The sequence below is a fragment of the Arthrobacter sp. NPDC090010 genome (assembly GCF_044748305.1).
Lineage (GTDB): Bacteria > Actinomycetota > Actinomycetes > Actinomycetales > Micrococcaceae > Arthrobacter_E.
In genome coordinates this window covers 28586-252331 of record NZ_JBIVFT010000002.1, presented here as the reverse complement: position 1 = coordinate 252331, position 223746 = coordinate 28586, and the positions used below count along the sequence as shown (strand labels likewise).

208 protein-coding genes, 5 tRNA genes and 2 pseudogenes (1 of these 215 running past the window's edge) are annotated in these 223746 nt (G+C 66.2%); 121 read left to right on the top strand and 94 right to left on the bottom strand.

What is annotated here, in order from left to right; all coding sequences use genetic code 11:
* The 7 genes from ACIPXZ_RS04000 to ACIPXZ_RS03970 all read left to right on the top strand — a co-directional run.
* Positions 1-860: the 3' portion of a hypothetical protein gene (locus tag ACIPXZ_RS04000; RefSeq protein WP_400590843.1), read on the top strand. It extends 604 nt beyond the left edge of the window; 860 of the gene's 1464 nt are visible here — the last part of the coding sequence; its start codon lies off the left edge, out of view; its stop codon occupies positions 858-860.
* A 70-nt stretch (positions 861-930) separates the two neighbouring features.
* Complete coding sequence (rsfS, locus tag ACIPXZ_RS03995; protein WP_400590842.1) at positions 931-1320, top strand: ribosome silencing factor; 390 nt, start codon at positions 931-933, stop codon at positions 1318-1320.
* Between the two features lie 101 nt (positions 1321-1421).
* Positions 1422-1494, top strand: a tRNA-Ala gene (locus ACIPXZ_RS03990).
* A 92-nt stretch (positions 1495-1586) separates the two neighbouring features.
* On the top strand, positions 1587-2051 hold the full coding sequence (locus ACIPXZ_RS03985; protein WP_400590841.1) for a MarR family winged helix-turn-helix transcriptional regulator: 465 nt from the start codon (positions 1587-1589) through the stop codon (positions 2049-2051).
* Positions 2048-2311 carry a TfoX/Sxy family DNA transformation protein gene (locus ACIPXZ_RS03980; protein ID WP_400590840.1) on the top strand — a complete coding sequence of 88 codons (264 nt, stop codon included), beginning with the start codon at positions 2048-2050 and terminating at the stop codon, positions 2309-2311. Before ACIPXZ_RS03985 ends, ACIPXZ_RS03980 begins: the two co-directional genes overlap by 4 nt.
* Positions 2308-2703 (top strand): VOC family protein, encoded by a 396-nt coding sequence (locus ACIPXZ_RS03975; RefSeq protein ID WP_400590839.1) that lies wholly within the window; start codon positions 2308-2310, stop codon positions 2701-2703. Before ACIPXZ_RS03980 ends, ACIPXZ_RS03975 begins: the two co-directional genes overlap by 4 nt.
* Before the next feature lie 191 nt (positions 2704-2894).
* Entirely contained in the window at positions 2895-4139 is a 1245-nt protein-coding gene (locus ACIPXZ_RS03970) for a lipase family protein (protein WP_400590838.1), read from the top strand.
* Between the two features lie 193 nt (positions 4140-4332).
* Here the strand turns inward: ACIPXZ_RS03970 and ACIPXZ_RS03965 are convergent.
* Positions 4333-4761, bottom strand: a pseudogene (locus tag ACIPXZ_RS03965) (LysR substrate-binding domain-containing protein); the annotation flags it as partial.
* A gap of 47 nt (positions 4762-4808) precedes the next feature.
* Between ACIPXZ_RS03965 and ACIPXZ_RS03960 the strand changes: the two are divergent.
* Genes ACIPXZ_RS03960 through ACIPXZ_RS03945 form a run of 4 tightly spaced genes read left to right on the top strand, consistent with a single transcriptional unit; the run spans position 4809 to position 8978 of the window.
* Positions 4809-5516: a GntR family transcriptional regulator gene (locus tag ACIPXZ_RS03960; RefSeq protein ID WP_400590837.1), complete on the top strand. Its 708-nt coding sequence runs from the start codon at positions 4809-4811 to the stop codon at positions 5514-5516.
* Positions 5513-6514 (top strand): ADP-ribosylglycohydrolase family protein, encoded by a 1002-nt coding sequence (locus tag ACIPXZ_RS03955; RefSeq protein ID WP_400590836.1) that lies wholly within the window; start codon positions 5513-5515, stop codon positions 6512-6514. Before ACIPXZ_RS03960 ends, ACIPXZ_RS03955 begins: the two co-directional genes overlap by 4 nt.
* Positions 6515-6552: 38 nt before the next feature.
* The gene (locus ACIPXZ_RS03950) at positions 6553-8040 is read left to right on the top strand and encodes a purine-cytosine permease family protein (RefSeq protein WP_400590835.1); all 1488 of its coding nucleotides are present in this window, start codon (positions 6553-6555) and stop codon (positions 8038-8040) included.
* On the top strand, positions 8037-8978 hold the full coding sequence (locus ACIPXZ_RS03945) for a PfkB family carbohydrate kinase (protein ID WP_400590834.1): 942 nt from the start codon (positions 8037-8039) through the stop codon (positions 8976-8978). Before ACIPXZ_RS03950 ends, ACIPXZ_RS03945 begins: the two co-directional genes overlap by 4 nt.
* A gap of 62 nt (positions 8979-9040) precedes the next feature.
* Here the strand turns inward: ACIPXZ_RS03945 and ACIPXZ_RS03940 are convergent, their stop codons facing one another.
* The 3 genes from ACIPXZ_RS03940 to ACIPXZ_RS03930 all read right to left on the bottom strand — a co-directional run bounded on the left by ACIPXZ_RS03940 (position 9041) and on the right by ACIPXZ_RS03930 (position 12105).
* The gene (locus ACIPXZ_RS03940; RefSeq protein WP_400590833.1) at positions 9041-10417 is read right to left on the bottom strand and encodes a GntR family transcriptional regulator; all 1377 of its coding nucleotides are present in this window, start codon (positions 10415-10417) and stop codon (positions 9041-9043) included.
* Between the two features lie 78 nt (positions 10418-10495).
* Complete coding sequence (locus tag ACIPXZ_RS03935) at positions 10496-11182, bottom strand: ankyrin repeat domain-containing protein (RefSeq protein WP_400590832.1); 687 nt, start codon at positions 11180-11182, stop codon at positions 10496-10498.
* A gap of 380 nt (positions 11183-11562) precedes the next feature.
* Entirely contained in the window at positions 11563-12105 is a 543-nt protein-coding gene (locus tag ACIPXZ_RS03930; protein WP_400590831.1) for a DinB family protein, read from the bottom strand.
* Positions 12106-12197: 92 nt separating this feature from the next.
* On the opposite strand from ACIPXZ_RS03930, the gene ACIPXZ_RS03925 reads away from it, so the two are divergent.
* From ACIPXZ_RS03925 to ACIPXZ_RS03910, 4 genes are all read left to right on the top strand, one after another.
* Entirely contained in the window at positions 12198-13157 is a 960-nt protein-coding gene (locus tag ACIPXZ_RS03925; protein WP_400590830.1) for a helix-turn-helix transcriptional regulator, read from the top strand.
* 107 nt (positions 13158-13264) lie between these two features.
* Positions 13265-13696, top strand: a complete 432-nt coding sequence (locus ACIPXZ_RS03920) for a universal stress protein (protein WP_400590829.1) — start codon at positions 13265-13267, stop codon at positions 13694-13696.
* Between the two features lie 132 nt (positions 13697-13828).
* Positions 13829-14497, top strand: coding sequence for a TetR/AcrR family transcriptional regulator (locus tag ACIPXZ_RS03915; protein WP_400590828.1), 669 nt, complete (start codon positions 13829-13831; stop codon positions 14495-14497).
* Positions 14494-16164: an MDR family MFS transporter gene (locus ACIPXZ_RS03910; RefSeq protein ID WP_400590827.1), complete on the top strand. Its 1671-nt coding sequence runs from the start codon at positions 14494-14496 to the stop codon at positions 16162-16164. The genes ACIPXZ_RS03915 and ACIPXZ_RS03910 overlap by 4 nt, the downstream gene beginning before the upstream one ends.
* A 77-nt stretch (positions 16165-16241) precedes the next feature.
* Here the strand turns inward: ACIPXZ_RS03910 and ACIPXZ_RS03905 are convergent, their stop codons facing one another.
* Positions 16242-17048 (bottom strand): aminotransferase class IV, encoded by an 807-nt coding sequence (locus tag ACIPXZ_RS03905; RefSeq protein WP_400590826.1) that lies wholly within the window; start codon positions 17046-17048, stop codon positions 16242-16244.
* 26 nt (positions 17049-17074) lie between these two features.
* Between ACIPXZ_RS03905 and ACIPXZ_RS03900 the strand changes: the two genes are divergently transcribed.
* From ACIPXZ_RS03900 to ACIPXZ_RS03875, 6 genes are all read left to right on the top strand, one after another.
* The gene (locus tag ACIPXZ_RS03900; protein WP_400590825.1) at positions 17075-17455 is read left to right on the top strand and encodes a MerR family transcriptional regulator; all 381 of its coding nucleotides are present in this window, start codon (positions 17075-17077) and stop codon (positions 17453-17455) included.
* A 288-nt stretch (positions 17456-17743) separates the two neighbouring features.
* On the top strand, positions 17744-23266 hold the full coding sequence (locus ACIPXZ_RS03895) for an LPXTG cell wall anchor domain-containing protein (RefSeq protein ID WP_400590824.1): 5523 nt from the start codon (positions 17744-17746) through the stop codon (positions 23264-23266).
* Between the two features lie 197 nt (positions 23267-23463).
* Positions 23464-23952: a carboxymuconolactone decarboxylase family protein gene (locus ACIPXZ_RS03890; RefSeq protein ID WP_400590823.1), complete on the top strand. Its 489-nt coding sequence runs from the start codon at positions 23464-23466 to the stop codon at positions 23950-23952.
* Entirely contained in the window at positions 23949-24944 is a 996-nt protein-coding gene (locus ACIPXZ_RS03885; RefSeq protein ID WP_400590822.1) for a pirin family protein, read from the top strand. Before ACIPXZ_RS03890 ends, ACIPXZ_RS03885 begins: the two co-directional genes overlap by 4 nt.
* Before the next feature lie 66 nt (positions 24945-25010).
* Entirely contained in the window at positions 25011-25373 is a 363-nt protein-coding gene (locus ACIPXZ_RS03880; RefSeq protein ID WP_400590821.1) for a GNAT family N-acetyltransferase, read from the top strand.
* Positions 25374-25385: 12 nt separating this feature from the next.
* On the top strand, positions 25386-26348 hold the full coding sequence (locus tag ACIPXZ_RS03875; protein WP_400590820.1) for an EamA family transporter: 963 nt from the start codon (positions 25386-25388) through the stop codon (positions 26346-26348).
* 12 nt (positions 26349-26360) lie between these two features.
* Here the strand turns inward: ACIPXZ_RS03875 and ACIPXZ_RS03870 are convergent, their stop codons facing one another.
* Positions 26361-27332: an NAD-dependent epimerase/dehydratase family protein gene (locus ACIPXZ_RS03870; RefSeq protein WP_400590819.1), complete on the bottom strand. Its 972-nt coding sequence runs from the start codon at positions 27330-27332 to the stop codon at positions 26361-26363.
* On the opposite strand from ACIPXZ_RS03870, the gene ACIPXZ_RS03865 reads away from it, so the two are divergent.
* A complete protein-coding gene (locus ACIPXZ_RS03865; RefSeq protein WP_400590818.1) occupies positions 27331-27972 on the top strand; it encodes a ScbR family autoregulator-binding transcription factor in 642 nt (213 codons plus the stop codon). The genes ACIPXZ_RS03870 and ACIPXZ_RS03865 overlap by 2 nt on opposite strands.
* 43 nt (positions 27973-28015) lie before the next feature.
* Here ACIPXZ_RS03865 and ACIPXZ_RS03860 read toward each other — a convergent pair whose 3' ends face one another.
* The 3 genes from ACIPXZ_RS03860 to ACIPXZ_RS03850 all read right to left on the bottom strand — a co-directional run bounded on the left by ACIPXZ_RS03860 (position 28016) and on the right by ACIPXZ_RS03850 (position 32129).
* Positions 28016-28936 (bottom strand): ScbA/BarX family gamma-butyrolactone biosynthesis protein, encoded by a 921-nt coding sequence (locus ACIPXZ_RS03860; protein ID WP_400590817.1) that lies wholly within the window; start codon positions 28934-28936, stop codon positions 28016-28018.
* 124 nt (positions 28937-29060) lie between these two features.
* A complete protein-coding gene (locus ACIPXZ_RS03855) occupies positions 29061-30452 on the bottom strand; it encodes an NAD-dependent succinate-semialdehyde dehydrogenase (RefSeq protein WP_400590816.1) in 1392 nt (463 codons plus the stop codon).
* A 165-nt stretch (positions 30453-30617) separates the two neighbouring features.
* Positions 30618-32129, bottom strand: coding sequence for an APC family permease (locus ACIPXZ_RS03850; RefSeq protein WP_400590815.1), 1512 nt, complete (start codon positions 32127-32129; stop codon positions 30618-30620).
* Positions 32130-32397: 268 nt separating this feature from the next.
* Between ACIPXZ_RS03850 and ACIPXZ_RS03845 the strand changes: the two genes are divergently transcribed.
* Complete coding sequence (locus tag ACIPXZ_RS03845) at positions 32398-33153, top strand: SDR family NAD(P)-dependent oxidoreductase (RefSeq protein ID WP_400590814.1); 756 nt, start codon at positions 32398-32400, stop codon at positions 33151-33153.
* A 3-nt stretch (positions 33154-33156) separates the two neighbouring features.
* Here the strand turns inward: ACIPXZ_RS03845 and ACIPXZ_RS03840 are convergent, their stop codons facing one another.
* Genes ACIPXZ_RS03840 through ACIPXZ_RS03825 form a run of 4 tightly spaced genes read right to left on the bottom strand, consistent with a single transcriptional unit; the run spans position 33157 to position 37575 of the window.
* Positions 33157-34836, bottom strand: a complete 1680-nt coding sequence (locus ACIPXZ_RS03840) for a thiamine pyrophosphate-binding protein (protein ID WP_400590813.1) — start codon at positions 34834-34836, stop codon at positions 33157-33159.
* Positions 34837-34892: 56 nt separating this feature from the next.
* Positions 34893-35654: an amino acid ABC transporter ATP-binding protein gene (locus ACIPXZ_RS03835; RefSeq protein WP_400591086.1), complete on the bottom strand. Its 762-nt coding sequence runs from the start codon at positions 35652-35654 to the stop codon at positions 34893-34895.
* Entirely contained in the window at positions 35651-36577 is a 927-nt protein-coding gene (locus ACIPXZ_RS03830) for an amino acid ABC transporter permease (protein ID WP_400590812.1), read from the bottom strand. The genes ACIPXZ_RS03835 and ACIPXZ_RS03830 overlap by 4 nt, the downstream gene beginning before the upstream one ends.
* A gap of 26 nt (positions 36578-36603) precedes the next feature.
* Positions 36604-37575 (bottom strand): ABC transporter substrate-binding protein, encoded by a 972-nt coding sequence (locus ACIPXZ_RS03825; protein ID WP_400590811.1) that lies wholly within the window; start codon positions 37573-37575, stop codon positions 36604-36606.
* A 146-nt stretch (positions 37576-37721) separates the two neighbouring features.
* Here ACIPXZ_RS03825 and ACIPXZ_RS03820 point away from each other — a divergent pair, with 146 nt between their 5' ends.
* Both ACIPXZ_RS03820 and ACIPXZ_RS03815 read left to right on the top strand, forming a co-directional pair.
* Positions 37722-38387: a TetR/AcrR family transcriptional regulator gene (locus tag ACIPXZ_RS03820; protein ID WP_400590810.1), complete on the top strand. Its 666-nt coding sequence runs from the start codon at positions 37722-37724 to the stop codon at positions 38385-38387.
* Between the two features lie 48 nt (positions 38388-38435).
* Positions 38436-39656 (top strand): PLP-dependent aminotransferase family protein, encoded by a 1221-nt coding sequence (locus ACIPXZ_RS03815; protein ID WP_400590809.1) that lies wholly within the window; start codon positions 38436-38438, stop codon positions 39654-39656.
* A gap of 57 nt (positions 39657-39713) precedes the next feature.
* Here ACIPXZ_RS03815 and gdhA read toward each other — a convergent pair whose 3' ends face one another.
* Positions 39714-41060 (bottom strand): NADP-specific glutamate dehydrogenase, encoded by a 1347-nt coding sequence (gene gdhA / locus ACIPXZ_RS03810; protein ID WP_400590808.1) that lies wholly within the window; start codon positions 41058-41060, stop codon positions 39714-39716.
* Positions 41061-41203: 143 nt separating this feature from the next.
* Between gdhA and ACIPXZ_RS03805 the strand changes: the two genes are divergently transcribed.
* The 3 genes from ACIPXZ_RS03805 to ACIPXZ_RS03795 all read left to right on the top strand — a co-directional run bounded on the left by ACIPXZ_RS03805 (position 41204) and on the right by ACIPXZ_RS03795 (position 43339).
* The gene (locus tag ACIPXZ_RS03805) at positions 41204-41551 is read left to right on the top strand and encodes a zinc ribbon domain-containing protein YjdM (protein ID WP_400590807.1); all 348 of its coding nucleotides are present in this window, start codon (positions 41204-41206) and stop codon (positions 41549-41551) included.
* Positions 41552-41684: 133 nt separating this feature from the next.
* The gene (locus ACIPXZ_RS03800) at positions 41685-43121 is read left to right on the top strand and encodes a sugar porter family MFS transporter (protein ID WP_400590806.1); all 1437 of its coding nucleotides are present in this window, start codon (positions 41685-41687) and stop codon (positions 43119-43121) included.
* A gap of 145 nt (positions 43122-43266) precedes the next feature.
* Positions 43267-43339: transfer RNA gene (locus ACIPXZ_RS03795), tRNA-Ala, on the top strand.
* Positions 43340-44335: 996 nt separating this feature from the next.
* Here ACIPXZ_RS03795 and ACIPXZ_RS03790 read toward each other — a convergent pair.
* Positions 44336-44563: a hypothetical protein gene (locus ACIPXZ_RS03790; protein ID WP_400590805.1), complete on the bottom strand. Its 228-nt coding sequence runs from the start codon at positions 44561-44563 to the stop codon at positions 44336-44338.
* A 144-nt stretch (positions 44564-44707) separates the two neighbouring features.
* Here ACIPXZ_RS03790 and ACIPXZ_RS03785 point away from each other — a divergent pair, with 144 nt between their 5' ends.
* On the top strand, positions 44708-45586 hold the full coding sequence (locus ACIPXZ_RS03785; protein ID WP_400590804.1) for a hypothetical protein: 879 nt from the start codon (positions 44708-44710) through the stop codon (positions 45584-45586).
* A 56-nt stretch (positions 45587-45642) separates the two neighbouring features.
* Here ACIPXZ_RS03785 and ACIPXZ_RS03780 read toward each other — a convergent pair whose 3' ends face one another.
* Positions 45643-45777 carry a hypothetical protein gene (locus ACIPXZ_RS03780; RefSeq protein WP_400590803.1) on the bottom strand — a complete coding sequence of 45 codons (135 nt, stop codon included), beginning with the start codon at positions 45775-45777 and terminating at the stop codon, positions 45643-45645.
* 21 nt (positions 45778-45798) lie between these two features.
* On the opposite strand from ACIPXZ_RS03780, the gene ACIPXZ_RS03775 reads away from it, so the two are divergent.
* Complete coding sequence (locus tag ACIPXZ_RS03775; protein ID WP_400590802.1) at positions 45799-46260, top strand: hypothetical protein; 462 nt, start codon at positions 45799-45801, stop codon at positions 46258-46260.
* A gap of 267 nt (positions 46261-46527) precedes the next feature.
* Here the strand turns inward: ACIPXZ_RS03775 and ACIPXZ_RS03770 are convergent, their stop codons facing one another.
* Positions 46528-47406, bottom strand: a complete 879-nt coding sequence (locus ACIPXZ_RS03770; protein ID WP_400590801.1) for a helix-turn-helix transcriptional regulator — start codon at positions 47404-47406, stop codon at positions 46528-46530.
* Between the two features lie 247 nt (positions 47407-47653).
* On the opposite strand from ACIPXZ_RS03770, the gene ACIPXZ_RS03765 reads away from it, so the two are divergent.
* Complete coding sequence (locus ACIPXZ_RS03765) at positions 47654-49051, top strand: MFS transporter (protein WP_400591085.1); 1398 nt, start codon at positions 47654-47656, stop codon at positions 49049-49051.
* 80 nt (positions 49052-49131) lie between these two features.
* Here ACIPXZ_RS03765 and ACIPXZ_RS03760 read toward each other — a convergent pair whose 3' ends face one another.
* Entirely contained in the window at positions 49132-49752 is a 621-nt protein-coding gene (locus ACIPXZ_RS03760; RefSeq protein ID WP_400590800.1) for a GyrI-like domain-containing protein, read from the bottom strand.
* A gap of 143 nt (positions 49753-49895) precedes the next feature.
* Positions 49896-50318, bottom strand: coding sequence for a VOC family protein (locus ACIPXZ_RS03755; RefSeq protein ID WP_400590799.1), 423 nt, complete (start codon positions 50316-50318; stop codon positions 49896-49898).
* A gap of 89 nt (positions 50319-50407) precedes the next feature.
* Here ACIPXZ_RS03755 and ACIPXZ_RS03750 point away from each other — a divergent pair, with 89 nt between their 5' ends.
* On the top strand, positions 50408-50740 hold the full coding sequence (locus tag ACIPXZ_RS03750) for an ArsR/SmtB family transcription factor (RefSeq protein ID WP_400590798.1): 333 nt from the start codon (positions 50408-50410) through the stop codon (positions 50738-50740).
* Positions 50737-51222, top strand: coding sequence for an SRPBCC domain-containing protein (locus ACIPXZ_RS03745; RefSeq protein ID WP_400590797.1), 486 nt, complete (start codon positions 50737-50739; stop codon positions 51220-51222). Before ACIPXZ_RS03750 ends, ACIPXZ_RS03745 begins: the two co-directional genes overlap by 4 nt.
* A 93-nt stretch (positions 51223-51315) precedes the next feature.
* On the opposite strand, the gene ACIPXZ_RS03740 is transcribed toward ACIPXZ_RS03745, so the two are convergent.
* The 5 genes from ACIPXZ_RS03740 to ACIPXZ_RS03720 form a co-directional block, all read right to left on the bottom strand.
* A complete protein-coding gene (locus ACIPXZ_RS03740) occupies positions 51316-51609 on the bottom strand; it encodes a DUF1540 domain-containing protein (RefSeq protein WP_400590796.1) in 294 nt (97 codons plus the stop codon).
* Positions 51610-51713: 104 nt separating this feature from the next.
* Entirely contained in the window at positions 51714-52502 is a 789-nt protein-coding gene (locus ACIPXZ_RS03735; protein WP_400590795.1) for a heme ABC transporter ATP-binding protein, read from the bottom strand.
* Positions 52499-53611, bottom strand: a complete 1113-nt coding sequence (locus ACIPXZ_RS03730) for a FecCD family ABC transporter permease (protein WP_400590794.1) — start codon at positions 53609-53611, stop codon at positions 52499-52501. The genes ACIPXZ_RS03735 and ACIPXZ_RS03730 overlap by 4 nt, the downstream gene beginning before the upstream one ends.
* Entirely contained in the window at positions 53608-54696 is a 1089-nt protein-coding gene (locus ACIPXZ_RS03725) for a hemin ABC transporter substrate-binding protein (protein WP_400590793.1), read from the bottom strand. The genes ACIPXZ_RS03730 and ACIPXZ_RS03725 overlap by 4 nt, the downstream gene beginning before the upstream one ends.
* A gap of 143 nt (positions 54697-54839) precedes the next feature.
* Positions 54840-57452 carry an HtaA domain-containing protein gene (locus tag ACIPXZ_RS03720; RefSeq protein ID WP_400590792.1) on the bottom strand — a complete coding sequence of 871 codons (2613 nt, stop codon included), beginning with the start codon at positions 57450-57452 and terminating at the stop codon, positions 54840-54842.
* A gap of 149 nt (positions 57453-57601) precedes the next feature.
* Here ACIPXZ_RS03720 and ACIPXZ_RS03715 point away from each other — a divergent pair, with 149 nt between their 5' ends.
* Positions 57602-58267, top strand: a complete 666-nt coding sequence (locus tag ACIPXZ_RS03715; protein ID WP_400590791.1) for a heme oxygenase (biliverdin-producing) — start codon at positions 57602-57604, stop codon at positions 58265-58267.
* Positions 58268-58438: 171 nt separating this feature from the next.
* On the top strand, positions 58439-59473 hold the full coding sequence (gene trpS / locus ACIPXZ_RS03710) for a tryptophan--tRNA ligase (RefSeq protein WP_400590790.1): 1035 nt from the start codon (positions 58439-58441) through the stop codon (positions 59471-59473).
* Here trpS and ACIPXZ_RS03705 read toward each other — a convergent pair.
* Complete coding sequence (locus ACIPXZ_RS03705; protein WP_400590789.1) at positions 59467-60624, bottom strand: SLC13 family permease; 1158 nt, start codon at positions 60622-60624, stop codon at positions 59467-59469. The genes trpS and ACIPXZ_RS03705 overlap by 7 nt on opposite strands.
* Positions 60625-60690: 66 nt before the next feature.
* Between ACIPXZ_RS03705 and ACIPXZ_RS03700 the strand changes: the two genes are divergently transcribed.
* The gene (locus ACIPXZ_RS03700; protein WP_400590788.1) at positions 60691-61272 is read left to right on the top strand and encodes a GNAT family N-acetyltransferase; all 582 of its coding nucleotides are present in this window, start codon (positions 60691-60693) and stop codon (positions 61270-61272) included.
* On the opposite strand, the gene ACIPXZ_RS03695 is transcribed toward ACIPXZ_RS03700, so the two are convergent.
* Together ACIPXZ_RS03695 and ACIPXZ_RS03690 are read right to left on the bottom strand one after the other, a co-directional pair.
* Positions 61269-62063 carry an MBL fold metallo-hydrolase gene (locus ACIPXZ_RS03695; protein ID WP_400590787.1) on the bottom strand — a complete coding sequence of 265 codons (795 nt, stop codon included), beginning with the start codon at positions 62061-62063 and terminating at the stop codon, positions 61269-61271. The two genes, ACIPXZ_RS03700 and ACIPXZ_RS03695, sit on opposite strands and share 4 nt — an antisense overlap.
* Before the next feature lie 28 nt (positions 62064-62091).
* Positions 62092-62691, bottom strand: a complete 600-nt coding sequence (locus ACIPXZ_RS03690; protein ID WP_400590786.1) for a TetR/AcrR family transcriptional regulator — start codon at positions 62689-62691, stop codon at positions 62092-62094.
* 120 nt (positions 62692-62811) lie between these two features.
* Between ACIPXZ_RS03690 and ACIPXZ_RS03685 the strand changes: the two genes are divergently transcribed.
* The 6 genes from ACIPXZ_RS03685 (at position 62812) to ACIPXZ_RS03660 (ending at position 67003) form a co-directional block, all read left to right on the top strand.
* Entirely contained in the window at positions 62812-63426 is a 615-nt protein-coding gene (locus ACIPXZ_RS03685; RefSeq protein ID WP_400590785.1) for a DUF6230 family protein, read from the top strand.
* On the top strand, positions 63417-63908 hold the full coding sequence (locus ACIPXZ_RS03680; protein WP_400590784.1) for a DUF6114 domain-containing protein: 492 nt from the start codon (positions 63417-63419) through the stop codon (positions 63906-63908). The genes ACIPXZ_RS03685 and ACIPXZ_RS03680 overlap by 10 nt, the downstream gene beginning before the upstream one ends.
* Positions 63905-64768: a hypothetical protein gene (locus ACIPXZ_RS03675; RefSeq protein ID WP_400590783.1), complete on the top strand. Its 864-nt coding sequence runs from the start codon at positions 63905-63907 to the stop codon at positions 64766-64768. Before ACIPXZ_RS03680 ends, ACIPXZ_RS03675 begins: the two co-directional genes overlap by 4 nt.
* Before the next feature lie 134 nt (positions 64769-64902).
* Positions 64903-66090, top strand: coding sequence for an anion permease (locus tag ACIPXZ_RS03670; protein WP_400590782.1), 1188 nt, complete (start codon positions 64903-64905; stop codon positions 66088-66090).
* A gap of 17 nt (positions 66091-66107) precedes the next feature.
* Positions 66108-66401 (top strand): hypothetical protein, encoded by a 294-nt coding sequence (locus ACIPXZ_RS03665; protein ID WP_400590781.1) that lies wholly within the window; start codon positions 66108-66110, stop codon positions 66399-66401.
* Complete coding sequence (locus ACIPXZ_RS03660; protein ID WP_400590780.1) at positions 66398-67003, top strand: DUF3349 domain-containing protein; 606 nt, start codon at positions 66398-66400, stop codon at positions 67001-67003. Before ACIPXZ_RS03665 ends, ACIPXZ_RS03660 begins: the two co-directional genes overlap by 4 nt.
* Before the next feature lie 76 nt (positions 67004-67079).
* Here ACIPXZ_RS03660 and ACIPXZ_RS03655 read toward each other — a convergent pair whose 3' ends face one another.
* Genes ACIPXZ_RS03655 through ACIPXZ_RS03640 form a run of 4 tightly spaced genes read right to left on the bottom strand, consistent with a single transcriptional unit; the run spans position 67080 to position 71501 of the window.
* Positions 67080-67967, bottom strand: a complete 888-nt coding sequence (locus tag ACIPXZ_RS03655) for a carbohydrate ABC transporter permease (protein ID WP_400590779.1) — start codon at positions 67965-67967, stop codon at positions 67080-67082.
* Positions 67964-68923, bottom strand: a complete 960-nt coding sequence (locus ACIPXZ_RS03650; RefSeq protein ID WP_400590778.1) for a carbohydrate ABC transporter permease — start codon at positions 68921-68923, stop codon at positions 67964-67966. The genes ACIPXZ_RS03655 and ACIPXZ_RS03650 overlap by 4 nt, the downstream gene beginning before the upstream one ends.
* Positions 68920-70212 carry an extracellular solute-binding protein gene (locus ACIPXZ_RS03645; protein ID WP_400590777.1) on the bottom strand — a complete coding sequence of 431 codons (1293 nt, stop codon included), beginning with the start codon at positions 70210-70212 and terminating at the stop codon, positions 68920-68922. Before ACIPXZ_RS03645 ends, ACIPXZ_RS03650 begins: the two co-directional genes overlap by 4 nt.
* Entirely contained in the window at positions 70209-71501 is a 1293-nt protein-coding gene (locus ACIPXZ_RS03640; RefSeq protein ID WP_400590776.1) for a Gfo/Idh/MocA family protein, read from the bottom strand. Before ACIPXZ_RS03640 ends, ACIPXZ_RS03645 begins: the two co-directional genes overlap by 4 nt.
* Positions 71502-71593: 92 nt before the next feature.
* On the opposite strand from ACIPXZ_RS03640, the gene ACIPXZ_RS03635 reads away from it, so the two are divergent.
* The 9 genes from ACIPXZ_RS03635 (at position 71594) to ACIPXZ_RS03595 (ending at position 82580) form a co-directional block, all read left to right on the top strand.
* Positions 71594-72748 carry an ROK family protein gene (locus ACIPXZ_RS03635; RefSeq protein ID WP_400590775.1) on the top strand — a complete coding sequence of 385 codons (1155 nt, stop codon included), beginning with the start codon at positions 71594-71596 and terminating at the stop codon, positions 72746-72748.
* A gap of 90 nt (positions 72749-72838) precedes the next feature.
* On the top strand, positions 72839-74881 hold the full coding sequence (locus ACIPXZ_RS03630; protein ID WP_400590774.1) for a right-handed parallel beta-helix repeat-containing protein: 2043 nt from the start codon (positions 72839-72841) through the stop codon (positions 74879-74881).
* A gap of 140 nt (positions 74882-75021) precedes the next feature.
* Complete coding sequence (locus ACIPXZ_RS03625) at positions 75022-75867, top strand: alkaline phosphatase family protein (RefSeq protein WP_400590773.1); 846 nt, start codon at positions 75022-75024, stop codon at positions 75865-75867.
* A 91-nt stretch (positions 75868-75958) separates the two neighbouring features.
* Complete coding sequence (locus ACIPXZ_RS03620; protein WP_400590772.1) at positions 75959-77497, top strand: amino acid permease; 1539 nt, start codon at positions 75959-75961, stop codon at positions 77495-77497.
* Positions 77498-77526: 29 nt separating this feature from the next.
* On the top strand, positions 77527-78273 hold the full coding sequence (locus ACIPXZ_RS03615; RefSeq protein ID WP_400590771.1) for a FadR/GntR family transcriptional regulator: 747 nt from the start codon (positions 77527-77529) through the stop codon (positions 78271-78273).
* A 10-nt stretch (positions 78274-78283) separates the two neighbouring features.
* Positions 78284-79660 carry a glutamine synthetase family protein gene (locus ACIPXZ_RS03610; RefSeq protein ID WP_400590770.1) on the top strand — a complete coding sequence of 459 codons (1377 nt, stop codon included), beginning with the start codon at positions 78284-78286 and terminating at the stop codon, positions 79658-79660.
* Between the two features lie 2 nt (positions 79661-79662).
* A complete protein-coding gene (locus tag ACIPXZ_RS03605) occupies positions 79663-81057 on the top strand; it encodes an aldehyde dehydrogenase family protein (RefSeq protein WP_400590769.1) in 1395 nt (464 codons plus the stop codon).
* Positions 81058-81097: 40 nt separating this feature from the next.
* Positions 81098-81877: a 3-oxoacyl-ACP reductase gene (locus ACIPXZ_RS03600; protein WP_400590768.1), complete on the top strand. Its 780-nt coding sequence runs from the start codon at positions 81098-81100 to the stop codon at positions 81875-81877.
* Positions 81870-82580, top strand: a complete 711-nt coding sequence (locus tag ACIPXZ_RS03595) for a gamma-glutamyl-gamma-aminobutyrate hydrolase family protein (RefSeq protein ID WP_400590767.1) — start codon at positions 81870-81872, stop codon at positions 82578-82580. The genes ACIPXZ_RS03600 and ACIPXZ_RS03595 overlap by 8 nt, the downstream gene beginning before the upstream one ends.
* Here the strand turns inward: ACIPXZ_RS03595 and ACIPXZ_RS03590 are convergent.
* Positions 82577-83440, bottom strand: coding sequence for a LysR family transcriptional regulator (locus ACIPXZ_RS03590; RefSeq protein WP_400590766.1), 864 nt, complete (start codon positions 83438-83440; stop codon positions 82577-82579). The genes ACIPXZ_RS03595 and ACIPXZ_RS03590 overlap by 4 nt on opposite strands.
* A 92-nt stretch (positions 83441-83532) precedes the next feature.
* Here ACIPXZ_RS03590 and ACIPXZ_RS03585 point away from each other — a divergent pair, with 92 nt between their 5' ends.
* The gene (locus ACIPXZ_RS03585) at positions 83533-84471 is read left to right on the top strand and encodes a DMT family transporter (protein ID WP_400590765.1); all 939 of its coding nucleotides are present in this window, start codon (positions 83533-83535) and stop codon (positions 84469-84471) included.
* Here the strand turns inward: ACIPXZ_RS03585 and ACIPXZ_RS03580 are convergent.
* A complete protein-coding gene (locus ACIPXZ_RS03580) occupies positions 84452-84595 on the bottom strand; it encodes a hypothetical protein (RefSeq protein WP_400590764.1) in 144 nt (47 codons plus the stop codon). The genes ACIPXZ_RS03585 and ACIPXZ_RS03580 overlap by 20 nt on opposite strands.
* Here ACIPXZ_RS03580 and ACIPXZ_RS03575 point away from each other — a divergent pair.
* The 10 genes from ACIPXZ_RS03575 (at position 84594) to ACIPXZ_RS03530 (ending at position 94423) form a co-directional block, all read left to right on the top strand.
* The gene (locus ACIPXZ_RS03575) at positions 84594-85460 is read left to right on the top strand and encodes an HAD hydrolase family protein (RefSeq protein ID WP_400590763.1); all 867 of its coding nucleotides are present in this window, start codon (positions 84594-84596) and stop codon (positions 85458-85460) included. The two genes, ACIPXZ_RS03580 and ACIPXZ_RS03575, sit on opposite strands and share 2 nt — an antisense overlap.
* A 237-nt stretch (positions 85461-85697) precedes the next feature.
* On the top strand, positions 85698-87395 hold the full coding sequence (locus ACIPXZ_RS03570; RefSeq protein WP_400590762.1) for a purine-cytosine permease family protein: 1698 nt from the start codon (positions 85698-85700) through the stop codon (positions 87393-87395).
* A gap of 155 nt (positions 87396-87550) precedes the next feature.
* Positions 87551-87853, top strand: coding sequence for an urease subunit gamma (locus ACIPXZ_RS03565; protein WP_400590761.1), 303 nt, complete (start codon positions 87551-87553; stop codon positions 87851-87853).
* An 8-nt stretch (positions 87854-87861) separates the two neighbouring features.
* Complete coding sequence (ureC, locus tag ACIPXZ_RS03560; protein WP_400590760.1) at positions 87862-89955, top strand: urease subunit alpha; 2094 nt, start codon at positions 87862-87864, stop codon at positions 89953-89955.
* Positions 89956-90042: 87 nt separating this feature from the next.
* Positions 90043-90516, top strand: coding sequence for an urease accessory protein UreE (gene ureE / locus ACIPXZ_RS03555; RefSeq protein WP_400590759.1), 474 nt, complete (start codon positions 90043-90045; stop codon positions 90514-90516).
* On the top strand, positions 90516-91256 hold the full coding sequence (locus ACIPXZ_RS03550) for an urease accessory protein UreF (protein ID WP_400590758.1): 741 nt from the start codon (positions 90516-90518) through the stop codon (positions 91254-91256). Before ureE ends, ACIPXZ_RS03550 begins: the two co-directional genes overlap by 1 nt.
* Positions 91257-91279: 23 nt before the next feature.
* Positions 91280-91894: an urease accessory protein UreG gene (ureG, locus tag ACIPXZ_RS03545; RefSeq protein WP_400590757.1), complete on the top strand. Its 615-nt coding sequence runs from the start codon at positions 91280-91282 to the stop codon at positions 91892-91894.
* Complete coding sequence (locus ACIPXZ_RS03540) at positions 91891-92763, top strand: urease accessory protein UreD (RefSeq protein WP_400590756.1); 873 nt, start codon at positions 91891-91893, stop codon at positions 92761-92763. The genes ureG and ACIPXZ_RS03540 overlap by 4 nt, the downstream gene beginning before the upstream one ends.
* Positions 92763-93767 (top strand): HoxN/HupN/NixA family nickel/cobalt transporter, encoded by a 1005-nt coding sequence (locus ACIPXZ_RS03535; protein WP_400590755.1) that lies wholly within the window; start codon positions 92763-92765, stop codon positions 93765-93767. Before ACIPXZ_RS03540 ends, ACIPXZ_RS03535 begins: the two co-directional genes overlap by 1 nt.
* A 71-nt stretch (positions 93768-93838) precedes the next feature.
* The gene (locus tag ACIPXZ_RS03530) at positions 93839-94423 is read left to right on the top strand and encodes a DUF308 domain-containing protein (RefSeq protein WP_400590754.1); all 585 of its coding nucleotides are present in this window, start codon (positions 93839-93841) and stop codon (positions 94421-94423) included.
* A gap of 103 nt (positions 94424-94526) precedes the next feature.
* Here ACIPXZ_RS03530 and ACIPXZ_RS03525 read toward each other — a convergent pair whose 3' ends face one another.
* On the bottom strand, positions 94527-96251 hold the full coding sequence (locus tag ACIPXZ_RS03525) for a phospholipase C (RefSeq protein WP_400590753.1): 1725 nt from the start codon (positions 96249-96251) through the stop codon (positions 94527-94529).
* Positions 96252-96449: 198 nt separating this feature from the next.
* On the opposite strand from ACIPXZ_RS03525, the gene ACIPXZ_RS03520 reads away from it, so the two are divergent.
* The gene (locus tag ACIPXZ_RS03520) at positions 96450-96998 is read left to right on the top strand and encodes a GNAT family N-acetyltransferase (RefSeq protein WP_400590752.1); all 549 of its coding nucleotides are present in this window, start codon (positions 96450-96452) and stop codon (positions 96996-96998) included.
* A gap of 33 nt (positions 96999-97031) precedes the next feature.
* Here the strand turns inward: ACIPXZ_RS03520 and ACIPXZ_RS03515 are convergent, their stop codons facing one another.
* Positions 97032-97694: a YitT family protein gene (locus ACIPXZ_RS03515; RefSeq protein ID WP_400590751.1), complete on the bottom strand. Its 663-nt coding sequence runs from the start codon at positions 97692-97694 to the stop codon at positions 97032-97034.
* Between the two features lie 120 nt (positions 97695-97814).
* Between ACIPXZ_RS03515 and ACIPXZ_RS03510 the strand changes: the two genes are divergently transcribed.
* Complete coding sequence (locus tag ACIPXZ_RS03510; RefSeq protein ID WP_400590750.1) at positions 97815-98309, top strand: Lrp/AsnC family transcriptional regulator; 495 nt, start codon at positions 97815-97817, stop codon at positions 98307-98309.
* Between the two features lie 3 nt (positions 98310-98312).
* On the opposite strand, the gene ACIPXZ_RS03505 is transcribed toward ACIPXZ_RS03510, so the two are convergent.
* The 3 genes from ACIPXZ_RS03505 to ACIPXZ_RS03495 are packed head-to-tail and all read right to left on the bottom strand — an operon-like array spanning position 98313 to position 100491.
* On the bottom strand, positions 98313-98717 hold the full coding sequence (locus ACIPXZ_RS03505) for a RidA family protein (protein ID WP_400590749.1): 405 nt from the start codon (positions 98715-98717) through the stop codon (positions 98313-98315).
* Positions 98718-98758: 41 nt separating this feature from the next.
* Entirely contained in the window at positions 98759-99505 is a 747-nt protein-coding gene (locus tag ACIPXZ_RS03500) for an IclR family transcriptional regulator (protein WP_400590748.1), read from the bottom strand.
* Positions 99502-100491: a sugar kinase gene (locus ACIPXZ_RS03495; protein ID WP_400590747.1), complete on the bottom strand. Its 990-nt coding sequence runs from the start codon at positions 100489-100491 to the stop codon at positions 99502-99504. Before ACIPXZ_RS03495 ends, ACIPXZ_RS03500 begins: the two co-directional genes overlap by 4 nt.
* 186 nt (positions 100492-100677) lie before the next feature.
* Between ACIPXZ_RS03495 and ACIPXZ_RS03490 the strand changes: the two genes are divergently transcribed.
* From ACIPXZ_RS03490 to ACIPXZ_RS03475, 4 genes are read left to right on the top strand one after another with little or no spacing between them, the layout of a single operon-like run.
* Positions 100678-101988 (top strand): amino acid deaminase, encoded by a 1311-nt coding sequence (locus ACIPXZ_RS03490; protein ID WP_400590746.1) that lies wholly within the window; start codon positions 100678-100680, stop codon positions 101986-101988.
* A 9-nt stretch (positions 101989-101997) separates the two neighbouring features.
* Positions 101998-103626, top strand: coding sequence for an amidohydrolase family protein (locus ACIPXZ_RS03485; RefSeq protein ID WP_400590745.1), 1629 nt, complete (start codon positions 101998-102000; stop codon positions 103624-103626).
* Complete coding sequence (locus ACIPXZ_RS03480; RefSeq protein ID WP_400590744.1) at positions 103623-104255, top strand: bifunctional 4-hydroxy-2-oxoglutarate aldolase/2-dehydro-3-deoxy-phosphogluconate aldolase; 633 nt, start codon at positions 103623-103625, stop codon at positions 104253-104255. The genes ACIPXZ_RS03485 and ACIPXZ_RS03480 overlap by 4 nt, the downstream gene beginning before the upstream one ends.
* 54 nt (positions 104256-104309) lie before the next feature.
* Positions 104310-105701, top strand: a complete 1392-nt coding sequence (locus tag ACIPXZ_RS03475) for a GntP family permease (RefSeq protein WP_400590743.1) — start codon at positions 104310-104312, stop codon at positions 105699-105701.
* A gap of 123 nt (positions 105702-105824) precedes the next feature.
* Here ACIPXZ_RS03475 and ACIPXZ_RS03470 read toward each other — a convergent pair whose 3' ends face one another.
* From ACIPXZ_RS03470 to ACIPXZ_RS03460, 3 genes are all read right to left on the bottom strand, one after another.
* Positions 105825-106595, bottom strand: coding sequence for a ThuA domain-containing protein (locus tag ACIPXZ_RS03470; RefSeq protein ID WP_400590742.1), 771 nt, complete (start codon positions 106593-106595; stop codon positions 105825-105827).
* Positions 106592-107701: a Gfo/Idh/MocA family protein gene (locus ACIPXZ_RS03465; RefSeq protein ID WP_400590741.1), complete on the bottom strand. Its 1110-nt coding sequence runs from the start codon at positions 107699-107701 to the stop codon at positions 106592-106594. The genes ACIPXZ_RS03470 and ACIPXZ_RS03465 overlap by 4 nt, the downstream gene beginning before the upstream one ends.
* Positions 107702-107846: 145 nt before the next feature.
* Positions 107847-109052: an ROK family protein gene (locus ACIPXZ_RS03460; protein ID WP_400590740.1), complete on the bottom strand. Its 1206-nt coding sequence runs from the start codon at positions 109050-109052 to the stop codon at positions 107847-107849.
* A gap of 154 nt (positions 109053-109206) precedes the next feature.
* On the opposite strand from ACIPXZ_RS03460, the gene ACIPXZ_RS03455 reads away from it, so the two are divergent.
* The 4 genes from ACIPXZ_RS03455 to ACIPXZ_RS03440 are packed head-to-tail and all read left to right on the top strand — an operon-like array spanning position 109207 to position 113289.
* Complete coding sequence (locus ACIPXZ_RS03455) at positions 109207-109992, top strand: sugar phosphate isomerase/epimerase family protein (RefSeq protein ID WP_400590739.1); 786 nt, start codon at positions 109207-109209, stop codon at positions 109990-109992.
* Positions 109989-111104 carry a Gfo/Idh/MocA family protein gene (locus tag ACIPXZ_RS03450; protein WP_400590738.1) on the top strand — a complete coding sequence of 372 codons (1116 nt, stop codon included), beginning with the start codon at positions 109989-109991 and terminating at the stop codon, positions 111102-111104. Before ACIPXZ_RS03455 ends, ACIPXZ_RS03450 begins: the two co-directional genes overlap by 4 nt.
* Positions 111101-112282, top strand: coding sequence for a Gfo/Idh/MocA family protein (locus ACIPXZ_RS03445; RefSeq protein ID WP_400590737.1), 1182 nt, complete (start codon positions 111101-111103; stop codon positions 112280-112282). Before ACIPXZ_RS03450 ends, ACIPXZ_RS03445 begins: the two co-directional genes overlap by 4 nt.
* Positions 112283-112284: 2 nt before the next feature.
* A complete protein-coding gene (locus ACIPXZ_RS03440; protein WP_400590736.1) occupies positions 112285-113289 on the top strand; it encodes a sugar phosphate isomerase/epimerase family protein in 1005 nt (334 codons plus the stop codon).
* Positions 113290-113500: 211 nt separating this feature from the next.
* Here ACIPXZ_RS03440 and ACIPXZ_RS03435 read toward each other — a convergent pair whose 3' ends face one another.
* Positions 113501-113815: a hypothetical protein gene (locus tag ACIPXZ_RS03435; protein WP_400590735.1), complete on the bottom strand. Its 315-nt coding sequence runs from the start codon at positions 113813-113815 to the stop codon at positions 113501-113503.
* Between the two features lie 223 nt (positions 113816-114038).
* On the opposite strand from ACIPXZ_RS03435, the gene ACIPXZ_RS03430 reads away from it, so the two are divergent.
* On the top strand, positions 114039-114740 hold the full coding sequence (locus ACIPXZ_RS03430; protein WP_400590734.1) for a hypothetical protein: 702 nt from the start codon (positions 114039-114041) through the stop codon (positions 114738-114740).
* 95 nt (positions 114741-114835) lie between these two features.
* Here ACIPXZ_RS03430 and ACIPXZ_RS03425 read toward each other — a convergent pair whose 3' ends face one another.
* Genes ACIPXZ_RS03425 through ACIPXZ_RS03415 form a run of 3 tightly spaced genes read right to left on the bottom strand, consistent with a single transcriptional unit; the run spans position 114836 to position 117967 of the window.
* On the bottom strand, positions 114836-116308 hold the full coding sequence (locus ACIPXZ_RS03425) for an APC family permease (protein WP_400590733.1): 1473 nt from the start codon (positions 116306-116308) through the stop codon (positions 114836-114838).
* Between the two features lie 31 nt (positions 116309-116339).
* Positions 116340-117149: an SDR family NAD(P)-dependent oxidoreductase gene (locus ACIPXZ_RS03420; protein WP_400590732.1), complete on the bottom strand. Its 810-nt coding sequence runs from the start codon at positions 117147-117149 to the stop codon at positions 116340-116342.
* 17 nt (positions 117150-117166) lie between these two features.
* Positions 117167-117967 carry an SDR family NAD(P)-dependent oxidoreductase gene (locus ACIPXZ_RS03415; RefSeq protein WP_400590731.1) on the bottom strand — a complete coding sequence of 267 codons (801 nt, stop codon included), beginning with the start codon at positions 117965-117967 and terminating at the stop codon, positions 117167-117169.
* A 294-nt stretch (positions 117968-118261) separates the two neighbouring features.
* Between ACIPXZ_RS03415 and ACIPXZ_RS03410 the strand changes: the two genes are divergently transcribed.
* On the top strand, positions 118262-119116 hold the full coding sequence (locus ACIPXZ_RS03410) for a MoaF C-terminal domain-containing protein (protein ID WP_400590730.1): 855 nt from the start codon (positions 118262-118264) through the stop codon (positions 119114-119116).
* Positions 119117-119192: 76 nt separating this feature from the next.
* On the opposite strand, the gene ACIPXZ_RS03405 is transcribed toward ACIPXZ_RS03410, so the two are convergent.
* The 4 genes from ACIPXZ_RS03405 to ACIPXZ_RS03390 form a co-directional block, all read right to left on the bottom strand.
* Complete coding sequence (locus ACIPXZ_RS03405; protein ID WP_400590729.1) at positions 119193-120590, bottom strand: aldehyde dehydrogenase family protein; 1398 nt, start codon at positions 120588-120590, stop codon at positions 119193-119195.
* A 135-nt stretch (positions 120591-120725) separates the two neighbouring features.
* Positions 120726-122750, bottom strand: coding sequence for a primary-amine oxidase (locus ACIPXZ_RS03400; RefSeq protein ID WP_400590728.1), 2025 nt, complete (start codon positions 122748-122750; stop codon positions 120726-120728).
* A gap of 152 nt (positions 122751-122902) precedes the next feature.
* Positions 122903-123871: a helix-turn-helix domain-containing protein gene (locus ACIPXZ_RS03395; RefSeq protein ID WP_400590727.1), complete on the bottom strand. Its 969-nt coding sequence runs from the start codon at positions 123869-123871 to the stop codon at positions 122903-122905.
* A 108-nt stretch (positions 123872-123979) separates the two neighbouring features.
* Positions 123980-124600 carry an L-threonylcarbamoyladenylate synthase gene (locus tag ACIPXZ_RS03390; protein ID WP_400590726.1) on the bottom strand — a complete coding sequence of 207 codons (621 nt, stop codon included), beginning with the start codon at positions 124598-124600 and terminating at the stop codon, positions 123980-123982.
* 37 nt (positions 124601-124637) lie between these two features.
* Between ACIPXZ_RS03390 and ACIPXZ_RS03385 the strand changes: the two genes are divergently transcribed.
* The 5 genes from ACIPXZ_RS03385 (at position 124638) to polA (ending at position 130313) form a co-directional block, all read left to right on the top strand.
* On the top strand, positions 124638-125366 hold the full coding sequence (locus ACIPXZ_RS03385; protein ID WP_400590725.1) for a hypothetical protein: 729 nt from the start codon (positions 124638-124640) through the stop codon (positions 125364-125366).
* A gap of 110 nt (positions 125367-125476) precedes the next feature.
* Positions 125477-126679 carry an anion permease gene (locus ACIPXZ_RS03380; RefSeq protein WP_400590724.1) on the top strand — a complete coding sequence of 401 codons (1203 nt, stop codon included), beginning with the start codon at positions 125477-125479 and terminating at the stop codon, positions 126677-126679.
* Positions 126676-126897 (top strand): hypothetical protein, encoded by a 222-nt coding sequence (locus ACIPXZ_RS03375; protein ID WP_400590723.1) that lies wholly within the window; start codon positions 126676-126678, stop codon positions 126895-126897. Before ACIPXZ_RS03380 ends, ACIPXZ_RS03375 begins: the two co-directional genes overlap by 4 nt.
* A gap of 53 nt (positions 126898-126950) precedes the next feature.
* Positions 126951-127493: a dihydrofolate reductase family protein gene (locus ACIPXZ_RS03370; RefSeq protein WP_400590722.1), complete on the top strand. Its 543-nt coding sequence runs from the start codon at positions 126951-126953 to the stop codon at positions 127491-127493.
* Positions 127494-127658: 165 nt separating this feature from the next.
* Positions 127659-130313 carry a DNA polymerase I gene (gene polA / locus ACIPXZ_RS03365; protein ID WP_400591084.1) on the top strand — a complete coding sequence of 885 codons (2655 nt, stop codon included), beginning with the start codon at positions 127659-127661 and terminating at the stop codon, positions 130311-130313.
* A 93-nt stretch (positions 130314-130406) separates the two neighbouring features.
* On the opposite strand, the gene ACIPXZ_RS03360 is transcribed toward polA, so the two are convergent.
* The 3 genes from ACIPXZ_RS03360 to ACIPXZ_RS03350 form a co-directional block, all read right to left on the bottom strand.
* Positions 130407-130817 (bottom strand): hypothetical protein, encoded by a 411-nt coding sequence (locus ACIPXZ_RS03360; protein ID WP_400590721.1) that lies wholly within the window; start codon positions 130815-130817, stop codon positions 130407-130409.
* A 98-nt stretch (positions 130818-130915) separates the two neighbouring features.
* The gene (locus ACIPXZ_RS03355) at positions 130916-132277 is read right to left on the bottom strand and encodes a hypothetical protein (protein WP_400590720.1); all 1362 of its coding nucleotides are present in this window, start codon (positions 132275-132277) and stop codon (positions 130916-130918) included.
* Between the two features lie 170 nt (positions 132278-132447).
* Positions 132448-133335 carry a neutral zinc metallopeptidase gene (locus ACIPXZ_RS03350; RefSeq protein WP_400590719.1) on the bottom strand — a complete coding sequence of 296 codons (888 nt, stop codon included), beginning with the start codon at positions 133333-133335 and terminating at the stop codon, positions 132448-132450.
* 103 nt (positions 133336-133438) lie between these two features.
* Here ACIPXZ_RS03350 and ACIPXZ_RS03345 point away from each other — a divergent pair, with 103 nt between their 5' ends.
* Together ACIPXZ_RS03345 and ACIPXZ_RS03340 are read left to right on the top strand one after the other, a co-directional pair.
* The gene (locus tag ACIPXZ_RS03345) at positions 133439-134935 is read left to right on the top strand and encodes a class I adenylate-forming enzyme family protein (protein ID WP_400590718.1); all 1497 of its coding nucleotides are present in this window, start codon (positions 133439-133441) and stop codon (positions 134933-134935) included.
* The gene (locus ACIPXZ_RS03340) at positions 134932-136092 is read left to right on the top strand and encodes a thiolase family protein (protein ID WP_400590717.1); all 1161 of its coding nucleotides are present in this window, start codon (positions 134932-134934) and stop codon (positions 136090-136092) included. Before ACIPXZ_RS03345 ends, ACIPXZ_RS03340 begins: the two co-directional genes overlap by 4 nt.
* 90 nt (positions 136093-136182) lie before the next feature.
* Here the strand turns inward: ACIPXZ_RS03340 and ACIPXZ_RS03335 are convergent, their stop codons facing one another.
* The 5 genes from ACIPXZ_RS03335 to ACIPXZ_RS03315 form a co-directional block, all read right to left on the bottom strand.
* Complete coding sequence (locus ACIPXZ_RS03335) at positions 136183-137583, bottom strand: aspartate aminotransferase family protein (RefSeq protein ID WP_400590716.1); 1401 nt, start codon at positions 137581-137583, stop codon at positions 136183-136185.
* A complete protein-coding gene (locus ACIPXZ_RS03330; RefSeq protein WP_400590715.1) occupies positions 137580-138047 on the bottom strand; it encodes an Lrp/AsnC family transcriptional regulator in 468 nt (155 codons plus the stop codon). Before ACIPXZ_RS03330 ends, ACIPXZ_RS03335 begins: the two co-directional genes overlap by 4 nt.
* A 71-nt stretch (positions 138048-138118) precedes the next feature.
* Entirely contained in the window at positions 138119-138757 is a 639-nt protein-coding gene (locus tag ACIPXZ_RS03325; protein WP_400590714.1) for an energy-coupling factor transporter transmembrane component T family protein, read from the bottom strand.
* Positions 138754-139476, bottom strand: coding sequence for an energy-coupling factor ABC transporter ATP-binding protein (locus tag ACIPXZ_RS03320; RefSeq protein ID WP_400590713.1), 723 nt, complete (start codon positions 139474-139476; stop codon positions 138754-138756). Before ACIPXZ_RS03320 ends, ACIPXZ_RS03325 begins: the two co-directional genes overlap by 4 nt.
* On the bottom strand, positions 139469-140131 hold the full coding sequence (locus ACIPXZ_RS03315; protein WP_400590712.1) for a biotin transporter BioY: 663 nt from the start codon (positions 140129-140131) through the stop codon (positions 139469-139471). The genes ACIPXZ_RS03320 and ACIPXZ_RS03315 overlap by 8 nt, the downstream gene beginning before the upstream one ends.
* Positions 140132-140333: 202 nt before the next feature.
* On the opposite strand from ACIPXZ_RS03315, the gene ACIPXZ_RS03310 reads away from it, so the two are divergent.
* From ACIPXZ_RS03310 to ACIPXZ_RS03300, 3 genes are all read left to right on the top strand, one after another.
* Entirely contained in the window at positions 140334-140912 is a 579-nt protein-coding gene (locus ACIPXZ_RS03310; protein ID WP_400590711.1) for a GNAT family N-acetyltransferase, read from the top strand.
* A gap of 220 nt (positions 140913-141132) precedes the next feature.
* Complete coding sequence (locus ACIPXZ_RS03305) at positions 141133-142734, top strand: ABC-F family ATP-binding cassette domain-containing protein (RefSeq protein WP_400590710.1); 1602 nt, start codon at positions 141133-141135, stop codon at positions 142732-142734.
* 111 nt (positions 142735-142845) lie between these two features.
* The gene (locus tag ACIPXZ_RS03300) at positions 142846-143166 is read left to right on the top strand and encodes a GNAT family N-acetyltransferase (RefSeq protein ID WP_400590709.1); all 321 of its coding nucleotides are present in this window, start codon (positions 142846-142848) and stop codon (positions 143164-143166) included.
* A gap of 29 nt (positions 143167-143195) precedes the next feature.
* On the opposite strand, the gene ACIPXZ_RS03295 is transcribed toward ACIPXZ_RS03300, so the two are convergent.
* The 3 genes from ACIPXZ_RS03295 to ACIPXZ_RS03285 are packed head-to-tail and all read right to left on the bottom strand — an operon-like array spanning position 143196 to position 144871.
* Positions 143196-144149 (bottom strand): SURF1 family protein, encoded by a 954-nt coding sequence (locus tag ACIPXZ_RS03295; protein WP_400590708.1) that lies wholly within the window; start codon positions 144147-144149, stop codon positions 143196-143198.
* Positions 144150-144419: a hypothetical protein gene (locus ACIPXZ_RS03290; protein WP_400590707.1), complete on the bottom strand. Its 270-nt coding sequence runs from the start codon at positions 144417-144419 to the stop codon at positions 144150-144152.
* Positions 144416-144871, bottom strand: coding sequence for a DUF3099 domain-containing protein (locus tag ACIPXZ_RS03285; protein ID WP_400591083.1), 456 nt, complete (start codon positions 144869-144871; stop codon positions 144416-144418). Before ACIPXZ_RS03285 ends, ACIPXZ_RS03290 begins: the two co-directional genes overlap by 4 nt.
* Before the next feature lie 124 nt (positions 144872-144995).
* Here ACIPXZ_RS03285 and ACIPXZ_RS03280 point away from each other — a divergent pair, with 124 nt between their 5' ends.
* Together ACIPXZ_RS03280 and ACIPXZ_RS03275 are read left to right on the top strand one after the other, a co-directional pair.
* Positions 144996-145721, top strand: a complete 726-nt coding sequence (locus ACIPXZ_RS03280; protein ID WP_400590706.1) for a beta-ketoacyl-ACP reductase — start codon at positions 144996-144998, stop codon at positions 145719-145721.
* Positions 145722-145759: 38 nt separating this feature from the next.
* On the top strand, positions 145760-146503 hold the full coding sequence (locus ACIPXZ_RS03275) for an SDR family oxidoreductase (protein ID WP_400590705.1): 744 nt from the start codon (positions 145760-145762) through the stop codon (positions 146501-146503).
* A 69-nt stretch (positions 146504-146572) separates the two neighbouring features.
* Here the strand turns inward: ACIPXZ_RS03275 and serB are convergent, their stop codons facing one another.
* Positions 146573-147493, bottom strand: coding sequence for a phosphoserine phosphatase SerB (gene serB, locus ACIPXZ_RS03270; RefSeq protein ID WP_400590704.1), 921 nt, complete (start codon positions 147491-147493; stop codon positions 146573-146575).
* A gap of 64 nt (positions 147494-147557) precedes the next feature.
* Here serB and ACIPXZ_RS03265 point away from each other — a divergent pair, with 64 nt between their 5' ends.
* The 6 genes from ACIPXZ_RS03265 (at position 147558) to ACIPXZ_RS03240 (ending at position 152209) form a co-directional block, all read left to right on the top strand.
* Positions 147558-148343 carry an ABC transporter ATP-binding protein gene (locus ACIPXZ_RS03265; RefSeq protein ID WP_400590703.1) on the top strand — a complete coding sequence of 262 codons (786 nt, stop codon included), beginning with the start codon at positions 147558-147560 and terminating at the stop codon, positions 148341-148343.
* Positions 148344-148354: 11 nt separating this feature from the next.
* Positions 148355-149140, top strand: coding sequence for a sulfite exporter TauE/SafE family protein (locus tag ACIPXZ_RS03260; RefSeq protein WP_400590702.1), 786 nt, complete (start codon positions 148355-148357; stop codon positions 149138-149140).
* 9 nt (positions 149141-149149) lie between these two features.
* Positions 149150-149956, top strand: a complete 807-nt coding sequence (locus ACIPXZ_RS03255) for a TrmH family RNA methyltransferase (RefSeq protein WP_400590701.1) — start codon at positions 149150-149152, stop codon at positions 149954-149956.
* A gap of 125 nt (positions 149957-150081) precedes the next feature.
* Positions 150082-150336: a type B 50S ribosomal protein L31 gene (locus ACIPXZ_RS03250; protein ID WP_400590700.1), complete on the top strand. Its 255-nt coding sequence runs from the start codon at positions 150082-150084 to the stop codon at positions 150334-150336.
* A gap of 113 nt (positions 150337-150449) precedes the next feature.
* Positions 150450-151505 carry a biotin/lipoate A/B protein ligase family protein gene (locus ACIPXZ_RS03245; RefSeq protein ID WP_400590699.1) on the top strand — a complete coding sequence of 352 codons (1056 nt, stop codon included), beginning with the start codon at positions 150450-150452 and terminating at the stop codon, positions 151503-151505.
* A complete protein-coding gene (locus ACIPXZ_RS03240; RefSeq protein ID WP_400590698.1) occupies positions 151502-152209 on the top strand; it encodes a Type 1 glutamine amidotransferase-like domain-containing protein in 708 nt (235 codons plus the stop codon). Before ACIPXZ_RS03245 ends, ACIPXZ_RS03240 begins: the two co-directional genes overlap by 4 nt.
* A 60-nt stretch (positions 152210-152269) precedes the next feature.
* On the opposite strand, the gene pepN is transcribed toward ACIPXZ_RS03240, so the two are convergent.
* From pepN to glgC, 3 genes and pseudogenes are all read right to left on the bottom strand, one after another.
* The gene (gene pepN, locus ACIPXZ_RS03235) at positions 152270-154870 is read right to left on the bottom strand and encodes an aminopeptidase N (RefSeq protein WP_400590697.1); all 2601 of its coding nucleotides are present in this window, start codon (positions 154868-154870) and stop codon (positions 152270-152272) included.
* Between the two features lie 41 nt (positions 154871-154911).
* A complete protein-coding gene (locus ACIPXZ_RS03230; RefSeq protein WP_400590696.1) occupies positions 154912-156363 on the bottom strand; it encodes an SDR family NAD(P)-dependent oxidoreductase in 1452 nt (483 codons plus the stop codon).
* 187 nt (positions 156364-156550) lie between these two features.
* Positions 156551-157903: pseudogene (gene glgC, locus ACIPXZ_RS03225) on the bottom strand (glucose-1-phosphate adenylyltransferase); the annotation flags it as partial.
* A 102-nt stretch (positions 157904-158005) separates the two neighbouring features.
* Between glgC and glgA the strand changes: the two are divergent.
* Entirely contained in the window at positions 158006-159208 is a 1203-nt protein-coding gene (glgA, locus tag ACIPXZ_RS03220) for a glycogen synthase (RefSeq protein ID WP_400590695.1), read from the top strand.
* A 71-nt stretch (positions 159209-159279) separates the two neighbouring features.
* Here the strand turns inward: glgA and ACIPXZ_RS03215 are convergent, their stop codons facing one another.
* Together ACIPXZ_RS03215 and ACIPXZ_RS03210 are read right to left on the bottom strand one after the other, a co-directional pair.
* Positions 159280-161358 carry an acyl-CoA dehydrogenase gene (locus ACIPXZ_RS03215; RefSeq protein ID WP_400590694.1) on the bottom strand — a complete coding sequence of 693 codons (2079 nt, stop codon included), beginning with the start codon at positions 161356-161358 and terminating at the stop codon, positions 159280-159282.
* Positions 161351-162124: a TetR/AcrR family transcriptional regulator gene (locus ACIPXZ_RS03210; RefSeq protein ID WP_400590693.1), complete on the bottom strand. Its 774-nt coding sequence runs from the start codon at positions 162122-162124 to the stop codon at positions 161351-161353. Before ACIPXZ_RS03210 ends, ACIPXZ_RS03215 begins: the two co-directional genes overlap by 8 nt.
* Positions 162125-162217: 93 nt before the next feature.
* Between ACIPXZ_RS03210 and ACIPXZ_RS03205 the strand changes: the two genes are divergently transcribed.
* Genes ACIPXZ_RS03205 through ACIPXZ_RS03195 form a run of 3 tightly spaced genes read left to right on the top strand, consistent with a single transcriptional unit; the run spans position 162218 to position 165799 of the window.
* Complete coding sequence (locus ACIPXZ_RS03205) at positions 162218-163519, top strand: acetyl-CoA C-acetyltransferase (protein ID WP_400590692.1); 1302 nt, start codon at positions 162218-162220, stop codon at positions 163517-163519.
* A 28-nt stretch (positions 163520-163547) separates the two neighbouring features.
* On the top strand, positions 163548-164885 hold the full coding sequence (locus tag ACIPXZ_RS03200) for a 3-oxoacyl-ACP reductase (RefSeq protein WP_400590691.1): 1338 nt from the start codon (positions 163548-163550) through the stop codon (positions 164883-164885).
* On the top strand, positions 164882-165799 hold the full coding sequence (locus tag ACIPXZ_RS03195) for a MaoC/PaaZ C-terminal domain-containing protein (protein ID WP_400590690.1): 918 nt from the start codon (positions 164882-164884) through the stop codon (positions 165797-165799). Before ACIPXZ_RS03200 ends, ACIPXZ_RS03195 begins: the two co-directional genes overlap by 4 nt.
* Positions 165800-165906: 107 nt before the next feature.
* On the opposite strand, the gene ACIPXZ_RS03190 is transcribed toward ACIPXZ_RS03195, so the two are convergent.
* On the bottom strand, positions 165907-166125 hold the full coding sequence (locus ACIPXZ_RS03190) for a hypothetical protein (protein ID WP_400590689.1): 219 nt from the start codon (positions 166123-166125) through the stop codon (positions 165907-165909).
* A 210-nt stretch (positions 166126-166335) separates the two neighbouring features.
* On the opposite strand from ACIPXZ_RS03190, the gene ACIPXZ_RS03185 reads away from it, so the two are divergent.
* Positions 166336-168444, top strand: a complete 2109-nt coding sequence (locus ACIPXZ_RS03185) for a type IIA DNA topoisomerase subunit B (protein ID WP_400590688.1) — start codon at positions 166336-166338, stop codon at positions 168442-168444.
* Between the two features lie 18 nt (positions 168445-168462).
* Here the strand turns inward: ACIPXZ_RS03185 and ACIPXZ_RS03180 are convergent, their stop codons facing one another.
* The gene (locus ACIPXZ_RS03180) at positions 168463-169359 is read right to left on the bottom strand and encodes an Lrp/AsnC family transcriptional regulator (protein ID WP_400590687.1); all 897 of its coding nucleotides are present in this window, start codon (positions 169357-169359) and stop codon (positions 168463-168465) included.
* Positions 169360-169582: 223 nt separating this feature from the next.
* Here ACIPXZ_RS03180 and ACIPXZ_RS03175 point away from each other — a divergent pair, with 223 nt between their 5' ends.
* The gene (locus ACIPXZ_RS03175; RefSeq protein WP_400590686.1) at positions 169583-170893 is read left to right on the top strand and encodes an MFS transporter; all 1311 of its coding nucleotides are present in this window, start codon (positions 169583-169585) and stop codon (positions 170891-170893) included.
* A gap of 1 nt (position 170894) precedes the next feature.
* Positions 170895-172565 (top strand): amidohydrolase, encoded by a 1671-nt coding sequence (locus tag ACIPXZ_RS03170; RefSeq protein ID WP_400590685.1) that lies wholly within the window; start codon positions 170895-170897, stop codon positions 172563-172565.
* 112 nt (positions 172566-172677) lie between these two features.
* Here ACIPXZ_RS03170 and ACIPXZ_RS03165 read toward each other — a convergent pair whose 3' ends face one another.
* From ACIPXZ_RS03165 to ACIPXZ_RS03150, 4 genes are all read right to left on the bottom strand, one after another.
* Positions 172678-173451: an ABC transporter permease gene (locus ACIPXZ_RS03165; protein ID WP_400590684.1), complete on the bottom strand. Its 774-nt coding sequence runs from the start codon at positions 173449-173451 to the stop codon at positions 172678-172680.
* Positions 173444-174232: an ABC transporter ATP-binding protein gene (locus tag ACIPXZ_RS03160; RefSeq protein ID WP_400590683.1), complete on the bottom strand. Its 789-nt coding sequence runs from the start codon at positions 174230-174232 to the stop codon at positions 173444-173446. Before ACIPXZ_RS03160 ends, ACIPXZ_RS03165 begins: the two co-directional genes overlap by 8 nt.
* A gap of 137 nt (positions 174233-174369) precedes the next feature.
* Complete coding sequence (locus ACIPXZ_RS03155) at positions 174370-175326, bottom strand: M56 family metallopeptidase (RefSeq protein WP_400590682.1); 957 nt, start codon at positions 175324-175326, stop codon at positions 174370-174372.
* 8 nt (positions 175327-175334) lie between these two features.
* Positions 175335-175730 (bottom strand): BlaI/MecI/CopY family transcriptional regulator, encoded by a 396-nt coding sequence (locus ACIPXZ_RS03150; protein WP_400590681.1) that lies wholly within the window; start codon positions 175728-175730, stop codon positions 175335-175337.
* A gap of 231 nt (positions 175731-175961) precedes the next feature.
* On the opposite strand from ACIPXZ_RS03150, the gene ACIPXZ_RS03145 reads away from it, so the two are divergent.
* From ACIPXZ_RS03145 to ACIPXZ_RS03130, 4 genes are read left to right on the top strand one after another with little or no spacing between them, the layout of a single operon-like run.
* Positions 175962-177542 carry a cytochrome ubiquinol oxidase subunit I gene (locus ACIPXZ_RS03145; protein WP_400590680.1) on the top strand — a complete coding sequence of 527 codons (1581 nt, stop codon included), beginning with the start codon at positions 175962-175964 and terminating at the stop codon, positions 177540-177542.
* A 19-nt stretch (positions 177543-177561) separates the two neighbouring features.
* Complete coding sequence (gene cydB / locus ACIPXZ_RS03140; RefSeq protein WP_400590679.1) at positions 177562-178611, top strand: cytochrome d ubiquinol oxidase subunit II; 1050 nt, start codon at positions 177562-177564, stop codon at positions 178609-178611.
* A gap of 3 nt (positions 178612-178614) precedes the next feature.
* Positions 178615-182001, top strand: coding sequence for a thiol reductant ABC exporter subunit CydC (cydC, locus tag ACIPXZ_RS03135; protein WP_400590678.1), 3387 nt, complete (start codon positions 178615-178617; stop codon positions 181999-182001).
* Between the two features lie 42 nt (positions 182002-182043).
* Positions 182044-183012 carry a GNAT family N-acetyltransferase gene (locus ACIPXZ_RS03130; protein WP_400590677.1) on the top strand — a complete coding sequence of 323 codons (969 nt, stop codon included), beginning with the start codon at positions 182044-182046 and terminating at the stop codon, positions 183010-183012.
* Here the strand turns inward: ACIPXZ_RS03130 and ACIPXZ_RS03125 are convergent.
* Both ACIPXZ_RS03125 and ACIPXZ_RS03120 read right to left on the bottom strand, forming a co-directional pair.
* Positions 183002-183520 (bottom strand): DinB family protein, encoded by a 519-nt coding sequence (locus ACIPXZ_RS03125; RefSeq protein ID WP_400590676.1) that lies wholly within the window; start codon positions 183518-183520, stop codon positions 183002-183004. The genes ACIPXZ_RS03130 and ACIPXZ_RS03125 overlap by 11 nt on opposite strands.
* 42 nt (positions 183521-183562) lie before the next feature.
* The gene (locus ACIPXZ_RS03120) at positions 183563-186046 is read right to left on the bottom strand and encodes a DNA topoisomerase (ATP-hydrolyzing) subunit A (RefSeq protein WP_400590675.1); all 2484 of its coding nucleotides are present in this window, start codon (positions 186044-186046) and stop codon (positions 183563-183565) included.
* A 66-nt stretch (positions 186047-186112) separates the two neighbouring features.
* Here ACIPXZ_RS03120 and ACIPXZ_RS03115 point away from each other — a divergent pair, with 66 nt between their 5' ends.
* The 3 genes from ACIPXZ_RS03115 to ACIPXZ_RS03105 all read left to right on the top strand — a co-directional run bounded on the left by ACIPXZ_RS03115 (position 186113) and on the right by ACIPXZ_RS03105 (position 190815).
* The gene (locus ACIPXZ_RS03115; RefSeq protein WP_400590674.1) at positions 186113-188818 is read left to right on the top strand and encodes a GNAT family N-acetyltransferase; all 2706 of its coding nucleotides are present in this window, start codon (positions 186113-186115) and stop codon (positions 188816-188818) included.
* 69 nt (positions 188819-188887) lie between these two features.
* Positions 188888-189622, top strand: a complete 735-nt coding sequence (locus ACIPXZ_RS03110) for a DUF5998 family protein (protein WP_400590673.1) — start codon at positions 188888-188890, stop codon at positions 189620-189622.
* Positions 189619-190815, top strand: a complete 1197-nt coding sequence (locus tag ACIPXZ_RS03105; protein ID WP_400590672.1) for an alkaline phosphatase family protein — start codon at positions 189619-189621, stop codon at positions 190813-190815. Before ACIPXZ_RS03110 ends, ACIPXZ_RS03105 begins: the two co-directional genes overlap by 4 nt.
* A 6-nt stretch (positions 190816-190821) precedes the next feature.
* Here the strand turns inward: ACIPXZ_RS03105 and sepH are convergent, their stop codons facing one another.
* Positions 190822-192147, bottom strand: a complete 1326-nt coding sequence (gene sepH / locus ACIPXZ_RS03100; protein ID WP_400590671.1) for a septation protein SepH — start codon at positions 192145-192147, stop codon at positions 190822-190824.
* A 246-nt stretch (positions 192148-192393) separates the two neighbouring features.
* Between sepH and ACIPXZ_RS03095 the strand changes: the two genes are divergently transcribed.
* A complete protein-coding gene (locus ACIPXZ_RS03095) occupies positions 192394-192696 on the top strand; it encodes a DUF4193 domain-containing protein (protein WP_400590670.1) in 303 nt (100 codons plus the stop codon).
* Between the two features lie 16 nt (positions 192697-192712).
* Here ACIPXZ_RS03095 and ACIPXZ_RS03090 read toward each other — a convergent pair whose 3' ends face one another.
* The gene (locus ACIPXZ_RS03090; protein ID WP_400590669.1) at positions 192713-193195 is read right to left on the bottom strand and encodes a DUF3093 domain-containing protein; all 483 of its coding nucleotides are present in this window, start codon (positions 193193-193195) and stop codon (positions 192713-192715) included.
* Between the two features lie 107 nt (positions 193196-193302).
* Here ACIPXZ_RS03090 and dut point away from each other — a divergent pair, with 107 nt between their 5' ends.
* Genes dut through ACIPXZ_RS03070 form a run of 4 tightly spaced genes read left to right on the top strand, consistent with a single transcriptional unit; the run spans position 193303 to position 195616 of the window.
* Positions 193303-193776: a dUTP diphosphatase gene (dut, locus tag ACIPXZ_RS03085; RefSeq protein ID WP_400590668.1), complete on the top strand. Its 474-nt coding sequence runs from the start codon at positions 193303-193305 to the stop codon at positions 193774-193776.
* A gap of 54 nt (positions 193777-193830) precedes the next feature.
* Positions 193831-194535, top strand: coding sequence for a DUF3710 domain-containing protein (locus tag ACIPXZ_RS03080; RefSeq protein WP_400590667.1), 705 nt, complete (start codon positions 193831-193833; stop codon positions 194533-194535).
* A 3-nt stretch (positions 194536-194538) separates the two neighbouring features.
* Positions 194539-194865 carry a hypothetical protein gene (locus ACIPXZ_RS03075; protein ID WP_400590666.1) on the top strand — a complete coding sequence of 109 codons (327 nt, stop codon included), beginning with the start codon at positions 194539-194541 and terminating at the stop codon, positions 194863-194865.
* A 28-nt stretch (positions 194866-194893) separates the two neighbouring features.
* Complete coding sequence (locus ACIPXZ_RS03070; protein WP_400590665.1) at positions 194894-195616, top strand: DUF3159 domain-containing protein; 723 nt, start codon at positions 194894-194896, stop codon at positions 195614-195616.
* Positions 195617-195685: 69 nt separating this feature from the next.
* On the opposite strand, the gene ACIPXZ_RS03065 is transcribed toward ACIPXZ_RS03070, so the two are convergent.
* Together ACIPXZ_RS03065 and ACIPXZ_RS03060 are read right to left on the bottom strand one after the other, a co-directional pair.
* A complete protein-coding gene (locus tag ACIPXZ_RS03065; RefSeq protein ID WP_400590664.1) occupies positions 195686-196408 on the bottom strand; it encodes a potassium channel family protein in 723 nt (240 codons plus the stop codon).
* Entirely contained in the window at positions 196405-197079 is a 675-nt protein-coding gene (locus tag ACIPXZ_RS03060) for a potassium channel family protein (protein ID WP_400590663.1), read from the bottom strand. The genes ACIPXZ_RS03065 and ACIPXZ_RS03060 overlap by 4 nt, the downstream gene beginning before the upstream one ends.
* A 157-nt stretch (positions 197080-197236) precedes the next feature.
* Between ACIPXZ_RS03060 and ACIPXZ_RS03055 the strand changes: the two genes are divergently transcribed.
* The 8 genes from ACIPXZ_RS03055 (at position 197237) to ACIPXZ_RS03020 (ending at position 208290) form a co-directional block, all read left to right on the top strand.
* Complete coding sequence (locus ACIPXZ_RS03055; RefSeq protein ID WP_400590662.1) at positions 197237-199213, top strand: APC family permease; 1977 nt, start codon at positions 197237-197239, stop codon at positions 199211-199213.
* Complete coding sequence (locus ACIPXZ_RS03050; protein ID WP_400590661.1) at positions 199210-200544, top strand: class I SAM-dependent RNA methyltransferase; 1335 nt, start codon at positions 199210-199212, stop codon at positions 200542-200544. Before ACIPXZ_RS03055 ends, ACIPXZ_RS03050 begins: the two co-directional genes overlap by 4 nt.
* 88 nt (positions 200545-200632) lie before the next feature.
* Complete coding sequence (locus tag ACIPXZ_RS03045) at positions 200633-201043, top strand: VOC family protein (protein ID WP_400590660.1); 411 nt, start codon at positions 200633-200635, stop codon at positions 201041-201043.
* A gap of 111 nt (positions 201044-201154) precedes the next feature.
* Positions 201155-203980 carry an aconitate hydratase AcnA gene (gene acnA / locus ACIPXZ_RS03040; protein ID WP_400590659.1) on the top strand — a complete coding sequence of 942 codons (2826 nt, stop codon included), beginning with the start codon at positions 201155-201157 and terminating at the stop codon, positions 203978-203980.
* Between the two features lie 128 nt (positions 203981-204108).
* On the top strand, positions 204109-206082 hold the full coding sequence (gene dxs, locus ACIPXZ_RS03035) for a 1-deoxy-D-xylulose-5-phosphate synthase (RefSeq protein WP_400590658.1): 1974 nt from the start codon (positions 204109-204111) through the stop codon (positions 206080-206082).
* Complete coding sequence (locus ACIPXZ_RS03030) at positions 206079-206699, top strand: DUF402 domain-containing protein (RefSeq protein WP_400590657.1); 621 nt, start codon at positions 206079-206081, stop codon at positions 206697-206699. The genes dxs and ACIPXZ_RS03030 overlap by 4 nt, the downstream gene beginning before the upstream one ends.
* Positions 206692-207252 (top strand): hypothetical protein, encoded by a 561-nt coding sequence (locus ACIPXZ_RS03025; RefSeq protein ID WP_400590656.1) that lies wholly within the window; start codon positions 206692-206694, stop codon positions 207250-207252. Before ACIPXZ_RS03030 ends, ACIPXZ_RS03025 begins: the two co-directional genes overlap by 8 nt.
* Positions 207253-207312: 60 nt before the next feature.
* A complete protein-coding gene (locus ACIPXZ_RS03020; protein ID WP_400590655.1) occupies positions 207313-208290 on the top strand; it encodes an aldo/keto reductase in 978 nt (325 codons plus the stop codon).
* 132 nt (positions 208291-208422) lie between these two features.
* Here ACIPXZ_RS03020 and ACIPXZ_RS03015 read toward each other — a convergent pair whose 3' ends face one another.
* The 9 genes from ACIPXZ_RS03015 to ACIPXZ_RS02975 form a co-directional block, all read right to left on the bottom strand.
* Positions 208423-210543 (bottom strand): 3-hydroxyacyl-CoA dehydrogenase NAD-binding domain-containing protein, encoded by a 2121-nt coding sequence (locus ACIPXZ_RS03015; protein ID WP_400590654.1) that lies wholly within the window; start codon positions 210541-210543, stop codon positions 208423-208425.
* Complete coding sequence (locus ACIPXZ_RS03010; RefSeq protein WP_400590653.1) at positions 210540-211802, bottom strand: thiolase family protein; 1263 nt, start codon at positions 211800-211802, stop codon at positions 210540-210542. Before ACIPXZ_RS03010 ends, ACIPXZ_RS03015 begins: the two co-directional genes overlap by 4 nt.
* A gap of 96 nt (positions 211803-211898) precedes the next feature.
* On the bottom strand, positions 211899-213227 hold the full coding sequence (locus tag ACIPXZ_RS03005) for an HRDC domain-containing protein (RefSeq protein WP_400590652.1): 1329 nt from the start codon (positions 213225-213227) through the stop codon (positions 211899-211901).
* A gap of 27 nt (positions 213228-213254) precedes the next feature.
* Entirely contained in the window at positions 213255-213851 is a 597-nt protein-coding gene (locus tag ACIPXZ_RS03000) for a DUF3000 domain-containing protein (RefSeq protein ID WP_400590651.1), read from the bottom strand.
* Between the two features lie 109 nt (positions 213852-213960).
* On the bottom strand, positions 213961-215025 hold the full coding sequence (locus tag ACIPXZ_RS02995) for a threonine aldolase family protein (protein ID WP_400590650.1): 1065 nt from the start codon (positions 215023-215025) through the stop codon (positions 213961-213963).
* Positions 215026-215063: 38 nt separating this feature from the next.
* Positions 215064-215783, bottom strand: coding sequence for an SDR family NAD(P)-dependent oxidoreductase (locus ACIPXZ_RS02990; RefSeq protein WP_400590649.1), 720 nt, complete (start codon positions 215781-215783; stop codon positions 215064-215066).
* A gap of 36 nt (positions 215784-215819) precedes the next feature.
* On the bottom strand, positions 215820-217190 hold the full coding sequence (locus tag ACIPXZ_RS02985; protein WP_400590648.1) for a DUF6421 family protein: 1371 nt from the start codon (positions 217188-217190) through the stop codon (positions 215820-215822).
* Positions 217191-217535: 345 nt separating this feature from the next.
* Positions 217536-217955, bottom strand: coding sequence for a peptide-methionine (R)-S-oxide reductase MsrB (gene msrB, locus ACIPXZ_RS02980; protein ID WP_400590647.1), 420 nt, complete (start codon positions 217953-217955; stop codon positions 217536-217538).
* Positions 217956-217995: 40 nt separating this feature from the next.
* Entirely contained in the window at positions 217996-218490 is a 495-nt protein-coding gene (locus ACIPXZ_RS02975) for a hypothetical protein (RefSeq protein WP_400590646.1), read from the bottom strand.
* An 84-nt stretch (positions 218491-218574) separates the two neighbouring features.
* Here ACIPXZ_RS02975 and ACIPXZ_RS02970 point away from each other — a divergent pair, with 84 nt between their 5' ends.
* Complete coding sequence (locus ACIPXZ_RS02970; protein WP_400590645.1) at positions 218575-219849, top strand: alpha/beta hydrolase family protein; 1275 nt, start codon at positions 218575-218577, stop codon at positions 219847-219849.
* 15 nt (positions 219850-219864) lie between these two features.
* On the opposite strand, the gene ybaK is transcribed toward ACIPXZ_RS02970, so the two are convergent.
* The 3 genes from ybaK to ACIPXZ_RS02955 are packed head-to-tail and all read right to left on the bottom strand — an operon-like array spanning position 219865 to position 221772.
* Positions 219865-220356: a Cys-tRNA(Pro) deacylase gene (ybaK, locus tag ACIPXZ_RS02965; RefSeq protein WP_400590644.1), complete on the bottom strand. Its 492-nt coding sequence runs from the start codon at positions 220354-220356 to the stop codon at positions 219865-219867.
* A gap of 4 nt (positions 220357-220360) precedes the next feature.
* Positions 220361-220828: a SufE family protein gene (locus ACIPXZ_RS02960; protein ID WP_400590643.1), complete on the bottom strand. Its 468-nt coding sequence runs from the start codon at positions 220826-220828 to the stop codon at positions 220361-220363.
* A 26-nt stretch (positions 220829-220854) separates the two neighbouring features.
* Positions 220855-221772, bottom strand: a complete 918-nt coding sequence (locus tag ACIPXZ_RS02955) for a sulfurtransferase (RefSeq protein ID WP_400590642.1) — start codon at positions 221770-221772, stop codon at positions 220855-220857.
* A gap of 222 nt (positions 221773-221994) precedes the next feature.
* On the opposite strand from ACIPXZ_RS02955, the gene zapE reads away from it, so the two are divergent.
* Positions 221995-223047, top strand: coding sequence for a cell division protein ZapE (gene zapE, locus ACIPXZ_RS02950; protein ID WP_400590641.1), 1053 nt, complete (start codon positions 221995-221997; stop codon positions 223045-223047).
* A 100-nt stretch (positions 223048-223147) separates the two neighbouring features.
* Here zapE and ACIPXZ_RS02945 read toward each other — a convergent pair whose 3' ends face one another.
* From ACIPXZ_RS02945 to ACIPXZ_RS02930, 4 genes are all read right to left on the bottom strand, one after another.
* Positions 223148-223342 carry an antitoxin gene (locus tag ACIPXZ_RS02945; RefSeq protein ID WP_400590640.1) on the bottom strand — a complete coding sequence of 65 codons (195 nt, stop codon included), beginning with the start codon at positions 223340-223342 and terminating at the stop codon, positions 223148-223150.
* A gap of 106 nt (positions 223343-223448) precedes the next feature.
* A tRNA-Gly gene (locus tag ACIPXZ_RS02940) sits at positions 223449-223524 on the bottom strand.
* Between the two features lie 19 nt (positions 223525-223543).
* Positions 223544-223615, bottom strand: a tRNA-Val gene (locus tag ACIPXZ_RS02935).
* A gap of 35 nt (positions 223616-223650) precedes the next feature.
* Positions 223651-223723: transfer RNA gene (locus ACIPXZ_RS02930), tRNA-Gly, on the bottom strand.
* Positions 223724-223746: the final 23 nt, after the last annotated feature.

The window sequence follows — 223746 nt, the reverse complement described above, 5'->3', positions numbered from 1 at the left end:
CCCAGGAGTACTTCGCGAAGCTGGCGGAGAACGGCGGGGCAGACGCCGGTGCCGTCGACCAGGAGGTCCTGGCCGAGCAGATCGCCATGGCTGAGCGCGCCGCGATCCTGAACCAGCGGGCGCAGCGCAAGGAAGAGCTTGCGCGGGACGCAGAGGACGCCAAGAGCGCCAAGGATGGCGCTTCCACCAGTTCGGTGCCCACTCAGGCCCACAATCTCGGCTCCATGGCTCGCCAGGAGACGGTCCAGATCCCCGGCGTCGGGCACCCCGTCGTCAGGACGCCCACCACGCAGGTTCCGTACGCCGTCAATGTCCGGCCTGCGGCTTCCGCGGACGGGGCTCCCGAAACCGCACGCGTGCAGCGGGTGGAGGCTCCGGCCGAGGGGGAGAGGCCGGTCAAGAGCGGCAAGTCTCGCAAGCCTGGACGGCGTGCACAGCTGCTCGCCCAGGCTGAGGCACTCGCTGTCGCGGATGATGGCGAAGAGCTGACCACGCTGGACGGCGGAGCCCCCGTGGAGGCGACGGACGAGCCGGGCGGCCAGGCAGCTCCTGAGCAGGAACGGGGCAGCGAGGCTGACGCCGTCGTCGCTGCACAGCCCACTGCGCCACCGAGGCCGCAGAAGGCCCCGACGGCGGTTCCCGTTCCGTCGCCGGTGGCAGCATCAGCGGCGGACGGGTCGCGCGCGACGACGCCGGTGGCCGCACGGAACGCTCACGGTCTGGATCCGCTCGACGCGGGCACGGCCGGTATTCAGACGGCCAACCGGCTCCGTCTGCTGCATTGGGGCGCGCTCGGTGTCGGCGCCCTGGCCTTGCTGATCGGCGTGATCATGGTGATCACGGTCGGCGGGGGACACTGACCAAGACCTCAAGTACTCCGGCATATCGGCCGGAGCCGCATCGCCTGACGAAGGCTTATGAAGGAGACATGTGAGCGCCAGCGCTTCAGCCATTGAGACGGCCCGCCTGATCGGCAAGGCCGCAGACGACAAACAGGGCGAGGAGATTCTCGCCCTTGATGTCAGTGAGAGGATGCCCTTCTCGGATATCTTCGTGATCGCTTCCGCATCCACTGAGCGGCAGGTGAAGTCCATCGCCGACGAGATCGAGGATCAGCTGATCGCCAGCGGCCGCAAGATCCTCCGCCAGGAAGGCCGTGCCGCAGGCCGCTGGATCCTGCTGGACTTCTCCGATGTGGTGGTTCACATCCAGCACGGTGAGGAGCGTGTCTTCTACGCTCTGGAGCGTCTCTGGCAGGATTGCCCGGTGGTCGATCTGCAGCTTCCGGAGCATCCTTCGCAGGAGGAGGCCAGCGCCTGAGCGACCCTATGGATTTGCTGCTCAGAGCCGCAGTGGTCTATAGTGGATGAGTTGCCGCGGCCGGGAATGATCACCCAGAACGCGGGAAAACAACTCAATACGGGGGTATGGCGCAGTTGGTAGCGCGTCTGCATGGCATGCAGAAGGTCAGGGGTTCGAATCCCCTTACCTCCACCGAAAAGACAAGGACCCTGTCCCGCATCATGCGGGGCAGGGTCCTTTCGTTGTGGTTTGTGGCCTTCTGAAGGCTTGACCACAATTACTATGTGGCACATAGTAAAAAGGTGATGGGAACAGCGGTTTCGACGGATGGGGTTGCCGCCATTCGTGCCTGGATGCGATTGTCGGACGCTCTCGCAGCGTTCGATCGACATCTGCGCTCAGAGTTCGGAATCACGGGCGGACAACTCGCGATTCTGCGGATTATCGCGGAGGGTGAGATCACCCTGGTCGAGCTGAGGAACCGGCTCGCCATGCATCCGGCGACTCTGGGCCAGGTCGTCGACCGCATCGTGCGCCTCGGATTGCTCGTCAGCTCACCGTTGGACTCGGACCGTCGAGTGCGGGTCTTGACCTTGACGGAAGACGGCCTGCGATTGCTCAGGAAGGCTCCGCTCGCGGGTCCGGTCCGCCTGCGGTCCGCCGCTGACTCCGAAAGCTCCCGGTTCCTCGGAGCTGCCTTCACCGAAGCCCTTTCCGCATTCGGCCTGGAAAGGTGGACGGACTCATGAGCCGAGAGGAACTCCAGGGCGTGGTCAACATCGGGCCGAAGCTTGCCGCCGGATTGGAGCGGATCGGGATCGAGGATCTGGCGACGCTGCGGGAGCGTGGCGCCGTCGAGGTTTGGGAGGAGCTGCGGCAGGCGGCGGAGTTCGATTGCGTCCATAGTCTGCTCGCGCTCGCCGGCGCAATCGCCGGGTGCCGCTGGCATGAACTTCCAGCGCAGCAACGTGCTGCGCTTGCGGAGCATGTGCGGGGGAGGGCGTCGTGAGGATTCTCGGCATCGACAACATCGTGCTCGATGTTGCGGACGTGGGCGAGGCGCGCCGGTTCTACGGAGAGCTGCTGGGGCTTGCCGAGAAGTGCTACTTCCCTGAAGCCGGCGTCGTCGGGTACCGGATCGGCCGGGAGGAACCCGGTTTGGTGCTCAGGCAACGTCCCGGAGGCGCGCTGACTGAAGGCCGCGGGCCCCGTCTCTGGCTGGAGGTCGTCGACGCGGAGGAAGCGGCGGCGGAGCTCACGCTTGCCGGCGTGGCGATCATCAATGGCCCGTTGAAGATCCGCACCGGAATGGTGGTCGAAGTGGCCGACCCGTTCGGCAATGTCATCGGCGTCGTCGACTACTCATCGGCTCCGGAATCGGCCCGCTCAACGATCAGCTGACGCCGCCTGGCGAGTGACGGGTTTTCCGGCATCGTCTCTCCACTAGTCTCCTGGCGATCACACGCGCCGTACGAGCCGGCCGGAAAAAGTCCTTGACTCCTGAAGTTACCCTCCAGTAACTTCAAGTCATCAAGCGAGGGTCACTCATGCTCCTGACATCTCCCTCTCGCCTTCACCGGAAGGAACCCGGTATGCCAAGCACCACCCGTCGCATCGGCGCGACGTTTCTGATTCCCTTGTTCGCAGCACTGGCGCTGCTCTCCGTGCCCGCTCCGGCCCAAGCAGCGGTCCCCAGCGATCCGGACGATGCGAGCCGTCCCGTGTTCTATCAGCCACCGGCCCAGCTCCCGGCATCCACGGGGGCGGTGATTCGCAGCGAGCCTACGGGCTTCGTGCTGGACCCGCTCAATGCCAGCGGCATCGTCATCACCTCGCAGCGGATCATGTACACCTCCACGGACCGGACCGGCAAACCGATCGCGGTCACGGGGACCGTGATCACGCCCAAGGCGCCGTGGATCGGCCGCGGCACCCGGCCTCTCGTCTCGTACACGCCCGGCACGCAAGGCCTCGCGGACCGCTGCGCACCCTCCCGCCTCCTCAGCTTCGGTGCCGAATACGAGGAGATCTTCGTTGCAGGTCTTGTCGCTCGTGGCTATGCGGTGGCGATCACCGACTACGAGGGTCTCGGCACGCCCGGCGTCCACAGTTACATGGATCGCCTCTCTCAGGGGCACGCCGCACTGGATATCGCACGGGCCGCTCGCCAGCTCCCGGGCCTGGGGCTGAGCAAGAGCCCAGTGGCCATTGCGGGCTACTCGCAGGGCGGCGGCGCGGCGGCCTCGGCCGCTGAGCTGGCGGCTTCCTACGCGCCGGAACTGCCGATCAAGGGTACTCTCGCGGGTGCTGTTCCGGCGGATCTGCGGATCGTCGGCAAGGCACTCGACGGAAGCCTCTACGCCGAATTCCTCCTCTTCGCCGTGGACGGCCTCGCGGCCTCGTACCATGTGGATCTCGACGGTACGCTCAATGCTGCCGGGAACAAGGTCGCCGCAGACGTCACGCGGCATTGCACCTTCGATCTCCCCAGCAACGCGTTCCGGCAACTCTCCACATTGACGGACAGCGGAGAAGGATTCACGGGTATCGCGGCGAAGGCTCCGTGGAACAAGATCATCGACGATCAGCTCATCGGAACCCTGAAGCCCAATGCGCCGGTTCGCGTCACCCACTCTGCGCTGGACGACGTCGTGCCCTATGCCGCAGGCAAGGGGCTCGCCAAGCGTTGGTGCACGCAAGGGGCGAACATCGTCTTCAGCCCCAACGGATTTCCGACCCACGTGGGTGGGGCCGTTCCGAGCTTCGTTGAAGAGTTCGCCTTCCTCGAGGCGCGCTTCGCCGGAGTTCCCCAGATTTCGAATTGCTGGAGCGTCTGACTTCTCGGTCCCTCCTCGCGGCCTGTCGTGCTGTCATCTCCGATGGCGCGGCAGGCCGTCGTCGTCTGTCAGGTCTGAGTACGACGGCGGCCGGCGTCGGCGGCTTGAACCGTCCCCCACTGCGCTTCCGTTGCGTAGGCTTCTCACGCTGTGGGAAATCGCTGGGATGACCGTTGCCGGCAAACCGTTCCTCAGCGAAGTCGAGAAGTGCCGAAGCTCGCGGAGTGAGCTTCATATCGTTGGGCCAGATCGCGACGATGTGTGAAACGGTGACCGGCGGATCGAGCGGCCGAATGACAACCGGGCGGCCCTCGGTGCTCATCGGCAGGGCGTTGGGTCGAGACATGAGCAGGCCATAACCCAATCCGCGGCCGACGAGCGCTTCGACAAGACTGATCTGAGTGACTTTCGCCTTGATTTTGGGCTGGAGGCCGCGCGCAGCGAAGGCGTCGGTCACATTGCGGATTCCTGGAGCGGCGTCATACATGATGTAGGGCTCGCCGGCGAGCTGTGCGAGGTCTACGGCTGTGGACTTACACAGCAGCTCCCTGAAGTGCAGCGGGCGGTGGTTTTCACGAAGGCGATCTTCAGCTGAGCGGTGATTGACAGCGGACGATGACACACCTCAATATGGACAGGTATAGACAGGTCCAATTGATGGTGAGAAGCATGAATGCCAAGTATCAGCGTGTCGCTTCGCTGCTTGAAGGACGTATCCGGGACGGCGAGCTCATGGACGGGGAGAGGCTCCCGGGCGAGGCCGACCTGGCACGCGAGTTGCAGGTCAGCCGAGGCACGATCCGGCAGGCCATCGGTGAGTTGCAGCGGCGCAGCCTCGTGAACACCCAGATGGGTGTCGGGTCCTTCGTCACCTTTGACGGGGTCGCGCTGGACACTCCACGGGGCTGGGCGGACGCATTCGCCGTTGGAGGAATCAGTCTGAACGTCGAGGTTCTTGGTGTCACCCACCAGCCGGCGTCGGTCTTGCCGAGTCTCGACCCTTCCTTGGGAGCGGCAGAGACGATCCTTGTGCGCCGTGTCCGCAGACTGGCGGATGGTACCGCGGTCTCTTACGAGAGCGCCCTGGTTCCCGCCGTCGGAGACCTGAGGGGCATTCCCGATTCAGGACTCATCAACGGCTCACTCACAGCGACCCTCGCCGCTGCCGGGTTCCGAGCCGTACGGGGCGAACAACTGTTGAGTGTCGAGCCGCTTGACCGGGAACTCGCACTGGTCCTGGGACGGGCCGTTGGTGTTTCGTTCTTGCGGTCCACCAGGACATCCTTTTCGCGGTCCGGAGACTTCGTGGAGCATGTCGTCTCCTATCTTGACCCCGAGCACTTCAGCCTCCGCATCGCCTTTGGAGATCGTCCATGACGCGCGCTGACAACTCTCTGATCGGACTCGCCGTCGGCGATGCTCTCGGCATGCCCACTCAGAGTATGAGCCGGGCGGAGATCGCCCGTCGCTACGGTCCGATCGACCGACTGCGGGACGCGATTCCTGACCAGCCGATCGCACCCGGCATGCCCGCCGGGGCTGTGACCGACGATACGGAGCAGGCACTGCTCGTCGCCAAGCTGCTGATTGACGGCGGCGGGCGCATCGACGCCCTCGCTCTCGCCCGTGCGCTGCAAGCCTGGGAGGACGACATGCGTGCCCGCGGGTCCCTCGACCTTCTCGGACCGTCGACCAAAGCGGCGCTCGATGCCCTCGCGGCGGGCGTTTCTCCTGATGAGAGTGGCCGCCACGGTACGACGAACGGCGCGGCAATGCGCATCGCTCCGATCGGAATCGCGATCCCTGCTTCCGAGGGCGAGCTGCTGCTTGAGGCCGTCGTGTCTGCAAGCCGTCCCACACACAACACGGCCATTGCTCTCGCCGCTGCGTCAGTCGTGGCGGGTGTCGTGAGCGCGGGTATTGATGGAGCCTCCGTTCCAGAGGCCCTCGAATACGGGTTGCGCCTAGGAGACGCCGCGACCGGGCTCGGACACTGGGCCGCAGGGGCCTCAGTTCCCGCTAAGGCGCGCTGGGCACTGAAGACTGCCAAAGAGTTCGATGATGCCGCGGTCGGGGACTTCGTCATGGACGTGGTCGGCACCTCTGTCAGTAGCCAGGAGTCCGTGGTTGCTGCGATCGTGCTCCTTCGCCACTACGAGGGACGTCCGTTCGAGGCACTCTGCTCTGCGTCCTCTCTCGGTGGTGACACGGATACGGTCGCAGCAATCGCCGGAGCGATGCTCGGGGCGACCTCAGATGAGCCGCCGGCTCCATCGCCCGTGATCGCCCAGGTCCTCGATGTCTCCGGCCTCACCGTCGGACCGATTGCTCAGGCCCTTCTCAAACTGCGTCGTGGGTTCACACCTCTCCACTGATCATCGTTCTGCCTCGCATCATGCAAAGGAGCATTGTCATGCCTATGGAAGTCGAACCGGCCCATGTCGCGTCCAGCGCCGGTGCGCTGTCGTCGTTCGAGCAGCGCGGTATCGAGCCAGTGCCAGTCGCGGAGCGCACCGGTAGGCCATTGCAGCTGTTCTGGGTCTGGTTCGCCGCGAACATCTCCATCCTCGGCATCCCACTCGGCGCCACACTCGTGGCCCTTGGACTGAACTTCTGGCAGGCCATCGTCGTAGCCGTCATCGGTTCGTTCGGTTCGTTCGCCGTCGTTGGCGCGGTCTCCGTTGCAGGCCGTCGTGGTGGTGCCCCGAGTCTGACGCTCAGTCGCGCGGTATTCGGCGTCAGGGGCAACATCCTCCCGACCTTGGTCTCGTTGGTGTCACGATGGGGTTGGGAGACCGTCAACACGACGACGGCGGCCTTCGCTTTGCTGTCGTTGTCGACGCTGCTTTTCCACACTGCACCCGGTGCACACGATGTGCCAGGGCTCGCCATCGCATGCATTCTGATCTTCGTGATCCTCACCGTTGCCGTCTCCGGGATGGGGCACGGATTTCTTGTGACGGTGCAGAAATACGCGACCTGGGTCTTCGGAGCATTGAATGTGTTCGTCGCGGTCTTCCTTGTCGCCACCGTCGATTGGGCGGCGGTCACTTCCACCCCCGCGGGGTCCACAGCCGCCATGATCATCGGTATCGGCATCATCGCGGGCGGTACCGGCATCGGCTGGGCCAACTCCGGCGCAGACATGTCGCGATACCAGGCCCCCGCGGTCCGAGCCGGACATCTGGTCGTTTCCGCCGCCGCGGGCGCAGGAATTCCACTCGTCCTCCTCATCGGGCTCGGGGGTCTCCTTTCTGCGGGCGATCCGTCTCTGGCCACCGCCGGCGATCCTGTTGCCGCGATCCGCGCCATGCTCCCCGAATGGGTTGCGGTTCCTTACCTTGTTGCGGCGTTCGGCGGGTTGCTGCTCTCCAACCACCTCTCCGTGTACTCGGCGGGACTGACTCTCCTGACACTCGGGATTCGCATCCAACGCGTTTACGCCGTCGTCGCTGATGTGATCGTGACGACCATCGGGTCGATCTACTTCATGCTGTTCGCTTCGAGTTTCTACGGGCCATTCATCACTTTCATCTCGCTGTTGTCTGTGCCCATCACTGCCTGGGTGGCGGTCTTCCTCATTGATCTGGTCCGCCGCCGGGAGTATGACGAGGCCGGGCTCATGAACCTCTCACGCACCTCCGGCTACTGGTACAGGAACGGTGTCGAATGGCGGGCTCTCAGCTCCTGGCTGGTGGGCGCCATCATCGGATACTTGTTCACCCGAGCACAGGTGACGGCCGACGACGTCTGGTTCACCGGGGCCTTCTACGACACCTGGGTCGGACAGAACGGACTTGGCTGGGTCGTGGCCTTTCTTCTGGCCGGTTCGCTCTACTTCGTGCTCAGTATTGCGCGCGGCCCAGCTTCCCTGCGCACGACGATCGGACAGGGCTCATGAGGGGCCGTGTGATCCACACCGGGCAAGCGGTCGTTGATCTTGTCATGAATGTGCCCTCGCTCCCCGTGGCGGGTGGCGATGTCTTCGCCACCTCACACCAGATCACTGCAGGCGGCGGGTTCAACGTCATGGCGGCTGCCAGCCGGGACGGTTCCGATGTGCTCTACCTCGGAGGACACGGGACCGGGCGATTCGGAGACATCGTCCGGTACGCCATGGCGGAGGAATGCATCACCGTCACCCAGGACGCTGTTCCCACCGTCGATACCGGTTTCAGCGTGGCGATCGTCGATGCTTCTGCAGAACGAACCTTCGTTTCCACGCTCGGTGCCGAGGGCTACCTCACCATGAAGGATCTGGAAGCCGCCAGGGTCCGGGAAGGGGATGTCGTCTACGTCAGCGGATACTCCCTCTACCATCAGCACAACGGTGGGGTGATCGCCGACTGGCTGCCCGAACTGCCATATGGCGTACATGTCGTGGTTGACCCCTCACCGATGATCGGCCAGATCCCTGAGGAGCTTCTCTCACGCGTGATCGCACACACCACGGTGTGGACCACCAACGAGTCCGAGGCCCGTGTTCTCGCCGCGCGCTTGGGAATTGAAGGAGAGGATGCCGCGACGCTAGCGGAAGCTATCGGAACCGCGTTGAACGTCACGACGGTCGTGCGTGCCAATAGAGATGGGGCCTGGGTCGCCGGCCCGGGGGAGCCTGTTCTGCACGTCGAGTCGTTCCCTGTCGCAGCTGTCGACACCAACGGCGCCGGTGATGCCCACACCGGGGTTCTTTGCGCCGGGCTGGCTCAGGGACGAAAACTCGTCGCATCGGTCCGCCGGGCGAATGCTGCTGCGGCGGTGGCGGTCACCAGGAGGGGTCCAGCGACGTCGCCGTCTCGCGCGGAGATCGACGCACTCCTGGGGAAGCAGGATCGATAGGGTGATCTGAACTCCCAGCACACTTGAACGTCGGCGATGTGCGGGGCACATCTCTACCGGAGTCAAACCGTCGCGGAGATCCCGTTCAGCGATGCGGAGCTGAGGGCACGGCGGACCACTTCTTCTGCGACCTCAGGCTGTCGGCTTTCAATCGCCTCGAAAATGAGTCGATGGCTTCGAGCCATCATGAGGTTCTGCTTCGTTCGTCCCATTGTCAATTGAAGGCGGCCCTGGACGAGTCTCCCTACATCGGCAAGTACGTCGTTCGAGCTCATCTCGTGGAGCAGCACTCGCCAACGACCGCAGTACTGCATGAGTAATCGAGCATCCCCGCTCTTCGAGGCGTGGTCTTCCTCGTCGACGAGGCGTCGCATGTGTTCAATCTGTGCAGACGAAGCCCGTTCCGCGGCCAAACGCGTGGCCAAGGTATCGAGAATCGTGCAGACCCCGAGGAAGTCCGCGACTTCCTCGGGCGGCACTCCGCGGACCAGTGCCGCGCTCCGGTTGGTGGGCGCGATCGCGAGTCCCTCGAGCACCAGGGCATCGATCGCCTCGGTGACGGGTGAACGGCTGAGACCGAACTCCTGTCCGATAAGGCGCTCGGACAACACCTCGCCGGCCGAACGCCGGCCATCGAGGATCTGCGTTCGCAGTGTATTGAGCACGCCGTGGAACTCGGGAGCGAAGTCCGGCTCTTTGCTCGCACGACGTTTTGCGGGGCCGGGCTGTGCAGCCGTGCCGATGGGGTTCTTGAGCTGAGCATCAATACGTACGAAAGCGTGCTCGCTCCAGAGCCCTTTCCATCGGGTCATGTAACTGGAGAAGCACGCCACTGCTGAGGTTGCGTCCGCATCCGAGATCGCGGCGAACAGCTCGGTATACAACGAACCGGGGTCGGTCTGGCGGACTTTCTGCTCGACCATGCGCCATACCCGGGCATCGATGCGGTCCCTGACCTCGAGGAGAGCCGGGTTCTTGGCAGCCGCGAATATTGCGGACCGGAATCCACGCGCGTGCATGCTCTGTGCGGTCCGATCGCCGGACAGGAGCGCTTGCTTGCTTCCGTCAACGTGTAGCTTCATCGCCGCCAGGTCGGCATGATTGCGGCGCAGCGCCGCCAAGCGAACCGCATGGACATCGATGATCTCGAACACTTCTGCCGTGTTGGCGAGATCTCTTCCGGAAAATTCACGCACCGTCGCGCGGCGTCGTGGTGCCTGATCGATCAGAGCCTCTGCCTTCAGCCGGCGCAGCGCCTCGCGGATCGGGAGCCTGCTGGAGACTCCGAAACGTTCACCCAAGGATCGTTCAACGAGTGCTTCGCCCGCAGGCAAAATACCCAGCACGATCTCGCGACGTAACGTCTCGACCACCCGATCCGATTCCAGTCGCGCTGCAGCTTGCTCGGTACTCGTGAGTTCGGAACTGGTTCTACCCATAGCTAGCGATCATCTCATCTCGGCCTGTGCAGCCGGCTTCGCATCGTGGTGCTGGTGACCTGCCTATCGCTCAAGTGGCTAGGCGGTCAGCTTGCGCGCACCAGACATCGTCGGAAATTTACGGGAGGATGCCGAACGGAATCGATTTTCACCCTGCCGATCAAGAAACGTGCCGATGAGGTGTCCTCGATACAACTCGGCGACCGACTTGCCGAGTCGGAGATCGACATGATGAGGGTCTGCGCCGTGCGCGATGAGCAACTCGAAGATCCGGGCCAGATTCGTCGTGAATTCGGGGTCAAGCCGCTCCAGGAGGTCGCTGGACAGCAACACTTGCCATGCGTCGCCGGCGGCACGGAACAGCGAGGTGTTGCCTTGAGAATCCATCGCCGCCACGTTGGCGCCTTGTTCCAGCATGCGACGGAGAATCGCGAATGAGGCGGTTGAGGTCTGCGCAGTCTCTTGCCGTTCCCGACGTGGCGGCAATGAACGCAGTGTGGCGGCGGTGATCGCGTCGTGAAGCACTGGACGGGCATAGCTGTTCCAGTTGGCTTCGTCGACGAAGTCGACGTCGGCTCCGTGATCGAGGAGCAACTCAGCGATCTCGAACTCCCCGGCAATGAGCGCGGACATCAGGGGCGAGTAACCCGCGAAATCCTCCGAATCCCCTGTCGCGATGGACCGGACCGAGCCGGGATTCCCCTGGACTCGCTGCCGCACTGCGTCTATGTCCCCAACAGTGATTTCGCTGAATATCGTTTGCATCGGATGCCCGCCCTCTGTCCGCAAGTAGTCGATGCCCTGCAGACATCGATCCGGCCCTTCGTCTCAGCTACAGCGTGATCGCCGCGCAGCCTCACGTGTCACAGCCTATCGCGAACTGGAAGACCAAACTACTGCTACGCGGAAATATTGTTGAAGCGATGCGGTCGTGCGGGCCGACCAAGACAGCGAAATGAGAAGTATTCTGCGTGCTGAGGTGGGCGGATTGCTGGACGACCAAATGTTCATCCGAAGGCCGCTTGGAGCAATTGGAGTGGTGAGGCGTGTGAGAGTGTGGTTGCGATTTCGCCGCTTCGGCCCGTGCCGGCTGGGGCCGAAGCGGCGATCGTGATCGAGCGCAGCCTGCTCATCGTTGCCGAGGACTAACCCATCGTCTTCTGCCCGTCCAGGGACTCCCGGATGATGTCCGCATGCCCGGCGTGCTGGGTGGTTTCGGAGATGATGTGGATCAGTGTCCGGCGCGCCGACCAGGACCCGCCATCACCCCAGGGGGTCTCCGGGAGCTCGTGGGCAAGGCTGAGGTCGGCGAGTTCTTCCACTGCTTTCGTGGTCTCTTCGGCCGCTGCCCGATAGTCGGCCAGCACCCCGGCCAGCGTCTCGTCCTCCAGCAGTCGGAAGCCGTCGGCGTAGCGCGCGAAATCAGCCTCAGTCATCTGGGTGTAGTCGGTCTTCGCGGCCGCTGAATCAGGGCCGTTCACGATGAAGTCCGTCCAATTGCGCTCCACGGCGGTGACGTGCTTGATCAAACCTCCGAGGGTGAGTTCGCTGACGGTCGAGCGCTTCCGGGCGTCCTCTTCGCTCAGCTCGCGGCAGGTGTAGCTCAGGAATTCCCGGGCCTGTGCCAATGAACTCAGCAGATCCGCTTTTTCGCCGGTGCCCTCGGTCTTCATCATCCGTGCGGTCATGATCTCTCCTCGAGTCGTTCCTTCTTGATGAACTCAACGTTACGCATCATAGGTGTCACTTTTCGTCCGCAATTAAAGGCAGACTGGAAAACATGGCGAACACGAGCTCACGTACCCTTCGGCTGCTGTCCTTGCTCCAGGCCCGACGCTACTGGCCTGGCGGAGAACTGGCCGGTCGATTGGAGGTCTCAGTGCGGACTCTCCGGCGGGACATCGACCGTCTGCGTGAGCTGGGTTATCCCGTCGAGGCAGCTCGCGGCGTCGACGGCGGCTATCAGCTCGCCTCGGGTGCCGCGATGCCTCCACTGCTGCTGGATGACGAGGAAGCCGTCGCACTGGCAATAGCCTTGCGGTCCGCGGCCCAGGGAGCGGTGAGCGGTGTGGCTGAAGCCTCAGTGCGCGCACTGGCGAAACTCGTCCAGGTGATGCCGCGAGGACTGCGGCATCGGGTCGAGGCGATCGGGGCGGCAACGGAAGCCCACTTCTGGGAGCCCGTCCAGGAGCAGATCGATGCGGGACTCCTGATCATCATCGGCCAGGCTTGCCGTGACCAGGAGCGGATAGCCTTCGACTACACGGCCGCCGACGGACGGGTATCCGCGCGGCGGGTCGAGCCGCTGAGGATGGTTCGTCTCGGCCAGCGCTGGTATCTGGTGTGCTACGACCTTGACCGCGGCGATTGGCGCAGTTTCCGGCTGGATCGCATGGGGCATCCGGCGCTGACCGGAGCGCGTTTCGCGCCCCGCTCCTTGCCGGCTGAGGACCCGGTCAGCTTCGTGAGAGATCAGGTCGAACGGGTGCCGAGCGTCAACGATGTGGTTGCGGTCGTATCGGCTCCCGAAACGTTCGTCTCCGAAAAGATCGGTCGTTGGGCCACTGTCACCGGGATCGACGAGAGCAGGTGTCGCGTCGTCGTCCACGCCAAGACGTTCGATTGGGCGATTCTCGCTCTCGGCATGCTCGACGCGGACTTCATCATCGAGTCGCCGCAGTCCATGAACGACTACGCCCGCAACTGGGGCGAGCGATTGCTGCGTGCGAGCGGGTCTTGATGAGCCGGCCTGATTCCGCATTGTGTGGCCCGTCACCGTATTTCCTCCCGTTCCTGGCCGCACGGTATTTTTGAGGGGAGTGACCACCCTTGAGAAGGAGCGCAGGCATGACGGAGATCATCGTTGTCGGAGTCGACGGGCGTGAGACATCGGCGCGGGCGGCGGAGAAAGCCCTGGAGCTGGCCCGGAGCCTCGGCGCCCAACTGCATGTTGTGACGGCATTCGATGCCGACCGGGTTTCTTCGCATGGCACGAGCTACGAACGAGCCGCCGTTCTTGGCGATCCCCGGGAGAAGGCCACGGAGACCACGCGCACTGTTGCGCAGGGCCTGCAGGCCGACGGCGTGACGATCTCGTCGTTCATCGAGGCCGGGACGCCGGCCAAGGCGTTGATCGCACACGCCGATAAGCACGGCGCCAGGATGATCGTGGTCGGCAACCGGCGGATGAAGGGGCTGGCCCGCGTGCTCGGCAGCGTGGCGAACTCTGTTGCGCACGACGCCGTCTGTGACGTCTACATCGTCGATACCGCGGAGTAGACTCCTTCGATTTCGGTACCAATGGCCCGCGGAGACGCGGGCCATTGTCGTTGACGGGCTCCCATTCAGCGTGACGTACGTCTCGTGCTGAATATATTGCACTATCTTTCGGATGGTGCAAATATGTACTTTGTGATTAATAGTGCAAGTAGCGAAGGCGGCCTCCGCGAGCGCAAGAGGCTTGCGACCAGTCAGGCGATCACCGCCGCTGCTCGCTCCTTCACCGCGACGCGAGGTCTGAGCGGCTTCACCGTGGAGGAAGTGTGCGAGGAAGTCGGCATCTCACGCCGCACCTTCTTCAACTACTTCCACACCAAGGAGGATGCTGTCATCGGCTCCTTCTCCGACGAACTGCCGGTGGACGCCGTCGAGCGTTTCGTGGACAACCCGGCCAGGAGTGCAGGGGAGATCTCCTCCAGCCTGCTGGACGCGCTGTACACCTTCACAGCCGACGTCGTCGGGCGCTCCACAGTGAGTCCCGCCGAGATGAGGCAATTGATCGCCGCCATCGGAGCCGAACCACAACTGCTGAGCCGTCTGACCGCAGAAGGACAGGCCCGGCAGCAGCAGTTCCGGGAACTTGTGGCCACTCGTGAAGGGCTCGACGCCGATCACCCGGACATCGTGACCGTGACCGCTCTGTTCGGTGCGGTCGTCAAGCAGACCAACGAAGTGTTCTTCTCCGAGGAGAACCAAACCCCTTACCGCGAACTACTGGGGAAGAACCTCCGGGCGGCTCGCATATTTTTCAGTCAGTCCCTCACCGCGGGGGCTCAGAACCATTCCGAGGACAAGGCATGAGTACCCTCACTAAAGCGGCACAACCGCTGTTGCTGACGCAACGCAGAATCTGGATCATCTTCTCGGCGCTGATCGCTGGAATGCTGCTGTCCAGTCTTGACCAGACCATCGTCTCCACCGCCATGCCGACCATCGTCGGCAAGCTCGGGGGAGTGGAGTATCAGGCGTGGATCACCACGGCCTACCTCCTCGCGACCACCATCGTGATGCCCATTTACGGCAAGTTCGGTGACGTCCTGGGCCGCCGCAACCTCTTCCTGGTGGCCATCGGCCTGTTCACGGCAGCTTCCGTGGGCTGTGCTTTCGCCACCGACTTCTGGATGTTCGTGGTCTTCCGCGCCATCCAGGGCCTCGGCGGCGGTGGCCTCATGATCCTCTCGCAGGCGATCATCGCGGACATCGTCCCCGCCAAGGAGCGCGGCAAGTACATGGGCCCGCTGGGTGCCATCTTCGGTCTCTCCGCCGTCGCCGGCCCGCTGCTGGGCGGCTTCTTCGTGGACCACCTCACCTGGGAATGGGCCTTCTACATCAACATCCCCATCGGCATCGCCGCTTTCGCCATCGCCTGGTTCACACTGACCCTGCCGAACAAGAAGGCCGAGAAGCGCATCGACATCCTGGGCGTCCTGCTGCTTTCCGCGGCAACCGCCTGCCTCATCTTCTTCACCGATTTCGGCGGCAAGAAGGATCAGGGCTGGGATTCGCCCGTGACCTGGCTGTTCGGTGCGGGCCTGCTCGTGGCCGCCTTCCTGTTCGTCCTGGTGGAGCGCAAGGCTGAAGACCCGATCATCCCGCTGAGCCTGTTCAAGAACCGGATCTTCATCAACGCGACGGCCATCGGATTCACCCTGGGCCTCGGCATGTTCGCGGCCATCGCCTTCGTGCCGACGTTCCTGCAGATGTCCTCCGGCACCTCGGCCGCGGTCTCCGGCCTCCTGATGCTGCCGATGATGGTGGGTCTGATGGGCACGTCCATCTACTCCGGCATCCGGATCTCCAAGACCGGCAAATACAAGATGTTCCCGATCCTCGGCGCTGCGCTCACGATTGCCGCAATGCTCTGGTTCACCACGCTGACCGCTTCCACCCCCATCTGGGTGATCTGCATTCAGCTGTTCATCTTCGGTGCCGGTCTCGGCCTGATCATGCAGGTCATCGTCCTGGTGGTGCAGAACGCGGTTCCCGCCGAGCAGATCGGCACCGCGACCAGCACCAACAACTACTTCCGTGAAGTCGGTGCCTCATTGGGTGTGGCCGTATTCGGTTCGCTCTTCACGACGCGCCTGGCGGACTCCCTGACCAAGGCGTTCACCGGAGCGGGTGCCTCCACCGAGCAGGCGTCGCAGGCGACCAGCACGCTGGATCCGCAGACGCTCTCGCAATTGCCTTCGACAGTCCGGGACGCCATCGTGAACGCCTACGCCGACTCCCTGGCTCCCGTGTTCTGGTACCTGATTCCGTTCATCGCGGTGGCCCTCTTGCTGGCCATCACCTTGAAGCAGATCCCGCTTTCCGACACGGCCGGCATGGTCGCCCGTGGCGAAGCGGTAGGTGGCGAGGAGGCCGAGAGGCTCGAAGCCGAGCAGCGCAGTGGCGCTCAGGAGACCGTCGTCGAGGTCTCCGATGACGACGACGGCGCGCAGCAGCTCGCGGGTTCCCGCCAATAGCGCTGCATGAGAGGGCCGAGCTGGAAAGACGTTTTCGTCTGTCCAGCCCGGCCCTCTCTGTTTGTCGGTGGACGTCGTCAAGGCTTCCGGGACGGTTCCGCAGCGTAGGCCGTTTGAAGAACTTCGTAGAAGAGGGGGTCTCGTCGGAGGGACTGTCCGGCGATGTGGGAGACGGGCACCGAAGGCGTCCATGAGTTCATCAGGGCCCCGGAGAGATGCTTACCCACATCGGTCCGGCGTATCTCCCGAGTCTGCTGGGGGACCCCGAGCGCATTCAGTCTCCGCTGCAGAATGAGCATGGTCACTCCCGGCAGCTTCGCGGCCTCAGGCCAGATCACGGAGTGTCCATCCCAGAATGCGATGTTCCAGATGGTCGCCTCGCTGAGCCGTCCGAAGCGATCCTCGAAGAGGGCGTCGTCGAAGCCATCGGCGCGTGCTTGCTCGAGGAAGAGTGTCTTGGCCACTTCTCCGACATGTTTGATGCTCGGGAGAAAACGTTCGTGCTGGACCACATCGAGCGTGAGGGGCCCTTTGGGAGCGGTAGTAGGGTCGGTGATTTTGATGAGCACTTCGATGGCAGATGCCGCTGGTGCGGCGCCGTACGGGCGGGCGCGGACAAATAGCTGGCAGTTCAGCGATGCGTCGTCGGACATCGTCCTTTCGAGCGCGCGCCGGAGGTATCGGCGAATGCGGTCTTCGGATATGCGCGTCCCGAAGAGTACTTCGCTGGCTTGACGCAGGCGAGCCAGATGCAGATCGAGTCCTTTGACCGTCTGGTCTCGGATCTGCATGGCCGTGAAGTGGGCGTGCGATGCAAATGCCAACGGAGCCAGGTCCGCCGGTGTTGCCGTCCTACCATTGAGATGAAAGGTCGAAAGAGTCATATCTGGAACGGTAGGAGTTGACGCTAGTGGCAGGGGCAAGTCCTGGCCGTCCTGCGCTGTTGCGCGTTGGCGATCTGGCCGAACGGACCGGGACCACCCCGCGCATGCTGCGATATTACGAGGGCAAGGGCCTCATTCGGGCCGAACGGTCTGCCTCCGGCCAGCGGCTGTTCTCTCCGGAAACTGTCGAACAAGTGGGGCATATCCGGATGCTTCTGGCTGCAGGCTTGCCGACGAGCGCTGTGCAAGACCTTCTCACGTGCATTCGGGGACATAACAGTGTCGATCCCTGTGCGGTGCCCGTGTTGCTTCGACATCTTCGGGAATATGACGAGCGAATTGCCGGGCTGACGAGTACACGTGCAATTCTCCAGGGCCTGATAGGTTCCGCGACGCCCCTGAACTGAAACCCGGTACACCGGACGGGTCGCGTGACGGTTGAGTAACCATTCATGTCATATGTTGACTGTCCGACATTTGCATGGAAGGTTGAGTATGGCGCGGGTACTGACCTGCGCCATCATCGCACCAGGAGGGAAAATGCTCGCTCGTTGCAGACCGAGGCAGGCAGAGGAAGAGCCATGGATGTTCATGCGCGAGGGGGTGGCGTCATGAGCGGTGGATTGTCCTGGTCCGTGAGATCAAAATTGCGTAGAGGTGTCGCGCTCCTGAGCATTACCGCGATGCTGCTCGGCATGTTGGTCGCGCTTCTCACCGTGGCACCGGTGCAGCGCGCCTATGCGGCGGGCCTCATGTGCACGGATGTGTACGGTATTCAGGGCGGTGCGCCACGCAACCTCTGGCGGGTCGACACCTCGACGGGCGCGCAGACGAGCGTTGGAACGTTCACCACGACTGGTAGCGCGGGCAACATCAATGGACTTGGCATCTCCGCCGATGGTTCCAAGGCCTACGCTATCCAGCCTGAAGCCAACAATGCTCGGGTGCTCTATGAGTTCGACACCTCTACTGGAACCACTACCCGGTTGGGTGCCGGTGTGACGAACGCCCCGCTGACCCACGGTGCAATGAGTCCCAACGGAATCTACTACTACGGCGGATTCTCCGGAGCTCAGAACGAAATGCTGGTCTACGGATACAACCCCCAGTCCCGCCAGTCGCTGGGCCTAGTGGCCCGTGGCAACATCCCTACGGCCGGTGCGAACGGCGACTGGGCCTTCGATAGCCAGGGCGACCTGTATGTGGTGGGTGGCGTTAACGGTCAGAACGTGGTGTCGGTGGTCACCGCAGACCTGCCGACCACGGCGGGCAACACCATCACTATCACGGGCAAGGAACTGAGCCGCCCGGTCACCCCTGCGAACCAACCGCTCAACGGTATGGCCTTCGGCGGAGACGGATACCTTTACGTCAGCAGCGCTGCACGGATGTACAAGATTCATCCGACCACTGGTGCGAATCTGGGCAATGTGCCGATCACACAGCAAACCATGGTGGATGCCGCTTCCTGTGCGACCCCAAACACTGTGGAACTTCAGAAGAACTTCCCGGAGGGCCGTGTGCAATCCGGAGACCAGGTGACGCTGAGCATCAATGGTGAGGGGATCACCCGAGGCAACACCGCCACCACGACAGGAGACCAGAACGGTATCCAGGCAGAGTCTGCCGGACCAGTGCTCGTCCTCGGGGGCGATCGGATCTCCATTGCCGAGACGGGTTCAGGTGCTCAGAGTCCCGGATACCAGAGCCAATGGGTCTGTACTGACAGGAACAGCGGGCAGGAGATAGCACACGGGGACGGCACAGAGGGGGCTTTCACGATGCCCTCGGATTGGGCTATGGGTGTCTCCGCGCTTTGCACCTTCACCAACACCGCCCAGAAACCCGGGATCGCCCTGGAAAAGACCGTCGACAAGACGGAACTCGTAGCAGGGGAGACCATCACCTATTCCTTCAAAGTCACCAATACGGGCAATGTTCCCCTGAACGATGTGAAGGTCAATGAGGGTGACTTCTCCGGCAGCGGGACGCTTTCGGAGATCAGCTGCCCGGACGGCGCGAAACTGCTGGCCCCTGGCGACTCGGTCACCTGTACTGCCACGTACGTGGTGACCCAGGCGGATGTGGACCGAGGCTCGCTGGAGAACACGGCAACGGCCACCGGTACCCCTCCGGGCGATCTGCCCCCGGCGACGTCCCCGCCGTCCGAGGCGAATGTGCCCGCGGATCAGAAGCCGGGCATCTCTTTGGAGAAGTCGGCTTCCCCGGAGAAGGGTGGCAAGGCGGGCGAGACGATCACCTACTCGTTCAAGGTCACGAACACCGGCAATGTCACGCTCAAGGACGTGAAGGTCAACGAGGGTGAGTTCTCCGGCACCGGTGAGCTGTCCGAGATGAGCTGCCCCGCCGAAGCCGCTTCCCTGGCCCCGAAGGACTCCGTCACCTGCACCGCGAGCTACACCTTGACGCAGGCCGATGTGGATGCGGGGAAGGTGACGAACAATGCTACGGCGACAGGTACCCCTCCGGGTGATCTGCCTCCGGTGACGTCTCCGCCGTCGGAGGTGACGGTTCCGATTGATCCGGCTCCGGGCGTCTCCTTGGTGAAGTCCGCTGACAAGACCGACCTTGTAGCTGGTGAGACGGTCACGTACTCGTTCGTCGTGACCAACACCGGCAACGTCACGCTCAAGGATGTGAAGGTCGACGAAGGTGAATTCTCCGGGTCCGGCCAGATATCTCCGATCACCTGCCCCGAGGAGGCAAATTCCCTGGCCCCAGGCGCTCAGGTCACCTGCACTGCCAGCTACGTGGTCACCCAGGCTGACGTCGATGCCGGAACGCTGGACAACAGTGCGACGGCCACGGGCACACCGCCCACCGGCGATCCGGTGACCTCCCCACCATCCGAGGTGAAGATCCCCGAAGACCAGAAGCCGGGCATCTCCCTTGAGAAGACGGCCTCTCCGGAGAAGGGTGGCAAGGCGGGCGAGACGATCACCTACTCGTTCAAGGTCACGAACACCGGTAACGTCACGCTCAAGGACGTGAAGGTCAACGAAGGCGACTTCTCCGGCACCGGTGAGCTGTCCGCCATCACCTGCCCCACCGCCTCCTCTTCGATCGCTCCAGGCGAGAGTGTCACCTGTACGGCGAGCTACACCTTGACGCAGGCTGACGCCGATGCCGGGAAGGTGGCGAACAGCGCGACGGCGACAGGTACGCCGCCGGGGGACAACCCACCAGTGACCTCGCCGCCGTCGGAGGTGACTGTTCCGATCGATCCGGCACCGGGCATTTCGCTCGTGAAGTCTGTGGACAAAAATGAGCTGGTGAGCGGGGAGACCCTGACGTACTCGTTCGTGGTCACGAACACCGGCAATGTCACGCTCAAGGATGTGAAGGTCGACGAAGGTGAGTTCACCGGGTCCGGCCAGATATCTCCGATCACCTGCCCCGAGGAGGCAACTACCCTCGCTCCGGGTTCCCAGGTGACCTGTACTGCCACGTATGTGGTGACGCAGGCCGATGTGGACCGCGGCTCGATCGAGAACAGTGCGACGGCGACAGGTACCCCGCCCACCGGCGATCCGGTGACGTCCCCGCCGTCGGAGGTGAAGATCCCGCAGGATCCCAAGCCGGGCATCTCTTTGGAGAAGTCGGCTTCCCCGGAGAAGGGTGGCAAGGCGGGCGATACGATCACGTACTCCTTCAAGGTCACGAACACGGGCAATGTCACGCTCAAGGACGTGAAGGTCAGCGAGGGTGAGTTCTCGGGGACCGGTGAGCTGTCCGCGATCACCTGCCCGTCGGACGCTGCGGTGGTACTGCCCGGCCAGACCGTGAGCTGCACGGCAACGTACGTGCTGACGCAGGCTGATGTCGACGCAGGCAAGGTCACCAATACGGCGACCGCCACGGGTACTCCGCCCAGTGGTGATCCGGTGACGTCTCCGCCGTCGGAGGTGACGGTTCCGATTGATCCGGCTCCGGGCATTTCGCTCGTGAAGTCTGTGGACAAAAATGAGCTGGTGAGCGGGGAGACCCTGACGTACTCGTTCGTGGTCACCAACACCGGCAATGTCACGCTCAAGGATGTGAAGGTCGAGGAAGGCGAGTTCTCCGGGTCCGGGCAGATGTCTCCGATCACCTGCCCGGAGGGTGCGCAGTCACTCGCCCCAGGCGCTCAGGTGACTTGTACTGCCACGTATGTGGTGACGCAGGCGGATGTGGACCGCGGCTCGATCACGAACAGTGCGACGGTGACGGGTACCCCTCCGGGGGATGCCCCTCCGGTGACCTCGCCGCCGTCGGAGGTGAAGATCCCGCAGGATCCCAAGCCGGGGATCTCCCTTGAGAAGACGGCTGACCGCCAGAATCCTGCTGCGGGGGAGACCATCACTTATCGCTTCGTGGTGACGAACACGGGCAATGTCACGCTCAAGGATGTGAAGGTCAACGAGGGTGAGTTCAGCGGCTCGGGACAGATGTCCGGGATCACGTGCCCGGAGGGCAGTGCGTCCGCCCTGCTCCCGGGGCAGAAGGTCACCTGCACCGCCAGCTACGTGGTGACACAGGCGGATGTGGACCGCGGCTCGATCACGAACAGTGCGACGGCGACGGGCACGCCTCCGGGGGATGCCCCTCCGGTGACGTCCCCGCCGTCGGACGTCACTGTTCCGATCACGTCATCCCCGGCCCTTTCGATCGTGAAGTCCTCGGACCAGAAGGAACTCGTGACCGGGGAGACCGTCACCTACTCGTTCGTGGTCACGAACACCGGCAATGTCACGCTCAAGGACGTGAAGGTCAACGAAGGTGAGTTCACCGGTTCGGGCCAGATGTCCGCAATCAGCTGCCCGGAGGGTGCACAGTCACTCGCCCCAGGCGCTGAAGTGACCTGCACCGCCAGCTATGTGGTGACGCAGGCCGATGTGGACCGCGGCTCGATCACGAACAGTGCGACGGCGACGGGTACACCTCCGGGGGATGCCCCTCCGGTGACGTCTCCGCCGTCGGAGGTGAAGATCCCGCAGGATCCCAAGCCGGGGATCTCCCTGATGAAGTCGGCCTCACCGGAGAAGGGCGGCAAGACCGGCGATACGATCACGTACTCGTTCCTGGTCACGAACACGGGCAATGTCACGCTCAAGGACGTGAAGGTCAACGAAGGTGAGTTCTCGGGGACCGGGAAGCTCTCGGAGATCACTTGCCCGGACGTGGCGATGTCTCTTGCCCCTGGCGCCTCCGTCACGTGTACGGCGACGTATGTGCTGACGCAGGCTGATGTCGATGCAGGCAAGGTCACCAATACGGCGACGGCGACGGGTACGCCTCCGGGTGATCTGCCTCCGGTGACGTCTCCGCCGTCGGAGGTGACGGTTCCGATTGATCCGGCTCCGGGCATGTCGCTCGTGAAGTCCGCTGACAAGACCGAACTCGTTGCCGGGGAGACCCTGACGTACTCGTTCGTGGTCACCAACACCGGCAACGTCACGCTCCAAGATGTGAAGGTCAACGAGGGCGAGTTCAGCGGAACGGGGAAGCTCTCCGAAATCACCTGCCCGGAGGGTGCGCAGTCACTCGCCCCGGGTGCTCAGGTGACCTGTACTGCCACGTACGTGGTGACGCAGGCCGACGTTGATGCAGGGACGCTGGAGAACAGTGCGACGGCGACGGGTACACCTCCGGGGGATGCCCCTCCGGTGACGTCCCCGCCGTCCGAGGTGAAGGTTCCGCAGGACCCCAAGCCGGGCATCAGCATCGTCAAGACCGCGGACAAGCCGACGGTTCGTGAAGCCGGTGAGACCATCACCTACTCGTTCCTGGTGACGAACACGGGCAATGTGACCTTGAAGGATGTGAAGGTCAACGAGGGCGAGTTCTCCGGAACCGGGAAGCTCTCGGAGATCGTCTGCCCGAAGGACGGGGCCTCCAGCCTGCTCCCCGGACAAGAGGTCAGCTGCACCGCTACGTACGTGGTGACGGAGGCTGATCTGGTCGCCGGGAAGCTGAGCAACACCGCGACGGCGACCGGCACCCCGCCGGGGGCGGCACCACCCGTGACCGCTCCGCCGTCGACGGTGACCGTCACGACCGAAAAGCCGGTGCCACCGGCTCCTCCAACACCGTCGGTCGAACTTCCGGACACGGGAGCGGCACTGGGAGCCAGTGCAATCGTCGGCGCGTCCGGACTGCTCCTGATGGGCACCGTGCTCCTCTTGGCATCCAGGAAACGGAAAAAGACCTCTGAGTGAGGAAACCAGGCTGACGAGGGGAGTGGAAACCTTCGGACGCCCGTGAAAACAATGGCGTGGCACCCCGGATTGCCGGGGCGCCACGCCATTGTCATGAGCTACGGCATACTGAGGTGTGACGGCTACTGCCGGGAATAAGCCTGCTCAGAGGCTGGTTGCTTGCTCCCATCAGGTGGTTCGCCTGAGATCCTGGAACCGTGAGGAGCAGAATGCGCCCGTATCTGGACAAGGCCGTTCCCGAGGCGTGGGAGGCTGCACGGACGTACTCGGCCGCAGTGGCGCGGGCCGCCGAACAGCGAGGACTGAGCGCGCAGGAGACGGAGTTCATCAAGGTCAGAGCATCACAGCTCAACGGCTGTGCCTTCTGCCTCGATCTCCACGCCCGCCAGGCCCGCGATGCGGGCATTCCCCAGCAGAAGCTCGACCTCCTCCCGGCATGGCGCGAGACCTCCGTGTTCACCGAGCGGGAGGCCGCCGTCCTGGCCATCGCCGAAGCCGCGACACGTCTGCCGCTCGACGAAGACGCAGAGGCCGACCTCGTGGCAGCCCAGGACGTGCTGGGCGACGGAGGTTTCGCCGCCGCGGAATGGGTGGCCGTCACCATCAACGCTTTCAACAGGATCTCCATTCTCAGCGAGCATCCAGTGCGTCCGCGCGGAGTCGACGGAAAGGTGACACAGGCATGAGCAATCAGGAGAACGAACCGGTTCTGACGGTTCTCGACGCCGGGCAGCCGTGCACCGCCGTGGAGGTCCTGCCTGCGCGAGAAGTGCCATTGGGCGGCCCCCGGGCCATGACCGTCTACCGCACTTTGCCCCAACGCCGGCGTTCGCTGGTCGGCGCCTGGTGCTTTCTGGACCACTACGGTCCGGACGATGTCGCGGCCACCGGCGGCATGGACGTTCCGCGTCACCCGCACACCGGGCTGGCGACGGTCTCCTGGCTGTTCACCGGGCGGATCGAGCATCTGGATTCCGGAGGGACCGCAGCGCCGGTGCTGCCGGGAGAACTGAACCTCATGATCGCCGGGCGCGGCATCACCCACCAGGAGATCAGCGCGCCTGAGACCACCACGCTGCACGGAGTCCAGCTGTGGTACGCGCTGCCGGACGCGACACGCTTCACGGAGAATCATTTCGAACACTACGCGCCGGAACCGGTCACGGCTCCGGGCGTCACTGCGAGGGTGTTCCTGGGGGAGCTCCTCGGTTCGGTGTCTCCCGTGCAGACCCGTACGCCCGAACTTCTCGGGGCAGAACTTCTGCTGGAGCCCGGTGCCGAGGTGCGGCTGACGGCCAGGTCTGATTTCGAATACGCGCTGTTGGCGGAGGACAGCCCGATCACGGTCAATGGTGCGACGGTGGAGCACCGCTCGTTGGCCTACGTGCCCGCCGGTTCCGACACACTTGACGTGACGGCCGGGCCTGCCGGGGCACGGGTCATCCTCCTCGGAGGAGTCCCGTTGAACGAGCAGATCGTCATGTGGTGGAACTTCGTCGGACGCAGCCACGAGGAGATCGTGGAGTACCGCCGCCGTTATCAGGCGGAACTCGGCTTCGAGGAGACGGACCCCGACGACGCGGGGAAGCGTCCCCTGTTCGGCACGTTCCCACCGGGCCAGCCCACGGCTCTCCCTGCACCGGTGCTCCCCAACTCGCGACTACGTCCACGCAGCTGACCCGTTGCATTCCGCCGCGGGGACCCTGCGGCGGCTTGCTTCCAACGACCAACGAGGAGAAGACCCATGACCCAGGCACGCTTCGATGTTCAAGACCGTCCCGGTGAATCCCGCTACGTCCTGCTGGACCATGGCGACGACGGCTCTGCCGACACCGTGATCGGGGAGGAATCCTATGTGGACGTCCACACGGACGGAGCCACCCAGCGGGTGCTGTTCCACACTGGCGTCGATGAGCAGTACGCAGGACAGGGGCTCGCTTCGGTTCTCGTGCGTGCCGCAGTGGACGACGTCGTGGCTTCCGGGTTCTCGGTGGTCCCGGTATGCCCGTACGTGGCTGCGTGGTTGCCACGCCATCCAGAGTACGAACAGCACGTGGTGAAACCGCGTGCTGACCACCTGCGGGCCGTCCGGGAGCACCTGGCCTGAGGTGTGCGGGCCGTGACAGCAGCGGAAAGCGCGGTGGCGGGCCGGCCGCCCGGGACGGTGGCCGTCGCGCTCATGACCGCAGGGCTCGCCCTGCTGCTGGCTCTCACCTGGATCTTCTCCGGACTCGCCGTCGAGCAGGCGGAGCCCGCGACGGTGGCTGCCGGAAGGTCCTTCTTCAGTTGCGTGGGCATCCTGTTCCTGGCGGGCCGGAGCCGTGGGGCGATGCGGCGGTCCTGGGATCTGGTGAGGACACGCACCCCGTCTCTGCTGCTCTCGGGTGCCTTGGGAGTGGCCGTCTATGCCCTCGCGTCCCTGTCAGCAATCGCCCTCTTGGGTATCTCCGTGCCGAATCTGCTGCTCACGTCGACGCCTCTGCTCACGCTCGGCCTGGGTGCCCTGTTCTTCCGCGCCCGCCCAGTCCTTGCAGCGGTACTGGGCGCACTGCTGGCGACCCTCGGAGCGGCCGGCTATGTCCTGCTCTCTCTCCAGGCCAATGACGATGTGCCGGAGACACAGTTGCTCACGGGAGTCCTTCTTGCACTGGGGGCAGCGGCTGCCATGGCCGTCTACGGGCTCCATTACGCACGTCTGTCACAGGGGCATGATCCCGTGGACCTCCTGCCGGGAATCTTCGGATATGGAACCGTGCTCCTTCTAGCGGTCCTGGCGATGACCGGGCAACTGGGCGAGCTGGGGCGCCTGGCTCCGGAGAGCTGGCTGCTGCTGGTGCTTCTGGGTGTGGTGATCTATGTGCCGGTATACGTCTTGCAGCACCGGCTCATTCATGCCCGGGGTGCGATGTACACGGCCACCATCTCCCTGCTCGTGCCGTTCGTGGTGCGGTTCCTCCAGGTACTGCTGCTTGGAGGAGCCTGGCCGTCCCTGCCGGAGTGGCTGACGATGATTCTTTGTGTCGCGGGCGTTCTTCTGGTGATCAGACACCCCGCGCGCAGTGCGGTTCGAACCGGCGCCTGAAGGACGGAGCCTTCATCTTGTGCCCCGGTACGCTGCCCTCCACTGCGCGGGCGATGGCAAGCGGGGACCGAAGTCCAGCGCGGGAAGAAGGGACTCCAGGGCCTTGGTTGAGAACCAGTGGTCGGTGCTGAGCAGATTCACCTGATGGTCCGTGAAGCCGGCGGTCTGGAGGGCGTCCCGGGCCCGCCCGTCGTCGTGCTCGAAGACCGGTAAGGGCAGGCCTGTGGCCTGTGCCGCCGAGATGAGCAGCTCCGCAACGGTGACGGTGCCCCGCGCCGCGACATGGAAGGCCCGGCCGCTCGTATCGGCCTCCGAGAGCGCCAAGGCCGTGACGGCCCGTCCCAGGGCCTCGACGTCGATCAGGGACAAACGCTCCGAACCGTCGCCGGGCCAGAGGCCGGACCCCATCATCTTGAGGAGACCTGGGAGAAACCAGCGATCACCGGAGCCGAACGTCAGCGGTGGCCTCACCACCGTGCCGCCGTGCGCGAGCGTCATGCGATCCGCTTCGGCCCGGCTGCGACTGACGGCGGACTGTGGTGAATAGCCGGCGCCGGATTCCGCAAGCTCTCGGTGGGGGCCGTTACCGTAGACGCTCGCCGTGCTCAGATACACGACCTTCCGTATTCCGTGGCGTGCGCATCCGTCCAGGAGCAGACGCGCGCCATCCTCGTTGACGCGACGGATGCGGTCCGGGTCCCCGTTGACGACGGATGCGGCATGGATGACGACATCGGCCCCGGTCAGCGCGTTGTCGATGCTCGTGGCATCCAGGATGTCACCTTGGAAAATGGTAGCGTTTGGGTCAGGAAGCACCATGGGGGCGCTTCGGCCGAACATCGTCAGATGGACGTCCGGAACAGTCATGAGGGAAGCCACGATCCGGCGTCCCACAAAGCCCGTCGGGCCGAGGAGCAGGATCCTCGGTCTGGAGCTTCTGCGGGATGGGACGGCCGCCTTCGTCCCGGATGTGGCGTCAGTCATGGGATCAGTATCCCTTGAGCTGAGCATGACGAAAGGACGGGACTCCTCCATGCAGCAGCGGGCCATTGAGACACGAAATGCCGTGATCGTGGGTGCTTCCAAGGTCTTCGAAGCCAACGGCTACGGTGACGCCAGTCTCAGCCAGATCGCCACGAAGTCCAAAGTGACCAAAGGCGCCCTGTACTTCCACTTCAAGTCCAAGGAAGAGATCGCCCTGGCGGTGATCGAGGCTCAGCATGAACGCTCCCGCCTCGGTGGCGAGAAGGTGCTCAAGAAGGGCATGACCGGCCTTCCCGCCATGCAGGAACTGTGCCGGGTGTTCGGTAAACAGCTGCTCAAGGACTCGGTGATCCGGGCCGGCATCCGACTCACCTTCGAGGCCTCGGCCTTCGATGCCGATGTGACCGGGCCGTATCAGGACTGGATCGACACCATGACGGTGCTCGGCTTGCAGGCACAGCAACTGGGACAGATCAGGACCGAGGTGAATGTGCCTGATTTCGCCCGTTGCCTCGTCGCCTCATTCACCGGGGTGCAGATGGTCTCCAACGTCATGACCGCTCGGAAGGACGTCCTGGAACGGATCGAACAGATGTGGGACTTCTTCCTCCCCGGGCTGGTTCCCGCCGCTCAGGGCTGATTTCCGCAGGCCGGAAGGCCCGGTAGTTCAAAGGCCCGGCACCTCAGAGGCAGAGCGCCTCGAGCCGCACCAGAACCTCCCCGCAATGGTGGATGCTGGCGTGCAGAGCCTTGCCCTGGAAGCGCGTGAGCGTGACCTCCGTTTCGTGCCACAGTTCCACCACATGCAGGAACTCCGCGGTGAAGTGGGCGAAGTCGAGCGTTGGATTGCCACTGTGGCACCGCGCCGCCTGCCGGATCGCCTCCAGGAGCAGCATGCCCGGGACATGGTCGAGCGGGTGGTCGAAGAAGATGGGATGGCTGGTGTCCACCACCAGGGGCCAGCTGCCCGGTACGGACGAGGCGCCCAGCAGCACGTTCCGTGCGTCGCGGTGTCCCAGCCGCGCAGGGTCCAGCCGATGCGGGAAACGTGAGATGGACTGGTGCCCCAGTGCCGGTCTCCGGTAGCGGCGATAGCTCAAGGGATCCACGATGCGTGCCGTCGCGGCGCCGGTTCCGAGCAGGCGACCGTCCAGGATGAAGCGCGCCTCGACGTCGAGCGTGGACAAGGATCCTCCGCGCATCGCGAAACGGTCCACCGTCAGGTCCAGCACCACTTCGCTGGGCCGTGAGGGGTCCAGCGACGGGTGGTCCAAGGTCAGGGACATGCTGGGCAGGAGGAATTTGTGGGCCAGGGGGACCCCGCGGTCGTGCGCGAGGAGGATCACCGCCTGGCGTAAGGTCTCGGCCAGGAGCGCAGAGTCCAGTCCGTCCTCCGGGCTGCGGTAGAAGACGTGCCAGCGCGGCCATTGCGCCCCCACCAGGAAGCGGGACGGGCCCGCCTGTCTGATGTCGGTGAGGAAGACCTCCGACAAGGAGATGCGGTGAACCAACTGACGGTCGACGGGGGAAGAGAACCGCACCGCCTCAAAACCGGCGGGCTGTGGGGAATCCTCCGTGCGCGCGGAGAAGGTCTGTTCTGCCATGATGCTGCTCCCTTGTAGCTCGATGGTACAGCTCGCCCGGCATCGCAGAGACGGAAGGAGCAAGGATGACGGAGGGCGGCCCACCGTTACGGTGTGCCGCCCCCCGGATCGATTATGGCGTGAGTCAGTTGGCCACGAAGTACAGACGCTTGTTGACGAACTCATCCATGCCCAGAGGGCCGAGTTCGCGGCCGAAGCCGGAGCGCTTCACTCCGCCGAAGGGCAGTTCGGCGCCTTCACCCGCGGGGGTGTTGACGTTGGCCATGCCGACCTGGAGCCTGTCCGCGATGCGGCGGGCGCGCTCCTCATCCTTGGCGAAGACGGCGCCGCCCAGACCGAACGGCGTGTTGTTGGCCAGATCCAGGGCCTCGTCGTCGCTGGACACCTTGTAGACGACGGCGACCGGCCCGAAGAGCTCTTCCTGGAAGGCCCGCATGTCGGGAGTGATCCCGGTCAGCACCGCGGGGGAGAAGTAGGAGTCATCGCCCTCGGAGAGCACGCCACCGGCGTGCAGGGTGGCGCCCTTGGACACGGCATCCTGAACCTGGGCGTTCAGATCCTCGGCCGCCCGGCGGGAGGACATGGGGCCATAGGAGTTGTCGCCCGGTTCCAGAGGGTCGGCCGGTGAGACGCCCTTGGCCAGTTCGGTCAGCTCGGAGACGAACTCGTCGAAGATGTCGTCCATGACGATCATGCGCTTGTTGGAGTTGCAGGCCTGACCCGTGTTGTAGATGCGGGTGCCCCAGGCAGTGGCCGCAGCGCCCTTGATGTCGTCCGAGTCGAGGATGACGTAGGGGTCCGAACCGCCGAGCTCCAGGACGGCCTTCTTCAAGGCCTTGCCCGCCTGGGCGCCGATGATGGCACCGGCACGCTCGGAACCGGTCAGGGACACGCCCTGGATGCGCGGGTCTTCGATGATCGTGGAGATCTGCTCGTGAGTGGCGAAGACGTTGACGTAGGCGCCTTCCGGCACTCCGGCGTCACGGAAGATCTGCTCGATCGCGAGGGCGGAACGCGGGCAGGATTCGGCGTGCTTGAGGAGCACCGTGTTGCCGAGGACCAGGTTCGGGCCGGCGAAGCGGGCCACCTGGTAGTACGGGAAATTCCACGGCATGATGCCGAGCAACGGACCGATGGGCAGGCGCTGGATCACGGCCTTGCCGTCGGCGAGCGTGGGGACCTCCTGGTCGGCCACGAATGCGGGACCGTGCTCGGCGTAGTAGCCCACGATCGCGCTGGAGAATTCGGCCTCCTCGACACCTTCATGGAACGGCTTGCCCATCTCAACCGCGGCGATGCGGGCCAGTTCTTCCTTGCGCTCCTCGAAGAGCTCCGCTGCGCGCGTGATGATGGCGGCGCGCTCCTCGATGGTGCGGGACCCCCAGTCCTCGTAGGCGGCCTGGGCTTTGCTCAGGGCCTCCTGCACCTCGGCATCCGTCGCGAAGGGAAACTCCTCCACGGTCTCGCCGGTGGCGGGGTTCGTGACCCGGTAGCCATTTGTTGTGGTCGTCGCCATTGAACGTGTCCTTTTCACTTCAGCTACGTGACTTGGTCAGGAGACCAAGCCTAATTTCCTACACGCATTCATTTTCCACCGGAGTGGGCATTCTGGGTAGTTCTTGCCGCATGGTGGTCGGCTCCGTGTCTTCCTGAGCCTATCGTTCATGCGGGTTCCGGCGCCTCATCGCCGGGTGGCCGACGTCGTGCCGGTGCGCCGCCGGATCTGTTCGGCGACGGCGATCGCGTCGCCCTCCGGAGCGTTCGATCCGCGGTCCGGCCGTGCCACGAACAAGTACAGGAGGCCGCTGAGGGCGACGACTCCGAGGCCGATCAGGACCACGTAGTCCGTCAGGGCATTCCCGGTGTCGCCTGGCCTGGCCAGCAGGAAGATGGCGAAGAGGCCGTAGGCCAGGGCTGCGATGTTGACCACCGGCCCGAGTCGTCCGAGGGAGAACGGACCCGCCGGGCGCCAGCCCTTCGTGCGCTGACGGAGTGCTGCCAGCACGACCATTTGGAAGGCCAGGTAGATCCCCAGGACTGCAAAGGAAGTCACCGCGGTGAGGAGATCGCCGTTCAGGTAGACCAGGACGGCCAGGATGACCGGGATGGTGCACGCCACGATCAGGGCGTGTGTGGGCACCTTGCTCCGGGGGGAGACCTTGGAGAGCCAGCGGTGCCCGGGAAGCATCCCGTCCCGAGCGAAAGAGAACAGCAGGCGACTTGCGGCGGCCTGCAGGCTCAGCACGCACGAGATGAAGGCCGTCACGGCGATGATCAGGAAGACCTTGGCGCCCACCGGGCCGAGCGCCGAAGTCAGGATCGCCGGAATCGGGTCGCTGTCCTGACCCGCCACGATGCCTTTGAGGTCCGGGGCCGCCAGGATGTATCCGCCGAACGAGAAGAGCGCGGAGACGCCTCCGACGAGGATCGTCAGCGACATGGCCCGAGGGATTCTGCGGGCAGGGTCGGAGACCTCTTCGGCGACGTCGCCGCAGGCCTCGAAGCCGTAGAAGAGGAACAGGCCCGCGAGAGCGGCTCCCATGAAGGCCCCGGCGTATCCACCGGAGCCGCCGAGGCCCATGGTGTCGAAGAAGACGCCCGGGTCGTTCTTGCGCTGGAAGATCAGCAGGTACAGGCCGAGGCCGATCACTCCGAGCAACTCGGCGGCCAGTCCGATCTGTGCCACCCGCGCCAAGACCTTGGTGCCGGAGAAGTTGAAGAGGAGAGCGAGAACGAGAAGTCCCACGGTGAGCAGCAGGGTGGTCTCGGGAGTGGACGGCAAGCCGAAGAAGCTGGCGAGGAAGCCGGAGCCGTACTCGGCAACCGCCGTGATGGTGACGATCATCGCCCAGATGTAGACCCAGGCGGCCATCCAGGCGTAGCGACGGCCCCAGAGCCGCCGGGCCCAGGGGTAGATGCCACCGTGAATGGGGTACTGGGAGACGATCTCGCCGAAGACGAGTGACACCAGAAGCTGGCCGCCTCCGACGATGAAGATCCACCAGATGGATGGCGGTCCGCCGATGGTCAGGACGGTGGCGAACAGCGAGTATACGCCGACCAGGGGCGAGAGATAGGTGAAGCCGAGCGCGAAGTTCGCCCACAGGCTCATGGAGCGGTCGAAGGATCCTTCGTAACCCAGGACCTTGAGATGTTCCTCGTCGGCGAGGTGGGAGGGCGGTGTCTCCGGCATGGCGTCCTTTCTGCGGGGCATGCCCGCGACCGCGTCATTGCGGCCTTCATGGGGTCCAAGTGACCCGGGTCACGTTTGGACGAGGAAAAGACTATTACTTAAGAAGTTTTATGTATAGTCCGTGGCACACATTGCGCCCTGGCCCCTTGCGGCTCGGCTTGCTAGCCTGCCAGTGTCCGTGGTGTGGATCACGAGTCCGCCCCGCACCCCTGCCGGAACCGGCCAGACAGCTGGCCGCGTTCATCCGGGCCCCGCCTAAGGAGAACCCATGGAACTGACGTCCACCGCCGCCCTCGTCACAGGCGGGGCCTCCGGTCTCGGAGCCGCCACGGTGGCTGCGCTCGCAGCCCGCGGCGCGCGGGTCTTCGCCCTCGATCTCCCGCACCAGCTGGAGAAGGCCGAGCGTCTCGACGGCGTCGGATACCTTGCGGCCGACGTCACCGATGCCGCTCAGGTGCGAGCCGCCGTCGAGCAGGCCAGCGCTCACGAACCGCTGCGCACGGTCGTCAACTGTGCCGGAATCGCACCCAGCCGCCGTATTCTGGGCCGCCAGGGCGTGCATGACGCAGAACTCTTCGCCAAGGTGGTCTCCATCAATCTGGTCGGCACCTTCACGGTGCTCTCGCTCGCGGCAGAGGCCATGGCGGCGACGGAAGCCGACGCCGATGGGCAGCGTGGTGTCATCGTCAACACTGCCTCCGTCGCCGCGTTCGAAGGGCAGATCGGCCAAGTGGCCTATTCGGCGTCCAAAGGCGGCGTGGTGGGCATGACCCTGCCCGCGGCGCGGGACCTGGCCCGACACGGCATCCGCGTCTGCACCATCGCGCCGGGCATCGTGGACACTCCGATGCTGGCCACGGTGAGCGAAGAGTATCGAGCGGGTCTGGCTGAGAGCGTACCGTTCCCGCAGCGGCTGTGCCGTCCCGAGGAGTATGCCCGGCTGGTCACGATGATCGTGGAGCACGACTACCTCAACGGGGAGACCATCCGCATGGACGGCGCCCTGCGGATGGCTCCCCAATGAGCTTCAGGCATCCCTGAACAGCTGCAGCGGGACGTGCACCAGCTGCAGTCCTCCCGCGGACAATGCCTCCGCGACGGCGGGTCCGAGATCCTGCGAGGAGGCGACGCTCACCCCATGGCCACCGAAGGCCGTGGCCAGCGCGGCCCAGTCCGGCTGGCGCAGTTCCACTCCGACCGGGGCGATGCCGCGATCCGCTTCGTTCTGCTTGATCTCGGCATACCCGCCGTTGTCCACGCACACCACCACGAGGTCCAGGCCTTGCTCCACGGCGGTGGCGAGTTCCTGAACCGCGAACATCAGGGCCCCATCACCGACCACTGCGACGACGGGGCGTTCCGGGGCGCCCACCTTGGCCCCGATCGCGGCCGGAAGCCCGTAGCCGAGGGTTGCGTAGGCCGGTGTGTACAGGAAGGAGTGCGGCGCTTCCTGAGGGATGAAGGTCGAGGTTCCGAAGTAGGTGATCTGGGAGGAATCCCCGGCGATCACGGTGTCCGCCGGAACCGCGGCCTGGAGCTCGCAAGCGAGAGCCGCAAGGTCCGGGGCCATGGCGCGGGCGGCGTCCTTCAGGTCGCTGCGCAAGGCTGCGAGTTCCGAGGCTTTTGACTGCACGCGCTCCATTGCCACTTCAGGCAGTTCCGGACGACCGGCCAGCACTGCGTCCAGAAGCTGGGGGAGCACTGCGGCACTGTGGCCCACGAGCCGCACGTCGGCGGAGAGATTGACGTCCATCTGACGTTCCAGGATGTCGACCCGGAGCACGGTGCCCTCTGGGGCGACCTCGCCGCCCCAGAGTTCGGCTTCGCCGAGCTTGGAACCCACCATGAGCAGGACATCGGCCTCGTTGCAGAGCGTCTGGGCGCCGGGTAGACGGATATCCGAGCCGAGGGACAGGGGATGAGACTCCGGGATGGCCCCCTTGCCATTGACGGTGGTCACCACGGGCGTGCCCAGCAACTCCGCGAGGGCAAGCAGCGCGTCCCGGCCGGGTAACGAGCCGCCCCCGGCCAGGACCACCGGCCGCCGAGCCGCGGTGAGCAGCCGTGCGGCGGTGGCGACGGCGTCGTCGTCCGCGCGCTGCGGCGCGGGCGAGGGGCGGGCGGCCAGTAGACCGACCGGCAGCTCCGCGGCTCCTTCCAGGACGTCGAGCGGGATCTCAAGATGAACCGGCCGGGGCCGCGTACTGCGGAACAGCTCGAAGGCGCGGTGGATCGCGTCAACCGCCTCCTCCGCGCTCGCCGCTCGCAGGCTCCATTCCACGATGGCTCCGGCCGCGCCCGTCGAGTCCTTGGTCTCGTGCAGAGTTCCTCGGTCTGCGAATTCGTCACCCAGCGCCGGGCCGGGGGAGAGCAGGAGGAGCGGTCGCGACTCGCAGTACGCGGTGCCCGCTGCGGAGAGGGCGTTGAGGAGGCCTGGGCCGGAGGTGGTGATGACGACGCCGGGCAGTCCGGTCTGCTGCGCCCAGCCGTCCGCTGCGTAGCCGGCGCCTTGTTCATGGCGGCTCGTCACGGGGTGGATCCCGAGTGGGGCTAGATGTCGGTAGAGTTCCAGGTTGTGGGTGCCGGGTATGCCGAAGACGGTGTCGATTCCGTAGTTCTTCAGTGTGGTCATGATGGCCAGTCCGGCGTTCCGGTGGGTGTCCGGGCCGATGGCCTGCTGGGTTCCGGGGGTGGCGAGGGTTTCCATTGCTTCAGTCCTGAGGATCGGGGCGGTTGCCTGGTGATAGGTCGGGGGGAAGGCGGTCAGAGCACCTTGGAGAGGAACGACTTGGTCCGTTCGTGCTGCGGCCGGAGCAGCACTTCATCGGGCAGTCCCTGTTCGACGATGACGCCGCCATCCATGAAGACCACGACGTCGCCGACTTCGCGGGCGAAACCCATTTCATGGGTGACCACGATCATGGTCATGCCGCTCGCGGCGAGCTGCTTCATCACGTCCAGCACTTCGCCGACGAGCTCGGGGTCCAGGGCGGACGTGGGTTCGTCGAAGAGCATGAGGTCAGGTTTCATGGCCAGGGCCCGGGCGATCGCCACCCGCTGTTGCTGGCCGCCCGAGAGCTGTGACGGGTAGTTGTTGGCCCGCTCGGCCAGGCCCACCTTTGCCAGCAGTTCTCTGGCCTCCGTCTCCGCCTGGGCCTTGGGGGTTTTGAGCAGCTTGGTGGGGCCGAACATGACGTTCTCCAAGGCGGTCATGTGGCCGAAGAGATTGAAGCTCTGGAACACCATCCCGATCCTGGAGCGACGCCGGTCGATCTCAGCGTCGGAGGCTTCCACAAGGCGGTCGCCGTGCACGTTGTAGCCGATCATCTGGTCGTTGACCAGGATGGCGCCCGAGCTCGTGACCTCCAGATGATTGATGCACCGCAGGAGGGTGGACTTTCCGGAGCCTGACGGACCGATGAGGCAGACCACCTGGCTCGGTTCGACGCGGAAGTCGATGCCTTTGAGCACCTCCACCGGGCCGAAGCTCTTGTGGACGTTGAGGAATTCGACGGTTGCCATCAGCGGGCCTCCTTCTTCGCGGGCTTGGTGGCCAGGCGGGCGGTTCCTCGGGAGTAGCGCTTCTCCAGCCGGGACTGGAACCAGCTCAGCACCGTCGTCAGGGCGATGTACCAGATGCTGGCCACGATCAGCAGCGGGATCTGCTTGAGGTTCTGGGCGTAGATCTGCTGCGCGTTGTAGAGGAGATCTCCGACGCCGATCACGATCACCAGGGAGGTGGTCTTGAGCATCGAGATGACGTTGTTCCCGATGGGCGGGATGATGACCTTCATGGCCTGGGGGATCACCACGTACCAGAGTGTCCGCAGGTGACTGAAGCCCATCGAACGGCTGGCTTCGCTCTGGCCGGCCGGAACGCTGAGCAGGCCCGCGCGGATGATCTCTGCCGTGTAGGCGGCCTCGTTGAGGCCGAGGCCCAGGATGGCGGCCCCCATGAGGGAGATGACGTCATTCGTGTTCCACTCGACGAAGTTCGGTCCGATGAAGGGGATACCGATACCGATGGTGGGGAACAATGCGGCGGCGAAGCCCCAGAAGAGGAGCTGCACCAGCAGGGGCGTGCCGCGGAAGAACCAGATGTACGTGCCGGCCACGCCGGAGATGAGCCGGTTGGGGCTCATGCGCATGACCGCGAGGAGCATGCCGACGGCGAATCCGATCACTTCGGCGATGACTGTCAGTTCCAGGGTCATGAGGAGCCCCGAGAGGATCCGGGTGTCGAAGAGATACTTGCCCACGGTCACCCAGCCGAAGCCGGGGTTGGCCACGAGTGTTCCGGCGGCCAGAGCGATGAGGAGGGCCAGGATGATGGCGGTGATCACCTGTCCGGGGCGGCGTCGTTTCAGTACGGGGCGGCCTGACATGGCGAGGTAGTCGATGCGGCCGTGTCCCGGGGCCGCGGTGTCTGATGGTGCGGGGATTGTCATGGGGTTCTCCAGCTGCGGTGCCGGCGTCACTTGGCCGGGTTGATCTGGGAGGAGGTGATCTCCGACGCGGACATGCCCCAGGCCCCGAGGATCTTCTGATAGCTGCCGTCGGCCATGAGCGAGGAGATGGCTTTCTGGAACGCCTGGGCCAGACCCTGATCATCCTTTGGTGAGATGACGCCGCTGACGGCGGGTTCGACGAGGATGCTGTCCACCGGGGTGAAGACGTCCGGCTGGAGCTGCGCGTAGTAGGCGACCAGGGCGTTGTCGGCGGCCATGGCTTGTGCGCGTCCGGTGGAGACCGCCTGGTTGACGTTGTCCTGCTGCGGCAGGATCAAGGGGGTGATCTGGCCCTTTCCGGCGTCTGAGCACTGCTTCTGGAATTCGGGAAGGACGCTGAGGGCCTGGGTGGTGCCCGTCTGGGCGGCCACCGTCTTGCCGCAGAGGTCCAGCATCTGAGCGACTTTGTCCGGATTGCCCTTCTTCACCATGACCGAGGTGCCGCCCTTCATGTAGCTGACCATGTTCACCTGGGCCTCGCGGTCCGGGGTGATGGAGAAGGCCGCCCAGGAGGCGTCGTAGCGCTTGGCCTGGATACCGGCGATGATGCCGTTGAAGTCGCCCTTGCTGAACTCGCTCTTCAGGCCCATCTTCCTGGCGACGGCGAGGGCCAGATCCGGTTCCAGGCCGACGATGGCTCCGGTGCTGTCGGTGAAGGTGATGGGCGCGTAGGTCGGGTCGGTGACCAGGCTCAGGGTGCCTTTCTGTTTGAGCGCGGCGGGTACGAGCGCTTCGACGGCGGGGTCCGTCTGGACCGCTTCGGCGGCCGCGCGACCGCCGGCGCCGACCCCCTGTGCGGCGGAGGATCCGTCGCCGGTGCCGGCGGCCGGCGTCGGGGTTTCCGTGTTGGTGCAGGCGGAGGTTCCTGCCACGAGGGCGACGGCGGCAAGGGCCAGGGCGGTCTGGCGTGCCAGGCGGCTGGTGGTGATGTTCTTCATGAGGCTTCCTTGGCGGCTTGGGATCGAGAAGAAGGGGAGTGTTGAAAACTTCAATAAGTTCAACTTATTATTTTGGTGATGCAGGTCACTGTCAAGAGCGATCCGCTAGCGTTCTGATTGTCACGACATCGCGAGAGGGGAAAACCATGGGCACCGTGGTGCGCCGCAGAAGCAACGCCGTCACTGAGGAAGCCATCGCCGAGCGCAGGGTGGAGATTCTCCGGGCGACGGCCGCCGTGATCGTGTCCTCGGGGCTCTCGGGGTGCTCCTTCGGCGCGGTCTCAGACGCCACCGGGTTCAGCGTCGGGATGATCCAGCACTACTTCCGCACCCGGGACAAGCTGATCGAATCCTGCGTCGAGCACCGCATGGAGGAGTCGGAGAGCGAATGGCGGACGACGGCGGCACGCGGCGATGACGCCGTGCAGCGGCTGAGGGAGCTCATCGACTACTCGGTGATGGGGGAGAAGGACTTCAGTGATGCGTGGGGTTTCTGGTTCGAGCTCTACGCGGCGGCACGCCTGGACCCGGCGCTGGCCGGGAAGGTCAACGAACGCCTTCAGTACTGGCAGCGGCTCTTCACCGACGCCTTGCACGACGTCTATGCCTCCGGTCAGGCCCGCACGGGCCGTCCCGTGAGCGAACTCGCCGGAGCCCTGCTCGGCCTCACCGATGGCTTGGCGTTCCAAGCCATCAACGGCACCTTCGGCATGACCGTGTCCCGTATGCACCGGATCCTCTACGGATTCATCGACACGGAGCTGGGTCTTTCGCTCGGCGAGCCCGATCCCGCGAACACCCGCTACCACTGACCACCGGCGACGACGCCGGAAACACTACGAAACCCAAGCGAGGAACAGATGAGCAGCACGCCAACCTTCCTTCACCTGGCGGCCCGTGCCGCGGGCTACCGCCCCTCACCGGTGCGGGACTTCTGGGAGGTCTCCATGCAGCCGGGCGTCATCTCCCTGGCGGGCGGCAACCCGGACCTCACGGTCCTGCCCCTCGCCGGGCTGGGGGAAGCCGCGTCCCGGATCATCACCGAACGCGGTCTCGATGCCCTGCAGTACGGTTCGGGTACCGGGACAGGAGGCGCCCGTGACGCCGTTGCGCGCGTCATGGCTGCCGAAGGCAATCCGGTGGATCCGGAGCACGTTCAGATCACCGCCGGCTCACAGATGGCCCTCGAACTGGTGGTCAAGCTGCTCTGTGACCCGGGGGACGTGATCCTCGCGGAAGGCCCCACCTATGTCGGCGCACTCGGCGTTTTCGCCGGAATGCAGACCGACGTCGCCCATGTCGCGATGGACTCCGACGGTCTGATCCCGGAAGCGCTCGAAGAAGCCATCGCCCGCTTGCGCTCCGAGGGACGGACCGTCAAAGCCCTCTACACCATCCCGAACTTCCACAACCCCACCGGCATCACGCTCTCAGCCGAACGGCGTCCGCGGATCGTCGAGATCTGCTCCCGGGCGGGCCTTCCGATCATCGAGGACAACCCGTACGGGCTGCTCGGCTTCGACGGCGCCACCTTGCCGAGCATGCATCAGCTGGACCCGGACAACGTCATCTACCTGGGGTCCTTCTCCAAGATCGTGGCACCCGGGTTGCGTGTCGGCTGGGCGGTCGCCCCTGAGCCTTTGAGGCGGCCACTGCAGCTTGCGTCCGAGGCGACCACGATCTGTGCCTCGGTCCTGAGCCAGACCCTCGTGGAGGAGTACATCCTCGGCCACGACTGGGAAGCTGTGCTGGCGAAGGCCCGGGGGCTGTACCGGAGCCGTTCCGCCGCGGTGCAGGAGGCGCTGACGGAGCATATGCCGGCAGGCGTCCGCTGGAGTGAACCGCGCGGCGGTTTCTTCACCTGGCTCGATCTGCCGGACGGCGTCTCCTGCCATGCCGTCCTGGACGCCGCGATCGATGCCAAGGTCGTGTTCGTTCCCGGAACGGCGTTCTACACCGGCCCGGACATGGACCCGGGCGTTCCCGGCTTTTCGCAGCTGAGGCTGGCCTTCTCCCTGGAGGAGGAGGACACGCTGCGTGAGGGTGTGCGCCGCCTTGGCGAGGCCATCCGCGGAAAATGACGCGACCGCCGTCGTCGGGCCGATGGTGAGGGCCCGACGACGGCGGCACGTCGGCTGTCAGACGACGCCGAGGGCGAGCATCGCGTCGGCGACCTTGATGAAGCCCGCGATGTTGGCGCCTGCCGTGTAGCTGCCCGGGACACCGTATTCGTCGGCGGTCTCGAGGCAGCGGTCGTGGATTCCGCGCATGATCTCCTCCAGGCGGTTCTCCGTGTGCTCGAAGGACCAGGAATCGCGGGAGGCGTTCTGCTGCATCTCCAGACCGCTGGTGGCGACGCCGCCCGCATTGGCGGCCTTGCCGGGCGCGAAGGTGATGCCGGCCTCAGCGAAGACCTTGACGGCGTCCGGGTCGCAGGGCATGTTGGCGCCTTCGGCGACGATGGCGCAGCCGTTGCGTGCCAGCGTGAGCGCGTCCCCGCCGTCGAGTTCGTTCTGAGTCGCGCAGGGAATCGCGATGTCGCAGGGGACGGTCCAGATCGAGGAGTCCGAGACGAAACGGGCGGCCGGACGCTGCTGCAGGTAGTCGGAGATGCGGCCTCGCCGGACCTCCTTGATCTCCTTGAGGATGTCCACGTCGACGCCGGCCTCATCGACGATGAAACCGCTGGAATCGGACACGGCCACCACGGTGCCGCCGAGCTGGTGGACTTTCTGGACCGCGTACGTGGCGACGTTGCCCGAACCGGACACCACCACCTTCTTGCCGTCGAAGGAGTCGCCGCGGGTCTTGAGGATCTCGTCGGTGAAGAAGACGGCGCCGTAGCCGGTGGCCTCGGTGCGGACGAGGGAGCCGCCCCAGCTCAGGCCCTTGCCCGTCAGGACGCCGGACTCGTAGCGGTTGGTGATGCGCTTGTACTGGCCGAAGAGATAGCCGATCTCGCGGCCGCCGACGCCGATGTCACCCGCGGGGACGTCGGTGTGCTCACCGATGTGGCGGTAGAGCTCGGTCATGAAGGACTGGCAGAAACGCATGATCTCGCCGTCGGAGCGGCGCTTGGGATCGAAGTCGCTGCCGCCCTTGCCGCCGCCGATGGGCAGACCGGTGAGTGAGTTCTTGAAGATCTGCTCGAAACCGAGGAACTTCACGATGCCCAGATAGACGGACGGGTGGAAGCGCAGACCACCCTTGTACGGGCCGAGGGCGGAGTTGAACTCCACCCGGAAACCGCGGTTCAACTGCGTGATGCCCTGGTCATCGACCCACGGGACGCGGAAGATGATCTGGCGTTCGGGCTCGCACATGCGGCGGATGATGGCCGCGTTGGTGTATTCCGGGTGCTTCGCGACCACGGGGCCGAGACTGTCGAGGACTTCGTGGACCGCCTGGTGGAACTCGGCTTCACCGTGGTTCCTCTGAAGGACCTCGTCGTAGATCTCTTGGAGGGCGGTGTGCAGAGCTGCCATGGATTCCCCTGGTTCGTGTCGTGAATGGGCCGATGGATGAGATGGGTCACATGCGCGGCCCACTGAGTGAGAAGTCTGCCACTCGAGGCCTCCGGCCCGGATCCGGAGGCGAATGTGACTGATGCCGCCGATAAAATCGGGGCATGTCTGAAAACCTGCCGCCCTGCCCTGAATGCTCCAGCGAGTACAGCTACGAGATGGGCGCCCTGCTGGTCTGCCCGGAATGCGCCCATGAGTGGGAGGCGAGTGCCGTCGAGTCGTCCTCCGAGGAGGGCGTGATCCGCGATGCGGTGGGCAATCTGCTCAGCGACGGGGACTCGGTGACCATCGTGAAGATCATGAAGGTGAAGGGCAGTCCGACGCCGTTGAAGGCCGGGACGAAGGTCCGGAACATCCGTCTCGTGGCAGGCGTGGGGGATCACGACATCGATGCGAAGGTGGACGGCTTCGGCCCCATGCAGTTGAAGTCCAGTGTGGTGAAGAAGGCCTGATGTCCTGAATCGCCGCACGTGAACGGGTGTTTCGTTCCGTCGGCGATCCCTCTTGTCTGTCAGCGTCGGCAGGTGTGGAATCGGAAGTGTCCGATGGGCCCGGTGGCCTGTGCCGATCCAACGCAGGGAGCTGATGATGGCGCCGCATGGTGGTGGAGCAGTATCGAATGAACCGTCCATCTACAAAGAGGACGGGAATGGCGGCAAGGGAGTCGTCAGAATCGCGATCGTGGCGGCGCTGGGAGGTTTCCTCTTCGGCTATGACAGCGCCGTGATCAACGGCGCGGTATCCGCCGTCGAGCAGAGGTTCGACGTCGATCCGGTGTCGCTGGGATTCGCGGTCGCTTCAGCGCTCATCGGCGCCGCTGTCGGCTCGCTGCTCGCCGGCAGGCTGGCCGACAGGGTGGGTCGATTGTCCGTCATGCGCATCGCCGCCGTGCTGTTCCTGGTCTCCGCTCTCGGTGCCGGCCTGGCACCGGCCCTGTGGGTGCTCGTGGTGTTCCGGATCGTCGGTGGCCTCGGCGTGGGTATGGCTTCGGTGATCGCCCCGGCGTACATCGCGGAGGTGTCACCGGCCCAGATCCGTGGGCGTCTGGCGTCCTTGCAGCAGTTGGCCATCGTGACGGGCATCTTCATCTCGTTGCTGGTGGACTTCCTCCTGGCGACGGCGGCCGGTGGTTCCGGGGCGCCGCTCGGGGGATTGGAAGCCTGGCAGTGGATGTTCCTGGCCATGGCGGTCCCGTCCCTCATCTACGGTGGCCTGTCCCTGACGATTCCCGAGTCTCCGAGGTACCTGATCGCTCAGCACCGGGTCTCCGAAGCCACCGTGGTGTTGAAGAAACTGACCGGCGGTATTCATGTGGAGACCACCGTGGAACGCATTCAGGAATCCATGGAGCGCGATACGGCCCCGTCCTGGAAGGACCTGATGGGCAGGAACGGGCGGATCGCCGGCATCGTCTGGGTGGGCCTCCTGCTCTCGATCTTCCAGCAGTTCGTGGGCATCAACGTGATCTTCTACTACTCGAACATCCTCTGGGAGGCCGTTGGCTTCAAGGAGGAGCAGGCGTTCGTGATCACGGTCATCAGCGCCACCATCAACATTCTGACCACACTGATCGCCATCGCCACGGTCGACCGCTTCGGCCGTAAGCCGCTCCTGATCGTCGGTTCCATCGGCATGACCATCACGCTCGCCACCATGGCCGTGATCTTCGGAACCGCGCCCGTCGAGAACGGGGCGCCGGTGTTGCACGGCGCGGCCGGGCCCATCGCTCTTGTGGCGGCGAATCTCTTCGTGGTCGCCTTCGGCATGTCCTGGGGTCCGGTGGTCTGGGTTCTGCTGGGGGAGATCTTCCCGAACAGGATGCGCGCGGCCGCGCTGGCGCTGGCAGCGAGTGCTCAATGGGTGGCGAACTGGCTGATCACGGTGTCCTTCCCAGGACTCAAAGACATCTCGCTTGCACTGGCCTACGGCCTCTATGCGGCCTTCGCGCTGCTGTCCCTGTTGTTCGTCATGAGGTTCGTCCAGGAGACCAAAGGCAAGAGTCTGGAAGACATGCACGCCTAGCTTTCGGCCGGCCCCGTGGGGTGCTGCACGGTGCATGGTGTGGTGCTCCGCCGGGGCCGGCCGATTTGGTCCGGGGGCGGGGGTGGTCTATATTGGATGAGTCGCTTCGACGGGGGAACCTAGCGGAGCGATGATTCATGAATACGGGGGTATGGCGCAGTTGGTAGCGCGTCTGCATGGCATGCAGAAGGTCAGGGGTTCGAATCCCCTTACCTCCACCGAGATACAGTGTTTGAGCCCTGTCCCGCGTGATTGCGGGGCAGGGCTCTTTCGTTGTGTGCGCTGGTCTTCGTGGTGACGATCGTGGCGATCGTTTGCTTTGGGTCGGGGGTGGCTTGGTCTTCGTCGTCGATGGCGATGCGGTCGAACAGACTCGGTTGAGCATGCGGCGTTCGACAGGTTCAGCCTTGGCACGCACGTCGCCAATATTGCTCAGGAGTCTGAGTATCGCGTCAAGTCCGGTCTCCACCTGGTCGTAGGAGGTCGGGAGCGAGTCGCGGCGGCTGGTGACTGCATGGAGGCTGGCGCGGATGCGGTCTTGCTCGGCCTTGACCTGGTCGTGGGGGATCGCGTCGGCGTAGTGCGCCTGGAGGACCTTGACTGGTGATCTGGCCCGACTTTCCTGCTGAGAAGCGAGGGTAAAGGTTTTCAGGCTTGCGGCGTTCCGGGACGTCCCGGGAGACCGGAGGCCTCCGCAGAAGACGATAGGGTCTTCGAGCGCTGAACAGCGGCTAGGAAGGTGATTGGTGCTGCGACTGCTGGCCGGCGCTGAAGCACCCCTAGCTGTGCGCGGCACCTTCCTGGAACTGGGGAGTGTCGGTCACCTTCGTCTGATCGACGAAGCACATCGACCGGGTCTGAGCTCCAAACCGTCCGTTTTTGCTTCATATTTCGTCATAATTCCAGTTCACCGCCATGCGTGACGAGGGCTGCATCAGTCGGAATCGTTGAAATGTCGGTCATTTGACCTCTTGGTCTACATCAAGGGTTCCTGGTTGCGAACGGCTTCTGGAATCCCATTTTCGATTCCCGGTTGCTACGTTCACCTGGCGTCCTCGAAGTGCCTCCCGCGCAGTCGGGCGACTTTCGCCAACTAGGGCGTGATCTCTACTCGCTTACTCGATCAAGGAATAGACGTGATCTCATTCTCAAAGCAGAGACGTGCCCTCACTGTCTCGAAGGCCATCGGCGCCCTGGCCGCCGTTTGTGCACTTTCATTTACGCTCACGGCCCCCGCTGTCGCCCAGAACAATGGGCCTGATGCTGAGCTGGGTGAGGGCGTATCCGCCGAAGTGCGGTCCCCGGTGGGTGCCTCCAGCCAGCAGGGCGACCTCCAGGCAGACGACCAGCGCGGAATCCAGCTCGACTTCACGTTCGTACCCACCAGCCCACAGTGCTCGGCGTCGGATACTGAGGGTGTGAAGATCTGCGTGACTCCCCACGCCGCGAAGCAGGAGCCGGCCGCTTTGAACAGAGGCGCGGGTATCAGAAGCTTCAAGACTCAACCCCTTCCGACCGCACTGTGCATGCCCACCGGGCAAGCGACTGTCCGGGTAACTCGGACGGAGTCCTGTACCTCCCTGCTCATGACCGTACAGATCGTCCGGGAAAGCAAGACCGGCGTAACCATCGTCGGAACCAACGAGATAGTTACCTACCTCTACCAATACAGCTCCCTCAGGCAGGCCACTGTCGCTAACCAGCTCACCATCCTGCCAAGCAGCTTCACCGGTAGCGGCGCCGAAACCTTTGTCGCCTCAGCGACTCCCGCGTGCAAGGGAAACTGCAAGTTAGACGGCAACGTCCCCTCGATCGCCGGCCGCAAGCTCACCCCAAAGTCGGAGATCAGTACCGAGAGCTTCTACACCTGGACCGGTACCAAGGCCCGCACGGAACAGACCATGACCTGGACTATCTCCTTCGCCAACCCCCAAGCAGGCGGCAACCCGCAAATCACGGCTGGTCCAGGCGTCTCCTACCGATGCGACAACGAGAACGGCTCCGCTTCTGCACTGCCAGGGTGCGTCGTCAAGCAGAGCGCCATGCAGATGACCTACGCCAAGTCCAGTTGGCCCGGCTTCGGCCGCCACGTCAGCCTCGCACAGGGAAGCGGCCTCCCCGGTGCGGTAGTCCCCCTCACCCGGTTGGACGCGAACCAGTCACCCATTGCCAACCGAAACAAGGCCTGCCCCACGAATCTGAAGCGACCCTCCGGCATGGATTGCGACGAGTATCCTTTCGCTTCGACAAAGCAAGGCGCGGCGCTCAACGGTGGGACCGGGCGAACCTTCGCAGGATGCGGGATCAACGACAAGCGGTATGCCATCGGAGCCAACGGTGCCAAGGGCTTCAGCGCATGCATGATCTCCGCCGCTGAAAATCGTTCAGCGGGCGCTCAGATGGGCGCCTTCTGGGCCAAGTACCACGTCCTCGCGGGCGACAACTTCTATATCAACGTCAAGTAGAGGAGGGCCAAGTGGTTGGTTCATACCGTGCTTTTCCGGAATTCGGTGCGCTCTGGCTAAGCGGTGCTGTCGCTGCCGGCACCGAAGCCGCCGTGATCGGAGGCAAGCTCTGCATCCAGTCCGACCGTTCCGTTCAGATCCTCACGGGCGGCTTGGGTGAGGTCCCGGTGCTGGTTCATATAGATCTTCACGTTTCGATGCCGTCCGTCGGGATGGATGGATACGACGCCGTCGTCGAAATCAGCATCATGCCCGGCCGCCTCACGACCTATGATGAGGTTGTACGGGACGGAGCGCCGGTGCGATTGGTCGGTGCCGAGCGGGAGGACGAGTCGCTTCTCGATCTCGTTTCGGGCGACGAAACCGTCACCAGAGCACGATTCCACCTTCGCGCGGGTGTGCAGATCGAAGGCGCCGATAGCGCGATGGTTGAGGAAGTTCTCGTTCAGGCCTGGCCCGAAGAGTCTGCACGTTCCTGGTCTGTCATCAAGCTGGCACCGGGGGACACGGAGTACGAGTCCAAACAGTACGGGAGCTGGGCGACTGCAAGGACGGAACCAGAAGCGATGGCGAATGAAGGAATCATCCAGCTTGAGCCTCCCTCTGTCATGGACGAGCGGACGAGAGTCCGTTCTCTGGAAGAGAACCTCCGGCGGCGCGGCCGACCATCTTGACGTTCCCCGAAGGGTTGAAAGCCTATCGTCGTCCCGGATGTCGCTGAGTAGATAGCCAGGAGCTTCCGGCGACGACATTTCGTCGGAGACTCCTGGTCACTCTGGCTCACAGCCCCTCGTCGGCTCAGCCGCATCCCAGCCTGGCATCCTCGCCGCGGGCGCTGTCCCTTCCTCTGAGAGGTGCAACGATCATCGTCGTGTATCTCATGCGGTGAATGACGATCGGGCAGCGTCGAGTCCTGCTGTCTTCGAAGTCGGCCAGGTGCATCACCGGGGTCGTGGCGACGGGACCACATCCGGCGCAGCCGCGCTCTGCTCGAGCAGGCTCCCCAATAGCTGGAGAGCCTCGGCGCCGGGGGAACCCGCATCCGCCGCGTACATGAGGACCCGGTGCCCGGAATCGTCCGGAAGGTTCAGCACCTCGAAGTTGAGCTCGACGTCCCCGACCTCAGGATGGTGCAGGTACTTCATACCGGACATGCAGTTCTCCACGGGATGCTTGGCCCAGAGCGTGGCGAACTCCTCGCTCTTCAAAGACAATTCACCGATCAGCGCGGCCAGTTCCTGGTCGTCGTTCATCCGTCCGGCCAGGAGTCGAAGGGATGCGACAGCCCGGGCCGCCTCTTCGGACCACCGGCCGTAGAGCTCCCGGGTGTGGGGGTCGAGGAACAGCAACTTCGTCATATTGGGCCGGTCCGACGGGGTCTCCGGTGACCCGAGTCTGAGATGGCCCGCAAGGAGGCGATGTCCCAGACGGTTCCAGGCGAGCACTTCGCTCCGGCGGCCGAGAACGACGGCGGGCGTGCCCGGCATGGAGGCGATGAGCCGGACGGTTCCTGGGCGGGCCTTGTCCGGCCTGGCGGGGGTCCGCCGCTTCGCCTTCACCGGCTGCGCCAGATCGAACAGGTGAGTCCGCTCGTCCGGACCTAGCTGGAGCGCCCGCGCAATGGAATCGATCACGGCCTCGGAGGCATTGCTGCTCACGCCCTGTTCGAGGCGGGTGTAGTAGGTGCTGCTCACGCCCGCCAGCATGGCAAGTTCCTCCCGCCGAAGCCCCGGCACCCGCCGCGTGCCGTAGTTCAGCAGACCGACGTCCTCGGGCTTCAATGCGGCCCGGCGGACGCGGAGAAACTCCCCAAAGTTCACTGTGATCGCTCATGGTCCCATTCTGCCGACAGTGGCACGGCTCTGTCCTGCCCCTGTCAGGGGTAGGCAGAACAGGGAGTGGTTGCCTGCATCCGAACCGAGCACCGTGGTCAATGACGGAGCCGCGGAGACGGCTGTAGCCCCACAGAAGGAACACCAGGAAATGAGCACCACCTCGGATTCGACGATCACGACGGAAGGGGCCGCACACCCGCAGCCAACGTCCGGCGTCGTCCCTCCAGAAAAGATGACCCGCCGCCAGAAGACGGCGCTCAGCGTTCTTCTGGCTGCCAGTTTCACACTCGCCGTCGACTTCTCCATCCTCAACGTGGCTCTGCCCGCCATCGGAGCGGACGTCGGGTTCACTCTTGAGAACCTGCAATGGATCGCGACGGCGTTCTCGCTGTGCGCGGCGGGTTTCACGCTCCTGTTCGGCAGGGTGGCGGACCTGGCCGGTCGGCGCAGGATGTTCTTCATCGGCATGGCCTTGCTCTGCGCTGCTTCGCTTGCCGGTGGTCTCGCCCTCGACCCGGCACTGCTGATCCTGGCCCGTGTCGGCCAGGGCATCGCGACGGCGATCGTCGTCCCGTCCGCGCTGGCCCTGCTGCTGGGCTCATTCCCGGAGGGGCGGCTGCGGGAGAAGGCCCTGGGCCTGAACGGATCCCTGATGGCGGCCGGGTTCACCGCCGGTGCGATCCTCGGTGGTCTGCTGACCGATCTGCTGAGCTGGCGCTGGGCCTTCTTCATCAACGTCCCAGTCGCCGTCGCAGTCCTGCTCATCGCTCCGGCGGTCCTGACGGAGAGCCGGCCATCCGGGAAAACACGCCTGGACGTCCCAGGAGCCGTCACGGTGACGCTCGGGTTGCTGGCGCTGGTCTTCGGCCTGAGCAACGCCGCCGAGCATTCCTGGACGGCCCCTCTGACAGTGGTCTCCTTACTGACGTCCCTCGCCCTCATCGTGGCGTTCGTCGCGATCGAGCGGCGCGCCGATTCTCCGCTCGTTCCCCTGACTGTCCTGAGCCGTCCCGCCATCGCATGGGGCAATATCGCCGGTGTTCTTGCGTTCGTGACCGAGACCTCCCTGGTCTTCCTGCTGACCCTCTATCTGCAGAGAGTGCTCGGATATTCGCCGCTCGGGGCTGGACTGTCGTTCGCAGTGCTGGGTCTGGGCACTGTGCTCGGCGGGATCCTGGGACCGAAGGTCATCGCCAGGGCCGGCAACAAGCGGGCGATCGTCTACGGCTTCATCGTCCAGGCGCTTGCCACCGGAGTCCTGGTCCTTCTGACCCCGAGCGCGGCCTCTCTGGCCCTGCTCCTCATCGCGAGCTTCATCGGCGGAGCGGCGAATCTGGTGGTCATCGTCGGCTTCATGGTCACCGCGACCTCGGGCCTTCCGGACGCCGAGCAGGGCCTGGCCACAGGCCTGGCGACCATGAGTCAGCAGATCGGAATCACCATGGGGATTCCGGTGATGAGCGCCATCTTCACGGCGCAACTGCTGGCGGCCGGGACGAGCGATGCCCCGGCCGTCTTGCACGGTGTGATCGTTGCGATCTGGGTCAATGCCGGTCTGTGCCTGGTCACGGCACTCCTGGTCGCGGTGTTCTTACGCAGGCCCGCGCCAGAGACGCGGCGCGCGGCCTGAGACTGCCGTGAACCGGCTGGGCGCGGCGAAGCCGTTCAGCGCGGGTGCGCCGGAGGCATGGCCTCCGGCGCACCCGCAGCTCATGCCCTCTGCACCGGTTGCCGGAGAATTGTCCGTAGTTTCTCCGGGCTGACCTTGCGGGCGTCGCTCAGGTAGATCTCGTGGTGCTTTCCGCTGAGCTGGAAGCCGTTGCCGGGTATGAACTCATGATGCATCCGCTGGAGCACCGGCCCTTCGTCGTCGAAGGATCCGAGATGCAGCGTCTGCACACTGAGGCCCTCGGACAACGTCTCAAGGCGCACCTCCGAAAGACGCTCAGGTGGGGCCTTCGCCCCCGCCTGAGCGAATGCGTCGGCGAACGTCGACTCATCGATCCATTCAGGAACCATGAGCATCATCGTCCACTCCCAGCGTGACTTGTCCCGCGAGGTGGTGAAGGCATCCATGTCCTCCGCCCACCAGAGGCCTTCCAATGGCGGTACGACGTAGTCGCGCCCCAATTCCTTCTTGCTGGCGAACTTGAGTTTGTACGCCACAGGGTAGAGCGCGGCCAGCGCCGCCGCATAGGCCGGTGAGGTGTTCGGGTCGCCGTGGCCGTCGATCATGAGGTACCGCATCTGCGGTATCTCCAGCACCCGGAAATCCCCGCGCACGGCCTGATAGCTGTCGAGGCTCTTCTTGAAGTCGATCTTGTCGGTCATCGGGTATCTCGGTCCTTCCGGCCAGCGGATCAGGAGAACTCCTCAGCCGTCCGGCTTCGGGGCCTTGGCACGGAGACTACCGCCTCTCGCTTCCGAGCGACACCACCCGGCGTCGTCCCTCTCGTGAAAAGCGCAGGCCCCTTCTACAGTTCGAACTCGCCTGGTGCGAGGCTGCGAGCCAAACAGAACTCGTTTCCCTCGGGATCCGCCAGCACCGTCCAGGACTGGTTCTCCTCCTGCCCGATGTCCGTGCGCACGGCTCCGAGCGCGAGAATCCGTTCCAGTTCCTCGTCGTGGCGGCGATCGATCGGTGTGATCTCGAAGTGCAGGCGGTTCTTGTGGCCTTTCGGATCCTGGCTCAGGACGAACACCATGCTCGGAACCGCAGGACCCCGGCGCAGCTCCGCCAAGCGTTGCTCGTCGGGGGACTCCGGATCCGGCCCGATCTCCACGGTCAGGCCGTTCTTGTCCTGATAGATGACGTATCCGAGAACATCGCACCAGAATTCCGCCAAGCTGCGCGGGTCGGCGCTGTCCAGGGTGACCCACTCCAGCCGACTGGCCATCCGTTCGTCCTTTCCACGGGAACTCCTTGCCAGCCTACGCCGCGGCGCACCTCTTGCCATGCGTTCACCAGCACACCATACTTAGCTATATGGCTAAGTATGGTGTGCTGGACGATGTCTTCATCGCTTTGGCCGATCCGACCAGACGCGCGGTGATCCGTCGTCTCGGCCGGGGTCCGGCGAGCGTCGGGGAGCTCGCGGAGCCCTTCGCGATGGCCCTGCCATCCTTCCTGAAGCACATCAGGATGCTGGAGGCGAGCGAGGTGATCCGCACGAGCAAGGCAGGCCGCGTGCGGACCTGCAGGCTCAATCGTGGACGCCTTGCCCTGGTGGACGACTGGCTCGCCGAGCAGCGCGGACTCTGGGAACAGCGCACCGACCGGCTCGAACAATTCGTCATCACCACCCAGGAGGAATCATGACCACGCTCGACCCGCGACTCGACCTCAGCCTTCATCGGGTGATCCGTGCCCCGCGCAGCGCTGTCTGGCGGGCCTGGACGCAAGCCGCCCAGCTGGAGCGCTGGTGGGTTCCGTCCCCGACGGTCGCCCGGGTGGACCGTCTGGACGTCCAGGCTGGGGGAGCGTTCGTCACCAGCATGAGTGACGACGGCCGGAATTTCGTCCCTCACACCGACTCGATCTTCCTGGTCATCGAGGACGGCCGACGGCTGGTCTTCACCAACGCCGTGAACAGTGAATGGAGGCCGGCCGCTCCGGCGCCGGTGGCCATGACGGCCGAGATCACGCTCAGCGATCACCCCGAAGGCACTGACTATCACGTGGTGGTCCGGCACGGTGACCCGGCATCCCGTGACCGCCACGAGGAACTCGGTTTCTTCGAGGGCTGGGGCGCGGTCACCGCGGCCCTCGCGCAGCTCGTGGAGACGGATACTGCCGTCTGAGATGAGGCGGCGACGCTGACCGGCATGCCTCATACGGCTCGGCCAGCCCCCGGGTGGACACCGGGGACTGGCCGAAAACGAGGCTGTGCCGACTCAGCCGTGCTGGTAGCTCAGGCAGTCCGCCGCATCGGTGCCGGGACCGATGCGGACCCCGGAGGCCTGACACATCAGGTGATCGTTGTGAACGCACTCGCCGCGCTGGCAGGCGCCCACATGAGCCAGCACCTTCGGAAGTCCGCCGAGGGCGGAAGTGTCGATGAAGGTGCCGCAACTCGCGTGGTCGGCTGAGCCGGCCACCGTGATGGCGTAGGCGTTGCACTCGTGTTCGTGGTTGAAGGCGCAGTTGTCCACCGTGCACGTGGACACTTCCGGAATGCTCGCGGTCATGATTCCTCCTCGGTCTGGATGGTGCCTATAGCTCGAATCTAGACCTTTGGCACGATGGGCGATAGGAGGGAAAAGCGCATGATTTCCTTGTCTTTCCGCCCGTCTCAGCCGGTCCGTGCGGACCGTGCCGGTCCGACCCGGAGGCGGCCTCCGGCGTCGAGCACCTCCACCGCCGTGCCGTACACCTCGCTCAGAAGCTCCGGACGGCAGACCTCCTCAAACCGTCCTTGTGCACGGATCCGGCCCCGTTCCATCAAGACCAGGCGGTCCGCGTAGGAGGCGGCCGCGTCGAGATCGTGCAGGACCGTGCAGACTGCTGCGCCCTGCGCGGCCAGATCCCGCATCAGGGCGAGCGTCGCTTCGGCATGGGCCACATCCATGGCGCTGGTCGGCTCGTCGAGCAGCACCACGGACCCTGCCGTCACAGGCGTGGCCTGGGCGATGGTCCTGGCCAGGGCGGTCCGCTGACGCTCGCCTCCGGAGAGCGTGGTCACCTCACGTCCGGCGAGATGGCTCAGCCCCGTCATGCGGAGTGCACCGGCGACGGCGGCCCGGTCGTCGGCCCGCTGCTTTCGCCAGGGAGTCCGGCCCATGCTGACGATCTCCTCCACGGTGAAGGCGAAGGACACGGAGGAGTCCTGCGGCATCATGACCCGTCGTCGGGCCGCCTCAGCCGCCTGGAAGCGGTGGACTTCCCGGTCTCCGAGCAACACGGTCCCGGAGCTCGGCCGCAGCTGTCCGGCGGCCACCGAGAGCAGCGTCGATTTCCCAGCGCCGTTGGGGCCGATGACGACAGTCACCTCACCGGGGTGCAGGTCGACGGCGGCTCCGTCCACCAGCGTCTTCGGACCCATTTTCACGCTCACGTCCCGGAGGCTCAGCGATGCGTTCATGAGCTTGCCCCGGTTCCCCGAAGCGTCCTGCGCAGGAGCAGGAGGAAGAGTGGGCCGCCCAGCAAAGCCGTGAAGACTCCCACGGGGAGATCGGCGAACGGAATGACCGTCCGGGCCGCGATGTCCGCCAGCCCGAGCAGCACCGCCCCGCCGAGGCACGACAGCGGCACCAGATAGCGCTGGGACGGCCCCACGACAAGCCTCAGCGCGTGGGGGACGATGAGCCCGACGAACGAGATCACTCCGGCGAAGGCCACAGCCACGCCCGTGAGCACGCAGCTGAGCAGGATCGTGATCAGCCGGAGACGTTCCACGCCGACTCCCATGGCGGACGCGGTCCGGTCCCCGAGGGCCAGGACATCGAGCGATCGTCTCAGCGGCAGGCAGCAGAAGAGACAAGCGAGGAACAGTCCTGCCGTGATGCCGACGGACTCCCACGACGCGTTTGAGAGGGTCCCCATCTGCCAGAAGATGATCTGCTCACGCGAGCTGGTATCGCCCAGGAAGACCAGGAAGCTCGTAGCGGCACCTGCGACCGCATTGACTGCTATGCCCGTCAGGACGAGCGCCAGGACCACGGCGCGGCCGTTGGACCGCGCCAGGGACCAGACCAGGCCGGTCACGACGATCGCTCCGAGGAAGGCGGAGCCCGGGAGAACCCACGGGAGGGCGGCGGCGACACCGCTCACAATGGCCAGACTCGCCCCGACGGAGGCACCGGCGGAGACGCCGATGATGCTCGGTTCGGCCAGGGGGTTGGCGAAGAGCCCTTGCATGAGGGTGCCGGCGACCGCGAGGCAGGCTCCCACGAGAAGGGCGAGAGCGGTGCGGGGGAAACGGATGGTCCAGAGCGTTGCATCCAGCCGGGTCCCGAGGGGGTCGGCTCCGCCGAACAGCACCCGGCCCAGCGAACCGGCCACCTGAGCCGGCGAGGTGGAGAACTGCCCCAGTGAGGACGAGAGCAGGATGATCGCGAGGAGCGCCACGCCGAGGATCGCGGCGACCAGCACCGCCCTTCCGCGGCGCGCGCCGCCCGGGCGGGGAGCCGTGTTTCGCGGGGGCACCATTGCGGCGGGCGGTGCCGTCTTCCGTGTGGCGGTGGACGTCATGCGCCCTTCCCTTCGGAGGTGTAGATCGCCTCGGCGAGGGCCACCAGATTCGCAGGCGTGCGAGGACCGTAGGAAAGCAGCTGACCGTCCGCAGCGGTGATGATCCGCTTCGTAGACCCGGCCGTGGTCGCCGCCATGCCAGGTCTCTTGAGCAGCCCGTCCACGCCGCCCGTGGATTGGACGCCGTCCTTCATGGCGAGCACTATCTGAGGATCGAGGCTGACCAGTGATTCGGCGTTGGCGGGTTTGAGCTGGGTGATCCCGTTCTCCGCGGCGACGTCTTCGAGACCCAGCGCGTTGATCACGTCGGCAGCTCCGTAGTCCTTGCCGAGGATGAAGAACACTCCGGCGGTGCCGCGGATGTACAGCACAGCCGCCCGCGGCGGGACCGGGGTGGCGGCTTTGAGAGCCGTGATGCGTTCGCGCGCCTTCGCGAGATCATCCTGGGTGCGCTGAGCCAGGGTGTGTGCAGCCTGCCCCAGGCCGAGCGAAGCGCCGACGGCTTCGATGGCTCCGGCGATCCCGTCGAGCCCCTGCGGCTGTGCGAAGCGGACCACGGTGACGCCCGCCGATTCGAGCTGCCGGTACTTCTCCTCGCTGCCGATGGTGGTGTTGGTCAGAATCAGAGCCGGATGGAGTTCCAGGACCGCCTCGGTGTTGAGGTCGTGGCCGCCCTGGGTCACCACGGGAAGGTTCTTCAGCGCCGCTTGGGTGTCGGAATTGGAACGGCCCACCAGGCGTTTCTCCAGCCCGAGACCGATCACCGTGTCCGTCAGGGTGCCGTAGAGATCCAGTGCGAGCATCCGGTCCGCCGAGGTCACGGTCACGGTCCGGCCCGAGGCGTCCTTCACGGTGACCGGAAGGGCCGGGCGCGGGTTCTGAACCGCCGCCGTCACATCGTTCACCGTCGCGGCCTCTCGCGGACCGCGGAGGCCGAGTGCATCGACGGCGCCCGCCGTCGGAGTCTGTGCGGAGACCGTCGGCGATGTTGAAGCGGGTGCCTGCGGTGCGGCGGGGGAGCAGGCGGCGATGGCGAGGACGACGGCGGCCACCACGATGGCGGGGAGGGTTCTGCGGGACTTCACGGATTTCTTCCTTGAGACTTCGGGGTTGCGGCACCTCAAGTGCCGGGTCCGCGGTGTAGCGGAGGACGAGCCCGACGACGGCGCCGTGCGGCGCCGTCGTCGGGCTCGAGTGTCACGGCTCGGTGGACGGTCCGAGCCACGACTCAGTGCGTGGCGATGCTGTCACGACGCCGGGCCGCCAGAGTGACGGCTGCCGTTCCGAGAGCGAGCAGCAGGGCTGCGAGGCCGAGGACCCCGGCGGAGGCGGCTCCGGTCGAGGCGAGGGCGGTGCCGTCCGCGTTGACGAGATTGCCGTGCGCATCACGGCAGACCGTCTTGGAGCCGGCCTCTGTGGCTCCAGTCATGGACACGGTCAGTGCGTCTAGGGCCTGGCCCGCCGAGTAGAACCCGGCAAAGGCCTTGGCGCCGTCCGCGGTCAGGGTGGCGGATGCGGTGCCTCCGGTTCCGGAGAGCGAGTCGAACCGGAGGGTTGCGAAGGTGACGTTGGCCGCCGAGAGGTCCTTGCGTTCCATGTCCTGGCTCCTGACGTCGGCCACCAGAACGCCGGAGTTCGCGCCCGTGATCTGGACCCGGACTCCGCTGATCGTGGTGTTCAAGAGCCCGTCGTGACCCGTGAAGGTGACGCTGCCCGGGAAGGTGAGGGTTCCGAGCCCGGCGGTGTCGAGGCTGCCGCTGCCGGCGCCCCAGAGGAAACCGTCCCCGCTCGCAGTGGCACCGTTACCGGTGGCGATACTGCCCTTGGCGATACCTCCCACGACGTAGCTGCGGAAGGAGGACTTGACGCCCCAGCTCAGGGACGGAGTGCCGGCGGTGCCGGGGGTCTGCTCCACGGTGCACTTCACCTGCGGATCCAGCCGCCCCGACGTCGTGGGCTGGGCCGTGTTCGTCGGCTGCGGGACCCTCGGCTTGGCCGAGGGAGTCACAACGCCCTGTCCTCCAGGGGTCTTCCCGCCGTTGCCGCCCTGTCCGGAGCCGTCCGGAGTGCTGGTGGGGCTGTAGCTGAAGGCCACGGCGTTGCTGAGGAGATCCTGTCGCCCGAGCAGCGTCTCTTTGGTCACGAGTCCGTGGGCGACCCAGGTGATGACCTCCAGAGGCTCAGCCGTACCTGCCGGGATCGTGATGCTGGTGCTGAAGGCGCCGTTGGTGATGAGCGCTCCGGGAATCCACTGAGGTTCGCCGATGGTGACGTCGTGCATGTTCTCCATCGTGATCGTGGAGAGATCGGTGCCCTTCTTCACAGCGGCGACGTAGACGCCGTTGGCGTCCTTGCCGGTGGACGCGCGCGGCAGGCTGGTGAACCCCTTGCCGGTGACGGTCACGGTTCCGCTCACCGGGGTTCCGGGGTTCTCGGTGCCGGGATCAGTGGTGGGGAAGAGCGCCAGGCGCTGGGCGGGGCTCAAGGTGAGCGGTGCACGGTAGAGAACTGTTCCGGCGTCGGGATTGGTGTGTCCCTTCCAGACCAGGACGTCGTAGGCGGCGGCCTTGTCGAGCGAAGCGGCCGGGATGTTCTTGGTGTCCTGAGTGAAGGTGTTGTTCACCAGGGAGCGGGCCCAATTGGCTCCGAGCACGTCGGCGGCGCCGAAAGATCCGGTGGCCTTGCTGCGGTCCACGACGCCGACATAGACGCCGTTGACCAGCTCGGCACTGTAGTCCTTGCCGCTGACCGTCAGGGCGAGGCCGTCCTGCGCGGTCGCCGTCTTGACGCTGTGGCTGGTGCTCGGAGTGGGGACGGGGGTGGGGAACAGCGCCTCACGCTGAGCCTGGCTCAGGACAAGCGGCTGCCGGTAGATGACGTTGTCCGCGGTGGGGTTGCCGTGCGCGGACCAGAGGATCACGTCCAGTGCGGCGTCCTTGGTCAGCTTCGCGATGGGCACTGAAACCGCGGTGTTGAATGCTCCCTGGGCCGCGGCGGGCAGGTAGGCGAAGTTGTTTCCGAGGGTGTTGCCCGCGTTGACATCGGTCGACGCGGCGGAGTGTTCGATGACGGCGGCGTACACGCCGACGGCGTCCTTGCCCGTCGAGGCTTTCGGAAGGTCCAGATAGCCGGTCCCGCCGACGGCGAGTTTCAGACCGTCGGTGGCGTCGGCGGAGGTCACGCCGACAGTGGTCTGGGGGTTGAAGCGCGACGGTGGAGTGATGGCTCCGGTGACGGACGCCGGGTCGAGCGCCGTACCGGCCGAGTAGAAGCCGGCGAAGGCCTTGGCCCCGTTGGCGGTCAGAAGGGCCGAGACGCCCGTCAGTTCAAGTTTGCCGCTGGTGATGGCGAGCGGCGAGAAGCTGACGTCGGCGAAGTCCGTCTGCGTGACGTCGAGGGCTGGGTTGGCTCCGAACGCCTTGGTTTTGGCGTCGAGGCGCAGCAAGCCCGTGGTGGAGGAGGTGACCTCCAGCGTCGGATTGGAGAAGGTGACGTCCAGCTGGCCGCCGTGGCCGGTGAAGTGCACGCTTCCGGGGAAGGAAAGGGAACCGGTGCCGTTCTGCAGGCTCCCCGTGCCGCCGCTCCAGTCGAAGGGGCCGTTGCCGGCTTGCTGGCTGACTCCACCGGCGGGCGTGATGTTCCCCTGAGCGATGGGGCTGAGGAGGTATTTGCGGAACGACTCTTTGACGCCCCAGCTGAGGGTGGCGTCGGAGACGGTTCCGGTGGCCGGGTCGGCGGCCTGTGCGGCGGGTGCGCCGGTGAAGGCCGCGACGGCGAGCACTGCGGTCGCGGTCGCAGCCCCCAAGGCGCGCCGCAACCAGGGCAGCTGAGTGGATGACATGGGAGAACTCCAGAAATCGAGTGATGAAACAGCGGGATTCGCAACCCGCGAAGTAAGCGTAAGCTAACCTTATTGAATTAAACAACAAGGATGTTATCTAATAGGCATCACTGCTGATCAGAGCACTCGCACCACCGAAAGGCCATCTCATGGTTCCCGAAGCCGTCACCTTTTCCTCCAGCCTCCGTCAGGCGACGAGGGTGGACCACAGTGAAGCGGAGAGTTCCGAGTTCATCGCCTCCCTCATGGAAGGCAAGCGCAGTGCAGCGGACTATGTGTTGCTTCTGACCCAGTACCAGGTCATCTACGGCACGCTGGAACGCGCCGTGGACGCGCGGCGCGCCGAGCCGGCCGTGACGGAGCTGTTCGATCCGGCCCTTGACCGGCTCGCGTCCCTGGAATCCGATCTCGGACTGCTGAAGGAATGGGCGGGACTGGCGGATACGTCCCTGCCGGTGGTGCCGGCGACCGACCGCTACGCGCACCGTATCGCCGAGGTGGCCGCCGAAGCGGACCCGGCACGTCTGCTGGCCCACCACTATCTGCGTTACCTGGGCGACCTCTCCGGCGGCCAGGCCATCGGCGCCCTGGTGGCGCGGCACTACGGTGTGCCGGCCGAAATGCTCACCATGTGGTCGTTCCCGGAGATCCCCAAGGCGAAACCGTACAAGGACCGTTACCGGGAACTGCTGGACGCTTTTGCGCAGGACCACCGAGGAGAGGGAGTGGTGGACGAGGCGGCGCTGGGGTTCCGGCTCAACCGGGAGGTCTTCGCTGAACTGTCGGGGTCCTCACCCCTCCTGGCCGTGGCCTGACGCCGGGCCACGCGCCGAGGAGGATATCCTGAAGGCATGCGCTTCAGCACTTCTTCCTGGACCTGGCTGCACTAGCAGCCCGAACGCGCATTTCCACGCGGGCTGCACGGCAGCCCGCGAAACCCGCGGCAGCGTGTTGTCCGTGCAGCTCCTCAACCTCAAGGAGCATCCATGGACTCGTTCAAAGCCACTACTCTCCGTATGCCGGGCTTGCGTGCCGACATCGCCGAACACCCCGGCCGGTTCAGGGTTCTGACCGGGGAGCGGCCCACCGGGCGACTGCATCTCGGCCACTACTTCGGGACGATCAGAGAGCGCGTTCACCTCCAGCGAGCAGGTGTCGAGACTTTCGTCATCCTGGCCGACTACCAGGTCATCACCGACCGTGCGACCGCGGGGCAGGTCAGGGAGAACGTTCATCACGCCGTGCTGGACTACTTGGCCGCAGGCCTCGATCCCCGGAACACCACGATTTTCACGCATTCGTCAGTTCCTGCCTTGAATCAGCTCATGCTGCCCTTCCTGAGCCTCGTCACCGAGGCCGAGCTGCACCGGAACCCGACGGTGAAAGCGGAGCTGGCGGCATCCGGCCGTGCCCTCAGCGCCCTGCTGCTGAGTTATCCGGTCCATCAGGCCGCGGACATCCTCTTCTGCAAAGGGAATCTGGTGCCCGTGGGCAAGGACAACCTCCCGCACGTGGAGCTCACCCGGACCATCGCGCGGCGCTTCAATGAGCGGTACGGGCCGGTCTTTCCCGAACCGGAGGCGCTCATCACCGATGCACCGGAGCTTCCCGGCCTGGATGGGCGCAAGATGTCCAAGAGTTACGGAAACGCCATCTCGCTCGGCATGAGCGCGGATGAGACGGCTGCGGTGATCCGTGGCGCCCGGACGGACGATGAACGGGTCATCAGCTACGACCCGGAGGGGCGGCCCGGCGTTTCCGGACTGCTCGCGACGGCTGCGGTGTGCCTCGGGCGGACACCGCAGAGCCTCGCCGACGAACTCGGCGATGCCGGCAGCGGTGCCTTGAAGAAGCTCGCCACCGAGGCGGTCAATGAGTTCTTGGCCGGGCATCGGCGACGGCGTGCGGAACTCAGTGCACTGGACGCGGCGGCTGTACTGCGAGCGGGCAATGAGCATGCACGGGCCGTTGCGGAACGGACCTTGGAAGAGGTCCGGCACGCCATGGGGATGGTCTATTGAGCCGCGAACAGCCAGAGCGCCGAGGTCGCCGCCAGCACGGTCAGAGGAGTGACCACCAGACCGAGGGTCAGATAGCCACGCCAGCTCACCCTGACATTGAGCGCCTGGAGCCGTGAGTGCCAGAGCAGGGTGGCAAGGGAAGCCCATGGCGTCACGAGGGGGCCCGCGTTGACGCCGATGAGCAGCGCGGCCAACGACACCGGGGTGCCGGCCGCGGGTTCGAGCGCCAGATAGGCGGGGAGGTTGTTCACGAGGTTGGAACCGAGGGCCCCGGAGCCGGCCATGGCCAGGAGCGCGGGCAGGTCGGTACCGTGACCGAGCCCTCCCAGCAGCCGTCCGAGGCCCAGTGAATGTGCTGCCGACACGACGAGGAAAAGCCCACAGACGAAGAGGATGAGGGAGCCGGGGAACAGGCGCCAGCTGAGGGAGCGTCGCCGTCGGATCGCGAAGACGATCAGCAGCACTGCGGCGGCCGCCGTCGTCGGGATCCATGGCTCCAGCCCAGTGGTCAGGAGTGGCAGCAGGACCACCGTTGTCGCGGCCGAACTCCAGAAGAGGACGCGGTCCGACGGTGACGCGGTCTGTTCCGGTCTGAACCGCCCGCTGAGCTCTCGGCGGAAGAACAGGAAGAGGAGAAGAACAGGGACCACGCTGGCCACGAGGGCGGGAGCCCACAACAGGCTCAGGAACCCTCCGGCGCCGGACGGGCTCAGCTTCGGGGCGGCGAGCAGATTGCTCAGGTTGGAGACGGGAAGCCATAGCGACGCCGTGTTCGCGAGCCAGACGGTGGTCAGGGCGAACGGCAAGGGGCGGAGCCCCGCATGACGGGCCAGAAGCACGACGACGGGTGTCAGCAGGACGGCAGTTGTGTCGATGGAGAGGAACGCCGTGCTCAGGATGGACAGGGCGGCCACACACAACCACAGAACCAGCGTCCGGCCCCGGGAGACGCGTGCCAGTACCCCGGCGACCGCGGTGAAGACCCCGGCATCGGCCGCGAGCTCGGCCACGACGGTGATTGCTGCGGCAAACACCAGCACCGGCAGCACGCGCTCGCCCAGCTGCAGTGCGTCCGTGGGGGGAAGGAGCCCGGTGACCATGGCGAGGGCGCCGAGAAGAAGCAGACCGAGACCGGTCAGGGCAAGACGCATGATCCGATGCTACGGGCATGTCGCCGTCCCTTCCCAGTCGGTGGTTCCGGGCGCAGGATTGGGATCATGGACAAGACGTCATCGCTCCTCGTCCGTCCGGCCACTGCCGACGACTGGACGGCGGTGGAGGCGCTTTTCGGCCGCGGTGGAGGCTCCAATGGTTGCTGGTGTCAGTACTGGCTTCTCGGCGCGGACTATCACCGCAGGGACCGTGGGGAGAACCGTGATGATCTGCACCGCCAAGTGACCGAGGGGACGACCGGGCTGCTGGCCTTTGCCGACGGTGCACCCGTCGGCTGGGCCCGGTTGAGCCCGCGATCCTCCCTGCGGTGGCTCACGACGCGCTACCGCTCGTACCGCTTCGCGGACGACGACCCGTGGACGTTGTCCTGCTTCGTGGTGTCGTCGTCATGGCGCAGGAACGGGGTGATGCGTGCCTTGATCTCCGGGGCGGCGGAGTGGGCGGATGATCATGATGTTCCCCTCGAGGCCTACCCCGTCGATCCTGAGGTGCCGCAGGCGACCAGGAACAGATTCACCGGAGTGCTCCAGCCGTTTCTGACATCCGGCTTCGTCGAGTGCGGACGGCTCAGCCCGGATCGGCCGGTGGTCCGCCGGGGGAGGCCAGCGGAACGCGGGCGAGCCTAGACGGCGAGGAAGCGGCGCTCACCGTTACTCAGAACGACCCGGCCGAAGTGCATCTCGGGGAAGTGCGCGGCCACGACCAGATCTCCCCGTTCGGCGGCCTCGTCCGCGAGACGGTTCCGCACCCGGGACGCGGCCTTCGGGTCGACGTCCCAGATCACCGTCCAGTCCCGTTCGGCGAGCTGGACGACCGAGTGTGCCGCATCGCCCAGCAGAATCGCCCGTTCTCCGCCTGAGGAAAGCACGAAGACGGTCGACCCCGGCGTGTGGCCGGGGCTCCAGCGGGCATCCACGCCGGGTGCCAGTACGTGATCATCTGTGAAAAGCTCCAGCTGGTCCTCGATGGGCCTGAGCTTGTCCGAGGCCTCGGGCCTCGCCTCGGGGCCGCTCACGAAGTGCTCCCAGTCGGCCGCATGGACCCGGTGGGTGGCGCGGGGAAAAGTCGGTGTCCCGTCCACGCTCGCCCAGCCGATATGGTCGAAGTGCAGGTGGCTGAACACGACATCCGTGACCTCGTCGGCAGCCACCCCGTGACTCCTCAGCTGGTTCAGGAACTCGCCACCCTTGTACTGACCATCGTCCATGGGGCCCACTCCTGCATCCAGGACGATGACGCGCTCGCCGCTGCGGATGAGGAACCCGCCTACGGGGAACTCCCACCGCCCGTGCTCGCCGAACGTCTCCGGATGGCATCTCCAGGCGTCAGGGACGGAGAAACGGGAGATGATCTCGCCGGCATTCTCCCGTCCCCGTCCGTCGAACAGGGGTTGGACTTCCAGGGCACCGATACGCACCCTGTCACATTAGCCGCTCGGTGTCGCGCTAGGCGTTCAGCTCCCGCGTGGCACTCACCATGCCGCGCAGGGCGGCCTCGAGGAAGCGCACGACGTCGTCGGCCGGGGTGTCGCGGTCGATCGCGAGGCTGATGAGCGTCTCCTCGGCGAAGGCGACCCAGGAACGCAGGGCCACGCGCAGCATGGGCGTATCCGGGAGGTCGAGCTCGACCAGGGCGTCGCGCAGGCGTTCGGCGTTCAACTCCCTGGACTCGTCCACGACCTTGCGCACCGCGGGGTCTCCGCTGGCGATGCCGCGGACCAGTGAGTAGAAGGTGCCGCGGTGCTGCTGGACGAACTGGGTGATGCGGAGCAGGGTGTCCTGGATCCGCTCCCTGGGTGGCAGCTCGAGCCTGGGCTCGGTGAAGACGAGAAGACTGTCCCTGGCTTTGATGACCACGGCCAGCTGCATGCCCTGGCGCGTCTCGAAATAGTGGAACAGCAGAGGACGGGAGACCCCTGCCCGGCGGGCGAGTTCATCCATGGTCAGCTCGTCGAGCGAGTGGTCCGCCAGGAAGTTCACTCCGGTGGCGATGAGCTGGGCCCTGCGTTCCTCAGGACTCAGGCGGGCGCGCTGTAATTCGGGCACGAGATGAGTCTACTGACTGTGGCGGTGTGCCCGGACACTCTATTGACTCCTAGTCAACAAGGTGGTTATCTTCAGAAGTACGCGTCGTCGAAGGTGTCGGCGCCCTTTTCAGGAGGTTCGATGAAGTTCCCCAGGTCTGAGCGTCTCCGCAGAATCGGTTCCTCGCACGCCGGTCGCATCACACTCGTCGCAGTTCCGGCCGCCCTGGCCGCGACGGTCCTCATGGGAGGTATCGCCCAGGGTGCCGTGCCCGTGTCGTTCGCCGTCTCGGGAAGCCAGTTCCAGATCGGCGCCTCGCAGCTCGAAGGCACCGGCTTCTCCCAGTACGCAGGCGTCGCCAAGGACACCGAAGGCAAGAATCACACAGTCGCCATCGCCAACATCAAGAGCGCCACCCTGAGCGATCTGTGCCAGGCCGTCACCACCGATACCCCCCTCGGTAAGGTCGGCGTCCTGATCAAGGCCGGCGGGGGAGGGAACCCTGCGAGCGCTTCCGACCTCCAGATCGGCATGACCGGACTCAAGGGTGACGCGACCTTCGGCAAGATCCGCATCGGCGTCGACGCCTCGACCGTCAACACATCGGCGAAGGGCACGGCGGGCGATTTCGCCCAGGACTCCGACACCATCTCCATCAAGGGCCTGCAGCAGACGGCCTGGAGTACGCAGGCCTCGGTGTTCACCCTCACGGGGATGAGCCTGCAGCTGACGGACGGATCCAAGGGATGCTTCTGAACGGCGATGCGGCGATGGCCGACGACGGAATGGTGACGGGCATGTCACGCCGCGAGCGGCGGGATGTCCCGGCCGCCGTGGAGAGCGCGAAGGCTCCTGCTGAGGTCCAGGGATTCCGCGCCTGGAGCAAGGGACGGCCCTTCATCGGGTCCGCCATGGTGGCCGTCAGTGGCATCGAGATGTTCTTCTCCGGTCAGCTCGACATCGGCCACCTTCACGTCCAGCTCGGTATCGAGGGCTTACAGGCCACCATCATCCCGATCGCGCTCCTGCTCCTCGGAGTACTGGCGATGACCATGCCGGACCACCATGTGTTCTACGGTGTGCTGGCGATCGTCGTGGGTCTGTATTCGCTGGTCGGCGTGAACCTCGGCGGGTTCTTCATCGGCATGCTCCTGTCCGTCGTGGGCGGGATCCTGGTGACGGCGTGGATGGGTGGCGCACGGAAGAATGCGGGGGTCGCAGTGGAGGACAGCCCATGACGGCACGCCCTCGTGTGGCGGGTGCCGCCGTCGTGGCGGGGCTGCTGGCACTGAGCCCCCTGATGCTCGGTGCCGCCCAGGCACCGCAGAGCCAGCCGGCGTCGTGGTGCATCCCCCTGTTGTACTGCCCCTCCCCAGCGCCCAGCAGTCCGGCACCCAGCAGTCCGGCACCCGGCACCCCCGTGCCGAGCAGCCCCACTCCTGGAAAGCCCGCCCCCGGGAACCCTGGATCCGGCGGCGCACCGAGTACGGCTCCCGTTCCCACGGGAGGAACCACGGGCGGCACCTCCGGAGGGTCATCGCCGGGCACCGGCGCCACGGGCGGCGACCCCGCTCCGGGCACGGCCGCCAGTCCAACTCCCGGCTCCTCGTCCTCCCCGAAAGCCACTCCGAACCCCTCGCCGAGCAGCACCGCCCCAGTGCAGGCTCAGCGTGAGAACGGCGCACCGATCTTCACCAAGACCCCGGCGTCGATGGGCTCGCAGGGACTCTCCTTCACCGGGCTCAGTTCGATCGGGATCGTGAGCGTTCCCACGATCGACGGAAGCACGGTCCGGGCTCTGAAGATCACGGCCGACTCGATCACGATCACCGGGTTCTCGCTCACCGTGCGGCCTCCGGGAGGCCCCGGGCTGGTCACCACCGCGGATTCGATGACCCTCAAAGGACACGTGAGCGTCTACCTCGGCTCGGTCACGGCCACGACATCCAGCGGGAAGGCTCTCACCCTCGGCACGGACACACCGCCGCCGCTGGACGACGTCAAGCCGGGCCTGCTGCGCGTGACCATGGGCCTGGTGGGGAGCATCGCCGATTCGATCAGCTACACCAACACGAATCAGCGGATCGTCGGTTCCTGAACCGCGTCATCGGAGAGCCCGGACGACGACACAATCCGTCCCCGGGATGAACACTGCGTGAAGAAGTCCGCGGGATGCGGGATGTGCGGCCCGGAGCCCTTCCGGGCACCGGGCCGCACTGCCACACTGACGGCATGAACGCCGAGTTCCTCATTCTCCTGCTGGTGATCATCACCGCAGTCGCCTTCGATTTCACCAACGGTTTCCATGACACCGGCAACGCCATGGCGACCTCGATCGCCACCGGTGCGCTGAAACCGAAGGCCGCCGTCCTTCTTTCTGCCGTGCTGAACCTTGTAGGGGCCTTCCTCTCAGTCGAGGTCGCCGCGACCATCACCAAAGACGTGCTGAAGATCCAGACAGGCACCGGTGCCCTGGTGCCGGGCCTGGACGCGGAGAAGGCGATGCTGATCATCTTCGCCGGGCTGATCGGCGGGATCCTCTGGAATCTGTTGACCTGGCTGCTCGGGCTTCCCAGCAGTTCCTCGCACGCCTTGTTCGGAGGGCTGATCGGCGCGGGCATCGCCGGTGCCGCAACCGTCAACTGGCCGGGCATCATCGGCAAGATCCTCGTCCCCGCCGTTCTTTCGCCGGTCATCGCGGGACTCGTGGCCGCCGTCGGAACGTTCCTGGTCTACCGCATCACCCGCAAGGTCAGCCACGAGCGTCAGGAGGCGGGATTCCGCTGGGGCCAGATCGGTACCGCGTCCCTCGTCTCCCTGGCCCATGGCACGGGAGATGCGCAGAAGACCATGGGCGTCATCGCCCTGGCACTGATCGCGCACGGCTCCCTGAACGCTTCCGACATCACGAACAGCGGACTTCCGGTGTGGATCATCTTCGTCTGCGCCCTGGCGATCGCCCTGGGCACCTATCTCGGGGGCTGGCGGATCATCCGCACCCTGGGAAAGGGACTCGTGGAGATCGAGTCGCCGCAGGGCATGGCGGCTGAGGCGTCCTCGGCCGCCATCATCCTCACGTCGAGCTTCTTCGGGATGGCCCTTTCGACCACTCATGTGGCCACGGGCTCCATTCTCGGCTCCGGCGTCGGCAAGCCCGGCGCGCAGGTCCGTTGGAACGTGGCCCTGCGCATGGCGGCAGCGTGGGTCATCACCCTGCCGGCGGCCGCCGTCGTCGGTGGTCTCTGCTTCCTCGTCTCTCAGCTGATCGGCGGGCTGGGAGGCGCACTGACCATTTTCGCGGTCCTGATCCTCCTGTCCGGCTACATGTACCTGCGCAGCCGGCGGCAGCGGGTGGACCACCAGAATGTCAACGCCGAGTGGGAACCCGCCCCGGCACCCTCCACCCCGGCTGCGGCCTGAACCGAAGGAGAAACTCCATGGACATCGACTGGGGCTCCATGGCCCTCGCAACCTTCCGGGTCCTTCTGGCGGGCCTGATCTTCGGAGCCGGGCTTCCGGCCCTCTTCGCGGTCGCTCTGCGCCTGCGCAATGACGGCGCGGCGGGCACCTCGTCCGACGGCACGGTGACCTCGGGCAGGCCGGCGCTGACCGCGGCCTCCTGGGTACTGTTCGCCGTCGTGGTGGCGATCGTGCTGATCGCGGTCCTCTGGATCACCAAGTCGAGCCTGCACCACTACTTCGGCTGGCAGCCCTTCGGAGCGTCCAAATGAGCGGTGGGCTTGCCGCGTCGGTGCTGAACTGGCTGCGGGAAGGCTACCCGGATGGCGTGCCGCCCAAGGACTACCATCCGCTCCTGGCGCTGCTGCGGAGGTCCGTCCCGGAGGATCAGTACGGCGAACTCGCCGCACGTCTGGAGCAGGAGTGCCGGCAGTCCCCGGGGGAAGGCTCTGAAGGTACGACGGCGGAGCCTGCCGAAGCGGACGTTCGTCTCGTCGCGTCGCGACTCGCCCTGGCAGGTTGGCCGCTCGGGCGTCTGGAGGAGGTCGCGGAGCCGGCACCGGAGGAACGTCCCGGGTTGCTGAGCCGGATCGTCTCCTGGCTCCGCGCCGGTTACCCCCAGGGGGTCCCGGCCACCGACTACGTCCCGCTCCTGGCACTGTTGCGGCGGCGTCTGAGCGAGGAGGAGGCCGCCGGGATCGCGGCCGAACTGATCGCCGACGGCGAGATCCGTCCGGACGGAACCCGCGCGCCCATCGCCAGGCTCGACGCTCAGGTGCTGATCTCCAAGGTCCTGCATGACCTTCCCGCTGACGAGGACGTTCAGCGAGTGGGGGAGCGGCTCAAGGGCAACGGGTGGCCTCTGGACGATTGAAACCGACGGCCCGGACCGCCGGGCATGAGCGGGAGGGCCGGGCACCCACGAGGTGCCCGGCCCTCCCGCCGATGGCTCACTTGCCCATGCCGGCCGTCATGCCGTCGATGATCCGGCGCCCGACCCAGAGGTAGAGCACCACCATCGGGTAGACCAGAATGACGATCCCCGCGAAGAGCCCTCCCCAGTCCGAGCTGTACTGCATCGCCGAATACAGGTTCAGCAGGGCGACCGGCAAGGTGCGCTGCTCCGGATCGGAGACGATCAGCATCACCAGCAGTGCCGAATTCCACAGGCCGATGATGTTCAGTACCAGCACCGTGGTCAGGCCCGGGCGGGCCAGCGGCAGAACGATCCGGCGGAACAGCGTGACCGGCCCGGCCCCATCCACCTCGGCAGCCTCCTCCACCTCCCGCGGGAGGGAGCGGAAGAAACCGGTGAGGACGAACACCGCGAAGGGCAGCGAGAAGATCACCTCGAACACCATCAGGGTGATGCGGTCATCCCACCAGCCCGTGACCCAGTCCACCATGAAGGTGCTGACGCCCAGTTTGGCCACCACGATCGGGACGGCGAGCGTCTGCAACGGAATGGAGAGTCCGATGGCGAAGTAGGCGGTCAGCGGTCCCGCCACTTTTCTGCTGGAGCGCGCCAGAACATACGCCGCCGGTGCCGAGATCGCCACGATGAGCAACGCTCCGACACCGGTGATCACGATGCTGTTCAACGCTGCCGAGGCGAACTGTCCCAGCTGCCACACCGTGCCGTAGTTCTGCCACTGGGGATCCGCGGGCAGCCCGAACGGGTTCTGCAGGATCTCCCCGGAGGTCTTCAGCGACTGCAAGCCGATCCAGAGCACCAGCACGATGTTGAAGGCCACCCAGAGCCACAGCGCACCCACCGTGAACGAGGGCACGAACACATTGCCGCAGAAGCGGCCGATCCTTCTCAGCGCGACCGTCATGCCAGTTCCACCTGTTCACGTGCCGTGATCTTGCGGACCAGGACGATCAGCACGATGGTCAGCAGGGTGACGACCACACCCATGGCAGCCCCTGCGCCGAGGTCCGGTACACCGCCGCTGACCACGACCGAGTTGTACTGTTGCACCGCCACGGTCCGGGCCTGCAGGGGAGGGACGCCGACCGCGCCGCCTGTGGTGAAGGCGATGACGATCTCGAAGGTCTTCAAGCTGTTGACCACCCAGAGCACGGAAGCCACCGCGAAGACGTCCCAGGACAGCGGGAGCGTGATGAAGCGGAACTGCTGCCACTTGGACGCGCCGCACAGGACCGCCGATTCGTACAACGTCTCCGGGATCGCGTCCATGGCGGAGAGCATGAGCGCGATGTAGAGACCGGAAGCGGACCAGACGACGCCGGCGATGATGCATGCGAAGACCGTGTCGGGGCCGAGAAAACCGATCGGTGCGAAGCCGAGGAAGCCGAGCAGCCGGTTCACCACGCCGTCGGGGTTGAGCAGGAAGCCGATGGCGGCACCGACCGCGATGGGGGAGATGATGACCGGCAGGAACACCACGGAGCGGATGAACGAGCGGCCTTTGAGCTGCCGCAGCACCATCATGCTCAGGAACGTCACCCCGAAGACCAAGGCGCCGCTGACCACGGCCAGCACGAGCGTATTGACGAAGGAACGCAGAAAGGCCTCATTGCCCATCAACGAGAGGTAGTTCTGAAATCCCCTCCAGGACATCTCGGAACCTGGCCCGGCCCACTTGGTGAGGCTGACCCAGAGGCCGAAGAAGGAGGGCAGCACGAACAGCAGGGTGTAGAGGACCAGCGCCGGGGCCAGGAAGGACCAGAAGACCCGCTCCCGTGACGATTTCAAGGGCTTCTTGCCGGGCGCCGCCGAGGCGGCCCGGACCGGCCGGACCGCCTCGGCTTCGATCAGCTGACTCATTTCTGGCCGGCCGTGATCTGGGCCGACTTCTGCTTGCCCTGCTGGACGAACTGCTCGGCGCTGATCTTGCCCTGCAGGAGCTGATCGTCCAGCGGCAGGAACATGTCGTTCCACCAGGCCTTGTTGCCCGCGGCGGTGTCATAGGTCAGGTGTACGTCCTTGGCGTCGGCCAGGGCCTTCTGGGCATCGGCGAGCGGCTTGGGAGCCGCGACGTCGCTGCGGGCCGGGATGTTGTTGGCCTGCGCCGCGATCTGCTCCTGGTACTTGGACTGCTCGAAGAAGGCCAGGAATTTCTTCGCGACCTCCTGATTCTTCCCCTTGGCATTGACACCGAGGCCCAGGGCACCGGCCTCCACCGACTCCTTGCCGCCCACGGGCAATTGGAAGGAACGGATCTCCGCGGTCTTCGGGGTGGACGGGGAGACCTCACTGGCCAGCCAGGTTCCATTGATGTTCAGATCGCACTTGCCCTGAATCCAGTCGTTCTGGGCCGCCGGATACTTGGTGGCGATGAAGTTGGACTGGAAGTAACCCCCCTTGGCCAGCTGTTCGACCTTCTTGGCGGCGTCCAGGACTTCAGGTTTGTCCCAGGAGTCGGCGTTCTTCTGCAGATCGAGCAGGCTGCCGGAGCCATTGGCGTTCACCAGGGCTGAGTACAGCCAGTACACGTTGTAGAAAGGGACGGTGCCGTCCTGACAGATGGGGGTCCGTCCGGCCGCCTTGGCCTTGTCCAGGTAGGAGATGAAGGCGTCCCAGTCGCGCGGGGGATTGGATGCGAGCTCGGGGTGCTTTGCCGCGTCGAACCAGACGGCGGTCGAAATGGCGGTGTGCGGGAGGAATCCGAGGCCTTTGTCGTCGGAGGCCGCCTTCTGGAGGGATACGGGAATCACGTCGGCGACGGTCTTGCCGTTCTCTCCGGGGACCTCCATTTTCAGGACATCGTCCACGGGGGCGGCGAGGTTCTGGGCGCGCCAGGCCGGCAGATTGTCGGAGCCGGCATCGAAGAGGTCCGGCCCCTTGCCTGCGGCCATTTCGGTGGTGAGGGCGTCGCCGCCGGTACGCCCGACGAACTTGACGTCCACCGTGAGGCCTTCCTTGGCGGCGAACTCGTCCAAGGCGCTCTTGAGGATCTTGGCCTGTGGCTCGTCCGCGCTCCAGATGGAACGGTAGCTGAGCGTCGTGTTGCTGGCCGCGGCGGGGCTGTTCTTCTGACCGCAGGCGGCCAGCCCGGTCGCCAGGGTGCCGACGACGACGGCGGCGGTGAGGACCCGCACTGTCTGCTTGATCATGCGTTGGACTCCGATTCTTCCTGTTTCGTCATTGAAGGGATGGTGATCACGGTTCCGTGCTGCCGGGCGCGTTCCGCGGCCCAGACCACTCGGTGGGTGTTGAGGCTGTCCCGGCCGCTGGTGAGGATGCGGCCGGGATCGGTGTGCCGGATGGCGTCGAAGAAGGCGTCGGCGAGAGCAGCATCGGCTCCGCCATGCCCTCCTGCCATGGAGGCATCGGCGCCCTCGCCGGTGTCGACCTCGGTCACGGTGTCGGTCACGAAGTCGTGGATCCACAGGCGCTCGCCGTCCCCTTCGATCGAACCGCGGGTTCCGAAGATGCGTGTCTTGCGGTGTTCAAGCGCCGCGAAGGCGGTGACGGTGATGGAGGCCGTGGCGCCGCCGTCGAACTCGAGCGAGACGGTCTGGGTGTCGACGACGTCGTTGTCGCAGGCATAGACGCATCGGCCGTACGGACCGGTGCGGAGCGCGTGCTCGACGCCTTCGGGGGTGGCATCCCGTGTGACGGCGCCCAGCGGCCAGAACTCCTTCTCGGAATCGCCGAGGCAGCCGAGGTACAGCCGTTTGGCCGAATACGGGCAGACGGCTTGCAGAGGACAATCCCAGCAGCGGTCCGCGGCGCCCTCGGGGCGGGACTCCGGGCGGAAGTGCGTCAGTGCACCGAACGAGGACACGCGACGGGGGAGGCCGCCCATCATGTAGGCAACCCAGTCGACGTCGTGGCAAGCTTTGGCCAGGAGGAACGAGGTGGACTCGGACTCCTTGCGCCAGTTCCCCCGGACGAAGGAGTGAGCGTGATGCCACCAGCCCACCTGTTCCAGGTGCTGGATGTTGATGATCTCGCCGATCGTGCCCTGGCGGAGGATCTCCCGGAGCCGTTGGGTGTAGGGCGAATAGCGCATCACATGGCAGACGGCCAGGATCACGTCATGGGCCTCCGCCGCCTCGACGATGCGGGTGGCCTCCTCTTCCGTAGGAGCGATGGGCTTCTCCAGCAGGAGGTGGTAGCCCCGTGCGGCTGCGACCAGCGCGGGCTCCAGATGCTGGCGGTCCTGCGTCCCGATGATGACGGCGTCGGCCAGCCGTTCTTCGGCGAGCAGCTCCCGCCAGTCATGGAAGACGTTCTCCTCCGGGATGCCGTGCTCCCGTCTGAAGAGTTCCCGGCGTTCATCGTCCGGCTCCGCGACGGCCACGATCCGTGCGGAACCGGTGCTCAGAGCACGCCGGGCGTAGACCGTGCTGCGGAGCCCTGCTCCCAGGACGGCCACTGTTGGACTTGCAGAGTGCACTCGTACCCCTGACTATGGATAGAAATTAAAAGAAGTTTCTTTAATCTGAGGCTCCGGGGGCGGGGCTGTCAAGAGCCGGCGAAGGAGTGAACATGGAATTGCGTCGAGGAGACACCACGAGACTCAGACGGCAGAATGCCGTGCTGACCATGAGACTGTTGCGCGAGCACGGAGCCATGGGTCTCACGGACCTGGCCGCTCAGAGCGGTCTCTCCCGCCCCACGGTGGAGGGGATCGTGGACGACTTCCTGGGGTCCGGGTGGCTGGCGGCCAAGGAGCCGGAGGCCGGGCAGGTGGGCAGGCCTCGACGCCTGGTGGAGTTCCGGGCGTCATCCGGCTACATCATGGGAGTGGACATCGGCTCGGTCACGGTGCGAGCGGTGGTGGCCGATCTGTCGGGCGAAGCGGTCGGAGGGGCCTCTGGTCCCGTCGGGCCTGGCGATCCACCCGCCGCTCGGCTGGCAGCGGCCCGGCGGGTGGCCGCCCATGCGGTAAAGGACGCGGGACTCGGTCCGGAAGCGTTGTCCGCCGTCTGCATCGCGACCACGGGAACGGTCAGTCCTCGTGGTGTGGTGACCCACTCCGTGGCGCTCCCCGGGTGGGCCGGAACGGACCTGGCGGGCGAGTGGGGTGCGGTGTACGACTGCCCTGTCGTGGTGGAGAACGACTGCAACCTCGCCGCCATGGCCGAGGCGTGGCAGGGGGTGGCGGCGGGATTCAGCGAAGTGGCCTATATCCATTGCGGCATGCGCACGGGAGCGGGTCTGTTCATCAATGGACGCCTTTACCGGGGCGCCCGAGGCCTCTCGGGAGAGATCGGCGCATTGCCTCTGGTGGGCTGGCATCGCGCGCCGGAACGACTGGCCGCCTTCTCCGGACTGGAGCCGGGGATGCCCGGCGAAGCCGTGGCGGCGACCGTATTCGAGGCGGCGAAAGGCGGGAATGTCGAGGCGCGCTGGGCGGTCGAACGGTACGCGAGTGACCTCGCTGAAGGCATTGCGGCGCTGGTCCTCACGCTGGATCCCGAGCTTGTCGTGCTGGGAGGTGGTGTCTCGCGTTCAGGGGACATCCTGCTGGAACCGCTCGCGCGCTACCTCGAGCCGTTGTGCATCGAAGCGCCCAGCCTGAGCCTGTCGGCCCTGGGGGAGCGGGCCGTGGTCGCCGGGGCGGTGAGGCACGCGCTGAACCTCGTCGAGGAGCAGCTGTACGACGTCGACCGGGCGCTCCCGGACCCTCTGCCGCTCTGAGACGAAATCCATCGACGAACCCTTGACGGAGGCCCGGGCCGCCTGTACTTAATTAAAACTCCTTGCATTAGTACCTCGATGAGGAGTGCCATGAAGCGACGGATCAGTACCATCGGCGTCGTCCTTGCCAGCAGCGGCCTGCTTCTGACGACCGGGCTCGGCCCGGCGTCAGCCCGGACGCTGACGGCCGGAGACGGACCGGCCGGACCGCAGGCGGCGAGCGCCGCGACCTACTATGTCGACCCCACCGGAAGCGACGCCGCAGACGGCCTGTCGCCTGGGACGGCGTGGAAGAGCCTGAGCAAGGTTTCGGCTCAGACTCTCAATCCCGGGGATCACGTGTTGTTCAAGGCCGGGGGGCAGTGGAGCGGCCAGCTCGCGACCCGAGGCTCCGGCACCGAAGCGGCGCCCATCGTCGTCGGGAGCTACGGGAGTGGAGTCAAGCCCCGCCTCGACGGCGGCGGCGTCGTCGACGCGACGGTGAAGGTAGCCAATCAGCACGACATCACCGTCAGCGGACTGGAGGTGACCAACACCGGCTCAGGGGTCACGCCGCGGATCGGCATTCAGGTCACCGCCGGCGATTACGGCCCCGTGGACCGTGTGTCGGTGACGGGCAACTACGTCCACGACATCCAGGGCGCCACGAGCGGCAACGACAGCTCGAATCCCTCGGTGGGCGGGATCATCGTCTCGGCCCTCGGGAGCGCCACGCCCACCTACTACCGGAACCTCACGATCTCCGGCAACGAAGTGGCCAACTCCCGCTCCTACGGCATCGTCACCTGGTCCTCCTGGATGCAGCGCGAGGGCTGGAACGACCTCTGGGACTTCATGCCGGTGCCCGCGGGCGGCTACCGCGCCTGGACGCCGAGCACCGGCGTCGTGGTCAGCGGAAACACCGTGCACGACATCTCGGCCGGCGGCATCACCGTGATGCAGGCGCAGGGCGCACGGATCGATCACAACCGTGTCGACAAGACCGCTCAGAACCACGGCAACGTGGGCATCTGGTGGGCCGGGGCGGACGACACCGTGGTGGAGTACAACGAGGTTTCCGGGACGAAGTACTGGGGTCTGGCGAGTGACGGGAACGGCTTCGACGCCGATGCCTCCGTGCACCGCAGCGTCGTGCAGTACAACTACAGCCACGACAACGAGGGGGGCTTCTTCATCGCCGTCTCGACCGGCACCGGGCCCGCCGAGGCCACCATCCGTTACAACGTCAGTCAAGGCGACGGCAATCAGATCTTCGCCCTGTCCACGAACGCGAAGAACATCGACATCTACAACAACACGATCTGGACGCCATTGACCTCGTTCATCGCCAACAACCCTGATCACGCACAGTTCAGCATGGTCAAGGTCTGGAACACTTCGGTCTCCAACGTCTCCTTCCGGAACAACATCATCTACAACGGAGCCAATCTCGCCTACCGGGACTCCGATGCCGTGAGCTACGACCGCAACTTCTATCAGAGCGGGCCCATCCCCACACGGGAGCGGGCTCCGCTCAGCGGTACCGCGGGACTGAGTGCTCCGGGTGCTGCGGCCTCGATCAACCAGCTCTCCGGCTACACGCCGACGTCGGGGTCTCCGGTCGTCGGCCAGGGCCTGGACATCCCGCTCGACGGCGGCCGCGATGTCCGCGGGACACCGCTTCCGTCCGGGATGGTTGACCTGGGTGCGGTGCAGTCGGTGGCCGGGCAGGGGCTCAATGAGGCGGCCCCCACGGTCACCACGAGCTTCGGCAACGGCCAGTCGACCACGCCCGCTGCGATCGCCGACGGCAGTGATCTGACGCCGTGGGCGAGCCCATCGAGCGGGGTGCAGTTCCCGGGAACCATCACGCTGGAGTTCCCCAGCCTTCGCACCGTGAACGCGGTGGAACTGGCGACGATCTTCGGCACGGGGCAGGGCATCAAGACCTTCGATGTCCAGAGCTGGGACGGCGCCGCCTGGGTCACGCAGCTGTCCAACGCGCAGCTGAGCTGGACTGGCAGCTCCGCTCAGGTGGAACGGAAATCGGTCCAGCTGCCGGCCGCCGTGACCACGGGCAAGATCCGTCTGCTGGTCAAGGCCGCCAACCTCAGCTGGGGCAACCTGGCGGTGAGTGAGATCTCCACTCGGTGACTCTTAGGCTTGACCGGAAGGGGGCTTGAGCCCCCGGACCGGTGCCTGACAGAGTAGGCGTGGCTCCCGCCCGGGCGGGAGCCACGCTGTCGTATCCGGAAATCGCCGGCTGAATGCCCGGCGCGACGAAAGACGAGAAGATGTCCGCAGTGAAGAAGCAGCACGTCCTGGTGATCGGCGTCGACGGCTGCCGCTACGACAGCCTGGTGGCCGCTGACACCCCTGTTCTTGACGCCCTGGCGTCCCGGGGATTCCTGGCCCCGGTCCGGGTCGATGAGCGTAACCCGACGATCTCGGGCCCTGTCTGGTCCACTGTGGCCAGTGGGGTCTATTCGGACCGGCACTTGATCCGGGACAATCGGCTGGAAGGACACCGATTGGACCGCTATCCGGACTTCCTGAGCAGGGTCCGCGAACTGGTTCCCGGAGCGAGCACCTTCGCGGCGGCCGCCTGGGGCCCTCTCGTCACCCCTGCGGCCGGCGGGCCCGTCTTCGCGCCCGGAGGCTACCGCCCGGCGTTCCCCGCCGATTCGGAGGACGGGGAGCTGGACACCATCGCGCTCATGGACGAGGCGGTCACGTCACGGGTGGCGCGACGTCTGCTCCGCGATGCTCCCACTGTGACGTTCGCCTACCTTCTGCTGGTGGACATGGTGGGCCATCACGAAGGCGTGACCCCGCGATATCGCGCCGCCATCGAGGGCTGTGACGAGCAGATCGGGGTGATGCTGGCCGCGATCGATTCCCGTCCGGGCCGTGACGAGGAGGAATGGACCGTCATCGTGGTGACCGACCACGGGCATCGGGACGCCGGGCACCACGGCGGGGACAGTGACGAGGAGCGGACGGCGTGGATCTGCGCCGCGGGCCCAGGCATCACGCGGGGTGACGGCGTCGACCACGCGGACATCCACCCTCATGTCCTGAGCGTCCTGGGGGTCGAGGTGGAGCCTTCCTGGGAGCTGGAGGGCTCCGCGATGAATTAAATGTCTGAAGTCAGACCATTGACTTAATCATGTGATTCGCGTCACGCTATCTGCATCAACCCCGTGCTCCAACGTGAGTGAGGCAGAGTGCATGAGTGAAAAATCGACGGCGGATGACGCCCTGGATGCCGACGCGGCGGCCTTGGCCGAACTCGGCTACAAGCAAGAACTCCACCGCGGCATGTCCGCGTTCTCAAACTTCGCAGTGTCCTTCTCGATCATCTCGATCCTGGCGGGATGCATCACCTCCTACTCGATCGCCCTGAAGTCCGGTGGGCCGGCCGCCATCAACATCGGCTGGCCCCTGGTGGGAGCCTTCGTCCTCTGCGTGGCGCTCGCCATGGCCGAGGTCTGTTCCAAGTACCCGACGGCCGGCGGCCTGTACTTCTGGGCCGGCCGCCTGGCGAAACGCAACAAGCGTCAATGGGCCTGGTTCGTCGGCTGGTTCAACTTCCTCGGAGAGGTGGCGGTCACCGCGGCCATCGACTTCGGCGCGGCCACCACGATGATGGCCTTCGCCAACCTCGTGTGGGGCGTCGAACCCTCGGCGGGAAGCACGTTCCTGCTCTTCGTGGTGATCATCGTGATCCACGGTCTGCTCAACACCTTCGGAGTGACGCTCGTCAGCCTCCTGTCCAATGTCTCGGCCTGGTGGCACATCGGCGGCTCGCTCGTGATCATCGGTGCGCTGTGGATCCTGCCGACCAAGCACCAGGACGTCGCCTGGACGTTCACGGCCTGGCACAACGAGACCGGCTGGGAATTCGGCCCCTACGTCTTCCTCATGGGCCTGCTGATGGCCCAGTACACCTACACGGGCTACGACGCCTCGGCTCACGTGGCGGAGGAGACCAAGAACGCCACGCTGGCCGCGCCGCGGGGCATCGTCATGAGTGTCGTCATCTCGCTCATCGGCGGCTGGATCCTGCTCTACTCCATCACCGCCGCAATCCAGGACGGCAGCCAGGAAGGACTCGCGGCACTCGCAGCAACCCCCACAGGCCTCCCTCCGGCCCAGATCTTCCTGGACTCCCTCAACAACCCGACCGTGGCGAAGTTCCTGCTGTTCATCGTCTGCGGCGCCCAGTTCTTCTGCGGCATGGCCTCCGTCACGGCCAACTCGCGCATGAGCTACGCATTCTCCCGCGACAACGCCATTCCCGGTTCCCGGCTCTGGTCCCAGGTGAACCCGCGGACCGGAACCCCCACCAACTCGATCTGGCTGTGCGTCGGTCTCTCCGTTCTGCTGACGATTCCCGCACTGTTCAACACCACCGCATACCTGGCGGTGACGTCCATCGCCGTGATCGGCCTGTACATCGCATACGTCACCCCGGTCTTCCTGCGCCGGCTGGACAAGAACTTCGTGCCGGGCCGCTGGAACCTGGGCCGCTGGAGCACCGTGATCGGCTGGATCGCCGTGGTGTGGGTGGTCTTCATCATCATCCTGTTCATCCTCCCGCCGGTCACCCCGATCACGGTGGACACCTTCAACTACGCACCGATCGCCGTCGTCGTGGTCCTTCTGATCGCCACGGCGCTCTGGTTCACCAACGGTCGCAAACACTTCATGACGCAAGAGGAGGAGAGCCATCTGACGCTGAAAGCCGAAGAACTTCTGGAAGAGTAAGCGCCAATACGCGGTGGAAGGAGCCTGCGATGGAGAACGAATCCCCCCTGGTGGACGCAGTCTTGCGTCCCGTCCGAGGGCACATGGCCTTCGAGTCGTGTGTGGAACAGCTCGGCTCCGCCATCAGGCTGGGGGTCCTCCGTCCGGGCAACCGGCTCCCCAACGAACGGGACCTCGCGGAGCGCATGGACGTCTCCCGGGCGACCCTCCGCGAAGCCATCAGCGCCCTGCGCGCCGCGGGCCTGGTCACCACCAGCCGCGGGCGCGGCGGCGGAACCATCGTCAACCCCCAGGCCGGCGAATGGACCCCTGGCCGCAGTGCGGCCACCGGGGCGGACGACGCCGATCAGGCGGGCCGCCGTCGGGATGTCGAACAGACGCTCGTGTTCCGCTCGATTCTGGAGCCGGGCGCGGCCTATCAGGCCGCGGTCATGGCGCTGGAGCCGTCCCAGGAGGCCCTCCTCAGGGACTGCCTCGCGGAGGTCGAACAGGCCGGAAACCCGAGCGACTACCGTCAGGCCGACGCCCGGCTCCACCTGTCCATCGCCACCGTGTGCGGCTCCGACGCCCTGGCCCATTCGACGAGTGTGGTTCAGACCAAGATTCATCAGTACCTGGCGGAGATCCCGTTCCTGCCAGCCAACATCAGCAACTCGGATGAGCAGCACCGCAGCATCGTCAACGCCATCCTCACGGGTGACGCCGAGAGCGCCCGCTCCATCATGCACGAACATTGCGACGCCACCGCCGCCCTCCTGAAGGGCCTCCTGAAATGAGTGAATGCGCATGACCCAACAGACCACAGCACTACGCAACGACCGCATGCTCAGTGTCGAGCAGCTCACCGACGCCATCGAGTCGGGGGAGATCGACACCGTGGTCCTGTCCTTCACCGATATGCAGGGCAGGCTTCAAGGCAAACTCATCCACGCACCCTTCTTCCTGGAATCGGTGCTCGGGCACGGCACGGAAGGCTGCAATTACCTGCTGGCCGTCGACGTGGACATGAACACCGTGGACGGCTACGACATCTCCTCCTGGGAGAAGGGCTACGGCGACATGGAGTTCGTCCTGGACCTCGAAACCATCCGCCGTCTGCCGCACCAGCCGGGCCAGGTGCTCATCCAATGCGATCTGACCCTGACCGACGGCACGCCGGTGTCGGTCTCGCCCCGCGCGATCCTGAAGAAGCAGGTGGACCGCACGGCGGGGCACGGCTGGCGAGCCGTGGCCGGGACGGAACTGGAGTTCGTCGTCTACGACACCAGTTACGAAGACGCCTGGGACCGTGGGTACCGGAACCTGGTTCCCGCGAATCAGTACAACGTGGACTACTCGCTGCTCGGCTCCAACCGGGTGGAACCGCTGCTGCGGGAGATCCGCAACGCCATGTACGGCGCGGGCATGACCGTGGAGTCTGCGAAGGGCGAATGCAACTTCGGGCAGCATGAGATCGCCTTCAAATACGACGACGTCCTCACCACGGCGGACAACCACACGGTCTACAAGACGGCCGCCAAGGACATCGCCCACTCGCACGGGAAGTCCATCACCTTCATGGCGAAGCCCAATGAGAGGGAAGGCAATTCCTGCCACATCCACATGTCGCTGCGCGGGCTCGATGGTTCGGTGGTCTTCGAGGACGGCGGCGAGCCTACTCAGACCTACCGGAGCTTCATCGCGGGCGTGCTCGCCACCATGCGGGAGTTCACGCTCTTCTACGCACCGAACATCAACTCGTACAAGCGTTTCGTCAAGGGTTCCTTCGCCCCCACCGCCATCGCCTGGGGCCAGGACAACAGGACCTGCTCGGTGCGTCTGGTGGGCCATGGTCTCGGAGCGCGCATGGAGAACCGGCTGCCCGGCGGCGATGTGAACCCCTATCTGGCGCTCGCGGCCATGCTTGCCGGGGGACTGTACGGCGTCGAACAAGGCCTGGAACTGGAAGCGGAGACCGTCGGCAACGCCTACGACTCGGCCGCACCTCACGTCCCGACGACTCTCCGCGAAGCCCGGGAAGCGCTCGCCTCCTCCGCCGTCGCCCGGGAGGTGTTCGGTGAGGAGGTCGTGAGGCATTACCTGCACTACGCCGACGTCGAGCTGGAGGCCTTCGACGCGGCCGTCACCGACTGGGAAGTCCGGCGCGGATTCGAAAGGCTGTGAGCATGCGATTCCCTTCTTCCCCCTACTCGGGAGCCGGCGAGAGCACCGTCCTGAACCCAACCACCGGTGCGGCGCTGGCCGATGTCGGCCTGGCCGGCATCGCCGAGACCGATGCGGCGATCGAGCGTGCGCAGCGGGCCTTCGAGCAGTGGCGGCTCGTGGCACCCGGGGAGCGTGCCCGGCTGTTGCGCTCCTTCGCCGCCGTGGTGGACAGCCATCTGGAGGAACTGGCGGCTCTCGAAGTCGCCAACGCAGGCCACACGATCGGCAATGCCCGCTGGGAGGCAGGCAACGTCCGCGACGTGCTCAACTACTACTCTGCCGCACCGGAACGGCACTTCGGGAAGCAGATCCCGGTGGCCGGAGGCATCGATGTGACCTTCCACGAGCCTCTGGGCGTGGTCGGGATCATCGTCCCCTGGAACTTTCCGATGCCGATCGCGGCCTGGGGTTTCGGCCCGGCGCTCGCCGCCGGGAACGCCGTCGTCCTCAAACCCGCAGAGCTCACCCCGTACACGGCGCTGCGGCTGGGTGAACTGGCGCTGGAGGCGGGTCTGCCGGAAGGCGTCTTCACCGTGATCCCGGGCAAGGGCAGCGTGGTCGGTCAGCGCTTCGTGACCCACCCGTTGGTCCGGAAGGTCTGCTTCACCGGATCCACCGAGGTGGGCAAGGGCATCATGCGCGGCTGTGCGGACCAGATCAAACGCGTCACGCTGGAGCTGGGCGGCAAGAACGCCAATATCGTCTTCGCCGACGCCGATCTGGAGCTGGCCGCCGCGAGCGCGCCCGGCGGCGCGTTCGACAATTCCGGTCAGGATTGTTGCGCCCGCTCGCGCATCCTGGTCCAGGAGAGCGTCTACGAACGCTTCCTGGAACTGCTCCAGCCCGCAGTGGAGGCTTTCGTCGTCGATGATCCTGCCCAGGAAGGCGCCCAGATGGGCCCGCTGATCTCAGCCGCCCAGCGCGATTCCGTGGCCGGAAGGCTCGACAGCGCCGACGTAGCCTTCGCGGGGCGGACCGTGACCGGATCGGACGGTTTCTGGCTGCCGCCCACCGTGGTGCTGCCCCGTGGCGACCGGGACCCGCTCTGGCGCGAGGAGATCTTCGGACCGGTGGTGGCCGTGCTGCCGTTCAGCGATGAAGAAGACGCCGTCACCAAGGCCAATGACACCGAGTATGGGCTCTCCGGTTCCATCTTCACCCGCGATCTGGGCCGGGGGCTGCGCGTGGCGCGCGGCGTGCAGTCCGGCAATCTGTCCGTGAACTCGCACTCCTCGGTGCGTTACTGGACCCCGTTCGGAGGCTTCAAGCAGTCCGGCCTGGGCCGTGAACTGGGTCCGGATGCTCCGGACTCCTTCTCGGATGTGAAGAACGTCTTCATCTCCACCGAATCCTGATCTTCACCAACACACATCAATCGAGCAATTGAGGAGCACCGTGGGAAAGCTTGAGGGCAAGGTCGGCGTCATCACCGGCGGCTGCAGTGGAATCGGCCTGGCGACGGCCCGGAAGTTCGCCGCGGAAGGGGCCACCGTGGTCATCGGGGACCTTGACGAGGTCAACGGTCCCCGGATCGCGGAGGAACTGGGCGGACTCTTCGTCAAAGCGAACGTCACCGTCGCAGAGGACGTGGAGGCCCTGTTCGCACAGGCCAAGGAGAAGTACGGCCGGATCGACGTGGCGTTCAACAACGCGGGAATCTCCCCGCCGGACGACGACTCGATCCTGAAAACCGGGATCGAGGCCTGGGACAAGGTCCAGAACGTGAACCTGACCAGTGTGTACCTGTGCTGCAAGGCGGTCCTGCCGTACATGCTGGAACAGGGTGGCGGTTCCATCATCAACACCGCCTCCTTCGTGGCGATCATGGGGGCCGCGACGTCGCAGATCTCCTACACCGCGTCCAAGGGCGGCGTGCTCGCCATGACCCGTGAGCTCGGCGTCCAGTTCGCCCGCAAGGGGATCCGCGTCAACGCGCTCTGCCCGGGGCCGGTCAACACGCCGTTGCTGCAGGAGCTCTTCGCCAAGGATCCGGAACGTGCCGCCCGGCGCCTGATCCATGTGCCCATGGGCCGCTTCGCAGAGCCCGAGGAGATCGCCAATGCGGTGGCATTCCTGGGCAGCGACGAGTCGAGCTTCATCACGGCCACGGACTTCCTGGTGGACGGGGGCCTCTCCAACGCTTACGTGACCTCTCTGGAGTCCGACTTTGAGTGAAGCGCCGCTGATCGGGATCACCACGTACCGCCAGGATGCCGACTGGGCTCATTGGCGGCGCGTCCCGGCGGATCTCCTGCCCGCTGCCTACGCCCGCAGCGTCGCGGCAGCGGGCGGAGTCCCCGTCCTCATTCCGCCGCAGGAGTCCGCGGAGGCGGCGCGCGCCGTCGTCGGGCGTCTGGACGGCCTGCTGATCGCCGGAGGGGCGGACATCAACCCGGCCCGTTACGGCCAGGAGCCGCATCCGAGCGTCGAGCTCTGGTACGAGGACCGTGACGCCTCGGAGTTCTGGCTGCTGGAATCGGCGGATGTGCGCGGTCTTCCGGTGCTCGGCATCTGCCGCGGCATGCAGCTCATGGCCGTGGCGGCCGGCGGCTCCCTGGTCCAGCACTTGCCGGATCAGCTCGGGCACGACGAGCACGGAGGGGGCGACAACGCCTACGGGACAGTGCGCGTGGCGGTGGAGGCCGGGCGTCGTCTGGCGGGTCTCATCGCGTCCGAGGTGGTGGCGCCGTGTCACCACCACCAGGCGGTCGCCGAGCACCCGGGTTACCTTGCCGCCGCGAAGGACGACGACGGCGTGCTGCAGGCCATCGAGAAGCCCGGCGAACGTTTCGTGCTGGCCGTGCAGTGGCACCCCGAGACGGACAGTGACCTCGGGGTGTTCACCGGGCTCGTGGATGCGGCCCGCGGGAGCCGCTAGCCGTTCCTGAGGGGACGTTCGGTGTCGCTCAGCGCGAGGTCGACGGCGCGTTGGACGGTCGCGACCAGATGGCCGGGCACTCCGTCCCGCCCTTGGACGACCATGCGGACCGGGGGAGGCTCCGGGAGTCCGGCGACCGGACGGAGCCCCTCAAGGCCGCTGTCGACGACGGGCAGGAGGATCGCCCCGAGACCGGAGCGGGCAGCGGACTGGCCTCCGGCGAGATCGCCGACTTCGACCGCCGTCCTGAAGGGGTGACGGCTGGCCGCCATGAGGTCCAGAACCGCTGGACGGAGGACGCACGGCGGGTCGAACTGGACGAGAGGAACGGGCTCGCCTGCCGGTGGTTTCCAATCCGGTGCGGCATACCACTCCAGGCGGAGACTGTTCTGAGCGGGGCTCGCCTCACCCAGTTTCAGGATCACGGCCAGGTCGAGGCGGCCGGCGGCCAGCGCCTCGGACACGCGGGCGGTGCGATCCAGGCGGATTCTGACCTCAGTGTCCGGGGCCACGCGGTCGAGGGTGGCGATGATCTCGGGCAGGATCTGCTCAGCGCCGTGTTCGGTGGAGCCGAGCACCAGGGTCGCCGATTCGCGGGGGACTCGCACGGCATTGAGGATGTCGTCGTGCAGATCCAGCAATCGGCGCGCCTCGGCGATGAGTGCCTCTCCGCGTGGGGTGAACGTGGTCCGCCTTCCGCTCCGCTCGACGAGAGGCGCCCCCACGACCTGTTCGAGTCGTCGGACGTGCTGGCTGACGGCCGATTGGCTGAGATGCAATGCTGCGGCGGCGCGGTGGAAGCCGCCGCACGAGGCGACGGCCACGAGCGAGCGGAGTGGAACGACGTCCAGGGTGTCCATTACCCCAGTCTAGTTCGATCACGATTTGTGATTGATCACGAACGCTAATCATTGTTGGACGTGCGGCTTCCCTCAAGACGAGCATGGAAAGCATGAGACTCCGCGCGCATCATGCGATACCCATCACCCTCCTCTACGGGCTCGGATACCCGCTCGGGGCCCTTGCACTGGGCGAACTCGCGGCTCCCTGGGTGCTGACGATCCGTTTCGTCGCCGCAGCGGCCCTGCTCGCACTCGTCGCCGTCCTGACCGGCCGACGGTGGCCCCGGGGCCGGCAATGGGGGCACGTGATCGTCGTCGGCATCCTGACCCAGGCCGTTCAATTCGGTTTCGCCTACGAAGGAATGCGCCTCGGCGTCGCGCCCACCCTGACGGCCCTCGTCATCGCGATGAACCCTGTGGTGACGACCGTGCTCGCCGGACTCTGGCTCGGCGAAAGGCCGACGAGGCGCGGCATCGCAGGCCTGGTGCTCGGTCTTGTCGCCATCGGCGTGGCGTTCGCAGGCAGGGTCTCGGCAGACGGCATCGACGCCGCCGTCCTGTTCACGCTTCTGGCTCTCCTGGGCATGTCCGCCGGAGGGGTCTACCAGCAGCGTTTCCTTCCCACAATCGACCCGCTGCCGGCGAGCGCCGTGGGGCAGTTCGTCTCGGCGATCCCCATGGCGATCTGGGCGGCACTGACACCCCCGTCTCTCGGGGACCCCGGCAGGGCTGCAGCGAGCATGGCTGCGATGGTGATCCTCAGCGCCGCGGTCGGCACCACCGTGTACATGGCCGCGGTCAGACGCAGCGGAGCGGCGAGGGTGTCGCTCCTGTTCGCGGTCATCCCATCCGTCGCAGCCCTGTTCGGCTGGATCCTGCTTGCCCAGCTCCCCAGCCCGGGAGTACTCGCCGGGCTCGTGATCGGCGCGATCGCCTGCATCGTGGGCGGGAGCGGAACGCACTCCAGCAGTGGAGGGCCATCGTCTCCGTCCGGGGAACCACTCCGGAACCGGGATCGTGTCCGCCAGCTCAGTCCGAAGGGCGGCTGAGCAGACGCACCATGCCGTTCAGGACGCTGCCGAACTCCCGGACGCCACCGTTCAGATCCCCCCGGCCGCTGAGCTCTCCCCGATAGAATCCGAGGACCGTCGACCATGGAGGAGTCAACAGCATGAACAGCCAGTCGGGGACTCATTCCCGTGCAGTTTTTCTGGACATCGATGGCACCTACGCGGACCACGGGCTCGTTCCGGATGCGCATGTGGAGGCTGTGCAGCTTGCCCGGGGGATGGGTCACAAGATCTTCCTCTGCACTGGCCGGCCACTGGCGATGATCGCCGGCCATATCCTTGAGCCGGGTTTCGACGGCGTCGTTTCCGGAGCGGGGGCGCGAGTCGACATCGGGGGAGAAGTCCTGCGGGACACTCGCTTCGAACAGCGGCTCGGGGACCGCGTGATCGAGGCGTTGGACGCCCATGGCGCGGCCTACATCCTGGAGGCTCCGCACGAGGTTCACGGGCGACGCGGCGTCGACCGACGGTTGAGGGACATCCTGACGCCCATTTTCGCGGCCCGGGAAGCTGCGCACGGAAAGCACAGCGCCGCAGTGGATCCGACGGCGGACATCCTGGGGCCCATGCAGTACGGAGACGATCTGCGCGGAGTCTCCTTCGCGAAGGTCTCCTGTTTCGCGGCGGACACCGCGTTGACCACTGTGATCGCCGATCTGGGCCCCGAGGTGGCCCTGGTGCCCAGTTCACTGTCGTCCCTCGGTGACACCGCAGGCGAGATCTATGTGGCCGGTGTTCATAAGGCGGTGGGCATCCGCACCGTGCAGGAGCATCTCGGCCTGCGTCGCGAGGACATCGTTGCGATCGGCGACAGCGCCAATGATCTGGAAATGCTCGAGTATGCCGGTATCGGCATCGCCGTGGAAGGCGGCGTTCCTGAGGTTCTCGCGGTGGCAGACCGCACGACGGCCCGTCCTGCGGAACACGGAGTGGCCCGTGCCCTGGCGGAGCTGGGCCTGCTCGGCTGAGGGTTTCCGGGCTGTCGGGTCGCTCCGGGACACTTCGGCCGAAATCTGACCGTAACGCGCTTTTACCTGCGTGATACGCGCGGATACTCGCGCGAAACACCTCCGACATGCCGTGGGTACCCGGGCTCCGTAGCGTCCTCTGTGACGAAACCGAGCGGTCAGGGCAGGGTTCGGCCGGCCACGACCCTGGCCGTCCCGCTCCCGCCCAGCACGCATCTCATGTCATCAGGAGGCCCCATGACGCAGGATACTTTGACGCCGCCGCACGCTTCTGGGCAACCGGCGGCCGGCGGTCCACCGACGGACTCCACGGCACATGCCGCGACCCGGGAGAGCCTGGAGGACTACACCCTGCGCTTCGCGCCGCGCTCGTACCGGAAATGGGGAGTCGGCGTCGTGGCGACCAGTGCGCTGGGCGGCATCGCTTATCTGGCCGACTTCGCCATCGGGGCCAACATCGGCATGGCCTACGGCACCGCCAACGCCCTGCTCGGGATCGCGATCGCCGCCGTCGTCATCTTCGTGACCGGATTCCCGCTCGCCTACTATGCCGCGCGATACAACATCGACCTGGACCTCATCACCCGGGGATCCGGTTTCGGGTACTACGGCTCCATTCTGACCAACGTCATCTTCGCCGTCTTCACCTTCATCTTCTTCGCCCTGGAAGGCTCGATCATGGCGCAAGGACTCGAACTGGGGCTGGGCATCCCGCGTTGGCTCGGCTACCTCGTGTCCTCGGTACTGATCATCCCGCTGGTGATCTTCGGCATGAACGCCCTGGCGAAACTTCAGGTCTGGACCACGCCGCTCTGGCTGATCCTCATGGTGGTTCCACTCGGGTATCTCGTGATCGCACATCCTGACTCGCTCGGGTCCTTCCTGTCATATCAGGGAACCTCGGGCCAGGGCGGAGTGGACCTCGGCTCGGCGATGCTGGCCGCCGGAGTATGTCTCTCACTCATGGCGCAGATCGCAGAACAGATCGACTACCTGCGCTTCATGCCACCGAAGACTCCCGGGAACAGCCGCTCATGGTGGCGGGCAGTGATCCTTGCCGGGCCGGGCTGGGTGCTGTTCGGCGCCGTCAAGCAGGCCGTGGGCCTTTTCATCGCCGTTTATCTGGTGTCCCGGCTCGACCCGTCCGCCTCCGCCACGGCCAACGAACCGGTGCACCAGTTCCTCGGCGTCTACCGGGAGATGATGCCGCCGTGGCTTGCCATGACGCTCGCCGTGGTGCTGGTGGTCATCTCGCAGATCAAGATCAACGTCACCAACGCCTACTCCGGGTCATTGGCCTGGACCAACTCCTTCACCCGGCTCACCCGGCGCTACCCTGGACGGTTGGTGTTCGTCGTCCTCAACGTCGGCATCGCCGTGGTCCTGATGGAGGCGGACATGTTCTCCTTCCTCAACGCGATTCTGGGCTTCTACGCCAATTGCGCGATGGCGTGGGTGGTCACCGTGGCGACGGACATCGGGGTGAACAAGTACCTTCTGAAGATCTCACCGAAGGTTCCGGAGTTCCGCCGGGGGATGCTGTACGCGGTGAACCCGGTGGGTTTCGTGTCGATGCTGCTCTCGGCGGGTCTGTCCATCGCGGTGTTCTTCGGGGCTTTCGGCGCCGTGGTCCAGCCTTACTCGCCGGTGGTGGCGATCCTGGTCGCCTTCCTGGCCACCCCGTTCATGGCGGTCCTGACCCGCGGAAAGTACTATCTGCGCAGAACGGACGACGGCGTCGATCTGCCGATGTTCGACCGTCACGGCAACCCTTCGGGCCAGACGCTGCTGTGCCACGTGACGGGTCTGGAGTTCGAACGCCCGGACATGATCCGGTCGGCGGTGGATGGCCCGGACGGCGAGGTTCGCTATGTGTCGTCGCTCGCCCTGGCCACGGATCGCGAGGGTGAACATGTCCTGCCCGCCCAGCGCTGATCAGGTGCAGCACGCCGCGTGACAGTCACAAACGGGACACGGTAAATTTCTGTTGCTCCATGAAACAATTTTCGGCTCATCGAGTCGTACGATCGGAATCCCCAGCAGAGAGTGCGCCAGCCCCTGAGACGGCGCCCAGTAGGACAGGAACGCCCATGCGTCTTTCCCCCCGTGAGCAGGAAAAGCTCATGATCGTGGTTGCCGCGGATCTGGCACGGCGACGCCAGGCCCGAGGGCTGAAACTCAACTATCCGGAGGCCGTTGCGGTTCTCAGCTACGAACTGATCGAGGGGGCCAGGGACGGGCGCAGCGTCTCCGATCTCATGTCCTGGGGTACGACGATCCTTCGCCGGGAGGACGTGATGGACGGGGTCGCCGAGATGATCCACGATGTGCAGATCGAAGCGACGTTCCCCGACGGCACCAAGCTCGTCACCGTCCACGAACCGATCCGATAGGACAGGCCATGATCCCCTCTGAGCAGAACACCTCATTCGCTCCGGGCGAGACCCTCGTCGCGGACGGTTCCATCACCCTGAATGCCGGCCGGCCGGTGACCGAACTCGACGTCACGAACACGGGAGACCGCCCCGTGCAAGTGGGTTCCCATTTCCACTTCGCCGAGACCAACCGCAAGCTCGACTTCGACCGGGACGCCGCGCACGGTCTCCGACTGGACATCCCCGCCGGCACGGCGGTCCGTTTCGAGCCAGGAGACCGCAAGACCGTCCGGCTCATTCCGCTCGGCGGTTCCCGCGAGGTCTACGGACTGCGCGGACTGACCGAAGGTCCGTTGGATGCCCCGCAGGGCGACGACGCGCCGTCGTCCGCGTCCGGAACTTCCTTACCGAATCTGACCATTCCACGGACTCAGTACGCGCAGCTCTACGGCCCCACCACGGGCGACCGCGTGAGGCTCGGCGACACCGGGCTGTTCGCGGAGGTGGAGAAGGACCTGACCGTCTACGGCGAGGAGGTCGTCTTCGGCGGCGGCAAGGTGCTGAGAGACGGCATGGGGCAGAACGGCCGCATGACACGTGACCAGGACGTGCCGGACACGGTCATCACCAACGCCCTGATCGTGGACCACACGGGCGTCTACAAGGCCGACGTCGCACTCCGCGACGGTCACATCCAGGCGATCGGCAAGGCCGGTAACCCACTCATCCAGGACGGTGTGGACATCGTCGTGGGAGCCTCCACCGAGATCATCGCGGGGGAACGGAAGATCCTCACCGCGGGCGGGATCGACACCCATATCCACTTCATCTCCCCGGACCAGATCCCCACGGCACTGACCTCGGGTGTGACCACCATGATCGGCGGTGGGACCGGGCCCGCCGAAGGGACCAAGGCCACCACCGTCACCCCAGGCGCCTGGCACATCGCCCGGATGCTCCAGGCCGCTGAGGATCTTCCGGTGAACATCGGGCTCCTGGGCAAGGGCCACGCCAGCACCACCGAGCCGCTCGCGGAACAGATCCGCGCCGGCGCAGTCGGTCTGAAGATCCACGAGGACTGGGGCGCCACCCACTCGTCGATCGACACCGCGCTGACGGTCGCGGACGAATACGACGTCCAGGTCGCGATCCATACCGACACCCTCAACGAGTGCGGCTTCCTGGAGGACACCGTCGCCTCCATCGACGGGCGGGTCATCCACACCTTCCACACCGAGGGTGCAGGCGGCGGCCACGCGCCGGACATCATCGCGATCGCGGCGCACCCCAATGTCCTCCCGGCCTCCACCAATCCCACGATCCCCTTCACCCGCAACACTGCGGAGGAGCACCTGGACATGCTCATGGTGTGCCACCACCTGAGCCCGGCGATCCCGGAGGACGTCGCCTTCGCCGATTCCCGCATCCGTCCCGAGACCATCGCCGCCGAGGACGTGCTGCATGATCTGGGGGTCTTCTCCATCATGTCCAGCGACTCCCAGGCCATGGGAAGGGTGGGCGAGGTGGTCCTGCGCACCTGGCAGCTCGCGGACAAGATGAAGGCCCAGCGGGGCCCGCTCTCGCCCGACGGCAGCCCGGCGGACAACTTCCGCATCAAGCGCTACGTGGCCAAATACACCATCAATCCGGCCCTCGCCCAGGGCATCGGGGAGTGGGTCGGTTCCGTGGAGGTGGGCAAATTCGCCGATCTGGTGTTGTGGGACCCGGCCTTCTTCGGTGTGAAGCCGGACCTCGTCATCAAGGGTGGAACGGTCGCCAACTCGGTCATGGGAGACCCCAACGGATCGATCCCGACCCCGCAGCCGCAGACTCTTCGAATGGCCTTCGGCGCCCACGGAGGCAGCGTTCAGGCGTCCTCGATCACCTTCCTCTCTCAGGCGGCCATCGACTCCGGTGTTCCGGAGAAGCTCGGTCTGCGGAAGGTGATCCGGCCCGTGCGGGGCATCAGATCGCTCCGGAAGCAGGACCTGCCCTTCAACGGGGAGACCCCTCAACTGGAGGTCGATCCGCAGACCTACGAGGTGAGGGTGGACGGCGAAGCCCTGAGCTGCGATCCCGTGGACGTCGTTCCCCTGGGACAGCGCTATTTCCTGTTCTGATGCCTGTCCTCTTCTGAGCCGGTCCGCTCCATCACCCAGCCATCACACCGCTCCCGTCCGCACGGGAGCCTCGACAAGGAGGCCCGCATGATCGTGACCCGGATCCTGGGCAATGTCCACGAGGACGGAACGCCCTATGCCTCCGGCCATCTGGAGAAAGTCGTCCTGCCGGTAGCCGAGCTCAGCAAGCGCATTCAGCGCGTGACCAGCGATCACGGACGTGAACTGGGCGTCAGGCTCCCGGCCGGCTCGGCCGATCTGAAAGACGGTGACGTCCTCTTCGCGGAAGACGGTAACGCCGTCGTCGTGTCCGTGGAGGCCAGTGACGTGCTGGTGATCGCGCCTCGCAGCGTGGGAGAGGCACTGTTCGCCGCACACTCCCTGGGCAACCGGCATCTGCAGGCCCAGTTCTTCGGAGTGGACTCCGAGTACGGTGCGGAGGTCCTGGTCTGCCAGTACGACCACACGGTGGAGGACTTCCTGATTCATCACGGGGTGCCGTTCAGCCGGCAGGACCGGATCATGTCGGTGCCCTTCCGGCATGCGGAGCACACGCACTGATGACCGTTCCACAGTCCGCGGGGTCCCGGTCCGCCGGCCTGGCGGCGCTCATGCAGCTGACGGACTCCGCTCTCCCGACCGGGGCGTTCAGCCATTCCTTCGGCCTGGAGTCCTTTCTGGAAACCGGGGAGGTCCAGGACGAAACGAGTCTTCGTGACTGGCTGCTGGCGTACTTGAGCACGCAATTGAGCTTCACCGACGCCGTCGCGGTCCGTCGGGCCTGCCGCCTGAGTAAGGAGCTCGACGACGGCGGTCCGGCCGCCGGCGCTGCAAGCGAGGGTCTGCAACGGCTCGACGCCGAGCTGGGCGCGTTGCTGCTGCCGCGCCAGCTGCGGGAAGCCAGCCTGAGGATGGGACGCAGGCTGCTCGAGATCGCCGAGCAGGCGTTCCCCGCACCGGGCGTGCAAGAGTACGCCCGGCAACTCGCGGACGGCCGGAGTCAGGGGCACTTCGTCCTCGCCTTCGCCCTCGCCGGGGCGGGGCAGGGCTTTGACGAGGACACCCTCGTGGAGGCCCATCTGTACGCGGCGCTGACCTCGCTCGCGTACAACGCGGTGCGGGCCATCCCGCTCGGGCAGCTCGCCGGGCAGCGCGTCCTGGCGGCCGTGCGCGAAGGGCTTCCGGCCGCCCTCGAGCGGTCCAGGGAGCTGGATCCGCGATACTTCGGGGCGGCAGCGCCGGCCCTGGAAATACATCAGATGCGGCACGAACATCAGCGTGCCCGCATGTTCGCCAGTTGAATCAGCCGGAAGAGGAGCAAGACATGAACGACCCCGTGATCATCGGAATCGGCGGTCCCGTGGGAGCGGGCAAGACCCAGCTGGTGGAGCGCGTCACCAGAGCCCTCATCGGGGAGCTCAGCATGGCCGCGATCACCAACGACATCTACACGATCGAGGACGCGAAGATCCTGGCCCGCAACGGTGTGCTGCCCGAAGACCGGATCGTGGGCGTGGAGACCGGCGGCTGTCCGCATACGGCCATCCGTGAGGACACCTCGATGAACACGGCCGCCATTGAGGACCTGAAAGCCCGGCACCCCGATCTTCAGCTGATCTTCGTGGAGTCCGGGGGAGACAATCTGTCCGCCACGTTCAGCCCGGAGCTGGTGGATTTCTCCGTCTACGTCATCGATGTGGCACAGGGGGAGAAGATCCCACGCAAGGCCGGGCAGGGCATGATCAAGTCAGACCTTCTCGTGATCAACAAGACCGATCTGGCGCCGCACGTGGGGGCCGATCTGGCCGTCATGGAAAGCGACTCCCGCTCGTTCCGCGGCCAGAAGCCGTTCTGCTTCACCAATCTCAAGAGTGATGAAGGCCTGGACTACGTGCTGGAGTGGATCCGGCGGGACGTCCTGATGACGGACCTGGTGTGACGGCCCTGTCGGTGTCGCACGTGCCGCAGGGTGTGGGCGAGGCCTTCACCGGGGAACTCACGCTGGATGTCCAGGCACGGGCCGGCCGTTCCGTGGTGGTCCGGCAGGGGCATTCGGGTGCCTTGCGGGTCCTGCGCCCGCACTATCCGGACACCTCGGGCCAGGTTTCGGTCATTGCGATCAACCCGGGCGGCGGGTATCTCGGGGGTGACAGCTACCGTCTCTCGGCATCCATGACCGCGGGGGCCGCCTTGCAGCTGACCACCCAATCGGCGACGAAGGTCTACCGCACGCCACAGGGACCCGTGAGTGCGCGGCAGGAGTTCGTCCTGGAGGACGGAGCCCGGCTGGAGTCCGTGCCGGACGGGCTCATCGCCTATGAAGGCGCGAGCTATCGCCAGGACACCGTGGTCCGGATGTCCTCAGCCGCCTCTCTGGCTCTGGCGGAGACCGTGACCCATGGCTGGTCGCCGGACGGGACGCCGTTCGCTTTCGACGAAGTCTCGCTGCGCACCGAGATCCATGTGGACGGCAGGCTGGCGGTCCTGGACAACCTCCTGCTCAGACCGGGGCAGGACGGCGTCGGCCCGCTCATGCTCGGCGGGGCCTCTCACCTGGGCACCCTGCTGGTGGTCGACTCCCGGGCGACGACGGCGGCGGTCGAGGAGCTGCGCGCGGAGCTCGGGATCACGGGACGGAGCGGTACGACGGGCGCGGTGAGCGCTCTCAGTCTGCTGGCCGTTCCGGGGTTCGCGCTGCGGAGCGTGGGCGGCAGCACCCAGATGGTCGAGGCCGTGCTTCAGGGGGCGCTGAACTGGATGCGCCGGCAGTGGCACGGGCAGCAGCCTTTGGATCTGAGGAAGTACTGATGAGACTCTCACCCGGTGCGCGTGCGGGCGTCGTCGTGCTGGCGCTGCACGTGCTCGCGATCGGCCTTCTGGCCCTTTCGATCGGTGAACATGCGGCTCAGGCGGTCGGCTTGTGCGCGGTGGCCTATCTCGCCGGGGTGAAGCACTCCTACGACTGGGATCACATCGCGGCGATCGACAATTCGAGCCGCCGCTTCGCGGCCCGTGGGCATTATCACCCCGGTGTCGGTCTGGCTTTCAGCCTGGGACACAGCACGGTGGTGGTGCTGGCCTGCTCCCTGGTGGTGCTGGGGGTGGGCTCGATGCACCAATTGTTCGAGGAGGGAAGCCCGGCCAACACGGCCCTCGCAGGAATCGGCGCTGCGGTGTCGGGCGGATTCCTCCTTCTGCTCGGGCTCGGGAACAGCGGTGCCTTCCTGACGACAGCCCGGACGGCCCGGCGGCTCAGCGCGGGGGAGACGGTCGATGCCGCCGAGCTCGAACCACGGGGGCTGGCCGCCCGGATGGTGGCAGCACCGCTGCGTGCCGTGCGGAGGCCGCGTCATCTGTACGCCGTCGGATTCCTCTTCGGTCTCGGTTTCGACACCGCAACCACGGTGGGCCTGCTGGTCGCCTCGGCCTCCGCCGTACTGGCGGGCGTTCCGGCGATAGCGCTGCTCGCCATGCCGTTCGCGTTCTCGGCGGCCATGACCTTGTGCGACGGCGCGAACGGTCTCGCCATGATGGCGCTCTACCGGAGCGCTCTGGCACGGCCACTGCACCGCGTGCGCTTCAATCTGGTGGTGACCGGGATGTCAGCCGTCTCGGCGCTCTTCGTGGCTGTCATCACGCTCGACGGGCTGTTCCGTGAACTGCTCGGCTGGCAGGATCCGGTGTCGGGATTCCTCGCGGATGTCGACCTCGGGGAGGCGGGCCTTTTGCTGGTCGCCTCATTCCTCCTGGTCTGGGGCTGTTTCGCGGTGGCCGGCCGGCTGAAACGCGGGCCCGTGGAAGAGCGCCCGTAGGGTCCACGGAGCGTCGTAGACTCGAAGAGCGCGGACCGGAGGGGCCGGTCCGGCTCACTCCGGAGGTGGCTATGACAACGCAGGACAGGGACTCATTCCAGAGCCTGAGCGAGGAGATCCGCGGCATCGGTTTCGCGGTGCTGCTGACCCGAGGCATCCTCGCATTGCTTCTCGGCCTACTGCTGCTGTTCGCACCCGGGCTCGGTGGTGCGGCGATCGGTGTGCTGGTGGTGGTCAGCATCGGTGTCTGGCTCGTCTTCGACGGATTCAGCACCTGCGGGCTCGCCATGCGCGAGAAGAGGGCGGGCTTCCCCGGCTGGGGCTGGGCGTTGGCCGGCGGCATCGCAGCGATCGTGGCGGGTGTTCTCGCGCTGATCTTCCCGCTGTCGACAGCAGCCTTCGGCACTCTCATGGTGCTCTGGTTCATGGCCATCGGACTGGTGGTCCGTGGCGTTCTGGAACTCGGGGACCGCCGGCTGGGTGTCACCGGGGTGGTGCTCGGCATCCTGAACATCCTCTTCGGCCTTTTCCTGGCCGTGATGATCGTTGCGAACCCCGCCTCGGCACTGGTGGCCCTCATCTGGGTGGCGGGTGTCTACGGTGTGGTGTTCGGCGTCGTGTCGATCATCATGGCCTTCCGAATCCGCAACGCCTGAGCAGCGGCCGCCGTTCGAAGCGGTGGCCGGATCAGAAGGGCGCACGACGACGGCGTGTGGCAGCGATCGCTGCCACACGCCGTCGTCGTACCGGGGGTGACGCTCAGCGGCAGCCGCCGCCCTGGCCGAGGTGCAGGCCGTTGTTCCCCGCGCAATAGCGGGCGGGGACCACGGTTCCGGTGGCCGGGTTCAGGGTCAGCGTGTCGGTCCGGGCGTGCCCGAAGTCGAACATGTTCCGGAGCGAGCCTGCCAGTGCGTCGAAGGAGCCGTCGCCCAGGCGGTCCAGTTTCCAGTTGTCCTCGATGAAGCGCAGGATGGAGGACTGCTGGGTCTGGCTGTGGTCGACGAAATTGCGCTTGGCGTACGGGGAGATCACCAGCAACGGAAGACGCGGCCCGGGACCGCAGCGATCCGCGTAACCGCCCAGCACCTGAGTTCCGGCCTGCGCGGCGTTCAGGCATACGGCCGCGTCGTTTGCCGGGTCCGCCGAGGCGTTCTGGACCGTGGTCGCGACGTGGTCGTACCAGCCGTCGGAATCGTCGTAGGCCAGCACCACGGCGGTCGAGTCCCAGTTCTTGGACTTCTGGATGGCGTTGACCTCGTCGACGACGAACTTCTGCTCGTCGACAGGGTCGGAGTATCCGGCGTGGCCGTCCTGGTAGTTGGCCGCTTTGAGGAAGGAGACCGCGGGCATGTTGTCCGTGTTGAGCACCTGGTTGAAGGAGCTCAGATCGTACTGGTGGTTGGCCTGCCCCGCATGGCCGATCTCCGCAGGGGAGGCCGGTGGCAGGTGGTGGGGGTTGGCCGTGGACCTGTAGTACTGGAACGGTTCGTGGTGCGGGTTGTAGTCGGTGGGCGTGGCCCCGACGATGTTGCGGTGTGTGGAAGTGCACTGGGCGTAGTCGGTGCCCTTGATGGTCTTGTTTCCCTGCGGGGTGAAGCCGCCCTGGAACCAGCCCCAGGAGACGTTCTTCGCGGAGAGCAGGTCTCCGACGTTCTTCCCCTGCATGGAAGCGAGGGCGTAATTCTGGGAGTGGCTGCCGTCGGAGCAGTCGTCATAAGCCGGGTCGGGATCGCCGGTGACCGTGCCGACCCCGTGGGCGTCGGGGGACTTCACCGTGTAGGCGTCCGGAGCGCCCGTCTGCTGTCCGGTGAACGGGCCGATGCTGACCACTCCGTGGGTCTGCCCTGAGACGAGATTCAGGGCACCCGGGGTGGATGGGCCGAACTCGTTGCCGAAGCTGTTGTCACTCATCGAGTAGTGCTGCGCGTAGTTCCAGAGGCCCGTGACGGTGTTGCCGTCGTAGTAGTCCATGGTGAGGCCAGGCGCGGCGTACTGAGGTGCTTTGCAGTTGTCCACGCTGGTGTTCTCGACGAATTTGTCCATGGCACCGTTGTTGAAGGCACGCTGCTCGGCGCTGTACTCGTGATCCTGATCGCAGGTCACGGCCTGTCCCGGAGTCAGGCGGGACGGCTGGACCGAGTTGGGGTTGTTCGGGGCCAGCAGACCCGCCGCGGCCAGGGTGTTGATGTGTTTCGGCGTCGCAGGGGACGGGGTGAAGCGCGAGGCCTGAGCCCCGGTTCCCTGCACGGTCTCGCCGGGGGCGTTTGCTGCTTGGGGGTAGCTTGCGAAGTAGTGGTCGAAGGAGACGTTCTCTCCGAAGATCACCACGACGTGCTTGATGGGAGTGGTCGTCGACTGCGCGACGCGAGCCGGTTCGATGGAGGATGCGGCCTGCGCGGGGAGGGTGCCGGCGAGGCAGCCTCCCGCGATGGCGAGGGAGAGCGCGCTGAGTGCGCCGGCTGTCCGGAGCTGAGGGTGCGGCATGGGGATCCTTCTGTGACTGAATGCTGCTGTTTCCCATGGCGTGCGAGTGTCCCCAGGAGAGAATATGAGTGCCGGGGTCTGTTGCGTAGGGAATCCCGGGTTTGTTCGCCGAGTGTTCATCCGGTGGGCAGGGAATCCGTCGGCAAGGAAGCGGAGTGGTTCCCGCCATCCCTGTTGCGACGGTGTTAGCGTGGCCGGATGTTCCCTCTGGAGACGGATTCCTGGCCGCCGGAAGCTCTGATCACGGATCGACTGCTCCTGCGGGAAGCCGCGGCCCGGGACCGGTCGCCCCTGATCGAGTTGTTCAGTTCGCCTGAAGTGGGCGCGTTCATCGGAGGCCCTCAGCCCAGAGCCGAACTGGAGCGGAACGTCCCGGAGGTCCCGGGGCGACGCCCTGGTTTCTTCGTCGTGGAACATGACGGTGTCATGATCGGCATGGTGACCGTGGACCGCCATGATCCGCAGGGACCCGGGCGGGGCCACCTGGATCCGGGCGTTGCCGTGCTCGGGTACCTGTTCCTGCCGCAGGCGTGGGGTCAGGGTTACGCCACGGAGGCTTGCAGGGCTGTTCTCACGTGGTTCGACGGCGTGTTCCCGGGTGAGGCCATGGCTCTCTGCACTCAACTGGCCAACACCTCGGCGCGGGGTGTCGCCGCGAAGCTCGGTTTCATTGAGACGGCCCGGTTCGAAGAATACGGTGCCGGGCAGTGGCTCGCGGTCAGGAAAGCGGTTCCGGGCGGCCACTGAACAGGGTGGAGCGGGTGCGGACGACGTCGGTCGTCAGCTTCCGGTGTAGCGCCCGGGACGGTGGTTGAACGCGAGGATGACGTTCAGCACCACTGCCCCTGCCGCGGAGAGCAGGACCAGCGGCCAGGCCACCACGGTGAGGGCGCCGAGTACCACGAGGAGGTCCAAGACCATCTGGACGTAGCCCGCGCGCCAGCCCAGCCGTTCCTGTAGCAAGAGGGCGAGGATGTTGAAGCCACCCAGGCTCGCCCGGTGCCGGAAGAGCACCAGCAGGCCGGTGCCCGCCAGAAGATTTCCGGCGAGTGCCCCGTAGACAGGGTCCAGGTGAAGGGCGCCGAGCGCCACCGGATGCAGCGAGGACAGGCCCGAGACCACCGTGACACAGGCGATGGTGCGCAAGGTGAAGTTCCAGCCCTTCTTCCATGCCGAGAGTGCGAAGAACGGAGCATTCACCAGGAGGAACATGAGCCCGAAGGGGGCTCCGGCCGCATAACTGAGCAACAGCGAGAGCCCAGCGGTCCCGCCGGTCACCGTGCCGCTGCTGTGGAGCAGGTAAAGACCCAGAGACGCGAGGAAGGTTCCGGTGACCAGGCCCAGCACGTCCTCCACAAGCCCATGCGGCTTCGCACGGTCCGCGACAGGAGCGGGGTTTGGAAGAGAGGAGGCGGGGAAGCGTTCTGCGGTACTGGCGGTCACGGAGGAAAATCATCCGCAGAGCAGTACATGCGCGCAAGCTGAATCCGGAACAGTGGGATGATTGCGCCTAAAGCATGAATAATTCGTGCAGAATGCCAAGATTCTGAAGGAGATTCTGGGATGAGTGCTCCAGCTCACAAGGCAGACGCCCTGGATGCGCGGATTCTGCTGGCCCTGGAGGAGGACCCGGGTGCTTCGGTGCTGGCACTGGCCCACCGGGTCGGTGCCTCGCGGAACACGGTGCACGCCCGCCTGCAACGCATGAACCGGGAGGATCTGCTGCTGGGCTTCACTCAGCGGGTTTCCCCGGCAGCGCTGGGGTACGGGTTGGTGGCTTTCGTCTCACTGGCCATCTCTCAGGCGGAGAGCGTTGATGCCATCCTCGGTGTGCAGGAGATCGCGCAGGTGGTGGAAGTGCACAAGACCACGGGTGACGCGGACTTCCTGGTGAAGCTCGTCGCCCGTGACACAGCGGATCTGAACAGCGTCATGGACGCGCTCGTCGCGGTGCCGGGCGTGGTCAGGTCCAGCACGGCGGTCTCCTTGCAGGAGACCATGCCGTACCGGACCCGGGCCCTGCTGGAGCGACTGGCTCAGCAGGGGGAGCGGAGCTGAGGCTCAGGCCGTGACGGCGAGGGCGTCGATCTCCACCAGCATGACCTCGTGGGGGAGGTCGACGAACACGGTGGTGCGGCTGGGCAGCTGGCCGCTCGGGACGTTCTCCTGGATGAACTCGCCGTAGACCTCGTTCATGGCGGAGAAGTCGTCCCGGGTGGTCAGGTAGACGCGGAACATCACCACATCCTCCACCGACGAGCCGCCTGCTTCGAGGATGGCCTTGACGTTCTCCAGGGTGCGGCGCGTCTGAACGCGTACATCGCCGTCGCCGATGTACTGGTTGGTTTCGGGGTCCATGGGGCCCTGGCCGGAGACCTGGAACAGGCCGCCCTTCTTGACCCCCTGGGAGAAGGTGTGGGCGGGCGCAGGAGCGTTTCCGGTGAAGACGATGTCCTTGGAGCTCATGTGTGGTCCTTTCGGGGTTGTGCGGATCGGATGGGGAAAGTTCAGGGGGCCGTGTGGCCCAGCTCGGCGGAGATGGACCGGGTGCAGTCCAGTAGTTCCGGCAACAGGCCCAGGAGCCCGTCCCGATCGAGCATGACGGTGGGTACCGAGCAGGAGACCGCCGCGACGACGCCGCCGCTGGCATCCCGGATGGGAGCCGCGATGCAGTGGACGAATTCCTCGAACTCCTGATCGTCCAGGGCCCAGCCTTGGCGTCCTGCCAGCTCGATCGCGCTCAGCAGGCTCGCCTGGTCCGGGAGGGTGTTCTCGGTGAACTTGCGATAGTCCAGGCCGGCCGTGAGGCTCTCCCGCTGCTCACGAGGCATATCGGCAAGGATCACCTTGGCGACGGCGGCCGCGTTCAATGCGGCCGTGAGTCCGATCCGGGAGTACATCCGCACCGGATGCCGGGACTCCAATTTGTCGATGTACACCACGTCCCGTCCCTCGAACGCCGCCAAGTGGATCGTGTGCCCGGTGCTCTCATTCAGGCGCTGCAGATGCGGCCTGGCGGTGCCGCGGATGTCGCGCTGCTCCAGGGCCAGGCTGGACAGCTGGAACAGCTGAGAGCCGAGCCGATAGTGCTGCTGGGCATCCCGGACGACGAAGTTCCGGTCTTCCAGGCTGTGCAGCAGCCGCATCACCGTGGTCTTGTGGACATCGGCGGTCGAGGCGAGTTCATCCAGCGTGGCGGGCCCTTTCGCCAAGGCGCCCAAGAGGTCGAGTGCTCGCAGCAGGCTCTGGCTCATGGCTGCCTCACGAGGAAGCGGCCCTGCGCGACCCGGATGCCGGCCCAGTCCTCGTCGCTGCAGTTGAGGATGTGCACCAGATCGTCGTCTTCCGGGAGCGGGCCGCGGTCCCCGTGCACCGTGAGCGTGCAGGCGGCGGCCACGTGGCCGCGGCGCAGGCTGAGGCGGTGGTCGAGGCCCGAGAGGACCCCGCTGAGGTAACCGGCGGCGAAGGAGTCGCCTGCGCCGACGGGTTCCACCACCTCCACCGAGAGGGCCGGCACCTCCCAGCGTTCGCCGTCGCGCCCCAGGGCGGTGGCGCTGGTGGATTCGTTCTTCACGATCAGAACCTCGGGGTCGGGGAGGAGTTCCCGCAGGCGGCTTTCGTCGTGGGTGCCGAACGCGGCCAGGGCCTCGTCCTTGCCCATCAGGACGATGTCCGAGAGGTTTGCCAGTTGTTGCAGGATCGAGGCATCACGCCCGGCCCAGAGCGCGGGGCGCCAGTTCACATCGAAGCTGATCCGTTGGGACTGTCTGGGACGGGAGAGGAGTGCGAGGAGGAGTTCCCGGCAGGAATCGCTCAGTGCGGCGGTGATGCCGCTGAGGTGGATGAGTGAGGCCTCTGCAAGGAGGTCCGCCACGGCCGGATCGTCCAGCAGCGCAGGACTCATGGCGGAGGCGGCAGAGCCACTGCGGTAGTAGAGCATGCCGGTGCCGTCCTCACCGGGGACTTTGACGTACAGGCCGGTGGGACGGCGATCGTCGAGCTGGACTCCGCCGGTCCTTACCCGATGGCGTTCAAGTTCGTGCAGGATGCGGCGGCCGAAGCCGTCGTCGCCCAGGCGGCTGATCCAGCCGGTCGGCACGCCCATTGCGGCGAGACCCATGGCCACATTGGATTCCGCGCCGCCGACTCCCAAGTGGAGGCTGCTGGCGGTCTCCAAGGTCCCCTGGTCGCCAGGGGTCAGCATGGCCATGGTCTCTCCCAGGCAGATGGCTCGTGGCATCGAAAGCTCCTTCGCAAGGCACCGGGCGGGCCGCGGACGAAATCCATTGACGCGGCTTCCGGCTCAATGCTAAACATGAATGCAGAGTATTTGCAATACGCGTTGCAAAATACGCAATCAGCGAATCAAGGGTCTCTGAACGGACCCATACGGCAGACACCTAACCGCGACGACGAGGTAGCAACAGTGAGCCAGAGAGCATATGACCAGGCCAAGGTCGACGGACTCGATGAGGAGATCCTCGACTTCCGCCACAAGGCCGTGCCCGCCTCCCTGCACGGCATGAGCATCGGTGCTCTCGCCGCGCGGCGGCTGGGCCTGGCGGAGCTTCAGACGCCGCTGCTGACACTGGATGAGTCCGCGATGGACTTCAACGCGCGCTTGCTCGCCGCCTGGTGCGACGATCACGGTGTCCTGTTGGCCCCGCACGGTAAGACCACCATGTCGCCTGAGCTCTGGGCCCGTCAGATCGAACTCGGCGCCTGGGGCATGACGCTCGCCAACGCCGCTCAGCTCCGCGTGGCACGAGCCTTCGGTTTCACACGGCTCATGCTGGCCAACAGCCTCACCGACCCGCAGGCCATCCGCTGGGCCGCCGGCCAGGCCGAGGACGGTGCCCGGATCGTCTCCTGGGTGGACTCCGCGGAGACCGTGGCGCTGCTGGAGCGCGAGCTTGCCGGGCACGGCACCCTCGACGTGATCGTTGAACGCGGGGGAGCGGGCGGCCGCACCGGTGCCCGCAGCCATGAGGAAGCGCTCTCCATCGCCCGGACCGTCCACGCCTCGGCTGCGTTGCGCCTCGTCGGCGTCGGCGGCTACGAGGGTGCACTGGCGCACACCGCGGACGACGCCGGACTCGGGGCCGTGCGTGGCTATCTCGGTGAGGTGGCCAGACTGCACGGCGAGCTGCTCGCCGAGGGCCTTTACGACGCGGACGAAGTGCTCGTCACCGCGGGCGGCAGCGCGTACTTCGACGACGTCGTCGAGGTCCTCGCCCCGGTGCGCGATGCCGGTGGCACGGGCCGCCCGCGCGTCGAGATCGTGCTGCGCAGCGGCGCCTACATCATTCACGACGATGGCTTCTACCGTGGCATCTCGCCGTTCTCCCGACAGGACCCGGACGGCGAGCAGTCCTTCCGCCCGGCGATGCACGCCTGGGTGCGCGTGGTCTCTCAGCCCGAACCGGGCCTCGCCATCCTGGAGGGCGGCAAGCGGGACCTGCCGTTCGATGAGGGCCTGCCCGTGCCGCAACTGATCAGCGACGGACTGGGGGAGCCCGCCACGGAACTGCGCAAGGCGGAGATCACCGCCGTCAACGACCAGCACGCGTTCCTGCGCTTCGCCGAGGGAACCGAGATCCGGCCCGGGCAGGTCATCCGGCTGGGCCTCTCCCACCCTTGCACCGCGCTGGACAAGTGGACCCTCATCCCGGTTCTCGACACGGTGGCCGACCCCGAACGGGCCGCCGTGGTCGGTGCCGTGCGGACGTTCTTCTAGGACGGCGGCATGAGCATCCTGATCAGCAACGTCACCGTGGTGGACGGCAGCGGCGCACCGCGTCGCCAGGCCGACGTCCTGCTCAAGGGCGAGATCATCGAACGCATCGCCGGTCCAGAGACGTTGGAGCGTGACGCAGCGGAGTTCATCGACGGCCGGGGACTGGTCCTCAGCCCCGGATTCATCGACATGCATGCGCACTCGGACCTTCAGCTCCTCCTCACCCCGGACCACTACGCCAAGCTCAGCCAGGGCGTCACCACCGAGCTCCTCGGCCAGGACGGACTGTCCTATGCGCCCGTGGACGAGCCCACGCTGGCGGGAGTGCGGCAGAAGATCGCAGGCTGGAACGACAATCCGGATGGTTTCGACTGGGACTGGCGGGGTGTCGGGGAGTACCTCGACCGTCTGGACCGGCCGGACGACGGCGGGCGCATCGCCACCAACGCCGCTTATCTTGTCCCGCAGGGCACCGTGCGGGCCCTTGTCATGGGTTTCGACGACCGCGTCGCCACGGCGGAGGACATCAGCCGCATGCAGCAGGTGATCCGCCGGGGCATGGAGGAAGGTGCCGTCGGGATGTCCTCCGGACTGACCTACACCCCGGGCATGTATGCGAGCACCGAGGAACTCGGCGAGCTCTGCCGCACCGTCGGCGAACTGGGAGGCTTCTACGCACCACACCATCGCTCCTACGGGAAGGGCGCTCTCGAGGCCTACGCCGAGATGATCGGTCTCAGCCGCGACACGGGCTGCGCCCTGCATCTCTCCCACGCGACCATGAACTTCGCGGAGAACAAGGGCCGGGCGGCGGAACTTCTGAGCCTGATCGACACCGCGCTGGACGACGGCGTGGACATCACCCTGGACACCTATCCGTACCTGCCCGGGGCGACCACGCTCTCCGCGATCCTGCCCAGCTGGGCATCCGCGGGCGGCACCGAGGCCACGCTGGAACGCCTCCGTGACCCCGGGACCCGGGAGCGGATCCGTGAGAACGTCGAGATTTACGGATCCGACGGCTGCCATGGCGTGGTCGCGGAATGGGACACTCTGGAGATCAGCGGTGTGCAGAACCAGGAACTCGCGCGCCACGCGGGGCGGACGATCGCACAGATCGCCGCAGACGAAGGCGAAGAGCCGTTCGAGGTGTTCACGGCGATCCTCCTGGCCGACCGTTGTGGCACAGGGATCCTCCAGCACGTCGGTCATGAGGAGAACGTCCGAGCCATCATGGTGCACAGCACCCATACGGGCGGCAGCGACGGCATTCTCGTCGGTGGCAAGCCGCACCCACGCGCCTGGGGGACCTTCCCCCGGTACCTCGGACACTACTGCCGCGAACTCGGTCTCCTCACTCTCGAAGAGACGGTGCACCATCTCACCGGACGCCCCGCGGCGCGGCTCAAACTGGAACGCCGTGGTCAGGTCCGCGAAGGGTATGCCGCCGATCTGGTCCTCTTCGACCCGGAGACCATCCGGGACGCCGCCACCTTCGACGACCCCCGGCAACCGGCCGAGGGCATTCATCACGTGTTCGTCAACGGCGTCGCAGCCATCAAAGACGGACGACCCACGGGAGCGCGCGCGGGCCGCGCCCTCCGCCGAACCCCGGAAGGAATGACAGCACCCCGATGAACAGCACCGAACTCGAAGCCGTCCTCGCCGCCGACCGCACCCTCGCCGTCGTCCGCGCCAACACCATCCCCGATGCCGCGCGCCTGGCGGAAGCCCTCTCCGCCGGAGGCATCCGGACCCTCGAACTGACCTTCACCACGCCCGATGTCACACGCCATGTGCGCCGGGTCGTGGAGACGGCGGGGGACCACGGCGCGATCGTCGGCGTCGGTACCGTCATGACGGCCGCGCAGGCCCGGGAGGCCATCGACGCGGGGGCGCAGTTCCTGGTCACCCCCGGCCTGCGTCCCGAGGTCGCAGCCGTGGCCCGGGAAGCAGGTGTGCCCATCAGCCTGGGTTCGCTGACCCCCACCGAGGTGGCCGCCGCGCTGGATCTCGGTTCCGAGATCGTCAAGATCTTCCCCGCCCGGCATGTGGGGCCGCAGTACCTCAAGGATCTGCAGGGACCGTTCCCCGGGGTGAAGCTCCTGCCTTCGGGCGGCATCGACGCCTCCAACGCCAGAAGCTACCTCGACGCCGGCGCACTGGCCGTATGCTGCGGCACCTCTGTGGTGCCGCCGTCGGCTGTCGATGCCGGCGCCTGGGACGACATCACCACTCGCGCCAAGGACTTCGTCCGGGCACTCTGACCCCCTCAACATCCACGCCGCGCTGCGCGCGGCGGACAGCTCAAAGGAGAGACCATGGATGGATTCCTGTCGTGGCTGCGCCATGACACCACCGGATTGCTGCTGTTGGCGGCCGCCGGTATCGCGTTGCTGCTGTTCCTCATCATCAAAGTCAAGGTGGAGCCGTTCATCGCGCTCGTCGGCACGGGCGTGCTCGTCGCCCTGGTGGGCGGTGTGACGGTGGAGCAATTGGTGGGCACGCCCATCAAGAGCAGCGACTCGCTCATCGAGAAGGGCTTCGCCGGGATTCTCGGGCACATCACCCTGATCATCGGCCTCGGCACCGTGCTCGGCGCCATCCTGGAACGCTCAGGCGGGGCCGAGGTTCTGCTGGGCCGTCTGGTGAAGGTCTTCGGCGAGAAGGGCACGCCGCTCGCCATGGGCGTCACCGGCTTCGTGCTCGGCATTCCGGTGTTCTTCGACATCGGCATCTTCGTCCTGGCGCCGCTGGTCTATGTGGCGGCGGTGCGCGGTGGCAAGTCCCTGGCGCTGTATTGCCTGCCGTTGCTGGCGGGCCTCTCCGTCACGCATGCCTTCCTGCCACCCCATCCCGGCCCGGTGGCGGCCGCAGGCCTGTTCCACGTAGAGCTGGGCTGGATCATCATCATGGGCCTGGCCTGTGGCATCCCGGCATGGTTCGTCTCCGGCATCCTCTGGGGCACCTGGATCGGCAAGCGGGTGAACATCGCCGTGCCGGAGGACCGGATCGTCCCCGAGTCGGAGGACGCCAAGAAGCACGAACCCCACATCGCCGTGGTGGCTCTGGTCATCGGCCTGCCGATGCTGCTCATCCTCGGCGCCACCTTCGGCAACGTCTTCCTGGGTGCCAGCCCGCTGCGTGACATCCTGACCTTCTTCGGCAATCCGGCCATCGCGCTCACCGTGGCCGTGCTGCTGGCCATGTGGCTGCTGGGCATCCGGAACGGGATGACGTCCAAGGACCTCTCCGAACTCAGCTCCTCCTCGCTGCGTCCCGTCGGCATGATCCTGCTCGTGGTCGGTGCGGGCGCCTTCTTCGGCGCGGTTCTGGCCGCGACGGGCGTCGGCAAAGCCGTGGCCACCTCGCTCTCGGAGGCGGGGCTGCCGCTCATCGTCTCGGCCTACGTGATCGCCTGCGGTATGCGCATCGCCCAGGGCTCGGCGACCGTCGCCATCGTGACGACCGGTGGCATCCTCGCTCCCGCACTGACCTCCGGGCAGTACTCGCAGCCGCAGCTGGCCCTGCTGGTCATGGCGATCTCCTCGGGCTCCATCATCGCGAGCCACGTCAACGACGGGGGATTCTGGATCATCTCCAAGTACTTCAACATGTCGGTCAAGGACACGCTGAAGACCTGGACGGTGCTGGAAACCGTGCTCTCCGTGGTCGGCTTCGGCATGGCCAGCCTCCTGTGGGCGTTCGTCTGACGGCCGCATCCTGACCGGATCCCGGCGCGGCGAAGGCCGGACACCCTCAACTCAAGGGTGCCCGGCCTTCGTGCCGTCCGGGACGGAGGACCCGCAGCGGCCAGTGACTCAGCGGCCGGTGACTCAGACGGTGGGTACGACGTTGCCGGATTCGTACCAGCCACGCTCACGGTTGCTCACGGACGGCTCGGCCCGCAGCAGATCAGGCTGAGCTGCCCAGCGCACTCCGTTCGCCAGGACCTTGCGGATCTCCGGGTGGTGGTAGACCGGGTACTCCTGGTCGCCGGGGCTGAAGTAGAAGATCCGGCCCTTGCCACGGGTGAACGTCACACCGGAACGGAACACCTCACCCCCGGCGAAGGAGCTGATGAACAGCAGATCGTCAGGATCCGGGATGTCGAAGAGCTCTCCATACATCTCCTGTTCCGGGATGATGATCGGATTGGCCACGCCCTGGGTGATGGGGTGGGACGGTTTGACGTTCCACACCAGTTCGCGCTCACCGTCGTTCCGCCAGGCCAGGGAGCAGGTCGTGCCGAGGAGCCGGATGAAGATCTTGGAGAAATGCCCGGAGTGCAACACCAGGAGGCCGAGGCCGCCCAGCACATGCCGCTGGACCCTTTCCACCACCTCGTCACCGACCTCGTCATGGGCCATGTGGCCCCACCAGAGCAATACGTCGGTGGCTGCCAGTACCTCTTCGGAGAGTCCGTGATCGGGCCCGGAGGCCAGCGTGGCGGTGGACACCACGGCGTCCGGAAGCAGCGCCCTGAGGCCGTCGGCGATGGCGCCATGGATGCCATCCGGGTAGATCTCCGCCATGTGCGGGGGATCGTTGCGGAGTTCGTGGACGCCTTCGTTCCACACCAGGATGCGCAGCGGACGGGTGCTCACAGCTGAACCTCCCGGCCTTCGCGTGCGGAACGGTAGCAGGCGTCGATGATGCGGGCGCGGCCGAGGGCCAGGGAGCCGTCGTGCCGGCCCCATTCCTCGGACCCGGCGCGGACCACCTCGACGAAGTCCTCCACGACGCGCTGGTGCATGCCGTTCGCACCGATGGCGGGGGAGTAGTCGGAGTTGTCCTCACCCGTGTCCTTGTAAACCGTCAGATGCCCGGCTTCCGGCATGGGCTCGCCGGCCACCCGGAGCTCCGCCCCGCCCTCGGTGCCGTAAACCAGGAAGTTGATCTCGTCGTCGGGGTTCCGGTAGCTCGCCCAGCCGGCCTCGATGAGCAGCGCGCCGCCGCCTTCGAGCCGGAGGAACGCGGAGGAGAAGTCCTCCACCTCGAACTGGTTTCCGCCCGCCAAGGCGGAGTAGCGGCTGTTGCCGCCCAGGCCCCGCGGCCCGAGTTCGGAGTGCGTGGTGGCGCTCACGGAGAGGACCTTCGGCTCGCCCAGGAGATGCAATGCGTAGTCCAGCACGTGCACCCCGATATCGACGAGTGGCCCGCCTCCGGCGAGGGCGGGGTTCGTGAACCAGCTGCCGAGGGTCGGGATGCCGCGGCGGCGCAGCCACGCGGCCTTGGCGTAGTACGGCCGGCCGATCTCGCCGCCGTCGATGACGGACTTGAGGGCCAGGATGTCACCCCGGCGCCGGTGGTTGAAGGCCACGTCCAGGACCCGTCCGGCGGCGCGCGCGGCGTCGACCATGGCCTGTGCCTCCACGGAATCCTTGGCGATCGGCTTCTCACTCAGGACGTGGATGCCGCGTTCCAGAGCGGCGATGGCGATGGGGGCGTGCAGGAAGGTGGGGACGGCGATGCTGATGGCGTCGAGCTTCTCGGCCTCCAGCATGTCCTCCCAGCGGGAGTAGCGGTTCTGAACCTGGAATTCGTCGGCCAGCTTCGTCAGCTGGTCCGTCTCCATCGCGGCCAATGCGGTCACCTCGATGCCGGGGATGCGCGTATACGCCTCGAGATGTTGCTGTCCTGCCCAGCCGAGGCCGACGACGCCGACCCGCAGCGGCTGCCCTGCGCCGGGCTGTGGGGTTTCCTGAGTCACAGGGGATTCCTTTCGGAGGGTGGAAGAGGAGACTTTTGCTTTTTGGAAGTCATAAGTAAAGCGCGAAAAGCCGTAAGTAGATTTTCACGGAGTCAAGGGTGCGTCAAGAGGTTTTGCGTAAACGCTTGCCTGGATTTTCGTGCCCTCAGGAGGCGGCGATGGCCGCCTCGACGGACTCGGGTGAGAGAAGGTGTTCGATCACCAGGCGAGCGGCCCCCAGAATGCCGGCATCGTCCCCTGCGCGGGACCGTTCGATGCGCAGGCGGCGGGTGGCGAGGGGCTGAGACCGCCGATAGACGGCCTCGCGGGCGCCGGCGAGCAAGGGGTCGCCGGCCTCGGAGAGGCTTCCGCCGACCACGATCACCGAAGGGTTGAGGAGGTTCACACAGGTGGCGAGGACCTCGCCCACCTCGCGGCCGGCTTGGCGCAGGGCGTGGATCGCGGCGATGTCTCCGAGCCCGGCACGTCGCACCACGTCCGAGCCGCTGCTGACATCCAGGCCTTGTGCCCGGAGTTTGGCCGTGAGTGCCGGGCCGGAGGCGAGGGCCTCCAGGCAGCCCGTGTTGCCGCAGCGGCACGGCAGTGGCTCGCCGTCTGGCACTCGGACGTGTCCGATGTCGCCACTGGTGCCGTCGGCGCCCCGCTGGAGGACGCCCCCGGCGATGATTCCGGAGCCGACGCCCGTGGCCAGCTTGACGAAGAGGAAGTCCCGGTGCTGCGGCCAATGCGTGAGATGCTCGCCGAGCGCCATGATGTTGACGTCATTGTCCACCAGGACGGGGACCGGCCATTCCTGTCCCAGGCGGGCCGGGACGTCGTAGCCGTCCCAGCCGGGCATGATGGGCGGATTGATCGGACGCCCGGTCTCGTGTTCCACGGGCCCTGGAAGACCGAGCCCCACGCCTGCGAGTTCACGTTCGTCCCTCCCGAGACCGGCGAGGAGCCGGCGGCCCGTCGCGAGAAGCCAGGCCAGGGTGGATTCCGGCCCCTCGGCGATGTCGCGGGGTTCGGTGTGCCGGGCCAGGATGGTCCCGGCCAGGTCTGCGACGCCGACCGTGGCATGGGATCCGCCGATGTCCGCGGTCAGGACCACACGGGCGGAGGCTTGGAAGGCGAAGCGCGACGGCGGCCTTCCCCCGGAGGATGCGGCTTCGCCGGCGGCTGCGATCAGGCCGGTGCTGAGGAGGGCGTCGAGCCGCGAGACGACGGTGGTCCGGGCCAGTCCGGTGAGCTCCATGATCTCGGCCCGGGTCCGGGCCTCACCGTCCCGGAGCAGCTGGAGAAGCTGTCCGGGCCCGCTCGGGGCTGGAGAATCCGGGAGGGAGGGGCTCGCGGAGGCGGTGGCGTTCATGCATAAGACTTAGCACAGCCGGACGGTTCGAGGGGCCACTTCTGTGAAATTGATTCCCTACTTTTGCTTGACCGTGGTTATAAGTCGGCCTAGCGTGGACGGTGACCCAGTTCACCGATGAGCCGCCCGTGTGCGGCACCGCGAAGGAGCCCCCGTGTCCTACTCAGTGCAGCTGTACAGCGTTCGCGAAGCGCTGTCCCACGACCTCCCCGGCACGCTCCGGCGGCTCGCCGCACTCGGATTCACCCGGGTCGAGCCGTACAACTTCGCCGAGCTCGCCGGAGAACTGGGCCCGGCATTGCGCGAGAACGGCCTCACGGCCCCCACCGGGCACGTCGGACTGCTGGACGGTGATCAGGAGGCCATCTTCGCCGCAGCGAAGCAACTCGGCATCGGCACGGTGATCGACCCCTTCGTCGGCCCCGACCGGTGGCAGGATGCGGAGAGCATCCGGTCCACCGCGGAGCGACTGAACGATGCAGCCCGTGCCGCAGCAGCACATGGCCTGCGGGTGGGATACCACAACCACAGCTGGGAGATCTCCAACAGCGTGGAGGGCGCCACCGCGCTCGAGTACTTCGCCGGCCTGCTGGACCCTGCCGTGGTCCTCGAAGTCGACGCCTACTGGGCCGCCGTCGGGGGTGTGGATCCGGCCGCACTGCTGGAGCGGCTCGGATCCCGCGTCGTGGCGGTCCACCTAAAGGACGGCCCCGTGACAGCTGTCTCGGCGGAACGATTCGACCCTGAGGAGTTCGGCGCCCTGACCAGCCGGCAGCTGCCCGCCGGACAGGGCGACGTCGACCTCCCCGCCATTCTTGCGGCGTGCCCGAGCCTGGAGGTCGGTGTCATCGAATTCGACGACTACGCCGGTGACATCTTCGAAGGGCTCGCAGCCTCTCTCGCCTACCTGGAGTCCTTGGCCTCCGAGGCCTCCGCATGAGCGGCGGGCCGGTCGGCGTCGCGCTCATCGGCGCGGGCAACATCAGCACCCAGTACCTGGACAATCTCACCACCTTCCCCGACCTCAAGGTCGTGGCCATCACCGACCTCTTCCCCGAAGCCGCGAAGGCCCGTGCCGAGGAATACGGGATCGGGCTCCATGGCGCTCCCGAACTCGCGCTCGGGCATCCGGACGTCGAGATCATCATCAATCTGACCATTCCCGCCGTGCATGCCGAGGTTGCAGCGCAAGCTGTCCGTGCAGGCAAGCACGTCTGGAGCGAAAAGCCCATCGCCTTGGACCGGGACAGCGGGCGGGCTCTGCTGGAGCAGGCTGACGCGGCGGGACTGCGGATCGGCTGCGCCCCGGACACCTTTCTCGGTGCCGGTCTGCAGTCCGCTCTGCGGGCTATCAACCGAGGAGACATCGGCACGCCGCTCTCCGCGCAGACGGTGATGCAGTACGCGGGCCCGGACTACTGGCATCCGAACCCGGCATTCCTCTTCCAACAGGGCGCGGGCCCTCTCTTCGACATGGGACCGTACTACCTCACCGCCCTCGTGCAGGCCTTCGGGAGCGCCCGCCGTGTCGCGGCGATGGGCTCGAAGGCGTGGGAGACCCGTACGGTCCGCTCCGGTCCCAAGCAGGGTGAGGAATTCCCGGTTGAGGTGCCGACTCATGTCAGCGCGCAGATCCAGTTCGAGGCCGGAGCCACCTCGCACAGCGTCTTCAGTTTCCAGTCCGCGCACGCCAAGGCCGGCTATGTGGAGATCACGGGCACCGAGGGCACGTTGCTGGTCCCGGACCCCAACAATTTCGACGGCGAGCTCTCGGTCATCCGTCCCGGCGAGGACGACTGGACCACCATTCCCGTCGAAGGCCCCACACAGGGCCGTGGCATGGGGGTTCTGGAGATGGCGCGAGCCATCCGGGCCGGGGTCCCGCACCGTGCCACCGGGGCCTTGGCCTATCACGTGCTGGATACCATGATCGCCATCCAGGAGTCCGTGGAGACGGCCTCCTTCGTCGAGATCGCGAGTTCGGCGCCTCAGCCAGAACCTCTGCCGTCCGGCTGGGATCCGATGCAGGCGACCCTCGGCGGCGGCGCATGAGGGCGGGGCGTCCCCTCGGCGTCGCCGTTATCGGCTACGCCTTCATGGGCAAGGCCCATTCCCAGGCCTGGCGCACCGTCGCTTCCCATTTCGAGGTGCCGGACTTCGAGCGCACGGTGCTGGTGGGGCGGGATGCCGAGCAGGTCGCGGGGGCCGCGCAGCGCTACGGCTGGGCCGAGTCTGCCACCGACTGGCGCGAGGTGATCGCCCGCCCGGACATCGACGTCGTCGACATCTGCACACCCGGTTGGACGCACGCTGAGATCGCGATCGCGGCCCTGGAAGCGGGCAAACACGTGCTGGTCGAGAAGCCTCTGTCCAACACGCTCCAGGAGTCCGAGGCGATGGTGGCGGCGGCCGCCGCGGCCCGGCAGCGGGGCGTGGTGTCGATGATCGGGTTCAACTACCGGCGCGTGCCTGCGCTGGCGCAGGCACGGAAGCTGATCAGGGACGGTCGGCTCGGGAACATCCGGCAGATCCGCGCGAGTTACCTGCAGGACTGGCTCTCCGACCCGGAGGCGGCCATGAGCTGGCGGCTGCGGAAGGAGACCGCGGGCTCAGGAGCCCTGGGGGACATCGCCAGCCACGCCATCGATCAGATACGCCATCTCACAGGGCTTGACGTCGCGGACGTCTCGGCCCGGCTGAAGACCTTCGTCCCGGAACGTCCCGGGCCGGGCGGCCCGGAAGCCGTCACGGTCGACGACGCAGCCTGGCTCACGCTCGGTCTGCGAGGCGAAGCGGCGGGCGACGGCGGTGCCATCGCCTCGGTGGAGGTCTCCCGGGTCGCGCTCGGACGGAAGAACTCCTTGCGGATCGAGGTGTACGGCAGCGCCGGGGCCCTGGCCTTCGATCTCGAACGCCTCAATGAGCTGGAGTTCCTCGACGGCACCGATCCTGTGGAGGAGCAGGGCTTCCGACGCATCCTCGTCACGGAGCCGGAGCACCCCTACCTCTCCGCCTGGTGGCCCCAGGGGCACGTCATCGGCTGGGAACACAGCTTCACCCATCAGATCCGCGACTTCCTGGTGGCGGTCGACGAGGGCACCCAGCCCAGCCCGTCCTTCGAGGAGGGCCTCGGCGTCCAGGCGATCCTCGACGCCGCCGAGCGTTCCGCGGCGTCCGGTGGCGCCGTCGTCGTCCCCGCATCAGTACCCACCAAGCAGCAGGAGGCCTGACCATGGCACGACCGTTCACCCTGTTCACCGGCCAGTGGGCCGACCTCACGCTGGAGGAGGTCGCGAAGCTCGCCTCAGGCTGGGGCTACGACGGCCTCGAGATCGCCGTCTCCGGCGAACACCTGGACGCCTGGCGCTGGGACGACGAGGAATACATCGCCGAGCGCCTGGGAATTCTGAAGAAGTACGGCCTGAAGCTCTGGGCCATTTCCAATCACCTCAAGGGCCAGGCGGTGTGCGACGATCCCATCGATTTCCGGCACCAGGCGATCGTCGGCTCAAAGGTCTGGGGTGACGGCGACCCGGAGGGCGTGCGGCAGCGGGCGGCCGAGGAACTGAAGAACACCGCCCGACTGGCGAAGAAGCTCGGCGTGAAGACCGTGGTGGGTTTCACCGGATCCAAGATCTGGCAGTACGTGGCCATGTTCCCACCCGTCCCGGCCGAGGTGATCGACGCCGGCTACCAGGACTTCGCGGATCGCTGGAATCCGATTCTGGACGTCTTCGACGAATGCGGCGTCCGCTTCGCCCATGAGGTGCATCCCTCCGAGATCGCCTACGACTACTGGTCCACGCAGCGGACCCTGGAGGCGATCGGGCACCGTGAGGCGTTCGGCCTGAACTGGGACCCGTCCCACATGATGTGGCAGGGCATCGACCCGGTCTCCTTCATCACGGACTTCGCGGACCGGATCTACCACGTGGACTGCAAGGACACCCGGATGCGGATGGGCAACGGCCGGGCCGGGATCCTGTCTTCGCACCTGGCCTGGGGTGATCCGCACCGCGGCTGGGACTTCGTCTCCGCGGGCCGGGGCGATGTGCCGTGGGAGGACTCCTTCCGCGCCCTCACCGCCATCGGCTACGACGGCCCCATCTCCGTGGAGTGGGAGGACGCCGGGATGGACCGGCTGCAAGGTGCACCCGAGGCTCTCGCGGCCCTGAAGCGCTTCGACTTCGAGCCCAGCTCGCAGTCCTTCGACGCCGCGTTCAGCAACCAGGACTGACCCGTTCCGCGAGGTGACAGTTGATGCCCGAATACGACTTGTATTCGGGCATCAACTGTCACCTCGCGTTCCCCGGACGAGGAATGTCTGAGCATGTGCTCCGGGTCGAGCAGTTTGGGAGCCGATGTCTACTTCTGCGACTCCACTTCCTGGCAGCGCTGCTCCAACGAGAACACCATCCGATCAGCGCGGCGGTTGACGGTGGGCTGCCTCACTTTGAGCCGTCCTGGTCGCAGACCAGGTATTTGCCGCCAGTGCGGATCACGGTCGTGGAGAAGGTGACGTCATCCCCGGGCTCGGTGGCCAGCGTCACCGTCCAGGACGAGGAGCCGGTCTGTTCGACTTTAGTGGCCGAGACGCCGGTGACGTTAGCAACAGTCAGCCGAATCGGGGCGAGCTGGCCGGCGACATCGGGCCGGCACTCCAGCGCGCTGACATCCTTCTTGAGCAGGCCGTCGTAGGCCCACTTCTCCGCAACCGAGCCGGGAGAGTCCGGTTCGGCGGAACCGCAACACGTGGTCGCCATCAGTAGAAGGGGTGTGAGAATCACTAGCCCAGCCCGAGACAATTGGCTCATTTCGTCACCCTAGCAGTGATGCGCGATCGGCGAGACGTGATGCGGCGCCCTCATCGGGTAAGAAGGGCGAGGCGGATGTGGACTGTTCTCGCCCTCAGGGATGGCGCGACAGACTCATGCCGGGTCGATAGACTGCCTGGTGTCGACACGCCGTTTCAGGGAGGAGACCACCGTGGAATCTCGGACCACCCGCCCTGCTCCCGCACTGACGCTCGCGGCAGCCCTGGCTGTTATCGGGTTGACGACGACCGGTTGCAACGGCAACGACCCACGGCCTTCGCCCACCCCTACCGCCAGCGTGTCGTACAGTGCGACGACGCCCGCCACCGCGGCGACAGCGGATCCTGCGGGCGACGTCGTCCCGCTCACGGGTGATGCCGAGCTGCGCTTCCAGTGGAGCTTCGCCCAGGGCGCCGCTCCCGCTGACCCGTCCGTGGAGGTGGCCCAGCGGCTGATCGTGCTGATCGATCTCGGCTACGGGTCGCCGTCGTGGACCGACGTGGCAAAGATTCGCACGGCCGCTGCCGCGCTCACCACCGGTAAGGTCGTCTCGGAGAGAGAGATCAAGTGGTGGAGCGATCCGCGGAAGAAGCCGGCGACCGGCGTCATGCGTGTACTGATCGACGCGCCGCAGCCTCACGGTTCAGCGGTGACCCTCTTCACCTGCACCGACCTGCGCGGGGTACCCGCCATCACGACCGGCACCACCACTGACCAGACGACCCGTATTGAACTGGTTGAGGACAACGGGGCGTGGCGAGCCGTCTCCTACGACAACAACGCCTCCTGGACCTCTCCCACCGAACGGGCTTTCAGGGAGCGCTGCGCGAAGTTCGCCTCACTGCCGAACCCGATGCTCAGTGGAAGCAACTGACCGCCACCCCCCGCAGTTCTTACCGACGACGCCTCACACGAACCGCTGCTCACCTACCCATCAACGGTGTCACCCACATGCCCTCGGACGAGGCGCTATGGGGCGACGGACGTAGAGGCCCCGGCGCGAGAGCCCTCCTGCTCGGTCCGGTCCATGTCCTCGGCCAGCGCCGCATACACCGCCGGACGCTTCCGCCTGAGGTACGGGCCCAGGAAGAGGCCTCCCAGGACCGCCAGCACCAGCAGAAGAGGCAGGAGCCGCACGGCAAGCGCATCGGATCCGGCGACGATGTCGAAGTTCACGATCGCCATGACCACGATGGTCCCCAGGCCCAGCATCGCGATGAGCGGGGCGATCAGGGTGCGGCCCAGGCGGGGGTCGCGTTGCCGCCGGAAATGCACGATGATCGCGAGGGCCGCGAGCACCTGCAGAACCATGATGCAGAGTGTGCCGAATCCGATCATGCTCGGAACCAGCGAGGTGATCGGGTCCAGTCCGGCCAGCGCGAACGCGCCCGCGACGACGACGGCGAAGAGCGCCTGTACGATGCACGCCACCACGGGGGAGCCGCCAGCGTTGGTCCGGGCCAGCGCGTGCGGGAAGACCCGGGCCCGGCCGAGCGCGAACAGGTAGCGCGCCGCGGAGTTGTGGAAGGCGAGCATGGCGGCGAAGAGGCTCACCAGCAGCAGCACCATCATGACCTTCACCAGAGGATCGCCGAGATACTGTCCGGCCAGACTGAAGAGCAGATCGCCTGATTCGAGATGATCCTGAGCCGCGCCCTGGGCCTGTTCGACGCCGGTGGCGCTCACCACCGCCCAACTGGTCAGGGCGAATACGACGCCGATGACGCTCACCGCGATGTAGGTTGCCCGTGGCACGGTGCGGGAGGGGTTCTTGGCCTCCTCACCGAAGAGACTGGTCGCTTCGAAGCCCAGGAAGGCCGTCGCAGCCAGTAGCAAGCCGATGGGGAGCGAGCCTGAGAAGATCGCTGCGGGGGAGAACGCCTCGACGCTGAAGCCGGTACGCACGAACACCGAGACATCGAAGACCAGCAGCACCAGGGTTTCGAGGACCAGGGCGATCCCCAACACGGTGGAGCTGATGTCGATGCCTCGGCGGGCGAGCAGGAATGACGCCACGATGGACAGCAGGCCCCAGAAGTACCAGTGCAGGTCCAGTCCGGTGAGCTGCGAGATGACGGTCTGCATGAAGAAACCGCTCGTGCCGATGGTCCCCACGACGAAGAAGTTGTATCCGAGCGTCGCGATCAGTCCCGCGATCAGGCCACCGGTGCGCCCCAGTCCTTTGAGGACGAAGGCGTAGAAGCCGCCAGCGTTGACCAGGACCCGGGACATCTGCGCATAGCCGACGGCGAAGATCAGGAACAAGGCGGCGATGGCGAGGAAGGAGACGGGTGTTCCGCCGCCGTTCCCGAGGGCGATGGCCAGTGAGGCGACGACGACCGTCCCGGTGAGAGGAGCGACGGCGGCGAGGACCAGAAACACGATGCCCGGCGTGCCGAGGGTCTCCTTGCGCAGCGCCGTGGCGGCGACGTGATTTTCCATGAAAGTCTCCAGACAGGATCGGATGGAGCGGTCAGAGACCGGCGTCGGCGAAAGCGATGGTCGGGACATCCACTACATGGGCGCCGCCGTCAACCACGAGCACGCTGCCGGTCATGTACGAAGATGCCGAAGAGCCGAGGAAGTAGGCGATGTTCGCGATCTCCTCCGGTTCGGCGGCACGTCCGAGCGGGACGTTGCGAGTGACCGTGCGGTAGCCCTCCTCCCGGGAGGACAGCCCGGCCTTGGCGGCGAACTCATCCATCTCCTCGTCCGCCATCGGGGTCCTCACCCAGCCGGGACAGATGGCATTCACCCGGACGCCATGCGGGCCGTAGTCACGGGCGAGGCTCTTGGTGAGCCCGATCAGGGCGTGCTTGCCCGTCGTGTACCCGACAACGGACGGACCGGCGAAGAGCCCCGCGAGGGAGGACATGACCACGATCTGACCCTGGCTGCGGATCAGTTCCGGAAGGCAGGCGCGGGCGGTGGTGAAGGCGGTGTTCAGATTGGCGCCCAGGGCCGCATTCCAAGCGGCGTCGTCGGTGTCCAACGCCGCGGAGAAGCCGTGGCCGCCCGCATTGGCGACCAGCACGTCGAGCCGGCCATACCGCCCCAGCACTTCAGAGACGGCAGCCTCCGCCGAGGCGGAATCGGCGGCGTCCATCGCGATCGCGTGTCCGCCGACCTCCTTCGCAATCTCCTGAAGCGGCCCTGGCCGCCGCCCCGTAACGATCACGGAGTCTCCGGCCGCGGCGAAGCGCCGGGCCACGGCGGCGCCGATGCCGGTGCCTCCTCCCGTGATCAGGACAGTACGGGGGGTTGAGGGGGTTTCGAGTGTCATTGAGATGTCTCCGATCTTCAGGCGGGGAATCCGCTGCGGGCGCTGTAGCCGAAATCGCTCAGGAGAGCGGTTCCGGTGACGGGGGAGAGAAGGGGCGAGAGCAGCACGAGGACCTGGCCGGCGACGTCGTCCGCCGTCTGCACGGGATAGGCGCTCCCGGAGAAACCGTGGGGAAGACCCAGATCACCGCGGCTCATCGGGGTGTCCACCACGGAAGGACAGAGCGAGTTGACCCGGATGCCGTACCGCTCCCATTCCACGGCGGCCGCCCGGCCGAGCTGGACCAGAGCAGCCTTCGACGCGCAATACGGTGCCATCCCCGGCGCGGTCACCACGGCCGAATCGCTCGCGAGAAGCACGACGGCGGGATCATGCCCCTCGCGCAGAAGAGGCAAGGTGTGCTTGAACAGGAGGAAGGGAGCCAGCACATTGACATCCATGACCTGCCGCCAGGCGTCCAGCTGTGTCAGTTCCAGCGGGGTGCCGACCGGTCCGGAGACTCCGGCGCAGGAGACCAGCAGGTCCAGGGCCCCGGCCTCGCGTGCCAGCTCGTCACAAGCCTCGCGCACCGCTTGCTCCTCGCACAGCTCGACGACGACGGCACGCAGAGTGCCGGCGTCCGGCGTCCCGCCTGGTGCTCCTGAGAGGGGTTCCTTCGGGACCGAACCGTCCCGGGCGAGGGAGCTCAGACCGGAGGCGTCGCGGTCGAAGGCGAAGACGGTGCAGCCTTCGGCCAGAAGCGCACGGCATACTGCCCTGCCGATCCCGCTGGCGGCACCTGTGACGAGGGCCCGGCGCCCCCTGAAGTCCAGCTTCACCTCGGCACCGCACTCAATGCGGGACCGGACGAGGTCTGCGATTCGTTCATGGGCCCATCCTGGTCCGCTGGCACCGTCAAGAGGCCAGGACCTGCACGGAAGTGCTATTGCCCTGCCGTACATGGCAAGTGGCGTGAGTGCTCCACGGATTTCCTCAGGGGTTCTTCGCCCAGGGTCAAGAAGCCGGCGCGGATCGCCATGGGATCGTCAAGCCCGGGGGAGGAGACTGGACGCGACCCGGCTGCAGTGCCGGACCAAGAGCTGTTTCAGGCACGGACTTTTTGAAGGAGCACCATGACGGACAACGGCAATCCGCTTTCCGGGTCCACGACCCTCTCGGACACCTCGACCTGGCTTCCGCTGGACGGGCTCGCCCCGGGATTCGATGCCAACAAGGCGCCCCATGACACGGCGCTCGCGGGCCGGGTGATCACGGTGGTGGACGAACGCGGCACACGGGTTTCGCACCAGTTCAGCGAGCATGAGGTCAGCTGGGACTACCAACCGGGCCCGAAGGATCCGCTGGAGCCGCATCGGGGAACGGACTCCTACGAGGCGTTCCTCGTGGACGACGGCCTGTACTTCGTGCAGTTCCACCACCGCGACAGCCCCACCCAGGCGATCTCCCTGGTCCTCGATCTGCGGAACGGGCACGCCCTGAGCACCATCAGCACGATCCTCCCGGAGGACGGCCGGCCCGCGGGAGCCACCAGGGTCCGTCATGACTTCGCCCCAGGGGTCATCGAGGGAGCCACGGTGCACGGGAAGCGGCCTGCTCCCACCGATTCCATGATCGGTCGGCGAGTGGTCTGGGACTACAGCCCCGAGCACGCCTACGAGCACATCTACCTCTCCGATCAGTGGTACACCTGGCAGTGTCTGGCCGGCCCGGAGAAGGGCCTGGCCGACACGGATGAGAACTCGGTCTGGGAGATCCGGCCCGGCATCAACCTTTTCGCCTGGCGGGAGAAGGTCATCCCCTGCGCCTCCGTCACGATCGCGGACCACCGGAACGGTGCGGCGATCCGCTCGCACGGCGTGCTCTTCGGTCTGGACGAGAGCGGCGAAGTGCCCACGCACTTCACCTTCGGAGCCCTCGGACGCCTGGTGTCCATGACGGTGCATCCGGAGACGCTCGACTTCGGCTGAGACCGGCATGAAGATGGCCCCGGACGGTGAATCCGTCCGGGGCCATCTTCATGTCCCTCCTCGTGGGAAGCCGGTATCAGCTGCGGATGATCTGGCTGGCGGAGACGGCCTTCAGACCCTCGACGCCGAATTCCAGGCCATAGCCGGACTGCTTGACCCCACCGAACGGCACCATCGGGTGCAGACCGCCGTGACTGTTGACCCACACGGTGCCCGCTTCGAGTCTGCTCGCCACCTGCAGGGCGCGCTCGCGGTCGGAGGACCACACGGACGCGCCGAGGCCCACGGACGCCGCATTGGCCATGGCGACGGCGTCTTCGACGTCGTCGTAACGGATCACCGGGAGGACCGGCCCGAACTGTTCCTGCTGGACCAGCTCCGAGTCGTCGGCGATGTCCGTGACGATGGTGATGGGGAAGAAGGTGCCGCCGAGCGGTGTCCCACCTGAGGCGATCGTGGCGCCGGAGGCCTTGGCGGACTCGACGAGACGCTGGACGATCTCGAACTGCGCCTGGTTCTGAACCGGTCCCAGCAGATTGCCCTCCTCAAGCCCCGGGCCCATGGGGATCCTGGCCGCCACGGCTGTCAGCTCCCGGACCACGGCGTCGTAGACGGCATTGTGCACGTACAGCCGCTTGAGCGCCGCGCAGGTCTGGCCGGTGTTGATGAACGCGCCCCAGAACAGGTCTTCGGCGATCGCGGCCGGATCGGCGTCTTCCAGAACGATCCCGGCGTCGTTGCCGCCCAGTTCCAGTGTGAGTCGCTTGATGGTGTCGGCCGAGCTGCGGATGATGGAGCTGCCGGTCCGGGTGGAACCGGTGAACATGACTTTGGCGACCGCCGGATGTGCTGCGAGAGCGGCGCTGACTTCGCGGTCGCCGCTGATCGCTTCCAATACGCCGTCCGGGAGTACGGAGTTCACCACATGCACCAGGGCGAGGACGCTCAGGGGGGTGTATTCAGAGGGCTTGACGATCACGGCATTTCCCATGCGCAGCGCCGGGGCGAATTGCCACACGGCGATCATCATGGGCCAGTTCCACGGGCCGATGGCGGCCACCAGCCCGAGTGCACGGAAGTGCTGCTCTGCCCGGCCGCTTTCGTCGTCCACCAGAAGCTGGGGTTCCAGGACGGTGTCCGCCGAGGCGCGCAACCAAGCTGAACAGGCGCCGACTTCGAAGCGGGCGTTGGGACCGTCCAGCGGCTTGCCCTGCTCACGGGAGAGCAGACGGGCGAGCGCTTCGGCATGCTGTTCGACGGCGTCGGCAGCGGCATGGAGCAAACGGCTTCGCTCCGCGTGACCCACGGCGTCCCAGCCGGGCTGGGCCGCCGTGGTCCGGGCGATGGCGGCCTCGAGCTGATCCACGCCTTCGACGGGAGCTCTGCCGATCACCTCGCCGGTGGCGACATCGCGGATCTCCCGGCCGCCCTGGGCCGGCTGGATGGCCGCGAGCAATTCCTCATACTGTTCCATGGTTCTCCTCCTGATGAGCAGTGCTGTCTTCACGGTAGGTTCCGGCGTGCGGGAGGTCATCGGACGCGAGCGTGCGGGCCTTGTCCAGGAGCGCACGATCGAGGGGCGACGACGACGGCGCACCGGCCGCCGTCGTCAGTGGCAGGTGCAGGCGCGGCCGTCGCCGCAGCACCCTCCGCTGCCGTGCCGTCCGCCGTCCGGGAGATCGAGCGCCGGATTCTGATCGAGGAAGCCGTGCGGTTTGAAGCTGAAGCCCGAGTAGTCGACCGGCATGATGGGCCAGTCTTCGGGACGGGGCACATGGGTGGGGCCGAAGACGTGCCAGAGCACCAGTCGTTCGTCCTGCAGCAGCCGGTCCGCGGCCGTCCAGGCCGGAAGCCCGGCACCACCGGGGTTCGCATTGGGAAAGTCGCCCGCCGGGAAACGTTCGTCGCTGCGGTACGGCGTGGCCCAGAGGTGTTCGGTCGCGAAGGTGGCACGCTGCCAGACCGAGGACTCCGGCTGGGCCATGAGGACGGGACCGGTGTGCGGATGCAAGCGGTAGGCCGTGGAGTGGCCCAGCCGGTTGTGGGCCGTACTGCTCCGGACCTCCCACAGGCGGCCCAGCGACGGATCGGCACGCCTCCTGGCCTGGGACTCACTGGAGAGGAGACGCTCGTCCCAGGTGAAGGCGTTGCCGTACGGGTTGTCGGGGCCCATGGGGATGCCCTTCACCTCGACTTCGTACAGGGAGTTCTCCGGAGTGTCCACGGCCGTCTCCAGGCGGGCACAGAAGAGGTGCTGGTGCACCGGGGCGAAGACGCCCGGCGCGACCTCGGGGGCATGAGGATTAGTGGTGCCGGGCACGCCGGCCCCGGCGAACACGATGCCGGTCGCCTTCGCCTCCAACTGGATGGTGCCGTCGAGGTAGAGGTACCAGAAGAAGCCATAGTCGTAGTTGCCGATGGTGGAGAAGTAGGAGATGACCAAGCGGCGTGAGCGGCGGACCTCGGTGTTGCCTTCCGTGTCGGTGTGCTTCCAGAGGATGCCGTAGTCTTCCTCGTGCATGCAGACCGCTTGCGGGATTTTGACAGGGTGTCCGTGGTCGTCGGCCACGAACTGGTCGAAGTAGTGGATGACGCCCAGGCAGTCGCAGCCGAGGGTGAGTGAGTTCGCGTTCTTGCCGAGAAGGTATTCGCCGGCATCGAAGTAGCTGATCCAGTAGCGTCCCACCGCCGTGTCGCCGTAGGGCACCACCATCTCCGGAACGCTGGCACGGCGCAGCACGCTCCGTTCCCGCTCTCCGTCCCGGAACGTCAGGGAGTTCAGGACCAGCCCCTCCCGGGCGTTGAAGCCGACGCGGAAGGACCAGTTCTCCCAGGTGACCGCTGAACCGTTCACCTGGAAGCTGGGCCCCTCCGGCTGGGTGATCTCGATCGGCTTCAGGCTGCTGCGGGCCGGACCCTGTGCCGCCGGCGTGTAGTTTCCATGCGCTTCCGGTACAGGAACGTCGCCCTCGTCGTCGATACGGATGACACTTTCCCGCGTGAGGTCGATGTGGACCACGAGGCCCTCCACCGGATGCGCCCAGGGGCTGTCCTGCTCATGCCCGCGGAGGAATGTCAGTGAACGGATGACCCGGGTTCCGCGCTCGTCCTCGCGGCCGAAATACCCCGGGGCGAGAGGCGCGCAGAAGGCGAGATCGATGGCATCTCCCAGACCCCGGCGGGTCATGGCGGCCCGCCACGCCGGATCCTCCTTCACGATGCGCTCCACGCGCTCGTACTCCTCGAAGAGGTATTGCGGCTGACCTTCGCTATCGGTGTCGATGACGCGGTCGGACTCGATCGCACCGGCCCCGTCCAGGGCGACGACGGCGGACACGACGACGCCGCTCGCGATGTCGAGCAGCACAGCCTCCACCCGGCGATGCAGCGCGTCGCCGTCCTGCCAGCCGCGGAGCCATGCAGGATCCGGGTCCAAAGGCAGCAACTGGGCCACCCGGACGGTGTCACCCAGGTGACCCTCACGGTGCAGCAGAGCTCGCGCTGCCGCGATCTCCGCAGCCGTCAGCGGGTCGAGAGGATGACGGACCTCCACCGGCTCGGTGACCCGCTGGCCGTGCGTGTGAAGAGGGGATCCTTTGTGCGTGTCCCCACTGTCGTCATGCCGATTCTCCATGCGGAGTCCTCCCGTCGTGCCGGAATGCCCGGTGGTCCGGGCACACAGTTCCTGGCCCCACGGTAGGTGCGGACACCCGACGGCGCCGGGAACGGTTCGGGCACGGTCAAGGCCTGTTCACTCTGAGCCAAGAGGCGGCTGGGAGGGTCGTCTCAGCTGATGAAACGCGCTCTGAAATCGCGTGGACTCTCGCCGAAGGAGGATTTGAAGGTCCGGCTGAAATGCGCCGGATCGGGGAATCCCCATGCTGCGGCGATGGCGGCCACCGAGCGGTTGACCAGGATGGGGTCCGAGAGCTCCCGCTTACAGCGGGCCAGGCGCTTCTGGCGGATCCAGGAGGAGACGGTGACGCCCTCGGCATGGAACAGGCCGTGCAGATGGCGCGTGGAGATGAAGTGTGCGGCCGCGATCGAACCCGGGGTGAGTTCGGGGGAGGCCAGATTACGGTCGATGTAGGCGTGGATGTCCAGGAGCAGCCTCTCCCGCGGGTCGGTGACCGGCCTGTCGGTGCCCAGGGACCCGGCGAACGCCGTCGCGAGGACGTCGAGGCAGGAATGGGCGATGCGCACGCCGAAGGGGCCGGCGAGTTGATCCAGGCTGCCTGAGACCTTCGCGAGCAGCGCCGCGGCGAGACTCCCCAATTGACCGGGCGCGGCCAGGTTGATCGCCGAGACCTGGTGGATCTGCGACTCGGGCAGTTCGAAGGACGACTTCGGGAACATGGCGACGATGATGCGGCTCTGCTCTTCGGAGATGAGCGAGTAGGGCCGGGAGGTGTCGTAGACCGCGAGGTCGCCAGGCCGCAGGAACACCTCACGGGAGTCCTGGATCAGGAGACTTGAACCGGCGAGGATCAGGCTGACCTTGTAGTAGTCGGGGCCACCCTGACGGATGAGCTCGCTCGTCCGCTCCACCTGATGGCTTCCGGCGGACAGCTCGGTCAGGTGGAAGTCCAGGGCCGAGGCGGAACGGATGCTGCTGAGGAACGCGCCGTGCTGTCCGGAGGACACCTGTAAGGGGACGAATGCCGAGGACACCGTCTTCCGGAACGCCTCGAACTCATGGCTGCGCTGAAGGGTGATTCCCTGGTCGGCCGCGAGGCCGTGGGAGGAGTAGGTCATGCTTCCCGTCCTCTGATCGGAGCCCGCGTCGTCTGTGACGTGGATCTCAGTTCAAGGTTGGCAAGGATTGTATATTATTTTCAGCTCGTCCGGAAGGAACATCCGGGTTCACTCGAAGCGTTCGGTGGAGCCCATGCCGTATCGGGCGATTTCCGGGTAGCCGCTGGAGTAGTCGATGACGGTGGTGGGCTCGGTGCCGCATTCGCCCGCATCGATCACCGCATCCACTTGGTTGTCGAGTTCCTCTTTGATCTCCCAGCCTTGCACCAAGGGCTCGTCCTGACCGGGCAGAAGGAGGGTGGAGGAGAGCAAAGGCTCTCCGAGCTCCTCGAGAATCGCGTGCGTGACGCGGTGGTCGGGGATGCGTACCCCGACGGTCTTCTTCTTCGGCTGGAGGAGCCTCCGGGGCACCTCCTTGGTGGCCGGCAGGACGAAGGTGTAGCTGCCGGGCGTGACGGCCTTGATGTCGCGGAAGGCGTCATTGCCGATGTTCACCAGTTGGCCCATCTGTGCGAAGTTGCTGCAGACCAGGGTGAAGTTGTGCTTGTCATCGAGTCTGCGGATCTGCCGGATCCGCTCGAGGGCCGCCTGATTGCCCACCGCCGCTCCGAGCGCGTAACAGGAATCCGTCGGATAGGCGATCAAGCCGCCGTCGCGAATGATCTGCACCACCTGCTGGATGAGACGCGGCTGGGGGTCGACGGGATGGATATCGAAATAGCGGGCCATGCTTCTGAGCATACGTCCGCTCCGGTAGCGTGGAGGAGTGCAGCCAATTCTCGATTTCATCGGCCACTACTGGTGGCTCGTCTTCGTCTTCGGCGGTGTCGGTGCCGGCTGGGCGAGGAGGATCTCCCAAGCGGGTGAACGGCGCCACCAGCGTCGGGTGGAGATCGAGCGGATCCGCGCGGGTCTGCCCGCCCCGGCGGCCGAGCCGGAGGGCGACGGACACGAACCACAGGAGCCCCCGCAGAGTGGAGCGCTTGACCTGAGTCGCGTGCTCTCCGAACACGATTCCATCAACTCCCGCTGGCTCGAGTACGAACTCGACGTCGCGAAGATGATCGACTTCCCTGGGATGAGCGACGTCCGGGAGCCGCTGACCGTCGAGTACCTCAAGGCGAAGCGCCGGGCGGATTCCCTGCGCCCAGTCCCCGGCGAAGAACTGCCCGATGAGGAGTTCCAGGCCTATCGTGATGCCGTTCTGGCGTATGGCCATGCCTTCGACGTGGCCGAGCGGAATGCGCAGCGGATCAAGGACTCGGCTTTCTCTCCGGAAGAACGGGAGCACCTCGCCAGGGCACGCCAGCTGCTCAACATCGCCGTCGACCCCGGAGCCACGGCACCGGAGCGGCAGGCGGCGTACCGGAGGGTGCGCAAGGAGCTCGACGGCCTGATCGCCGTGCCGCAAACAGCCTTCGCCTCTCTGGAACGCCAGATCGCAGCCGCGTTGGACGGACCGCACCGTGCAGCCCCGCCCGGAGCCGCGCACTGATTCCTCACCGGGTGTTCACCGGATTTTCATGCTGTCGTCAACAGCCCTTAACATAGCGATGTGGCGTCCTGCGCGCTGCGGCTGACTCACGACACACAGATTGGGCCCGGGTGGACGTCACCTTCATGGCAGCGCTGGTCATTGTGCTGGCTCTCTTCTTCGATTTCACAAATGGTTTCCATGACACGGCGAACGCCATGGCGACCCCCATCGCCACCGGGGCCATCAAGCCCAAGACGGCAGTGGCCCTCGCCGCGGCGCTGAACCTGGTGGGAGCATTCCTGTCCACCGAGGTCGCCAAGACCGTCTCCGGCGGGATCATCCGGGAAGGTTCGGACGGGATCCACATCACTCCTGAGATCATCTTCGCGGGCCTGATGGGGGCCATCCTCTGGAACATGTTCACCTGGCTCAAGGGCCTGCCCTCCAGTTCCTCCCACGCCCTGTTCGGTGGTCTCATCGGCGCAGCGGTCGTGGGAATCGGGGTGTATTCGGTGAACTTCGACACGGTTCTGCTGAAGGTGATCCTGCCCGCCGTGTTCGCCCCCGTGATCGCAGGCGGCGTCGCCTACATCTGCACGCGTCTGGCCTATGCGCTGACTTCGCGCCACGATCCGGAGACCGGTGACAAGCTCACCCAGAAGCGTGGTGGCTTCCGTACGGGACAGATCTTCACCTCGAGCCTCGTGGCGCTGGCACACGGCACCAACGACGCTCAGAAGACCATGGGCATCATCACGCTGGTCCTGATCGCCAGCGGAACGCAGCCGGCCGGTTCCGGCCCGGAGTTCTGGGTCATCGCGGCCTGTGCCCTCGCCATCGCGATCGGCACCTACTCGGGTGGGTGGAGGATCATCCGGACCATGGGCTCGGGCCTGACGGAGGTGAAGCCCGCTCAGGGCTTCTCCGCGGAGACCAGCACGGCCGCCGCCATTCTGGCTTCTTCCCACCTCGGATTCGCGCTCTCCACGACCCAGGTGGCGTCGGGCTCGGTGATCGGTTCCGGCCTCGGCCGCAAGGGCACCACGGTGCGCTGGGGCATGGTCGGCAAGATCGCCACCGGCTGGCTCTTCACGCTGCCTGCCGCTGCGATCGTCGGCGCCCTGACGGCGCTTCTCGTGGGAACCGGCCCTGTCGGGACCGCCATTGCCATCGCGGTCGGCATCGGCACCATCGTGGCCATGTTCCTGCACTCCCGGAAGTCCCACGTGAGCCACAACAACGCCGTCGAGGTCGAAGAAGCCGGCACGGCCGTCCGCTTCCAGAAAAAGAAGAAGGCCGCCAAGGCCGCGAACAAGGGTGTCCAGGAATGAAGTGGTTGGAACTGCTGCAGGTCGCCGGCGCGACCCTCGTCTCCGCCGTCGTCCTGGTGGTGCTGTACTCGCTCGGTGTGCGGCTGACGGCCATCGCGGCCGACGCTGAACAGAAATCCCCGCGGATCACCCGTTCGATCGCGTATCTGTGCTTCGGTGCCTGCGGCGCCGTAGTGCTCTTCGGGATCTACCTGATCGTGCCTTACTTCACCAAGTAGACGGCGCCCCTCCGGCTGGAAGCTCCGGGCCTTCGGCCGGGCTATGGTGGGGTATGGGGAAATTCCAGTACTTCACGGCAGTGTCCTTGGACGGCTTCATCGCCACGGATGACGATTCTCTCGACTGGCTTTTGAACGCCGAAGAGACCGGGACACCGGGCCGCTACGAGGAGTTCTACAGCGGCGTCGGTTGCGTGGTGATGGGCGGCATCACCTACGAGTGGCTCCTGGAGCATTTCGAAGGTCCCTGGCCATATGCGGGCACGCCGGTCTGGGTCTTCACCCACCATGAGCTTCCCGTTTATCCGGGAGCTGACATCACCCTGGTCCGGGGTGAGGTCCGGGAATTCGTGCCTGACTTCCTTCGCGACGCAGGGGAGAAGGACGTCTGGGTGATGGGTGGCGGTCAGCTCGCGGCGCAGTTCGCGGCCGCAGGTCACCTGGATGAGCTGATCCTCACCGTCATGCCCATCACTTTGGGCTCCGGCAAACGCATCCTGCCCCTCGAAGGCGGCGGCCGCCTGTGGGAGCTGCGGGAGAGCCGCGCCGTCGGGAGCGTCCTCGAACTGCGGTACGAGGCGGCGCCACGTCCCTGATGCTCCGCCGCGCCGGATGAAAATGTCGCAGTCGACCACTACGCTGGCAGGGTGAGCGAAACAGGCAAGAGCGCGGCGGCGGAGAACGGCAACGACGGCGGGGCCTCCCCGGCGGAAACGGCAACGGGGGAGCGGAACCGGCTCCTGGTCCTGGACGGCCATTCGATGGCTTTCCGGGCGTTCTACGCCCTTCCGGCGGAGAACTTCGCCACGTCCACGGGACAGCACACCAATGCGGTGCACGGCTTCACCTCGATGCTGATCAATCTCATCAAGGACCAGAAACCGACCCACGTGGCCGTCGCCTTCGACGTCTCCGATGACACCACCTTCCGCAAGAAGGAATACGACGGTTATAAGGGCGGCCGGAACGCCACCCCGGAGGAGTTCAGCGGCCAGATCGACCTGATCGACCAGGTCATGCACGCCTGGGGCGTCAAGACCCTGAAGATGCCGGGTTTTGAAGCGGATGACATCCTGGCGACTCTCGCGGCCCGGGGCGAAGAGGCCGGCTGGGAGGTTCTGCTGGTCTCCGGGGACCGCGACGCCTTCCAGCTCATCACCGACAACGTCTTCGTGCTGTACCCCAAGAAGGGCGTCTCCGACATCCCTCGCATGGACGCTGAGGCTGTCCGCGAGAAGTACTTCGTCGGTCCGGATCAGTACTCCGACCTCGCCGCCCTGGTGGGAGAGACCGCCGACAACCTTCCGGGCGTACCGGGCGTCGGCCCGAAGACCGCGGCCAAGTGGATCAATCTCTACGGTGGCTTGCCGGGCATCCTGGAGAACCTCGACGCGATCAAGGGCAAGGTGGGGGACTCGCTCCGCGAACATCTGGACGATGTGAAGCGGAACCGCCATCTCAACCAGCTGCTCAAGGACCTTGACCTCGGAGTGTCCCTCGACGAGCTGGCCGCTCCGCGCCCGGACCAGGACGCCGTGGAGGAATTGTTCGACGCCCTTGAGTTCAAGACGCTGAGGACCCGCCTCTTCGCCCTGTATGGCGAGGACACCGCCGCCGCGCAGCAGGAAGGCATCGAACTCCCGCCCTTCGAGCGTGGTGCCACCGCCGAAAGCCTCGGCCTCTTCCTGGCGGGCGACGACGGCGGCGTGCCGGCGGCTCTCGCCGTGGACTCGGCGCCGGGCGGCATCGGCCGGGAGGCCACCGCCGTCGCGATCCTCCGCGGGGAGTCGGCCCGGTACCTCGAGCTGGCCGAACTCGACGCCGCGACCGAGAAGGTCCTGGCGGACTGGCTGGCCGCTCCGGAGCAGGCCAAGGCCATCCACGAGTACAAGGAGGCTTTCAAGGCCTTCCACGCACGGGGGCTGACGCTGGAGGGCGTGGTGGATGACACCTCGATCTCCGGCTACCTCATCCAGCCGGACAGGCGGAACTATGAGCTCGCGGAGCTCATCCAGCACCATCTGAAGGTGACCTTGGAGGAAGCACCCGCAGTGCCCGACGGTCAGCTTGATCTCGGTCTGGATGCGGACGGCACAGCGGCTCAGGCCCGGGCCGAGGCTCTGGTACGCCAAGCGGCCGCGGTCCGCGCGCTCAGCGATCACCTGGCTCCGATGCTCGCCGAGCGTCAGGCCGATCACCTGCTCACCACCCTTGAACTCCCGGTGGCACGAGTGCTGGCCGACATGGAGATCGCGGGCATCGCGGTGTCCCGGGAGAAGATGCAGGAGCAGCTGGACGATCTCGCCAAGCAGGTCGATGTCGCGCAACAGGCCGCCTACGCGGCGATCGGTCACGAGGTGAACCTCGGCTCGCCGAAGCAGCTTCAGATCGTGCTGTTCGAGGAGCTGGGGCTGCCCAAGACCAAGAAGATCAAGTCCGGGTACACCACGGATGCGGCCAGCCTGAAGAACCTCCTGGAGAAGACGGGCCACGAGTTCCTGGTGCAGCTCATGGCGCACCGCGAGGCGTCGAAACTCCGGCAGATGGTGGAGACGCTCTACAAGTCAGTGGGAGAGGACGGGAGGATCCACACCACGTACGCACAGAACGTGGCTGCCACCGGCCGTATCTCCAGCAACAACCCGAACCTCCAGAACATCCCGGTGCGCAGCGAAGAAGGGCGACGGGTACGGGATCTGTTCGTTGTCGCGGAGGGTTACGAGTGCTTGTTGGCGGCCGACTACTCCCAGATCGAGATGCGCATCATGGCCCATCTTTCGGCTGACGCCGGGCTCATCCAGGCCTATCAGGACGGGGAGGATCTGCATCGCTATGTCGGTTCGCACATCTTCAACGTGGCCCCGGAGGAGGTCAGCAGCGCGATGCGGTCCAAGGTGAAGGCCATGTCGTATGGTCTTGCCTACGGCCTGACGAGTTTCGGCCTGTCCAAGCAGCTGGAGATCTCGGTTGATGAGGCGCGGACGCTGATGAAGGACTACTTCGACCGTTTCGGTGCGGTGCGCGACTATCTGCGCGGCGTCGTCGAGCAGGCCCGGCAGGACGGCTACACCGCCACGATCGAGGGGCGCCGCCGCTATCTGCCCGATCTGACGAGCACAGACCGGCACCTCCGGGAGATCGCCGAGCGCGTCGCCCTCAACTCGCCCATCCAGGGTTCTGCGGCGGACATCATCAAGCGGGCCATGCTGGGCGTCGCCGAGGCGCTGAAGGACGAGGGGCTGAAGTCCCGTCTGCTTCTGCAAGTCCACGATGAACTCGTCCTGGAGGTCGTGCCCGGCGAACGGGAGGCCGTGGAGGCACTGGTGACCCGGGAGATGGGTCACGCCGCAGAGCTCAGCGTGCCGCTGGACGTCCAGATCGGAGTCGGCAAGAGCTGGCACGAGGCCGGTCACTAGGCACGCGCGACGGCGGAAGGAACTCCTGGACACAGCACGTGCCGGCCTGGACTGATCCGGACCGGCACGTGCTGTCGACGACTCAGAGAGGGTTCAGTACTCTTCGCCGTACTTGTAGTCCGGGAAGTCGAAGCAGGCACTGAAGGCGTCCACGCGGAGACGGTCGGGGCCGGAGAAGAACCCCACGATCAGGTGGATGCCATCCCGGTGCAGAAGGTCCACCGCGGACTGGCCATCGGAGTCGGTTTTGTCCGCCATCGTCCAGCCATCCTTAGCAGCGAACTCTGCCTTCACCTTTGCGAGCATTCCCGCCTTGTCGGCGCCCTCCAATAGAGTCACTTCGCCGGCCCCGGACCAGAGTTTCTGGTCTCCCTGGCAGCTCATGAGTTTCGACTTCTCGTTGAGGAATCTGTTGCCCCGGGATTCACTGGGCACGAAGTCCAGGATGGTGCGTTCCAGCGAGAGCACGTTGTTCTTGGCTTCATCGAGGGTGGGTTTGTTCATGGTGGGGTTTCCTCCAGGTGTTCCGCAAGCAGCGAGGACGAGTGTGGCCGCAATGATCGTGATGGCGGGTGTGAGCCTCCGGGAAGCGCGGCGTAGTTTCATCCGTAGATCTCCTTCTCGATGTCGCGGAGAGCGGTCTGGTTGTCCGGGCCGGTTGTTGCGATGAGGCTGTGATCGTCGACGATGTCCATTCCGGTGGTCCCTCCCGGCGACTCGTAGACATGCCGGTCGAAGACCGGGTCACGCATGGGATAGTTCTCCCCGACCACGCCCAGCTTTTCCGCGACCTGAAGGATATCGGGATAGGTGTAACTGGAGTACTCGGTTCCCGGAGACGGCGTCCACCCGGGTGGCATGGCGGCGCCGGACAGGGCGATCACCTTGTCGAAGTGGGCCCCGCTCATCTCCGATCCTGTGACGTTGCGAAGGCCCCAGCTGTGGCCCATGCCCACGCTCTCGGCGCCCGGGGGCCTTTCCAGATCGACCGCGGCCTGGAAATCAGCCAGCACGGGGGCGGTCTTCGCGACGAACTCGTCGCTCTTCGCTTCCTGGAGGAAGGCTTCGACGAAACCGCCGTCGGGGAATTCCGTGCCCTTGTAAACGAAGGCCACGGTGGACTTGCTCGAATCGTTCTGAACCAGGTGGTTGGCCATCTCCTGGGCGCCGCCTTTGTAGAACGAGGACTCGTTGGTGGTGGTCCCGGGAACATAGGTGATCACGTGCTTGGTGCTGGCGTTGTAGTCGCCGATCATCTCCACGATTGAGGAATGAGCCGGGTCATAGGCGGCGAGCTTGGTCTTGCCGTCCACCACGGACTGCAGGTAGGGGATGCTGTTCTGGCGCTGCGCCCATGCCGCGTGATCCTTGGCGACCTGGTCGATGTACGGTCGTCCGCCGATCGTCAGGAACGGGTTGATCTTGGGTTCCGGATCGTGGTTCTTCAGCCAGTCGATCCGGTTCTGGGCGTTGATCCGGTTGGCTTCCACTCGCGCGTCGAAGGGGATGCCGTTCGTGTTGCCGGCTTCGACAGGGTGCTGACGGATGAAGTCCTGCTGCTGTGCTTCGCTCAGCCCATTCCACCATTTCTGGATTTCCGCTGCGGATTTTCCGTCGAGGTCACCGATACCGGGGGTGCCCTGACCACCGGCGGATGGCACACTCGCGTTCACACCGCCGGTGCCGCCGCCCGAAGCGGCGCTGGCCTGTTCCTGCTCATCGGCGTGCCGTTGCAAAGCCTGTGCCGCCGCGGCAAGGAACCGCGCGGCCCGATTCATCGTATGGGAGTGTTCGGTGTCCCATTGCTGACGGAACCGCTTTCCGTCCGGTCCTGGCCACGAGACCGACGCGACTGCCGAGGACAAAGTCCTGGCTTGCGACTCCAAGGTCTTGCCCGAGGTCTTGACCTTTGTGGCCAGTTTCCTCAGTTCCTGGACATCCGCTCCGTAAAAGACTCCGGCCATCGCGTCCCCCTGTGTTTGCATCTACGATCTGTCGATGATGCGTGCATGGCCGCGTCATTGACAGAGGCTTTAAGCCCCTTTACTCCACCGACTATAGTTTCCCGTTCCCGACGCCGCCATGGGGAGTTCTGTCCATCATCCGGGCCGTCCGGCGAGCCTCCGAGAGGCGCTCAGATCCTGCCCTTGAAGGTGTTGCACTGGTTCAGATCACCTGACTGGTAGCCCGTGAGGAACCACTTCTGGCGCTGAGCGCTGGACCCGTGGGTCCAGGACTCCGGAGAAACCCTTCCCGTGGCGGCCTGCTGGATTCTGTCATCGCCCACGGAGGAGGCCGCGGAGAGCGCGTCTTTGATGTCCTGCTGCCGCAGGGGCTTAAGGAAGGGCTGGCCTGTGGCGGCGTCCGGCTCGGTGCTCGCGTAGTGCGCCCAGATGCCGGCGAAGCAGTCCGCCTGGAGCTCCACCCGGACTCCACCGGACTGCGGCCCCTGCGGATCCTGCTGCGCATAGTCGATGGTCCCCAGGATGTTCTGCACGTGGTGGCCGAATTCATGGGCCACGACGTATTCCTGCGCGAGCGGTCCGCCCGAGGAGCCGAACTGGGTCACGAGCTGCTGGAAGAACCCGGGGTCGAAGTAGGCGGTGCGGTCCGATGGGCAGTAGAACGGGCCGACGGCCGTCGTCGCCGGACCACAGGCGCTCTGGGTCCGCTGTGTGAAGAGCACCGTCTGGGGGCGTGGGTACTGCTTGCCGTACTTCTGGAGGTATCCGGGCCAGAAGCTGTTGAGGCTGTTCGCCGTCCCGGTGATGCGGCAGTCCAGCCGCTGATCGGCCTGGGCCCCGGTCTTGCAATCGGCGACGCCGCCCTGCTGGCTTTGGACCGCGGGCTGTTCGCCGGTTCCCGTGAGGTCGCCCAGGAGCTGGGGATTGACGCCCAGGAGTGTCAGGACCAGGATCAACAGGCCGCCGCCGATGCCGCCGCCGACCTTGACGCCGGTTCCGACGCCTCGCCGGTCCTGCACCTGCGAGGGATCCAGCCGGCTGCCTTCATTGAAGCTCATGGTTCACAGCCTACTGCCAAGCTATTCCCAGCCGATGAGTCTCGGAAGCCGGCGAAACGACACATGCCGGACAGGGCTCGCCTCTGCCGCGTAGAATCCTGGCGTGCCTTTTCTCACGCAGTTGTGCCGCTGGGCCGCCGAACGTCCGCACGAGCTCGCCGTCGCCGTCGGCAAGGAGAGTCTCAGCTGGGCCGAACTCCGGACAAGTGCGGAAGCACTCCTTCAGGGAGTGCCGGACGGCGGGTACAACGTCCTGCGCGAGCGCAACTCTGTGGACTTCATCCGACGGTGGGTGGCCGGTATCAGTGGCACCCGGCGGTGCGCGGTGCTGGACTCCTCACTCCCCGAAGCCCAGCTGCGGGACGTCCTCCGGCAATTGAACCGGTCCTGGGGTGCCGAGAACCCGCTGGCCCTCGCCGAGGACCATCGTGAAGGAGGCCGAAGGGGCGGGGACACCGTCGTCGTGCACCACCACCGGCAGGATGTCGCGCCCGCGCTGGACGACGGGGCGCAGGACAGCCTGTTCCTGCTGGCCCTGACCTCGGGCACCTCGAGTCTTCCGAAAGCGATCATCCGCACCCGGGCCTCCTGGGCCGCCTCCTTCACCGCCTCCGCCGAGTTCTTCGGCGTGAGGCCGGACGACGTGACGCTGGCTCCGGGACCGCTTTCCTCCGGGTTGAGCCTGTATGCGCTCTCCGAGTGCCTGTACAGCGGATCCGCCTTCCGAACCGTGGAGCAGGCAGATGTCGGTGAGATCCACGACGCGATCGAACACGACGGCGTGACGCGCCTGGTTCTGGTCCCCGCCTTGCTCAGGCTGCTGGCCGAGCGGGGCATCGCAGCGGGAGCGGACGCCGGCGGATTGCGCAGCATCGTCGCGGCCGGCGCGAAGCTCGACCCCAGGACCTTGGAGGCCGCCCGGCGCTGGGCCCCGCAGGCCACCATCTTCGAGTATTACGGTGCCCAGGAACTGAGTTTCGTCAGTGGAACGCGGCTGGACCCACAGGATCCCGTCGACGCCCAGACCCTCGTGTCCACGAGCGTGGGTACGCCGTTCCCCAGCGTGGAGATCGCCGTGCTGGACCCCGACGGTGAGCCGCTCGCCGAGGGAGTCACAGGCTCCATCGCGGTCAGCAGCCCGATGGTCAGCGAGGGATATCTCTGGGGGGACGATTCCCAGGCCTTCACCCGGCGCGGGTCCTGGTGCACCGTGCACGACCAGGGCTATCTCAGTGAGGGGCGGCTGCATTTTCTCGGCCGGGCCTCGGACATGATCAACACGGCGGGCCTCAACGTCTACCCGCAAGAAGTGGAACGGGCTCTCTCGGCGTTGCCTGGAGTGGAACTGGCGCTCGTCACCGGGGTGCCTGACCCCGTGCGTGGTCAGCGGCTCGTGGCGGCAGTCCGGATGGGGCACAGTGGCCTGGGATCAGGGCAGCTCCGCATGGGCCTGGCGGATCTTCTCGATGCACGCAAGCTGCCCCAGGAGTACTACGAGTTGCGCGAAGCGCCGCTGACCGAGCGAGGCAAGCCCAGCCGGGCCATGCTCCGCGACTGGATCGCTGAGGGCGATCCACGCACCCCGAGGATGCGCCCGTGAGCGCCCGCCCGGATGAGCGGACGCCGGTGCTGGTGGCCGGCTTGCGCACACCGCTCACCAGGACGGGAGGCTCGCTGGGAGCGTTGACGGCCGACGAGTTGCTGGCGCCCGTGCTCCGCACTCTTCTGGAGGCCGGGGGAGTTTCCGGGCGGGACGTCGATGAGGTGTTCGTGGGCAACGCGGTGGCCGCCGGAGGGAACGTGGCCCGGCAGGCGGGACTCGCCGCGGGGCTTCCTGTCTCGATTCCGGCGATGACCTTCGACCGGCAATGCACCTCCGGGCTCGACGCCGTCGTGCACGCAGCCCGTCTCGTGCAGGCCGGGGCGGGTGAGGTGTTCCTCGCAGGGGGCGCGGAGAGCATCAGTACGGCGCCGCAGCGCTCCGAACGATCACCTGACGGTGGGCTGAGGCCCTACAAACGGGCCCGCTTCACACCGCGTGGCTGGGCCGACCCGGAGATGGGGGAGGCCGCTGAGGCCGTCGCGGAGCACTCCGGAATCCTTCGTGAGGAGCAGGATCGATTCGCGGCACGCAGCCATGCGCGGGCCGTGCAGGCGGCCCAGGAGGGTCGCTTCGCGGCGGAGACGGTCGTCGTGCCGGGGGCGCCGGATGCCCGCGACGACGGTCCGCGTGCCGGTCTGGACTCGCGTCTTCTGGCACGCTTCGCCCCCGTGTTCCGGCCGGGTGGGACGGTCACCGCGGGCAACTCCTGCCAGGATGTCGATGGTGCGGCGGCCGTGCTCGTGACCAGTAGAAGCCGTGCCAGGGAACTGGGCTTCAGCAGCGGCCTGATGTTCGAGGACGCGGCGAGTGCCGGCGTCGAACCCGGGCTGCTGGGGCTCGGCGCGGTGGCGGCCGGACGCAAGCTGCCGGAAGCCTTGCTGCGAAACGTGGACCTGGTGGAATTCAACGAGGCCTTCGCCGCGCAAGCCCTGGCCTGCCTGCGGGCTCTCGGCATCGAGGAGGAGGCGGTGAACCGCGACGGCGGTGCCCTGGCTCTCGGTCACGCCTACGGGGCGTCGGGCGCCGTTCTTGCCGTCCGGCTCTTTCATCAGGCCCATCGTTCCGGGGTCGACGGACAGCAGGCCTTGGCACTCATCAGCGGGGCCGGCGGCCAGGGGGTGGCGGCGGCGTTCCGTTGGTGCGCAGACCTTTAGCGGCGACGCGGGGTCAGTCAGGGCCCCGATCCGAGGTGCGGATCGGGGCCCTGACTGACCCCGCGCTTGTGGAGATCAGATCTACTCGGATCAGATCTTCGCGGAGGCGTCCTTCAGGACGGAACGCAGGATTCCGCCGATCTCGCTGAACTCGGCCGGGCCGATGGTCAGCGGCGGCGCGAGCTGGATGACCGGGTCGCCACGATCGTCGGCGCGGCAGTACAGTCCGGCCTCCCAGAGGGCAGGGGAGAGGTAGTCCCGCAGGAGCCGATCAGACTCCTCCGCGTTGAAGGTCTCCCGGGTGGCCTTGTCCTTGACCAGTTCGATGCCGAAGAAATAACCCTCGCCACGGACGTCGCCCACGATGTCGAGCTCGAGAAGCTTCTCCAGTTCGGCCCGGAAGAGAGGGGAGTTCTCCCGCACGCGTCCGTTGAGGTCCTCTTCCTCGAAGATGTCGAGGTTCTCCAGCGCCGCAGCGGCAGCCGCAGGATGCCCGGCGAAGGTGAAGCCGTGATAGAAGGTGTTGTCCACCGAATTGAACGGCTCCGAGACCTTGTCCGCGACGATCATGGCACCGAGTGGGAGGTACCCGGAAGTGATGCCCTTGGCGGAGGTGATGATGTCCGGTTCGTAGCCGAGGGCCTTGGAAGCGAAGAAATCGCCGACGCGGCCGTAGGCGCAGATGACCTCGTCGGAGACGAGGAGGACGTCGTACTGATCGCAGATCTCACGGACCCGCTTGAAGTAGCCCGGAGGCGGCGGGAAACAGCCGCCGGAGTTCTGCACCGGTTCGAGGAAGACGGCGGCGACGGTGTCGGGGCCCTCGAAGAGGATCGCCTCTTCGATGCGGTTCGCCGCCCACTGGCCGAAGGCCTCGACGTCGTCGCTCGGGGCACCCATCTCGGCGGCACGGTAGAAGTTCGTGTTCGGCACGCGGTGGCCGCCCGGGGTGAGGGGTTCGTAGAACTTCTTCATATCGGGGATGCCGGTGATGGCCAGCGCGCCCTGTGGGGTGCCGTGATAGGCGACCGCACGGGAGATGACCTTGTGCTTCATCGGCTTGCCCTGAAGTTTCCAGAAGTGCTTGGCCAGCTTGAAGGCCGATTCCACAGCCTCGCCGCCACCGGTCGTGAAGAAGACCTTGTTCATCTCGCCGGGCGCATAGGAGGAGAGCCGCTCCGAGAGCTCGATCGCCGCCGGATGGGCATAGGACCAGATCGGCATGAAGTCGAGCTGCTTCATCTGACGGGCCGCGGCGTCGACGATCCGCTGACGCCCGTGGCCGGCGTTGACCACGAAGAGGCCCGCGAGCCCGTCGATGTAACGCTTGCCCGCGGCGTCGTAAATGTGGTGTCCCTCGCCGCGGGTGATGACCGGGATGCCATCATTGAGCACCTTGCGGGAGGTGAAGTGAGGCCAGAGGTGCTTGGCCGCCTTCGCCTGGAGCGCAGCGGTGTCGTGCGGGCCCTCAGGGCTGAACGGTGTTCTCATCGTGTTCCCCATCCGTATTTCTGTTTCTTCAGTTCGAGATAGACGAACGTCTCGGTGGAAGCCACACCCTCGATCGTCCTGATCTGACTGTTGAGCAGTTCGATCAGATCGGCATCGTCCTCACAGACGATCTCGGCGAGGATGTCGAACGAGCCGGCGCTCATGACCAGGTAGGAGACCGCGGGGAGAAGCGCCAGGCTGTCCGCCACGCGCCGGGTGTCCCCGCTGGTCTTGACGCCGATCATGGCCACACGGTGGAAGCCCAGACTCATGGGATCGGTGACGGCCACGATCTGCATGACCTGCGCATCCATGAGCTTCTGGACCCGTTGCCGGGTGGCGGCCTCACTCAGGCCGACGGCCTTGCCGAGCTCCGCATACGAGCGGCGTCCATCCTGCTGGAGGAGTTCCACCAGTTTCTTGGACGTAGCATCGAGCTGGATGCTGTTCTTGGCGCGGCTCATCTTCCGATTCTGTAATAAAAGCCGTGTTTAAGCAACGGATTCAGTGGAGAAAATTCAGAAGTTCAAGGGAATCAATGTTCTTCACGATCATCTTCGCCGTCCATGAGGCCTCGTGCGGTCAGCGCGTCCCCGGTGCGCTGAGCGTAGGCGACGGAGGCGATCAGGACCGGCAGGATGCGCGCCCGGGGGTTTCGTTCCAGGCCTCTGGCCCGGGCGGCGTCGCGAACCGAGCCGAAGGTGCCCAGCAGATAGGGGATGCTGCGCAGCGTGATGCCGATCAGCAGTGCCACGCGTTCGGGGGAGAGGCCGAAGCGCCGGAACGGGCGGGCAGCCCGGGCGACGCCGTCCAGGAGGACCGTCATCGGCGTGGTGAGAGTGAGTACTGCCGCACCCAGCAGACAGCAGGCGATGTTGGCCACGATGCTGACGGCGCGTCCCGGGCCCAACTGCCAGCTCTGGAACACCAGGATCAGGGCCAGCAGCGGAGCGGGCGCGGTGAACAGCCGGAGGAAGCGTTGCCAGCCGGGACGGATCGACGCGAAGAGCAGGGCCACGATGAGCAGGGTGACGCAGGAGGCCTGCCAGCTGCTGAGCCAGAAAGTGGCGAGACCGAGCATGAGTACCGCGAGAGTCTTCACCCCGACCGGGGTGCGGTGCAGCCAGGAGTTCCCCGGAAGATACTCGCCCAGAGGCGTGCGATGCCCGTTCATGCCCGCTCCGCCAGCGACAGCTCCCGGTAGAAGCGCACCGCATCCTCCGGACCGCCGTCGAAGACGATCGAAGCCTGGTCCACCACGAGCACGCGGTCCATCTCCTGCACGAGTTCGAGGTCGTGGGTGGCCATGATCTGCTGCTGTTCAAGTCCCCGCAATGTATGCCGCAGCAGTTCCCGGTTCCGCAGATCCAGCAGTGTGGACGGTTCGTCCAGGACGAGGACGGACGGTTCGACGGCGAGGACGCTGGCCAGTGCCATGAGCTGCCGTTCGCCGCCCGAAAGCCCGTACACGCTCTGGTCCGCCAATGCCGCCAGGCCGAAGCGATCCAGGATCTCCTGAGCCCGCCCGCTGCGCTCCCGGCGGGGGACCGAACGCCGGAGGGAGAGCTCGATGTCTTCCCTTCCCGTCGGCATCACGAGCTGACTCAGCGGATCCGTGAACACGAAGCCGACCCGTGTCCTCACGGCCCGGCCGTCGCGGCGGGAATCCAGTCCTTGTACCCGGACGGTGCCTGCATCAGGTACTTGCAAGCCGTTCAGCAGGCGCAACAGGGTCGACTTTCCAGAGCCGTTGGCTCCCAGCACACCGATCCGGCGTTCCTGCATCGTCAGCTGCCCGACGCGCAGAATGGTGCGTGCCGGGCGTCCGTCCTCGGCGGGGATGCGGACGACGACGTCGCGCAGTTCGATGCCGTCGGCAGCCTCGTCAGGCATCGGCACCGGCGTCCGTGGCGATGGTGCGCTGGGCGCGGCGGAGGAGGATGTCCGGGAAGGCACGATGCAGTGTGACCGCGAGAATGGCGGCCACGATGTTCTTGAGCACATCGCCGGGGTAGAACGCGAGGTCCGCCACGAACGCCTGGCCGAGGCTTGTCTTCGCGTTCAGCATGATGCCCAGCGGGCCGAGAGTGTGGGTCAGCAGCACGCTGCTGCCCAGGGCGGCCACGAAGAACCAGAGAGCCCGGGGCTTGAGTCCCCGCTGGAGGATCTTCGAGGCGAAGAAACCGGCCAGGGCTGCGACCAGAGGGAAGGCGACGATGTATCCGGCCGAAGGGCCCGCCAGGACGCCGAGTCCGGCCCGCCCCTGGGAGAAGATCGGCAGCCCGGCCAGGCCCAGCACCACGTAGAGCAGAACGGCGGCGAAAGCGCGTCGGCCGCCCAGCACCAGACCGGTCAGCACGATCGCGAGCGTCTGGATGGTGATGGGGACACCGACGCCGCCGATGCTGATTCCCGGGACGAACGCCGACGCGGCCACCAAGGCGGCGAAGACGGCCACCAGGGCCAGGTCGCGGGGCGTCCAGCCGGGACGGTTCGTGGTGGCAGGGGGAGTCGCTGTGCTCATGCTCTCCTCGTTCAGCTGTGTCATGGGCTCCACCCTAGGAGCGTCCTGCACGAGTATTTTTGTAGAGCTCCTCCACAAGAATCGGGCCGGGTATTGGTGCTTTCCGCAATTCGGGTGCGGAGCCGCGCACGGGCGTGGCGCGGTGAGTGTACGGGTTCAAGAGCTCCGTGCAGCTGAGTTCGTGGGTAGCCGCGCGCGTGGAACGGTGCAGTGGTAGCCTGCCGTCGTGGACACGATCGTTCCCCTCGATGCAAAGACGTGGCCGCTCTTCGCGGACCTCAACGAGCGTCAGGGCGGCTTGTTCGGGGGCTGTTGGTGCAGCTACTTTCATGGTGAGCGTGGAGAGCGTGAGCCTGGCGCTGAGGGGTCCCGGGCATTCAAAGAGCGTTTGGTACGCGACGGCGTCGCGCACGCGGCGCTCGTCGTGCGTGACGGTGAGGCCGTTGCCTGGGCGGAATACGGCACGCCAGAGGAACTGCCGAACATTCATCACCGCAAGCAGTACGACGCCGAGAAGGAGCGAGACGCCGACTTCCGCATCACCTGCATCCAAGTCGATAAGCGATGGCGTAAGCAGGGGCTTGCGGAACTTGCGCTGCGCGGGGCCGTGGAACTGATCGCCGCCCGAGGCGGGGGACTGGTCGAGGGATACCCGCACGATATGGCGCTCAAAGAAGGTAAGAAGACGTCCTCGTCGTTCCTCTACAACGGCACTCGGCGCATGTATGAGCGGGTGGGTTTCGTCTACGTCAGGCCGAAAGGGCAGTTCAACTGCGTCATGCAACTTGAGGTCCCGCCGGCGTGAGGCTCTAGGGCCCCGTTCTCCCCTCGAGCCAGGGTTGGCCCCTTATGGCTGCCCAAGCAGGCCGGCTCACCCCTGTGCAGGTACCTTGCCGTCGTCGGCATGCTCGACAGGCCGGTAGAATCGACAGGGCCCCTGCACTCCCGGACGATTCTCCGTCGCGGATACGCCGTCGTCGGTATGGCGGAGGGCCTCAACCACGCACCCAGCGGAAGGCACCCTTGTGATCAGCGTCCAAGAACTCGAACTGCGCGCCGGAGCGCGCCTGCTCATGGACCAGGTGACCTTCCGCATCGACAAAGGCGACAAGATCGGCTTGGTGGGCCGAAACGGCGCCGGCAAGACGACTCTGACCCGCGTCCTGGCCGGTGAAGGGCTGCCCGCCGGTGGCACGGTGACCCGTGCCGGTGAGATCGGCTACCTGCCGCAGGATCCGCGGACTCCTGACATGGAACAGCTCGCCCGGGACAGGATCCTCTCCGCCCGCGGTCTCGACGTCATCACGCGCAAGCTCAAGCAGGCGCAGATCGACATGGCCAGCGAGGACGAGGCTGTGCACCGCAAGGCCATGAACCGCTACGACCGTCTCGAGGCGGAGTTCCTCGCAGGCGGCGGTTACGCCGCGGAATCCGAAGCAGCCACCATTTCGGCGAATCTCGCCTTGCCGGAGCGGATCCTCAACCAGCCGCTCAAGACGCTCTCCGGTGGTCAGCGACGTCGTGTGGAGCTGGCCCGCATCCTGTTCTCCGGTGCGGACACCATGCTCCTTGACGAACCGACCAACCACCTGGACGCCGACTCCATCACGTGGCTCCGCGACTTCCTGAAGAGTCATCAGGGCGGGCTGATCGTGATCAGTCACGATGTGGAGCTGCTCGAAGCCACGGTCAACAAGGTCTATCACCTGGATGCCAACCGCTCCACCATCGACTACTACAACATGGGCTGGAAACGCTATCTTTCGCAGCGCGAGACCGATGAGCGGGCCCGCCGTCGTGAGCGCGCCAACGCCGAGAAGAAGGCGGCCGTCCTGCTGGACCAGGCCAACAAGATGCGCGCCAAGGCCACCAAGGCGACCGCGGCGCAGAACATGATCAAACGCGCCGAACGCATGCTGGGCGGACTGGAAGAGGTGCGTGCCTCGGACCGGGTGGCTGCTTTGCGTTTCCCGGAGCCCGCACCGTGTGGGAAGACGCCGTTGACCGCGGAAGGCCTGAGCAAGTCGTACGGGTCCCTGGAGATCTTCACCGATGTGGATCTGGCCATCGACCGCGGTTCCCGCGTCGTCGTGCTGGGCCTGAACGGTGCCGGTAAGACCACCCTGCTTCGCATGCTCGCGGGTGTGGACGCTCCGGACACGGGCGAGGTGGTTCCCGGACACGGGCTGAAGATCGGCTACTACGCCCAGGAGCACGAGACCCTGGACCACGAGCGGACCGTGCTGGAGAACATGCGTTCTTCCGCGCCGCAGCATATGACGGACACGGAGGTGCGCAGCATCCTGGGCTCGTTCCTTTTCGTCGGTGACGACGTCGACAAGCCGGCCGGAGTCCTCTCCGGCGGCGAGAAGACCCGTCTGGCCCTCGCCACCATCGTCGCCTCAAGCGCCAATGTGCTGCTGCTGGATGAGCCCACCAACAACCTGGACCCGGCCAGCCGCGCCGAGATCCTGGGCGCCCTGGCCAACTACAAGGGCGCCGTCGTGCTCGTCTCCCACGATGAAGGCGCCGTGGAGGCCCTGAACCCGGAGCGTGTGGTGCTGCTCCCGGACGGCGTCGAGGACATCTGGAACGCCGACTACCTGGATCTCATCACTCTCGCCTGAGCGGCGTGCGGAAGAGCCCCCTCGAACATTGTCCGAGGGGGCTCTTCCGTCGGTGGCGAGGGAGCCTCCGGGGCACGATTGCCGGGCGACTAAGCTGGCCGGATGAAGTAGGTGGACCTCACAACGGACCGACTGAGCCTTCGACGCCCAGGGTGGGAGGACGTCGACAGGGTCTTGGCGATCTGCCAGGACCCGGACATCATGGCCTTCGCCACGGTGCCGGATCCCTGTCTGCACCAGGACGCACTGAGTTTCATCACGGAAGCGATTCCTGCCGGTTGTTGGGCTGCAGGGACCGGGCTGGCATGGGGGATGTGCAGGCGAGATTCATCAGAGCTGATCGGCTTGATATCGCTATCCCATATCCACGACGGCGCGGCGGAGCTCGGGTACTGTCACCTGGCCGGATCGGATCGGATCGTTCGAAACTGACCCGCCAGCGGACCCGGGAACTTCCGGTCCTACTGGAATCCCTGGGCGTCCAGGATGGCGTCTTCCTCGTCCTCGGCGGTGCGTCGCCCGGAGGCCTTGCGGAGTGCCTGCTTCCGTTCGGCGCTCTTCCTGTTCTGGCGCCAGTACTTGGCCGCGGTGTGCGTGCTCGGCACTTCGGACGGAACGACGGCGCCGTCGTGGTCGGCCTGTTCCTCACCGGCGGCGAGGCGTGCGAGCTCGGCATCCTCGGCGTCGAGCGCGTCATTCTTGGCCTGCTGACGGGCCGCGTAGCCGAAGCCGAAGAGCATCAGAACACCGAAGGCGAACCACTGGAGTGAATACGAAAGGTGCGTTCCGTCATCCAGGGTCGGCATCGGCAGCTGCGCAGGTGCCGTGGCAGGGGCGGGGGACTCTGACGCCATCCGACCGTAGGCCCCTTGGAGAATCGGGTAGCTGAGCTGGGTGCCGTACTGGCTCAGATCGATCGTGGCGATCTGGCCCTGCGGTGCTCCGCGGTTCAACGCAGGCTCGGAGGGACGGACCCGGACCACCACTGTCGCCTCGCCCTGAGGCGGTGCCGGGATGGTGTCCGGATAGCCGTTCTCCTTGTTGCCGATGGGAAGCCATCCCCGGTCCACGATGACGGTCTCACCGGTGTCCAGGCGGAAAGGGACAACGACCTCGTAGCCGGGCTGACCGTTCAGCGGCCGGTTGCGGACCACCCGCTGGTCCTCGGAAAGGTAACGGCCCTTCAGGCTGACCTGGCTCCACTCCTTCGCGGCGTCCATCTGGACGAACAGATTCCGGGCCTGGGCGAAGGGCAGCGGAGTGGCGTTGTAGTTCGTGTCGATGCGTTTGATGGTGGCGTTCGTTTCGTCCATCCGGCCCATCTGCCAGCGGCCCAGGAAGACACAGGCGATAGCGAAGATGATCGCCAGGACGAGGTAGCTCAGCCAACGACGTGAGAAGAGGAAACGATACATCTAGACCCGGCCTCCTGCTCCGGGGACGTCACCGGGTCCGGTGGCGTCAAAAGGGACGGTCTCTTTCCAGAAGCTCCGCTGCTGAAGGTAGTCCTCCAGCCATTCGCGGTGTTCCTGGCAGGCGAGCCAGACCTTGCGCCGTTCAGGGGTGTGGATCTTCGGATTGTTCCAGAGGACTTTCCACTGTGCGGGGGTACGGCAGGCTTTGCGGGAGCAGATGGCTTCGGGCATCGTCGCCGGGCCCTGGCCGAGGGTGTCGAAGAAACTCACGCGGCGTCTCCGGTGTGGTCGGCGTGTCCGGGGCGGGGCTCCTGCGTGGTCTGTTCCGAAAGGATCTCTCCCTGGATCACGGTTCCCGCCGTCTCACCGGAGGGCGTGGCGTCCTGAGCGTCCGGTTCCGCAGTGAGCTCGGCCTGCAGGGGGGTGCCGATCAGATTCTCGCTCGGCGCCTCGGCCATGTCGCCGCCATTGGCGATCACGACGGCGATCCACGGAAGGAACACGGCGCCGGCGATGGCGATCAATTTGAACCAGCCGTCCAGTACGAACAGCAGTCCGAGGCACACCACACGGATGCCCATTGCGACGGCGTATTTGATCATTCGCGCCCGGATCTCATCCGAGTGCGCAGCGCCTGCATCTGTGATGCTCACGACCTCGGCATCGTGGGCCGGTTTGCCCTGCCGCCCGCCGCGTCGACCGCTGAACTCGGGCTCCGTCATGGTTTCCACTCACGCTCCAATGTGCTCGTTTCCATTGTCTCACCGTCCCGCATGAGCCCAAAAACGAGCGGACCGATAAGATGCATTCGGTATTCACGTCAGCATTGAGGAAGTGAGAGCACGCATGAGCGAGCAGAGCACCACGGGCCGCAGCGTCCTGGTCACAGGCGGGAACAGGGGAATCGGCCTGGCGATCGCACAGGAGTTCCTGGCCAATGGTGACAAGGTCGCCGTCACGTACCGCAGCGCCACGGAACTGCCCGAGGGCATTCTGGGGGTCCAGGCGGACGTCACCGATGAGGCCTCCTTGGATGCGGCCTTCAAGCAGGTGGAGGAAGCACACGGGCCGGTCGAGGTTCTCGTGGCGAATGCCGGAATCACCAAGGACACGCTCCTGCTGAGGATGAGCGAAGACGACTTCACCTCGGTGCTCGACACGAACCTCACTGGCTCGTTCCGCGTTCTCAAGCGCGCCATCAAGGGCATGATCCGGCTCCGCAAGGGCCGCGTGGTGTTCATCTCCTCGGTGGTCGGACTGTACGGATCGCCGGGGCAGATCAACTACTCGGCATCCAAGTCGGGTCTGATCGGCATGGCCCGGTCCCTGACCCGCGAGCTCGGTTCCCGTGGCATCACCGCGAATGTCGTCGCTCCCGGTTTCATCAACACGGACATGACCGCGGAATTGCCGGAGGAGACGCAGAAGAACTACCTGGCGACGATCCCTGCCGGGCGCTTCGCCGAGGCCGCCGAGGTGGCCCGTGTGGTCCGCTGGGTCTCCAGCGACGAGGCCGCCTACATCTCCGGTGCCGTCATCCCCGTGGATGGCGGACTGGGCATGGGCCACTGAGACTTCCGACCTTTCTTCACCGTTCCAAGGAGCAATACATGGGAATTCTGGATAACAAGACCGCGATCGTGACGGGGTCCTCGCGAGGCATCGGCGCGGAGGTCGCCAAGATCCTCGGTGCCGAGGGCGCAGCCGTCGTGGTCAACTACCGGCAGAAGGCGCCGCGGGCCAACAAGGTGGTGCAGCAGATCACCGAGGCCGGTGGCCGCGCCGTCGCCGTCGCAGGCGATCTGACCGCAGAGGGCGGCCCGGAGTCGCTGGTAGCCGCCGCGCAGGAGAACTTCGGTGGCCTGGACATCCTCGTTCTCAACGCCTCCGGCGGCATGGAGTCCCACCTCGGCGAAGATTACGCTCTGCGACTGAACCGCGACGCTCAGGTCAACATGCTGAAGGCCGCCACGGCTGTCATGCCGGCAGGATCCCGCGTGGTGTTCGTGACGAGTCACCAGGCACACTTCATCGACACGGTTCCGACCATGCCGGAGTACGAGCCGGTGGCCCGCAGCAAGCGCGCCGGCGAGGTCGCTCTCCGCGAGTTCATTCCGGAGCTCGAAGCCAAGGGCATCAGCTTCGTGGTCATCTCCGGCGACATGATCGAGGGCACCGTCACGGCCACCCTGCTGGACCGCGCCCGTCCCGGTGCCATCGAGGAGCGTCGTGCCTCGGCCGGCAAGCTGTTCACGGTGGAGGAGTTCGGTGTCGAGGTGGCCGCCATGGTCAGCGCAGACGTCCCCACCGGGCACACCGAGTATGCCGGTGGTGCGGGGCACTTCCAGAAGTGACCCCCTGACGGCTGAGGGCCGCCTTCCCGATGGGAAGGCGGCCCTCTCCGCGTTCGGTACGGTCCGGTCTCAGGCGAGCGGGACCCCCGCCAGCACGGCGACGGCGTCCAGGTGAGGCTGGTTGATGGCGGCTCCCGCCGCCCCCTGGACGGCGGGCTTCGCATTGAACGCGATGCCCAGCCCGGCCGTGGCCAGCATGTCCAGATCGTTGGCACCGTCGCCGACGGCGAAGCAGGCGTCGAGCGGCACTCCTGCAGCCTGAGCCCACTCACGCAGCTTGCCGGCCTTGGTGGCGCGGTCCACGACATCGCCCGCCACGCGCCCGGTGAGGACACCGTCCTGGATCTCCAGATCGTTGGCCAGCCAGTGATCGAGACCCAGATCCTGGGCGATCGGCTCCAGAACCTGACTGAAGCCGCCGGAGACGACGGCGACCTGGTGCCCCTGCGCGTGGAACGCGTCCACGAGACGACGGGCGCCGACGCTCAGCCGGACCGCGTCACGCACCTCGTCCAGGACGGACACCGGAAGCCCGGCGAGCTGAGCGACCCGCTGGTGGAGGCTCTGGGCGAAGTCGAGTTCACCACGCATGGCGGCCTCCGTGACGGCCGCCACCTCGGCCTCTTTGCCGGCATGAGCTGCAATGAGTTCGATCACTTCCTGCTGGATCAGCGTGGAATCGACGTCCATGATGAGGAACTTGCGCTCGGCATGACGGAGAGCGCTGGGGACGACTGCGACATCGACGGGAAGCTCCTCCTGGGCCAGAGCCTCGCGGACTGACACCAGCCAGTGTTCAGCGACCACGGAGGCTGCCGTCTCCTCCGACGGGGCGGTGACGGCCAGTTCGGCGGCGGAGAACCCGTCCGCCGGGATCGGGGTCCAGGGGTTGTTCACCGCTCCGAACCTTCCGATCACCTCAGCGACCTGATCCAGCGCGTTCAGAGTCAGTTCCGGGGCATAGGCAAGGGCGGTGAAGTGTGACTGCATGCTGCCATGGTAGCCAGCGTTGCGGTTATCCATGGAACCCTGCTTTGGCCTAGGGTTCTGTGTTATGAGTGATGTCCTTCAGCTGAGCCATGTCACGGTCCGGAGGGGCCGGAAAACCCTTTTGAACGATGTTTCCTGGCAGGTCAATGAGGGGGAACGGTGGGTGGTCCTCGGACCGAACGGCGCCGGCAAGACGACTCTGCTTCAGCTGGCTGCGGCGCGGATGCACCCCAGTGGCGGCACCGTGGACATCCTGGATGAGCGTCTCGGACGGGTGGACGTCTTCGAATTGCGGCCGCGGATCGGCCTGTCCTCCGCGGCGTTGGCGAATCAGATTCCCGAGGATGAGACCGTCCTGAACGTCGTCGTCACAGCTGCTTACGGCGTGACCGGCCGCTGGCGGGAAGGGTATGACCGCGCCGACGAACGGCGAGCCTTCCGGCTGCTGAACGAATGGGGGATGGGTCCCCTGCTGAACCGGCAGTTCTCCACGCTGAGCGAGGGGGAGCGGAAGCGTGCTCAGATCGCACGCGCGCTCATGACGGATCCGGAGCTGCTGCTGCTGGACGAACCCGGCGCCGGACTGGATCTCGGCGGACGCGAAGAGCTGGTCGCCGAGCTCGGAGTGCTGGCGGCCAACCCCTACTCACCCGTCACGGTCCTGGTGACCCACCACCTTGAGGAGGTCCCGCCGTCGTTCACTCACGCCCTGTTGCTGCGCGACGGCGGCGTGGTGGCCGCCGGGCCGCTCGCTGAGGTGCTCACGGAGGAACACCTCAGCACCACCTTCGGTCTGCCCCTCACGGTCACGCAGGACGCCGGGCGCTTCACGGCCCGCGCGCGCCGCTAGGGCCGCACCGTATGGAGTGGCTGCACAGCGTTCTGATCTTCATCGCCGGCCTCTGGGCCGGGACCATCAACGCCGTGGTCGGCTCGGGCACACTCGTGACCTTCCCCGTCCTGGTGGCTCTGGGGACGGCTCCGGTGACGGCGTCCATCAGCAACGCGATGGGACTGATCGCAGGCGGCGTCTCCAGCGCTGTGGCGTACCGGAAGCAATTGCATGGCCAGTGGGGAGCTCTCGCACGGCTGATGCCGGCGTCCGTGCTGGGCGGGGTGACGGGTGCCTACCTCTTGCTGCATCTTCCGGAGACGGTGTTCCAGTACGTCGCACCGGTCCTGATCGTCCTGGCGCTCTTGCTCGTGGTGTTCCAGCCGAAGCTGCAGAGCTGGGTCCGTAGCAGAGAGCAGAATCCCGAGAACGCCGCCAAGGACAAGAACCACGGTGTGCTGCTCGTGGCCCTGGTGTTCCTCGCGGGCGTCTACGGGGGCTACTTCGTCGCGGCACAGGGCGTGCTGCTCGTGGGCATCCTCGGCGTCTTCATGGCCGGGACCATGCAGCAGGCGAACGCCATGAAGAACTTCCTGGTGCTGGCCGTCAATCTGGTGGCGGCCGTCTCCTACCTGATCTTCGCGTTCGGGCGGATCGACTGGGGCATCGTGCTCATCATCGCGGTCTCGTCGCTGATCGGCGGCATCGTGGGGGCGAAGATCGGCCAGAGGCTCAAACCGGTGGCCTTGCGGACCGTGATCGTGGTCCTCGGCCTGGTGGCCCTGGCAGTCATGGTCTCGAAGCTGCTGGCATAATCCTCTGACGTGCCTGTCATCCATCTCGAGTCCGCGGACGATCCGCGCGTCGCCGACTATCTGAACCTGACCGACGTCCAGCTGCGGCTCAAGACCGAGCCCGAGCGGGGTCTCTACATCGCGGAGTCGTCCCGGGTGGTCCGCCGGGCCATCGCCGCCGGTCACCGGCCCCGGTCCTTCTTCCTGACGGAGAAATGGATGGCGGACCTCGAGGACCTCCTGGAACGTTTTCCCGAGGTCCCCGCCTATGTCGGCGACGCCGCGATGCTGGAGGCGATCACCGGTTTCCACCTGCACCGCGGCGCGTTGGCGGCGATGCACCGGCCTGCGGCGCGGCCCTTGGCTGAGGTGCTCGACGGCGCACGCCGGGTGGCGGTGCTGGAGGACATCACGGACCACACGAACCTCGGCGCGATGTTCCGTAGCGCCGCCGGTCTCGGCGTGGACGCCGTCCTGGTGACCCCTCGATGCGCGGATCCGCTGTACCGCAGGGCCATCAGGGTCAGCATGGGCACGGTCTTCCAGGTCCCGTGGGCCCGTCTGGAGTCCTGGCCGGAGGGCATCGGGGAGCTGCGGGCCGCAGGATTCACCGTGGCGGCGATGGAGCTGACCCCGGAATCGCTGACCATCGACGTGCTTGCGGCCCGCAACCCGGAGAAGCTCGCCTTGATCCTCGGCACCGAGGGCGCAGGGGTGACCGCGGCCGCCCTGGAGGCGGCCGACGTCGCCGTCGAGATCCCGATGCGTCCAGGGGTCGACTCGCTCAATGTCGCTGCAGCCTCGGCCGTCGCGTTCTGGGAGCTGCGGGCGCGCTGAGCGCAGGCAGTGCGCATGAGTTTCCGTGCACGCCGTCCGATCCTGTAGACTTCATAGCTGGCCGTCCAGGCCGAACATCATCCCTGCTGCTGGCAAAATCCAGCGGCGCGAACGAAGGTCCACTGATGAAGTCTGATATTCACCCCAAGTACCAGTCGATCGTTTTCAACGACCTGGCCTCCGGCGTCAAGTTCCTGACCCGCTCCACCGCCACCTCCGAGAAGACCATCGAGTGGGAAGACGGCAAGACCTACCCGGTCATCGACGTCGAAGTTTCCTCCGAGTCGCACCCGTTCTACACGGGCAAGCAGCGCATCATGGACTCCGCCGGTCGCGTCGAGCGCTTCAACGCTCGCTTCAAGGGCTTCGGCAAGAAGTAAGCTTCTTGCCCACACGGAAGGGACCACAGCACGGCTGTGGTCCCTTCCGTGTTTAACCCCACAATCAGCCGGGCACCTTCGGCGCGGTCCCTTGGGCCACTAGGCTTGAAACCATGTCCACGCATCATGGTGAATTCAAGGTTCCGGGCGGAAAGCTGGTGGTCGCAGACCTCCAGACGGCCGGTGGAGTGCTGGAGAAGGTCTCGATCAGCGGCGACTTCTTCCTCGAACCGGACGAGGCACTCGATGCCATCAACAGTGCGTTGCTCGGCGCCCCCACTGACGCCGCCTCGGCCGTCCTCGCCGCGCGCATCCGCGATGCGCTGCCGGTGAACACCCAGCTCTTCGGAATCACGCCGGAGGGCGTCGCCACGGCGGTCCGGCGTGCGCTCGGCCTGGCCAGCACCTGGTGGGACCATGAGTGGGAGGTCATCCCGCCCACGGTCCTGCCCACCGAGGTGAATGTCGCACTCGACGAAGTGCTGACCCGTGCCGTCGGCGATGGCCGGCGCCCTGCGCTGCGGTTCTGGGACTGGGAGGAGACCGCCGTCGTCATCGGCAGCTTCCAGTCGTACCGCAACGAACTCAACCCCGAAGGTGTCGCCCGGCATCAGGTGAACGTGGTGCGCCGCATCAGCGGTGGGGGAGCCATGTTCATGGAGGGCGGCAACTGCATCACCTACTCGCTGTATCTGCCGCAAAGTCTGGTGGACGGGCAGAGCTTCGAGGCTTCCTATGCCTTCCTGGACTCCTGGGTCTTGGAAGCCCTCGCCAAGGTCGGGGTGACCGCCCGCTACGTCCCGCTCAATGACATCGCCACCGACCAGGGCAAGATCGGCGGGGCCGCCCAGAAGCGCCTGGCCAATGGCGGAATGCTCCACCACGTCACCATGAGCTACGACATCGATGCGGACAAGATGGTGGAGGTGCTGCGCATCGGGCAGGAGAAGCTTTCGGACAAGGGCACCCGCAGCGCCAAGAAGAGAGTGGACCCGCTCAAGCGGCAGGCGGGCCTGGACCGCCTGGCCATCATCGAGGTGATGATGGAAGTCTTCCAGGAGCGCTACAGTGCGGTCCGCAGCACTGTGGACGACACCGAACTGGCCGCCGCCCGCGAACTCGCCGCCACGAAGTTCGCAACCCCCGAGTGGCTTCACCGGGTGCCATGAGAGGCACCGTGATCGCGCTCGGCGGCGGCGGATTTTCGATGTCCGACGACGGCGCCTCGCTCATCGACGACGAGATTCTCGCCTTGAGCGGCAAGGAACGTCCATCCGTCTGTTTCGTCCCGACAGCCAGCGGCGACGCCGAAGGATACTGCCGTCGCTTCGAAGACGCCTTCCGTGGCAGGGCAGAGACCTCGGTGCTCTCGCTCTTCTGCCGGGAACCCTGGGGCTACTCGGACCCGCAGCTGCTCCTGGAGCAGGACGTCGTCTACGTGGGTGGCGGCTCCACGGTGAACCTCCTGGAGCTCTGGCGACGGCACGGCCTGCCGGAGATCCTGGAACATGCGGCCGAGCAGGGTACGGTGCTCGCGGGTATCAGCGCGGGCATGAACTGCTGGTTCGACTCCTCGTCCACAGACTCTTTCGGCCCGCTGGCGCCACTGAACGACGGCCTGGGTTTCGTGCCCGGAAGTGCCTGCCCGCACTACCTGGGGGAAGCACTCCGTCGCGAGCGGTACCTCGGCTGGGTCGGTTCCGGTGCCCTGGGCGGCGGCTACGCGGCGGATGAATATGCCGCCCTGATCTTCAAGGACGGCGTGCTCGTGGACGGGATCAGTGAACAGCCGGGCCGTCAGGCCTTCCGGGTGGAACCCGATGGCAGCGGCTCGGCCGTCGAACGGGAGATCCCGTTGCGACTCCTCTCCTGAGGCATTGACGGCAAGGGCCCGGCAGCCAGGCTGCCGGGCCCAGGACATCACGTGCCGCTATCAGGCCGCCTGGGCCCGCAGCGAGCGGAGCAGCTTGTCGCGCTCCTCGATGATGAGACGGCGCAGTGCGCGCGGCGCATCCTGGTTCGCCGCGAGCCACGCATCGCACCGCAGCGCGGTCGGATGCGTCTCAGGTGCCTGCCCGGCGGCGAGATCCTGGGAACCCGGGAAGAACCCGAGGACCACCCGGCTGGCCATCCCGATGCTCATCGACGTCCATACGGTGGTGAGCCCCTCGAAGTACCGCTCCTCGTACGGAGCGAGCAGTGCAAGGCTGCCGGTCATGAAGCCGGCGATGGTGGCACTCAGATTGCGGTTGGACAGTTCGGTATCCGCCCCGCTGGCCTTCCACGCGGCCGCCTTCGCCTCCGCCGTGGGGCGGGCGGCCAGTGCCATGGCGTGACCGGCGCGGGAGTCGGCGTTGTCCTCGCGCGCCAGTTCGGCGTCGAGCGCGGCCTGGTCCAGTCGACCGTGCGCGGCCAGCGCCTCCAAGGCCGCCCAGCGGAGCTTGGTGTCCAGAGCGAGGCCGTCCACCTGCTGCCCGCCGTTCAGCAGACCGGTGAGGAGGTGCAGCGCCTTCGTGCTGTGCAGGCTGAGCGCCATGACACAGCGTGCCCAGGCCAGCTGTGCGTCCGATCCGGCCTCGGCGTCCTGAAGACGTGCGACGGCGGTCTGGGTCAGTTCATCACGCAACCCGGCACGGCCGGCGGCCGGGACGTAGTGGTTGACGGCCAGAACGGCGTTGCTGAGCACGGACTGGAGGACCCCGATGGTGGGCTCCGTATGGGCGAAACGCATGGCCATCCGGATGTACTCCTCGGCCGGCCGGATGCCGTCACGGGTGGCGCTCCATACGGCGTTCCAGGAGAGGGCACGGGCCATGGGGTCCTGCAGGGCGTCCAGGCTCTGGGTCACGGTCTCGTAGGAGGCGTCGTCCAGGCGGATCTTGGCGTAGCTCAGGTCTTCATCATTGAGCAGGGCCAATGCCGGGCGCTTGCGCGCAGCGAGGGCGGAAACCTCGGTCTCGGCTCCGTCCACCTCCAGGTCGAGGGTTTCCGTCGCGACGAGCAGGCCGTCGTCGTCGAGGTCGTAGAGGCCGAGCCGGAGCCGGTGCGGGCGGGGCGTGGTCCTGCCGGTCACCGGATCGTGAGCCTCCTGGACGATCCCGGCGGATGTGATCGTGCCGTCCTCGTCCTGGATTTCCAGGCGCAGCGTCGAGATCCCGGAGGTCTCCAGCCATGCTTTGGACCATTCGCCCAGCTGCTTGCCGGAGGCGGCGTCGAGTTCGTCCAGGAGATCCGCCAGGGTGGTGTTCCCGAACTCGTGCTTGCGGAAGTAACGGCGGGCGCCCTCGATGAAGGCGTCGAAGCCCACATAGGCGACCAACTGCTTGAGGACGGCGGCGCCCTTGGCGTAGGTGATGCCGTCGAAGTTCTGCTTGGCGGCTTCCAGATCGGTGATGTCCGCGACGATCGGATGCGTCGTGGGCAGCTGATCCTGGACGTAGGCCCAGGCCTTGCGCTGATTTGCGAAGTTAACCCAGGAGGTCGTGAACTCGCTCGCACGGTCGACACCGAGGGTCCCCATGAAGTCCGCGAAGGACTCCTTCAGCCAGAGGTCGTCCCACCAGCGCATGGTCACCAGATCGCCGAACCACATATGGGCCATCTCGTGCAGCAGCGTGTTGGCCCGGCCTTCGTACTGCGCCTGAGTGGCCTTGGAAGAGAACACATACTCCTCCGTGAACGTCACGAGGCCCGGATTCTCCATGGCGCCGAGGTTGTACTCCGGCACGAACGCCTGATCGTACTTGCCCCAGGGGTACGGGTAGTCGAAGAGCTCGTTGAAGAACGCCAGTCCCCGCTTGGTCTGTTCGAAGAGGCGTTCCGTGTCGAAGGAAGCGGAGAGGGAAGCGCGGCAGTAGAGCGCCAGCGGCACGTGCAGAGTCTCGCCGTCGGATGTCTGCCCGGTCCACGCATCAGAGGCACGGAAGTAGGGACCGGCAAGCACCGCGGTGATGTAGGTGCTCAGGGGGAGCGTCTCGGCGAAGTCCCAGCGGGCCGCCTGAAGATCGCTGGCCAGAGGTGTCCGGGAGGTCTCGACGCCGTTGGAGACCACGTGCCAGTGAGCCGGGGCCGTGATGTGGAAGGTGTAGCGGGCCTTGAGGTCGGGCTGCTCGAAGTTCGCGAAGACACGGCGCGCGTCGGCGGGTTCGTACTGGGTGTAAAGGTAGGTCTTCCCATCCGCAGGGTCGACGAAACGGTGCAGGCCCTCGCCGGAACGGCTGTAGAGGGCGTGAGCGAGGACGGTGACCTGGTTCAGCTCGCGCAGCTCCGGCAGCTTGATCCGGCTGCCGTCGACGACGTCGTCGATCGAGAGCTTCTTCCCGTTGAGGAAGACCGCTTCCACGCTCTCTCCGATGAAGTCCAGGAAGGTCGCTGAGCCGGGCTCGGCTTCAAAGGTGATGACGCTTTCACTGGGGAACCAGGAGACGGCCGGGTCCTCGGCGTCCCGGACATCGAGGGTGACGTCGTAGCTGAGAGTACGGACCGCCGCTGATCGTTCCTGTGCTTCATTGCGTGTGAGATTGTGGTTTTGCACCCGAATATTCAATCATGCATACGGGGCAGGCCGGGCGGTTCTCACCAGGGGGAGGGTTTGTAGTCCTTGAGGAAGACCCCGTACTGGTCCTCGCCGGCCTCACCCATCACAATCGGGTCGTAGACCCGAGCGGCTCCGTCCACAAGGTCCAGAGGCGCATGGAATCCCTCCTCCATGAGGCGGACCTTGGTGTAGTGAGGACGCTCATCCGTGATCCAGCCGGTGTCGACTGCCGTCATGAGGATCTGGTCCTCCTCGAACATCTCACCGGCGCTCGTCCGGGTCATCATGTTCAAAGAGGCCTTCGCCATATTCGTGTGCGGGTGTCCCGGGCCCTTGTACTGGCGGCCGAACTGGCCTTCCATCGCGCTGACGTTGACCACGTACTTGCGACGCGCCGTCGAGCGCCGCATCGTCTCCCGCAGACGGCTGACCAGCAAGAACGGTGCGGTGACGTTGCAGAGCTGGACTTCCAGCATCTCCAGGGGATCCACCTGGTCCACCACCTGGGTCCAGGAGTTGACGGCGGCCAGGTCGGGGACCAGGCCACCGGCGTCGATGGCGGTTCCTGCTGCGATGCGTTCCAGGGAGGCGGATCCGGTGGAGAGGGCCAGGGAAGTGACGGCGTCCCCGGCGAGTACCGGATGCTCCAGAACACTCGTGGCCAGAGCCAGGGGGTGCTTGTCGTGAGCGTGGCCGAAGGTGACCAGCTCAGGTCCGCCCTGGGCGGACTGCAAGGCGAGGGGGAGCGGCTCGTCCTCGGCGTCCACAAGAGGCTTGTACGCGTTGCCCGATCGGCGGACGGTCTGCGCCGCATTGTTGATGATGATGTCCAGCGGTCCGGCCGCTGCGACGGAGTCCGCCAGGGAGATCACCTGCGACGGGTCACGCAGATCGATGCCCACGATCTTCAGACGGTGCAGCCAGTCGGCACTGTCCTCCATGGCGGCGAAGCGCCGGGCAGCGTCCTTGGGGAAACGGGTGGTGATGGTGGTGTGCGCGCCATCGCGCAGCAGACGCAGGGCGATGTACATGCCGATCTTGGCCCGGCCGCCGGTGAGCAGCGCGCGGCGGCCCGTCAGATCCGTCCGGGCATCGCGTTTGGCGTGACTCATGGCGGCGCAGTCAGGGCAGAGCTGATGGTAGAAGGCATCCACCTGGGTGTAGTGCTGCTTGCAGATGTAGCACGGCCGCGAGCGGAGCAGGTGTCCGGCGATCTCTCCCGTGGCGGAGCTCGCAAGCTTGTTCCCGCGGGTCTCGTCGTCGATCCGGTCTGGAGCCGCCGTGGCAGTCAACGCCATCACGGCACGATCCGCGGCAGCCATGGCGTCACGTTTCTCATTGCGCCGATGCCGCTTGACGGCTTTGAACATCTTTCCGGTGGCGCGCCGCACCGCGACGTAATCCGGGTGGTCCTCGTCGTAGACGTGGATCGTGTTCAGCACCTTGAGGCAGGCTTCGATCTCATCGGGCGTGAGTTCCGGAGTGGTCATTTCCCCCATTTTAGTGGGCCTTGCGGGGTGGGTCGGCCCAGGCCGTCTCACCCCGCAAGGATCAGGCTCAGGACGGGTGCCCGCCGAGCGCCGAAACGGCCTGCTCCTCCTCGGTTTCAGCGCTCTCATCGGAGTCTTCCGACGGCGTCACAGGGTCGGAGAGCACGGGCCGTTCGGTCTGGACCAGGGAGACCTTGTCGATGGCGGCCTTGAGATCGTCGTACTCTTCGACGGCGGCGCGCACGCTCTCCGGCACGGTGCCTCGAAGGCTCTTGGAGAGCGCCAGCTCATCCTCACCGGGTTCGGGAACGGTCTGGCCCTTGGCCAGTACGGTGATACCCGACTCGGTGACCTTGAAACCGCGGGCCTCGTCCAGTTCCTTGTCCACTCCGATGGTGGCGCCCTTCGGGATGCGGACGTTCTTGTCGAGGATGGCCCGGCGGACGATCGCCCCTTCGCCGACCACCACATTGTCCATGAGCACCGAATCCAGCACCCGCGCGCCGGCGTCGACGTAGGCGTCCGTGGAGAGGACCGATCCCTCGACGATGCCGCCGGAGACCACGACGCCATTGGCCACGATCGAGTCCAGCGCCGTACCGACCGTGTTGTTCCGGCCCTTGACGAACTTGGCGGGCGGCGAGATGGTCTGGCGGGTGAAGATCGGCCAGTCGCGGTTGTAGAGGTTGAACACCGGGACGGGGGAGATCAGGTCCATGTGGGCGTCGTAGAACGAATCGATGGTGCCCACATCGCGCCAGTAGGTCCTGTCCCGTTCGGTGGAACCTGGAATCTCGTTGGTCGTGAAGTCGTAGACGCCGGCCTCGCCGCGGGAGACGAAGTACGGAATGATGTCGCCACCCATATCGTGCTTGGTGTCGGTGCGCTCCGCGTCGAGCGTCAGAGCCTCCACCAGGGCATCCGCGTCGAAGACGTAGTTGCCCATCGAGGCCAGGAACTGGTCGGGCGCTGCGGCGAGTCCAGGGGTGCTGGCGGGCTTCTCGACGAAGGCGGAGATCTTGCCTGCGTCCTCCTGGTCCACCTCGATCACACCGAACTGGTTGGCCATCTCCAGCGGCTGGCGCACGGCTGCCACGGTCGCTTTGGCCCCGCTGGCCACGTGCTGGGCGACCATTTGTTCGAAGTCCATGCGGTAGACGTGATCCGCCCCGACCACCACCACGATGTCCGGCTGCGCATCGTGGATCAGGTTGAGGGACTGGTAGATGGCATTGGCACTGCCTAGGAACCAGCTCTTGCCGATGCGCTGCTGGGCCGGGACGGATGCGACGTAATTCTGCAATTGGGTCGAGAGGCGCCAGGTTTCCGAAATATGCCGGTCGAGGCTGTGCGATTTGTACTGCGTCAGCACGACGATGCGGAAATAGCCGGAGTTCACGAGGTTCGACAGGGCGAAATCGATCAAGCGATAGCTCCCGGCGAACGGCACCGCGGGTTTAGCCCGGTCAGCCGTGAGGGGCATCAGCCGGTTGCCTTCGCCGCCGGCCAGGACTATTGCTAGGACTTTTCTCGGTGCCATGATTCGGACTCCTGGGTTTTCTCCGGGTGTGATGGCTGTCATGTAGACCGCCAGACACGACTCACACTAGATCAGATGGGCACTTCGGACTACGTTGTAAACGTGCGAATCGACATTGTTTCCAAAGAATTTCCGCCGGATATTTATGGCGGTGCCGGAGTGCACGTCGCCGAGCTGAGTCGTGTGCTCGCCTCGCACGTCGAGCTGCACATCCATGCCTTCGGTGAGCCCCGGGAGAGCGATTATCACGGGGCCACGGTGAGCAGCTATGCGACCCCGCCGGAGCTCAAGGACGCCAATGCCGCGGTGCAGACGCTCGGTGTTGATCTGAGCATCGTGCCGGATGTGGCGGGCGCCGATCTGGTCCACTCGCACACCTGGTATGCCAATATGGCGGGTCACCTGGCCTCGCTGCTGCACGGGATTCCCCATGTGCTCAGCGCCCACAGTCTGGAACCCTTGCGGCCCTGGAAGGCCGAGCAGCTCGGCGGGGGCTACCGGCTCAGCTCGTGGGTCGAGAAGACCTCCTATGAAGCAGCCGCCGCGATCATCGCGGTCTCGGAGGGCATGCGCCAGGACATCCTGCGCTGCTACCCCGGGGTCGATCCGGCCAAGGTCCGGGTGGTGCACAACGGCATCGACGTCTCGCTGTGGAAGCAGGACTCGGATGACGACGCCGTACGCGAGCTCGGCATCGACCCTGCCCGTCCCAGCGTGGTGTTCGTCGGTCGGAACACCCGGCAGAAGGGCGTCCCCTATCTGCTGCGCGCCGCGCAGCAGCTGGCCCCCGAGGTGCAGCTCGTCCTGTGCCTGGGCGCAGCGGACACCCCTGAACTGGCCGCCGAGACGGCGGAACTGATCGGTCGGCTGCAGGCCGAGCGGGACGGCGTCGTGCTGATCGAGAGGATGCTGCCGCGACGCGAGCTGATCCAGGTCCTGAGCCACGCCACGGCCTTCGCCTGCCCATCCATCTACGAGCCTCTCGGCATCGTGAACCTGGAGGCCATGGCCTGCGGTTCGGCCGTCGTCGCCAGCGCGACGGGAGGCATCCCGGAGGTCGTCTCCCACGGTGAAACGGGACTGCTCGTGCCGATCGAGCAGGTCACGGACGGCACCGGGACGCCCCTGGACCCGCAGAAGTTCGTCGACGACTTCGCCGCCGCATTGAACGAGGTCGTCTCCGATCCGGAGTGTGCACGCCGGATGGGTGAGGCAGGCCGCCGTCGTGCCGAGGAACACTTCTCCTGGGACTCGATCGCCGAGGCGACGCTCGATGTCTACCGCTCGGTGCTGCCTCAGGACTGAGTCTTCGCATCAGACGACGGCGGCGCGCCTCCCTCCCGGGGAAGCGCGCCGCCGTCGAACTGCGTGGAGCGTTACTTGTTCCTCTTCTTGCGTTCGAGAAGGACCTTCTCGTCCACCGGTGCGTCACCGGAGGCTCGCAGGGAGCGGTAGTAGTCGCGAGCCTCGTCCTGCCGCGTGAGTTCCGCGCCGCTGCCGACCGTGGAGCGGATGTGCTCCTGGCCGTAGCCGAAGGCATCCACCAGATCGAGCGCATGGGGGCGGATCCGGACCAGCAAACGGTTGATGTAGTCGCCGACGGTGCGGGCGCGCTGCATCGAGAGGCGACCGTTCATCAAGTACCAGGAGAGGTGCTTCTCGATCAGCGAGAGCCCGAAGAGATCCCGGACCCAGGTCAGGACCTCTCGGGTCCCGGCGTCCTCGATGCCGGCAAGGCCCTCGGTGAAGGCCTCCCACTGGAGGAGCTCGGCATGAGCCCGGGCGGCCTCGATCAGCTGGTCCTGGTTCTCATTGAACAGAGCCGCGGCCTTCGCCTGGGGCAGCTTGTTGGCACCCTTGAGCGCGGCACCGACCTCGGCCACCATGCTCTGGACCCGGGTGGTGAGCAGATTACGCTGGCTCTCCTCGTCCTTGAGAGCCAGCGCGGACTTCTGCGGCAGACCGGTGTCCGCTACGAACTGTGCCACCTGGCGCAGGCCGGTCCGGTTGAGCGCGACATCGGAGGCCTGGGCCGCGACGAAGCGGGCCATGACACCGAAGTCGACATTGCGGAACTCCTTGGCATAGTCGGCCAGGAGACGCTTGGCGACCAGCTGGAGGAGTACCGTGTTGTCGCCCTCGAAGGTGGCGTAGACGTCGAGGTCCGCGCGCAGTGAGGCGAAACGGTTCTCGATCAGGAAGCCGGCACCGCCACAGGCCTCGCGGCACTCCTGCAGGGTGTCCAGGGCATGCCAGGTGCTCAGGGGCTTGAGCGCCGCGGCGAGTGTTTCAAGGTCCTGGCGGTCCTCATCGGTGTCGGCCGCGCCCGAGAAGACGGCGTCGAACTTCTCGAGGAGCTGTTCGTGCGCGAAGTTGGCCGCATAGGTCGTGGCCAGCCGGGTGAAGAGCCTACGCTGGTGACGCTGGTAGTCCAGCAGCACCTCTTCCTCCACGGGCGAGCCGGCGTTGAACTGACGGCGCTGGGTGGCGTAGCGGATGGCCGATGCCAGGGCGATCTTGCTGGCCGCGACACTGGCGCCGTCCAGGGAGACGCGGCCCTGCACGAGGGTTCCCAGCATGGTGAAGAAGCGGCGTCCCGGGCTTGCGATGGACGAGCTGTAGGCGCCGGAGGCGTCGACCTCGCCGTAACGGTTCAGCAGGTTCTCGCGGGGGATGCGCACCTGATTGAAGTGCAGACGGCCGTTGTCGATGCCGTTCAGCCCACCCTTGACGCCGTCGTCCTCGCCGCCGATGCCCGGCAGGAACTTCTTGGTGTCGGCATCGCGGATCGGCACGTAGAAGGCGTGCACACCGTGGTTGACGCCTTGGGTGACGAGCTGGGCGAAGACGACAGCGGCGATGCCGTCCTTGGCCGCATTGCCCAGGAAGTCCTTCCAGGCCGCCTTGAACGGCGTATGGATGACGAATTCTTCCGTCGCAGGGTCGTACGTCGCGGTGGTGCCGATGCTGGCGACGTCGGAGCCGTGGCCCATCTCGGTCATGGCGAACGCGCCGGGCGTCTCCAGGGACATGATGCTGGGCAGCCACTTCTCATGGTGCGTCGCGGTGCCCAGGTGCAGCACGGCGGCACCGAAGAGGCCCCACTGGACACCCGCCTTGATCTGCAGTGACGGATCGGCCGTCACGAGTTCCTCGAAACCGGCGATGTTGCCGCCGTGGTCATCCTCACCGCCGAAGCGCTGGGGGAATGCGCGGTGCACCGCACCGTGCTCCACCAGACCCTTGAGCTGTTCGAAGACACGTGCTCGGTGATCCGTGTGGGTCAGTCCCTCGATCTTGTGGAACTCCTCCTTGCCGGCCAGCGCGCGTGCCTCGTGCCGGACTTCCGCCCAGCGGCCGAGGAGCTTCTCGCCCAGCAGGGCGACGTCCACCCGGGGATCCTCCGGTCCGGTTCCCGCGCCGTTGCGGCGGGTGTCCGGGAATGCTTCAGTCATGCTGATCGTCCTTTCCAGGGATAGGGGCTGTGCCGCGCTCTGCGCCGGCACGCTGGTGGGTGGTCGATACCGCCGAGGCGGGGCCGACGGCGACCATGGGGCGCACTCCGTCGACGAGCCAGGCGGTGAGGGTGGTGGCCATTTCGGGCCGGGTGGGACGGTCCGGTCCGGACGGATTCATGAGCCATTGTTCGCCCGCTGCACGGACGAGCCCGATGGCCGCGCGGGGCCAGTAGTCCAGGAGGAGGCCCTGCTCCCGGAGGAGGGCCGACATCGGTTCGGCGATCATGTCCGTCACGGCACTCAGAAAGTGACCGAAGGCCGCGTCCTGAACAGGTCCGGTGCCTTCGTTCAGCTGGCGCTGGGTGACGAAGGCGTAGACGTTGGGGGAGGTCTCCGCCATTTGCAGATAGGCGTTGACCATGGCGAAGAGTCCCTCGGCAGGGTTGAGGGCTTCTTGCGCGGCTTCCCGGATCCGTGACTGCATCCGGTTCAGCACCACTTCGCCGACGGCTTGCTGAAGACCGGACTTGTCGCCGAAGTAGCGGTAGAACACCGACTTCGATGTCCCGGCTGAGCCTGCGATCTCCTCCATGGAGGCCTCGGGGCCGAGGGCGTGGACCGCGTGGCGTGCGGCACGGATGAGTTCCGTGCGGCGCTGAAGGCGGTGGCTCTCCCAGCGGGCTGCGCGTCCGTCCGTGCCCTGCGGCTCGGCGGCGTCAGCGGCTGCGCTGAGAGGCGATGTCTGCTCTGTGACCGGGTTCACGATACCCAGCGTATCAGGTACGCTGGGTATCGGTAACTCTTCGAGGAAGACTGTAGCGAGCGGCCACCGGGCCACGCAGAAACGGAGCGGAACATGACCACCGTACGGAAGGCCGTCGTCGTCGGCGGCAATCGCATCCCCTTCGCCCGCGCCAACGGCGCCTACACCAGCGCGTCCAATCAGGACATGCTGACCGCCGCTCTGGACGGTCTGGTGGCCCGCTTCGGCCTGCAGGGGGAGCGGATCGGTGAGGTCGCCGCGGGCGCCGTGCTGAAGCATTCCCGCGACTTCAACCTCACCCGTGAGGCGGTGCTCGGCTCGGCACTGGCCCCCGACACTCCCGCCTATGATCTGCAGCAGGCCTGCGCCACCGGTCTGGAGACCGTGCTCGGCCTGGCCAACAAGATCAAGCTCGGCCAGATCGACTCCGCCGTCGCCGGTGGAGTCGATTCGGCGTCCGACGCCCCGATCGCCGTGAGCGAGGGACTCCGCCGCATACTGCTGGAACTCAACCGCGCACGGACCACCCAGCAGAAGCTCAAGGCTCTCTCGAAGATCCGTCCCAAGGACCTCGCCCCGAACGCTCCCGGCACGGGGGAGCCCCGTACCGGCCTCTCCATGGGCGAGCACCAGGCGATCACGACGGCGCAGTGGGGGATCACCCGCGAGGCTCAGGACGAACTGGCCCTTGCAAGCCATCAGCACCTGGCCGCGGCGTACGAGCGAGGCTTCTTCGACGATCTGATCACCGCCTACCGCGGGCTCAGCCGTGACTCCAATCTGCGGGCCGACACGAGCCTGGAGAAACTGGCGAAGCTGTCCCCGGTGTTCGGGAAGCAGCTTCCCACCCCGGCCACGATGACCGCAGGAAACTCCACGCCTCTCACGGACGGTGCCTCGGCCGTGCTGCTGGCCTCGGAGGAATGGGCCGACGAGCGCGAACTGCCCAAGCTGGCCACCGTGGTGGACGGCGAAGCCGCCGCAGTGGACTTCGTGCACGGCAAGGAGGGCCTGCTCATGGCCCCCGCCTACGCCGTTCCGCGGATGCTGGCCCGTAACGGCCTGAGCTTCGCGGACTTCGACTTCTTCGAGATCCACGAGGCCTTCGCGGGCACCGTGCTCAGCACGCTCGCCGCCTGGGAGGACGAGGAGTTCTGCCGGGAGAGGCTGGGCCTCGACGCGCCGCTCGGTGCGGTGGACCGGGCCAAGCTGAACGTGAACGGCTCCTCGCTGGCCGCAGGACACCCGTTCGCCGCGACGGGTGGCCGCATCGTCGCCTCGCTGGCCAAGCTGCTCCACGAGAAGGCCGCCGTCGACGGCAAGCCGGCCCGTGGCCTCGTGTCCGTCTGCGCCGCCGGCGGTCAGGGCGTCGTTGCGATTCTCGAGTCCTACTGAGCCCGCCGAGACGAAGAGGAAGACGGAGATGACAGACAAGTACACGCAATTCGTCAGCGGCGGCTTCGGGCGCGACCTCGCACGCAAGCTGGGCCTCCCGCAGCCGGTCGCGCTGCGCCGTTACACCCCCGGTGACCCGCTGCTGGAGGGCCCGGTCGTGGTCCTCGGGCCGGGTTCCGGCGCCGAGTCGATCGCGGCTCAGCTCCTGGGATGGGGTCTGGACGTGCGCAGGAACATCGGTGGTTCCGAGAAGATCGCAGCCCTCGTGCTGGCGCTGGATGAACTCGCCGACCCGTCAGCGCTTTCGGCCCCGGTGCAGGCAGCGGGTCAGCTGCTCCGGCAGCTCAAGGCGTCCGGCCGCGTCGTAGTGGTCTCACGCGATCCGGCGACGGCGAACGACCCGGCGACGGCGGCCGCCCGCCAGGCGGTGGACGGCTTCACCCGTTCGCTGGCCAAGGAACTGCGTGCCGGTGCGACGGCAAACGGTGTCATCCTGCGCGAAGGTGTCGACGCCGGTGCCTCCTCGGCCATGGGTGCGCTGCGCTTCTTCCTTTCGGCGCGTTCCGCGTTCGTGGACGGGCAGTTCCTCCGGGTCGATGACGCGCAGGCCGTGCCCGACGGCGGCGTGCGTCCGCTTGACGGAAAGGTCGCCGTCGTGACGGGGGCCGCCCGTGGCATCGGCGCGTCGATCGCGGCGACCTTGAGCCGAGACGGCGCCAAGCTCATCCTGGTCGACGTCCCTGCGGCGGGAGAGCAGTTGGCGGCCACCGCGAACCGGGTCGGGGGTGTCGCGCTCCAGGTGGACATCACCGCCGAGGACGCAGCGGACAGAATCCTCGAACTCGCCGGAACCCGCTTCGGCAAGCTGGACATCGTGGTGCACAACGCCGGCATCACCCGGGACAAGCTGCTGGCCAATATGGATCCGGCCCGCTGGGACAGCGTGATCGCTGTGAACGTCTCCTCCCAGCTGCGCATGAACGAGGTCTTCCTGGCCTCGCCGTTGTTCGCGGAAGGAGCCAGGATCGTCAGCCTGGCCTCGACCTCGGGGATCGCGGGCAACCGTGGCCAGACCAACTACGGCGCGTCCAAGGCGGCGGTCATCGGGATGGTACGGGCCACGGCGCCTCGACTGGCCGAACGCGGTGGAGCCATCAACGCTGTCGCCCCGGGGTTCATCGAGACCGAGATGACGGCCCGGATCCCGTTCGCGACGCGCGAGGTGGCCCGCCGCCTGAACTCGCTGCAGCAGGGCGGGAAGCCGCAGGACGTCGCCGAGGCGATCGCGTTCCTGGTCAGTGAATCGGCGGGCGGGGTCAACGGTGAGGTGCTCCGGGTCTGCGGACAGAATCTGGTGGGGGCATGAACGGCCGCCAGACGGTCGTGCTTCAGGCCGCGCCCGCACTGCCGAGGCTGTACCTCAACGCCGCAGCCTCGGCGGCGCGTCAGCGCGTGCGGAAGCGCCCCGGCGCACAGACGCTGCCCGACGTCGTACACGAGCTGCCGGCGCTGTCCGTGGACCTGGAGCATCTCACCGCGTTCCAACGGCTGATGCACGCCACGGTGCGAGATGAACTGCCCTCGGCCTATCTGCACACCCTGGCCTTCCCGGTGGCCATGAGCGTGATGACCCGGGAGGACTTCCCGCTGCCCCTGCTGGGCCTCGTCCACCTGGAGAACCACGTCGAGCACCACGAAGCCGTTCCGTTCAGCATGCCCTTGACTGTCCGCGCCCACGCCGAGGCTCTTGCCGGGCACCGGACCGGCACGACGGTGGACATGGTGGCGGAGGTGTCCTCCGCGGACACAGGCGCGCTGCTGTGGCACGGACGGTCCCGGTACCTCGCCAAAGGGGTGTTCTTCCCAGGCGTCGACAAGCCGTCCGCGGTGGCGGAGCGGGAGCCGTTCACCCAGCCGACCCCCACGGGGCGCTGGCGGCTCGGTGTTGAGACCGGGCGGGAGTATGCCGGGGTCTCGGGCGACTTCAACCCCATCCACCTGAGCTCTCTGAGCGCCAAGGCGCTGGGAATGAAGACCTCGTTGGCGCACGGGATGTACTCGGTGGCCCGTGTTCTGGCCGAGTCCGGTCACGATGGTGATGCCGGGGTGTCCTGGCAGGTCTTCTTCGAGGCGCCGGTGTACCTGCCGTCTTCCGTTGCGGTGAGGATCACGGACCGCCAGGACGAGGAAGGTTCCTGGGGTGGGACCTCATTCCAAGCCTGGAATGAGAAAAGCGCCCGGCGGCATTTCCACGGCACCATCGAGCCGCTGCGTGACTGAGCGCCTCGTCAGACAGGCCGGTCCGCCTGTTCGCCGGCCCGGCTTCTGACACAGAAGTGCCCGGCACCTCAGGGTGCCGGGCACTTCGCGTCTGGAACGACGTGGCGCTACTCGGTGACCGGTTCCTTCTCGAGGAGCCGGGACGTCTCGTCGTGCCACTCGCGGCTCAGAGGGCGGAGGTTGGCCTCCACTGCGCGGGCGTGGTGCCCGCAGAAAAGGAGTTCCCCACCGGAGGCCTCGAGTACCACCCGGACGAATGCCTGGGCGCCACAACGGTCGCAACGGTCAGCCGCATTGAGCGTACGTTCCGCGATTGCTGTTGACATGAGGGCCTCCTTCAATAGATCTGTACATCCATATAACCAGCACGGGCCCGCTCCGCATGCCACAAAACGGCATCTTTCGCTCAGCGCGTAGTCTCCTGCGGCCTGGCGCAACGGCGAGGGCTACTGACGCGGTGCGCCTGCGGTGGCCGGGGCGCGCGGCGGCATATCCTGGGAAGAGCGTCTTGAGGTCCCTGAAGGAGTTCGCAGCCCGTGTCACCCGCTTCCGAATACAACGCCCGGCATCTTTCCGTCCTGGAAGGGCTCGAAGCCGTCCGCAAGCGCCCCGGCATGTACATCGGCTCCAATGACTCCCGCGGCCTCATGCACTGCCTCTGGGAGATCATCGACAACTCGGTGGACGAGGCCCTCGCCGGTTTCGGGCATGACATCAAGGTCATCCTGCACGCCGACAACTCCGTGGAGGTCCACGATGACGGCCGCGGCATCCCCGTCGACATCGAACCGAAGACCGGGCTGACCGGCGTCGAGGTCGTCTACACCAAGCTGCACGCCGGCGGAAAGTTCGGAGGCGGCTCCTACAATGCCTCCGGCGGTCTGCACGGTGTGGGCGCCTCAGTGGTCAACGCGCTGTCCGCGCGGCTGGATGTCCAGGTCGACCGTGGCAGCAAGACTTACCAGATGTCCTTCCGGCGTGGCGAGCCCGGACGTTTCGCGGACACCGGCAGCAAGCTCAACCCGGAGGCGAAATTCACCCCCTTCGTCGAGAACTCCACCCTTGACGTGGTCGGCAAGGCGAAGCGGGGAGTGACCGGCACGCGGGTCCGCTACTGGGCGGACCGCCAGATCTTCACTCCCGATGCGCGCTTCTCCTATGACGAACTCGCCGGACGCGCCCGCCAGACATCCTTCCTCGTCCCGGGTCTGAAGATCACGGTCCGTGATGAGCGCCGCCTGCCGGGGACCGCAGGTGAAGACGGGCCGCACGAGGAGGTCTTCCATCACGATGGCGGACTGTCCGAATTCGCGGACTTCCTGGCCGCGGACGCCCCCGTGACGGACATCTGGAGGCTGAACGGTTCCGGCACCTTCAAGGAGACCGTCCCGGTGCTGGACGATCACGGCCACAGCCAGCTGGCGGAAGTGGAACGGCATTGCGAGGTGGATGTCGCGCTGCGCTGGGGCATCGGCTATGACACCACCGTGCGTACCTTCGTGAACATCATCGCCACTCCGAAGGGCGGGACGCACCTCTCGGGTTTCGAGCAGGCGCTCCTGAAGACTTTCCGCAAGCAGGTCGAGCTGAACAGCCGCAAGCTGAAAGCTGGGAACGACAAGGTCGAGAAGGACGATGTGATGGCGGGCCTCACGGCCGTCCTCACGGTCCGTCTGGCCGAACCCCAGTTCGAGGGGCAGACGAAGGAGGTGCTCGGCACGCCGGCAGTGCGGGCGATCGTCTCCCGTGTGGTGGAGCAGGAGATCACCTCTCGGCTGACCTCCAGTAACCGCAACGACAAAGCGCAGGCCTCGCTGCTTCTGGAAAAGGTCGTCAGCGAGATGAAGTCCCGCGTGTCCGCGCGGGTGCACAAGGAGACTCAGCGGCGCAAGAACGCGCTGGAATCCTCCACGATGCCGAGCAAGCTCGCGGACTGCCGCAGCTCCGACGTCGAGCGTTCCGAGCTCTTCATCGTGGAGGGCGATTCGGCCCTCGGCACGGCCAAACTGGCCCGCTCCTCTGACTTCCAGGCGCTGCTTCCCATCCGTGGCAAGATCCTGAACGTGCAGAAGGCCTCGGTGGGGGACATGCTCTCCAATGCGGAGTGTGCGGCGCTCATCCAGGTGGTGGGTGCGGGATCCGGACGCAGTTTCGATCTGGACGCGGCACGCTACGGCAAGGTGGTGCTCATGACGGACGCCGACGTCGACGGCGCGCACATCCGGACGCTGCTGCTCACGCTCTTCTACCGCTACATGCGGCCTCTTGTGGAGGCTGGCCGGGTCTATGCCGCGGTGCCGCCGCTGCACCGTGTCGAAGTCGTCAATGCCGGGTCCAAGGCCAATGAGTTCATCTACACCTACTCGGAGCAGGAGCTGCACACCTTGCTGGCCCGGCTTGAGAAGGACGGGAAGCGCTACAAGGAGCCCATTCAGCGCTACAAGGGTCTGGGCGAGATGGACGCGGACCAGCTGGCCGAGACCACGATGGATCCCCGGCACCGCACCCTGCGGCGGGTCAGCATCGACAGTGCGGAGCAGGCGGAGCGGGTCTTCGAGCTGCTCATGGGCTCCGATGTGGCACCGCGCAAGGACTTCATCGTCGCGGGTGCTCAGCAGCTCGACCGGGAACGCATCGACGCCTGAGCGGCGGTGTTCCGGCCGTCAGTGGGCAGGCCGGGCGTGCAGCGTGCGCGCGTAGTCCTCTTTGAACACGGCCAGATGCTGCCACGAATCAGTGCGTTCGACGCCGGCGAGGGACCGGATGCGCTCCAGGCTCGCGTGCAGTGCCCCGGCGGTCGGCCCTCCGAGGGTGATGACCGCATCGAAGCGGCCGAGTGTCAGCGCGGCGAATTCGACGCCGTGCCAGCCGCGGAGTTCTTCGACGAGTTCCTGGCCAGGCCCGGCGAGGTTGAGACCGATGCCCATGGACAGCTGCCGTGAACTCAGGGACCGTCCTTCGACCGCGCTGATCTTGATCACTCCCGCCTCGACGAGTCGCTGTACGCGGCTCGCGACGGCGGAGGGGGAGAGCCGTGCGATCTCGCCGAGACGCCGGTAGCTCGTGCGCCCGTCGAGCTGGAGCTGTTCGATCAGAGCGGAGTCGATTCCGTCGAGGGTGATGCCGCCCCGGTACTCGGAGACGAAGAAGCCCCGGAGAATGCTCGTGTAGATGAGCGTGTTGATGTCATTGACCCCGGGGATGGCCCGGATCCGGGCCAGAAGGTCGTGCAACGCCGGCATCGTGGCGAGCCGGACCTCGGTCACCAGGTCATAGACGCCGGCCACGGCCGAGACCAGGACTGTCTCCGGGAGTTCGCCGAGACGCACGGCGACGGGAGCGGCCGGGCCGTCCACTCGGATGGAGACGTGGGCCAGGACGTGCTGGCCGAGGAACCCGGGGTCGACCGCGGCCACGACGCGCACCGTGCCGTCTGAGACCATCGTGCGCAGCCGGGCCGAGACCGTGGCGCGGGACTGCCCCAGCCGTTCCGAGAGTGCGTGGATGCTGGCTCGCCCGTCTTCCTGGAGGGCTCTGATGAGCTGTGTGTCGAAGTCCATGGTGACTCAGGCCACTTCGCCCAGATACCTTGGGATGCTCTTTGAATGGGTCATTAATCCAGTCTACTGCTGCCTTCTACCGGCAAATTGAGATATTGGCTCTTGTGTGCTGACAAAACACCAGTGGAGCAAGGCCAATTCTGGAGTTCTGTGCTTGATGTACCTACTCCGGGCTCATACGATCATTCCCGATCCTCACGTTGAATCCGCGAAGGAGCGGTCCATGACCATTGCACACAGCAAGGCGCGACGAGCCGGCGTCGCAGCTTTCATCGGCACCACCATCGAGTGGTACGACTTCTACGTCTATGCGACGGCCGCCGCGCTCGTCTTCGGCCATCTGTTCTTCCCCAGCGGCAATCAGCAGGCTGAGACCGCTGCGGCGTTCGCCACCTTCGCGGTGGCCTTCCTGGTGCGTCCTCTGGGTGGCATCATCTTCGGGCACATCGGTGACAAGCTGGGCCGCCGCGTATCCCTGGTCATCACCCTTCTGCTGATGGGTGCGTCCACGGTGCTGGTCGGCTGCCTGCCCACCTATGAGAACGTCGGTATCCTCGCGCCGATCCTGCTGATCGTCCTGCGCGCGGTGCAGGGGCTCGCCGTCGGTGGTGAATGGGGTGGCGCCGTCCTGATGAGTGTGGAGCATGCTCCCGAAAAGTCCAAGACCTTCTACGGCGGCTTCACCCAGCTCGGCAATCCGGCCGGAGCGCTCCTGGCCTCGGGCGTGTTCGCGATCATGGCCCGGGCAGGCGATGATTTCATCGTCAACGGAGGATGGCGGATCCCGTTCCTGCTCTCCATCGTTCTGATCGCCGTGGGACTGTGGGTCCGCTACCGCGTGGAGGAGTCGCCGGTCTTCGAGGAGAAGATCGAAGGACACAAACAGTCCATGCCGTTGGCGTTCGCGTTGCGCACCAATTGGCTCCCCATCCTCCTCGGTATCGGCCTGCTCCCCATCTCCACCGGCGGGTATTACCTGGCGACCACCTTCGCGACCGCCTATGCGACAGGCCAGCCGATCGCGCTGAGTGAGCAGTTCATCCTGGACGCGATGACCGTGGCCTCGTTCGTGGAGTTCGTGGTCACCCTGCCCATCGCCTGGCTGGGCGACCGCTGGGGCCGGAAGAACATCATGCTCATCGGCCTCGTCGCCTCGGTCCTGACCTTCACGCCGTTCCTGCTCCTCATGCCCGGGCGAGCGGAACCGTTGGTGTTCCTCTTCGCCTCGCTGGTCCGGATCGCGATGAGCGCCACCTATGCCCCCATCGCGGCGATTCTGGCCCAGATGTTCCGGCCTCAGGCGCGCTACACCTCGATCGCGCTCTCCTATGGCGTCGGAGCCGCGCTCTGGGCGGGCCTGTCGCCCTGGTTCGCGACGCAGCTGATCGCGTGGACCGGCAACGTCTGGTCCGTGATCGTCCTGTTCATCGGCATGGCTGCCATCGCAGCCGTCTGCACGGTGTTCGCCCCGCAGCACTCCGACGCCGATTCCGCGGACCTCACTGTCCGCCCCACCCTGAAGGAGGCCTCCTGACATGAGGAAGCTGACAGCATTCGACCGACCCGAGCAGGTCGCCGCGCGTATCGTGACGGCCCACGCCATCCACACCGCGGACGCCGCGGACAGCACGGCGACCGCCATGCTGTTCGACCGCGGCAGGATCCTCGCCGTCGGCTCCGCTGAACAGTGTCGCGACGAGGCGGCCCGTGCGGGCCTCACCGTCGAGCACGTGGACCTGGGCTCCGCCGTCGTCGTTCCCGGTTTCATCGACGCCCACGCACATCCCCTGATGTACGGGCAGATGATGACCTGGGTGGACTGCGGCCCTGGGAAGGCGAGCAGCATTCCGGAGATCGTGGCGCTGCTGAGCGCCGCGGCCGCCGGGCTTCCGGAAGGCCGCCCGGTCCGGGGCTACGGCTACGAGCACCGGAATCTCGCCGAACAGCGGCATCCGACGCGGCACGAACTCGATCAGGTCGCGATGAATCGGGAGGTGTACCTGATGAACGCCTCCGGCCACGGCGGAGTCGTCAACTCATACACTTTCGAGGTCAACGGAGTGAATCGGGACACCCCGAACCCTGCTGGCGGCGAGTTCTTCCGGGATGCCGACGGCGAGCTGACAGGCGAACTCTCCGACGCAGCCTGCAACATCCTCACGGGGGTCCATGGGGTGAAGATCGGACACCACGGACCGAACTTCCACCTGGCCGATGAGCCCGCGGAACACCTGCGGCAGCTCGATCTGGCGACCCAGCGCTTCCTGGCCGGCGGCGTGACGACGATCGGTGACGCCCAGGTGACCCGCCGCGAATTCGACATGTACCTCAGGCTCGCCGAGGCCGGGCGTCTCACGCTGCGGGTCTCCATGTACCTTCTCTCAAGCCTGCTGGACGAGGCCTTGGAAATGGGGATGGTCGGTCAATTCGGCAACGCTCATCTGAGCTTCGCAGGGATCAAGTTCTATGCGGACGGGACCCTGGGCGGCTGGACGGCCTATTTCCCGGACGGGTACGTGGGCGACCCTTGCCGAACCGGTCAGCTGTATCACGAGCCGGCGGAGTATGCGGAACTGATCCGGAAGGCTCATGCCGCGGGCCTTCAGACGGCGACGCACGCCCAGTCCCCGACGGCCATCGAGATGGTCGTCTCGGCGATCGAAGCGGCCCTCGCAGAGAATCCCGACGACGACGCGCGGCACCGGATCGAGCACTGCGGGCTGCCGACGCCGGAGCAGATCGGCCGGATGGCGGCGTCCGGCATCCGGCCCGTCAACCAGCCCCAGCACTACTTCAATTGGGGTGAAGGCGTCGAGGAGGCCATCGGAACGCCGGGGGAGAGGTTCAATCCGCTCGGAGAGTTTGAAGAAGCGGGGGTGGCGATGACCCTGTCCTCGGACGCCCCGGTCGCCGAGCCGATCCCGTTGGAGGCGATCCAGACGGCGGTGACCCGAGTGACCCGCCGGGGCCACAAGCTGGGCCCGGACAGCCTCAGGATCTCGGCGTTGTCCGCCCTGCGGGCCCATACGGTCGAAGCCGCCGTCTCACTCGGCCGGGAGTCTGACCTGGGTTCCCTGGAAAGCGGCAAATACGCGGACTTCGCCGTGCTGGCGGGCGACCCGCTGACTTGCGATCCGGAGAACATCTCGGGAATCCGGGTCCTGGAAACGTGGGTGGGCGGCGAACGACGGCATCGTTCGGCATGAGGGGACTCTGGGCGGCCAGGAGCTGATCGGGCCGCCCTGCCCTGAGAACGAAGGCCCCGCCGCTTCCGGACGGAAGCGGCGGGGCCTTCGTCATTGAGCGGAAGCCGCGTGATCACTGGGTGTTCCATCGGAACCAGCGGATCCCGATGAAGGAGAAGACGATGACGTACCCCAGACAGGCCACGAGGGCGAGACCGTCCTGGCTGCTCCAGCTCAGCTGATTGAGCACGTCCGAGAAGAGGGTCATGAGAGCGCCCACCGGTGACCACTGGGAGATGGTCTTGACCGTGTCGCCGAGAATCCCCGTGCCACCGAGGACGCCCAGGAGTACGAGGACGATGAAGAGAAGGCGGCCGATGGCGTTGATGGCGGCCGAAGACTTCACGAGTCCCACAAGGGCCTGCCCGATCGCGAGCATCACGGCCGCGCCAAGCGCGGCGATGGCCACGACCAAGGCGTACTGTCCGCCGCTGAGGACCAAGCCATGAAGGATCGCGCCGACGATGACGACGACGGTCGAGGCGATCAGGTTGACCGCCACCTGGACCACGATCCGGCTGGTCATGATCATCCATGTCGGTGCCGGAGTGACCCGGAGCCTCTGAAGCACGCCCACCTCGCGGTCGTGCGCGAGCGTGAGGCTGTAGCCGAGCAGGCAGGAGGTGAGCAGTCCCAAGGTGAGGGCGAGTCCGATGATGAGCTGCGCTCCGCCCAGGCGGGATTGTGCCTTGCCGAAGGTCGTGACCACCACGATCACGATCGGGAGGACGATGCTCAAGGTCACGGCGACCCTGCTGCGGAGCAGCACCGTGGCATCGGCGCGTAGCAGGGAGCCCAGCACAAGGCCCAGGGGAGGGCGGCCGGAGGTGTTTCGCGGCTCAGTCATTGATCTCACTCCCCGTCAGTCCGATGAAGACGTCTTCGAGGGTCACCTCGCCGTGCGCGACGGCGAGCACCTCAGGGTCGTTCCGGTGTTTGTCGATGAGCTGGGCCGGAGTGCCCACGGTGATCAGGACCCCGTGATCGATGATCGCCACCCGATCGCAGACCGCTTGGGCCTCCTCCATGGAGTGGGTGGTCAGGAGAATACTGCTCCCGTCACTGCGCAGCCCTTCGATCCTGCGCCACAGGGCGCGTCGCGATTGCGGATCCAGGCCGGCTGTCGGTTCGTCCAACAGCAACAGGGCGGGGTGGTGGATGGTCGCGATGTGCAGGGCCAGCCGTTGCTGCTGACCGCCGGAGAGCTGCTTGAAGCGCTTGCCGATCTCACCATCCAGCCCGATGGTTCCCAGGCGTTGCCGGATCTGCTCATGGGAGAGCCGCACCCCGTACAGGCCGCCGTACAGCCGCACGATCTGTCCGACGCTCAGTTCCGGCTGGAAGCTGGAGGACTGCAACTGAACTCCGAGGCGGGCCTTCACCTCGAAAGGATGATGGCGGACATCGAGGCCATCCACCTGTGCGCTGCCGCCGTCGGGAGTGACGAGGCCTTCGATGATGCTGAGCGTCGTGGTCTTCCCGGCCCCGTTGGGACCGAGCAGGCCGAAGATCTCGCCGCGGTCCACGCGGAACGTCAAACCATCGACAACTGTCCGGCCGCCGTAGGCCATCCGCAGCTGATCGGCCACCAGCATCGAAGACCTTGCGGACTCATGTGTTGCATTCATCGGATCCTGCACCCCCAACTGGAACTAGGCCCACTACCTAGCGCAAGCATAAGGACGGAACGACGAGCCGACGTCGTATCCGGTGCCGTTCGCCGGATACTCAAAGCTCGCGCTCAGGAGGAAGGCATGGAGCCCGCTCAGAGGTGGATGACGCCCGGCACGATCAAGAGGGCTGTGGGCGCCAGGAGAAGCAGGACCGACGCGGTGAGAACCGTGGCGCGCTGCGGGGCCGGCAGCGCGGGAGCACCCGCGAGGAGACGCTTGACCCGGGCCACCGTCGTGGCGGAGACCGCAGCCTGGTCGTCTTCCAATGGCTCCTCAGCTTCCAAAGCCCCTCGCCGTGGCTGTTGTCCGTCTGCGACGGTGGCGACCGCGCGCACGAGCGTGGCGGTGTCGCTGACCTTGAGCGCGGCGTCGTCGGCGAGCATCTCGATCAGTTCGTTGACCGCGCGTTGCGCAACCCGCGTCGTCGGCAGCCACGGCAAGGCGGCGCGCCACGCGGCAAAGGCCCACAGAAGGAGGTGATGACGTTGGCTCAAGTGGCTGCCTTCATGGGCGAGGACCGCAGTCAGTTCGCGCTCGTCGAGGGCTTCCATGAGTGAGTCCGAGAGGACGGTGATGGAGCGGGCTCCGCCAGGCAGGCAATAGGCCACCGGCGCTGCGTGGGTGATGACGACGGTGCCGGGGTCTTCATGGGGTTGGCTGAGGATCGTGAGCAGCTCCCGATGGCGGTGCCGTTCCCGGCTGATCCGCACATAGGTCAGAAGGAGCGTGAACAGCAGGTGGACCGTCAACGCGCCGGCAGTCGACAGCGCAACGACGTGCCAGAAGCCGAGACTCGAGGCGGGCCCGGAGCCCAGCATGACGAGGAACAGGGCATGCAGGCCGGACACCAGGTTGTCACCGAGCGGTTCGAGCCCATAGCAGAGCATGGCGCCGATCATGGAGAGGCCTCCGGCCAGGCCGATGGCCTGCCAGAGGACGAGGGCGGCGAAGGGAGAGCGGCTGGTCCACGCGCTCCGCGCCAAAAGCACGGGGGCGGGCCAGGCCAGGATGATCGCGAGGGCCGCTAAGGACCATGCGGTGAGCAGCACCGCATGCCTCAGCCGGCGCGGGAGGAATCCGACGGCGGCGCGATGTTCAGCAGGCGGCGCAGCGCATTCGCTTCCTCAGCGGTGACAGATCCTACGAAACGGGCCAGAACCGCTTCACGGTCCGGGTCGGAGCCGAGGACTTCGTGCATGAGCTCTGCCGTGTGTTCCGCCCGACTCGAGACGGAGCGGTAGCGGTGCGGGCGGGTGCCGCGTTCACGGACCACGAGCCCCTTCTTCTCCAGACGGGACAGCACCGTCAGCACGGTGGTCACGGCGAGTTCCTTGCCGCCGCTTTCCGCGTCGGAGCTGGCCAGCCGGTCACGCAGGTCATTGGCCGTGGTGGCGTCCGTTTCGGCCCACAGCAGATCCATGACGGATCGTTCAAGATCCCCGAGGCTTGCCATTGAAAGCGCCCATCTCCTCTGTAATGCTGACATCGTCCGCCGGGCGGGTGGTCCCGTTCGGCGTGCAGCAATAAATCTATCGTGTTTCGGCTTCTTTTTCTACATTCAGTAGAAGGTTCCTCGCCCGTGGCGGCGCGGGACTGCGGAGCGCGGCAAACTGTTCTACACTCTGTAGAAGAAACTTCTTCTACGAACCGTAGAAGTCAGGCGTCGGCGAAAGATGGGGAAACCATGGACGCTTTGGAAATCGCCCGGTGGCAGTTCGGCATCACGACCGTCTACCACTTCATGATGGTGCCGCTGACGATCGGCCTCGGGCTGGTCGTGGCCTTCATGCAAACGCTCTGGTACCGCACCGGCAAGGTCGAGTACCTGCGCATGACGAAGTTCTGGGGAAAGCTCTTCCTCATCAACTTCATCATGGGCGTCGCCACCGGCATCGTTCAGGAATTCCAGTTCGGCATGGCCTGGAGCGAGTACAGCCGCTTCGTCGGTGACGTGTTCGGAGCGCCCCTGGCCATGGAGGCGCTGCTCGCCTTCTTCGTGGAGTCGACCTTCCTCGGCCTGTGGATCTTCGGCTGGAAGCAATTGCGCAAAGGCCTCCATCTGGCCTGCCTGTGGATCGCCGTCATCGGGTCAGTGATCTCCGCCTACTTCATCATCGTCGCGAACAGCTGGATGCAGCACCCCGTCGGTGTCACCCTGGAGAACGGCCGGGGCCGGATGGTCGACGCCTGGGCGGTCTTCACCAACAACACCGCATTGGTGGCCTTCAGCCACACCATCATGGGTGCCCTCGCGGTCGCCGGCGGATTCCTGCTCGGCATTGCGTGGTACCACCTGTGGCGGCGCCGGACCGACGGCATCGACACGGTCGACGAGAACGGCCGGGTGGTGGTGGGCGAAGCCCCCGCCGTGCCAGGCCGTGACAAGGCGGACCACAAGGTCTGGCTGCGCTCCCTGCGCATCGGTGCGATCGTGGCGGCCATCTCCTTCGCCGGCACCTCCATCACAGGCGATCTGCAGGGCAAGCTGATGTTCGAACAGCAGCCGCTCAAGATGGCCGCCGCAGAGGCGGCCTGTCATGACGGCACCCAGTTCTCCGTGCTCAGCGTGGGCGACCTCGGATCCAAGGACTGCTCCAACATCACCGCCGTGATCGAAATCCCCGGTTTGCTCTCCTTCCTGGCGAAGGGCGATTTCACCAGCGAGGTCAAGGGCGTGAACACGCTTGTGCCTGAGTACCAGGCCAAGTACGGCACCCATCTCCCGAACGATCCGACCCTGGGCGACCGGGCCGGCAAGGAGATCCAGTACGTTCCCGTCATGGAGGTCACCTACTGGGGCTTCCGGATGATGATCGGCTTCGGCGGACTGGCCGCCCTCGCCGCCGTCATCGCTCTCTGGATCACTCGGCGGGGCACCGTGCCGGCCAGCCGGTGGCTCATGCGCCTCGCCGTGCTGGGCATCCTGGCCCCCTTCGGAGCGAACGCCGCGGGCTGGATCTTCACCGAGATGGGCCGACAGCCCTTCGTCGTGGCACCGAATCCGGACATGAACGGCATCGATCCGGTGTTCATGTTCACTGCCGCCGCTGTGTCGCCCGGTGTCTCCGCGGGGGAGATCCTGACATCGCTCATCCTGTTGACGGCCGTTTACGCCGTGCTGATGGTGGTCGAGGTGAAACTGCTCGTCACCTACATCAGAGGTGGCGTGGCGTCCGCCATGCCGGAGCTCGCGCATCCTCCCCAGGACGACGACGGCGGCGGCACGTCACCCGACGATACCGACGTCCTGGCCTTCGCCTACTGAGAAGAGAGGTCACGAGATCATGGAACTCCTGCCCACCATCTGGTTCATCGCCATCGCGGTCCTCTGGACCGGCTATCTCTTCCTGGAAGGTTTCGATCTCGGCGTCGGAATGCTCATGAAGCTCTTCGCCCGGAACGAGAAGGAACGTCGCGTTCTGCTCAACACGGTCGGCCCGGTCTGGGACGGCAACGAGGTCTGGCTTCTGACCGCCGGCGGCGCCACCTTCGCCGCTTTCCCACAGTGGTACGCCTCGCTGTTCTCCGCGCTGTATCTTCCGCTGACCCTGGTGCTGCTCGGTCTGATCTTCCGTGCAGTGGCCTTCGAATACCGGGGGAAGATCAACACCGATCGTTGGCGGGCCCGTTGGGACTGGGCGATCGCCCTCGGCTCGTTCGTCGCGGCCTTCGGTGTCGGCGCCGCCCTGGCTCTGAGCACCACGGGATTGCCGCTCAACGCCAACGGTGACCGGGTGGGCGGGCCCTTCGCCTGGTTCACGCCGTACGCGCTTCTGGGCGGGCTCGGCGTCGTCGCCTTCGCCCTGGTGCACGCGCTGGCCTTCCTCATGCTGAAGACCGATGGGGAGGTCAGGCAGCGTGCGCGCACCTGGCTCACCCGATGGCTGCCTCTCGGAGTCCTGCCGATCGCGGCCTGGGTGCTTGCCGTCCAGTTCCTGCACGGCAAGTGGTTCAGCTGGACACTGACGGTGCTCGCGGTTCTGGCGGTCGTCGTCGCCTGGCTCTTGAGCCGGAAGGGTTCGGAAGGCAAGGCGTTCCTCGCCATGGGAATCTTCCTGGCGTGCGGCACGGCAGCGATCTTCTCCGCCGTGTACCCGGTGGTGCTGCCGTCCACTCTCGACCCCGCCTTCGATCTCACAGTGAGCAATGCGTCCTCGAGCGATTACACCCTTGGCCTCATGACCGTGGTGGCATGCATCGGCTTGCCCCTGGTGATCGCGTACCAGGCCTGGACCTACTGGGTCTTCCGCCGCCGGATCAGCGCCGCGCACATCCCTGATTCCCATACGGTTCTTCCCGCCGTCGTCACCCGCATGCTCAAAGGACAGTCCTGATCCATGGCTGAGAGAAGATCGCCGTTTCCGCCGGCGCCCCGAGCGGCCCTCTACCTCCTCGGCCTGCTCGGGGCGGTGAACGCGCTCGGTCTGGTGCTGATGGCCCAGGCGGTCGCGTCCGGAATCGGTGGTCTGGCGGGGAACCGCGGATTCGACTCGTCCGCGCTCCTCGGACTCACCATGCAGGGGGTCGTGGGGGCGGTCCTGCGCGGTGCGGCCAGCTGGGGACAGGCGGTGACGGCCCGTGCGACGGTCGTCGGCGTCAAGGAGTCCCTACGGACACGCCTGCTGGCCGCGCTGCTGGGCGGGCGCCGTCCGGCATCGTCCGCAGGCCGGGGAGCGGACGCCCTGCTGGTCACCCGCCGCCTGGATGAACTCGACAAGTACTACACCGAGTTCCTGCCGGCCCTGGTCAATTGCGCGACAGTGCCTCTGCTGCTCGGAGCCAGAATCCTGTGGGCCGACTGGATCAGTGCGTTGATCATCGTCCTCACCGTGCCGCTGATCCCGCTCTTCATGGTCCTGATCGGTCGCCACATACAGGAAAGCCTGGTCAAGGCGTACCGTGCCCTGGACGTGCTGTCCTCCCACCTGGTGGAGCTGGTCCGCGGCCTACCCGTCCTCCTGGGCCTGGGGCGCACCAGGGCGCAGCGAACGGCGCTCGACGCCGTCGGCGAACGGCACCGCGCACAGTCCATGGCCACCCTGCGCACGGCGTTCCTCTCCGGGCTCGCGCTGGAGTTGATCGCGACGATCTCGGTGGCCCTGGTCGCGGTCACTATCGGCGTGCGGCTCGTGCACGGGCAGATGCCCCTGGAAGCCGGGCTTCTCGCACTCATCCTCGCCCCGGAGTGCTATCAGTCGCTGCGGGCTCTCGGTTCCGCCTATCACGCCAGCGAGGACGGAAAGCTCGCCCTCGCCGAGGCCGATGCGCTGCTCGCCTCCGCTCAGACTCCGCGTCCAGCCCTGCGTCCGGCTCCACATGGCGCTGCCGGGGAGGACGACGGCGTGCTGCGGCTCTCGGGACTCCGGGTCGACTATCGTGCACGAGGCACCGCGATAGGCCCCCTCTCCGTGCGCCTGGCGCCCGGCCGGATCGTGGCCCTCGGCGGACCGAGCGGCTGCGGAAAGAGCACTCTCGTCGCAGCGCTGACCGACACCCTGGACGAGCAGGCCGACGCCGCAGGCGAACTGCTGTGGACGCCCGGCCAGGCCCACCCCTCGGCCACCGGGCGGCCACGGCTGGCTTATGCTCCGCAACATCCCGAGTTCCTGCACTCCACAGTCGAGAAGGAGCTGCAGGCCTGGCTGGGGCAGGACTCGACACCGGACCGCGTCTCCACCGCCCTGAAACTGGCCGGCGCGTCCGAGTTGCTCCACCGGGATCCTTCCGAGCTCAGTCCCGGCGAGCAGCGTCGCGTCGCTGTGGCCCGAGCTTTCGCCGCGTGCTCGACGGGTGCCGTCGCACTCGTCCTGGACGAGCCGACCGCGCACCTGGACGAGACTCACGCCCGTAGCCTGCGGGGCAGTATCCGCGACATGTCCCGGACCATGCCGGTGCTGCTGGTCAGCCATGATCCGCTGACCCTCGCCATGGCGGATGAGACGGTCATCCTGCCCGCTCCGGCGGTCCGGACAGGGCCCGCGGCGAGCCTCGGAACATCGGACGACCGACGTGCCGTCCCGGATGCGGAGCCACGAGTGGAGCACGGCACGGGGACGGCCGCTGCACCGCCGCCGCACACGGAGGCCGCACCTGAGGCCGCCATCCGGACGCGGACCAGCATCAGCCGGGGGTTCCGTGGGCGGCTGGGGTTCGCGGCCGTTCTCAGTGTGCTGGCTCAGCTCTTCTCAGTCTGCCTTGCCGCTCTCTCCGGCTGGCTGATCGTCCGCGCGAGCGCCCAGCCCCCGATCCTCTATCTGATGGCCGCGATCGTAGGCGTCCGGTTCTTCGGCATCGGCCGGGCTGTGCTGCGCTACACCGAGCGCCTGCGGGTCCACGACGTCGTCTTCCGGCTCTCGACCGCCCTGCGGAGCAGTCTGTGGGAAGCTCTGTCGACACGAGCGCTCAGCATCAGACGACTCATGCAGGGAGAGAACGCACTGGACACCGTCGTCGCGCAGGTGGACGAGTACCGGGACCTGCTGCCACGCGTCCTGGCGCCTCGCTGGACGGCTCTGGGCACCGCGCTTGCCGCTCTGGTGGCGACTGTCCTCGTGCTGCCGTGGGCCACACCTGTCGTGGCACTGGTCTGCCTCCTCGGTGCGGCGCTGGCACCCGCGCTGGCAGTCCGTGCCGACCGGCAGGCGAGTCGCACGGTCCTGGCTCAGAAGTCGGCTCTATTGCGTCACGTCACCTCTGCCCTGCAGGCCTGGAAGGACCTGCGGGGCAATGGGATGGAGGAGGCCGTGGTGCGCACGAGCGCCGGGCTTTCCGCGGACATGGTCGCGTCCAGCCGCCGCAGTGCGTGGGCGGAGGGTGCTGCCCAGGCGCTGACGGTCCTGGTCTGCACCCTGGGCGCTGTCGCCGTCGTCGTTCTGGCCGCCTTGCAGGGCGGTGGCCACGACATGGCCGAACGCACTGCCGTGGTGGCACTGCTTCTGCTGGCACTGCAAGAGCCGTTCCTGGCCCAGCTCACGGCGGCCCGCCTGCGTCCGGCACTGAAGACCGTGGAAGAGAAGCTCGAGGACGCTCTGAGTGCCGAGCCGGTGATCACTGCTCACGGTGTCCGGACACAGGACCTCGCGGCGTCGGACAGCGGCGTCGCCTTCTCGGGGCTGAGCGCCGCATGGCCGGACGGAGACCCCGTCTTCGCGGGGCTCGCCGGGGCTGCCCACGCAGGCCGGTCGCTGGCCGTGACCGGTGAGTCGGGCAGCGGGAAGTCCACGCTGCTGGCCGTCCTCATGGGATTCCTTCCGCCCAGGGACGGCACGGTGGAGATCAGGGGCCGCATCGCGTGGTGTCCGCAGGAGTCTCACGTCTTCGACTCGACCGTCCGGGGCAATCTCACGCTGGCCGTCGACGCCGGCGCTGAGGTGAGTGATCAGGAGCTCTGGGCGTGCCTCGCACGGGTCGGGCTGGCCGATGCGGTGCGAGAGATGCCCGACGGCCTGGCGACGAGAATCGGTCCGTCCGGGAGCTTCCTGTCAGGAGGGCAGCGGCAGCGTTTGGCGATGGCCAGGACCCTGTTGGCCGGTGCGAACGTCCTGCTGCTGGATGAGCCGACGGCCCATCTGGATTCGGAAGCGGCAGATGCCCTGCTCACCGATCTCACGGGATCACTCCGGGATGAGACCTTGCTCCTCGTCTCGCACCGTGCAGAGGATCTGGCCTTCCTGGACCAGGTACTGCTTCTGCCGTCGCAGGGAAGAGTCGCGCAGCGGGTCTGAGTGGTTCCGTCCGCCGGAGTGGTGCGGCAGTAGGCTGTGCCCATGAGTGCTGATTTCCGACCTTGGACGGCCCGTGCCCCGCGCCCTGAGGACATTCCGGACTGGGCAGGGCTGATCGCCCGCATCGCGGAGCAGGAGCGGCAGAACTGGTATGAGAAGGCGGAGGACCTGGAGGCGTTCTTCGCGCAGCAGGACCCGTCCGATGCGGTGCTGGTGCTGGACGACGACGGAGTCCCAAGGGCCCACGGGCGGGTCACGGCGTGGAAGGAACACGCGGTCGTTCGTACGGAGGGCGGCGTGGACGCGGCATGGCAGCGCCGTGGTGTGGGCCGGCGCCTGCTGCGGTGGCAGCAGGAACGTGCGGCACGGATTGGAGCGGGCAAGGGGTACGGCGCGGTGGCCGTGCGTGCTCAACACGACGAGCGCATCGCGTCTCCTGGCCGGCTGTTCGCGTCCGAGGGATTCGAAATCGTCCGCTGGTTCAATGAGATGCACCGGCCGCTTGGCCCGGGACTGCCTGAAACTGTCGTCGGGGCCGGATATGAGCTTCTGCCCTGGACGCCGGAGTTCGATGAGGAAGCGCGGCTGCTGCACAATGCCGCCTTCGCCGCGCATTGGGGGAGTGAACCGCGGAATCAGGAATCATGGGCTTTCCGGGTAGGCAACCCGGAAGTCCGGCGGGATTGGAGCCTGGTGCTGAGAGAACGTGCCGGTGGCGCCATGGTCGCCTACCACCTCGCCAGCCACGACCCGGAGATCAAGCGGATGCACGGCCGGTCTGAGGGGTACACGGAACTGCTCGGGGTTCACCCGGACCACCGCGGCCGTGGACTGGCCACGGCCCTTCTCGGCGAGGCGGTGCGCCGGTTCGCCGCATCCGGCATGGACACGGCGGCACTGGACGTGGACTCGGGCAACAGCACAGGAGCCCTGGCCCTCTACGAGGGGCTGGACTACCGGGTGGTGAACCGAGCGCCCGTCTGGGAGAAGCTGGTCCAGCTCAACCCGTGACGTCGTGCAGGTGGTGAACCAGATCGTGCAGGAAGTAGCTGCCGAGCGTCGTGACCGTGAAGGATGAACCGTTGCTGCGCAGGCCGCGGTGTTCGAGCGTCTCCGGGGGCACCTCGCGGAAGGCCCTGGCCGTCAGGACCGCCTCCTCGGCAATCTGATGAGTCACCCGCCGGGGGCTCTCGCTGCGGTATTCCTTCGCGACGGCCGTGGAGTCCTGGTCCCAATTGTCGAAGGCTGCGCCGTCCTTCAGGACCATGAGATGGAGCCGCTCACGGAACAGCTCCAGTACGTCCCGGACGTGGGCCGCGTACTCCAACGGGGACCAGACTGCTTCCGAGGGGCGCACCGCGCAGTCTTCACGGCGCAGCACGGCGTCCCAGCGGGACGGGTGCTCCAGGACGGCCGCCGCGACGTCAGCGGGGCCGACTCCTCGGGGGTCGAAAGCACATTCGGGGCAGGGGCGTTCGGTGACCCAGGTCCAGTCTTTGACATCCGGTTCAATAGCCATGGCCTCAGGATAGCCAGAATGGTCACGGCCGCCGGAGACGCCTCAGCTCAGGCTCGGGCCGATCAGCTCCACCGACTGGCTCAGCGGCACTCCCGAACCGTCGCGCTTCCCATGCTCCTGGGGAAGGGAACGGGCGACGCCGGCCGGGCTGCCGGCCTTCGCGGGACCGTGTCCGGCCCAGGCGATGAGCAGGCGGTCTTCGCCCTTGAGGAAGCGATGCGCCCTGACACCGGACGTGGCGCGGCCCTTGGCCGGGAACTCACTGAAATCGCTCACCTTGGCTGCTCCCGGACTGGTGCCCGGCAGGGCGCCGGAGGAACCGGCCACGGTGACCACGACGGCGGCGTCATCGGCTGCGGCGACGACGCCGAAGAAGAGTGCCTCGTCGTCGGCGGCCAGCTTGATGCCCGCCATGCCGCCGGCCAGGCGACCCTGTGGCCGAACGGCGGTAGCCGGCATGCGCAAGAGCTGACCCGAGCGCGCGATGAACACGAGTTCGGACTCTTCCGGGGACGGCATGACCGAGAGCACCCGGTCCTTGGGTTTGAGCGTGATGGCTTCCCAGTCCTCCCGGTTGAGGGGGTAGTCAGGCTGGATGCGCTTGACCACGCCCTGCGCCGTGCCCATCGCCACCACTTCGTTCAGCGGGACGATTCCGATCAGCGATTCACCCTTGGGCAGCGGCAGGAATTCCTTGACCGTGACCGCCGTCGAAAGATTGGGAGCACCGTTCGGCAACGGCACCACGGGCAGGTCGACGACCTGGACGCGGAGCATCCGGCCCAGGCTGGTCACCGCGCCCAGCTCGCCGCGTGCTGTGCTGCGGACCGTCGAGAGCAGGACGTCGTGCTTGGAACGGGAACCGGAATCGGCGAGCGGTTCGGCCGATTCGGTGCGCGCGACGACGCCCGAGGCGCTGAGAACCACCCAGCACGGTTCGTCGGCGATCTCCAAAGGCAGTTGCTGGGCAGCGTTCTTGCGTCCGGTGGCCGCCGGAAGAGCCTTTGCCGCAGGAGCGTCGTCCTTCTCCAGGAGAACCGTGCGTCGCGGCGTCCCGTGCCGTTCGGCCACTTCGGCGAGTTCGTCGGAGACCACCTGGCGCAGCCTGGCATCGGAGCCGAGGATCTCCTCCAGCTCGGCGATCTCGCGGCGCAGTTCGTCGCGTTCCTTCTCCAGCTCGATGAGGGAGTACTTGGTCAGCTGCCGGAGACGCAGCTCCAGGATGTAGTTGGCCTGTGCCTCGGAGAGGTCGTAGATCGACATGAGCCGCTCGCGGGCCACTGCGGCCTCGTCGCTGGAGCGGATGATCTGGATGACCTCGTCGATGTCCACGATCGCGATGAGCAGACCCTCCACCAGATGGAGGCGATCCTTCTTCTTGCCCAGCCGGAACGCGGTGCGGCGCCGGACCACGTCAAGACGATGGCCCAGGTAGACGTGAAGCAGTTCCAGGAGTCCCAGCGTGCGCGGCTGGCCGTCGACGAGCGTGACGTTGTTGATGCCGAAGGAATCCTCCAGCGGAGTCAGCCGATAGAGCTGCTGGAGCACGGCCTGCGGGTTGAAACCGTTCTTCAGCTCGATGACCAGGCGCAGACCGTTCGTGCGGTCAGTCAGGTCGACGAGATCGCTGATGCCCGCCAGCTTCTTGGCGTTGACCGCATCCTTGATCTTCTCGATCACCTTCTCCGGCCCCACCATGTACGGCAGCTCGGTGACCACGAGGCCCGTGCGGCGGGCGGAGAGCTGTTCGACCGAGACCTTGGCCTGGGTCTTGAAGCTGCCTCGGCCCGTGGCGTAGGCGTCGCGGATGCCGGACAGCCCCACGATGCGACCGCCCCCGGGAAGATCCGGTCCGGGGATGAACTTCATGATCCGGTCCAGATCCGCGTCGGGGTGATCCAGCAGATGCCGGGCCGCTGCGATCACCTCCCCGAGGTTGTGGGGGGCCATGTTCGTCGCCATGCCGACGGCGATGCCGGAGGCGCCGTTGACCAGCAGATTCGGGAACGCGGCCGGGAGGACCTCCGGCTGCTGGATCGTGTTGTCGTAGTTCGGGACGAAGTCCACCACGTCTTCGTCGAGGTGGCCGGTCATGGCGAGGGCGGCCGGGGCGGGCCTCGCCTCGGTGTAGCGAGGGGCCGCGGGGCCGTCGTCGAGCGAGCCGAAGTTGCCGTGACCGTCCACGAGAGGCAGGCGAAGCGAGAAGTCCTGGGCCAGGCGCACCATGGCGTCGTAGATGGCGGTGTCACCGTGCGGGTGGAGCTTGCCCATCACCTCGCCGACGACGCGGGCGCTCTTGACATGCCCCTTGTCCGGGCGCAGGCCCATATCGCTCATCATGTAGAGGATGCGCCGCTGCACCGGCTTCAGCCCGTCGCGGGCGTCCGGGAGGGCACGGGAGTAGATCACCGAATAGGCGTACTCAAGGAACGACGTCTCCATCTCGGTGGTGACGTCGATCTCGACGATGTTCTCGGTGAACGGTTCAAGGGGCTGAGTGCCCCGGGTGGTGGTGCGTCGCGCCATGGATGTACGGATGACCTCGTGGAGGGTGATGCGCGCCCTGATGACGCGCCGACTAGTCTTAAGACTATGGCGCGTGCGGCGGAAGATGCTGGATATCCGGACTATTGGGAGGCCGATGTCGTCCTGAAGGACGGCGGCACCGGGCATATCAGGCCCATCGCACCCTCAGACGCGGACGCGGTGCAGGCGTTCCATCAGGCGCAGTCGCAGGCTTCGATCTACCTCCGCTTCTTCAGCTACAAGGCCAAGCTCAGCCGTGGGGAACTGAAACGCTTCACCGAGGTGGACCACCGGGACCGGGTCGCGCTGGTCATCACGATCGGCGGGGAGATCGTCGGGATCGCACGTTACGACCGGCTCGACGACCCCCTGGAAGCAGAGGTGGCGTTCAACATCTCCGATCGGCACCAGGGACGCGGGCTCGGTTCGATCCTCCTGGAGCACCTGGCTGCGGCCGCGCTGGAGAACGGGATCCGTCGCTTCAGTGCCGAGGTCCTGCCGGAGAACCGCAAGATGCTCGGCGTCTTCGCCGATGCAGGATACGAGGTGAAGCGGCAGTTCGAGGACGGTGTGGTGCTGGTGGTCTTCGACATCGACCCCACCGTGAAGTCACGGGCCGTGATGGAGTCGCGCGAGCACCGTGCGGAGGCCCGGAGTGTTCAAGAGCTCCTCGCCCCTCGGTCCGTGGCGGTCATCGGTGCGAGCCGGCATTGGGGCAAGATCGGTCATGAGCTCATGACCCATCTGCTCGAGGGCGGGTTCAAGGGCACCGTCCACGCGGTCAATCCGGCGGCTCTGGAAGTCGGTGGAGGGCTCAGCTACGGGAGCATCTCCGAAGTCCCCGCGCCGGTGGACCTCGCGGTGATCGCCGTCCCCTATGAGGAGGTGGCCGGCGTCGTCGCGGAGTGCGGTGCCGCGGGCGTCCGGGGTGTGCTGATCGTCAGTGCCGGTTTCGCCGACGACGGCGAGCGGGGACTTGCGCGCCAGAACACCATCGTGCGGCACGCCAGGGCCGCGGGCATGAGGGTGATCGGCCCGGCGTCGCTCGGCGTCCTCAATACCGAAGCCGCTGTCTCGCTCAACGCGTCCATGGCTCCGGCGTTGCCGCGCGAGGGCGGCCTGGGCCTCTTCAGCCAATCGGCCGCCGTCGGCATTTCGCTGTACGCGGTGGCCCAGCGACGCAGGGTCGGTCTGTCGAGCTTCGTCTCCTCCGGCAACCGGGCGGACGTATCGGGCAATGACCTCATGCAGTACTGGGAGGACGACCCCCGGACTCGTGTCGTAGGCCTTTTCCTGGAGTCGTTCGGCAATCCGAGGAAGTTCTCCCGGATCGCCCGGCGTCTGGCACGCAGCAAGCCCGTCGTGGTGGCGAAACCCGCCACCATCGGGCTCCGGCTTCCGGCGGGCCACGCCGTACGCACCACCCAGGCGCCCGGTGCCGCGCTCGACGCAATGCTCCGCCAGTCCGGGGTGATCCGTGTCGAGACCATGGAGGACCTGCTCGACGTGGCCCAGATCGCCTCGTCTCAGCCGTTGCCCGCCGGGATCCGTCTCGGAGTTCTGTCCAATTCACTCAACCTGGCCAGGATCGTGGCGGACTCCGCCGAGGAACAGGGCCTCCAGGTGACCTCATTGCGGGGTGATCTCGTCCTGTCCGGTGGCCAGTCGCTCGCGTTGCGGGAACTGCGGCAGGCCGTCGTCGGCCTTCTGGAGGACCCGGCGGTCGACGGTGTCGTGGTGACGCTGCTGCCCACTCTGGGCGTGATGCATCAGGCGCTTGAGAAGTCGCTGACGGCTCTTGCTGCGGAAAGCGGCAAACCTCTCATCGTCGTGTTTCCCGGGAACCCGGACCCTGCGGAAGCCGGGAACGGGGTGCTGCGCGCGGACGAGCCCGGGGCGCAGGGCCTTCCGGTGTTCGAGAGCCCGGGCAAGGCGATCGCAGCTCTGGCCGCACTGGCGCACTACGTGCGATGGCGGGACGCGGAGCTCGCCGCCGTCGCGCAAGACGCCGGGGAACCTGCGGCCGGTGCGAAGGCCGAAGCCTCGGCACTGCTGGAGAGCTGGCTGGGAACGGTACGCGACGAGAGCCTGCATGTGCTGGAACCGGCGCGGATGGGGAAGCTGCTCGCGTGCTATGGCATCACGGTTCTGCCCTCGCGGCCCTTCAGCACCGCATCGGAAGCGCAGGCGGCGGCAGACGAACTCGGTTGGCCCGTGGCCCTGAAGACCCAGGATCCGATTCTCCGGCACCGGCTCGATCTCGGAGGCGTCCGGCTGAACATCCAGGACCGGGAGTCACTGGAGCGCAACATCGCGCAGATGAGGCAAGTCCTCGCGGATTACGGTGCCACGGAACTTGAGGTCCAGTCGATGGCGGGGGTGGGGCAGGCGTGCACCGTGAGGGCCATCGAGGATCCGTTGCTGGGCCCCGTGGTGGCCTACGGTCTCGCTGGTGATGCTGTGAAACTGCTCGATGACTGGGCATACCGGGTCCCGCCGCTGACGCTGGGGGAGGCGAAGGCATTCGTCGCAGTGCCGCGGGCGGCGGTGAAGCTCGACGGCTATGAGGGGCTGCCTGCGGTTGACACGGAGGCGCTGGCCGGCCTCCTCTTCCGCGTCGCGGAACTCAAGGACAACCACCCGGAGATCGCACTGCTGGAGTTCACACCGGTGCTGGTCGGACGGAGCGGACTGAATGTGCTTTCGGCCACTGTTCACATCGCCAACGCCGCCCAGAGAACGGACAGTGCCAGGCGGGCCCTGCGGAGCTGAGCGGCCGCGAAGGAGGTCCCTGCGACCCGCCGTTCGCATGTGTCCGTCGGATCTGGGAAAATGGATGGCATGAGCCAGCCCAGCAGTGCGCAGAACACCCGTGCCCTCAGCGAGCTGAAGACGGCCGTGAACAAGGCGGGCTTCTACCCCCGTCTGGTCTTCGACGTCGTCGAAGACGCACTGGACGGCCGGACTCCGCTCGATCAGCTGGTCCATCTGGAGACTCATTTCGACCGCGCCGAAGTGCGCCGCCATGTGACGGCTCTGGTGATCACACAGGACGTCCTCGTCGTCGCGCACGTCGACGATCACCAGCTCGACGAGAACGGCGAGCACGTGATGGCGCAGGTGTCCACCGAGACCGTGCCCCTGCACCAGATCCGTAGCGTGGTGCTCGGCTTCGTCTACGCCCAGCCGCAGGAGTACAGCGGCCGTGAGCAGCCGCGCGAGCTGACCCTCTCGATCGCGTGGTCCGGTGGTCGACGGCTCGATCTGCTTCCTGCGACATGCGGCGACCCGCAGTGCGAGGCGGACCATGGTCTCAACGGCACGAGCAGTGCCGAGGACATCGTGCTCCGTGTCAGTGCGGAGGCGGACGGGCCCAAATCGCTCACCCAGGCCAAGTCGTTCGCGCACTCTCTGCGCTCGGCCAGCACCGGTTCCCGGGTCGGTGAGGCGCCGGAGTACCGTCCCGGTTCCGCGGAGCCCTATGCCGCCGCGCCGCAGCTGCCGCCCACCAGGCCACGCGCCAGAGGGCTTGCCGGGCTGTCCGGCCGCTTCAACGCGCGCAGTCACCGTCAGTGACGGGCACGACACCGCTCCCTCCGGCCCCCGCCTATGGCCGCCGGAGTATCACCGAGCTCTTGCCCAGCGCCGCGGCGGCGGCGGGCGCTCCCGGGCTTCCGAACGTTCTTGGACTGCCGTCGGCGAACCGCGTCTGTCTGGTTCTGGTGGACGGGATGGGGTCTCAGCTCCTGAAACGCCACGCGGCCCATGTCCCGTTCCTGCGTTCCCTGCTCCAGGCGGACGGCGGCGGACAGCCCCGCCGGCTGGACTCGGCGTTCCCCAGCACCACTGCGAGCTCGCTCGCCAGCCTCGGAACCGGGCTGCCGCCGGGCCGGCACGGCATGGTGGGCTATGACGTCCTGGACCCCTCGCAGGGCAAGGTCGTGAACCAGCTCGGGAACTGGGACCGCGGGGTGGATCCCGTGGCGTGGCAGCCACACCCGACGGTGTTCGAGAGGATCTCGGGAAGCGTCCCCTCACACACTGTGAGCCTGCCCCGTTTCGAGAGTTCATCGATGACGGCGGCGGCTCTCCGGGGTACGAGCTTCCACGGTTCGGCCGGTCTGGCCGGACGCATCGGCGCTGCCGTGGAGATCCTCCAGAAACCGGGTCTGGTCTACTTCTATCTGAATGAGGTGGACAAGGCCGGGCATCGCCATGGGATCGGTTCGCAGGAGTTCCTCAGCGCTCTGGAGGAGGTCGATTTCACGCTGCGCCAGCTCTCGACCAGGCTTCCTCAGGACACCCTGGTCCTGGTCTCGGCCGACCATGGGATGGTGGACGTGCCGCGCAGCGGCAGGATCGACTTTTCGGCGGAACCGGAATTGGTGGCCGGCCTCCGGCATACAGCGGGTGAGCCGCGAATGCTCCACTTGCACGTGGAACGGGATCATGATCCGGCACGGGTGATGGATGCGTGGAGCTCGCGTTTCGGGGACAAGATCTGGCTGCTGTCCCGGCACGAGGCGATCAGCGGAGGCTACTTCGGCGAGGTGAGCCCGGAGGTGCTCCCCAGGATCGGGGATGTCCTGGTGCTTGCCCGCGAGGAAGTGGCGTTCTTCGACCTGCGCCGGGTGAGGCCCGAAGCTCTGGAGATGGTCGGCCAGCATGGCTCGCTGACACGCGCCGAGCGGGAGGTTCCGTTGCTCAGTTTCAGCGCCACCGGCCCGAAGGCCGGCAGCCGCAAGAACTCAGGCGGACGACGCCGCTGAGTCGGCTCAGTTATCGCCCTTCGTGCCGAAGACGATCTCGTCCCAGCTGGGAACGCTGCGGCGTTTCGCTGCGGGGCGTTCCTGCTTGGCCTCGTGCTCGGCATCCGGGTCCTTGTCCCTGGGCGCCTGCTCCCGCTGGTCCGCGGCAGGCTTCTCTTCTTCGGCTCGGGCACGCTCGACGTCCTGGGGACTCCGGTGGAAGCTGTCCCCCCGCATCAGGGCGCGTGCCTTCGCCTGAGCCGACTCGTGCTGCTCAGGTGAGTCCTTCTCCCGTTTCCCCGCAAAGATCTCGTCCGCCAGGCTCGGCCCGTCCTGCGAGGTCTCCTCTTCGGCTTCCGGCGCCGAGGGGACGATTCTGATCTGCCGGGTGTTCGGGCTGATTCCGTCGTCGAGCGCGAGGGCGTCCTCGTCCTCGTCCGTTTCAGGGAACGCGACCGTGAGGCGCGGTGGGGCGGGGACTTCGTCCTCGCCTTCTCCGGGACGCGGGTGCGCGGCCGGAATGCCCTGCGTGAGAAGGAGCGCGAGGGCGTCGTCGCCGTCCTCGTCGACACCGAGCCGTTGCCCACGGCGGGCGTTGAGCAGATCGACGAGGCCTTCGGCGTCGCTCACGGGAGCGTCCGGGTCCTGCGGCTCTTCAGCCTCGACGTCATAGGGGCTGTCCCGTACCGCGGTGAGGCGGCGGCCGCCCCACGGGCTGTCGGTGTGCAGCTCCAGCGGTTCGAGCTCGCTGAGGTGCTGTGCCCAGCGGTTCGCGTTCTGCAGCGAGCGCGTGACGGGGGAGAAAGTCCAACGTGCGGGAGACTCCTCACCCAGGCGTCCGTCGAAGCCTTCCGGAAGTTCGAAGTAGGCCATGACCTCCCAGAGGCCGTGGCCGGTCTTACGGGAGTCCCATTCCAGCCGGCTCAGTGAGACGCCCAGCTGCTTGAGCCGGTGCTCCACCATCTCGCCCAAGGAGGCGCGGTCCTGACCGAAGGCGCTGCGGTAGCCTTCGCCGTCGTCGAGGTGGCCGGGAACCTCCACCTTGCGTGCCTGCGACGCGATGTGTTCGCGCTCGGCGAGCACCGGCCCTTCATAGCGTTCGACGCTGCTCAGCGGCAGTCCGGACTCCTCGGCGACCTCGGCCGCCGTCGCACCGGCCCGGATGCGTGCCTGGATGTCACGGGGGCTCAGGGCCGGGGTCCCTGACTCACGGGCCGAAGGGCGGGCCGCGGCTCGCGCGACAGCGCGCCGAAGGGCCTCGTCAAGGGGAAGGACGTACTGCTCTCCGCTGGGATCGCTGAGCAGAAGACGCTCACCGCCGTTATGAACTCCGAGCAGTCGCAGTTCCTGCATCCTGAAACCTCCACTGTGTACTGAGCCGTCACCCGAAACTCTGCCACCTCCGGCCCGTGAACGCGGTCAGCTCGAAGGGCGCGCCGCGAAATTCTCCCGCGTTGACTGGCATTTGGCGTGATTCTGAGTGAGAATCGGGCCCGTGTGCCGGAGCCGGGCACAAAATCGGCTCTCGCGACGTTGTCGCTGTAGTTCCTGGCCGCCGACAGCGGTCACCGATTTCTCACTGAGGGGGAATGACACCACATGGCCACCGATTACGACGCGCCCCGCAAGACCGAGGAGGACCGCGCCAACGAGTCCTTGGACGCGTTGCAGGCCACTCACCGCGCGGACGGCAAGTCCGCAGTGGTGGACGAGGACGAAGCCGAGCTGGCCGACTCGTTCGAACTGCCGGGAGCGGACCTCTCCCATGAAGAACTTCAGGTGACGGTCCTGCCGGAGCAATCCGACGAATTCACCTGTGCGTCCTGCTTCCTGGTCCGGCACCGTTCCCAGATCGCCCGGGAGAAGGACGGCCTGGCCTATTGCATCGACTGCGAAGGCTGAAGATGCGGGGCCTGGCCTAGGAGGCCAGCGCCTTCAGGAGCTGCTGCGGGCGGCGGGTGGAGACCAGCCAGTACGGGGTCTCGTCCTCAGGGTCATTGAGGTCGACCCGGACCACCGGATCCACCCAGCCGCGGAGGCAGAGGAAGGCGAGGCCGTTCAGCCGGGGACCTCGTTCCTGGAAGGCCTCGTCACCGCTGAACGCTTCGGCATGGCTCAGATAACGGCGCTCGATGGTGGCCTTGCCCGCGCGGAAGTGCGTCGGGGTCACCTCCACCAGGGGAGTGCTCAGGTACAGCGCCGTCGCCTGGCCGAGGAACAGCACCACGGCTGCCGCGATGCCGTAGCCCCATCCGATCGGGGCCAGCACGAGAATGCCTGCCATGGAGAGGATGATGACGATGATCCAGGCCCCGATGCCCGGCAACAGGCGCTCCGTGAAGAGGGGTTCGATCTGGGAGGTTCCGGAGGGCACGGCAGAGCCGGCATTCGTGCTGGGCATGGTAATAGCTTGACACCTTTCACTCTGCTTTTCACCTTCGCCGCCGCCTTGCAGCCGGCCGGCAGGACGTGCCGGCTCTGCGGCACCGTGGGGATAGGCTTAGGCGCGTGACTGAAGCGCATCCCCACACTCTTGACGTCGAACTCCGCATGCTCGACGACGGCCTCGAGCCCCCGTCCTATGCCCAGCCCGGTGACGCCGGCGCCGACCTCCGGGCTCGCGAGGACGTCCGGCTCGAACCCGGTGAGCGACGCCTGGTCCCGACGGGAGTCTCGATCGCGCTGCCCTTCGGCTACGTCGCCTTGATTCACCCGCGCTCCGGCCTGGCCACCAAGCAAGGTCTGAGCATCGTCAACGCACCCGGGACCGTCGACGCCGGCTACCGCGGAGAGATCGCGGTGACACTGATCAACCTGGACCGTGAACGTGCGATCGAGCTGCGTCGCGGCGATAGAATTGCACAGATGGTGATCCAGCGCGTCGAGCACGCACGGTTCATCCCCGTCCAGGAGCTTCCGGAGTCCGCGCGGGGTGCCGGAGGTTTCGGGTCCACCGGCGGTTTCACCGTCACGTCCGTCTGAACAGAACGCAACGAACCAGTACCGGCGCCCCTGCGTCGCACAAGGAGAATCCGCATGCTTTTCGGAAGGTCCCGCAAGACCCAGCGTGAATCCGACGAGGTCCTGACCCCCTCCGCTGAGGAGATCGAGGTACAGGACACGGAAGGCCGTGCCGAGAGCGGCCCGTTCGACGCCAGCGAAGTCGAGGAGCGGGAGAGCTATCTCGATCTGGGTGCCGTGCTGATCGCCCCACGTCAGGGGCTGGAACTTCGTCTTGAGGTTGAAGAGTCCTCCCAGCGCGTCATCGCGGTCACCATGGATCTGGGGGAGTCCTCCGTTCAGGTCCAGGCGTTCGCCGCCCCTCGCTCAGAGGGACTCTGGCCGGAGATCCGCGAGCAGATCGCTGAGTCCGTCCGGAGTCAGGGCGGCCAGACCGAGGAACTCGAGGGAACCCTCGGCGCCGAACTGATCGCCAGCGTTCCGGCGGAGACGCCGGACGGCTCGCCGGGCTACCGGGTGGCACGATTCGTCGGGGTGGACGGTCCCCGATGGTTCCTGCGCGGCGTGTTCAGCGGTCCTGCGGCGATCCAGCGTGACGCCGCCTCGGAACTGGAGGAACTGTTCCGGAGCCTGGTGGTGGTCCGTGGTGACAGCCCCATGCCGCCGCGCGAACTGTTGCCTTTGACCATGCCGAAGGCGCCCCAGGAGGACGAGGCCGCCGAGGAGCCGTCCGGCCTGCAGGCCCCTGAACGCGGTCCGGAAATCACCGAGATCGGCTGAGCCGTGGCGGAGCCCAACATCCCCGGTCACGGCCCGGTCGCCAAGACGCGGGGCGAATGGACGGGGCGGATCTCCTCGATCACGCGTGAGCCGCTCTCCTCGGCCCCTCGGTTCACGGCACGTCTTTCGGAGATCAAGGGAGCCGCCATCCCGGTTCCCGAGAGCGGCCAGAGCGCTCGGGACATCAGGCTCCTCTGGCTCGGGCGCCGCAAGGTCGGCGGCATCGAACCGGGCTCGACGCTTCGGGTCTCGGGAATGCTGACCACTCGCGGTGGCCTCGCCACCATCATCAACCCGGCGTACGAGATCATCTCCGCCCCGCAGGCCTGACGGCCAGGACGACGAGGTACCCACCCGTATGAGCAACGAAGAACAAGGGGCCCAGCGCCCCGACACGGCGCGGCCTGACGCCTCGGAGCTGGCCCGGAGCGTCTCTGAAGCCGCCGGAATCCATCGTCACGAGGACGGGCGCGTCAACCTGCTCAAGACCGCCGGCGGATGGCAGGGCATCGCCGAGAGCATCCTGCCCGGTCTTCTCTTTCTCCTGGTCTACACCGCGGCGCAGTCGCTGCCCCTGGCGCTCGGCGTCTCCCTGGCTTCGAGCGCGGTGTTCGCGGTGGTCCGGCTGATTCAGAAGCAGAAGCTGACCATGGCACTGGCCGGTGTGGTCGGTGTCGCGATCTCGGCCTGGTTCGCCCAGAGCACCGGAAGCGCTTCGAACTACTATGTCCCCGGCTTCTTCACCAACGGGGCCTATCTCCTGGCGCTACTGGTGTCCCTGGCGGTGCGCTGGCCGCTGGCCGGCCTGCTTTTCGGTTTCCTCCGCAATGAGGGTGTCGGCTGGCGTCAGGACCCGGCAGCCTACCGCCGCTACACGCTGGCAACCTGGACCATCATCGCTATTTTCGCCCTGCGGCTGGCCGTGCAGCTTCCGCTGTATTTCCTCGGTGATCCGGCACTTCCGGCCCTAGGGGCGACACGGCTCGTGATGGGCACGCCGCTCTACGTTCTGGGCCTGTGGCTCGCCTGGCTGCTGAGCCGACCGGCGCCTGCTGAGGACGGACCACAGAAGCCGGAGTGACATACCTCTGAAAAGAACGACGGCGGCGGGCGGCTCTCAAACCGCCCGCCGCCGTCGTGCGCTCAGTTCTCAGCCGTCGAAGCCGTCGTCGAACTGCGTGGTGGCAGTGCTTTCGGGGGAGGCTTCCGGGTCGTGCGAGGCGGAGAGCAGCTGACGCAGTTCGTCCTCGGCGGCGAGGGTGGTGACGAAGAAGAGCTCGTCGCCACCCTCGATCACGTCGTCGCGACTCGGAGTGATCGGCGCCTGGTCACGCAGGATGGCGACCAGAGTGGCCTCGTGCGGCCAGTCGATGTCTCCCACGGTGGAGCCGATGAAGCTTGCGTCGTACGGCACGGTGAACTCGACGAGCGAGGAGACGCCGGCCTGCAAGGTCAGAAGCCGCACGACGTCGCCGATTTCCACCGCCTCCTCCACGAGCGCGGTCATGAGCTGCGGGGTGTTCACTGCAACGTCCACGCCCCAGGAGTCATCGAACATCCAGCCGTTCTTGGGGTTGTTGACGCGCCCCACCGTACGGCTGACGCCGAACTCGGTCTTCGCGAGAAGCGAGACGACCAGATTCACTTTGTCGTCGCCCGAGGCCGAGACGACGACGTCGGCGTCTTCCAGTCTGGCTTCCTTCAGGATGCTCAATTCGCAGGCGTCGCCGATCAGCCAGTGAGCGCCACGCAGCCCGCTGCGGCCGATCACTTCCGGTTTGAGATCGATCAGGAGCACGTCGTGCCGGTGGCCCAGCAGTTCACGCGCAATAGAGCTTCCGACGCTTCCCGCGCCGACGATCACGACTTTCACTCTGCTTCCTTCGCGGGTTCCTTGGACAGGATGCGGGTCACGGCGTCGAGGCGCTCGACGGGGACGATGGCATGCAAGGTGTCACCTTCCTGGTAGCGGGAATCCGCCGTCACCATGGTTCCTTCGCCGAAGCGGCTCAGATAGGCCACTCGGATCCCGGCGGTCTCCTCAAGCCGGGCGAGAGGCTGCCCCTCCCAGGAGCCGTCCACCGGAAGCTCGGTCAGGACGAGGCGGCCCGAGGGTTCGCGGAAGTCGCCGGTGATGGCCTGCTCCGGCAGGATGCGACGAAGCACCTGGTCGGCACTCCAGCGCACCGCTGCGACGGTGGGGATGCCCAGACGCTGGTAGATCTCTGCGCGGCCGGGGTCATAGATGCGGGCGACGACGTGGGGGACGTGGAAGGTCTCGCGGGCCACGCGGGTCGCGAGGATGTTGGAGTTGTCTCCGCTGGAGACTGCGGCGAACGCGTAGGCCTCCTCGACTCCGGCGTGCTTGAGGGTGTCCCGGTCGAAGCCCACCCCGGTGACCTTCCGGCCCTGGAAGCCGCTCCGCAGACGGCGGAATGCCCGCTCGTCCTGATCGATGATGGCCACGCTGTGGCCGGAATCCTCCAGGGTGTGGGCGAGAGTCGCTCCCACACGCCCGCAGCCCATGATGACAAAGTGCGCCACGAACCATTCCTTCGTATATTCCGGATGGCCTGGGAGGAATCCCAGGAGAATCAGAACACCAATGTAGCCGGTGCACGGCCCAGGCAGAGCATCACAGGCTGTCACGGAGTGCACGTCCGCCATGACACGGGGTGGTCGGGCAGACTACCGTGGTCTGGTGCTGTCACTTCTGAATGCGGTCAAGCGGGTGATCGTGGGCCGGCCGTTCCGTAACGACCGGCTGAGCCACACCCTGCTTCCGAAGCGCATCGCGCTGCCGATCTTCGCCTCGGACGCCCTCTCCTCGGTGGCGTATGCCCCGGATGAGATCCTCCTGACCCTCGCCCTGGCGGGCGTCTCCGCCGTCGCCCTTTCCCCGTGGGTGGGCCTCGCCGTCGCCGTCGTCCTCCTCACCGTGGTGGCGTCCTACCGGCAGAATGTGCACGCCTACCCCTCCGGCGGCGGTGACTATGAGATCGCGAACGTGAACCTGGGGAAGTTCGCGGGCCTGACCGTGGCCTCGGCGCTCCTGGTGGACTACGTGCTGACAGTGGCGGTCTCGATGTCCTCGGCGGCTAACTATCTGGCCACCGCGGTGCCCGGACTGCACGGCCAGCAGGCGCTCGTGGCCACGGTCGGCGTGGTCCTGCTGGCCCTGGTGAACCTCCGCGGCATCAAGGAGGCCGGCAGCGTCTTCGCCCTCCCGACGTACGTGTTCATGTTCTCCATCATCGGCATGACCGTGGTCGGGGCGTTCCAGGCGGCGACCGGCCACCTTGCACAGGCGGAGTCGGCTTCCTTCGAGATCGTCCCGGAGTCGCATTTCGACCAGGGCCTCGTGGGACTGGCTGGCGCGTTCCTGCTGCTGCGGGCGTTCTCCTCGGGCGCCGCGGCGCTGACCGGTGTGGAAGCCATCAGCAATGGCGTGCCCAACTTCAAGAAGCCCAAGAGCAAGAACGCGGCCACCACGCTCCTCATGCTCGGCGTCATCGCCACCAGCATGCTCGCCGGCATCCTGTTCCTGGCCAACGCCACCAAGGTGCACATCGTGCAGAATCCTGCGACGGAGTTCCTCAAGGACGGAAAGCCCCTGCCGGAGGGCTACATCCAGAATCCGGCCATCAGCCAGATCGCGCAGGCGGTCTTCGGCGCCGGGTCCATCCCGTTCTACATCGTGGTGGCAGCCACCGGCATCATCCTGGTGTTCGCCTCCAACACGGCCTTCAACGGCTTCCCGGTCCTCGGCTCGATCCTGGCCCAGGACGGTTATCTGCCCCGTCAGCTCCGCACCCGTGGCGACCGTCTGGCGTTCAGCAACGGTGTCCTCGCCCTGGCTGCCGGGGCGCTCGTGCTCATCCTCGCCTTCAACGCCGACGTCACGAAGCTCATTCAGCTCTACATCGTGGGCGTGTTCATCTCCTTCACCGCGAGCCAGATCGGCATGGTGCGGCACTGGGGCCGCGAGTTGAAGAAAGTCCGGGACAAGGGCGCGAAGATGCGCATCATCAAGTCCAGGACCATCAACATGCTCGGTTTCGGGATGACCGCGCTGGTTCTGACGATCGTCCTCATCACCAAGTTCGAGCAGGGTGCCTGGATCGCATTGCTGGCCATGCTCGCCCTGTTCCTCATCATGTGGAGCATCCGGGCACACTACGACAATGTGGCCAAGGAACTCGCCGTGGATGAGGACTCCGCACCGCGCGCGCTGCCGTCCCGGGTCCACGCGGTGCTCCTGGTCTCGCACGTCCGCAAGCCGGTGCTGAGGGCCCTGGCGTATGCGAGGGCCTCCCGTCCGTGGAAGCTCGACGCGATCATCGTGGACATCAACCCGGAGGAGACCGCGCATACGGTGGAGGACTGGGAGAAGCTGGACATCCCGGTGCCGCTCACCGTCCTGGCGAGCCCGTATCGCGAGACGGTCACCCCGATCCTGGACTACGTGAAGAACATGCGGCGTGATTCCCCACGGGACCTCATCGTCGTTTACATCCCCGAGTACGTGGTGGGCAAGTGGTGGGAGCAACTGGTGCACAACCAGACGGCGCTCCGCATCAAGACGCGTCTCCACTTCGAACCGGGAGTCATGGTGGCCAGTGTGCCGTGGCAGCTCAAATCCTCGAAGGAAGCTCAGCAATTGCAGGAACTCCGGTGAACGAATCGTCCTCCCTTCTCACACTCACCCTCGGCCCCATCGCCCACGGCGGGCACACGGTGGCCCGTCACGACGATCGGGTCGTCTTCGTCCGGCATGGGCTGCCGGGGGAGACCGTGCGGGTCCGGTTGAGCGATGCCGCCCCACAGGCCCGTTTCTGGCGTGGAGACGTGGTCGAGGTGCTGGAGGCCGGCCCGGACCGGCAGGAGCATCCGTGGAGCGACGCATGCGCACTCGACGCGGCACGTGCCGGTCGGGCTCCCGTGGGTGGGGCGGAGTTCGGCCACGTCTCCCTGCCCGCTCAGCGGCGTCTGAAGGCGCAGGTTCTCGCAGAGCAGTTGCAACGCCTCGCAGGCGTGCAGCTGGAGACCACCGTGGAGGCCGTTGACGACGACGCCGACCGCGGCCTGCAGTGGCGCACCCGGATGGCCTTCGCCGTCACCCCCGACGGCCGGCTGGGCATGCACGCTCACCGTTCCGAGGAGATTCTCCCGATCCGTTCCATGCCGCTTGCGAGCCCGCCTATTCAGGAACTGGCCCTCTGGGATCTGCAGTGGCAGGGCATCGCGCGGGTCGAAGTGGCGGCTCCGGCCAATGGCACACAACCCCTCCTGATCCTGTGGCCGGTTGAAGGGCTGCAGGAGAAGGAACAGGGCCGGGCGCTCAAGCGTGCGGTCGCTCAGATTCCCGAGGGCGTGTCCGCCGCCGTGATGGATCCGGGCAGCCAGCAGCTCCTGCGCTGGCGGGGTCGCTCCTGGGTGAAGGAGAGCGCCAACGGCTTCGAGTACCGGGTGACCGGTGAGGGGTTCTGGCAGATCCACCGTAAGGCTCCTCAGACGCTCATGGACGCGGCGCTCGGCTTCCTGGGCGATGGAGGGTTCCTGCCTGAAGGGGCGGCTGTCGCCGACCTCTACGCGGGAGCCGGTCTCTTCACGGCGCCGCTCGCGGCCGCTGTGGGCGAGCAGGGCTCGGTTCTCTCGGTCGAGGGATCACCGGGGACCAGCCGGGACGCCCGGAAGAACTTCCACGGGAATCCCTGGGTGGAGATCGTGCAGGGCAAAGTCGAACGCGTACTGCGCCGGCACCCGAGGACCCTGGATGCGGTGATCATCGATCCGCCCCGGGCCGGGGCCGGCAAGGCCGTGGTGCAGCAGCTGGTGGCGTCCGGCCCTCGGGCCATCGCCTACGTCTCCTGCGACCCCGCGTCCTTCGCCCGCGACGTCGGACTCTTCGCTGCAGCGGGGTGGGAACTGTCCGGTCTCCGCGCGTTCGACCTGTACCCCAATACGCATCATCTCGAGACCGTCGCTCTGATGACTCCGGGCCGCTGAGAGGTTCATTGCCACCCTCGGGCAGCGGGTGTAGCTTGACCGTGGGGGCGCCTGTGGCGTCCATCACCACGATTCGAGAGGCGCCACGATGGCTTCCACGCTGAACCCCTACATCAACTTCGTCGACAATGCCCGTGAGGCTCTGGAGTTCTACCGGGGGGTTCTCGGTGGCGAGCTGCGTCTGAGCACTTTCGGGGAGTTCCCCGGATCGACGCCGGACACGGATGCGGAGAAGATCATGCACGGTCAGCTGACGACGCAGGCCGGCTTCACTCTGATGGCTGCGGACACTCCCGCGGGAATGGAACACCGGGGAAACTGCGGCTTCAGCGTCAGTCTCTCCGGTGACGATGAGACTGAGTTGCGCGGCTACTGGGACGGGCTCTCCGAGGGCGCCCAGGTGATACTCCCTCTGGAGAAGCAGATGTGGGGCGACACCTTCGGCATGCTCGTCGATCGCTTCGGGATCGGCTGGATGGTGGACATCGCCGCAGGCTGACCGTTCGTCGGCCTGGGCCGCCGCGAGCGGGACCGCCGGTTAGGCTGACCTAACTAGCATGCGTTCTGTGACGCGACAAAGATGAAAGTGTTGCGAGAGGAGTCCTGCTATATGAGCACTGTGGACAGCTTTGGAGCCAAGGGCGTACTTAATGTCGCCGGCGACGAATACGAAATCTTCCGGCTGAACTCCGTGGAGGGCGCAGAAAGCCTTCCCTACAGCCTCAAAGTCCTTCTGGAAAACCTGCTTCGGACCGAGGATGGCGCCAATATCACGGCGGATCACGTCCGTGCGCTGGCAGCTTGGGACCCGTCGGCGGAACCCGACACCGAAATCCAGTTCACGCCCGCGCGTGTGATCATGCAGGACTTCACGGGCGTGCCCTGTGTCGTCGACCTCGCCACCATGCGTGAGGCCGTCAAGGAACTGGGCGGTGACCCGAAGCGCGTCAACCCCCTGGCTCCCGCCGAGATGGTCATCGACCACTCCGTGCAGATCGACGTCTTCGGTAACTCCGGTGCGCTCGAGCGCAACATGGAGATCGAATACCAGCGCAATGGCGAGCGTTACCAGTTCCTGCGTTGGGGCCAGACCGCGTTCGACGACTTCAAGGTCGTTCCGCCGGGAACCGGCATCGTGCACCAGGTCAACATCGAGTACCTGGCCCGCACCATCATGACCCGCGAGGTGGGCGGCGTGCTCCGCGCCTACCCGGACACCTGTGTCGGCACCGACTCGCACACCACCATGGTCAACGGCCTTGGCGTGCTGGGCTGGGGCGTCGGCGGCATCGAGGCCGAGGCGGCCATGCTGGGCCAGCCCGTCTCCATGCTGATCCCGCGCGTCGTCGGCTTCAAGCTCTCCGGTTCCATTCCCGCCGGGGCCACCGCCACCGACGTCGTGCTGACGATCACCGAGATGCTCCGCAAGCACGGCGTGGTCGGCAAGTTCGTCGAGTTCTACGGTGAGGGCGTCGCGGCTGTGCCGCTGGCCAACCGCGCCACCATCGGCAATATGAGCCCCGAGTTCGGCTCGACGGCCGCCATGTTCCCGATCGACGACGTCACCCTCGACTACCTGCGCCTGACCGGCCGCAGCGAAGAGAACGTCGCCCTGGTCGAGGCATACACCAAGGAGCAGGGCCTCTGGCACGATCCTTCCCGCGAACTGCGCTTCTCCGAATACCTGGAACTGGACCTCTCCACGGTCGTCCCGTCCATCTCGGGCCCGAAGCGCCCGCAGGACCGCATCGAGCTGACGGATGCCAAGGAGCAGTTCCGCAAGGACATCCACAACTACGTCGGAATCACCGATGGCAGCGTGGACGAGTCTCTCGCGGAGTCCTTCCCGGCATCGGACGCTCCGTCCTTCACCCACGCCGACGCTCACCCGAGCGAGATCCAGCGGGTGGCCTCCGCCGCCAACGGCGCCCACGGGCGTCCGTCCAAGCCGGTCCGGGTCACCATGGAAGACGGCCGTGAGTTCGAGCTGGACCATGGCGCGGTCTCCATCGCGTCCATCACCTCCTGCACGAACACCTCCAACCCGTCGGTGATGCTGGCTGCGGCTCTGCTGGCCCGCAACGCCGTCGACAAGGGCCTGACCGCCAAGCCGTGGGTGAAGACCTCCGTGGCTCCCGGCTCCAAGGTCGTCACGGACTACTATGAGAAGTCCGGCCTGACCCCCTACCTGGAGAAGCTCGGCTTCTACATCGTGGGCTACGGCTGCGCGACCTGCATCGGCAACTCCGGTCCGCTGGAGACCGAGATCTCCGAGGCCATCCAGGCCAACGATCTCTCGGTCACCGCCGTGCTCTCCGGCAACCGCAACTTCGAAGGCCGCATCAACCCGGACGTCAAGATGAACTACCTGGCGTCGCCGCCGCTGGTCATCGCATACGCTCTGGCCGGCTCGATGGACTTCGACTTCGACGTCGACGCCCTGGGTCAGGATGAAAACGGCAACGACGTGTTCCTCAAGGACATCTGGCCGAACCCGGTCGAGGTCCAGCAGGTCATCGACTCCTCGATCGACGAGGGCATGTTCGCCAAGGGCTACGAGGGCGTCTTCGACGGCGACGAGCGCTGGAAGGCACTCGACACCCCGGCCGGTGACACCTTCGCCTGGGCGGAGGACTCCACCTACGTCCGGAAGCCCCCGTACTTCGAGGGCATGAAGGCCCAGCCGGAGCCCGTCTCCGACATCGACGGTGCCCGCGTCCTCCTCAAGCTGGGGGATTCCGTGACCACGGACCACATCTCCCCGGCAGGCTCCTTCAAGTCGGACACCCCGGCCGGTCGCTACCTGCTGGAGAACGGCGTGGAGCGCAAGGACTTCAACTCCTACGGTTCCCGTCGTGGCAACCACGAGGTGATGATCCGCGGAACCTTCGCGAACATCCGCATCAAGAACCAGCTGCTCGCCGACTTCAACGACGGCGCCGGCGTGGAAGGCGGCTTCACCCGCGACTTCACGCAGGCGGACGGCCCCCAGGCCTACGTCTACGACGCGGCACAGAACTACCGTGCTGCAGGAACTCCGCTCGTGGTCCTCGGTGGCAAGGAATACGGTTCCGGCTCCAGCCGTGACTGGGCTGCCAAGGGCACTGCGCTGCTGGGTGTGAAGGCTGTCATCACCGAGAGCTTCGAGCGCATCCACCGCTCGAACCTGATCGGCATGGGCGTTCTGCCGCTCCAGTTCCCGGCGGGGGAGAACGCCTCCACCCTGGGCCTGGATGGCACCGAGACCTTCTCGATCGCCGGCGTCACCCAGCTCAACGAGGGTGTCACGCCGAAGACCCTGAAGGTCACGGCCACCAAAGAGGACGGCAGCAGCAAGTCGTTCGACGCCGTGCTGCGCATCGACACCCCCGGTGAGGCTGACTACTACCGGAATGGTGGAATTCTGCAGTACGTGCTGAGGCAGATCAGCGCGTAGCTGAGCTGATTATTCAGGGAAAGGTCCCGCCGCCGATCCGGTGGCGGGACCTTCTTCGTGTCCGGCGTCGCGTGCTCCGCGGAAGCGGTAAAGTGGGAGGGCGCCACCGCAGGGAGAAGGAGGGCCTTTTGGGCATCTTGGAGGACATCCGGGAACCGCGTGAACTGCAGGGACTGGACCAGGCGGGACTGGAGTCCCTGGCCGAGGAGATCCGTGCGTTCCTGATCGCCAATGTCTCGCAGACCGGGGGACACCTCGGGCCGAATCTCGGCGTCGTGGAACTCACCATCGCCCTGCACCGGGTCTTCGACTCCCCGAAGGACTCGATCATCTTCGACACCGGGCACCAGTCCTATGTGCACAAGCTGCTCACGGGCCGCCAGGACTTCTCGACGCTGCGTCAGGAAGGTGGCCTCTCGGGTTACCCGGATCGTGGCGAATCCGATCATGACATCGTGGAGAGCTCGCACGCATCCTCCTCGCTCTCCTGGGCGGACGGCATCTCCCGCGCCCGCAAACTGACCGGGGACAGCGAGCGGTACACCGTCGCCGTGATCGGTGACGGCGCCCTGACAGGTGGCATGGCCTGGGAGGCCCTGAACAACATCGCCTCGGACAAGGAACGGAAGGCCGTCGTCGTCGTCAATGACAACGGACGCTCCTATGCGCCGACGGTCGGTGGCTTCGCGGACTATCTCGCCTCCTTGCGTCCCACCATCGACGCTCTGCGTGCCAAGCCCGGCTACGAGGGTGCGATGGACTGGTGGAAGTCCCGCCTGCAGAGCGGCGGCCCGGTGGGTCAGTTCACCTACAAGAGCCTGCACGCCGCCAAGAAGGGCATCAAGGACTGGTGGGTTCCTCAGGGCATGTTCGAGGACCTGGGGCTGAAGTACATCGGCCCGGTCGACGGGCACGACGAGGCAGCGGTCGAAGAGGCGCTCAAGCTTGCCCGCAACTTCGGAGGGCCTGTCCTGGTGCACGTCCTCACCGAGAAGGGCCACGGGTACGCCCCGGCGCGCGCCGATGAAGCGGACCAGTTCCACGCCGTCGGTGTGATCGACCCGGAGACGGGACTCCCGACCGGTGATGGCGGTGCCCGCCCCTGGACCAGCGTGTTCGGTGAGGAGATCGCCGACATCGCGGACGAGCGCGAGGACATCGTGACCATCACGGGAGCGATGCTGATCCCCGTCGGCCTGAGCGAGATGAAGGCGCGCCACCCCGAACGGGTGATCGACGTCGGGATCGCCGAGCAGCATGCGGTCACCATGGCGGCAGGCCTCGCCTTCGGCGGCCTGCACCCGGTGGTCGCGGTCTATGCGACCTTCCTGAACCGAGCCTTCGACCAGCTGCTCATGGACGTCGCCCTGCACAAGGCGGGCGTCACGATCGTCCTGGACCGGGCCGGGGTGACAGGCCCCGACGGGCCGAGCCACCACGGGATGTGGGACATGGCGATGGTTCAGAGCGTTCCCGGTCTCCATCTCGCGGCACCGCGGGACGCGAGCCGGTTGCGTGAGGAACTTCGCGAAGCGGTCGCCATCGAAGACGCGCCGAGCGTGGTGCGCTTCTCCAAGGGGGCGGTGGGTCCTGAAGTGGAGGCGGTGCGCCGTCTGAAGGACGGCGTCGACATCCTGGCGCAACGGCCCGATGGGCAGGTGGAGAACGATGTCCTCATCGTCTCCGTCGGTGCGATGAGCGAACTCTCCCTCGACGTCTCAGAGCGCCTCTCGGCACACGGCATCACCTCGACGGTGGTCGACCCCCGCTGGGTTCTCCCGGTTCCCCGCTCGATCGTCGCCCTCGCAGCCCGTCACCGGCTGGTCGTCTGCGTCGAGGACGGTGTGCGCGCCGGCGGCGTCGGCTCGCGGATCCGCCAGGAGATGCGCGCGGCGGGCGTCGACACCGCACTGAACGAGGTCGGTCTTCCCGTCGAATTCCTGGCGCACGGCACACGCGCGCAAGTGCTGGAGCGCGTCGGCCTCACCGCTCAGCAGGTGACGCACGACGTCGTCGCACAGGTTCTCGGGACGAAGGTGCCGTTCGCGCGCCCCTTGCCGGGGCAGCAGGCGCCGTCCACGGGAAGCATCCCGGCGCTGTGAGCGCCGAGCTCCCACGCGAGCCGCTTGATCTGCGTCCCGGCGAACTGGTCGTGGCCCGCAACCGGAAGTGGGACGGCTATGCCCATTGGGTGGTGCCCGGGCGCTATCTCGGTGAGGACGAGTTCGGCTGGTGGGTTTATCAGGCTGCGGGGGAGTTCTGCTCCCGCCCCGGCGCGGCTTTCTATACCCGCAGCCACAATGTGCTCCTGGTGCCTCGGACGGGCGATTGGGTGGCGACGTTCTACGACGAGTCCCATCCGGGTGATGTGCGTCTCTACGTGGACATGGCGGTGCGGCACGAATTCCGGCGGATCCGGCCCGAGGTGACCGAGTTCCACATGATCGACATGGATCTGGACGTCCTGCTCATGGCGGACGGTCTGAGCTACGTCGACGATGAGGACGAATTCGAGGAACGTCGCGAAGCCCTTCAGTATCCTGAGTGGCTCGTGGAGGCCACGGAGAAGGCGTGCCGGGACGTGCTGACGTCCGTACGCGAGGGTGTCGCCCCGTTCCACGGGACGGGGGAGCGTTGGCTGAACCGAGGACTTGAGGCGACCCGAAGCGGCGTCTGGAACGATGACTGGATTCCTGAACATGGAGGAAACGATGACTGAATTGCTGCGCGCCTACCGCCGCGACGACGACGGGGCCCTGAGCTTCCGTGAGGCCTGGTACGAAGCGGAAGAAGGCGTCGTCGTGGTCAATCACGGCGTGGTGGGCCACCTGAGCAAAGATCAGGTCCAGGCCGTCGAATCGGCGGAGGCCGCTGAAGCGCTCATGGGTGCCTTCGAGGCACAGTGTGTGGAGGATGGCTACGCGGATATTCCCGTGGCCGAGCAGCACTGGGTGGTGGTGCAGTTCGCGCTCAAGAGCAAGGACGGAACCGACCGCGATCGTCATCTGGAGCGCAGCGCCGTCTCGGCACTGACCACCCACTTCGCCTGGCGTGGGCTCGGGGTCGTGGATCGCAGCGCCATCGCGGATGGCAAGCTGAACATCTTCCTCATCAGTCCCGAGCCGTCCAAAGCGGTGAAGGCGGTGGTCAGCGTGACCCGGGAGGAGAAGCTGGATCCGACCAAGCTGAGCATCGCCGTCGCACCGTATCCGGAGCCCGAGGCGCTCAAGCGCCGTCATCCCGCGGGGCAGGGCACCTCGTTCAGCCTCTGAACCGTTCCGTCCTCTTCCGACGGCCTGAGGCGCCGCAGCTGAGCGGGATACGCTGGGAACATGACTGAATACCGCCGTTTGGGCACATCAGGACTCGTCGTCTCCACTATCGGTCTGGGCTGCAACAATCTGGGCCGGCCGAACACCCCCACCGCCACGCAGGAGGGCACGGATGAGGTCATCCATGCTGCGATCGATGCGGGGGTGACGCTTTTCGATGTCGCGGACATCTACGGCGCCACTCCTGGCCTCAGCGAGGAGATGCTGGGCAAGGCGTTGAAGGGGCGCCGTGATGAGGTCGTGCTCGCCACGAAGTTCGGCATGGACATGGGCGGGGCCAATGGTGCGGACTTCGGTGCACGCGGGTCAAGGGGCTACATCGTGCGGGCCGTGGAGGCTTCCCTGAGGCGTCTCGGGACCGAGTGGATCGATCTCTACCAGTTCCACACCCCGGACGATCTGACCCCCATCGATGAAACCCTGCGTGCCTTGGACGATCTGGTCACGGCGGGAAAGATCAGGTACATCGGACACTCCAACCGCACCGGCTGGCAGATCGCTGAAGCGGAGTTCACCGCACGCGCACTCGGCACGGAGCGTTTCATCTCCAGCCAGAACCACTACAACCTGCTGGACCGCCGGGCCGAACTTGAGGTCCTGCCGGCTGCCCGCGCCTATGGGCTCGGTGTGCTGCCGTACTTCCCGCTGGCCAACGGATTCCTCACCGGCAAGTACGCGCCGGACCGTGTGCCCGAGGGCTCGCGCCTGAGCCACACCCGCCAGCACATGGTCAGCGACGCCGACTGGGAGCAGATGGGGCAGTATTCAGCGTTCGCCCGGGAGCGAGGCCTGAGCGAGGTCGAGGTCGCGTTCTCCTGGCTGCTGGCCCAGGAGCCGGTGAGCAGTGTGATCGCCGGTGCGACGCGCCCGGAGCAGATCCGACAGAACGCCGAGGCCGTGACGGCCCGGCTCAGCACCGAAGACCTCGCAGCCTTGGACGAGATCTTCCCGACGGTGCCGAAGGTCGCACTCTTCTAAACGGGGGTGGGCCCGCATCGACTGCTCCGTAAATGTCGTTTTGAGGGCTGAGAACGACATCCACGGAGCAGCCGATGGAACGACGGCGGGGACGACACCGTGTGGTGCCGTCCCCGCCGTCGTCATGAGTGCTCAGACCGTGTGGAAGAGCTTTCCATTGACGCGTTCCGAAGCGCCCACCCGGTCCAGGTACGGGGTGATCCCGCCGAGGAACATCGGCCAGCCGGCGCCGAGGATCATGCACAGGTCGATGTCCTCAGGGGCCGCGACGACACCTTCCTCGAGCATGAGACCGATCTCTTCGGCCAGAGCGTCCTGAGTCCGGCGCAGCACCTCCTCGGAGGTCGAGGGGGAGTCACCGAAGCTCAGCAATGCCAGCGTCGACGCCGGAATCTCCTGGCCGCCGTCGGGCGTCGGAGCCCAGAGGCCCTTGATGCCGTTGTCGATGAGGGCCTGGAGGTTCGCCGAGACCGTGAAGCGGTCGCCGAAGGCGGCGTGCAGTGACTCCTGCACGTGCTGGGCCACCGGAAGACCGACCATGGCCCCGAGGGTGAACGGGCTCATCGGAAGACCCATGGGCCGCAACGCACCGTCGGCGATGTCCGCCGGCGTTCCTTCATCGAAGGCCGCCGTGACCTCGCCCATGAGGCGCAGCAGGATGCGGTTGACGACGAACGCCGCGGCATCCTTGACCAGCACGGCCGTCTTCCTCAGGTTCTTCGCCAGGGCGAAAGCGGTGGCCAGGGTCTCGTCCGAGGTCTTGGGCGCCCGTACGATCTCCAGCAGTGGCATCACGGCGACCGGGTTGAAGAAGTGGAAGCCCACCAAGCGTTCCGGGTTCTTCAGATCCCGGGCCATCTCCGTCACCGAGAGGCTGGAGGTGTTGGTCGCCAGGATGCACTCAGGAGACACGATGGCCTCCACCTCGGCGAAGACCTGCTTCTTGACCGAAAGCTCCTCGAAAACCGCCTCGATGACGAAGTCGGCGTCGGCGAAGGCCGCCTTGTCGACGGCACCTGTGATGAGCGACTTGGTGCGGTTGGCCGCGTCCGCGGACATCCGGCCCTTGGCCTGAAGCTTGTCGACTTCCCCGTGGATGTACCCTACGCCGCGGTCCACCCGCTCCTGATCGATGTCCGTCATGACGACAGGCACCTTCAGCTGCTTGGCGAAGAGCAAGGCGAGCTGTCCCGCCATGAGGCCGGCACCCACCACGCCCACCTTGCTCACGGGGCGGGCCAGCTTGGCGTCCGGCGCCCCGGCGGGCCGCTTGCCACGTTTCTGGACCAAGTCCAGGAAGGCATAGACCGTGGAGCGGAACTCGCCGGTCTGCATGAGGCCGCCCAAGGCCTCACATTCGGCCTGAGCAGACTCCTCCTGGCTCTGAGTCCGGTTGGCTTCGAGCAGATCCAGCACCTTGTCCGGCGCCGGCGAGGCATGCGAGGTCTTCTTCCCGACGAAAGCCCGTCCGGCATCGACGGCCGCCTGCCAGCGCTCGGCGACGCCGGGATCGCCGGCGTCCACCGATCCGCTGCGTTCCGGGGTCACTTCGCCACGGAGCACCTGGCCGGCCCAGTTGAGCGACTGTTCCAGGAAGTCCGCCGACTCGAAGAACGCGTCCGCGACACCGAGCTTGGCGGCCTCCTGCGGCTTCAGGGTGCGGTTGTTGTTGAGGGGGTTCTCGATCATGACCTTGACGGCGTTCTCCGGGCCGATCAGGCGGGGGAGGAGGTAGACGCCGCCCCATCCGGGCACGAGGCCGAGGAAGGCCTCGGGGAGGCCGAGAGCGCCCGCGGCGGAACTGACCGTCCGGTAGTCCGATTGCAGGGCGATCTCCAGGCCGCCGCCCAGGGCGAGACCATTGATGAACGCGAAGCTCGGAACCGGCAGCTCGCGGAGAATGCCGTAGACCTCATGACCCAGCTGGGCCATGGACAGGCCGTGCTCGGGTTCCTTGAGAGCCGAGACGGCCGTGAGGTCGGCACCCGCCACCAGGAAGTACGGTTTGCCAGTGATACCCACTGCCTGGATCTCTCCTCGGCGCGCACGTTCGGCAAGGTCCTGGAGCGTACGCCCCAGTTCCAGGAGAGTGTTGGGGCCGAGGGTGGTCGGCTTGCGGTGGTCCAGGTCGTTGTCCAGAGTCAGCAGGGCGAGGGTGCCAGCGCCCGGGATCTGAACGTCGGTGACGTAGGAGTGGGTCACGGTCTCCGTGGGGAAGAGTTCCGCGAGGGAGGTGTAGTCGTTCAGGCTCATGCTGCCTCTCCTGCCGTTGCGCCGGCCTCGGCCGAGACGTCGGTGCCGAAATCGGGGTGGTGGGGATTCTCCCAGATGACCGTGCCGCCCATGCCGAGACCGATGCACATGGTGGTCAGGCCATAGCGGACGGAGGGGTCCTGCTCGAACTGCCGGGCGAGCTGCGTCATGAGGCGCACTCCGGAGGAGGCCAGCGGGTGCCCGAGAGCGATAGCACCGCCGTAGCGGTTGACCCGGGGATCGTCGTCGGCGATGCCGAAGTAGTCCAGGAAGCTGAGCACCTGCACGGCGAACGCCTCGTTGACCTCGAAGAGCCCGATGTCCTCGATGCCGAGCCCGGCCTTTTCCAGGGCCTTGAGGGTGGCGGGGACCGGTCCGTAACCCATCACTTCAGGAGCGAGGCCGGCGAAGGCGAAGGAGACCATGCGCATGCGGACCGGCAGGCCCAGCTCAGCGGCCGTTTCGGCGTCGGCCAGCAGAGCCGCCGTCGCGCCGTCGTTCAGCCCAGCGGCATTGCCGGCGGTGACGTGGCCGTGCGCGCGGAACGGGGTGCGTAGGCTTGCCAGATCCTCCATCGTGGTACCGGGCCGGGGAGGCTCGTCGACGGTGTTGAGGGTCCAGCCCTGACCGGCCTTCTTGCTGGCCACGGGAACCAGTGCGGCCTGGATGTCGCCTGCTTCATAGGCCTCGGCGACCTTGCGCTGGGAAGCGACCGCGTAGGCGTCGGTGCGCTCCTTCGTGATGGCCGGGAAACGGTCGTGAAGGTTCTCGGCCGTGTTGCCCATGTTCAGGGCGGCCGGGTCGACGATGCGCTCGGAGAGGAACCGCGGGTTGGGATCAGAACCCGAACCCATCGGATGATGCCCCATGTGTTCGACGCCGCCGGCGATCACGACATCGTAGGCGCCGGAGGCGATGCCACTGGCCGTGGTGGTGACGGCGGTCATGGCACCTGCGCACATGCGGTCGATGGCGAAGCCGGGCACCGACTGCGGCAGCCCGGCCAGCAAGGCGGCCGTGCGCCCGATCGTCAGCCCCTGGTCACCGCTCTGCGTGGTCGCTGCGACAGCGACCTCGTCCACACGTTCGGCCGGCAACTCGGGGTGGCGGCGCATCAGTTCACGGATGCACTTGACCATCAGGTCGTCGGCGCGGGTGTCGGCATAGATGCCCTTGTCTCCCGCCTTGCCGAAAGGGGTCCGGACGCCGTCGACGAAGACGACCTCACGGCCGGCAAGGCCTTTGCGGATGTGGCTCACGCTTGCTCCTCGTTGAGTTCCGCGCCGCGAGGGCGCAGACGCCGGATGCCCGGCAGGGTGCCGGGGGCGTCAAACCACATGTTACTAGCGAGTAACTTAGTTGGGCAAGGGTGCCTCTCCACCGCGTGGCGCGGGGTCCGCGAGGGGCTCCGGGTGAAGGAGCGAGTCGAGCAGTACCGGCACGGTCAACTGGCGCTGCCACGCCCTCGCGCCGAGCGAGGAGAGGGTCGCATCCACGCTCTCCGCCGTGATGTCAGCGGGCGGCTGCCAGACCAGACGCCGGAGGTGATCCGGGGTGAGAAGGTTCTCCACGGGCATCGTCCACTGCTCGGCCAAAGAACTCAGCCGAGAGCGGGCCGTGGCCAGCCGTGCCGCAGCGAGCGGATCCTTATCGGCCCAGGCCCGGGGCGGCGGCGGGGCGTTGTTGGGAAGGTGCAGGGGAGGCAGGTCTTTTTCGTCGCGTCCGGAGACGAGAGCACGCAGCCAGCGAGGAGCCTCCCGTTGCGCCGCCCGGCCGTCGAAACCTCGCGTCGCGATGAGCTGCGGGACGGTGGCCGGCATGGCCTTCGCCGCCGCGATCAAAGCGGAGTCCGGGAGGAGCCGCCCCGGAGCGACGTCACGCTTGCGGGCCAGGTCTTCCCGTTCCTGCCAGAGAGCACGCACGGCGGACAATTGGCGGCGGTCCCGGATCTGATGCATGCCGGAAGTCCGGCGCCAGGGTTCCTTGCGGGGCGGGGCGATCCCGGCGTCGAGGATCGCCTGGAATTCCTCCTGGGCGAAAGGCAGTTTGCCCTGCTCCTGGAGCAGTTCGACGAGTTCCTCGCGCAATTCGATCAGAACTTCCACGTCCAACGCCGCATAACGCAGCCACGGCTCCGGGAGAGGCCGGGTGGACCAGTCGGCTGCGGAATGCTCCTTCGCCAGACGGAAACCGAGGAGTTGCTCGACGACGGCGGCCAGGCCGACGCGGGGCAGGCCCGCCAGGCGGGCGGCGAGCTCGGTGTCGAAGAGCGCGCTGGGCCACATGCCGAGTTCGTGAAGGCAGGGGAGGTCCTGAGTCGAGGCGTGGAGGATCCATTCGACACCCGCCAGGGCGTTCTGCACGGGGCCGAGATCGTTGAAGGGCTCGGGATCGATGAGCCAGGTTCCCGAACCTTCGCGACGGATCTGGACCAGGAAGGCTCGCTGTCCATAGCGGAATCCTGAGGCGCGCTCAGCATCGACGGCGGCCGGTCCGGTGCCGCCGGCCAGCGCGGCTGCGCACCGTTCGAGGCCCGCCTCGGTGTTGATGACGAAGGGCACGCCTTCGCGGGGGGCGTCCAGCTCGACGACGTCGGGAACCGTCAGTTCCACATCGTCCGAAGGGGTCTGCGGGGTTTCAGCGGCCGGGTCGCCGGCCGTGGCAAGTGTTCTTTTGAGGGTCATGGTCTTCTCAGTTTATCGGGACAGTCCTCAGAACCGGCGTCCCGGAAGGGCGCTGACGCCTTCGGGCAGGGGTGGCAGGCCGGCGAAGGAGCAGACCATGTCGGCCCACGCCTCCAGATGATTGCGCACTTGCCAGTCCGCCGGCGTCCAGGACGCCCGGAGTTCGATGTCGATGGTGCTGCCCCGTTCGGCCAAGGTCCCGAAGGAGTCTGAGAGCACGCGGGTCGCGGTTCCGCCTGCAGCGCGGTACTCGGCTCCGTGGTCCTGAAGTGCCTCCACAAGCCAGGTCCAGGCCACACCGCCGAGCAGCTCGTCGTTGCCCATCTCGGCGTCCATCTGGGCGCGGATGAAGGTCACGACCCGGAAGTCACCACGCCAGATCGCAGAGCCGGCCGGATCGTGCAGCAGGATGAAGCGACCGGTGGCCAGGTCCACTCCGTCCGAGCCTCCTTGCCCGGCGCCCAGCACCTCAGGGGGGATCTCCGCTCCCAGGGCGACCGCGAAGGGTGCGAGCCTGGCAGGGGCCGGGATCTCCTCGAAGTGCAACTCCGATCGGCACCGGGCGGCCTTCAGCGAAGACAGCGCCCGGTGAAAGCCCGAGGGCAGCGGGGCATTGGCGTTCACGGCACGAGAATACTGCCGCGCGGGCGTGGCCCGATTGAGCCACGCCCGCGCGCGTACGGATTGTCACCGAGTCCCGTCAAGTCCATGCCCTGAAAGGAGGAGTGGAAACTCAGCCCTGACGTGCGGCGAGTTCCTCCCGCAGCGCGGCTGCGAAGGAGTCCACATCGTCCTCGGTGGTGTCGAAGGAGCACATCCAGCGGACCTCGCGGCGGGCGGCGTCCCAGTCATAGAAGCGGAACTTCGCCCGTACGGCGTCGGCCACGCCCTCCGGGAGGATGGCGAAGATGCCGTTCGACTGGGTCTCCTGCGTGATCTCGACGCCGGGGAGGCCCTCGACGGCGGCGCGGAGCCGCTGTGCCATCGCATTGGAGTGCGAGGCGGAACGCAGCCAGAGGTCGCCTTCCAGCAGAGCGATGAACTGGGCCGAGATGAACCGCATCTTCGAGGCGAGCTGCATGTTCATCTTGCGCAGATAGATCAGGCCGGGGGCGGCTTCGGGGTTGAGCGCCACGACGATCTCACCGAGCATGAGACCGTTCTTCGTGCCACCGAAGGACAGGATGTCCACGCCGGCGTCGCGCGTGAAGGTGCGCAAGGGGAGGCCGAGGCTGGCGGCGGCGTTGGCGAGCCGGGAGCCGTCCATGTGCAGCTTCATGCCCTTGGCATGCACGTGGTCGGCGATGGCGCGCACCTCTTCGGGAGTGTAGACGGTGCCGAGTTCAGTGCTCTGGGTGATCGAGACCGCCAGTGGCTGGGCACGGTGCTCGTCACCGAAGCCCCAGGCTTCCAGGTCGATCAGTTCCGGGGTCAGCTTGCCGTTGTCGGTCGGCACCGACAGCAGCTTGATGCCGCCCACGCGCTCCGGTGCGCCGTTCTCATCCACGTTGATGTGGGCCGTATTGGCGCACACCACGGCGCCCCAGCGGGGGAGCAGGGACTGGAGGGCCACCACATTGGCTCCTGTCCCGTTGAAAACGGGGAAGAACTCGATGCCAGGGCCGAAGTGTCCTTCGAGCACCTCGCCGAGGCGGGCCGTGTACTCATCTTCGCCATAGGCCACCTGGTGGCCGTCGTTCGCCTGGGCGATGGCTCCGAGGACCTCAGGGTGGATCCCGGAGTAGTTGTCCGAGGCGAAGCCGCGGACGGCGATGTCATGCAGGGGCGCAGTTGCCATGGGGATTGCGTTTTCCTGTTCTCGATACGGTGCCGGGCTCAGGCCCAGGCGGGAAGGATGAGGCGAGTGCCGTTGATCTCCGAGGCGTCCTGAGCGAAGAGGCCCAGCGCGGCTTCGGCGAGCTGTGTGACGTCCGTGTAGCCGGGGAACTTCCGCTCCGGGGAAGCAGCGCGCTGCGCATCGTCGACGAGCGACTTCACCGCCAGCACGACGGCGGCGGCCCGCGGTGACTCAGCAGTGCGGAAGGCGTCGGCGATGGCCTGGGTCCAGGCCTCGGCTGCGGCCTTCGCCGCGGCGTAGTTCGCGCCTTTCGCCGTCGGCTTTTCGGCGACGGTGGAGCCCACCATCACGAAGCGGCCGTGCTCGGAGGCCAGCAATGCCGGCAGGAAGGCCCGGCTCGTGTTGCGGAGGGTCTGGACGACGTGCCGGTGCAGGAAGTCCCAGTCCGCGTCGCTCTGGTCCAGCAGCGAGGTTCCACCGCGCCAGCCGCCCACGAGGTGCAGGAGGGCATCCACGCCGCCGGATTCGGTGCCGATCCGCTCGGCGAGCCGTTCGACGGCGTCGTGATCGGTGAGATCGCAGACGAGCGGGGTGACCGCACGCCCGGACTTCTCTGAGGAGGCCGCCGCCGCGGCCTCAATGCGTTCCGGCGTCGAACCGATCGTGTAGACGCGGTGGCCGGCCTGGGAAAACGCCGTGGCGGCAGCAACCCCGGAAGGGCTGCTGCCGCCGGCGACGACAACGGTGAGGCTGTTCATGTGTCGAGTCTAGGCTCTCGTTCCCGTGACCCGGATTCAGGCCAGCGCGGTGGCGCCGGTGATGCCCGCGGTCGACTCGATGACGGTGCGCATCTTCTTCTCGAGAGCCTCGAAGAACATGGAGAGCGGGAACTCGTCGTCCATGACCTGGTCCGTGATCTCACGCGGTGTGCCGTGCAGCGGCAGAGCGTCGGGACCCTTGGCCCAGACGGAGGCCGGGTGCGGTGTGACGGTGGCCGTGATCATCTCGTAGGCGGCGATCCAGTGCGCGACCTTCGGGCGGTCGATGGAGCGCCAGTACAGTTCTTCGATCTGCTCGCCGAGGGCGACGACGACGTCGGCGACGCTGTCCCACTCGATGCTCATCTTGCCGTCGGTCCAGTGCAGCACGCGGTGCTGGTGCATCCATGCGAAGAGCAGCTGGCCGCCCAGGCCATCGTAGTTGCGAACGCGGGAGCCGGTGATGGCGAAGCGGAAGATCCGGTCGAAGATGACCGCGTACTGAACGAGCTTGGCGTGCTTGCGCGCTTCGGGGCTGGCGTTCTCATCCTTCTCGACGAGGACGGACTCGCGGAAGGCCGTGAGGTCGCAGCGGAGTTCTTCGAGCGAGTACAGGAAGAACGGCATGCGCTGCTTGATCATGAACGGGTCGAAAGGCAGGTCGCCACGCATGTGGGTCCGGTCGTGGATGAGGTCCCACATGATGAAGGCCTCCTGCGTCAGCTGCTGGTCTTCGATGAGCTCCGCGGCATCCTCAGGAAGATCCAGCGAGGTGATCTCAGCGGCGGCCTTCAGCACGCGGCGGAAACGTGCGGCTTCGCGATCCTGGAAGATGGCTCCCCAGGTGAAGGTGGGGGTCTCGCGCACCGCCACCGACTCCGGGAAGAGCACGGCGGAGTTGGTGTCGTAGCCGGCCGTGAAGTCGACGAAGCTCAGCGGGACGAACAGCTTGTTGGAGTATGCGCCGGCTTCGAGCTCGGAGATGAACTCCGGCCAGAGGACGTCCACCAGCACGGCTTCGAGCAGACGCTGGGTGCTGCCGTTCTGGGTGTACATCGGGAAGACGACCAGGTGCTGGAGGCCGTCGACACGGTGCTCCTGCGGCTGGAAGGCCATCAGGGAGTCGAGGAAGTCGGGCTCTCCGAAACCGCCGTCGGCCCAGCGCTGAAGATCCGCCTGCAGCAGGCGGAGGTAGTCGGCGTCGTGCGGGAAGTGAGGGGCGAGCTCGGCGACAGCGGCGATGACGACGTCGACGGCCTGGCGGGCGGCGGCGTGATTCGCGGCGTCCTCGATGGAGCCGTTCTTGGACTGGAACGGCTGAACGCTGCTCGCGGCTTCCTTGAGCCGCTGCCAGGCGGGGTGCTCCGCGGTGACGCGGGTGCCGGTCTCAATGGTGGGTGCGGTCATGGCCTGCTCCTTCTCCTTCAGCGCCCGGAGGCGGGTGTTCCCATGAGGCGATCGCCTGTGATCCCCGTCATGAACTCTGAGTCCAGATTAGCCGTGAGTAACCATGTCTAATGCAAAATTAGCCCATGCATCAGAAGTTCTTATTCTAAAGGGACCTTGGCCGCTTCGAGGCCCAAGGACTGTGGAAGAACTGCTCGGGCGCCAAGCTCCGAGCCGCACCGGAACCGGCTGAGTCAGCGAACAGGGGCGTGAATCAGCTACCCGGAGTAGCTGATTCACGCCCCTGACAGCGGACTCGGCGCGGTGCGCGGAGCGGCTGGATGGTGAATCCCGGTGACAGAATTCTCAGTCGGTGTTCCTCAGGCGCAGAGAGACCGAATTGATGCAGAATCGCTGATCAGTCGGGGTGCCGTACCCTTCGCCTTCGAAGACGTGACCGAGATGGGAATCGCAATTGGCGCACCGCACCTCGACCCGCTCCATGCCGAGGGTGGAATCACGGAGATACCGGACGCGGCCCTCTGCAAGAGGCGCGAAGAAGGACGGCCAGCCGCAATGTGAGTCGAACTTCTCCTTGCTGGTGAACAGCTCGGCTCCGCAGGCGCGGCAGGCGTACACCCCTTCCTGATGGCTGTCCCAGTACTCTCCGGTGTACGCGCGCTCGGTGCCGGCCTGTCGGAGCACGTGATACTCCTCGGGGCTCAACTCCTGACGCCACTGCTCATCACTCTTGACGACGTTCGCGCCGTTACCGGGCTTGTCCATGGTTCCTCCTCGGGTTGCACTGGCTCCAGTCGTATAACGCTCAGGAGTCCCCGATGAATCCCGAACCCGCGTAGAGATGCAGCACCGGAAGTCCGAGCGCGTGCTGCGCCTTGCTCGCCAGATCCGCGTGGAAGGTGTCCAGGAGGGCATGCGGCCGGGTGAAGACGACTGCCTGGGAGGCGCCCGTCTCCTTCACGGAGTCGACGAGTGCCTGGACCGAAGATCCCTCATCCACCACGGTGCCTTCGAGTTCGGTGAACAGATCGCCCAGCACCGCGAGGGAGTCCTTCAGAACCGTCGCGGCATCCTGCCGCGCCGAGTCCTGGTCCGGTGCCGGAGCACCGAACTCGCGGAACGCCTCGGAGAACTCGAGGAGGGACAGGTGCTCGACGAAATCAAGCACCAGGTGGCGCTGAGTGTCGGCTTGCACCAGGACACGTGCCGAGAAGCTCTCGCCGTCCAGCAGTTCGCTGAGGGTGCCGCGGTCCGTCTCGGTCAAGGTGGTTTCCGTCAGAATGACGATGGGCTGAGTCATGGCACTAAGACTAGACCGCGCGCTGTTCACAGACGAAGAACGCCTTGTACTGATTCGCGGCCCGGAGGCAGCAGAATGGTGTTCATGGAACAGCAGAAGAGCAATCCGCGGAAACCGGGCTTCCTCCGGATCGCCGGCCTCGGCGCTGCTGCCGCGCTGGCGGGCACGGCGCTGCTGGGCGCCGGGAGTTCGGCCTTGGCGGCCTACTTCGCACGGCGGGTGATCACTCCGGACCGGGTCAAGACCGAACCGGAGGAGCTCCTGGCGGTGGTCCGTGGGCCGGAAGGGCTTGAAGGAATCTTCCCGGCCACGGAAGAGACCACCGTGGAGGGCAGCTACAGCTTCCATTTCAACGGTGGCGCCGGGCACGCCCGGATCGGCCGGGTGACCTCGTACTCGCCGTCCGAAGGAACAGTCCAGCGGCAGATCGAGGAGGTCTATTCCGGCGACATCCACGCCGTCCGCTGGGGTCGGTGGGGTGGCGCCTGCTATCCCGACCCCGGAGCCATGGGCTTTCCCTACGAAGAGGTCACGCTCAGCGATGAGATCGGTGACTTTCCCGCCTGGCTGGTCCCGGCTCCCGGCGAGTCGCAGAACGGCAGCCGGCACGCTTCGGGTGAGGCGCAGGATGTCTGGGCCATCATGGTTCATGGCCGGGGTGCGAGCCGCATCGAAGGGCTGCGCGCCCTGCCGGTGGTGCAGGAGCTCGGACTCAGCAGCCTGCTGATCTCCTACCGCAACGACGGCGAGGCCCCTGCTGCCGACGCGGGCCGCTACGGACTGGGCAGTACCGAATGGCGTGAGGTGGAGGCCGCCGTCGGCTACGCCCTTGAGCACGGGGCGAGCGACGTCGTGTTGTTCGGCTGGTCGATGGGAGGCGCGGTGTCCCTCCAGGCGGCGGATCTGTCGAAGAACCGCCACGCGATCAGGGCGATGGTCCTGGACGCACCGGTGATCGATTGGGTCGATGTCCTGGCGTTCCAGGCCCGTCTCAACAAGATCCCGGCTGAGGTGGGGCGCTACGGACAGTTCATGCTTTCGCACCCCCTGGGGCGCCGTCTCACGGGCCTTTCCGCCCCCGTGGACCTCAAGTCCATGGACTGGCTGAGCCGTGCCGTGGAGTTGAGGACCCCCAGCCTGATCCTGCACAGCGTGGACGATGACTACGTGCCGTTCGCGCCGTCCGAGCGCCTGGCGGAACGGAACCCGGAGATGGTCACCTTCGTGCCGTTCCAGAAGGCGCGGCACACCCGCGAATGGAACGTGGACCGGGCCCGCTGGGAACGCACCGTGAGGGATTGGCTTGGCGAGCAGTTGCAGGAGCGGAGAACTCCCGGCGGGGCGAATCAAAGCGGCTGAGCGGCCCGGGACGCGTCAGGCCCTGATGGATGCGGTGATCGCGCCCGTCAGGCGAATCAGGTCCGCGGGGGACAGCTCGACGTCGAGGCCCCGGCGACCGCCCGAGACGAGAATGGTGCCGTGCTCCGTCGCGGAACTGTCCAGCACCGTCGGAGACGGCGTCCGCTGGCCCAGGGGCGAGATGCCGCCGAGCACGTAACCGGTGCGCCGTTGCGCGGCCGCGGGATCGGCCATGGCTGCCTTCTTCTGGCCCAACGCCGTGGCGAGGGCCTTCAGGTCCAGAGTCCCTGTCACCGGCACGATCCCGACGGCCATGCCATCGGCGAGCTGGATCATGAGCGTTTTGAAGATGCGTTCCGGGGCGAAGCCGAGTGATTCCGCCGCCTCCTGGCCGAAACTCGGATGACGAGGGTTGTGGTCGTATCCATGCAGCATGAACGGAACCCCGGCCGTCTCGAGAACGAGAGTGGCCGGGGTCCCGGTGCCATGCTTTTTCCTGGAGCTCATGAACTCATGAAGCCGAGGGTGCGGTGGTCTGAGCCACGTAGGCGGCGACCTTCCTTTTGATCCTGCCGAGCATGGCCGTCATGCCCCGCATGCGGAGCGGTGAGACGGCCCGCGTCAGCCCGAGCAGTTCCGGCATGTCGTCCGGGACGGCCAGGATCGCTGAAGCGGAGAGACCGTTGAGACCCTCGTGGAGAACGCCCGCGAATCCTCGGGTGGTCGGTGCCTCTGGGGGCGCCTGGAAGAAGAGCCCGATCCGGGCATCCTCGCCGCGTCCTTCACCCTCGATCGTCAGGAACAACGGCGACTGGCACTCCACGACCTGTTCAAGGAGTTCTGGGTGGTCCTGCAGACGCTCCGGCAATGCCGGGAGTCCCTTGGAGAACTCGAGGAGCAACTGAAGACGCTCACGTTCCTCAAGGGCCTGGAAGTCCTCGACGATCTCGGAGAGTGCGGGGGGAAGCTGGCTGGTCATGGGCAACAATCCTACGCGCTGTGAACTCAACGCGCGGCGGGGACCTCGCCGCGTTCGGTGCCCTTGACGATCGGGACACGGACCGCGTTGCCCCACTCGGTCCAGGAACCGTCATAGTTGCGGACGTTCTCGAAGCCCAGCAGGTACTTCAGTGCGAACCAGGTGTGGCTGGAGCGCTCACCGATGCGGCAGTAGGCGATCACGTCGTCGCCCTCGGCGAGTCCGGCTTCGCCGCGGTAGATGGCGTCCAGTTCCTCGCGGCTGCGGAAGCTGCCGTCCTCAGCCGCGGCACGGGCCCACGGCACGGAGGCGGCGGTGGGGATGTGACCGCCGCGGAGCGCGCCCTCCTCGGGGTATGCCGGCATGTGGGTCCGTGCGCCGCTGTACTCTTCCGGCGAGCGGACATCGATGAGCGGATTGCCCAGATGCGCCAGCACATCCTCCTTGTAGGCGCGGATCGGGGCATCGTCGCGTTCGACGACGGGGTAGTCGCCGGCGGCGGGGGAGGGCACGTCCGTGACGAGCTCTCGTCCCTCCGCGATCCACTTGTCGCGCCCGCCGTCCAGAAGCCGGACGTCCTCGTGACCGAAGAGGGTGAAGACCCAGAGAGCGTAGGCGGCCCACCAATTGGACTTGTCGCCGTAGATCACCACGGTGCTGTCACGGGAGATGCCCTTGGAGGCCACGAGCGCGGCGAAGGCGGCGCCGTCGACGTAGTCGCGGGTGACCTCGTCGTTCAGGTCGGTGTGCCAGTCGATCTTCACGGCACCCGGGATGTGCCCGGTCTCGTAGAGCAGTACGTCCTCATCGGACTCGACGATCACGAGCCCGCCGTCGTTCGCGGCTCCGGAGGAGATCTGTGCCGCGAGCCATTCCGTGGAGACGAGACGCTCGGGGTGGGCATAGGCGGAGAACTTGGCGTTGTCTTCGGGAGCAATGCTCATGGATCAGCCCTGCTTTCTTCGGGGACCTGGGATCAAGCGCCCACCGGCAGGCGGCGCCGCTGACTCCTACCTTAACCACCTGGACGAGGAGAGGAAGAGCGGAGTTCACATGGGGCAACACTGAACGGACGGGCCTGATTCCCGCCAGGCGGAGTGCGGGTCCGATCCCCGGTATCCTTAGCAAGGCGGTTCAGACCCTTGATCCGTCATGCCCTGGAGGATATGGAACCCTTGCAGATCGAACAGCTGTCGACCCGAACCCCTGCCGTCTCGGCTCACGAGATCCTCGCAGGCTTCGCTCCCACCTACCGGTTCGGAGAGGTGTCCTTCGACAGCTACCGGCCTGATCCCGCCCACCCGAGTCAGGCGGCGGCCGTCAAGGCGCTGCGTGAGTTCGCGGCCGGAATCGGCGACGGCGGCTCCTCAGGCGGTTTCCTCGGCAAGCTGTTCGGGAAGAAGAAGAGCGAATCGCGCGCCGGGATCTACCTCGACGGAGGCTTCGGCGTCGGCAAGACCCACCTCCTGGCCTCGCTGTGGCATGCGGCTCCGGGCCCGAAGGCATTCGGAACTTTCGTGGAATACACGAATCTGGTGGGCGCCCTGTCATTCCGTAAGACCGTGGAGGCTCTCAGCGGCTACAAACTGGTGTGCATCGACGAGTTCGAGCTCGACGATCCCGGCGACACCGTTCTCATGTCCCGGCTGATGCGAGAGCTTGCGGACGCCGGCGTGAAGCTGGCTGCGACCTCGAACACTCTGCCGGGTTCTCTGGGTGAAGGGCGTTTCGCGGCCGTGGACTTCCAGCGGGAGATTCAGGTTCTGGCGGATCAGTTCGAGGTCATCAGGGTCGACGGCGAGGACTTCCGGCACCGAGGTCTGCCGGCGGCACCCGAACCTGTGCGCCCCGCGGACCTGTCCTCGCGAATGCGCGAGGAATTCGAGGGCCGGACGGTCGCGGTTGACGACTTCTCGTCTCTGATCGCCCATTTGGCCGGGGTTCACCCCAGCCGTTACCGCGCTCTGCTGGACGGAGTCGAGGCTGTGGTCTGGAGGGATGTGACCACCTTGACGGAGCAGGCCGTCGCCCTGCGCTTCGTGGTGCTGGCCGACAGGCTCTACGACAAGGACGTCCCGATCCTGGCCAGCGGGGTCTCGTTCGATCAGCTCTTCACACCGGAAATGATGACCGGTGGCTATCAGAAGAAGTACTTCCGTGCCGTCTCGCGCCTGACAGCCCTGGCCCGGGAAGCGCAGCAGCAGCCTGTCGGAGCCTGAACCGGTCGCCCTGGACCTTAACGCCAAAGCGCCGGTGCTGCCTCTCGGCAGGACCGGCGCCTCGCTTGACATTCGGTGAGGGGGCCTCAAGGCCTCCGGATCAGGACTCCTGACCCTTCAGGTTTTCCACGAGAGAGGAAGCGCCGTCCTGGACGGCGTTCACCTGGTCGGCAAACTTGCCATCGGTCTTTTCGTCGATGAAGTCGCCGGCCTTCTCGATGCCATCCTTGATGGCCTCTTCGTTTCCTCCGACCAGCTCCTGAGCCTTACCCTTCAGATCGTCAAAGATAGACAACAGGCACCTCCTTTCGCTTGGCGGGGTCATTCACCCCGTTCGGACAAAGAGCATAGTGGAAGGCGGGCAAAAGAAAAAGGCCACCCGGGGGTGACCTTTCAAAAACTGGAGCGGACGACGAGATTCGAACTCGCGACATCCACCTTGGCAAGGTGGTGCTCTACCAGCTGAGCTACGTCCGCGTGAACACTTGCGTGTTCGTGGGCGATACTGGGATCGAACCAGTGACCTCTTCCGTGTCAGGGAAGCGCGCTACCGCTGCGCCAATCGCCCAAGGGCTGAATGCGAGTTTACACTCACGTTCTGCGAGCGGACGACGAGATTCGAACTCGCGACATCCACCTTGGCAAGGTGGTGCTCTACCAGCTGAGCTACGTCCGCGTGAACACTTGCGTGTTCGTGGG

What these genes read in the sequence shown, in the direction of transcription:
- ACIPXZ_RS03980 (WP_400590840.1), top strand. Translation starts at nt 2,048, where the DNA reads ATGAGCCGAGAGGAACTCCAGGGCGTGGTCAACATCGGGCCGAAGCTT.
- ACIPXZ_RS03970 (WP_400590838.1), top strand. Translation starts at nt 2,895, where the DNA reads ATGCCAAGCACCACCCGTCGCATCGGCGCGACGTTTCTGATTCCCTTG.
- ACIPXZ_RS03960 (WP_400590837.1), top strand. Translation starts at nt 4,809, where the DNA reads ATGAATGCCAAGTATCAGCGTGTCGCTTCGCTGCTTGAAGGACGTATC.
- ACIPXZ_RS03955 (WP_400590836.1), top strand. Translation starts at nt 5,513, where the DNA reads ATGACGCGCGCTGACAACTCTCTGATCGGACTCGCCGTCGGCGATGCT.
- ACIPXZ_RS03950 (WP_400590835.1), top strand. Translation starts at nt 6,553, where the DNA reads ATGCCTATGGAAGTCGAACCGGCCCATGTCGCGTCCAGCGCCGGTGCG.
- ACIPXZ_RS03945 (WP_400590834.1), top strand. Translation starts at nt 8,037, where the DNA reads ATGAGGGGCCGTGTGATCCACACCGGGCAAGCGGTCGTTGATCTTGTC.
- ACIPXZ_RS03940 (WP_400590833.1), bottom strand. Translation starts at nt 10,417, where the DNA reads ATGGGTAGAACCAGTTCCGAACTCACGAGTACCGAGCAAGCTGCAGCG.
- ACIPXZ_RS03935 (WP_400590832.1), bottom strand. Translation starts at nt 11,182, where the DNA reads ATGCAAACGATATTCAGCGAAATCACTGTTGGGGACATAGACGCAGTG.
- ACIPXZ_RS03930 (WP_400590831.1), bottom strand. Translation starts at nt 12,105, where the DNA reads ATGACCGCACGGATGATGAAGACCGAGGGCACCGGCGAAAAAGCGGAT.
- ACIPXZ_RS03925 (WP_400590830.1), top strand. Translation starts at nt 12,198, where the DNA reads ATGGCGAACACGAGCTCACGTACCCTTCGGCTGCTGTCCTTGCTCCAG.
- ACIPXZ_RS03920 (WP_400590829.1), top strand. Translation starts at nt 13,265, where the DNA reads ATGACGGAGATCATCGTTGTCGGAGTCGACGGGCGTGAGACATCGGCG.
- ACIPXZ_RS03910 (WP_400590827.1), top strand. Translation starts at nt 14,494, where the DNA reads ATGAGTACCCTCACTAAAGCGGCACAACCGCTGTTGCTGACGCAACGC.
- ACIPXZ_RS03905 (WP_400590826.1), bottom strand. Translation starts at nt 17,048, where the DNA reads ATGACTCTTTCGACCTTTCATCTCAATGGTAGGACGGCAACACCGGCG.
- ACIPXZ_RS03895 (WP_400590824.1), top strand. Translation starts at nt 17,744, where the DNA reads ATGTTGGTCGCGCTTCTCACCGTGGCACCGGTGCAGCGCGCCTATGCG.
- ACIPXZ_RS03885 (WP_400590822.1), top strand. Translation starts at nt 23,949, where the DNA reads ATGAGCAATCAGGAGAACGAACCGGTTCTGACGGTTCTCGACGCCGGG.
- ACIPXZ_RS03880 (WP_400590821.1), top strand. Translation starts at nt 25,011, where the DNA reads ATGACCCAGGCACGCTTCGATGTTCAAGACCGTCCCGGTGAATCCCGC.
- ACIPXZ_RS03865 (WP_400590818.1), top strand. Translation starts at nt 27,331, where the DNA reads ATGGGATCAGTATCCCTTGAGCTGAGCATGACGAAAGGACGGGACTCC.
- ACIPXZ_RS03870 (WP_400590819.1), bottom strand. Translation starts at nt 27,332, where the DNA reads ATGACTGACGCCACATCCGGGACGAAGGCGGCCGTCCCATCCCGCAGA.
- ACIPXZ_RS03860 (WP_400590817.1), bottom strand. Translation starts at nt 28,936, where the DNA reads ATGGCAGAACAGACCTTCTCCGCGCGCACGGAGGATTCCCCACAGCCC.
- ACIPXZ_RS03855 (WP_400590816.1), bottom strand. Translation starts at nt 30,452, where the DNA reads ATGGCGACGACCACAACAAATGGCTACCGGGTCACGAACCCCGCCACC.
- ACIPXZ_RS03850 (WP_400590815.1), bottom strand. Translation starts at nt 32,129, where the DNA reads ATGCCGGAGACACCGCCCTCCCACCTCGCCGACGAGGAACATCTCAAG.
- ACIPXZ_RS03845 (WP_400590814.1), top strand. Translation starts at nt 32,398, where the DNA reads ATGGAACTGACGTCCACCGCCGCCCTCGTCACAGGCGGGGCCTCCGGT.
- ACIPXZ_RS03840 (WP_400590813.1), bottom strand. Translation starts at nt 34,836, where the DNA reads ATGGAAACCCTCGCCACCCCCGGAACCCAGCAGGCCATCGGCCCGGAC.
- ACIPXZ_RS03830 (WP_400590812.1), bottom strand. Translation starts at nt 36,577, where the DNA reads ATGACAATCCCCGCACCATCAGACACCGCGGCCCCGGGACACGGCCGC.
- ACIPXZ_RS03825 (WP_400590811.1), bottom strand. Translation starts at nt 37,575, where the DNA reads ATGAAGAACATCACCACCAGCCGCCTGGCACGCCAGACCGCCCTGGCC.
- ACIPXZ_RS03820 (WP_400590810.1), top strand. Translation starts at nt 37,722, where the DNA reads ATGGGCACCGTGGTGCGCCGCAGAAGCAACGCCGTCACTGAGGAAGCC.
- ACIPXZ_RS03815 (WP_400590809.1), top strand. Translation starts at nt 38,436, where the DNA reads ATGAGCAGCACGCCAACCTTCCTTCACCTGGCGGCCCGTGCCGCGGGC.
- gdhA (WP_400590808.1), bottom strand. Translation starts at nt 41,060, where the DNA reads ATGGCAGCTCTGCACACCGCCCTCCAAGAGATCTACGACGAGGTCCTT.
- ACIPXZ_RS03805 (WP_400590807.1), top strand. Translation starts at nt 41,204, where the DNA reads ATGTCTGAAAACCTGCCGCCCTGCCCTGAATGCTCCAGCGAGTACAGC.
- ACIPXZ_RS03800 (WP_400590806.1), top strand. Translation starts at nt 41,685, where the DNA reads ATGATGGCGCCGCATGGTGGTGGAGCAGTATCGAATGAACCGTCCATC.
- ACIPXZ_RS03785 (WP_400590804.1), top strand. Translation starts at nt 44,708, where the DNA reads ATGACCGTACAGATCGTCCGGGAAAGCAAGACCGGCGTAACCATCGTC.
- ACIPXZ_RS03775 (WP_400590802.1), top strand. Translation starts at nt 45,799, where the DNA reads ATGGATGGATACGACGCCGTCGTCGAAATCAGCATCATGCCCGGCCGC.
- ACIPXZ_RS03765 (WP_400591085.1), top strand. Translation starts at nt 47,654, where the DNA reads ATGACCCGCCGCCAGAAGACGGCGCTCAGCGTTCTTCTGGCTGCCAGT.
- ACIPXZ_RS03760 (WP_400590800.1), bottom strand. Translation starts at nt 49,752, where the DNA reads ATGACCGACAAGATCGACTTCAAGAAGAGCCTCGACAGCTATCAGGCC.
- ACIPXZ_RS03755 (WP_400590799.1), bottom strand. Translation starts at nt 50,318, where the DNA reads ATGGCCAGTCGGCTGGAGTGGGTCACCCTGGACAGCGCCGACCCGCGC.
- ACIPXZ_RS03750 (WP_400590798.1), top strand. Translation starts at nt 50,408, where the DNA reads ATGGCTAAGTATGGTGTGCTGGACGATGTCTTCATCGCTTTGGCCGAT.
- ACIPXZ_RS03745 (WP_400590797.1), top strand. Translation starts at nt 50,737, where the DNA reads ATGACCACGCTCGACCCGCGACTCGACCTCAGCCTTCATCGGGTGATC.
- ACIPXZ_RS03740 (WP_400590796.1), bottom strand. Translation starts at nt 51,609, where the DNA reads ATGACCGCGAGCATTCCGGAAGTGTCCACGTGCACGGTGGACAACTGC.
- ACIPXZ_RS03735 (WP_400590795.1), bottom strand. Translation starts at nt 52,502, where the DNA reads ATGAACGCATCGCTGAGCCTCCGGGACGTGAGCGTGAAAATGGGTCCG.
- ACIPXZ_RS03730 (WP_400590794.1), bottom strand. Translation starts at nt 53,611, where the DNA reads ATGACGTCCACCGCCACACGGAAGACGGCACCGCCCGCCGCAATGGTG.
- ACIPXZ_RS03720 (WP_400590792.1), bottom strand. Translation starts at nt 57,452, where the DNA reads ATGTCATCCACTCAGCTGCCCTGGTTGCGGCGCGCCTTGGGGGCTGCG.
- ACIPXZ_RS03715 (WP_400590791.1), top strand. Translation starts at nt 57,602, where the DNA reads ATGGTTCCCGAAGCCGTCACCTTTTCCTCCAGCCTCCGTCAGGCGACG.
- trpS (WP_400590790.1), top strand. Translation starts at nt 58,439, where the DNA reads ATGGACTCGTTCAAAGCCACTACTCTCCGTATGCCGGGCTTGCGTGCC.
- ACIPXZ_RS03705 (WP_400590789.1), bottom strand. Translation starts at nt 60,624, where the DNA reads ATGCGTCTTGCCCTGACCGGTCTCGGTCTGCTTCTTCTCGGCGCCCTC.
- ACIPXZ_RS03700 (WP_400590788.1), top strand. Translation starts at nt 60,691, where the DNA reads ATGGACAAGACGTCATCGCTCCTCGTCCGTCCGGCCACTGCCGACGAC.
- ACIPXZ_RS03685 (WP_400590785.1), top strand. Translation starts at nt 62,812, where the DNA reads ATGAAGTTCCCCAGGTCTGAGCGTCTCCGCAGAATCGGTTCCTCGCAC.
- ACIPXZ_RS03680 (WP_400590784.1), top strand. Translation starts at nt 63,417, where the DNA reads ATGCTTCTGAACGGCGATGCGGCGATGGCCGACGACGGAATGGTGACG.
- ACIPXZ_RS03675 (WP_400590783.1), top strand. Translation starts at nt 63,905, where the DNA reads ATGACGGCACGCCCTCGTGTGGCGGGTGCCGCCGTCGTGGCGGGGCTG.
- ACIPXZ_RS03670 (WP_400590782.1), top strand. Translation starts at nt 64,903, where the DNA reads ATGAACGCCGAGTTCCTCATTCTCCTGCTGGTGATCATCACCGCAGTC.
- ACIPXZ_RS03665 (WP_400590781.1), top strand. Translation starts at nt 66,108, where the DNA reads ATGGACATCGACTGGGGCTCCATGGCCCTCGCAACCTTCCGGGTCCTT.
- ACIPXZ_RS03660 (WP_400590780.1), top strand. Translation starts at nt 66,398, where the DNA reads ATGAGCGGTGGGCTTGCCGCGTCGGTGCTGAACTGGCTGCGGGAAGGC.
- ACIPXZ_RS03655 (WP_400590779.1), bottom strand. Translation starts at nt 67,967, where the DNA reads ATGACGGTCGCGCTGAGAAGGATCGGCCGCTTCTGCGGCAATGTGTTC.
- ACIPXZ_RS03650 (WP_400590778.1), bottom strand. Translation starts at nt 68,923, where the DNA reads ATGAGTCAGCTGATCGAAGCCGAGGCGGTCCGGCCGGTCCGGGCCGCC.
- ACIPXZ_RS03645 (WP_400590777.1), bottom strand. Translation starts at nt 70,212, where the DNA reads ATGATCAAGCAGACAGTGCGGGTCCTCACCGCCGCCGTCGTCGTCGGC.
- ACIPXZ_RS03635 (WP_400590775.1), top strand. Translation starts at nt 71,594, where the DNA reads ATGGAATTGCGTCGAGGAGACACCACGAGACTCAGACGGCAGAATGCC.
- ACIPXZ_RS03630 (WP_400590774.1), top strand. Translation starts at nt 72,839, where the DNA reads ATGAAGCGACGGATCAGTACCATCGGCGTCGTCCTTGCCAGCAGCGGC.
- ACIPXZ_RS03625 (WP_400590773.1), top strand. Translation starts at nt 75,022, where the DNA reads ATGTCCGCAGTGAAGAAGCAGCACGTCCTGGTGATCGGCGTCGACGGC.
- ACIPXZ_RS03620 (WP_400590772.1), top strand. Translation starts at nt 75,959, where the DNA reads ATGAGTGAAAAATCGACGGCGGATGACGCCCTGGATGCCGACGCGGCG.
- ACIPXZ_RS03615 (WP_400590771.1), top strand. Translation starts at nt 77,527, where the DNA reads ATGGAGAACGAATCCCCCCTGGTGGACGCAGTCTTGCGTCCCGTCCGA.
- ACIPXZ_RS03610 (WP_400590770.1), top strand. Translation starts at nt 78,284, where the DNA reads ATGACCCAACAGACCACAGCACTACGCAACGACCGCATGCTCAGTGTC.
- ACIPXZ_RS03605 (WP_400590769.1), top strand. Translation starts at nt 79,663, where the DNA reads ATGCGATTCCCTTCTTCCCCCTACTCGGGAGCCGGCGAGAGCACCGTC.
- ACIPXZ_RS03590 (WP_400590766.1), bottom strand. Translation starts at nt 83,440, where the DNA reads ATGGACACCCTGGACGTCGTTCCACTCCGCTCGCTCGTGGCCGTCGCC.
- ACIPXZ_RS03585 (WP_400590765.1), top strand. Translation starts at nt 83,533, where the DNA reads ATGAGACTCCGCGCGCATCATGCGATACCCATCACCCTCCTCTACGGG.
- ACIPXZ_RS03575 (WP_400590763.1), top strand. Translation starts at nt 84,594, where the DNA reads ATGAACAGCCAGTCGGGGACTCATTCCCGTGCAGTTTTTCTGGACATC.
- ACIPXZ_RS03580 (WP_400590764.1), bottom strand. Translation starts at nt 84,595, where the DNA reads ATGCTGTTGACTCCTCCATGGTCGACGGTCCTCGGATTCTATCGGGGA.
- ACIPXZ_RS03570 (WP_400590762.1), top strand. Translation starts at nt 85,698, where the DNA reads ATGACGCAGGATACTTTGACGCCGCCGCACGCTTCTGGGCAACCGGCG.
- ACIPXZ_RS03565 (WP_400590761.1), top strand. Translation starts at nt 87,551, where the DNA reads ATGCGTCTTTCCCCCCGTGAGCAGGAAAAGCTCATGATCGTGGTTGCC.
- ureC (WP_400590760.1), top strand. Translation starts at nt 87,862, where the DNA reads ATGATCCCCTCTGAGCAGAACACCTCATTCGCTCCGGGCGAGACCCTC.
- ureE (WP_400590759.1), top strand. Translation starts at nt 90,043, where the DNA reads ATGATCGTGACCCGGATCCTGGGCAATGTCCACGAGGACGGAACGCCC.
- ACIPXZ_RS03550 (WP_400590758.1), top strand. Translation starts at nt 90,516, where the DNA reads ATGACCGTTCCACAGTCCGCGGGGTCCCGGTCCGCCGGCCTGGCGGCG.
- ureG (WP_400590757.1), top strand. Translation starts at nt 91,280, where the DNA reads ATGAACGACCCCGTGATCATCGGAATCGGCGGTCCCGTGGGAGCGGGC.
- ACIPXZ_RS03535 (WP_400590755.1), top strand. Translation starts at nt 92,763, where the DNA reads ATGAGACTCTCACCCGGTGCGCGTGCGGGCGTCGTCGTGCTGGCGCTG.
- ACIPXZ_RS03530 (WP_400590754.1), top strand. Translation starts at nt 93,839, where the DNA reads ATGACAACGCAGGACAGGGACTCATTCCAGAGCCTGAGCGAGGAGATC.
- ACIPXZ_RS03525 (WP_400590753.1), bottom strand. Translation starts at nt 96,251, where the DNA reads ATGCCGCACCCTCAGCTCCGGACAGCCGGCGCACTCAGCGCGCTCTCC.
- ACIPXZ_RS03520 (WP_400590752.1), top strand. Translation starts at nt 96,450, where the DNA reads ATGTTCCCTCTGGAGACGGATTCCTGGCCGCCGGAAGCTCTGATCACG.
- ACIPXZ_RS03510 (WP_400590750.1), top strand. Translation starts at nt 97,815, where the DNA reads ATGAGTGCTCCAGCTCACAAGGCAGACGCCCTGGATGCGCGGATTCTG.
- ACIPXZ_RS03505 (WP_400590749.1), bottom strand. Translation starts at nt 98,717, where the DNA reads ATGAGCTCCAAGGACATCGTCTTCACCGGAAACGCTCCTGCGCCCGCC.
- ACIPXZ_RS03500 (WP_400590748.1), bottom strand. Translation starts at nt 99,505, where the DNA reads ATGAGCCAGAGCCTGCTGCGAGCACTCGACCTCTTGGGCGCCTTGGCG.
- ACIPXZ_RS03495 (WP_400590747.1), bottom strand. Translation starts at nt 100,491, where the DNA reads ATGCCACGAGCCATCTGCCTGGGAGAGACCATGGCCATGCTGACCCCT.
- ACIPXZ_RS03485 (WP_400590745.1), top strand. Translation starts at nt 101,998, where the DNA reads ATGAGCATCCTGATCAGCAACGTCACCGTGGTGGACGGCAGCGGCGCA.
- ACIPXZ_RS03480 (WP_400590744.1), top strand. Translation starts at nt 103,623, where the DNA reads ATGAACAGCACCGAACTCGAAGCCGTCCTCGCCGCCGACCGCACCCTC.
- ACIPXZ_RS03475 (WP_400590743.1), top strand. Translation starts at nt 104,310, where the DNA reads ATGGATGGATTCCTGTCGTGGCTGCGCCATGACACCACCGGATTGCTG.
- ACIPXZ_RS03460 (WP_400590740.1), bottom strand. Translation starts at nt 109,052, where the DNA reads ATGAACGCCACCGCCTCCGCGAGCCCCTCCCTCCCGGATTCTCCAGCC.
- ACIPXZ_RS03450 (WP_400590738.1), top strand. Translation starts at nt 109,989, where the DNA reads ATGAGCGGCGGGCCGGTCGGCGTCGCGCTCATCGGCGCGGGCAACATC.
- ACIPXZ_RS03445 (WP_400590737.1), top strand. Translation starts at nt 111,101, where the DNA reads ATGAGGGCGGGGCGTCCCCTCGGCGTCGCCGTTATCGGCTACGCCTTC.
- ACIPXZ_RS03440 (WP_400590736.1), top strand. Translation starts at nt 112,285, where the DNA reads ATGGCACGACCGTTCACCCTGTTCACCGGCCAGTGGGCCGACCTCACG.
- ACIPXZ_RS03435 (WP_400590735.1), bottom strand. Translation starts at nt 113,815, where the DNA reads ATGGCGACCACGTGTTGCGGTTCCGCCGAACCGGACTCTCCCGGCTCG.
- ACIPXZ_RS03425 (WP_400590733.1), bottom strand. Translation starts at nt 116,308, where the DNA reads ATGGAAAATCACGTCGCCGCCACGGCGCTGCGCAAGGAGACCCTCGGC.
- ACIPXZ_RS03420 (WP_400590732.1), bottom strand. Translation starts at nt 117,149, where the DNA reads ATGACACTCGAAACCCCCTCAACCCCCCGTACTGTCCTGATCACGGGA.
- ACIPXZ_RS03410 (WP_400590730.1), top strand. Translation starts at nt 118,262, where the DNA reads ATGACGGACAACGGCAATCCGCTTTCCGGGTCCACGACCCTCTCGGAC.
- ACIPXZ_RS03405 (WP_400590729.1), bottom strand. Translation starts at nt 120,590, where the DNA reads ATGGAACAGTATGAGGAATTGCTCGCGGCCATCCAGCCGGCCCAGGGC.
- ACIPXZ_RS03400 (WP_400590728.1), bottom strand. Translation starts at nt 122,750, where the DNA reads ATGGAGAATCGGCATGACGACAGTGGGGACACGCACAAAGGATCCCCT.
- ACIPXZ_RS03395 (WP_400590727.1), bottom strand. Translation starts at nt 123,871, where the DNA reads ATGACCTACTCCTCCCACGGCCTCGCGGCCGACCAGGGAATCACCCTT.
- ACIPXZ_RS03390 (WP_400590726.1), bottom strand. Translation starts at nt 124,600, where the DNA reads ATGGCCCGCTATTTCGATATCCATCCCGTCGACCCCCAGCCGCGTCTC.
- ACIPXZ_RS03375 (WP_400590723.1), top strand. Translation starts at nt 126,676, where the DNA reads ATGAAGTGGTTGGAACTGCTGCAGGTCGCCGGCGCGACCCTCGTCTCC.
- ACIPXZ_RS03370 (WP_400590722.1), top strand. Translation starts at nt 126,951, where the DNA reads ATGGGGAAATTCCAGTACTTCACGGCAGTGTCCTTGGACGGCTTCATC.
- polA (WP_400591084.1), top strand. Translation starts at nt 127,659, where the DNA reads ATGGCTTTCCGGGCGTTCTACGCCCTTCCGGCGGAGAACTTCGCCACG.
- ACIPXZ_RS03360 (WP_400590721.1), bottom strand. Translation starts at nt 130,817, where the DNA reads ATGAACAAACCCACCCTCGATGAAGCCAAGAACAACGTGCTCTCGCTG.
- ACIPXZ_RS03355 (WP_400590720.1), bottom strand. Translation starts at nt 132,277, where the DNA reads ATGGCCGGAGTCTTTTACGGAGCGGATGTCCAGGAACTGAGGAAACTG.
- ACIPXZ_RS03350 (WP_400590719.1), bottom strand. Translation starts at nt 133,335, where the DNA reads ATGAGCTTCAATGAAGGCAGCCGGCTGGATCCCTCGCAGGTGCAGGAC.
- ACIPXZ_RS03335 (WP_400590716.1), bottom strand. Translation starts at nt 137,583, where the DNA reads ATGAGAACACCGTTCAGCCCTGAGGGCCCGCACGACACCGCTGCGCTC.
- ACIPXZ_RS03330 (WP_400590715.1), bottom strand. Translation starts at nt 138,047, where the DNA reads ATGAGCCGCGCCAAGAACAGCATCCAGCTCGATGCTACGTCCAAGAAA.
- ACIPXZ_RS03325 (WP_400590714.1), bottom strand. Translation starts at nt 138,757, where the DNA reads ATGAACGGGCATCGCACGCCTCTGGGCGAGTATCTTCCGGGGAACTCC.
- ACIPXZ_RS03320 (WP_400590713.1), bottom strand. Translation starts at nt 139,476, where the DNA reads ATGCCTGACGAGGCTGCCGACGGCATCGAACTGCGCGACGTCGTCGTC.
- ACIPXZ_RS03315 (WP_400590712.1), bottom strand. Translation starts at nt 140,131, where the DNA reads ATGACACAGCTGAACGAGGAGAGCATGAGCACAGCGACTCCCCCTGCC.
- ACIPXZ_RS03295 (WP_400590708.1), bottom strand. Translation starts at nt 144,149, where the DNA reads ATGTATCGTTTCCTCTTCTCACGTCGTTGGCTGAGCTACCTCGTCCTG.
- ACIPXZ_RS03285 (WP_400591083.1), bottom strand. Translation starts at nt 144,871, where the DNA reads ATGACGGAGCCCGAGTTCAGCGGTCGACGCGGCGGGCGGCAGGGCAAA.
- ACIPXZ_RS03280 (WP_400590706.1), top strand. Translation starts at nt 144,996, where the DNA reads ATGAGCGAGCAGAGCACCACGGGCCGCAGCGTCCTGGTCACAGGCGGG.
- ACIPXZ_RS03275 (WP_400590705.1), top strand. Translation starts at nt 145,760, where the DNA reads ATGGGAATTCTGGATAACAAGACCGCGATCGTGACGGGGTCCTCGCGA.
- serB (WP_400590704.1), bottom strand. Translation starts at nt 147,493, where the DNA reads ATGCAGTCACACTTCACCGCCCTTGCCTATGCCCCGGAACTGACTCTG.
- ACIPXZ_RS03265 (WP_400590703.1), top strand. Translation starts at nt 147,558, where the DNA reads ATGAGTGATGTCCTTCAGCTGAGCCATGTCACGGTCCGGAGGGGCCGG.
- ACIPXZ_RS03260 (WP_400590702.1), top strand. Translation starts at nt 148,355, where the DNA reads ATGGAGTGGCTGCACAGCGTTCTGATCTTCATCGCCGGCCTCTGGGCC.
- ACIPXZ_RS03250 (WP_400590700.1), top strand. Translation starts at nt 150,082, where the DNA reads ATGAAGTCTGATATTCACCCCAAGTACCAGTCGATCGTTTTCAACGAC.
- ACIPXZ_RS03245 (WP_400590699.1), top strand. Translation starts at nt 150,450, where the DNA reads ATGTCCACGCATCATGGTGAATTCAAGGTTCCGGGCGGAAAGCTGGTG.
- ACIPXZ_RS03240 (WP_400590698.1), top strand. Translation starts at nt 151,502, where the DNA reads ATGAGAGGCACCGTGATCGCGCTCGGCGGCGGCGGATTTTCGATGTCC.
- ACIPXZ_RS03230 (WP_400590696.1), bottom strand. Translation starts at nt 156,363, where the DNA reads ATGACCACTCCGGAACTCACGCCCGATGAGATCGAAGCCTGCCTCAAG.
- ACIPXZ_RS03215 (WP_400590694.1), bottom strand. Translation starts at nt 161,358, where the DNA reads ATGACTGAAGCATTCCCGGACACCCGCCGCAACGGCGCGGGAACCGGA.
- ACIPXZ_RS03205 (WP_400590692.1), top strand. Translation starts at nt 162,218, where the DNA reads ATGACCACCGTACGGAAGGCCGTCGTCGTCGGCGGCAATCGCATCCCC.
- ACIPXZ_RS03200 (WP_400590691.1), top strand. Translation starts at nt 163,548, where the DNA reads ATGACAGACAAGTACACGCAATTCGTCAGCGGCGGCTTCGGGCGCGAC.
- ACIPXZ_RS03195 (WP_400590690.1), top strand. Translation starts at nt 164,882, where the DNA reads ATGAACGGCCGCCAGACGGTCGTGCTTCAGGCCGCGCCCGCACTGCCG.
- ACIPXZ_RS03190 (WP_400590689.1), bottom strand. Translation starts at nt 166,125, where the DNA reads ATGTCAACAGCAATCGCGGAACGTACGCTCAATGCGGCTGACCGTTGC.
- ACIPXZ_RS03180 (WP_400590687.1), bottom strand. Translation starts at nt 169,359, where the DNA reads ATGGACTTCGACACACAGCTCATCAGAGCCCTCCAGGAAGACGGGCGA.
- ACIPXZ_RS03175 (WP_400590686.1), top strand. Translation starts at nt 169,583, where the DNA reads ATGACCATTGCACACAGCAAGGCGCGACGAGCCGGCGTCGCAGCTTTC.
- ACIPXZ_RS03170 (WP_400590685.1), top strand. Translation starts at nt 170,895, where the DNA reads ATGAGGAAGCTGACAGCATTCGACCGACCCGAGCAGGTCGCCGCGCGT.
- ACIPXZ_RS03165 (WP_400590684.1), bottom strand. Translation starts at nt 173,451, where the DNA reads ATGACTGAGCCGCGAAACACCTCCGGCCGCCCTCCCCTGGGCCTTGTG.
- ACIPXZ_RS03160 (WP_400590683.1), bottom strand. Translation starts at nt 174,232, where the DNA reads ATGAATGCAACACATGAGTCCGCAAGGTCTTCGATGCTGGTGGCCGAT.
- ACIPXZ_RS03150 (WP_400590681.1), bottom strand. Translation starts at nt 175,730, where the DNA reads ATGGCAAGCCTCGGGGATCTTGAACGATCCGTCATGGATCTGCTGTGG.
- ACIPXZ_RS03145 (WP_400590680.1), top strand. Translation starts at nt 175,962, where the DNA reads ATGGACGCTTTGGAAATCGCCCGGTGGCAGTTCGGCATCACGACCGTC.
- cydB (WP_400590679.1), top strand. Translation starts at nt 177,562, where the DNA reads ATGGAACTCCTGCCCACCATCTGGTTCATCGCCATCGCGGTCCTCTGG.
- cydC (WP_400590678.1), top strand. Translation starts at nt 178,615, where the DNA reads ATGGCTGAGAGAAGATCGCCGTTTCCGCCGGCGCCCCGAGCGGCCCTC.
- ACIPXZ_RS03130 (WP_400590677.1), top strand. Translation starts at nt 182,044, where the DNA reads ATGAGTGCTGATTTCCGACCTTGGACGGCCCGTGCCCCGCGCCCTGAG.
- ACIPXZ_RS03125 (WP_400590676.1), bottom strand. Translation starts at nt 183,520, where the DNA reads ATGGCTATTGAACCGGATGTCAAAGACTGGACCTGGGTCACCGAACGC.
- ACIPXZ_RS03120 (WP_400590675.1), bottom strand. Translation starts at nt 186,046, where the DNA reads ATGGCGCGACGCACCACCACCCGGGGCACTCAGCCCCTTGAACCGTTC.
- ACIPXZ_RS03115 (WP_400590674.1), top strand. Translation starts at nt 186,113, where the DNA reads ATGGCGCGTGCGGCGGAAGATGCTGGATATCCGGACTATTGGGAGGCC.
- ACIPXZ_RS03110 (WP_400590673.1), top strand. Translation starts at nt 188,888, where the DNA reads ATGAGCCAGCCCAGCAGTGCGCAGAACACCCGTGCCCTCAGCGAGCTG.
- sepH (WP_400590671.1), bottom strand. Translation starts at nt 192,147, where the DNA reads ATGCAGGAACTGCGACTGCTCGGAGTTCATAACGGCGGTGAGCGTCTT.
- ACIPXZ_RS03095 (WP_400590670.1), top strand. Translation starts at nt 192,394, where the DNA reads ATGGCCACCGATTACGACGCGCCCCGCAAGACCGAGGAGGACCGCGCC.
- ACIPXZ_RS03090 (WP_400590669.1), bottom strand. Translation starts at nt 193,195, where the DNA reads ATGCCCAGCACGAATGCCGGCTCTGCCGTGCCCTCCGGAACCTCCCAG.
- ACIPXZ_RS03080 (WP_400590667.1), top strand. Translation starts at nt 193,831, where the DNA reads ATGCTTTTCGGAAGGTCCCGCAAGACCCAGCGTGAATCCGACGAGGTC.
- ACIPXZ_RS03070 (WP_400590665.1), top strand. Translation starts at nt 194,894, where the DNA reads ATGAGCAACGAAGAACAAGGGGCCCAGCGCCCCGACACGGCGCGGCCT.
- ACIPXZ_RS03045 (WP_400590660.1), top strand. Translation starts at nt 200,633, where the DNA reads ATGGCTTCCACGCTGAACCCCTACATCAACTTCGTCGACAATGCCCGT.
- acnA (WP_400590659.1), top strand. Translation starts at nt 201,155, where the DNA reads ATGAGCACTGTGGACAGCTTTGGAGCCAAGGGCGTACTTAATGTCGCC.
- ACIPXZ_RS03025 (WP_400590656.1), top strand. Translation starts at nt 206,692, where the DNA reads ATGACTGAATTGCTGCGCGCCTACCGCCGCGACGACGACGGGGCCCTG.
- ACIPXZ_RS03020 (WP_400590655.1), top strand. Translation starts at nt 207,313, where the DNA reads ATGACTGAATACCGCCGTTTGGGCACATCAGGACTCGTCGTCTCCACT.
- ACIPXZ_RS03015 (WP_400590654.1), bottom strand. Translation starts at nt 210,543, where the DNA reads ATGAGCCTGAACGACTACACCTCCCTCGCGGAACTCTTCCCCACGGAG.
- ACIPXZ_RS03005 (WP_400590652.1), bottom strand. Translation starts at nt 213,227, where the DNA reads ATGACCCTCAAAAGAACACTTGCCACGGCCGGCGACCCGGCCGCTGAA.
- ACIPXZ_RS02995 (WP_400590650.1), bottom strand. Translation starts at nt 215,025, where the DNA reads ATGGCAACTGCGCCCCTGCATGACATCGCCGTCCGCGGCTTCGCCTCG.
- ACIPXZ_RS02990 (WP_400590649.1), bottom strand. Translation starts at nt 215,783, where the DNA reads ATGAACAGCCTCACCGTTGTCGTCGCCGGCGGCAGCAGCCCTTCCGGG.
- ACIPXZ_RS02985 (WP_400590648.1), bottom strand. Translation starts at nt 217,190, where the DNA reads ATGACCGCACCCACCATTGAGACCGGCACCCGCGTCACCGCGGAGCAC.
- msrB (WP_400590647.1), bottom strand. Translation starts at nt 217,955, where the DNA reads ATGGACAAGCCCGGTAACGGCGCGAACGTCGTCAAGAGTGATGAGCAG.
- ACIPXZ_RS02975 (WP_400590646.1), bottom strand. Translation starts at nt 218,490, where the DNA reads ATGACTCAGCCCATCGTCATTCTGACGGAAACCACCTTGACCGAGACG.
- ACIPXZ_RS02970 (WP_400590645.1), top strand. Translation starts at nt 218,575, where the DNA reads ATGGAACAGCAGAAGAGCAATCCGCGGAAACCGGGCTTCCTCCGGATC.
- ybaK (WP_400590644.1), bottom strand. Translation starts at nt 220,356, where the DNA reads ATGAGCTCCAGGAAAAAGCATGGCACCGGGACCCCGGCCACTCTCGTT.
- ACIPXZ_RS02960 (WP_400590643.1), bottom strand. Translation starts at nt 220,828, where the DNA reads ATGACCAGCCAGCTTCCCCCCGCACTCTCCGAGATCGTCGAGGACTTC.
- ACIPXZ_RS02955 (WP_400590642.1), bottom strand. Translation starts at nt 221,772, where the DNA reads ATGAGCATTGCTCCCGAAGACAACGCCAAGTTCTCCGCCTATGCCCAC.
- zapE (WP_400590641.1), top strand. Translation starts at nt 221,995, where the DNA reads ATGGAACCCTTGCAGATCGAACAGCTGTCGACCCGAACCCCTGCCGTC.